Below are 228903 nucleotides of genomic sequence, written 5' to 3' on the forward strand. Positions count from 1 at the left end.
TACCGGCCGCTACGAAGACTGCCGTCAGTTCCAGGAGACCGTGGGGCAGCACCAGGCCGAGGAAGGTGTCGAGACGGCCGGCCGAGGACATCAGGCCGATGCCCACACCCAGGTTCAGCATGTTCTGGAAGAGGATCCAGAGGACGGGGAGGCCCAGGAAGACGCCCAGGACCAGGCACATGGCGGCGGCCTGGGCGTTGTTCGTCCACACCTGCGCGGCGAAGGAGGCCGCGGGATGGCTGGAGTAGTACGTCTCGTACTGGCCGCCCGGGCGCGTGAGGTCGCGTAGTTCGGAAGGGGCGGCTATCGACGCCTGTACTTCGGGGTGGGTGCCTATCCACCAGCCCAGGAGGGCGGCTATCGCGGTGGAGAGGAGTGCGGTGGGGACCCACCAGTGGCGGGAGCGGTAGACCGCCGCGGGGAAGCCCTGGGTCAGGAAGCGGGTCACGTCGCGCCAGGAGGCGCGGCGGGTGCCTGTCACGGCACTACGCGCGCGTGCCACCAATTGTGTGAGGCGTCCGGATACCTGCGGGTCCGGGGCGCTGGACTGGATCAGGGAGAGGTGGGTCGCGGCCCGCTGGTAGAGCGTGACGAGTTCGTCCGCTTCGGCGCCGGTGAGGCGGCGCCTGCGGCGCAGCAACGCGTCCAGTCGGTCCCACTCGGCTCGGTGGGCGGACACGAAGACGTCGAGGTCCATCGGGTCGGCTGCTCCTCGGCTGCTGTTGCTGCGGCTACCTCTGCGGCGCGATGTGCCCTCAGCTTGGCAGACTGGCGGTTCCGAGGGCAGGGCAGGGAAGGACGGCCGGCGTGAGTGAGCTTGTGACGGGCGAGGCGGTGGCTCTTGAGCTGCGCCCCGCGAAACTGCCCAGTCGGGCTTTGGCAGTGGTCATCGATCTTGTCGTGGCGTTCACCGTGTACATCGTGGTGACGATGGGGATCGTGGCGTCGACCTCTTCCCTGGACCAGGCGGCGGCCGCCGCGGTGGCGGTGGCGACGTTTTTGCTGGTGCTTGTCGGGGTGCCGATTGCGGTGGAGACGCTGAGCCATGGGCGTTCGTTGGGCAAGCTGGCGTGCGGGCTGCGTGTGGTGCGGGACGACGGGGGGCCGATCCGGCTCCGGCATGCGCTGGTGCGCGGGGCCGTCGGGGTGGTGGAGATCCTCATGACGTTCGGGGTGGTCGCGTGCATCGCGTCGCTGGTGTCCGAGCGGGGGCGGCGGCTCGGGGACGTGTTCGCGGGGACGCTCGTCGTGCGGGAGCGGGTGCCGGCGGGGCCGGCGCGGTTCGTGCCTCCGCCGCCGCCGTGGCTGGTCGGGCGGTTCTCCGGGCTCGATTTGTCGGGGGTGCCGGACGGGCTGTGGCTGGCGGTGCGGTCGTATCTGACGCGGATGGGGCAGCTGGATCCGCAGGTGGGCCATTCGATGGCTGAGCGGCTTGCCGGTGATCTGGCGGCTTGTACGGGGGCTCCGGCGCCGGGGGATGTGCCGCCTGCGGCGTATCTGGCAGCGGTGGTGCATGAGCGGCAGTCGCGGGATGCGCGGCGGGCGTTCGGCGGCGGGGCGGGGGGTGCGGCACCGGTCGGGGCGGCTGGGGCGGCTCCGGTGGGCGGGCCGGGGCCGGTGTATCCGGGTGCTGCGACGCCGGTTGGGCCGCCCGTTGGTCCTGCTGTCGCGGCTGCTGCGCCGCCCGCTCCCGATGTCGCGGCTGCGGGTCCTCGCGAGGACGAGGGGCCGGGCACCGGTTTCGTGCCGCCTGCCTGACGCGGGGCCGCTTCTCAGGCGAAGGTCGACGGCGGGGATTCGAGGTGTTCGAGTTCGATGCCGGGGGCGGCGAGCACTACGTCGCCGGCGAGGTGGACGGCCTGCTGTTCCCCGGTGTCCAGGTCTGTGACCTGGTATTCGTCGACGTTCAGGGGGCCGGTGTCAGTGGCGTGTGTTTCTGTTTTCAGCAGGGCCCAGGACTGGTCGAGGGTGAGGGGGGCCAGGACCGGGTCGGTGAAGCGGACCAGTCGGACGCGGGTCGCGGGGGAAGCGGGGGTGAGGCGCAACAGGCGTGCGGTGGCGACGAGGAAGGCCGGCGAGGTGCCGGTGAAGGCGTGGGCGGGGGCGTTGCCTTCGGTGGCGTGGGTGCCGGTGGGGTCGGTGCGTACCCAGGTGACGCCGTCGATGGCTGCTCCTCGTACCTGCCAGCTCGCCGCGTTGAGTTCGAGGCGGATGGGGCGGCCGAGTTCGTCGATGGCCAGGTCGACGGAGCCGGAGTGGTCGCCGGAGGGGGTGACGGTCTGGGAGACGTAGCGCCAGCCGGAGGGGCCGGGGGCGCAGTGGAAGTGTTCTTCGCCGAGGGGGGTGTGGTCGTGGGTGTCGTGGAGCGAATAGCGGCCGCGGGGCATGGGGGCTCTCGAGGTCCTTCGGGGTCGTGCGGACGTCGGGTGGTGGGGGGCCGGGCCGGTACGGGGCAGGCCCCCCGCACCGGAGTGCGAGGGGCCTGCGTAGCACCGGGGTCCGCTCGGGATCAGTAGCGGTAGTGGTCCGGCTTGTACGGGCCGTCGACCTCTACGCCGATGTACGAGGCCTGCTCGGGGCGCAGCTTCGTCAGCTTCACGCCGAGGGCGTCGAGGTGCAGGCGCGCGACCTTCTCGTCGAGGTGCTTGGGGAGCACGTAGACGTCGGTCGGGTACTCGTCGGGCTTGGTGAACAGCTCGATCTGGGCCAGGGTCTGGTCCGCGAACGAGTTGGACATCACGAAGGACGGGTGGCCCGTCGCGTTGCCCAGGTTCAGCAGACGGCCTTCGGACAGGACGATGAGGACCTTCCCGTCGGGGAACTTCCAGGTGTGGACCTGCGGCTTGACCTCGTCCTTGACGATGCCCGGGATCTGCGCGAGACCGGCCATGTCGATCTCGTTGTCGAAGTGGCCGATGTTGCCCACGATCGCCTGGTGCTTCATCTTGGCCATGTCCGAGGCCATGATGATGTCCTTGTTGCCGGTCGTGGTGACGAAGATGTCGGCCTTGTCGACGACGTCGTCGAGCGTCGCCACCTGGTAGCCGTCCATCGCCGCCTGCAGCGCGCAGATCGGGTCGATCTCGGTGATGATCACCCGGGCACCCTGGCCGCGCAGCGACTCCGCACACCCCTTGCCCACGTCCCCGTAACCGCACACGACGGCGGTCTTGCCGCCGATCAGGACGTCGGTGGCACGGTTGATTCCGTCGATCAGGGAGTGGCGGCAACCGTACTTGTTGTCGAACTTCGACTTCGTCACCGCGTCGTTCACATTGATCGCCGGGAACAGCAGAGTGCCGTCGCGGTACATCTCGTAGAGACGGTGAACACCGGTCGTGGTCTCCTCCGTCACGCCGCGGATCTCCGAGGCGAGCTGGGTCCACTTCTGCGAGCCGTCGGTGATGGTGCGGCCCAGGAGCTCGAGGACGACGCGGTGCTCGTCGGACTCGGCGGTGTCGGCCGAGGGGACCTTGCCGTCCTTCTCGTACTGGACGCCGTTGTGGACGAGGAGGGTGGCGTCACCGCCGTCGTCCAGGATCATGTTCGGGCCGCCGGTAGGGGTGTTCGGCCAGGTCAGGGCCTGCTCCGTGCACCACCAGTACTCCTCGAGGGTCTCGCCCTTCCAGGCGAAGACCGGGACGCCCTGGGGGTTGTCCGGGGTGCCGTTCGGGCCGACGGCGATGGCCGCGGCGGCGTGGTCCTGCGTGGAGAAGATGTTGCAGGAGGCCCAGCGGACGTCGGCGCCGAGTGCGACGAGGGTCTCGATGAGGACGGCGGTCTGCACCGTCATGTGCAGGGAGCCGGTGATGCGGGCGCCCGCGAGCGGCTGCGTGGCGGCGTATTCCTTGCGGATGGACATCAGGCCGGGCATCTCGTGCTCGGCGAGGGTGATCTCCTTGCGGCCGAAGTCGGCCAGGGAGAGATCGGCGACCTTGAAGTCCTGGTCCTGCCGGTTGTCGACAGTCGTCATAGGGAGCTTGCTCCTCGTGGTGGTGGGTCGAGGTGGGCATGGCTGGCGTGCGGCGACGGGCATACGAGTGCCCGGGGCTCGCAGCGCAGTCCGTCGGAGGCCCTCTCTCCCTCGGCCGGCCCGTCGTGCGGGCCGCCCGACCGCCATCAGCAGCGACGTCTGGCTCAGAGACGAATCTACACCGATCGGCCGAGGCGGACCCAGCCCGCCTCCGGGCCCGGCGTGAGCGGGAGGGTCAGTTGGCGTCCGGGCCCGAGCTGTCCGGGGCCGGGCTGTCAGAGGCCGGGCCGGCCGGGGTCTTGGCCGGGCTGTCAGAGGCCGGGCCGGCCGGGGTCTTGGCCGGGTTGGTGCCGGCCGAGGCGGCCGAGGCGGCCGCCTCGTTGTAGATGTCCGGTTCGAGGTAGATCACGCGGGCGATCGGGACGGCCTCGCGGATGCGGGCCTCCGCGGCGTTGATGGCGTTGGCGACCTCGGTGGCCGTGTCGTCGTGCTGGACGGCGATCTTCGCGGCGACGAGGAGTTCCTCGGGGCCGAGGTGGAGGGTGCGCATGTGGATGACGCCGGTGACGGTCTCGCCGTCGACGAGCGCGGTCTCGATCTTCTTGACGTCGTCGATGCCCGCGGCCTCGCCCAGGAGCAGCGACTTGGTCTCGGCGGCCAGCACGATCGCGATGGCGATGAGCAGGACGCCGATGCACAGGGTGCCGATGCCGTCCCAGAGGCCGTCGTCGGTGGCGAGGGCGAGGCCGGTGCCGGCGAGTGCGAGGACGAGACCGATCAGCGCGCCGAAGTCCTCCAGGAGGACGACGGGAAGCTCGGGTGCCTTGGCGCGGCGGATGAACTGGGACCAGGTGAGCTTGCCGCGCAGCTGGTTGGACTCCTTGATGGCGGTGCGGAACGAGAAGCTCTCGGCGATGATCGCGAAGACGAGGACGCCGATCGGCCAGTACCAGTTCTCGAGCGCGTGCGGGTGCTTGATCTTCTCGTAGCCCTCGTAGACGGCGAACATGCCGCCGACCGAGAAGAGGACGATGGAGACGAGGAAGGCGTAGATGTAGCGCTCGCGACCGTAGCCGAAGGGGTGTTGCGGGGTCGCCTCGCGCTGCGCCTTCTTGCCGCCGAGCAGCAGGAGGCCCTGATTGCCGGAGTCGGCGAGCGAGTGGACGCTCTCGGCGAGCATCGAGGACGAGCCGCTGAAGAGGAACGCCACGAATTTCGCTACCGCGATCGCGAGGTTGGCGGCGAGTGCCGCCACGATCGCTTTTGTGCCGCCTGAAGCGCTCATGTGTTCCCGATGTCCCTTCGTACGCCGTCCCGGTCCTGGCTCGTACGGATCTGTCCGCGTACGCCGTCCCGGGCTTTGCCCACCCTTTGCGGTGGGTCATTGTTGCAGCCCGGGACGACTGAGGCGCGTCAGGCCACCACGGTTGCCCGGAAGAGCGTGCCGGCTCCGGACACTTCGGTCTTTTCGCCGGCAGGGACGAACGCCGACTGCCCTGCGGTGAGGTCGAGTTCGCCGGCGCGGACCGTGCCCGCGGTGCAGAGCAGGATCTGCGGGGTCCCGGTGGTCACGTCGTGCGCGGCGGCACCCTCGGGCAGGGTGTAGCGGGAGAGGCGGAATTCATCGATGGGGGTCTCGTAGACCTCTTCGCCGGCCGGGGACGCCTCGGGGCGCAGGATGCCCGGGTCGGTGGCCTCGAAGCGGACGATGCGCAGGAGTTCGGGGACGTCGACGTGCTTGGGGGTGAGGCCGCAGCGCAGGACGTTGTCCGAGTTGGCCATGATCTCTACGCCGAGGCCGTCGATGTAGGCATGCGGGACGCCGGCGCCGAGGAACAGGGCCTCGCCGGGGTTGAGTCGGACGTGGTTGAGCAGCATGGCCGCGATCACGCCCGGGTCGCCGGGGTAGTGGTGGGCGAGCCCGGCGTAGGGCGCGTAGTCGCCGCCGAGGCGCTCGGCGGCGGCCGCGGCCTCGGTGACCGTGGCGGCCATCTCCTCGTGGCCCGCGCTCAGTACGGCGGTCAGGACCTCGCGCAGCGCGGCCTCTTCGGGGTGGGCGCGCAGCAGGTCGGCGTACGGCTTGAGGGAGTCGACGCCGAGGCCCTCGATGAGGCGCGCGGCCTCTTCGGGGGCGCGGAATCCGCACAGGCCCTCGAACGGCGTGAGGGCGCAGATCAGTTCGGGCTTGTGGTTGGCGTCCTTGTAGTTGCGGTGCGGGGCGTCTATGGGGACGCCGGCGCGCTCCTCGGCCTCGTAGCCCTCCTTGGCCTGGGCGAGGTCGGGGTGGACCTGGAGGGAGAGCGGGGCGCCCGCGGCGAGGATTTTGAGGAGGAAGGGGAGTCGGGGGCCGAACTTCGCGACGGCCTGCGGGCCGAGCTCGCGCTCGGGGGCCTGGTCGATCACCTCGTTGAGCGGGCCGCGCCCGGTCCGCGAGGGGGCTCCCGGGTGGGCGCCCATCCACATCTCGGCCTGCGGCTCGCCCGTCGGCTCGGCACCGGTGAGGTGCGGGATGGCGGTGGTCGAGCCCCAGGCGTAGGGGCGGACGGTGTTGGTGAGGCGGTCCATCAGGTGTTCTTCTCCGTACGCGGGTCAGGGGCCGGCCGGTGGTTCGGGACCGGCCGGGTCCACGTCATGCGCCCGAGGCGAGCGCGAGGTAAACGGCGGCGAAATCCGTGACGGCGATCAGTTCGGCGAGTGTTTCCAGTTCGTCGCCCTCTTCGGGCTCGAGCTCGCTGATCGGGGTGTCGTGGCCGAGTGCCAGCTCGCGGGCGGCGGGCGCGGCGGTGAGGCCGCCGGGCCGGTCGCGCAGGAGGACGACGCGGACGCGCATCGGCTGTGCCTCGTCGACCCGGTCGCGGAAGAAGTCGTCGGGGTCGGCGCCGCCCGCGAGGTCGCCGAGGAGGAGGCGGCCGTGCGCGGGGAGCGCTTCGGGCAGGTCGGAGGCGAGGGCGGGGCGGCCGGCGAGTTCGGCGAGCGCGGCGGCGAAGCGGCGGCCTGCCGGGCCCGCGGCGTGCCCTTCGGTCCAGATCAGGGGCAGGGCGTCGGCGAGGTCGGCGGCGAGGGTCTTGGCGGGGTTGCTGTAGGTCGCGACGGCGGGGCCGCAGCGCTCGGCGGTCTGGTCGAGGCGGTCGGCGACCTTCTCCAGGGTCTCGGCCGGCGCGGAGAGCAGGCCGGTGCGGTCCAGGAGGGAGAGCAGGGGGGTGAGCAGGGCCCACAGGGCGCCGGGCGCGGAGGCCGCGGCGGGTTCGTCCTCCTCGTACGGGGCGGTCGCCATCGGTACGAAGAGGCCGTGTGCCCCGGCGACGGCCTCGGTCAGGGGGGTGCCCGCGGGGCTGACGGCGACGATCGTGCAGCCGCGCCGGTAAGCCTGCTCGACGAGCAGGGCGAGGCCCGGCTCGGTGCCGTCGGTGGTCGCGACGAGGAGGAGGTCCACGGGGCCCGCCCAGCCGGGCAGCTCCCAGCGCAGGGCGCCCGCGGCGGGGGCGACGCCGGTGGGGTGCAGCCGCGCTACGGGGCAGGAGGCGCCGGCGAGCCTGCCGAGCAGGTCACCGACACAGCCGGCGGCGAGGCCGGGGCCCGCGAAGAGGACGGCGCGCGGGCGGCCGTCCGGTTTGAGCTCGGTGATCCCGGCCTCCGCGGCGTGCCGGACCGCGGTGCGGACGCGGGCGCCGGCCTCGGCGGCGCCGCGCAGGAGTCCGCGGCGGTCGACCTTGGCGAGGGCCTCGGGGGCGTCGAGCAGCGATTCGTCGAGCATGGTGTCAGCCTCCGGGACGGCCCCTGCGGGGCCTGGGTGGGACCTATGCGGAGCGGCGGGCCTCGTCAACGAGGAGTACGGGGATGCCGTCGCGGATCGGGTAGGCGAGGCCGCAGTCCGATCCGGTGCAGAGCAGCTCGGCGTCCGCCTCCTTGAGGGGGGCGTGGCAGGCCGGGCAGGCGAGGATCTCCAGGAGGCCGGCTTCGAGCGGCATGAGGTGTCCCTTCGGCGGTGTGGATGTGTGTGCGTGCGGCCTGGTCAGCGTACCGCCGGGGGCGGGGGCACGGCTGCTCGGACGGGAGTCGCGGCGGGTGTGGCCGTGGTCAGGCTCTGATGATCGCCAGGACCTCGTCGCGGATCTTGGTCATGGTGGCTTCGTCCCTGGCCTCAGCGTTCAGGCGCAGGAGGGGCTCCGTGTTGGACGGGCGGACGTTGAACCACCAGTCCGTGGAGGTGATCGTCAGGCCGTCGAGCTCGTCGTGCGTGATGCCGTCCCGGCCGGCGTACTCGGTCTTGATCGCCGCGAGGCGGGCGCGCTGGTCGGCGACCGTGGAGTTGATCTCGCCGGAGCCGGTGTAGCGGTCGTACTCGGCGACCAGGGCGGACAGGGCGCCGCTCTGGCCACCGAGGGCGGCGAGGACGTGGAGCGCGGCGAGCATGCCCGTGTCCGCGTTCCAGAAGTCGCGGAAGTAGTAGTGCGCCGAGTGCTCGCCGCCGAAGATCGCTCCGGAGGTGGCCATCTCCTGCTTGATGAAGGAGTGGCCCACGCGCGTGCGTACCGGTGTGCCGCCGTGCTCCTTCACGACCTCGGGGACGGACCGGGAGGTGATCAGGTTGTGGATGATCGTGCCTGTGCCGCCGTTCCTCGCCAGTTCGCGGGAGGCGACGAGGGCGGTGACGGCGGACGGGGAGACGGGGTCGCCGTGCTCGTCGACGACGAAGCAGCGGTCCGCGTCGCCGTCGAAGGCGAGGCCGAGGTCGGCGCCTTCCTCGCGGACGCGCTTCTGCAGGTCCACGAGGTTCGCCGGGTCGAGCGGGTTGGCCTCGTGGTTGGGGAACGTGCCGTCGAGCTCGAAGTACATCGGGACGAGGTCGAGCGGCAGGCCCGCGAAGACGGTCGGGACGGTGTGCCCGCCCATGCCGTTGCCCGCGTCGACGACGACTTTCAGGGGGCGGATCTCCGTGAGGTCGACGAGGGAGCGCAGGTAGGCCGCGTAGTCGTCGAGGGTGTCGCGCTGGGTGAGGGTGCCCGCCTGCACGGCGGGTTCGGGGGCGCCCGTCTCCAGCCACTTCTCGGCCAGTTCGCGGATGTCGGCGAGGCCCGTGTCCTGTCCGACGGGGGCGGCGCCGGCGCGGCACATCTTGATGCCGTTGTACTGGGCCGGATTGTGCGAGGCCGTGAACATCGCGCCGGGCAGGTCGAGCGCGCCCGACGCGTAGTACAGCTGGTCGGTGGAGCACAGGCCGATCTCGGTCACGTCGGCGCCGAGGGCGGCCGCGCCCCGCGCGAAGGCCCGGGAGAGGCCGGGCGACGAGGGCCGCATGTCGTGTCCGACGACGATCGCCGCGGCGTCCGTCACGCGCACGAAGGCGGCGCCGAACAGCTCGGCGAGGCGCTCGTCCCACTGGTCGGGGACCACTCCGCGTACGTCGTACGCCTTGACGATCTGCGACAGATCAGCAGCCACGGTCACCCAACTCTCCTGAAGTCCGCTTCGGACAGCACAAACTACCCGTACGGACTGACAGTCGGCTGTCAGGGCAGCATCCAGCCGAGGACCGCTGAGCTCTGCGCCATCACGATCAGGCACATCACGAGCAGCAGTCCCGCGCTCCACGGCAGCACCTTGCGCAGCAGGTCCCCCTCCTTGCCCGCGAGCCCCACGGCCGCGCACGCGATCGTGAGGTTCTGCGGGGAGATCATCTTGCCGAGGACGCCGCCGGAGCTGTTCGCGGCGGCGAGCAGTTCGGGTGACAGGCCGGACTGCTGGGCGGCGGTGACCTGGAGTGCGCCGAAGAGGGCGTTGGCGGAGGTGTCGGAACCGGAGACGGCGACGCCGAACCAGCCGAGTACGGGCGACAGGAACGCGAGGCCCGCGCCGGCCGCGGCGACGAAGTGCCCGATGGTGGCGGCCTGCCCGGAGAGGTTCATGACGTAGGCGAGGGCCAGGACGCTGGTCACGGTGAGGATCGCGAAGCGCAGCTCGTACACGGTCGCCAGCCACTCGCGTACGGCTACGCGCGCGTGGACGCCGATGACGGCGGCCGTGATCGCGCCGGCGAGGAGGACCAGGGTGCCGCCGGTGGAGACGAGCGGCAGGGTGAAGAGGTTGCCGCCGACGGGCTTGCCCTCGGGGTTCGCGACGTTCAGGAAGGGCCAGTCGAAGACGCGCGTCGCCTTGGCGATCCAGTCCTTGACCGCGGGGATCTGCGCGATCGAGAAGATGACGACGATGAGCGCGTAGGGGGCGTAGGCGCGCAGGATTTCGGGCCGCGGGTCGTCCTGGTCGAGCTCCTCGCTGCGTACGCCGGTCAGGACGGCGGCGCGTACGGGTTCGGCGGCGGGCCTGCGCGCGTGCGGCACGGCGACGAGGGCGCCCGCGCCGATCAGTGCGGCCCCGATGTCGGCGAGCTGTGCGGAGACGTAGTTCGAGGCGGCGAACTGGGCGGCGGCGAAGGCGAATCCGCAGGCGAGGGCTGGTATCCAGGTCTCGCGCAGGCCGCGCCGCCCGTCCACGAGCCAGACGAGGACCAGCGGCACCACGAGGGCGAGCAGCGGTGTCTGACGGCCCACCACGGAGGCGACGGAGCCGAGCGGGAGCCCGGTGACCTGGGCGAGAGTGACGACGGGCGTGCCCATCGCGCCGAAGGCCACGGGCGCGGTGTTGGCGACGAGCGCGACGACGGCCGCCTTGACCGGGTCGAAGCCGAGCGCGACGAGCATCACGGAGCAGATCGCGACGGGCGCCCCGAACCCGGCGAGCGCCTCGAGGAGCGCGCCGAAGCAGAACGCGATGACGAGGGCCTGGATGCGCGGGTCGTCCGACAGCCGCCCGAAGGAGCGGCGCAGGATGTCGAAGTGCCGGGTGCGGACGGTCATCCGGTACACCCACAGGGCGTTCACGACGATCCACATGATGGGGAACAGCCCGAACAGCGCGCCCTGCGCGGCGCTCGACACGGTCTGGCCGACCGGCATGCCATAGGCGAGGCAGGCGACGAGGGCGGCCGCGGCGAGCCCGATGAGGCCCGCGAGGTGGGCCTTCATGCGGACGGCGCCGAGCAGGACGAGCACGGTGACCAGGGGCAGGGTCGCGACGAGCGCGGACAGACCGAGCGATCCGGCCACGGGCTCAAGCTGCTGGACGAACACGGGCGCCTCCCGGGCACTGGGTGGCGAAATTGTTGTGTCCGCAACAAACTCAGGTCAATGCGTGGGACGAAGGAGATTCCGTAAAGGGGAAACCGAAGTCCGAATACGGCCTTCGGCCCGGCCGCCGGCGTCCGGCTCAGTTGTCCGGTGAGCGCAGCACCCGTAGATGGCCGCGGCGCGCGACCTCCATCGGGTCCGCCGTGCGGGGGCCGCCGCCCGCCTCGGCCGCGCGCTCCTGCGGGCGAGCCGCCTCACGCACCGCGTTGGCCAGGGCCTCCAGATCGTCGCCGCTGGGGCGCGAGGGGCCGGAGCTGTGGGCGAGCCGGACGACCTCCCACCCACGCGGGGCGGTGAGGCGCTCGGAGTGCTCGGCGCACAGGTCGTAGCAGTGGGGTTCGGCGTAGGTGGCGAGGGGGCCGAGGACCGCGGTCGAGTCGGCGTAGACGTACGTCAGCGTCGCGACGGCGGGACGGCCGCAAGCGGTGCGCGAACAGCGACGTACAGGGCTCACAGCGTTGGACGGTACCGCACTCTTGAGCGGGCCGCGACGACTCCCCGGGAGCTCACCCCACCGTGTCGTGGTGCGGAGCGGGGCACACGGGGCTCCGGGAGCGCGCCGCTGACCTGCGCGGACCGGGGGTGGTGCGCCCCGCGTCCCTGGTGAACGCGGTCACCACTCGGGGCAAATACCGACAGGAGCCGCGAGACCACCGGTCCGGGAGGGATACGGAATCGCGCCCAAGTTTGGCTTGATCGGTCAGGAAGCGACATGCCGGTTCCGTGCGGGCCGGCGCGGGCAGGTGCGTCGGCGGGAGGTCTACGCTGCGTCAGTGATGGAGAACCCCGTACCGCCCCCTGCCGCAGAGCCGAAGCCTCCCCGCCGCCGCGACCGGCACGGCAGGGGCATGCGCGGGCCCGTCGCCCCTCCTCAGGTGCCGCTCTCCGCGAGCCGGGCCGAGGGGTTCGCCGATCTGGTGCAGGACTCCGTGGAGCGGCTCGAGCGGCGCTTGCCGCAGCTCGCCGACATCGACTTCCTGATCCTCGAAGTGCCCTCGGTCGGCCCGGCCGGCGAGGGCTGGAGCGACGAGGCGGTGCCCCTGGGCGGCACGATCGCGGCCCGCGAGGGGCGCCCCGCGCGCGTGGTCGTCTACCGCCGCCCGGTCGAGATCCGCACCAAGGGCCGCGACGAGCGCGCGGCCCTGGTGCACGAGGTCGTGGTCGAGCAGGTCGCCGAACTCCTCGGTCTGTCCCCCGAGACGGTGGATCCGCGCTACGGCGACGAGGAGTGACCCGGCGGACCGGGCCACTCCTTCGTCACTTCTGCAGTACCGACAGGTCCTGGTCCGCGTGCGGCACCGAGACCGTCCCCCGGTCGTCCGGGAGCGTCTGGACCGTGAACATCGGGACTCCCGGGACGTCCCGGTCGGGCACGTCCAGCATCCGCGAGCCGTAGACCTCCCCGCCCGACACCGGCTCCACCGTCAGCGCGTACGCCCCCTTGAGCCCGGCCGGGACCGGCGGCTGCACGGACATCGTCGTACCGCCCTTCACGGTGTACGTCTTCGAGACCGGGGTGCCGCCCTCGGTGCCCGCCGACGCCGTCACCTTGACCGTGCCCGCCGCGCCCGGGGCCGTCAGCGAGAGCGTCGAGCCCTTCGCGCGGTTGTCGGCGACGGTCGCCCGCGCGCCGACGGGCCGGGTCGCCGGGATGAACGCCGTCTCCTGGTCGTCGCCCTTGCCGCGCACGACGCGCAGGGCGGCCACGACCGGGGCCGGGTCGCCCGTGGGCGTCAGGATCAGGGAGCCGGCCTCGCCGCGCGTGACGTCGCCGAGGTCGACGGCGGCCGTCATCCCCGACTTCACGTGCAGGCTCTCGTGCCCGGCCGGGCTGATGCGGCCGGTCGGGGAGGCCAGCTGGACCTTCAGGTCCGCGTCGTTGTCGCCGGGCGCGAAGGCGACCAGGCGCACGCTCGTGGCGTCCTTCGGGATGCCGGGCAGCACGACCGTGTCCGCGGGGTCCGCGGACGCCGGCAGCCAGTCGCCGCCGAGCTTGTCGTCCGCGGCGAGGACGGCGGCGGCGACCCGGCCGCTGCGGGCCGTCACATGGAGCGTGACGTTCGTCTGCGGCTTGTCGGTGAGGGTGGACAGCAGGACCGGCACGCTGGAGTGCGGCTGGACCTGGATGCCCTCGCCCACATCGGACTTGATGGCGCCGTTCGCGCCGTACAGCTGCACATCGACGACCGCGGCCGAGTCGTCCGGGTTCGTGAGGTGGATGTAGTCGCTGCGCTCCTTGGCCGTGGAGGCGCCCGGGAACCAGAAGTCGGTGTCGGGCGCCGAGCAGTTCACCCCGAGGAGGCCGCGGCCGGTGCCGGCGGCCACCTCCGTCGTCTGCTGCACGGTCCAGCCGGGCGCGAGATTCCCGTCGGCGCTGCCCACGAGCGCGGGCGACTCGGCGCCCGACGAATCGCCCGCGACGGGCTTGCCCGGCTTCTGCGGGGACAGCACGGGCTTGTCGGCCTTGCCCTTGTCCTTGCCGCTCCCGGTGCTGTCCGTCAGCTCGCGCGTGGCGGGCGACAGGGCGGCCTTGCCGGAACTCCCGGACTCCTTCGAGGCGGGTGTGTACGACGTGTACGCGGTCTCGGCGAGGTCCGAGGAACTCGGCGCGGGACACAGCAGGCTGGAGCGCTCCACCGGCAGCCGCGCGGCCGCCTTCGCGGAGTCGCCGTCGCCGCTGCCGGGCGCGGTGGCCGCCGCGAAGCCGGTGACGGCGGCGAGGGCACCGGCCGCGGCGATCAGGGACAGGGTGGTGCGGTTCACTGCTGGCTCCCGTCGGGGCGCTCACTGTCGGTGCCGTGCGGCGGCTGCGCGGGCGGCTGCGGCTGCTCGTACGGGTCGTAGGCCTGCTGCCCGTACTGCTGCTGGGCGTCGTACGTGCCCCCGTAGGCGTACGGGTCGTACTGGCCGGCCTGGTACGGGTCCGCCTGATAGGGGTCCGCCTGCTGGGTCTGGTCGTACGTGCCCTGGTAGGGGCCGCCCTCGTACTGCTGCTGGTCGCCCTCGGCGTACTGGCCGTAGTCGGCGGGCGCGTACGCGGGGGTGTCCCACTCGCCGTACGACGGCTGCTGCGGCACACCGGCCGCGGCGAGCTCATCCTCCGAAGGCGGCGGCGGTACCGCGCCGTCCGTGGCCTCGGCCGCGGCCTGTTCGGCCTCCGCCTGGGCGCGCAGGCGGCGGGCCCTGCGGCCCTCGCCCTCGACGGCCTGCGCGGGCACGACGGGCTCCTCGGGAAGGTCGTCGTCCACGTCCCTGCGCCGGCCCGGCAGGGCCAGCACCACGAGGACGAGAGCGAGCGCGCCCTGCACCCACAGCCAGGCCGCGTGCGAGATCGGCGCGTCGAACGTGACGTCCAGGCGGCCGCCCGTGGCGGGCAGTTCGAAGCCCTGCGCCCAGCCGTCGACGGTCGTCTTCGTCAGGGGCGCGCCGTCCAGCGTCGCCGTCCAGCCCTCGTCGGCCGTGTCGGCGATGCGCAGGACGCGGCCGGCCTTGCCCGCGGGGATCTTCGTGTGCAGTTCGACGGGGCCCGCGGCGACGGGCTGCGGCTCGTCGGACCCGGACACGATCGCGGCGCGCGAGACCTGCCGGTCCACGCGCCACAGGGCGGTGCCGTCCTGCTGGCTGAGCCGGGACAGGCCGGGCGTGGAGTCGAGGACGCGGCTCATCTGCCGGGGCGCGCCCGCGCGTACGAGGACGTAGCGCACGGCGAAGCCGCCCAGCTGGTCGGCCTGGTCGGCGCCGGAGCCGGCGACGAGGTTGGCGACGACCTTGTCGAGCTTCTTGTTGCTGCCGCCCGCGTCGGTCAGTTCGGCGTCACCGAGGCGCGCGCCGGCGCCGCGCACCAGCGAGTACGACACCTTGGCGGCCGAGTCGCTGTCCATGACGAGGGTGCGGGCCTGGTCCTGGGTGCCGCTCTCCTCGGCGACGAACGCGGGCACCTGGGTGGGGTCGCGGCGCTCCAGGGGGCCGTCGGCGCCGCGGATCATCCAGCCGGCCGCGGCCAGGAGCGGTCCGGCCACCGCGGCGAACGCGATGAGGGCCGCCACCGGCTGCCGCCAGCCGAAGCTCTGCTCGGCCACGCGCGAGCGTGCGCCGTCGGCGCCGAGCACGGCGGCGGCGAGGAGGGCGATGCCGTAGACGAGGGTCGCGGGCCCGGCCCAGGCCGAGCTGTTCGACAGGGCCGCGAAGACGAGGGCCACCAGTGCGATCGCCCAGGCGGTGAGGACGGCGGGGCGGCGCTCGGTGCGCAGGAGCGCGGCGAGCCCGGCGAGGACGATGCCGATGAGCAGCAGTCCGCCGAGGGTGCCGGAGCCGCCGGGCGAGGCGCCGAGCAGTCCGAGCGCGGACGCCGACCCCTTGCCGTACGGGAGGCCCGCCTCCTTGAAGAAGCCGGACGGAAGCAGCGTCAGGGACCACGGCGCGAGCATCAGGAGCGGGGTGCCGAGCGCGGCCAGGAAGCGGAACCCGTACGCGGTGATGTCGCCGCGGCGGACGGCGAGGAGCGCGATGCCGAGGACGAGCGCGATCGGCCACACGAGGGGCGTGAAGGCCGTCGTGACGGTCAGCAGGAGGGCGTACGCCCAGGTTGCGCGCCAGCTGCCGCGCGCCCCCGCGTGGTTCATCAAGCCGCTGGCGGACAACCCCGCGCGCGCGATGAGCGGCAGCAGGATCGCAAGGACCGCGGTGCCGATCCGGCCGCCGGCGAGCGCGCCGGTGGCGGCGGGCAGGAAGGCGTACGCGACGGAGGCCCACGCCCGCAGCAGGCGCGAGGTGACCAGGGGGCGTGAGGCGAAGTAGGCGGTGAAGCCGGCGAGCGGTACCGAGCAGACGAGGAGCACGGTGACGGCGAGTCCGGTCGAGCCGAACAGGAGCGTGGAGAACGCGGCGACGACCGCCAGGTACGGCGGCGCGGACTGCGTGCCGCCCGTGCCGGCCGGGTGCCAGCCGTCGAGATAGCGCGACCACAGGGCGGACGCGTCACCCGGGGCGGGCAGCAGCGCGCCGCCCGCGAGCGCCCCGCCGCCGAGCAGCGCGCGGCAGGCGATGAGCGAGACGAACAGCAGCACTACGAAGAGCATCGGTCCCGGCTTGCGGGCGATGCGCTTGAGGCGGGCGAACTGCTCGATCTCCAGGAAGTCCGCGTCGTCGCCGCCGGGGCCGGACTCGACGGCGCTGCCGTGCCGTCCCGCGGCGTTGATCTCGGGGTCGGACGCGCCGAAGACGCTGCCCGCGACCTGCTCGGCGGTGAGCCGGACCGTGGCGCCCGGCGGCGGGAAGAGAGGCCGCAGCTCCTTGGCGTCGACCACTCCCTTGCCGCGCCTGCGGCGGGCTGCGAGGATCCGCTCGGGCCGCAGCAGGGTGCCGAGGAGTCCGGTGATCTCGTCGAGCGCCTGGCCGGGAACCTTGCCGACGAGGTACGCGAGGGTGCGCACGAGCGTGCCGATGACGAGGCGCAGGAGCACCCAGGGCAGCACGGCCGTACGGGCGTTGACGAGCAGGGTGTAGACGGCGCCGGCCTTGTCGACCTTGTGCGGGGATGTCGCCGTGCGGCCCACGCAGTCGACGGTGCGGCGCTCGCGTGAGGAGGCCTCCGCGTGCCGGACGACGGCGTCGGGGGCGATGACGACGCGGTGGCCGGCGGCCTGGGCACGCCAGCACAGGTCGACGTCGTCGCGCATCAGGGGCAGCCTGCGGTCGAACCCGCCGAGTTGTTCGAACACATCGCGCCGGATCAGCATGCCGGCGGTGGACACGGACAGGACGGGCCGCACGTGGTCGTGCTGTCCCTGGTCCTGCTCGCGGCGGTCGAGGCCGGTCCAGCGGCGCCCCGAGTTGGCGATGGAGACACCGACCTCGAGGAGCTGCCGACGGTCGTACCAGCCGCGCAGTTTGGGTCCGACGACGGCGATCTCGTTGCCGGCCTCGCGCTCGTTCTCGACGACGCGCAGGAGTTCGGCGAGCGCGTCGGGCTCGGGCGCGCAGTCGTCGTGCAGGAGCCACAGCCACTGCTCGGGCTCGCCGTGCGGGAGCTCCGGCATGTCGTAGGCGTCATCGCGCCAGGTGCGGCTGACGGGGTCCCAGCCGCTGGGGCGCTTGAGGTACGGCAGCTCCTCGGGGGTCAGCACTCCCGCGGTACGCGCCGCTTCGTCGACGGCCTGGCCGAAGCCGGTGCGCCGGGCCAGGTGGAGAACGCGCTCGTCGCCGATCGCGTCGGCGATCAGCGTGGCGGAGGCGTCCGCGCTGCCGGTGTCGGCGGCTACGGCGTTCTGTACGGGGCGCTCCTGGCCGAGCAGCCCTGACAGGACGTCGGGCAGCCAGCGCGCTCCGTCGTGGGAGACGAGCACGGCGGTGACGACATGTCTGGGGAACTCGGGTGGCCGGGTCGGGTCTGGCCCTGCGGCGTGCCCCGGGTTGAACGCGGCTGCGGCAGTGTCGAATTGGCCTGCCGAATGGCTGTGCACGGACATCGAGGTACGGGCCCCGGTTCGTTGGACTGCGGTGGACGCCTGTGCCCTGCGGGGGCGCTGGGTCGTCTCGGACGGGGCCCCACACTAACGGCTGACAACAACGGCGGCCCGCCCCCTGTGGACAACCCAGGGCGACGGGCCGATCGCTACGCGGAAAAGAGTCTTCGGACGGCGTCCTTATTGCGGTCCTTGGGGCGGTGCTCAGTGGATCCTGCTGCGGTCCTTGCTGAGGCCTGTCGTTCTCGTCGTTTCGGACGGCTGCTCTGACAGCGGCTCAGACGGCGGCCTTCTTCAGGCGGCGCCGCTCCCGCTCGGAGAGGCCGCCCCAGATGCCGAACCGCTCGTCGTTGGCCAGTGCGTACTCGAGGCACTCGGACCTGACCTCGCAGGCGAGGCAGACCTTCTTGGCCTCCCGGGTGGAGCCGCCCTTCTCCGGGAAGAACGACTCGGGGTCGGTCTGGGCGCACAGTGCGCGCTCCTGCCAGCCGAGTTCCTCTTCCGCGTCCTCGACCAGCAGTTGCTGAAACGACTCGGTCATAGTGCGCCCCTCGTCCGTCTGTGCGTCCCCGTGATGCTGCCGTTACCGTTTTCGGCTGAACGACACGAGTGAAATTACAAGTGTGCCGATCCGGGCCAGTCAAGCCGAGATCTGCTATTGGGTCCCTTATTCACTCTGCGGAACCAAGGGTATGCGGAAAGTGTTCAAATCGGCCTAAACCTTGACACTTGCCAGAGGCCCATCCCGGCCGTCGCCCCCCAAGAGCTCCGGCAGACCTCGCGCGGGCCTCTGCAAGGGAGGACGCCTCGGGCGTTGATCCCGTTCCGGGGGCGGCGCCGGAGCGTTCCGGATCACATTCGGATCACGGGAGCGCGGCGGCGTTTGTGCGCCCGGTTGATGCGCCATGTGTCCCGGCCGGAAGCTGAACAAACCTTTCGCCTGGCACGGCAACCGGATGAGGTGAAACATATCCCACAATCCGGACACCTAGTTGACAGGGGAGGAATGAACCGGTGTCCTGGTGGGCATGCTCGCGAACTTGGCGCTTTCCGTGACCCGCCCCGGGTCCCTCGGTGCTGCCCACGCGCGCTGTTGCTGTTGCTGTCCCAGCTGTTGAGCCCACCGCGCTCCGGCTGAATCCCCTCGCTCCACCGCGCTCCACTCCCCCGGCAGTTCATCCGTGCCGGGCGCCGTCCAGCGACACCCCCAGCACACCGCACACCGCACCCCGCCGAGGACCCCCGTACCCATGAACAGTGACAGCGACCTGCAGATCGCCGGCGACATCCTCGAAGTACCCCACCTGCTCCAGCCCGCGCGCGAGCACCCGGCCACCGTCGCCGAGTTCGCCGGCCTGGCGCGCTCCATCGCAGCCGACCGCGGCCGGTGGGAACACCTCATCGAGTACGACGCCGCCAGCCGCTGGTACCACCGCCTGCAGACGGGCCCCGGCTACGAGGTCTGGCTCCTGTCCTGGGTGCCCGGACAGGGCAGCGGGCTGCACGACCACGGCCGCTCCTCCGGGATACTGACCGTCCTCCAGGGCAAGCTGACGGAGCGTTCGGAGCGCGGCGCCCGCACCCTCGCGCCCGGCGCACAGCGCGTCTTCGCCCCCGGCTACGTCCACGAGGTCGCCAACGACGCGCTGGAGCCCGCAGTCAGCCTCCACGTGTACTACCCCGGGCTCACCGAGATGCCCATGCACGCCCCCCGCTGCGTCAGCGACGCCACGCAGGATGCCGTGACCGCCTGACGAAGTGTCGTACCCGCCTGCGATGCTGGGCACATGCGCATTGTGGTTCTGGCAGGCGGCATCGGTGGTGCCCGGTTCCTTCGCGGTCTCAAGCAGGCGGCGCCGGACGACGCGGTCATCACGGTCATCGGCAACACCGGGGACGACATCCATCTCTTCGGCCTGAAGGTCTGTCCGGACCTCGACACGGTGATGTACACGCTCGGCGGCGGCATCAACGAGGAGCAGGGCTGGGGACGTACGGACGAGACGTATCTGGTCAAGGAGGAGCTGGCCGCCTACGGGGTGGGGCCCGAGTGGTTCGGTCTCGGCGACCGGGACTTCGCGACCCACATCGTCCGTACGCAGATGCTGGGCGCCGGCTATCCGCTCAGCGCGGTCACCGAGGCGCTGTGCGAGCGCTGGAAGCCCGGCGTGCGGCTCATCCCGATGTCCGACGACCGCGTCGAGACGCATGTGGCGGTGACCCTCGACGGGGAGCGCAGGGCCGTGCACTTCCAGGAGTACTGGGTGAAGCTGCGTGCCTCTGTGGACGCGCACGCCGTGGTGCCCGTCGGCGCCGAGCAGGCCAAGCCCGCGCCCGGTGTCCTGGAGGCCATCGCCGAGGCGGACGTCATCCTCTTCCCGCCGTCCAACCCCGTCGTCAGCGTCGGGACCATCCTCGCCGTGCCGGGCATCCGCGAGGCCATCGCCGAAGCCGGTGTGCCCGTTGTCGGTCTGTCGCCCATCGTCGGGGACGCGCCCGTGCGCGGCATGGCCGACAAGGTCCTCGCCGCTGTGGGTGTCGACTCGACGGCCGCCGCGGTCGCCGAGCACTACGGGTCGGGGCTGCTCGACGGATGGCTCGTCGACACGGTGGATGCGGGCACGGTGGAGCGCGTCGAGTCGGCGGGCATCCGCTGCCGCGCGGTGCCGCTGATGATGTCCGACCTGGACGCGACGACGCAGATGGCGCGTGAGGCGCTCACCCTCGCGGAGGAGGTCCGCGCGTGAGTGACGTTCCTTCCGCTCCCTCCGCTCCCTCCTTCCGTGCCTGGGCGCTCCCCGGCCTCCCCGAGGTCCGCGAGGGCGACGACCTCGCCAAGCTGATCGCCACCGCCGAGCCCGGCCTCGTCGACGGGGACGTACTCCTGGTCACCTCGAAGATCGTCAGCAAGGCCGAGGGCCGGATCGTCGAGGCCACCGACCGCGAGGCGGCCATAGACGCCGAGACCGTACGGGTCGTCGCGCGCCGCGGCCCCCTGCGCATCGTCGAGAACAAGCTGGGCCTGGTCATGGCCGCGGCCGGCGTCGACGCGTCGAACACGCCCGCGGGCACGGTGCTGCTGCTGCCCGAGGACCCCGACGCGTCGGCCGCGGCGATCCGGGACGGGCTGCGGGACGCGCTCGGCGTGGACGTCGGGGTCGTCGTGACGGACACCTTCGGCCGCCCCTGGCGCAACGGCCTGACCGATGTCGCCATCGGCGCCGCGGGCGTGCACGTCCTCGACGACCTGCGCGGCGGCACGGACGCGTACGGCAATCCCCTCAGCGCCACGGTCGTCGCCACGGCGGACGAGCTGGCCGCCGCCGGGGACCTGGTCAAGGGCAAGGCCGCCGGGCTGCCCGTCGCCGTCGTGCGCGGGCTCGCGCACGTGGTGGGCGAGGGCACCGGCGCGCGCGAGCTGGTGCGCGTGGCGCGGGACGACATGTTCCGGCTCGGCACGTCCGAGGCCGTACGGGAGGCCGTGACCCAGCGGCGTACGGTGCGGGCCTTCACGGACGAGCCGGTCGACCCGGGAGCCGTGCGGCGCGCGGTCGCCGCGGCCGTGACGGCGCCCGCCCCGCACCACACGACGCCGTGGCGGTTCGTGCTCCTGGAGTCGCAGGAGTCGCGCGTGCGGCTGCTCGACGCGATGCGGGACGCGTGGATCGAGGATCTGCGGCGCGACGGCAAGAGCGAGGAGTCCGTCGCCAAGCGCGTGCGCCGCGGTGACGTGCTGCGCCAGGCGCCGTATCTGGTCGTGCCGTGCATGGTGATGGACGGGTCGCACACGTACGGGCACGCGCGCCGGGACGCGGCCGAGCGGGAGATGTTCGTGGTCGCGACCGGCGCGGGCGTGCAGAACTTCCTGGTCGCGCTCGCCGGTGAGCGGCTCGGCTCCGCGTGGGTGTCGTCGACGATGTTCTGCCGCGATGTCGTACGCGAGGTGCTCGGCCTTCCGCAGGAGTGGGACCCGATGGGCGCCGTGGCCGTGGGGCACGCGGCCGTCGCGCCTGCGGAGCGCCCGCCGCGCGATGCCGATGGCTTCGTGGTCGTGCGCTAGCCGGCGGACCGGTTACCAGTCGGCGATGTTCGTGCGGCGCATCTTCGGCTGTCTGCGCGGGGGTGTGCGGCCGCTGAGGAGGATGAGGCGGGCCGCGCGGTGGCGCTGGCCCTGCTCCTCGTACGGGGCGAGGAGCCGCAGCATCTCCGCGTCGTCCGCGTCGCGGTTGCCGGCGAGCGCGTAGCCGACGATGCCCGGCAGATGGACGTCGCCGGTCGTCACGGCGTCGGCGGCGCCGTTGCTGCGCTGGACCGTCTCGGCGGAGGTCCAGGGGCCGATGCCGGGGATCAGTTCGAGGCGGGCGCGGGCGTCGGCCGGGGTCATCGACGCGGCCTCCTCCAGGCGGCGGGCCACCTTCACGGCGCGCAGGATGGTCGAGGCCCGCTTGTTGTCCACGCCCGCGCGGTGCCACTCCCAGGACGGGATGAGCGACCAGGTGCGCGGCTCCGGCATGACGTGCAGGCCGAGCCCGGCGGTGGGGCCGGGTGCCGGGGTTCCGTACGTGCGCAGCAGGATCCGCCAGGCGCGGTACGCCTCCTCCGTCGTGATCTTCTGTTCCAGGATCGACGGGATCAGCGATTCCATGACCAGACCCGTACGCAGCAGGCGCAGACCCGGCCGGTAGTGGTGGGCGTGGGCGAGAAGCCGGTGGCGCGGCTCGAACACCTCGGGCTCGTCCGACTCACCGAGAAGTTGCGGGAGTTGGGCAAGCAGCCAGGTTGCGCCCGGGCCCCATGCCTGCGCTTCGGCGACGTGGCCGCGCAGGGCCACGCGCAGGGTGCCGGGGCCTTCGGGCGTGCGGGTGGCCCGCCAGACCGAGCCGTCCGGTGTGACGCGGAAGGCGGGGTCGGCGGGCCCCCGGCGCAGCGGTCCCAGGGTCAGGCCCAGGTCGAACGGGCTCCTCGGTTGCCAGCGACGGGTGTGCGCCTCGGTCGCCGGGCGCGGCACGACGGCCCTGGGCGCGACGGCTCGGGGCACGACGGCCCTGGGCGCGACGGCCTCGCCGCCGCGCACCGTGGTGCGCGTGGGGCGAGGGGCGTATCGGCCGGCCAAGGGGTCCTCGTCAGGTGGTGGGGTGCTCCTTGCAGCGTAGGGGGTCGGGCTCGCCGGCCCCTACCGGTCCGAGGGGACAGCCCTTACTGGTCCGAGGAGAAGCGCACCGCCGCCGCCGGGATCCGGGCGTCGCACCACACCCGTACGCCCGACTGGAGTTCGTTGTCCGGGCCGACCGTCGCGCCGTCGCCGATCACCGCGCCCGTCAGGACCGTGCGGGCGCCCACGTGGGCGCCGCGGCCGATCAGGGAGTCGGTGACTACCGCGCCCGCCTCGACCGTCGCGCCGGCGAGGACCGCGCTGCCCGAGATGCGGGCGCCCTCGCCGACCGTCGCGTTCTCGCAGACGACCGTGCCGTCCGTGAGCTTCGCGCCGGGGGCGACCGAGGCGGTGGGCAGCGTGAGGCTGTCGCCGCGCCGGCCGGGGACGGCCGGGGACGGCGCGCGGCCGAGGACGAGGTCGGCGGAGCCGCGCACGAAGGCCTGGGGGGTGCCCAGGTCCAGCCAGTACGTGGAGTCGACCATGCCCTGGAGGTGGGCGCCGGACGCCAGCAGGTCGGGGAACGTCTCGCGTTCCACCGAGACGGGGCGGCCCGTGGGGATCGTGTCGATGACCGAGCGGCGGAACACGTAGGCGCCCGCGTTGATCTGGTCGGTGACGATCTCCTCGGGCGTCTGCGGCTTCTCCAGGAACGCCTGGACCCGGCCCGTCGCGTCCGTGGGGACCAGGCCGAACGCCCGCGGGTCCTCGACCCGGGACAGATGCAGGGAGACGTCCGCGCCGGTGGTCTCGTGCTCGTCCACCAGGGCGCGGATGTCGAGGCCGGTGAGGATGTCCCCGTTGAAGATCAGGACCGGATCGTCGGGTCCCGAGTGAAGCCGCGACGCGACGTTACGGATCGCGCCGCCGGTGCCGAGGGGCTCCTCCTCGGTGACGTACTCCAGATGCAGCCCGAGACGTGAGCCGTCGCCGAAGTACGGCTCGAAGACTTCGGCGAGGTACGAGGTGGCGAGCACGATGTGCTCGACGCCCGCCGCTCTCGCCCGGGCCAGCTGGTGGGTGAGGAACGGGACGCCCGCCGCCGGGACCATCGGCTTGGGTGTGTTCACGGTGAGCGGTCGCAGTCGGGTGCCCTTGCCGCCGACCAGGAGGATCGCTTCTGTCACCTGTCGTCTCTGCTTCCTGCTGGGGCCGGTCGAACTGCCTTTCGGCCGGCCAGTGTATGCAGACTGTGCCGTACGGCCGGGCGTCAGCGGCCCTGGAGACTGGCCGATGTGGACCGGGCGGTGCCGAGCTTGTCGTAGAGGCGGCGCCCCGGGCACTCGGTCGAGTAGCCGTCCCGGTGCCCCGAAATCGCGTTCAGTCGTGCGCTCTTGCCCTTGGGGTACAGATTGCCACCGGCTGACGTGAGATATGTCTTACCGCTCGGATTCACCCCGTAGAGGCCAAGCTTCCAGGCCGCCAGGCCGGCGAGGGCGTCCACCGCGGCGGCCGGCGCGTTCGAGGAGCCGAAGGTGCCGAGGACCGCGACTCCCATGCTGTTCGTGTTGAACCCGAGGGTGTGGGCGCCCATGACCGGCTTCGCCACGCCACCGGCACGGCCCTCGTAGATGTTGCCGCACTTGTCGACGAGGAAGTTGTAGCCGATGTCGCGCCAGCCCAGGCTCTTCACGTGGTAGCGGTAGATACCGCGGATGACTGAAGGGGCTTGCGAGCACTTGTAGTTGTTGCCCGTGGCGCTGTGGTGCACGAAGGCCACCTTGACCTTCGAGGTGTAGGTGAAGTTGCTCTCGCGCAGCTTCTCGTCGGCACCCCAGCCCTTGCGCGTGACAATGCGCGGGCGCGGGCCGATGTACGGGCGGACCTTCGCGTCGGCCTCGCCGCCGCGGGCCTCGATGAGCTCGCTCTCGGTCTCCTTCTTGCCGAGGGCGGGGATGGCGTCGGCACCGAGGGGGGCCAGGTCGGCGTTGACGGCGGAGGCGGCGGCGGACTCGGCGGTCAGCACGCCGGAGCCGGGCACCTCGGCGGGGGCGCCGCCGGGCGGGGGCTCATCGCCGGACGCGGGCTCGCCGGCGGGCGGGGGCTCCTCTCCGGGGTCGACCAGTTCGAGGCTCAGGCCCTTGGGCAGAGGCGCCTGCGCGGCGGAGTTCGCGGAGTTCGCGGAGTTCGCGGAGGATCCGGCGGTCAGGTGTGCCGGGGCCGCCTGGGGGCGCACGCGCACCTCGACGCCGTCGGACGCGCCGACCCACAGCGGGGCGGTGGCTCCGCGCAGCCGGCCCGAGTCGTGCTCGGCCGTGCCGGGGTCGGGGGCATGGTCGCCATTGTGCGTCTCGATGTCCTGCCAGCCGGACCAGCGGGCGGTGCCCCTGGCGCGCGTACGCACCTGGACGCTGCCCTCCAGCACGGCGGCCGGGTCTTTCCAGGCGACGCCGACGAGCGAGAAGGGGTGCACATCGCGCTGGGTCAGGCCCTGTTCGCCTGGGGCGCGCAGGCCGCGGTCGCGGGGCAGGACGGTCAGGGGGAGCGACTGGGTGCTGCCGGATACGGCTTCGGCGGTCAGGGCCCTGGCGGCCGAAGGGGTCGTGGCTGCCCCGGCTCCGGAGGACAGGGCGAGCGGAAGGGTGAGGGCTGCCGCGGACGCGACGCCGATCGAGGAAGTGAGGAATCCACGCATGCCAACGATCGTGGACATAGTGGTACATATCTGTCCATCGGGAAGTGTCATTGGTGGGCAGGGGAATTGACGGCTCATCGGGCCGACACGGCGTCGTGGTTCCCCCGGTCGGCCCCACACCGCCGCGCGCCCCGCGTACCCTTGCGCCCGTGAACGCCACCGACCGCACCCCCGCCGACCTGCTGCGATCCGCGCTCGCCGCCGATCCAGGACGCCCACTGGTGACTTTCTACGACGACGCCACGGGCGAACGCGTCGAACTGTCCGTGGCCACCTTCGCCAACTGGGTGGCCAAGACCGCCAATCTCCTCCAGGGCGACCTCGCCGCACAGCCCGGCGACCGGCTCGCGCTGCTGCTGCCCGCGCACTGGCAGAGCGCCGTCTGGCTGCTCGCGTGCGCGTCCGTAGGAGTCGTCGCCGATGTCGGCGGTGACCCGGCCGCCGCCGACATCGTCGTCAGCGGCCCCGACTCCCTGGACACGGCGCGCGCCTGCTCCGGGGAACGGGTGGCGCTCGCGCTGCGTCCCCTCGGCGGCCGCTTCCCGCAGCCGCCGGAGGGCTTCGTCGACTACGCGGTCGAGGTGCCGGGGCAGGGTGACCGCTTCGCCCCGTTCGCACCCGTGGACCCGGAGGAGCCCGCGCTCGTCGTCGCGGGGGCCGAGCTCACCGGCGCCGAGGTCGTCGAGAAGGCGCGGGCCGACGCCACGGACCTCGGCCTGACGGGCCCCGGCTCGCGCCTGCTGTCCGGACTCCCGTACGACACCTGGCGCGGTCTGAGCGCCGGTCTTTACGCGCCGCTCGCCACCGGCGGTTCCGTCGTCCTGTGCCGCCACCTCGACGGCCTGGACGAGGAGTCCCTGGCCAAGCGGGTGGAGAACGAGCGGGTCTCGGCGACCGCACGCTGAGACACCCGGGCCGGCGTCACCCGTTCGGCCCTGTCCACCCCCGGGCCGCCGGGCCCCGGGCGCCGCGCCGGGCGATGGTCGAAGGGGCGCACCTGCGCACCGTCGCCGCCATGAGGGGTGGACTCACGTGACCGATTCCGCAGGCACGCCCCCGGAACCGCGGCACCCCGGCGACGACGACGCGGCGGGGCCGGTCATGCACGGGCCGGGCGCGGGCTCGTCCCCCACGGGGGCGGGCACGGCCCGGCGGCACAAGCGCTGGCTGCGGTACACGGCGATCGGCGCCGGCGTGGCGGTGCTCGCCGCGGGCGGCGCCGGCTGGGCGGTCTACGAGAAGCTCCAGGGGAACATCACCGAGGACACCGACGCGGCCGCCGAGCTCGCCCGCTACGAGAAGGAGCGGCCCACCTCGCTCGTGGCCGGCGCGCAGAACATCCTGCTGATCGGTTCCGACTCACGGTCCGGCGCCGACAACCGCAAGTACGGCCGTGACTCGGGCACCCAGCGCTCGGACACGACGATCCTGCTGCACATATCCGCCGACCACAAAAGCGCCATCGCGGTCTCGCTGCCCCGCGACCTGATGGTCGACGTACCGAGCTGCCGCGCGCACGGGGGCACCCGCACCGGCTCCATGTTCTCGATGTTCAACTACGCCTTCGAGCAAGGCGGTTCGGCCTGCACGATCCGTACGGTCGAGAAGCTCACCGGCATCCGCATCACCCACCACATGGTCGTCGACTTCAGCGGGTTCAAGGACATGGTCGACGCCGTCGACGGCGTCGAGGTGTGTCTCAAGGAGCCCATGAACGACCGCGCCGCGCGCCTCAAGCTGCCCGCGGGAAAGCAGACCCTCAACGGCGAGCAGGCGCTCGGCTTCGTGCGGGCCCGCAAGAGCCTCGGCAACGGCAGCGACACCGACCGGATGGACCGCCAGCAGCGGTTCCTCGGTGCCCTGGTGAACAAGGTGCAGAGCAACCAGGTGCTGCTCAACCCGACGAAGCTGTACCCCGTGCTCGACGCGGCCACCTCGTCCCTCACCACGGACCCCGGGCTCGCCAGTCTGCGCGGCCTCTACAACCTCGTACGCGGCATCCGGGACATTCCGACCGAACGCGTCCAATTCCTGACGGTGCCGCGGCGCAGTTACGTCCACAACGCCAACCGTGACCAGCTCGTCCAGCCCGCCGCAGAGCAGCTCTTCACGCGACTGCGCACCGACACCCCCGTGGTGGTCGCCAAGAAGACACCACAGGAGAGCACCACCCGGAGTCCCTCCGACGGCTCCGGCACGGACAGCTCGGCCACGGACACCACGGGCACGGACAACAGGGCGTACGAGCACGACGGATTCGACGACGGCAAGGGCGGCGTCGGCCAAAGCGCCCAGAAGCCCGGCGGCTCGTTCATGTCGCCCGGGTCGTCCGGTTCATCCGGTTCATCCGGTTCATCACCCGATTCATCGCCCACGCCGGCCCCCACGTTCCGCGGCAACACAGCCGCTCAGGATGCCTGCGGGTAAAGCGATACCCAAGGGGTTCGCGTCACGTCCAAAGAAATCGGACGGATTGCCCAGTTGTAGGGAAGTGCAATTTGTCACCGCCCTCGCTTGACGCTGAACTGGGCGGATAGTGTGAGCGATCCGGTGCACCCGGCCAACGACGGTCGCGCACTGCTTACCGACTGACCGAGCGCCTTCTTGAGGGGGACAAGGCGCCGCGTGGCCCCGACGGAGGATGCAGACAACCGTGGACGCGCAAGGCCGTGGGCGGGCGGACAACATCGACCCCGCAGACCAGTGGGTACTCAACCCGAACACCGGCGATTACGAACTGCGACTGAACCCTTCCTCTGGGCAATCGGCCGTACCCGGACCGCGCAGGTCTCCCCAACGCCCCACCGGGCAACGGGGACAGGCCGGGCAGACCCGGCAGAACGGCAGGTCCCGAGAGGAACAGGACAGCCGCGAAGTGCCCGGCCAGCGCAGGCGGCGGGCCCCGCAGCCGGAGCCGGCCGGCAGGCGCCGGTCCAAGAGCAAGAAGAAGTCCAAGGGCAAGAAGGCGCTCCTGTGGACGGGCGGCGTCATGGCCTTCGTCCTGGTGGCCGGCGCGGGCGGGGCGTATCTCTATCTGCGCCACCTCGACGGCAACATCGACAAGCAGGACGTCGTCGGCGCGAAGAACGGCTTCAGCAAGGACGAGGCGTTCAACATCCTGCTGATCGGCACGGACAAGCGCACCGGCAAGGGCAACGCGGGCTACGGCGACAAGAACAGCGTCGGCCACGCGGACACCAACATCCTGCTGCACGTGGCCAAGGACCGTTCGAACGCGACGGCGTTGAGCATCCCGCGCGACCTCATCACCGACATCCCGGACTGCAAGGTGAGGGAGGACGGGGTGGAGAAGACGATCCCCGGAACGCCCGACATCCGCTTCAACACCAGCCTCGGCCAGAGCGGCCGGGACGCGGGCTGCACGATGGCAACGGTCAAGGCCATAACGGGAGTTCAGCCCGATCACTTCATGATGGCCGACTTCAACGCCGTCAAGACGCTGACGACGGCGGTCGGCGGTGTGGACATCTGTCTCGCCAAGGACGTCGACGACCCCGACTCGCATCTGAAGCTCTCCAAGGGCAAGCACACCGTGCAGGGCGAACAGGCCCTCGCGTTCGTACGCACCCGGCACAGCTTCGGCAACCAGGGCGACCTGGACCGCATCCAGCAGCAGCAGCAGTTCCTCGGATCGCTGATGCGCAAGATGAGCTCCGGCGACACGCTCACCAGCCCGAGCAAGCTCACTGGCCTGGCCGAGGCGGCGACCAAGGCGCTGTCCGTGGACACCGGCATAGGAAGCCTCTCCGAGCTCAAGAACGTGGCCCTTGAACTGAAGAAGGTGCCGCCGAAGAACATCACCTTCACCACGCTGCCCGTGATAGACAACCCCGCCGAGAAGGTCCACGCGACGGTCGTCGTCAACCCGGCCAAGGCGGACCCGCTGTTCGCGATGATCCAGGACGACGTCTCCCTGACCGAGGTGGCGAAGGACAAGAAGGCCGCCAAGTCGAAGCAGGACGCGCTGCTCAAGGGCTCCCGCGCCGACGCCTCCGAGGTCCGGGTCGACGTCTACAACGGCAGCGAGACCGTCGGCGCCGCGCAGACGACGCTGACGTGGCTGCAGAACAACGAGGGCGTCCTCAAGTCGAGCCAGCTGGGCAACGCGCCGAAGAAGCTGTCGAAGACGACGCTCGAGTACGCGCCGGACCAGGCCGACCAGGCCCGCAAGCTCGCCGACATCATGGGGCTGCCCTCATCCGCCATGAAGCCCGGCAAGAGCGAGAAGAACGACCAGGGTCTGCCGGCGATGATCCTGACCCTCGGAGCCGACTTCAAGGAGGCCGGGACACCCATCGCCGCCCCGGCGAAGGCGCCGGCGGACATCCAGAAGGCGACAGCGGACAAGACTGTGTGCGCCAAGTGACCAACCTCGGCCGCCCCTTGGCTGTCTAACAGACAGGATCGGGGCGGCCGACGTGTAGGCCGGGGGCGGGAGGGGTGGGGCATGAGGCAGAGCAGTGTGCGCGGCGACGGGCCGCGAGCAGGGGTCCGTCAGCAGGGCAGCGCGGTCGGCCCCGGCAGGGTCGGCCCGCCGCGCGAGGCCGGGGAGCCGGAGCGCGGACAGGGCCAGGACACGGGCCAGGGACAGGGTGACGGCGGCAGGCCGCGCGGGCACCGGCGCGCCGGCGCGCGCCCGCGGCGCCGCAAACACCGAATACTGCGCTGGTTCTCGATCACTCTCGCCGTACTGATACTCGGCGCCGCGGGAGCGGGCTATCTCTGGTACGAGCACCTCAACAGCAACATCAAGACGGACAAGCTCAACATCGGCGAGCACCAGGCGGCGAAGCCGACGCCGAACGCGGCGGGCCAGACCCCGCTGAACATCCTGCTGATCGGCTCGGACGCCCGGGACTCCAAGGCGAACCAGAAGCTCGGCGGCGCCAGGGACACGTTCGGCGGCGTACCCCGCGCGGACGTACAGATGCTGGTCCACCTCTCCGCGGACCGCAGCAACATGTCGGTGGTGAGCATGCCGCGCGACACCCTGCTCAAGCTGCCGAAGTGCACCGACCCGGAGACGGGCAAGGAGTACCCGGCCACGGTGGGGCGGCAGATGACGAACGATTCGCTCGGCCGCGGCGGCCCCGGCTGCACGGTGGCCACCTGGGAACTGCTGACCGGCATCCACATCGACCACTTCATGATGGTCGACTTCGCGGGCGTGGTCTCCATGGCGGACGCCATCGGCGGCGTACCGGTGTGTGTGGACGCCAACATCTACTCCAAGGACAGCCAGGGCCACGGCTCGGGCCTGAAGCTGGCGAAGGGCACGCACCCGGTCATGGGCGAGCAGGCCCTGCAGTGGCTGCGTACGCGCTACGGCTTCGAGGACGGCAGCGACATCGCCCGTACCAAGGCGCAGCACATGTACATGAACTCGATGGTGCGCCAGATGCGCGAGAACGCGACCATCACCAACCCGGGCAAGCTGCGCGGCCTCGCCGAGGAGGCCACGAAGGCGCTCCACGTCGACGAGGGCCTCGACACGGTCAAGAAGCTCTACGACGTCAGCAACGAGCTGAAGAAGCCCGAGCCGGACCGGATCACGATGACGACGATGCCGTTCGTGTACGTGGGCGCGCGCGTGGCCCCGAAGCCGGGCGACGCGGACAAGCTGTTCCGGCTTGTCCGCGAGGATGTGGCCCTGGACGGCAAGGACAAGAAGAAGGCGCCGCCCGAGGAGTCGGACGACCCGGCGGCGCCCGACGGCGAGATCGCGGTGCAGGTGCAGAACGGCACGCGGACGGCGCAGCTGCCCGCGGCGTCGGGCCGGGCGGGCACGGTGTCCCAGATGCTGGCCACGAAGGGCTTCACGAAGGCGTCCGCCGACCAGTCGGTGTCGCTGAGCGAGGAGAAGACGGTCATCCGCTTCCCGAGCGTCGACCTGGAGGGCGATGCTCAGCGGGTCGCCAAGTCCCTTGGTATTCCGCTGAGTTCGGTGAAGCAGTCGACCGACGTCTCAGGGGTGACGCTCGTCGTGGGCGACGACTGGCGGGAGGGGAACACCTACCCGAAGTCCTCGAAGGACGACGACACCACCCCGGACACCGCGCTCGCGCTCAACGGGTCGGACACGAAGGCCTGCATGAAGGTGGACAAGAACTTCACCTGGTGACACAGGCCAGAGCTCCGGGGCCGAGCGGCTCGGCCCCGGAGAAAGCAGACGTAGGGCTCACGCCTCGCTGAGTACCGCGGGGCGGCGCGACGCGATGACCTTCTTCGCGAGGGAGCGCGGGCTGGTCAGGAAGCCCCAGCCCCACGACATGTGCATCGTGGCGAGCGCGACCGGGATCTGCAGGCGCGCCTTCAGCGGCAGCCCCTTGCCGGCCGGCACCGAACCGGCCGTGATGGCCGCCAGGTAGCCGCCCGGGATCACGAAGCCCCACGGCGTCACGAGCGCGCCCACGACGACACCCGCGGCGATCGCGCACACGGCGGCCGGCGGCGCGAGGTAGCGCAGGTTGATCGAGCCCTCGTGGTAGCGGGCGACGACATGGCGCCAGCGGCCGTAGTCCTTGTACTGCTTGGCGAGCGCCTTCACGCTGGGCCGCGGCCGGTACGAGACCTTCAGCTCGGGCGAGAACCAGATCAGGCCGCCGGCCTCGCGGATGCGGAAGTTCAGCTCCCAGTCCTGGGCGCGGATGAACTCCACGTTGTAGCCGCCCTGCTGTTCGAGCGCCTCGCGCCGGAAGACACCCAGGAACACGGTCTCGGCCTGCTGGGCCTCGCCGCCCGTGTGGAAGGCCGCGTTCCCGACGCCGATCTTCGACGTCATGGCGGCGGCGACCGCGTGCTCCCAGTCGTTCTCGCCCTCGGCGTGCATGATGCCGCCGACGTTCTGCGCGCCGGTCTCCTCAAGGAGGCGCACGGCCGTCGCGATGTAGTTCGGCGAGAGCATGCCGTGCCCGTCGACGCGCACCACGATGGGGTGGCGGGACGCCTCGATCGCGGCGTTCAGCGCCGCGGGCGTACGGCCCGTGGGGTTCGCCACGGTGTGGACCCTGGGGTCCTCGCGGACGAGTTCCGCGGCGATCTCGTCCGTGCGGTCCGAGGACGGGCCGAGCGCGACCACGACCTCCATCTCGCCGTCGTACTCCTGCGCCAGGATCGCCTCGACGGCTCCGCGCAGGTGCCGCTCCTCGTTGAGGACGGGCATGATCACCGATACGGGCGGAAGCTGCTTGTCGGAATTCGCGTTCATCAGGCGTCACGTTACCGCTAATGGGGGACACAGGCGCGCGCCGCCGTGGTCACTGCCGCGGGCAGGAGATCGTATGCGCCTACGGTGCTCGCGATCCCACGCCCACCTTCTCGGAGGTGTCCCCACGTGCCCACTCCGCCGACCCGCTCCCCCGCACGCCCGCCGCGTCCCCCACGGCAGGAGCGCCCTCGTCCCCCCGTGCCCGCCCCCGTACGGAGGAGGAAGCCGCGGTGGGCCATGCGGGTGGCGACGACGGTCTCGGTCACGGTGCTCGCGGCCGCCGGGATCGGCCACGCGGTCGTCACCGGGCTCGACACGGACATCAACCGCATCGACCCCTTCAAGGACATGAAGAACCGTCCCTCCGGCGGTCACGGGATGAATGTGCTGCTCGTCGGCACCGACGGCCGCGACAAGATCACCCCGGCGGAGAAGAAGAAGTACCGGCTGGGCGGCGCGCCCTGTCACTGCACGGACACGATCATGATCGTGCACCTCTCCGCCGACAAGCACCGCGCAAGCATCGTCAGCCTGCCCCGGGACTCGTACGCCGAGATCCCCTCGCACACCGACCGGACGACGGGCAAGCAGCACCAACAGCACCCGGTGAAGATCAACGCGGCGTACGCGGAGGGCGGGCCCCATCTGACCGTGCGCACCGTCGAGCACATGACCGGCGTGAAGATCGACCACTATATGGAGGTCGACTTCACCAGCTTCATGAAGACGGTGGACGTGCTCGGCGGCGTCGAGATCTGCACGGCGCATCCGCTCAAGGACTCGTACACCGGGCTCGACATGGCCGTCGGCACGCACACGCTCGACGGCGGCCAGGCCCTCCAGTACGTGCGCGCCCGGCACACCGACGGGGCGGGCGACCTGGGCCGGATGCAGCGCCAGCAGCGCTTCCTCGCCGCGCTCATCGCGAAGACCACGTCGTCCGGGGTGCTCCTGAACCCGGTGAAGTTCCGCGACGTGGCCCGCACGCTGCTCAGCTCCGTGCGCGCGGACAAGGGGTTCGGCACGGACCAGATGGTCGGGCTCGGGCAGGCGATGCGGGGGTTCTCGCCGTCGTCGTCGGAGTTCACGACCGTGCCGATCAGCGAAGCCAGCTTCCCGGTCAAGGGCATCGGCTCGACGGTGAAGTGGGACCCCGCGAAGTCCACGAAGCTGTTCAAGGCGCTGCGCGAGGACAAGCCGCTCGCCGTGCACCACAGGAAGAAGAAGGGGACGATCGTCGGCGTCGCCCCGCAGCAGATCCGCGTCCAGGTCGAGAACGGCACGATGACGCCGGGGCTCGGCAAGAAGATGGACGCGGGGCTGCGGGGGACGGGGTTCCGCACGAGCGGAACGCCGATGAACGCGGCGCAGCGCACCGCCCAGCACACGGTGATCCGCTACGACCCGCGCTGGGACCAGTCGGCGAAGGCGCTGGCGACGGCGTTGCCGGGTGCGCAGCTGCAGGCGGTGAAGGGACAGGGTGCGGTACTGAAGGTGCTGGCCGGCCCGGACTTCAAGGCCGTGCGCGCGGTGCGGGCCGAGGACTCGCACCAGGGCGAGTTCGGGGCGGTCACCGGGGACCAGGTGGTGTGCGGCTGACGCCGGTCCGCCTCCGCAAGGGCTCAGTCCTCGATGCCGTCGGCCGAGCGCTGCTGCCGCAGTTCCATGATCGCCCGGCGGCGCGCGAGCCGGTGCTGGCGGCGGATCTGGGCCTCCTGGCAGCGCCGCTTGTCGCGCTCGCTCTCCGGCAGGACCGGGGGCACCGAGCGCGGCTTGCCGTCGCCGTCGACCGCGGCGAACACGAGGTAGGCGGAGCCGACCTGCTGCGCCGGCGTCGACTCGTTCCAGCGCTCGGCGAGGACCCGGACCCCGACCTCCATGGAGGTCCGGCCCGTCCAGTTGACCTGAGCCTTCACATGGACCAGGTCGCCCACGCGCACCGGCTCCAGGAAGGCCATCTCGTCCATGGAGGCGGTGACGGCGGGTCCGCCGGAGTGCCGGCCTGCCACGGCGCCCGCCGCGTCGTCGACCAGTTTCATGATCACGCCACCATGTACCGTTCCGAGCAGGTTGGTGTCGTTATGGGTCATGATGTGCGACAACGTCGTACGGGAAGCTGAGGTCGGCTTACCCGGAATTTCGGATTCCGTGCCGCGGGCCTGGTCTGTCATGGCCTCCACCTTATGCCGGGCAGGACACGGGTTGCTTTGTGTCAGCTCTGCAACAGCCCGGGTCCGATTCCCCACCCACCCTTGTGGGGCACACAGCACGGGACGGCACACTGTGGCCATGAATGATTGGCCAGAGGGTTGGGGCGACAGTCAGGGCGGCGGCGACCGCGGATACGGTCGCGGCAGTGCCAGCGCGCGCCCCGAGGGCGCCCGCGCGATGCCGCACGTGCAGCGTGGACAGGGCGGCGGCTCCCGCCGCTCCGCGCCGCCCCGGCCGACGGTGCCGGCGCAGCCCTCGTACGGCGAGGGCTACGGGGACCAGTACGACAGCGGCTACAACACCGGCCAGGTCTACGGCGGTGGCGGCGGGCGCCGCGGCGGCAGCGGCTACGTACCGAACGACAACGACCCGGCCGACGGTTACGCGCCCCCGCGGCCGCGGCCGAACTGGCGCCGGCGCATCAAGCGGGCCGTCCTCACCCTCGTCGTCGTGTTCCTCGGTGTGAGCATAGGCACGTACTTCTGGGCCGACTCCAAGCTCAACCGCGACGTCGACCTCTCCAAGGTCATAGAACGGCCCGAGACCGGCAAGGGCACCAACTACCTCATCGTCGGCACGGACAGCCGGGCCGGAATGTCCGACGAGGAGAAGAAGAAGCTGCACACCGGGTCCGCCGAGGGCAAGCGCACAGACACGATGATGATCCTGCACACCGGCGACAACGGCAGCACGATGATCTCCCTGCCGCGTGACTCGAACGTCACGGTCCCGTCCTTCAAGGGCTCGGACTCCGGCAAGTTCTATCCGAACCAGGGCCGCCAGGTGAAGCTCAACGCCGCGTACGCGGAGGACGGTCCCGAACTGCTCGTGCGGACCGTCGAGTTCAACACCGGGCTGCACATCGACCACTACGCGGAGATCGGCTTCGGCGGCTTCGCGAAGATCGTGGACGCGGTCGGCGGCGTCGAGATGAACCTGAAGGAGGGCTTCAAGGACAAGTGGTCCGGGGCCGACTTCCAGAAGGGCAAGCAGACGCTGAACGGCCAGCAGGCCCTCGCCTTCGTCCGTACGCGCCACGCGTTCGCGGCGAGCGACCTCCAGCGCACCAAGAACCAGCAGGCGTTCCTGTCGGCCCTGGCCCACCAGGTGGCCACCCCGTCGACGGTCCTGAACCCGTTCAAGCTCTACCCGACGATGGGGGCGGGCCTCGACTCGCTCGTCGTCGACAAGGACATGAGCCTGTGGGACCTGGGCTCGATGTTCTTCGCCATGAAGGGCGTCACCGGCGGCGACGGCAAGTCGATGAACATGCCGGTCTCCGGCTCCGTCGGCGGCAACCTCGTCTGGGACAAGACCAAGGTCAAGCAGCTGGTGGGCGAACTGAAGGACGACGCGCCGGTGACGGTGTCGGGCAACTGACGTAAGAAACGGGGCAGTTGGACGGGTCGGACCTCCGACTCGGGCCGGCTGCCCCGTCTGCCGTCGGACGGCAAAAAACAAAGGCAAGGAGAGTCCTCTCCTTGCCTCTTTCAACTTATAGCGCGGTGGGGGACTTGCCGCAAGGCCCAGGTCGTGGCGCACAATCGGCGGCCTGCAGTTGCGGGTGCCCGGCGCGAAAGTGCGGGGGTGCTCGGCAAGAGGTCCGACGGAGTGGGAGAGGCGCCGGTGATTCGATCGGCCACCGCAGTACAACGGAGCACGGCTGCCTCGGAGGTGACGCGATGAGTGAGCAGTACGTGCTGGATCTTCAAGAGGTCGGCGAGACGCAGGTCGCGGTCGTCGGTGGCAAGGGCGCGCACCTGGGCGGGCTGTCGCGGATCGAAGGCGTCCGCGTGCCGGCCGGCTTCTGCGTGACGACGGACGCCTTCCGGCGGATCATGGCGGAAGCGTCGATCGACGAGCAGCTCGATCGGTTGTCGCGCCTGACTCCCTTTGATGAAGAGGGGGACGAGCGGGAGGCGATCCGCACGCTCAGCGCGGAGATCCGCCGGACCATCGAGGGGATCGCCGTCCCCGACGATCTCGCGGCGGCGATCACCCGCGCGCTCGGCCGGCAAGGCGAGCCCGGCGAGCAGACCGCCTACGCCGTCCGCTCCAGCGCGACGGCGGAGGACCTGCCCACGGCCTCCTTCGCCGGCCAGCAGGACACGTACTTGAACGTCATCGGGCCGGCAGCGATCCTCCAGCACGTCAGCCGGTGCTGGGCCTCGCTGTTCACCGAGCGGGCCGTGACCTACCGCCGGCGCAACGGCATCGACCACCGTACGGTCCACATGGCCGTGGTCGTGCAGCAGATGGTCTTCCCGCACGCGGCCGGCATCCTGTTCACGGCCGACCCCGTCACGGGCAACCGGAAGGTCGCCACCGTGGACGCCGGATTCGGCCTCGGCGAGGCCCTGGTCTCCGGCCTGGTGAACCCGGACGTCTTCAAAGTGCGGGACGGCGAAGTCGTCGCCAAGGCGATCGCCGCCAAACAGCGTGCGGTTCACGCCCTGCCGGCCGGCGGTACGCAGGAAGTGGCGGTCGACTCGCAGCGGCAGGAGCAGCCGGCGCTGACGGACGCTCAGGCCGTGCGGCTCGTGCGGCTCGGGCGGCGGATCGAAGCGCACTTCGGCCGCCCGCAGGACATCGAATGGTGCCTGGTCGACGATGACTTCCAGATCGTTCAGAGCCGGCCGATCACGACGCTGTTCCCCGTCCCCGAGACCGGCGACCAGGAGAATCACGTCTACGTCTCCGTCGGTCACGGCCAGATGATGACCGACCCCATGAGGCCCCTGGGGTTCTCCATGTGGCAGCTGACGGCCATGGTGCCGATGCACGAGGCCGGCGGGAGGCTGTTCGTCGACGTCACCCGGCGCCTGGCCTCGCCCGCGAGCCGCGCCGGCCTCCTGGACGCCATGGGGAAGGGCGATCCGCTGATCAGGAACGCTCTGGAGACCGTCCTCGACCGCGACGGTTTCGTCCCGTCGCTCCCGGACGCGGGCCCCGGCGGGCCACCGGCCGGCGGTGCGCCCGCCCCGGTCGAGACCGATCCGGCCGTCGTCACCAAGCTGATCGAGCGCAGCCAGGTGTCCATCGCCGCCCTGGAGCGCGACGTCCGGACGAAGACCGGACCGGCGCTGTTCGACTTCCTGCTGGAGGCCTTCGAGGAGCACAAGCGGGTCCTCAGCGATCCGCTGAGCATTCAGGCGATCATGGCGGGGATGGAGGCCACCTGGTGGCTCAACGACAAGCTGCAGGAGTGGCTGGGCGAGAACAACGCGGCTGACACGCTGACCCTGTCCGCCCCCGACAACATCACGTCGGAGATGGGCCTTGCGCTGCTCGACGTCGCGGACGTGATCCGCCCGCGGCCGGAGGTGGTGGCGTTCCTGCAGGGCGTCGAGAACGCCGAGTACGCCGGGGACACAGCCTTCCTGGACGAGCTGGCGAACGTCGCGGGCGGGACCGAAGCGCGCGACGCCATCGAGGCCTATCTCGACCGGTACGGCATGCGCTGCGTCGGCGAGATCGACATCACGAGGCCCCGTTGGCGCGAGCGCCCCACCACGCTCGTGCCCGTGATCCTCGACAACGTCAGGAACTTCGGGCCGGGCCTCGCCGAGCGGCGCTTCGAGCAGGGGCGGCAGAAGGCGCAGCAGAAGGAACAGGACGTGCTGTCCCGCCTGCGGGCCCTGCCGGACGGGGACCGCAAGGCCGACGAGACCAAGCGGATGATCGACCGGGTCAGAACCTTCATCGGGTACCGGGAGTACCCGAAGTACGGCATCATCAGCCGCTACTTCGTCTACAAGCAGGCCCTGCTGGAGGAGGCCGGGCGCCTCGTGCGGGCGGGCGTGCTTCGTGAGAAGGAGGACATCTTCTACCTCACGTTCCAGGAACTCCACGACGTCGTGCGCTCGAACCAGGTGGATGACCGGCTCATCGAGGAGCGCAAGGACGCGTTCCGTTCGTACCACGCGCTCACCCCGCCCCGGGTGCTCACCTCGGACGGTGAGGCCGTCACCGGGGCGTACCGGCGCGACGATGTGCCGGACGGCGCCCTGATCGGCGTACCGGTCTCCGCCGGGACCGTCGAGGGACGGGCCCGCGTCATCCTCGACATGGCGCAGGCCGATCTCGAAGCGGGCGACATCCTGGTCACGGCCTTCACGGACCCCAGCTGGTCGCCGCTGTTCGTCGGAATCGCGGGCCTGGTGACGGAGGTGGGCGGCCTGATGACCCACGGCGCGGTGATCGCCCGGGAGTACGGCCTGCCGGCCGTCGTGGGTGTGGAGCAGGCCACCCGGCTGATCCGCGACGGGCAGCGGATCCGCGTGCACGGAACCGACGGGTACATCGAGATCCTGCCCTGACCGGCCCCACCGGAGTGCAGACACGAACGGCCCCCGGCATCACGCCGGGGGCCGCGGTGTCTGCGGAACCCTTGTTACGGCAGGTTCCTGGCCATCACGATCCGCTGGACCTGATTCGTGCCTTCATAAATCTGCGTGATCTTCGCGTCGCGCATCATGCGCTCGACCGGGTAGTCGCGGGTGTAGCCGTAGCCGCCGAGGAGCTGGACGGCGTCCGTGGTGACCTCCATGGCGACGTCCGAGGCGAAGCACTTGGCCGCGGCGCCCTGGAAGGTGAGGTCCCCCTCTCCACCTCCGGCGGCGACGCGCTCCGACTTGGCCGCGGCCTGGTACGTCAGCGCGCGGGCCGCCTCGATCTTCATCGCCATGTCGGCGAGCATGAACTGGATGCCCTGGAAGTCGGCGATCGGCTTGCCGAACTGCTTGCGCTCCTTGACGTAGCCCTTGGCGTAGTCGAGGGCGCCCTGGGCTATGCCGAGGGCCTGGGCCGCGATGGTGACGCGGGTGTGGTCCAGGGTCTTCATCGCCGTGGCGAAGCCGGTGCCCTCCTCGCCGATCATGCGGTCGGCGGGGATGCGAACGTTGTCGAGGTAGACCTCGCGCGTCGGGGAGCCCTTGATGCCGAGCTTCTTCTCCGGGGCGCCGAAGGAGACGCCCTCGTCGGACTTCTCGACGACGAAGGCGGAGATGCCCTTCGAGCGCTTGGCCGGGTCGGTGACGGCCATCACCGTGTAGTACTCGGACTCGCCGGCGTTGGTGATCCAGCGCTTCACGCCGTTGAGCACCCAGAAGTCGCCGTCGCGGACCGCGCGCGTCTTCATGCCCGCGGCGTCCGAGCCCGCGTCCGGCTCGGAGAGGCAGTACGAGAACATGCCCTCGCCCTTGGCGAGCGGCGTCATGTACTTCTTCTTCAGCTCCTCGGAGCCGGAGAGGATGACGGGCAGCGAGCCCAGCTTGTTCACGGCCGGTATGAGGGAGGAGCTCGCGCAGACGCGGGCCACTTCCTCGATCACGATGACGGTCGCGAGGGCGTCGGCTCCGGCGCCGCCGTAGGACTCCGGTACGTGCACTGCCTGGAGGTCGTTCGCGACGAGGGCGTCGAGGGCCTCCTGCGGGAAACGCGCCTCCTCGTCCACCGCCGCGGCGAACGGCGCGATCTTGGCCTCGCACAGGGCCCGCACGGACTCGCGGAGCATGTCGTGCTCTTCGGCCGGACGGTACAGGTCGAATTCGGGCGAACCTGCCAAGGTGTCTCACGCTCCAAGGACGCTAATTACCGTTAAGTAACCCAAATTTTATGCCTCTGCCCACCAGAGGGATACGTGAGCTACGCGACAGCGGAAACGTGCCCTGCGAGGGCCCGCGTCACGCCCGACTATGCTCGGGGCCGCACTGCAGCCGTACACCTCTGGAGCTCTCATGCCCTTGAAGATCACCGTGATCGGCACCGGCTACCTCGGCGCCACGCACGCCGCCGCCATGGCCGAACTCGGCTTCGAGGTGCTGGGGCTCGATGTCGTGCCCGAGAAGATCGAGATGCTCACGCGGGGCGAGGTCCCCATGTACGAGCCCGGTCTCGAGGAACTGCTGCGCAAGCACGTCGCCGGGATCGAGGGATCGACCGGGCGGCTGCGCTTCACCATGGACTGGGCCGAGGTCGCCGAGTTCGGTGACGTCCACTTCGTGTGCGTGAACACCCCGCAGAAGCACGGCGAGTACGCCTGCGACATGAGCTACGTCGACGCCGCGGTGGAGTCACTGGCCCGGCATCTGAGCAAGCCGGCGCTCGTCGTCGGCAAGTCGACCGTGCCCGTCGGCAGCGCCGAACGCCTCGCGGCCCGCATCCTGGAACTGGCGCCCGCGGGCGGCGACGTCGAGCTCGCCTGGAACCCGGAGTTCCTGCGTGAGGGCTTCGCCGTCCAGGACACGCTGCACCCGGACCGGATCGTCGTCGGTGTGCGCAGCGACCGCGCAGAGAAGACCCTGCGCGAGGTGTACGCGACGCCGGTCGGGCAGGGCTCGCCGTTCGTGGTGACGGACTTCCCGACGGCCGAGCTGGTCAAGACGGCCGCCAACTCGTTCCTCGCGACGAAGATCTCCTTCATCAACGCGATGGCCGAGGTCTGCGAGGCCGCGGGCGGTGACGTCGTGAAGCTCGCGGAGGCGATCGGCTACGACGAGCGGATCGGGTCCAAGTTCCTGCGGGCCGGGATCGGCTTCGGCGGCGGCTGTCTGCCCAAGGACATCCGGGCGTTCATGGCGCGCGCCGGTGAGCTGGGCGCCGACCAGGCGCTGACGTTCCTGCGCGAGATCGACTCCATCAACATGCGGCGCCGCGGCCAGATGGTCGAGATGGCCCGTGAGGCGCTCGGCGGGGGCTCGTTCCTGGGCAAGCGGGTCGCGGTGCTCGGCGCCACGTTCAAGCCGGACTCCGACGACGTACGCGACTCACCGGCGCTCAACGTCGCCGGGCAGATCCACCTCCAGGGCGGCCAGGTCACGGTCTACGACCCGAAGGGCATGGACAACGCGCGGCGTCTGTTCCCCACGCTCGGCTACGCGGAGTCCGCCGACGCGGCCGTGCGGGGCGCGGACGTGGTGCTGCATCTGACGGAGTGGCGCGAGTTCCGCGAGCTCGACCCGGCGGCGCTCGGCGCGCTGGCCGGCACGCGGCTGATCCTCGACGGGCGCAACGCGCTGGACCCGGAGCTGTGGCGCGAGGCGGGCTGGGCGTACCGGGCGATGGGCCGCCCCGCCGCCTAGGGTCCTTCCGTATGGCCCACAGCCACCTGGTGGGCGGCGCGTTCGGGCGACACCGGACCGCCCAGACCTCCGGAGCGGAAGAACTCCGGAGGTTGGGGACAGGGCGTTCAGCCGTCGGGCCAGGGCCGTTGAGCCAGGCCGTTCAGCCGTCGAGCTGCGCCAGTGTCGCGTTCGACGGGCCGCGGCGGGCCTGCTCGTCGCGGGCCACGTCCTCCGCGGCGCCGAGGACCCGTACCGCGTTCTGCCAGGTCAGCTTGGCGAGGTCGGGGTCCGACCAGCCGCGGTCGACGAGCTCCGCGATCAGGTTCGGGTAGCCCGAGACGTCGCCGAGGCCGTCCGGCAGGAACGCCGTGCCGTCGTAGTCGCCGCCGATGCCGATGTGGTCGACGCCGGCGACCTCGCGCATGTGGTCGAGGTGGTCGGCGACCGTGGAGACGGTGGCGACCGGACGCGGGTGCGCCTCCTCGAAGGCGCGGTGAAGCTTCATGGCCTCCGGCGACGTGTCCAGGTGGTGGAAGCCGTGCGCACGCAGATTCTCGTCCGCGGCGCCCGTCCAGTCGACGGCGGCCTGGAGGACGAACTTCGGCACGAACGTGGCCATCGCGACGCCGCCGTTCGCGGGCAGCCGCTCCAGGACGTCGTCCGGGATGTTGCGCGGGTGGTCGCACACCGCGCGCGAGGACGAGTGGGAGAAGATCACCGGCGCGACCGAGGTGTCGAGCGCGGCCCGCATCGTGGTCGCCGCCACGTGCGAGAGGTCGACGAGCATGCCGGCCCGGTTCATCTCCCGTACGACCTCGTGGCCGAAGGGCGAGAGTCCGCCGACGCCCGGCTCGTCCGTCGCCGAGTCCGCCCACGCGATGTTGTCGTTGTGCGTGAGCGTCATGTAGCGCACGCCCAGGGCGTGCAGCGCGCGCAGGGTGGCCAGCGAGTTGTCGATGGAGTGGCCGCCCTCGGCGCCCATGAGGGACGCGATACGGCCCTCGGCGCGGGCGGCCTCCATGTCGGCGGCCGTCAGCGCGCGCCGCAGGTCTGCCGGGTAGCGCTCGATCAGCTGCTGGACGCAGTCGATCTGCTCCAGCGTCGCGCTGACCGCCGCGTCACCGGCCATGTCCGAGCGCACGTACACGGACCAGAACTGCGCGCCGACCCCGCCGGCCCGCAGCCGGGCCAGGTCGGTGTGCAGATGCGCGCTCTGGTCGACGGCGATGTCCCGCGCGTCGATGTCGTACGCGACCTGCTCGCGCAGCGCCCACGGCAGGTCGTTGTGGCCGTCGGCGACGGGGAAGTCCGCGAGTATCGCGCGGGCCCGCTCCAGGGAGGTGGTCATCGCCGTCACTTCCCGAAGCCGAAGCCGGACGCGCCCTCGACCTTGGCCCGCAGGCGCTTGCCCTTCTCCGTGGCCTGGTCGTTCAGCTCCTGCTGGAACTCCCGCATGCGGCCGAGGAGTTCCTCGTCGTGGGTGGCGAGGATGCGGGCCGCGAGGAGGCCCGCGTTGCGCGCGCCGCCGACGGAGACGGTGGCGACGGGGACGCCCGCGGGCATCTGCACGATGGACAGCAGGCTGTCCATGCCGTCGAGGTACTTCAGCGGGACCGGGACGCCGATGACGGGCAGCGGGGTCACGGAGGCGAGCATGCCCGGCAGATGGGCGGCTCCCCCGGCTCCCGCGATGACCGCCTTGAGGCCGCGGCCGTCCGCCTGCTCGCCGTACGCGATCATTTCGCGCGGCATGCGGTGCGCGGAGACGACATCCACCTCGTAGGGGATCTCGAACTCGTCGAGAGCCTGGGCGGCGGCCTCCATGACGGGCCAGTCGGAGTCGGAACCCATGACAATGCCAACGACAGGGGACGTGCTCATTCGGTGATCGTTCCTCTGAGGTAGCCGGCTGCGTGACGGGCGCGCTCCAGCACGTCGTCCAGGTCGTCGCCGTAGGTGTTGACGTGGCCGACCTTGCGTCCGGGCTTCACGTCCTTGCCGTACATGTGGATCTTGAGCTTCGGGTCGCGGGCCATGCAGTGCAGGTACGCGGAGTACATGTCCGGGTAGTCGCCGCCGAGGACGTTGCACATGACCGTCCAGGGAGCGCGCGGGCGCGGGTCGCCGAGGGGTAGGTCGAGGACGGCGCGGACGTGGTTCGCGAACTGCGAGGTCACGGCCCCGTCCTGGGTCCAGTGGCCGGAGTTGTGCGGGCGCATCGCCAGTTCGTTGACCAGGATGCGGCCGTCGCCGGTCTCGAAGAGCTCGACCGCGAGGTGCCCGACGACACCGAGCTCCTTCGCGATGCCGAGCGCCAACTGCTCGGCGCGCAGGGCGAGGTTCTCGTCGAGATCGGGGGCGGGCGCGATCACCGTGTCGCACACGCCGTCGACCTGCTGGGACTCGACGACGGGGTAGGCCACGGCCTGGCCGTGCGGGGAGCGGACGACATTGGCCGCGAGCTCCCGTACGAAGTCGACCTTCTCCTCCGCGAGGACGGGGACGCCGGCCTTGAAGGGCTCGGCCGCGTCCTCCAGGGACCGTACGAACCACACCCCCTTCCCGTCGTAGCCGCCGCGCACCGTCTTGAGGATCACGGGGAAACCGTCACCGCCGCCAGTGGCGCCCTCCGCCGCGAAGGCCGCCACGTCGGCGGGGTCCTTCACGATGCGGTGGCGCGGACAGGGAGCACCGATCTCCGTGAGCTTCGCGCGCATCACACCCTTGTCCTGGGCGTGCACCAGCGCCCCGGGTCCGGGGCGCACGGGGATACCGTCCGCCTCCAGGGCCCGCAGGTGCTGCGTGGGCACGTGCTCGTGATCGAAGGTGATCACGTCACAGCCCCGCGCGAAGTCACGCAGCGTGTCCAGGTCGCGGTAGTCGCCTATGACGACATCGCTGACCACCTGCGCCGCGGAATCCTGAGGAGTGTCACTGAGGAGCTTGAACTTGATGCCGAGCGGGATGCCCGCCTCGTGTGTCATACGAGCGAGCTGCCCCCCGCCGACCATGCCGACTACCGGGAACGTCACACCCCCAGGGTATCGGCCGCCCCGCCGTGCCAGGATTACCGGCGTCCCCAGGCGCCCGACCAGCCGCCTGGTTAGCATGACGGGGTCGATATATCGGAATCTACGGGGGCTGGGGCGAGCAGATGAACGGACCTGCCACTTGGCGTGCGCGGCTCGACCGGCTCGGCCGCGAGGTCGCCAAATTCGGGGCCGTGGGCGCGCTCGGAACCCTGGTGAACTTCGGCGTCTCCAACTTTCTGTGGCACACCACGAACCTTCAGGCCGTGCGGGCCAACGTCATCGCCACGATCATCGCGATCGCGTTCAACTACGTGGGGTTCCGCTACTTCACCTACCGTGACCGCGACAAGAGTGGCCGGACGCGGGAGCTCTCACTGTTCCTGGCGTTCAGCGCGGTCGGCCTGGTGATCGAGAACGGCGTCCTGTACATGGCGATCTACGGCTTCGGCTGGGACAGCTCGCTCCAGCGCAACATCTTCAAGGTCATCGGCATCGGCATCGCGACGCTGTTCCGCTTCTGGTCGTACCGCACATGGGTCTTCAAGACCCTGCCCGGCCACGAGACCGTCGCCCGCGCTGAATCGTTCCTGGGGGCCGGGGGCGGGCGTGACGGGCGTGACGGGCGCGACGGGCGCGAGGACCGCCGCTCCGACATCCAGCGCAGCCACCGCTGACCGGGGCCGCTCACCGGGGCCGCTCACCGGCCCTAGCGAACCGTCTCCGTCCCCTCACCCGGCGCCGACTTCTTCAGCGGCGTACGCGACAGGAACAGGCCGAACACCGGCGGGTTCGTCTGGAGCATCTCCAGGCGGCCCCCGTCCGCCTCGGCCAGGTCGCGGGCGACCGCGAGGCCGATGCCCGTCGAGTTGCGGCCGCTGATGGTCCGCTCGAAGATCCGCGCCCCCAGGTCCGCCGGCACCCCGGGACCCTCGTCCGTGACCTCGACGACGGCCTGGTTGCCGGTGACGCGGGTGCGCAGCGCGACCGTGCCGCCGCCGTGCATGAGCGAGTTCTCGATCAGCGCGGCGAGCACCTGGGCGACGGCGCCCGGCGTGCCCACGGCCTTCAGATGCCGCTTGCCCGAGGAGACGATGGCGCGGCCCGCGCTGCGGTAGGCGGGGCGCCACTCCTCCAGCTGCTGCTTGATGACCTCGTCCAGGTCGAAGGAGACCGCGGACCCCGTGCGCGGGTCGCGCGAGTTGGTCAGCAGCCGCTCCACGACGTCCGTGAGGCGCTCGACCTGCGCGAGCGCGATCGTCGCCTCCTCCTTCACCGTGTCCAGGTCATCGGTGACGGTGATCTCCTCCAGGCGCATGGAGAGCGCAGTGAGGGGCGTACGGAGCTGGTGCGAGGCGTCGGCCGCCAGGCGCCGCTCGGCGGTCAGCATCCGGGCGATCCGCTCGGCGCTGGAGTCGAGGACGTCGGCGACCCGGTCCAGCTCGGCCACCCCGTAGCGGCGGTGGCGCGGGCGGGGGTCGCCCGAGCCGAGGCGCTCCGCGGTGGACGCGAGGTCGGTGAGCGGGGACGTGAGCCGGTTGGCCTGGCGTACGGCGAGCAGCACCGCGGCGATGACGGCGAGCAGCGCCACCCCGGCGATGATCAGCAGCGTGCGGCCGACCTCGCGGGTGACGGAGGAGCGGGGCTCCTCGACGGTGACCGTCTCGCCCTTCTCGCCCTTGGCGTTGCCCTGGATGACGTCCCCTCGGGGGCGCTCACCGATCTCCATGGGGGCGCGCCCCGGCAGCTCGATCCTGGCGTACCGGTCGGGGCCGACCTGATTCTCCAGGATCGCGCCGCTGACCTGTTCGTCGCCGAGGAGCCGGCTGTCGACGATGCTGACGAGCCGGACCGCCTCGGAGTCCACCCGCTCCTGGGCGCTGTTGGTGATCGTGCGGGTCTCGACGATGACGAGCGAGACCCCGAAGACAGCGATCACGACGAGCACGACGGCGAGCGTGGAGTTGATCAGACGGCGGCGCATAGCTGTACCAGTACGTCAGCTCTTCTCGAAACGGAAACCGACGCCGCGCACCGTGGCGATGTAGCGCGGGTTGGCGGCGTCGTCGCCGAGCTTCTTGCGCAGCCAGGAGATGTGCATGTCGAGGGTCTTCGTCGACGACCACCATGTGGTGTCCCAGACCTCGCGCATCAGCTGGTCGCGCGTGACGACCCGGCCGGCGTCGCGCACCAGGACCCGCAGCAGGTCGAACTCCTTGGCGGTGAGCTGGAGTTCCTCGTCGCCCATCCACGCGCGGTGCGACTCGACGTCGATGCGGACGCCGTGCGTGGCGGGCGGCTGCTGGGGCTCGGCGGCGCCGCGCCGCAGCAGGGCCCGTACGCGGGCGAGCAGTTCGGCGAGGCGGAACGGCTTGGTGACGTAGTCGTCGGCGCCGGCGTCCAGGCCGACGACGGTGTCCACCTCGTCGGCGCGGGCGGTCAGGATGAGGACGGGCACCGTGTGCCCCTCGGCGCGCATCCGCCGGGCGACCTCCAGGCCGTCCATGCCGGGCAGCCCCAGGTCGAGTACGACGAGGTCGATGCTGCCCTGAAGTCCCGCGTCGAGCGCGGTCGGGCCGTCCTCACGCACTTCGACCTCGTAACCCTCCCTGCGCAGGGCACGGGCCAGTGGCTCCGAGATGGACGCGTCGTCCTCGGCGAGCAGTACACGGGTCATGCAGTGATGGTAGTCCGCGCCGGACCGCGGCCGTGGGGCGATCCGCCAGGGCCGCGACCTGGACGGGCGGACCTGCGGCTGTGGGATGAGACCCTGGGAGACGCCTTCGAATCAGGGCGAACGGTTCCACCGGGACCTGTGATCCATGTCTCAAGTCCTTCCATATGCCGCACTGTGGTGTCGTATGGTGAATCAACGCCTGATGCACTGAGGAAAGGCCTTTGAGCGCACCGCGCTGCGAAGGTCTCTTTCATGTGTGAGCTGGTTACCGCCAGCGTTGAAGGAATGACCTGTGGGCCGGGCCCCGGACGCGAAGTCGCGCACGGGGCGTGGATCCCGGGACAGCCGTACCTGGCCTCCGTAAGCGACTTCGTACGCGGAGGCATTCCCCTGTGGGCGTGGGGAGGAGGACGGCATGTCCCGGTGCCGGCCACCCCCCTCACTGGCCGCGCGGTCACCCACGACCCGCGACCCGCACCAGCAAGGAACTTCCATGGCGACCAGCCTGACGAAGGAATCCACCGGGGCACCCTCCGGCGGCAAGACCTTCTTCGGCCACCCTCGCGGTCTGGCCACTCTGTTCATGACCGAGATGTGGGAGCGTTTCTCCTACTACGGCATGCGCGCCCTGCTTCCGCTGTACCTGGTGGCCCCCGAGGGGCTCGGCCTCGACGCGGGCACAGCGATCGCCATCTACTCCGTCTACGTCTCGACGGTGTACCTGCTCGCCATGCCCGGCGGCTGGTTCGGCGACCGTGTGTGGGGACCCCGCAAGACGACCGCGATCGCCGGTGCGGTGATCATGATCGGTCACCTGCTGCTGGCCGTCCCGGCGAACGGCGTCTTCTACGTCGGTCTGCTCTTCGTGGCCGTCGGTTCGGGTCTGCTGAAGTCCAACATCTCGACGATGGTCGGCCACCTGTACAACGGCCCGGACGACCCGCGCCGTGACGGCGGCTTCACCGTCTTCTACATGGGCATCAACCTCGGCGCGTTCGCCGCGCCGCTGGTCATCGGCACCGTCGGCCAGAACGTGAACTGGCACATCGGCTTCGCGCTCGCCGCGGTCGGCATGGCGATCGGCCTCGGCCAGTTCCTGCTGGGCACCCGCCACCTGTCGGAGAAGTCGTCGGTCGTCCCGAAGCCGCTGGACGCCGCCGAGCGTGCCGCCACGCTGAAGAAGTCGATGATCTGGCTGCTCATCGCGGTCGTCTTCTACGCCATCGTCGTGGGCACCGGCACCTACACCCTGAACTGGGTGATGGTCCCGCTCATGCTGATCGGCCTGATCGTCCCGATCATGGTCCTCGGCCGCATCAAGCGCGACAAGGAACTGACGAGCTCCGAGCAGTCGAAGGTCTCCGGCTACATCTGGTTCTTCGTCGCCGCCGCCGTCTTCTGGATGATCTACGACCAGGGCGGCTCGACCCTGTCGATCTTCGCCGACAGCCACGCCAACACGAGCGTCCTCGGCTGGGACTTCCCGGTCTCCTGGTTCCAGTCCGTGAACCCGGTACTCATCATGGCGCTGGCCCCGGTCGCCGCCATGATCTGGCTGGCGCTGGCCCGCAAGGGCAAGGAGCCGAGCACGGTCACCAAGTTCTCGCTGGGCCTGGCCCTCGTCGGTATCTCCTTCTTCGTCTTCCTGCTGCCGCTGACGGCCGCGGACGGCGGAAAGGTCAGCCCCTGGTGGCTCGTCCTGATCTACTTCGTCCAGACGGTCGGCGAGCTGACGCTCTCCCCGGTCGGCCTCTCGGTGACCACCAAGATGGCCCCGGCGAAGTACGGCTCCCAGATGATGGGTGTCTGGTTCCTCGCGGTCACGGCGGGCGACGCGGTGACGGGTCTGCTCTCCACGTACGGCGTCGACCTGAACGGCACGGGCGCCGTGGGCCTGGAGGCCGCCCTCGCGGTGATCGCGGGCGGCGCGGTCTTCATGTACCGCAAGAAGGTCAAGGAACTCATGGGCGACGTGCACTGACGCACTCCGCTCAGCCTGTAAGCGTGTGAAGGGCCGCCGCACCGGAATCGGTGCGGCGGCCCTTCGGCGTTTCCACGACTCTTCATGTCCGCCACTCTTTATGTCCGTCACTCTTTGTGATGACGGTGGTCGGTTCCGGCGGTTACGGTGAGGGGCAGGGCCGAGTATCCCGTCCATGGGAGGAACTATGACCGCCGAGCCTGTCGAGACCTCCGAGCCCGCGGGACAGCAGCGCTGGCCGGTGCCACCTCAGGACGGTTACACGGTGGACGACCTGTTCACACTGCCCGACCTCCCGCCGCACACCGAGCTGATCGACGGGAGCCTGGTGTTCGTGAGCCCGCAGCGGGACTTTCACAGCACCATGATTGACCTGCTGGTCAGCGGCCTGCGCTCCTGCGCCCCTACGGAGCTGAAGGTGCGCCGCGAAATGACCGTGGTGCTGGACAGACGCAACGCTCCGGAGCCGGACATCTCCGTTCTCCGCGCGGACGCCGTCACCGGCCCTGCCCAGACCCGCTTCCAGGCCGCGGAAGTCCTGCTCGCCATCGAGGTCGTGTCACCCGACTCCGAGTCCCGCGATCACGACACCAAGCCGCACAAGTACGCGGCGGCCGGCATCCCGAACTTCTGGCTGGCCGAGATGACCGGCGTCGACTCCCACCCGGTGGTACGCGTCTACGAGCTCGATCCCCTGTCGAAGACATACGCCCTGACGGGCATCCACCACGGGCAGTTGAAGACCAGCGTGCCGTACCTCATCGATGTGGACATCTCGTCGGAGGCGCTGAACCGGCTATGACTCAGCATCCTGATACGCGTACGCAGGCGGAGCGCGCAGAGCGTACCGCCCGCGCCATCGCGTACGTACGGAACAACCTGTGCGAGGACTTCACGGAGGCCGACGTGCGGGAAGCCCAGGACTGGCGCGCCGCAATCGCCTCGCGGCGACTGGGGCGACGCCGGTGATCATCCTGTAGCGCGCCCTCGATTCAGCACAAGACTGCGACGCGAAGCTTCCGTAGAGCAGCAACCCGATCCAGCGCGACTTCCATCAAGTTATGTCCGGGCGAAGCCGGCAAGGGCCCGGGGTGCCGTGTGCACCCCGGGCCCATTCACTCAGCCGTTCGCTCAGCGGTTCAACCAGCCCGCCCGGCCCCGCCGCGGCAGGAACGTGAACACCGCGCCGCCCAGCAGGATTACGGTCCCGGCCACCAGGCCCAGCGCTCGCAGCATGCCGTCGTTCGACGAGCCCGTTTCCGCGAGGCCGCCTGACGTGTCCGAGCCGCCGGCCGAGCCCGAACCCGAGCCGCCCGCCGCGCCGCCCGGCTGGGCCGCCGTGTCGATCTCCAGCGAGGCCTCCGTCTTCGACGGGGTGCACGTGGTCGTCGTACCGAGGGCCTTCACCGTGAGGACTCCGGGCGACAGGGTCGACTTGCCGTCGGCGCCCGGCTTGTAGTTGCCCGTCAGGTCGGGGATGTTGATGGGGTCACCGGACTTGATGGGCTCCTTGTTCGTGGGGCCCTCCACATGAACGGTGCCCTTGTCGGCGCCGCCCAGCTTGACCTCCATCGACGGCTTGACCGAGTCCGCGGGGATGTCGGCCGGGCTGTCCATGACGGACTTCTTGAACTTGACCGTGAGGCCGTAGTTCCCGCCGTCCTTCTTGGCGTTGATCTGCACAGGCGAGGTGGCGTTCTTGTCGCCGATGGGCGTCTTGCACTTGTAGGGGATCTGGACTTCCTTGCCGGTGAAGTCGCTCTTACCGCCGCCACTGCCGCCGGTGTCGGATCCGCCGGTGTCACTGCCACCGGAGCTGGAGCCGCCGGTGCCGCCGCCGCTGGTGCCACCCGTCGGCAGACTCGTGGGGAGCCCGGTGGGCAGGCCCGTCGGGAGGCCGGTGGGCACGCCCGTCGGGAGCGCCGTGGGCAGGCCGCCCGTCGTCGCGCCGCCTGTACCGCTCCCGCCGGTGACCTTGATGGTCGCGCCGGGCTTCACCGTCTCCTTGGGCGAACACTTGGTGTCCGTCGAGATCGGCTTGCTGACGTTGATGTTGTACTGGTCCGGGGTCAGCGTCACCTCGCCGGGCGCCGTCAGCTTGATCTTGCCCTTCATGTCGGACAGGACCATCGGGCTGTTCTTCGGGATGGGCGGGTTGGAGCGCGGGCCCTCCATCGCCACGTCCTCGGTCTGCGCGCCGCTCGCCTTGAGCGTGCCGGTCGGCTTGACCGTGTCCTTCTGGAGGTCGATGACGTCCGGGTTCTTGGACGCGGCCTGCGTCGTCTTCCAGACGACCTCCACCTCGTCGCCCACCTTCGCCTCGGCGGGCGCCGTGATCTCCACCTTGGTCGTGCCCTCCACGGGGGGCAGGCCGGAGATCGCGGGCGGGATGCACTCGGTCTTGTACGCGACCTCGGCGGCCTGTGCGGGTGCGGCGGCGAGCAGGAGGCCCGCACCGCCCAGCATCAGGGCGACGCCGGCCGCGCTCACTCTCCGTTGGATGCTCACGTTTTTCCCCTCGTTGTCGGGCTGTTGTCTGACGGTGCGGAGAGCTGACCGGCCGGTGCGCCCGGATCGGTGTCCGGGGTGAACCAGGGCAGGGCCGTAGTGGTGGTGGTACGCGCGCCGGCTTCCGTGGGGTCGTCCGGCCGTCGCGCCGCGCGCAGGTGCAACCTGGGTCCACGCGCGGCCAGTTCGGGAAAGCGCAGCACGCCCCGGTGACGTCCTGCGCCACCGGACCGCCGGGGTCGTACCCGCTCCACGACGGCCATCCCGATACGGAAGACGGCAGCCGGTACGACGACACAGAGCAGGATCCAGAAGAGCGTCACGCCCCAGGGGCGGCCCACGCCCCACGGCTGCTCGGCGAGGACCTTGCCGCCGAACCTGAGAGAGACCAGGTAGTTGCCGTGCGCCCCCGAGGTGAGCTCGACGGGCAGCTTGATCTGCGCCTTCCTGCCGGGGGCGATCGTGCCGCGCCACTGCTGGTCCTCCCACTGCGGGGCGAACACGCCGTGGGAGGTGCCGACCTGGAAGACCGGGTCCTTGAGGGGGGCCGAGCCGACGTTGCCGACGGTGAAGACGAAGGTGCGCGACGCCGGGGCGCCGAACCAGGTCAGGACGCCGCTCGAACCGTCGAGCCGCGTATCGGTGAGGACGGACAGCTTCCCGCCGCCCGACTGCGCGGGGAGCGCCTTGACCGGATGGCCCGCGACCTTGAGCACCGCGTCGGCCTGCGCCTTGTCGCCGGTGACGGTCGCCACGTGGACGACGCACGGGCAGGGCACGGGCGGCTCGGCGACCGGGAGCTTCTTGCTGAAAGTGCCCTTGTCTCCGGTGGTGACGGCGCGGCCGTCGGCGTTGGCGCAGGAGTTCGTGCCGCCGATGACTCCCCTGCCGGGTTCGGACTGGCCGCAGATGAGCATCATGAGCAGCGTCTTGGAACGCCACCCGGAGCCGCTGACGGTGATCGAACCGCCCGTCCCCGCCTGGGACTTGGACAGCGTGACGGCCGGCTCTTCCGCGGCGGAGGCGGCGGAGGCGGTCAGCTGTGGCAGGGCGGTGAGGCCGAGCGCGGTGACCAGGACGAGCGCTGCCGCCCACAGCCGGGGCCCGCAGCGGTGGCGGCGGTTCATGACCAACTCCCTTGGATCTCTTGGCTCCCGTGATTCCCGCTGTCCGCACCGTTCTCGCTGTCCGCACCGTTCTCGCTGTCCGCGCTGTTCTCGCTGCTTCCTCTGCCCCCGCCGTTCCCGCTGTGCCCGGCGTTCGCATGCCGCCGTCGGCGTACGAGCCAGAAGGCCGCGCCCCCGGCCGCCAGGATCACGGCGCACGTTCCCGCGACCGCCGCCCACGGCACGAACCGCTTCGTCGCCGTCGCCTCGTCGTGGGCGCCGCCCCCGGCCGTGACCGTGAGCCGCACCCGGACCGAGTCGAGGGCGGGGGCGTTCTTCCAGGGCTCGCTGAGGGTGACGCGGCGGCCCGGCAGCAGCTCGACCGGCAGCGTGCGCGGACGCCGGTCGAGTGCCCGGCCGAGTACGCCGTCGGCACGCACGGCCAGCCGCGGCGCCAGGACGGTGTTGCCGCGGTTGACGAGGTCGTACGAGATCCGGCCGCCGGTGACCCGCACCCGCTCGACGGTGAGCGCCGACAGGGTGGGGCCGCTGACCCGCAGATGGACGCTGACACCGGCGTCGCGCCCGTTCGCGCTCGCCACGACGGCGCCGGGGTGGTCGCCGGGTGTGGCGTCGGCCGGGACGGTGACGGTGAAGGGCACCTCGGCGCGGGTGCGCGCCGGGATCTTCACCTCGCGCCGGGCGAAGGTGATCCACGCGCCCGTGTCGGTCGACTTCGTGCGCAGGGAGAGGGCGCCGGTGCCGGTGTTGTCGGCGTCGGCGCCCCGCAGCTTTACGGTCAGGGGGCGGCCGCCGGGGTTGGTGACGGCCACCTTGTCCTGGAGCACGGTGCCGGGCACCCCCTCCGCGTAGAAGTAGGGGCGGCCGTCCTGCGCCGGCCTGGTGCCGCCGCCGGCCGACGGGGCGACCGACCACGCGGGCGCCGTGCCGGCCGCGGCCGCCGGGACCCCCGCCCCCGCGGTCAGCAGGACGGCGGCCCCGCACAGCGCGCGCAGGCGGGCGCGGGCCCGGGGGCTGAACGGCATCGGCGGCTCCAGGTCATCGCGTACGGGTGTCGGACGGGCACGGCCGCCGGGGTCAGCGCGCCGCCTGGTTGCGCCGCGTCAGCCACAGCACGCCCGCCGCGCCCGCGAGCAGCACCGTGCCGCCGAGGGTGCCGAGCGCGATCGCGGAGTCCTCGGGTCCGGTCTGCGGCAGTTCGCCGCCGGACGGGGTGCTCTGCGAGCCGCCCGAAGCGCCGCCGCCCCCGGCCGACTTGACGTCCAGGGTCAGTGACGGCTTCGGGCTGTTCGCGGGTGTGCACGTGGTCGTGGTGCCGAGCGCCTTGATGGTGAGGACACCCGCCGTGAAGGTGACCTTGCCGCTCTTCGCCGGCGTGTAGGTGCCCGACAGGTCGCTGATCTTGATGGGGGTGTTGGCGGGGACCGCCTCCGCGTTCGGCGGCCCGGACACCGGCAGGGAGCCGCTCTCCGCGCCGCCCAGCTTGATGACAGCGCTGGGCTTCATCGCGCCCTTGCCGAGCTCGACCGGGCTGGACGAGACGCCCTTCTGGAAGGACATGGTGATCTTGTAGCCGCTGCCGCTCTTCACACCCTTGATGTCGATCGGGGAGACCGCTCCCTTGTTCCCGATCGGCGTCTTGCACTGGTAGTTGACATCCTGCACATCGGCCTGGGCTGCGGGGGCGGCCATCAGCACCCCGGAGCCGGCCAGGGCCGCGGCCAGCACGAGCGCTGCCGTTCGCTTCTGGTACGTCCGGTACGACACCTCGAGTTCCCCTCATGCCGGGAGTTCCTGAGTGGCACGCGCCAAGTTACTGACGGCACATCAGATCGGGCGCTCAAGGTACGCCGGGGACCTTGTCGAGGGAAGACATAAGTGCGCGCCGGATCCAACGGGATCCGGCGCGTGCGAAGAGACGTACGAACCCGGGGTAACCCCAGGCCCCCCAAGGGCTCCCGTCAGGCGGGCGCCCCGACTTCGGCCCACACGGTCTTGCCGGGGACACCTGTGGTCCTGATGACCCCCCAATCCATGCACAGGCGCTGCACGATGAACATCCCGTGCCCGCCGGGCCGGCCGGCGCGGTGCGGGGTCCGGGGCGCGGGCTGCCCGGCGCCCCGGTCGGAGACCTCGATGCGCAGCACCTTGCTGTCGCAGGAGATGCGCAGCTCGTCGGGGCCCTCGGCGTGCAGACAGGCGTTGGTGACCAGCTCGGAGACGACGAGCAGGACGTCCTCGGCGGCGGCCCGCCGGTCGGCGGTGTCCGCCGGCATCCAGCCCCACGCGTGCAGCGCCTCACGGGTGAAGTCACGAGCCAGGGGGACGATGCCGGCCGCCCCGACCAGGTTCAGCCTGCGGCTCTGGTACCCGACTGCCCGCCCGACGTCGGCGGGGGACAGACCTGGCGTGCCACCGGTCTCGCCGGCGGCTTCCGGCTCCGGGCCGCGGTCGCCCGGCGAGTAAGGCCGGGTGGTGCTCATCAGCACTTCACCTCACCGAGACTCTTGACGTGTGATGTGTGGAAACGATCCGCCATGACGGCGAGGTCCGGCGTGGGACCCAGCATGTCTCCTGCCCGACCGATCCGTGAGAACACCCACTTGTTCGGCATGGCTGGTGTGACGCTGGTAACGCCTCGATCACGTAGAGACAACTGACGCGTAACTTCCGTGCTTCACCTGCGTACGCGCCCTGTCAGTCGTCGAGAGCCGCGCTCAGCGACTCATGGACGGTGAAGACGGCCTCCGCGCCGGTGATCTCGAAGACCCGGGCCACCACGGGCAGCATCCCGGCCAGATGGACTCCGCCACCGGCGGCTTCCGCCTTGAGGCGGGCGCCGAGCAGCACATTGAGCCCGGTCGAATCACAGAACTCAAGCCGTGAGCAGTCGATCACCAACCGTGAGAATCCGGCGGTGAGACAGCTCTCCAGGGGTTCTCGCAATAGATCGGCGGTGTGGTGATCCAGCTCACCCACCGGAGTCACGACGGCGCTGACGCCCTCTTCCCGCACCTCGACCAGAAGCCGGCCCCGATGCGCGCTGCCGACTGTCCCGCGGTCCATGACGTCTCTCTCTTCCGAGTCTTCCGACCGTCGTGGCTGTTGATTGATGCCCTCGAACACTACGCCTTTGCTGCGCCCTCCGGTACCCGAACAACCCCTAGGAAACGGACATTTGCGCACATACCGCACTTGCGGGCGGGGCGTAAAAACGGGTAGGCCTAGTAAGGACAGTTTCAACCACGGCCGGCTACGGAGGCGCCGCACACCGCAGTGCACGTATTGGCATCGGCAGCCATATGCCGAGAACGATGGAGGACATCATGTCACCCCGGCTCGACGAATCGCGTACTGACCAGGCGTCGACGTCGACACCCCCACCGGAACACGAGGCCTTCGACAACCTGGCCGGCCTGCCGGAGATCCCGCCTTTCGACGAGGTGGCTCCCCAGGACGCGCGGGCCCTGTCAAAAACGCTCTTCGAGCGGCTGGAGTCCCTCGAAGAGGGCACCCACGAGTATTCGTATGTCCGCAACACGCTGGTTGAACTCAATCTCGCCCTGGTGAAGTTCGCGGCGTCCCGGTTTCGCTCCCGCAGCGAGCCGATGGAGGACATCATCCAGGTCGGCACGATCGGCCTGATCAAGGCGATCGACCGCTTCGAGCTGAGCCGTGGCGTCGAGTTCCCCACGTTCGCCATGCCGACCATCGTCGGCGAGATCAAGCGCTTCTTCCGTGACACGTCCTGGTCGGTCCGCGTTCCGCGGCGGCTCCAGGAGCTTCGTCTCGACCTTGCCAAGGCGGGCGACGAACTCGCCCAGCAGTTCGACCGCGCCCCCACGGTGGGCGAGCTCGCCGAGCGCCTGGGCATCACGAACGACGAGGTCGTCGAGGGCATGGCCGCCTCCAACGCCTACACGGCCAGCTCCCTGGACGCACAGCCCGAGGAGGACGACTCCGAGGGCGCGCTCGCGGACCGCATCGGATACGAGGACCATGAGCTCGAGGGCATCGAGTACGTCGAGTCCCTGAAGCCCCTGATCGCCGAACTCCCTTCCCGGGACCGGAAGATCCTCTCCCTGCGCTTCGTCGCCAACATGACGCAGTCGGAGATCGGTGACGAGCTGGGCATCTCCCAGATGCACGTGTCCCGGCTGCTCTCGCGCACGCTGGTGCGCCTGCGCAGGGGCCTCACACTGGACGAATAGCCCTCACGCCGGCGCCATGACCTCCATCGCCTCCGCGCAGGCAGCGCGGAGGCGATGTGTGTGTACGGAGGCGACGTGGGTGCGGCTCAGGCGGCGCGCACTCCGCGCCGCCAGACGGTCGACACCAGCGGCACGCCCGGCCGGTACGCCAGGTGCACATGGCTCGGCGCGTCGAGCAGGGCCAGGTCCGCGTACGCGCCCGGCGCCACGCGGCCGATGTCGTCGCGGCGCAGCGCCCGCGCCCCGCCCGCCGTCGCGGCCCAGATCGCCTCGTCCGGCGTCATCCCCATGTCCCGTACGGCCAGGGCGATGCAGAACGGCACCGAGGACGTGAAGGACGAGCCCGGGTTGCAGTCCGTGGACAGCGCCACGGTCGCTCCAGCGTCCAGGAGACGACGGGCGTCGGGCCACTCGGCGCGCGTCGAGAACTCGGCGCCGGGCAGCAGCGTGGCGACCGTCCCGCTGTTCGCGAGGGCGTCGACGTCCGCGTCCGTGAGGTGCGTGCAGTGGTCGGCACTCGCCGCGTCGAGCTCGACGGCGAGCTGGACCCCGGGCCCGTAGCTGAGCTGGTTCGCGTGGACGCGGGGGTGCAGGCCGCGGGCCTTGCCGGCCGTGAGGATCGCGCGGGCCTGGTCGCCGTCGAAGGCGCCCTTCTCGCAGAACACGTCGACCCAGCGGGCATGCGGGGCGCAGGCGTCCAGCATCTCGCCGGTGACGAGCGCGACGTAGGCGGCCGGATCGTGCGCGTAGTCCGGCGACACGATGTGCGCGCCGAGGTAGGTGACCTCGTCGGTGTGCCGCGCCGCGATGCGCAGCGCCCTCGCCTCGTCCTCGACGGTCAGGCCGTAGCCCGACTTCGTCTCGAACGTCGTCGTGCCCTGGCGCAGCGCCTCGGCGAGGTAGTGGGTGAGGTTCGCCTCCAGCTCCGCGTCCGTGGCGGCGCGGGTGGCCGCGACCGTCGTACGGATGCCTCCGGCGGAGTAACTGCGGCCCGACATGCGGGCGTTGAACTCCTGGGTGCGGTCACCCGCGAACACCAGGTGGGAGTGCGAGTCGACGAAGCCGGGGATGGCGGCGCGGCCTTCGGCGTCGTGGGTGGCGTCGGCGGCGGGGGCCTTGGCCTGCGGGCCCACCCAGGCGATCCGGTCGTCCTCGATGACCACCGCCGCGTTCTCGATGAGCCCGAGGGGGCTGTCGCCGTGGGCCGGGTCATTGGTGACCAGGGAGCCGATGTTGGTGATGACGGTGGTGGTCATGGTTCCTCTCCGTGGGTGGGGAATCCTCAAACTCCCCCAGACTCCGTCCGGGGGGACCCCCAACGGGCTGTTGTGTCAGCCCGTCCGGCGTTCGAGGACATTCGGGAAGGGGCGGGCTGGGGGAGGAAACAGCTTTACCCCCGCAGCGCCCCGATCGCCTCGGCCAGTGCATCGCCAACGTCCCCGACCAGCTCGTGCTGCCCGTCACGGACCACATGGCGGCCACCCACGACCGTGTGCCGGACATCCGCGGCCGACGCCGCGAACACCGCTGTCTCCGCCCCGAGGCGCGGCACCGGGCCCGCCGTCCGTACGGAGTCCAGCGCGACCGTCGTGAGGTCGGCGAGGGCCCCGCGTTCGATCCGACCGGCGTCGTTCCAGCCGAGCGCCGCGTGCCCGTCGGCCGTGGCGGCGCGCAGCAGGGCCGCCGCCGTCCAGTGGCCCCGGGTGCGCGTGCGCAGCCGCTCGTTCAGCTCCATCGCCCGCGCCTCTTCGAAGAGGTCGATGACGGCGTGGCTGTCCGAGCCCAGGGAGAGCGGTGAGCCCTCCTTCTGGAGGGCGACGGCGGGGCCGATGCCGTCGGCCAGGTCGCGTTCCGTGGTGGGGCACATGCACGTGCCCGTGCCGGAACCGCCGAGCAGGGCGATGTCCTCGTCGGTGAGGTGCGTGTTGTGGACACCCGTGACGTTCGCGCCGAGCACGCCGTGGTCCGCGAGGAGCCGGGTCGGGGTGCAGCCGTGCGCGGCCAGGCACGCCTCGTTCTCCGCGGTCTGCTCGGAGAGGTGGACGTGCAGGGGCGCGCCGCGCGTCCTCGCCCACTCGGCGACCGTGCCGAGCTGGTCCGCGGGGACGGCCCGCACGGAGTGGATCGCCGCGCCGACGCGCGCGTGGTCGCGGTCCTTGAGGAGCGTGGCCCGCTCGGCCCACGCCTCGGTGGTGCCGTCGGAGAAGCGCCGCTGGTGGCGGTCGGGCTCCTTGCCGAAGCCCGAGGAGACGTACGCCGTGTCGAGGAGCGTGATGCGGATGCCGGCCTCGGCGGCGGCCGCGATCAGGGCCTCGCCCATCGCGTTGGGGTCGTCGTACGGGGTGCCGCCCGGCGCGTGGTGCAGATAGTGGAACTCGCCGACGGTGGTGATCCCGGCGAGCGCCATCTCCGCGTACACAGCCCTGGCGAGTGCGTGATACGTGTCCGGGGTCAGCCGGTCGGCGACCGAGTACATGACCTCGCGCCACGTCCAGAACGTGCCCGAGCCCACCTGGACGGTGGAGCGCAGGGCGCGGTGGAAGGCGTGGCTGTGGGCGTTGGCCAGGCCGGGGACGGTCAGGCCGCGCAGCACGGTCGCGCCGGGGGGAGGGGTGCCGACGCCGGTGCGCACGTCCGCGATGCGGCCGTCCGACGACACCTCGACGACGCCCGGCTCGACCTCCGGGTCGAGCCAGGCATGTTCCAGCCAGTACGTCACCTGCACGCCAAACCCTCCAGTACGTCGGCGAGTGCGCTCACCCCGGCGAGGCAGTCGTCCTCCGCGGCGTGTTCGGCCGGGGAGTGCGAGACGCCCGTGGGGTTGCGCACGAACAGCATGGCGGTCGGCACGGAGTCCGCGAGGATTCCGGCGTCGTGTCCCGCGCCGGTGCCGAGCACCGGGACGGTGAGCTGGTCGTCGGTGCCGAGGATGCGGCCGAGTTCGTCGCGCAGCGCGTGGTCGAACTCGACGACCGGCGTGAACGACTCGCGCACGGTCTCCAGGTCGATGCCGTGCGCGTCGGCGTACTCGCGGGCCGCCTTCTCGACGGCCGTGACGACCGTGTCGAGGGTCTGCTGGTCGGCGGCGCGGGAGTCGAGCCAGCCGCGGACCAGGGACGGGATGGCGTTGACGCCGTTCGGCTCGACGGAGATCTTGCCGAATGTGGCGACGGCGCCCGCGAGTTCCGCCTCCCGGCGGGCCGCCAGGACGGTCTGCGCGTAGGACAGCATCGGGTCGCGGCGGTCCACGAGACGGGTGGTGCCCGCGTGGTTGGCCTCGCCGCGGAAGTCGAAGCGCCAGCGGCCGTGCGGCCAGATCGCGCTCGCGATGCCCACGGCGTCGCCGGACAGGTCGAGGGCGCGGCCCTGCTCCACGTGCAGCTCGACGAAGGCGCCGATGCGCGCGAGGCGCTCCGGGTCCGGGCCGATGGCCTCGGGGTCGTAGCCCGCCTGCTCCATGGCGCGCGGGAGGCTGACGCCGTCCCCGTCGCGCAGCTCGGCCGCCTGGGCCGGGGTGAGCTTGCCCGCGGTGAGGCGGGAGCCGACGCAGGCCAGGCCGAACCGGGCCCCCTCCTCGTCACCGAAGTTGGTGAGGGCGAGGGGGCGGGTGAACTCCGTTCCCCTGCGGCGGAGTTCGTCGAGGGCGGCGAAGGACGACACGACCCCGAGGGGTCCGTCGAACGCGCCGCCGTCCGGTACGGAGTCCAGGTGGGAGCCGGTGACGACGGCGTCCCCGGCGGCCGGGTCACCGAGCCAGGCCCACTGGTTTCCGTTGCGGTCGAGCTCGTAGGTCAGGCCCCGGGACTCGGCCTGCGCCTTGAACCAGGCCCGGCAGTCGGTGTCTGCGGCGGTCCAGGCGTAGCGGCGGTAGCCGCCGCTCTCGTTGTTGCGGCCGATGGGCGCGAGGTCGCGCCACATCTCGCCGAAGGACGGACTCGTCACGCGTCGTCACCCTCGCGCATCGGCACCCGCACCCCACGCTCGGCCGCGACCTCGGCCGCGTGCTCGTAGCCCGCGTCGACGTGACGGATGACACCCATGCCGGGGTCGTTGGTGAGGACGCGCTCGATCTTCTGCGCGGCCAGCTCGGTGCCGTCGGCGACGCACACCTGGCCGGCGTGGATGGAGCGGCCCATGCCGACACCGCCGCCGTGGTGGATGGAGACCCAGGTGGCGCCGGAGGACGTGTTCACCAGAGCGTTGAGCAGCGGCCAGTCGGCGATGGCGTCGGAGCCGTCCTTCATCGCCTCGGTCTCGCGGTACGGGGAGGCGACCGAGCCGGAGTCGAGGTGGTCACGGCCGATGGCGACCGGGGCGGAGAGCTCGCCGGAGGCGACCATCTCGTTGAACTTCAGACCGGCCAGGTGGCGTTCGCCGTAGCCGAGCCAGCAGATACGCGCCGGGAGACCCTCGAAGGCGATCCGCTCGCCGGCCATGTCGATCCAGCGGTGCAGGTGCTTGTTCTCCGGGAACAGCTCCTTGATCGCCTTGTCCGTCTTGGCGATGTCCTCCGGGTCGCCGGACAGGGCGGCCCAGCGGAACGGGCCGAGGCCCTCCTCGAACAGCGGGCGGATGTGCGCCGGGACGAAGCCGGGGAAGTCGAAGGCGCGCTCGCAGCCTGCCTTGCGGGCCTCGTCGCGGATGGAGTTTCCGTAGTCGAAGACCTCGGCGCCCTTGTCGAGGAAGCCGAGCATGGCCTCGACGTGGAGGCGCATCGAGTGGCGCGCCTTGTCGGTGAAGCCGGCCGGGTCGGCCTCGCGCTCCTTGTCCCAGTCCTCGACCGCGATGCCGACGGGCAGGTAGGCCAGCGGGTCGTGGGCGGAGGTCTGGTCGGTGACGATGTCGATCGGGGCCTCGCGGCGCAGCAGCTCCGGGAAGATCTCGGCGGCGTTGCCGACGACGCCGATGGACAGGCCGCGGCGCTCGTCGCGGGCCTGGACCGCGAGCTCCAGGGCGTGGTCCAGGTTGTCGGCCTTGACGTCCAGGTAGCGGGTGCCGATGCGGCGGTCGATGCGGGTCTCGTCGACGTCGACGCAGATCGCGACGCCTTCGTTCATCGTCACGGCGAGGGGCTGGGCGCCGCCCATGCCACCGACGCCGGCGGTGAGGGTGATCGTGCCGGCGAGAGTGCCGTTGAACTTCTTGCGGGCGACCGCGCCGAAGGTCTCGTACGTGCCCTGGACGATGCCCTGCGAGCCGATGTAGATCCAGGAGCCGGCCGTCATCTGGCCGTACATGGTGAGGCCCTCGGCCTCCAGCTTGCGGAACTCCTCCCAGTTGGCCCAGTCGCCCACGAGGTTGGAGTTGGCGAGCAGCACGCGCGGCGCCCACTCGCTGGTGCGCATGACACCGACCGGCTTGCCGGACTGCACGAGGAGGGTCTCGTCCGACTTCAGCGTCTTGAGCGTGCGCACGATCGCGTCGTACGCCTCCCAGGACCGGGCCGCCTTGCCGGTGCCCCCGTAGACCACCAGCTTGTCGGGGTACTCGGCGACCTCCGCGTCGAGGTTGTTCATGAGCATCCGGAGGGCGCCCTCCTGCTGCCATCCCAGGGTGTTCAGTTCCGTACCGCGGGGGGCTCGTACGGGGCGGGGTCCTGACATGGCTGCCTCCTAGAAACTGTTGCCGTAGTTATTCACATCCTGGCGTTCTGAATAGAGCTAGTCAATACATCTCGGCCGCGGGCCTGCTCACGTCGACGGGATCCGGCTCTCGGCCGCGCACTTTCGGGCTTCCTGCGGGCAGAGCCTGAGCCTCCGGGCCCTCACGCACGAAGGGACGGCGCCGCACCCCTCCCGGGTGCGGCGCCGTCCCTGAGCGTGCGGGGGCTCAGTCCTCCCAGTCCGAAGGGGAGTCGCGCTTCTTGCGCGACCCGAACCTCGGCATCCCCCGCACCGCGTGCAGCGCGTTCACGCCGACGATGCCCGTCCAGGCGATCAGCAGGCCGGGGAGATCGGCGTTGACGACGGCGATCGCGGACAGCGGGATGGCGAGGACCAGGGAGACGACGCCGAAGCCGAAGCGCTCGCCCCAGCTGTCGCCGTCGCCGCGCGGGGAGCGCGCGCCGCGGGCGACGGCCATCTGCTGCTCCGCCAGCTGCCGCCGCACGCGGCGGTCCACGGCACCGTCGAGGCGCTGCTCGACTTTTTCCAGGAACGAGTCGAGCAGCGCGGACTCGTACTCTTCGCCGAGTTCCCTGCGCGCGTGCAGGGTGGCGTCGAGTTCCTTCTTGAGTTCGGCGTCACGGGCTTCCATACCGGCCTACGGTACGGAGCGAATCCCGCCGTGACAGTGGGGCTAGCCCCCCTCTTGTCCCTGGGCCGGGCCCTACTCCGCCGCCACCGGCTCACGCAGCGTCCGCTCGGGGATGTGCGCCGTGTTGCGCCGGGCCACGGCCCAGTACAGGACGGCCGGCACCACGAGGCCCACGATCCAGGAGACGTCGGCGCCGCCGAGCGGCTCGACGAGGGGGCCCGTGTAGAAGTGCGTGGCGAGGAACGGGAGCTGCGCGAGGAGCCCGACCGCGTACACGGTGAGAGCGTCCCAGCGCCAGGCCCCGTAGCGCCCGTGCGGGTCGGAGAGGGCCGGGATGTCGTACCGCTCCTTGGAGATCAGGTAGTAGTCGACCAGGTTGATCGCCGACCAGGGCGTGAAGAACGTCAGCAGGAACAGCAGGAAGTCCTTGAAGGACGACAGGAAGCTGTCCTTGCCGATGAGCGCGACCGCCGTGCCCGCGATCATGATCAGCGCGATGTACGCGGCCCTGGCGCGCTGCGAGAGGACCTTCTGGCCGCGGAAGCCGCTGACGCTCGTCACCATCGACATGAAGCCGCCGTAGGTGTTGAGCACGTTGATGGTCAGCTTGCCGAGCGCGATCACGAAGTACAGGAACGAGGCGATGATCCCGGCGCCGCCGAGGCCGACCACGTAACTGACCTGGTTGTCGAGGAACTTCGCGCCCGCCGTCGCCGCGACTAGGACACCGAACGTCATCGACCACTGCGAGCCGATCGCCGACCCCGACAGCGTCCACCAGAACGTGGCCTTCGCCGACGTCGTGCGGGGCAGATAGCGCGAGTAGTCCGCCACGTACGGGCCGAAGGCGAGCTGCCAGGACGCGGAGAGCGAGATGGCGAGCAGGAACATCGGGGCGTCGAAGTGCGCGTCGTGCAGCAGCGCGGACAGGTCGACCCGGTCCAGGAGCCGGATGCCGAGGTAGACGAAGGCGACAGCGCACACGACGCTGGCGACCCGGCCGAGCGCGTGGATGACGCGGTATCCGACGGTCGCCATCGCCCCGGTGACCAGGGCGAACACGACGATGCCGGTGGTGTCGCCGGTGTGCGTGAGCTCGCCGACGGCCTGTCCGGCGAGCACGCTGCCGCTGGCGAAGAACCCGACGTACATCAGGATCACCAGGAGCAGCGGGACGACCGCGCCGCGCACGCCGAACTGGGCGCGGGACTGGATCATCTGCGGCAGGCCGAGCCTGGGGCCCTGCGCCGAGTGCAGCGCCATGACGGCGCCGCCCAGCAGATTGCCGACGACGAGACCGACGAGCGACCAGACCACGTCGCCGCCGAAGACGACGGCGAGTGCCCCCGTCACGACGGCGGTGATCTGGAGGTTCGCGCCGAGCCAGAGCGTGAACTGCGAGAACGCCGTGCCGTGACGTTCCTCGTCGGGTACTACGTCGATGGAGCGCCGCTCCACGAGTGCTTCGGCCATGATCCGGCTCTCCTTCAGCTCTTGCTGATCCCGTGCTGACGCGCGTACGCGTTGGCGACGTCCTCGGGATCCTTCTTGTCCTTGTCCACCTGCCGGTTGAGCTCGGTGAGCTGCTCCGTCGTCAGTACGTTGCCCAGGCGCGCGAGCGCCTTGCGGACCGTCGAGTCGGCCTTGCGGTCGGCGACGAGCGGGACGACGTGCTGGCCGGGGACGAGGTTCTTGGGGTCGGTGAGGACGACCCAGTGGTTGTCGACGATGTCCGTGTCGGTGGTGAAGAGGTTCGCCACGTCGACGTCGCCCTTCTTCAGGGCGCCCTTGACCAGCGGCCCCGACGAGTCGAGGGACTTGAACTCCTTGAACTCGACGCCGTACACGTCCTTCAGGCCGACCGCGCCCACCTGGCGCTTCTTCACCTCGGGGGCGGCGCCGATGACGAGCTTGCCGTTGTGGTTCGCCAGGTCGGCGAGCGAGGTCAGCTTGTACTTCCTGGCCGTCTCGCGGGTGACGACGAACGCGTCGGAGTCCTCCGCCAGGCCGTAGGGCAGGATCTGCAGGCCCTTGGGCAGGACGACGGCGAGGGCGTTCTGCATCTCGCCCTCCTCGGTGGCCGTCGACTTCGGGTCGAGGTAGTGCAGGAGGGCGCCCTGGTACTCGGGGAGCAGGTCGATGTCGCCGCCCTTGAGGGCGGGGATGAGGATCTCGCGGGTACCGAGGTTGGGGCGGACCTTCGTCTTCACGCCGGCCGCTTCGAGCGCGGCCGCGTACAGGTAGCCGAGCACCTGGTTCTCGGTGAAGTTGGCGGTGCCGATGGTGACGCCGTTCTTGCTGGAGCCGCCGCCCCCGCCGCCCGAGCCCTGGCCGTCGAGAGAGGTGATGCCGCCGCCGCACGCGGCGAGCGCGGGGACGGAGGCTGCGGCGAACAGGCCGCCGATGACAGTCCTGCGGTTCATCTTGCGTGCTCCTAGGCCGACTTGGCGGGACGGTGGCGGAAGAGGGCGCGCTGCAGTGCCGAGAGCGCGAGGTCGAGTACGACGGCGACGACCGCCACGAGGACGGCACCGCCGAGCACCTGCACGAGGTCGCGCTGGGCGAGCCCGTCGAAGACGTAGCGGCCGAGGCCGCCGAAGGAGACGTACGCGGCGATGGTCGCCGTCGCGACGACCTGGATCAGGGCGAGCCGCAGGCCGGTCATGATCAGCGGCATCGCGAGCGGCAGCTCCACCTGGAACAGGACCTGGTGACCGCGCATGCCCTGGCCGCGCGCCGCGTCCCTGACCTCCGGGTCCACGGCGGACATGCCCGCGTACGTGTTGGTGACGATCGACGGGACCGCGAGGGCCACGAGCGCGATGTAGACCGGCCACATGGACAGGCCGCTCGCCAGGAAGACGAGGACGACCAGGCCGACGGTCGGCAGCGCGCGGCCGAAGCTGGACAGGTTGATCGCGAGGAACGCGCCGCGCCCGGTGTGGCCGATGAGCAGGCCGAGCGGCAGCGCGATGACGGCCGCGATGAGCGTGGCGAGCAGCGAGTACTGGAGGTGCTCGGCGAGGCGGTGCCCGATGCCGTCGGGGCCCGCCCACTGGTCGCCGTCGACCAGCCACGCGCCGAGGTTCTTGAAGAGCTCGTACATCTCAGGCACTCCTCCGGCGGCGGGTCCAGGGGGTCAGCACGTACTGCACGGCGACGAGGACCGCGTCCGCGGCGAGCGCGAGGAGCAGGGTCAGCACGACGCCGGCGATGACCGGGGTCGGGAAGTTGCGCTGGAACCCGTCGGTGAACAGCTGGCCGAGCCCGCCGTCGCCGATGTACGTCGCCACGGAGACCAGGGAGATCGCCATGACGGTCGCGATCCGCACCCCGGCCATGATCACCGGCAGGGCGAGCGGCAGTTCGACGGTGAGCAGGGTGCGCAGCGGGCGCGTCCCCATGGCCTTCGCGGCCTCCTTGGTCTTCGCCGGCACCGAGTCGAGGCCCTCGACGGTGTTCCGCAGGAGCACCACGAGCGTGTAGATCGTCAGGCCGATGACCGTGGTGGTGCGGGTGAGGCCGGAGACCGGGAGCAGCAGGACGAACACCGCGATCGACGGGATCGTGAACAGGACGTTCGAGAACCCGAGCAGGAAGCCGCGCAGCGGCTTGACGCGATGGGCGACGACGGCCAGCGGCAGCGAGACGACCAGGCCGAGCAGGACGGCAAAGAGCGCTGCCTGGAGGTGCGAGAGCGTCAGCTGGGTGAGGTCGGAGGTGTGCTCCGATATCCAGGACCAGTCGATGGTCATGAGGCCACGTCCGAGTCCTTCTGGACGTCCGTGGCGTCCTTGTGGACGGCGGCGACGGCGGCGTCGCTGGTGTCGCCTGCGTCGTCGGCGCCCTTCGGCGCGTCGATGCGGGTGCCGGCGGCTATGTGGGCGAGGCCCGCGCGGTCATGGATCTCGTCGCGGGACGTGACGCCGGTCAGGACGCCGTCCGCGTCGACCCGGGCCACGAGGCCGCCGGGCGCCGCGATCGACTCGTTCAGCGCCGACAGGAGCGAGTCCGTGTCCCGCAGCGGGCGCACCGGCACCTCGGCGGAGGTGCCCTCGTCGCGCCACAGCAGCGGCTTGCGGGCCGCGTCGAGGACCAGTTCCCAGCCGGTGCCCTTGGGGGCCGGCCCCTGGCCGACGTCCGCGAGCGTGGTCAGGGAGAGCAGCTTCAGGCCGCGCTCGGCGCCCAGGAAGTCGGCGACGAAGTCGTCCGCGGGGCGGGCGAGCAGCTCGGCGGGCGGCGCGCACTGGACGAGGTGACCGCCCGTGCGGAAGACGGCTATCCGGTCACCGAGCCGTACGGCCTCGTCGATGTCGTGCGTGACGAAGACGATGGTCTTGTTCAGCTCCTGCTGGAGGCGCAGGAGCTCGTCCTGGAGCTGAGTGCGTACGACCGGGTCGACCGCACCGAACGGCTCGTCCATGAGCAGCACCGGCGGGTCGGCGGCAAGCGCGCGGGCCACGCCGACGCGCTGCTGCTGGCCGCCGGAGAGCTGGTGCGGGTAGCGCTTGCCGGCCTCGGCGGTGAGGCCGACGGTCTCCAGGAGCTCGGCCGCCCGCGCCCGCGCCTTGCGCCGGCCCCAGCCGAGCAGGAGCGGCACCGTTGCGATGTTGTCGAGGACGGTGCGGTGCGGGAAGAGGCCGGACTGCTGGATGACGTACCCGATGGAGCGGCGCAGCTCGGCCGCGTCCTGCTCAAGGACGTCACGGCCGCCGACGCGGATGGTGCCGGAGGTCGGGTCGACCATCCGGTTGATCATCCGCAGACTGGTCGTCTTGCCGCAACCGGAAGACCCGACGAAGACAGTCACGCCCCCTTCCGGCATGTCGAGCGTCAGGTCGTGCACTGCCGTCGTGCCGTTCGGGAAGCGTTTGTGGACCGTATCGAACTGGATCATGTGGAGTCCCCTTGCCCGGGCTGCATATCGTCATGCAGAGTTCTCTGTATCTGAATAAGTTGTCAATGCCCCGGCACACATCGCCAGGTAAATCGCTGGTTAATCCGGTCGGGGAACGAGACAAGACGTCCGTTTGAGGAGGGTTTGGCGCACCATGTCGTCTCACATCGCGGACACCACGGGTAAGCCCCGCATGACGGCCACCCCGGGCCCCACACCCGTCGTCGTGCTCGACGGACACGGTCTCCCCGTGCCCGACGTCGTACGCCTGGCCGACTCCGCCGCCAGGCCCGTGCCCGGCACCGACGCCATGAAGCGCGTCGAGGAGTCCTGGAACGCCGCCCGCGAGATCGCCGCCTGGGGCCGCGTCTACGGCCGCTCCACCGGCGTCGGCGCCAACCGGAACGAGGACGTACCCACCGAGGCCGCCGCCGACCACGGCCTGCGCCTGCTCCGCAGCCACGCCGGCGCCATCGGCGACGAGCTGCCCGCACGGCAGGTCCGCGCCATGCTAGCCGTCCGCGCCAACCAGCTCCTCGCCGGCGGCGCGGGACTGCGCCCCACCGTCGTCACCGCGCTCTGCGAAGCCCTGGAGACCGGCGCCTACCCCGTCGTCAACGAGTTCGGCTCCGTCGGCACCGGCGACATCGCCGCCCTCGCCCAGATGGGCCTCGCCCTCGCCGGCGAACACCCCTGGCGCGGCGACGGCGCCCCCGACGCCCAGCCCCTCGACAACAACGACGCCCTCGCCCTCATCAGCAGCAACGCCCTCACCCTCGGCCAGTCAGCCCTCGCACTCCACGAACTGCGCGACCTGATCTCCGCCACCCAGCTCGTCGCCGCACTCTCCCTGCTGGCCGTCGACGGCTCCTACGAGGCATACGCCCTGCCCGTCCACGAGGCCCGCCACCACCGCGGCTCGTACGCCGTCGCCGCCCGCATGCGCGCGATCCTCGGCGCCCCCGAACGCCCGACCCCGCCGCTGGGCCGCATCCAGGACCCGTACGGCTTCCGCTGCGTCCCCCAGATCCACGGCCCCGCCCAGGACGCCGCCGACGCCCTCGAAGACGTACTCACCGTCGAGATCAACGCCGCCGCCGAGAACCCCCTCATCTCCCCCCAGGACATGGCCGCCTACCACCACGGCGGCTTCTACATGGCCCAACTCGCCCTGGCACTCGACCACTTCAGGCTCGCCATCGCCCAGGTCGCCCGGCTCTCCACCTCACGCCTGTCCACCCTCAACGAACCGGCCTACACCCGCCTGCGCCCCTTCCTCGCCGACGGCGAAGCCGCCTCCTCGGGCGTGATGATCCTCGAATACGCGGCCGGAGCGGCCCTCGGCGACCTGCGCGCCTTCGCCGCCCCCGCGTCCCTCGGCCACGCGGTCCTCTCCCGAGGCGTCGAGGAACAGGCCAGTTTCGCGTCCCTCGCCGCCCGCCAGACCCTGCGCGTCTGCGACGCCTACCGCCTCGTCGTCGGCTGCGAACTCGTCGCCGCCGTACGGGCGTTGCGCCAGCGCGACATGCGCCCCGACCCCGAACTCCCGGTCGGCCGCGCCTTCGCCCTCGCGGATACGGTCCTCGACCAGGACGCCACCGACCGCCCCCTGACGGAAGATGTCACCCGGGCCGCGGCGGGACTCCTGGACAGCTTCACCCGCATCGCCGACGGAACAGACGGACCGGCCGCCACCGCGACAGCCGGATCAGACCGCCCTGGGGGGACACAATGAACGACAGCCCTGCCGCACGACTCCAACAGCTCTTCGAGGTCCACCGCCTGACACCCACTCAGCGCCGCATCGCGCACTGCATGGTGCGCCGCGCCGCCGACGTCCCGTTCCTCTCCTCCGTGGAACTCGCCGAACTCGCGGGAGTCAGCCAGCCCTCCGTCACCCGCTTCGCCGTGGCACTCGGCTTCGACGGCTACCCCGCCCTGCGCAAACACCTGCGCGAGGTCGCCCCCGCCGAACCCGCCACCCCCGCCTCGGCCAACGAGTACCAGCAGGCCGTCGAGGCCGAGATCGAGAACCTGCGCCACCTCGCCGAGCTCCTCGCCGACCCCGCCCCGATCGAACGCGCGGGACGCCTCCTCGCCGCCTCCCGCCCGCTCCTCGTCCTCGGCCTGCGCGCCGCCGCGTCCCAGGCCTACGGGTTCTCGTACTTCGCGGCGAAGGTCCACCCCGACGTACGGCTCCTCGACGAGGGCGGCACGATGCTCGCGGACCGCGTCGACGCGGCCGTGCGCGCCGGAGCCACCGCGCTCCTCTGCTTCGCGCTGCCCCGCCACCCCAAGGAAGTCCTCGACGCGCTCGCCTACGCCAAGTCGGCCGGCCTCACCGTGATCACCGTCGCCGACTCGGCCTTCGCCCCCGTCGCCAGGCACTCGGACCTGCTCCTGCCCGCCGCGGTCGGCGAGGGCCTCGCCTTCGACACGGCGTGCTCACCGATGCTGCTCGGCCGCGTACTCCTGGAAGCGATGTGCGACAACCTGCCCGAAGCGCAGGCCCGCCTGGAGGAATTCGACGTGCGCGCCGCGGAACGGGGCCTGTTCGCCGAATAGAAGAATGCTCACAAACTGATGCGCGGGGACCGCCGCACCCCCGTGAACGGGGGGCGGGACGACGGCGGTCCCCGCGAAGGACACGGCACCGGGTCAGGACCGGGTCACCGCGTCCGCAGGCGTCCATGGAGGTCCGGGAGCCGCTCCGGAGGTCCTTGACGCCGCTACGGTGCCGGCCTGAGCGGGGAGCCGCTCCCACCCCTGCCGACACCCACCAATGTGCCGGACCCGTGTTAAGCGGGTGCTGCGCGCACGTGACGCGCTCGTACCGATTGCACGAACCCGTTCCCGTTACTCGCCGCTACTTCCCGCCGCTCTTCGCGAGGAAGGACAACAGGTCCTGACGGCTGACCACACCCTTGGGCTTGCCCTCCACCAGGACGATCGCGGCGTCCGCGGAGCCGAGCACGGACATCAGGTCCTCCACCGGCTCGCCCGAACCGACCTGCGGCAGCGGGGTCGACATGTGCTTCTCCAGCGGGTCGCCGAGCGAGGCGCGCTGCGTGAACAGAGCGTCGAGCAGCTCCCGTTCGACGACGGACCCGATGACCTCGGCCGCCATCACGTCCGGGTGGCCGGCGCCCGGCTTCACGATGGGCATCTGCGAGACGCCGTACTCGCGCAGCACCTCGATGGCCTCGCCGACGGTCTCCTCCGGGTGCATGTGGACGAGTGACGGCAGCGCGCCGCCCTCCTTGTCCTGGAGCACGTCGCCCACGCGCGCGCTCGTGCCCGCGTCGGCGAGGAAGCCGTAGTCGGCCATCCAGTCATCATTGAAAATCTTGCTGAGGTAGCCGCGGCCGCTGTCCGGGAGGAGGACTACCACCACGTCCTCCGGGCCGAGGCGTTCCGCCACGCGCAGGGCCGCCACCACCGCCATGCCGCAGGAGCCGCCCACGAGGAGGCCCTCCTCCTTGGCGAGGCGGCGGGTCATCTGGAAGGAGTCCTTGTCGGAGACCGCGACGATCTCGTCCGCGACCGTGCGGTCGTACGCCGTCGGCCAGAAGTCCTCGCCCACGCCCTCCACGAGGTACGGGCGGCCGGAGCCGCCGGAGTACACCGAGCCCTCCGGGTCCGCGCCGATGACCTGTACGCGGCCCTCGCTCGCGTCCTTCAGATAGCGGCCGGTGCCGGAGATCGTGCCGCCCGTGCCGACGCCCGCCACGAAGTGCGTGATCCTGCCCTCCGTCTGCTCCCACAGCTCGGGGCCGGTGGAGTGATAGTGCGAGAGGGGGTTGTTGGGGTTGCTGTACTGGTCCGGCTTCCAGGCGCCGGGCGTCTCACGCACGAGCCGGTCGGAGACGTTGTAGTACGAGTCCGGGTGATCCGGGTCCACGGCCGTCGGGCAGACGACGACCTCCGCGCCGTACGCCCGCAGCACGTTGATCTTGTCCGTGGAGACCTTGTCGGGGCACACGAAGATGCACTTGTACCCCTTCTGCTGGGCCACGATGGCCAGGCCGACGCCCGTGTTGCCGCTGGTCGGCTCCACGATCGTGCCGCCGGGCTTGAGCGCGCCGCTCTCCTCCGCCGCCTCGATCATTCGCACGGCGATGCGGTCCTTCACCGAACCGCCGGGGTTGAAGTACTCGACCTTGGCCAGGACGGTTGCCTGAATGCCTTCGGTCACGCTGTTGAGCCTCACGAGCGGGGTGTTGCCGATGAGGCTGATCATCGAGTCGTGGAATTGCACCGTTGTCTCCGGGCTGCGATGGATCTGTGAGGGATCCGCGATGTGATGTGCGGTCAGCGTAAGCCGAGTGCCACCCCTTCATCGCCTGTTGCGATTGGCCGACCGTGCGTACGGGGCAATGACTGGATGTACGGCTGACAAAGACTACGCAGAGGCAGGTGGCTGCGACGTATGTCGAGGGCGAGGGTGGCACGGCGGATCGCCGCGGGCGCGGCGTACGGCGGCGGCGGTATCGGTCTGGTCGGCGCGGCCGCGGTCGGTCTGGTGATCGCGGAGGTCCAACTGGCGAAGCGGCAGGTGGGCAACCACAACAGGGGAGGCGTGCAGGTCCCGTCCGCGAACGGTCTTTACGGGAGGGGGTTCGCCGAGCGTCCGGACGCGGAGGTGGCGGAGACGGAGCCGTTGCGGTTCGCGATGCTGGGTGACTCGACGGCGGCTGGGCAGGGCGTGCACCGGGCCCGGCAGACCCCGGGCGCGCTGCTCGCCTCGGGGCTCGCGGCGGTGGCGGAGCGGCCGGTGGAGCTGCGCAACGTGGCGCTGCCGGGCGCCAGGTCCGACGATCTGGACCGTCAGGTCGCGGTGATCCTCTCGGATCCGGACTGGGTGCCCGACGTGTGCGTCGTGATGATCGGCGCGAACGACGTGACGCACCGGATGCCGGCCACCCGCTCGGTGCGCCATCTGTCGGCGGCGGTGCGCAGGCTGCGTACGGCGGGTGCGGAGGTGGTCGTGGGGACGTGCCCGGATCTGGGCACGATCGAGCCGGTGAACCAGCCGCTGCGGTATCTGGCCCGGCGGGCCTCGCGGCAGCTGGCGGCGGCGCAGACGATCGGCACGGTGGAGCAGGGCGGGCGCACGGTGTCGCTGGGCGACCTGCTCGGCCCGGAGTTCCAGGCGAACCCGCGGGAGCTGTTCGGTCCCGACAACTTCCACCCGTCGGCGGAGGGGTACGCGACGGCGGCGATGGCGGTACTGCCGACGCTGTGCGCGTCGCTGGGGCTGTGGCCGGAGGAAGAGCGTCCGGACGTGTCGCGGCGCGAGGGCTTCCTGCCGGTGGCCAGGGCGGCGGCCCAGGCGGCGGAAGAGGGCGGCACGGAGGTGACGGCTGCGATGCCGACGGGTCCGAGGGGGCCGTGGGCTTTGCTGAAGCGGCGCAGGCGCCGGCGTCTGACGACGCAGGACCCGACACCGCTGAACATCTAGTGCCACAGGCCCTCGGGGCATGTGGGCACCCCCGCGCCGGGCTCCCCCTACCCCGGAAGAGCCCTGAGCAAGCGCTTAGAAAAATGCGGTGGGAGTCACACGCGCACACCGGTGACCCAGACAGTACGTACAGGTAACTTCCCAGCTGGTAGGCGAATAGCTCGTACGCGTAGACCTCTTGGAGCCGTGATGCCCGAAGCCGTGATCGTCTCGACCGCCCGCTCTCCCATCGGCCGTGCCTTCAAGGGGTCCCTCAAGGACCTGCGCCCGGACGATCTGACCGCCACGATCATCCAGGCCGCGCTGGCCAAGGTCCCCGAGCTCGACCCGCGGGACATCGACGACCTGATGCTCGGCTGCGGCCTGCCCGGCGGCGAGCAGGGCAACAACCTGGGCCGCATCGTGGCCGTGCAGATGGGCATGGACCACCTGCCGGGATGTACGGTCACCCGCTACTGCTCGTCGTCGCTGCAGACCAGCCGCATGGCGCTGCACGCGATCAAGGCCGGCGAGGGTGACGTCTTCATCTCGGCCGGTGTCGAGATGGTGTCGCGCTTCGTGAAGGGCAACTCGGACTCGCTGCCGGACACGCACAACCCGCTGTTCGCCGAGGCCGAGGCTCGTACGGCCGCCGTCGCCGCGTCGGAGGGCGCCTCCTGGCACGACCCGCGCGAGGACGGCCTCGTCCCCGACGCGTACATCGCGATGGGCCAGACCGCCGAGAACCTGGCGCGGACGAAGGGCGTCACGCGCGCGGACATGGACGCGTTCGGTGTGCGTTCGCAGAACCTGGCCGAGCAGGCCATCAAGAACGGCTTCTGGGAGCGGGAGATCACCCCGGTCACCACCCCCGACGGCACGGTCGTCTCGCAGGACGACGGTCCGCGCGCGGGTGTCACCCTGGAGGGCGTCTCGGGCCTGAAGCCGGTGTTCCGCCCCGACGGCATGGTCACGGCGGCGAACTGCTGCCCGCTCAACGACGGCGCCGCGGCCCTTGTGATCATGTCCGACACGAAGGCCCGCGAGCTCGGCCTGACGCCGCTCGCCCGCATCGTCTCCACCGGCGTCTCGGGCCTGTCCCCCGAGATCATGGGCCTCGGCCCGGTCGAGGCGTCGAAGCAGGCGCTGAAGCGCGCCGGGCTCGGCATCGGCGACATCGACCTGGTCGAGATCAACGAGGCGTTCGCCGCGCAGGTCATCCCCTCCGCGCGTGACCTCGGCATCGACGAGGACAAGCTGAACATCAACGGTGGCGCGATCGCCGTGGGCCACCCCTTCGGCATGACGGGCGCCCGCATCACCGGCACCCTGATCAACAGCCTCCAGTTCCACGACAAGCAGTTCGGCCTGGAGACCATGTGCGTCGGCGGCGGCCAGGGCATGGCGATGGTCATCGAGCGGCTGAGCTGAGCCGTAGCGGAGGGTAGGGGTCGCCTGAGGAACGAAGGCGGCACCTGCCCGCAGCGGTGGCGAAGCTCAGCGCGACCAAAGAAGCGAGCGCCTCAGCTGACCCACCGGTCGGGTTGCGCCTCTGCTGAATCGTGATCCAATCTCCCCCAGGATGTGACGTATCTCCTGGGGGAGACGGTTTTTGCAGGTCAGCAGGGCCCTCCGGGCATACCACCCCTAAACACCCGACCAAAAGAACTGTCCATTTCGTGACGTAATGCACTGACAGCGGGATGGTCCAGGCTTCAAGCTGATGTAGGAAGTCGGGGGTCGACTTGAAACCGGGAGTACGTCAGTGAGCGCCATGCCTCTTGCTCTGCTCATCGCCACGGCCGCCGCCACGGCCGTGGGCGCCGCTGCCCTGCACACCGTCCACGGACTGCGCAGGCAGATCACCGAACTGCGGGACGAGCTCGCCCATGACCGCGCCATCGGCGCCGGTCGTGGCGTGCCCGCCGCGCGCACCACGCCCGACACCGAGGAGATACGCGAGGCTGTCGCCGACGCCCTCGCCGAGGAGCGGGAGCGCGAGCTCGCCGAAGCCCGTGCCTTCTGGGCCGCGCAGGAGGCGCGGGACGCCTCCGACGCACCGTCCATGCTCGGTGGCGCGCTGGGACTCGGTGACGATCTGTTCATGCCGCGCCAGGCCGATTTCGCGGGCCTGGAGCCGGGTCTCGCGGCGGGCCTGGAGCCCGTGGTGGAGCCGGCCGACGCGGGCGCGGACGAGTTCGCGGGGGAATCCGCGGAGCTCGCGGCCGCCCGTCGCCGTCACCCCTCGCACCCCGACTTCGTGCCGGTGCAGTCGCCCGTCTCGGGCGGGAGCAGCGACCACGAGCGGACGGTGGCGTGTCTGGAGGAGCTGGCCGACGCCCGCACCGCGCTCGCCGATGTGCGCCCGGGCCCGCTCGGCACCCTCGACGTGTACGTCTTCGTGGACGGCACGACGCTCTGCATGACGCCCGGCCACCGCGAGACCGCGGAGCAGCTGGCCGCGGCGCTGCGCGAGGGCGAGTCCCCCGTGCTGCTCGGCGGCTCGGGTGTCTCGGGCGCGTACGCGCTCACGTTCGCCTGCGGCCGCGAGAACGTCTACATCCTGGCCGACCGGGTCATAGCGTCCGTCTGAGCGCCCCCGCTCTGCTTCCGACTCCACACATCGAAGAACGCGCCGGGCCGGCTCACACCCCGGCGCGTTTTTGTGCCTCCTCTACGAGCGTGAGCGCCTGGGCCAGCTGGGCCGTGTCCTCCAGGACGACGGCCAGGTCGCGTGCGGCGACGGTGATCTGGTCGGACCCGGCGAACATCCCGGCGTCCGGCATCTCCCGTACGGGGCCCTCGGGGTCCTCCAGGCGCTGCGCCCATGCGGACAGTTCCCTGGCGAGGGCGAGCGCCTCGGCGGCGGCCCCCCGCTGGAGCCGGCTCTGCGGCGCGGCGCGCAGCCGGTCGGCGAATCGGTCCACTGCGTCCGTCAACGGCGTCGTATCGAGCATGCCGCGACCCTATGCGCCTTCCCTCGACTGTTGCCAACAACCGAACGCTCAGGCACGGTGGCCTGAAGGACCGGCTACATCGCAATGCGTCCGGAGGCGCCGATGTCCCAAGTGTTCTCTCAGGAGACCCACCAGAATCTGCTGGCTCGCATCCCCCACTGCACCGGTCGTGAGATCTCCGACTGGCTGCACACCGTCGAGGAAGGCCCCTGCTTCCTCCGCTTCGAAGACAAGGTCAGCTGGCTGCGCGGGGAACACGACCTCGCGTACGGCCACGCCAAGGCGATCATCCACGAGTACGACCTGCGGCGGGCCGCCCGCCGTCTGGGCTGAGTTCCACCCCCGACCCGACCGTCCCCACGACAGCCGAACCCTTGACCGAACCCATGAAAGGGCCCGCACACCGTAGGTGCGCGGGCCCTTCTAGGTACTACTACTGCCGGCCTCGGTACTACTGCCGGCTGATCAGTCGTTGCCCTGCAGGATCGCGATGAGGCGCAGGAACTCGAGGTAGATCCAGACCAGCGTCATCGTGAGGCCGAAGGCCGCGAGCCAGGCCTCCTCGCGCGGGGCGCCGTACGCGATGCCGTCCTCGACCTGCTTGAAGTCGAGAGCGAGGAAGCACGCGCCGAGCAGCACGCCGATGACGCCGAAGAGGATGCCGAGGCCGCCGCTGCGGAAGCCGAGGCCGTCACCGCCGCCGAAGACGGAGAACAGCAGGTTCACCGCCATGAGCAGGATGAAGCCCATGGCCGCGGCCATCACGAAGCCGTAGAACCGGCGGTTGACGCGGATCCAGCCCGCCTTGTACGCGACGAGGACCGCCACGAAGACCGCCATCGTGCCGAGCACGGCCTGCATGGCCGCGCCGCTGGCGATGCGGTTGTCGACGATGCTCGACAGGACGCCGAGGAAGACACCCTCGAGGCCCGCGTACGTGAGGATCAGCGCCGGGGACGCCTTGCGCTTGAACGCCTGGACGAAGCCGAGCACCATCGCGATGAGGCCTGCGCCGATCGCGATGCCGTACGACTTGTTGATGTGCGCGTCGTCGACCGGCAGCAGCGCCCACGCGAGCGCGGCCGTCACGACGAGGACGCCGAGTGTGGTGGCGGTGCGCATGACGACGTCGTCCATCGTCATGCGGCCGGTGGTGGCCGGGGCCTGCGGCGGAGCGCCGTACTGCAGGTCCTGCTGGGCGTAGGGGTTCTGCGCGTACGGGTTGTTGCCGGCGTAGGGGTTCCCCTGGGTGCCGACTGCGGGTCCCCCGGCCTGCGGCTGCGCGTTGAAGCCCGCATAGCCGTTGTCGCGGCTGAACCCCCGTCGCGAGAAGACCGGGTTACTGCTCCTCATCTCACTCCTTCATGGCCACCCTGCGCGGCCTTGCGCTCAAGGGTAATAGGCAGGCAAAGATCCCAGCCTAGTGCTCAGGGAGGATCTTTCCCATCCTGTTACCCGCAACGTCCGGGGCATGCCCGGTGTTCCTCCGAACGAGCGGCACCAGGGAGATGGCGACGGCGCCGAGGACCCCGGCCACGGCGAAGGTCGTGAAGCCGAGGCTCGCGTTGCCTCCGGCGACGACCGCGCCGCCCAGCCAGGGGCCGACGACGGCTCCGGTGCGGCCCACGCCAGTGATCCAGCCGAGGCCGGTGGCGCGCTGGCCGGGCGTGTACACGGAAGGGGCGGCCGCGTAGACCATGACCTGGGCGGAGAACAGCCAGACGCCGGTGACGAAGACCAGGGCGTACGCGACGCCGAGCGGCAGGTGGGCGCGGAGCAGGAAGGCGCCGCAGGCGGTCAGGACGAACCAGAGCGCGGACACCTTGGACGCGCCGAACCGGTCGGCCGCACGGCCCGCGACGAGCATGCCGACGATGCCGCCCGCGTTGATCACCATGAGGAAGGTGACGGACGAGGAGAGCGAGTACCCGGAGGCGCGCATCAGCTCCGGGAGCCAGGTGGAGACGCCGTAGACGAGGAGCAGGCCGGCGAAGGAGGCGACCCACAGGAGCGGGGTCGCGGCGCGGGTGCCGGGTGCGAAGAGCGAGGCGACGGCGGCGAAGCGGCCCTTGGCGCCGGCGGCGGGGGCCTCGGCGCGGGTCGGCTCGGGCAGCCCGTAGCGGGCGGCTACGGCGTTCGCGTCGGCGGTGCGCCCCTTGGCGAACAGGACGGCCGGGGACTCGGGCAGCCACTTCAGGACGAGGGGGACGGCGATGACGGCCGGGATGACGCCGGCCCAGAAGACGACGCGCCAGCCGTGGTCGGGGCCGAGCGCGAGGCCGAGGCCCGTCGCGGCCATGCCGCCCGCGTGGTACGAGGTCATCATCAGGCCGGTGGCGAGGGCGGCCCTGCGGGGCGGGGCGAACTCGGCGACGATCGCGAGCCCGATCGGCATCAGGCCGCCGAGGCCGAGCCCGGCGAGGAAGCGGCCCCCGCCGAACACGGCGGCGCTCGGGGCGAGCGCGCACACGGCGGAGCCCGCGGAGAAGAGGGCGACGGAGCCGGTGACCATCGGCTTGCGGCCGAGCCAGTCGGTCAGCGTGCCGCAGCCGAGCGCACCGATCAGCATGCCGAACGTGGTCCAGGAGCCGATCGTGCCGGCGGTGGACGCGGTGAAGCCGAAGCCCTTGTCGTCGAGGAGGTGCGGCATGACGGCGCCGTAGATGTTGACGTCCATGCCGTCGAAGAAGACGACGAGCCAGCACAGGGCGATGACGGGGGCGACGGCCCTGAAGGTGCGGGGCGGGGAGGGTATGGCGGTGCCGTGGGAGGTGTCGGGGGACATGAGCACTCACTTCGTCGTGCGTACGCGGGGATGGGTGTGCGGCGGTTGGTGGACGGTGCGGTGGTGCGGGCTCAGTCCAGGGGGAAGCCCGTGTAGCCCTCGGCGAGGTCGGTCCCGGCGGCGGGCGAGGCCGTGATCCGGTCGAGGCGGGCGCGCTGGATGCGGTCGTCGAAGGGCGTCGCGTCGGGGGCGCGGTGCAGCATCGTCGTCATCGCGTACGAGAACCGCTCGGCCTGCCAGACACGGCGCAGGCAGGTCTCGGAGTAGGCGTCGAGGCGCTCGGTGGAGCCGGTCTTGTGGCGGTGGGCCAGGGCGCGGGCGAAGGTGACGACGTCGCCGACGGCGAGGTTGAGGCCCTTGGCGCCGGTCGGCGGGACGATGTGGGCGGCGTCCCCGGCGAGGAAGAGCCGTCCGTGGCGCATCGGCTCGTGGACGTAACTCCTCATCGGCGTCACGGACTTGGAGGTGATGGTGCCGCGCTCCAGCTTCCAGCCGTCGGCGGTCTCCAGGCGGCGGTCGAGTTCGTCCCAGATCTCCTCGTCACTCCAGTCGTGGGCGTTCGTCGCCTCGGGGACCTGGAGGTAGGCGCGCGTCACGGACGGGGAGCGCATGGACAGGAGGGCGAAGCCGCGGTCGTGGCGGGCGTAGACCAACTCGTCGTGGGACGGGGCGACATCGGCAAGGATGCCGAGCCAGCCGAAGGGGTACGTGCGCTCGAAGACCTGGGAGACGTCGGCGGGTACGGCCTTGCGGCCCACGCCCCACGAGCCGTCGCAGGCGACGACGTAATCGCAGTCGAGGACGTCCTCGCGGCCCTCGTGGCGGAAGCGGACGCCCGGGCGGTCGGTCTCGGCGCCCTCGACGGCCAGCGCCTCCGCCTCGAAGAGCAGCGGGCCTCCCTCGGCGAGCTGGAGGGCGATGAGGTCCTTGCACACCTCGGTCTGGGCGTAGACCGTCACGGACCTGCCGCCGGTCAGGGCGGGGAAGTCGACGCGGTGGCGGCGCCGGTCGAAGCGCAGCTCGATGCCGTCGTGCGGGAGGCCCTCGCGGTCCATGCGCTCCGCCGCGCCCGCCGCGCGCAGTACGTCGACGGTGCCCTGCTCCAGGATCCCGGCGCGCTGGCGCTGCTCGACGTACGCGCGGTCACGGCTCTCCAGGACGACGGAGTCGATCCCGGCGTTGTGCAGGAGCCGGGCGAGGAGCAGTCCGGCGGGGCCCGCTCCGATGATGCCGACGGTGGTGCGCATGGATACCTTCTTTTTCGTTCAGCCTTGTTCGCGTGGTGAACTTTCGTTCATAATGTGCTCAGCGGAGTCTCCGCCCGGCTCGACACGCTGTCAACGGTCCGGGCGGAGAAAACGGAGAAAACGGGGGCTCCTGGAGCGCAAAAAAAGACGCCGCGGCGATCGGATGCGATCGGCACGCGGCGACGGGAAACGGCTCGGTCGGGAGCGGGAAGGAAAGTGGGAGGTGCCCGGAACCGGACTTGAACCGGTACGCCCGCGAAGGGGCAGCGAGGTTTAAGCTCGCCGTGTCTGCATTCCACCATCCGGGCAGGCCGTGGGCTCCGCAACGAGGTTCCGAGCCTATCGGGACAGATCCCCCGAACAGCGGAACGTGCGCTCGATGTTGTCTTATTTTATTGACGTCTGAGGGTGCATCAGACCACGGTAGCCGCCATCCGCACATGCCGCAGGCCCTTCCACGCCCCTCGGCGCCCTCGCCTCCGTCACCGTGGATTGACGGGATTTCACCTCCCGCGGTGATCTTCGCTCTCAGTGTCCCGGGTCATCCCCAGGTATGACCCGGGCGGCCCCGGTCCCCCCGAAGTCGCCCCCAGGAACCGGAACAGCGGCTGACTTCACGGCCCGGGACGGCCACGACGATGGAGAGGTCCCTCCAACGGGACCCCGTCCCCACCCGTCGTCCGACAGGAGCACCCTTCCGTGACCACCACCCCCATCGCCGGCAAGGCCACCGCAGTGGCCGCGCGCGCCACGGATCTGTCCAAGGTCTACGGACAGGGCGAGACCCAGGTGGTCGCCCTCGACCGGGTCTCCGTCGACTTCCGCCAGGCCGAGTTCACCGCGATCATGGGCCCCTCCGGGTCCGGCAAGTCGACCCTGATGCACTGCGTCGCCGGCCTCGACAACTTCTCGTCGGGCTCCGCGCGCATCGGCGACACCGAGCTGGGGTCCCTCAAGGACAAGCAGCTCACCAAGCTCCGCCGGGACAAGATCGGCTTCATCTTCCAGGCCTTCAACCTGCTGCCCACCCTGACGGCCCTGGAGAACATCACGCTCCCCATGGACATCGCGGGCCGCAAGGCGGACAAGCAGTGGCTGGAGAACGTGATCGCGATGGTGGGCCTGTCCGACCGGCTCGGCCACCGGCCCTCGGAGCTCTCCGGCGGCCAGCAGCAGCGCGTGGCCGTGGCCCGCGCTCTGGCCTCCCGGCCCGAGATCATCTTCGGTGACGAGCCGACCGGAAACCTGGACTCGCGCTCCGGCGCCGAGGTCCTCGGCTTCCTGCGCAACTCCGTGCGCGAGCTGGGCCAGACCGTCGTCATGGTCACCCACGACCCGGTCGCCGCCGCCTACGCGGACCGCGTGATCTTCCTCGCCGACGGCCGCGTCGTCGACGAGGTGTACGCGCCCACGGCCGACTCGGTCCTGGACCGCATGCCGCGCCCTTCCGGGGGTTCCCCCCGGACCCCCGGCTTCGACGCCAAGGGCCGCACCAGCTGACGCCCGCCCGCACAGCCGCCGCCCCGCCGCCGCCCCGACGCCTCGTCGCCGTACCCCTGGACTGAGAAACCCATGTTCCGTACCGCCTTGCGCAATGTGTTCGCGCACAAGGCCAGGCTCCTGATGACCGTGCTCGCCGTCATGCTCGGCGTCGCCTTCGTCTCCGGCACCCTGGTCTTCACCAACACCATCTCCGACGCCTTCCAGAAGAGCTCCGCCAAGGGCTTCGACCAGGTCGACGTCGCCGTCACGCCCAAGAGCGCCGAGTCGAAGGGCGACAAGCTCGCCAAGGACCCGAAGCTCACACAGGCCACCCTCGACCGGGCGGCGAAGACCCCCGGCGCCGCGTCCGCCATCGGCGTCGTCAGCGGCTTCGCGGCCGTCGCCGACAAGGACGGCAAGCTCGTCGGCAACGGCTTCTCCACCCAGGGCGCCAACTACTGGGGCTCCCCCAAGAACACAGACCCGCGCTACCCCCTCAAGAGCGGCAGGGCGCCCAGCGGCAAGGGCGAGGTGGCGCTCGACTCGCAGACCGCGAAGCGCGCCGGCTACCAGGTCGGCGACACCGTACGGATGTCCATCGACGGGCCCGTCCTGACGCCCACCGTCACCGGCATCTTCACCACCGAGGACGGCAACGTCGCGGCCGGCGGCAGCCTCGCCCTGTTCGACACGGCGACCGCACAGCAGCTCCTGCACAAGCAGGGCTCGTACGACGAGATCGACGTCAAGGCCGCCGCGGGCACCAGCCAGGGCGCCCTGCGGAGCGCGCTCGACAAGGCCCTGCCGAAGGGGCAGGCCGAGACCACGACCGGCAAGCAGCTCGCCGACGACCAGGCCGAGCAGATCTCCTCCAGCATGAGCTCGATGAAGTCGAGCCTGCTGGTCTTCGCCGGGATCGCGCTCTTCGTCGGCGTCTTCATCATCGCCAACACGTTCACGATGCTCGTCGCCCAGCGCACCAAGGAACTCGCGCTCATGCGGGCCGTCGGCGCCTCGCGCAAGCAGGTCACGCGCTCCGTCCTCGCGGAGGCGTTCGTCGTCGGCGCGGTCGCGGCCGTCACCGGGCTGGCGGCGGGCGTCGGCATCGGCGCCGGGATGCGCTCCCTGATGGGCGCGACCGACGCGCAGATCCCCGACGGGCCGCTCGTGGTCTCGCCCGGCACGATCGCCACGTCCCTCGTCGTCGGCGTCGTCATCACGATGCTGGCCGCGTGGCTGCCCGGCCGCCGCGCCGCGAAGATCCCGCCGGTCGCGGCGATGAGCAGCGTGCACGCCACGGCGACCACCCGCTCCCTCGTCGTACGGAACACGATCGGCGCGCTGTTCGCGGCGGCCGGCATCGCCTCCTCCCTCTACGCGACGACGATGAGCGACGGCACGTCGGCGCAGGCCCCCCTGGGCCTCGGCGCGGGCCTCCTCGTGATCGGTGTCTTCGTCCTCACCCCGCTGCTCTCGCGCCCGCTGATCGCGGCCGCGGGGCCGGTCCTGCGCGTCTTCGGGGTCTCCGGGAAGCTGGCCCGCCAGAACGCCGTCCGCAACCCGCGCCGCACCGCCGCGACCGCCTCCGCCCTGATGATCGGCCTCACGCTGATCACCGGCCTGACCGTGATCGCGGGCAGCGCCCAGCAGGCCATCGACAAGATGGCGTCGTCCGCCCTCAAGGCCGACTACGTCGTCTCCATGGCGAACATGAACTCCCTGTCCCCCGAGGTCGCCGGCAAGCTCGCCGAGGTCGACGGCGTCACCGCCACCAGCGGCCTGGGCAACGCGCCCTCGCGCATCGACGGGAAGACCGAGTTCCTGACCGGCGTCAACGGCGCGACCATCGGCTCCCTCACCGACCTCAAGGTCGACAGCGGCACCTTCCGGATCGGCGGCCGTGACGTCGTCGTGGACGACAAGACCGCGAAGGACCACGGCTGGCGCGCCGGATCGACGTTCACCACGAACTTCGAGGACGGCAAGAAGCAGCGGCTGACCGTCGCCGGGGTCTACGAGGGCAACGACATGTCGCGCGGCATCATGCTGGACTCCGCCGTCCTGACCCCGCACGTCACGGACCCGTCCGACATGCAGGTCATGGTGAAGACCGACGGCGGCACGTCCGCCGCCGCCAAGGACCGCATCGAGAAGGCGCTCGGCGACAACCCGGCGATCCTCGTCCAGGACAAGCAGGACATCTCCCACGCGATCTCGAAGATGTTCACGCTGATGCTGAACATGCTCTACGGCCTGCTCGCCATGGCGGTCGTCGTCGCCGTCCTCGGCGTCATCAACACCCTCGCCATGTCCGTCTTCGAGCGCTCGCAGGAGATCGGCATGCTGCGCGCGATCGGCCTCGACCGCAAGGGCATCAAGCGCATGGTGCGCCTGGAGTCCCTGGTGATCTCGCTGTTCGGCGGCGTGCTCGGTGTCGGCCTCGGCGTGTTCTTCGGCTGGGCGGCAGGCAAGCTCATGGCGACGACCCTGTCGACGTACGAGCTGGTCCTGCCCTGGGGCCGGATCGGGATCTTCCTCGCGCTGGCCGCCCTCGTCGGCATCCTGGCGGCCTTGTGGCCGGCGCGCCGCGCGGCCCGGCTGAACATGCTCGCGGCCATCAAGTCGGAGTAGCGATACGGCGGATGGGGCGCACCGGCAGTCCGCCGGTGCGCCCCATCCGTGCGTCCGGGCCGTCAGTTCCAGGTACGCGCCCGCAGCGGCATACCCGGGTCGCCCGACAGGGGCGTCTTCACGGCGAGGATCTGGTTCACGCCGATCTTGTTGCGCTCGAAGCTCAGCGCGGACGCGGCCATGTAGAGGCGCCAGATGCGGGCCCGGCCGGGGCTGGTGAGCTTCACGGCCGCGGGCCAGCCCGCCTCCAGGTTGGCCACCCAGCGGCGCAGCGTGAGCGCGTAGTGCTCCCGGATCGCCTCCAGGTCCCGGACCTCGAACCCGGCCTGCTCCAGAAGCCCGGTGGTGACGCCGACCGGCGCGAGCTCCCCGTCCGGGAAGACGTACGCGTCGATGAACTCGTCGACCTCGTACGTCGACTCGTCCTTCTGAGGGCGCCGCGCGATCTGGTGGTTGAGGAGCCGGCCGCCCGGCTTGAGGAGGGCGTAGAGCGCCTCGGCGTACTGCAGATACCGCGCGGAGCCGACGTGTTCGGCCATGCCGATGGACGAGATCGCGTCGAAAGGCCCGTCGCGCACGTCGCGGTAGTCCTGGACCCGGATCTCCACCCGGTCGGTGAGGCCCTCCTCGGCGACCCGCTTACGGGCGTACGCGGCCTGCTCCTGCGAGAGCGTCACACCGACGACACCGACGCCGTACTCGCGGGCCGCGTGGATGGCCATGGAGCCCCAGCCGCAGCCGACGTCGAGCAGGCGCTGACCGGGCGCCAGGCCGAGCTTGCGGGAGATGAGTTCGAGCTTGTCGCGCTGGGCGTCCTCAAGCGTGCCGTCCGGCGAGTCCCAGTACGCGCACGAGTAGACCATCGAGGGGCCGAGCACCATCTCGTAGAAGTCGTTGCCGACGTCGTAGTGGTGGCTGATGGCCTGTCGGTCGCTGCCCTTGGTGTGCAGATGGAGGCGGCCTCGCCTGCGCATCTCCTCGGCGGGCGGGGCGGGCGGCAGGAAGGGCCCGGCGAGCTTGACCAGCTCGGCGACGGCGGCCCTGACCCGAGGCTCCTTCAGGGCCTCGGCGAGGCTCCTGCTGTCCTCCTCGGGGCGCTCCCAGATGAGTCCGGCCATCCGGTCGAGGGCTTCGTACAGATCGCCCTCCACGTCCAGGTCACCGGCCACCCAGGCGCGGGCCAGGCCGAGTTCTCCCGGCTTCCACAACAGGCGGCGCAGGGCGCGGCGGTTGCGTACGACGAGAGTGGGTCCGGCGGGCGGCCCGGCCTCCGAACCGTCCCAGGCGCGAAGTCTGACGGGCAGCGGTGTTCCGAGCAGTTGTTCGGCGAGGTTCTTCAGCCGCTGTGCGGCGTCCTGCATGGCGCACACCTCCGTGATGGGAGACGATCCCGGAATCGTCCAACACCACGTAAACACCAACGGGGCGCTCTCGCAGTCCCGTTACTGCGTTACGGATCGGCAAAATACATGTAGCGGGCATGTATACCGGAGTGCCGGGGGGCGGCCGGGTCGGCTTCCGGGCGGTCCCGGGCGGCTCCGGGAACGGCTCCGGGAACGCCGAAGGGGCGCTCGCACCACGGATGGCGAGCGCCCCTTCAGGGGTGTTACTGGACCGGGGTCAGGAGGCCTTGGCCTTCTCCTCGACCTTCGGAGTCTCGGCGACGGCCGGGGCCGGCGCCGGCTTGGCGGCCTCGTAGAACTCCTCGCGGGGAGACTCGAGGGCGCCGAGCGCGGTGATGTCGCGCTTCTGGAACATGTTGAGCGTCCACTCGGCGATCACGCGCGTCTTGCGGTTCCAGGTCGGCATGGCCAGACCGTGGTAGCCACGGTGCATGTACCAGGCGAGACGGCCCTTGAGCTTGATCTTCATCTTGCCCATGACGATCATCGCGACGCCCTTGTGCAGGCCGAGACCCGCCACCGCGCCCTTGTTGCTGTGGCTGTACTCCTTCTGCGGGAAGCCCCGCATGCCGGAGATCACGTTGTCGCCGAGGACCTTGGCCTGGCGCATGGCGTGCTGGGCGTTCGGCGGGCACCAGGCGCGCTCGGGCGGCGTGCCGTTCTTGATGGCCACCAGATCCGGGACCTGGGCGTTGTCGCCCGCGGCCCAGATGTAGTCGCTGCCCTGGACCTGGAGGGTGGCCTGGGTGTCCACGTGGCCGCGCGGGCCGAGCGGGAGACCGAAGCGCGCGAGGGCCGGGTTCGGCTTGACGCCGGCGGTCCACACGACGGTGTTGGAGTCGACCTCGAGGCCGTTGCTGAGCACGACGTGACCGTCGACGCAGGAGGGCATCGTGGTCTTCAGGTAGACCTCGATACCGCGGGACTCCAGGTGCTTCCTGCCGTACGTGCCGAGCTCGGGGCCGACCTCGGGCAGCACCTTGTCGGCGGCGTCGACGAGCACGAAGCGCATGTCCTCGCGCTTCACGTTCTTGTAGAACTTGGCCGCGTCGCGCGCCAGGTCCTCGACCTCACCGATCGTCTCGGCGCCCGCGAAGCCACCGCCGACGAACACGAAGGTGAGCGCCTTGCGGCGGATCTCCTCGTCGTTCGTGGACTCGGCCTTGTCGAGCTGCTCGAGCACGTGGTTACGCAGGCCGATGGCCTCCTCGACACCCTTCATACCGATGCCGACCTCGGCGAGGCCCGGCGTCGGGAAGGTGCGGGAGACCGCGCCGAGCGCGATCACCAGGTAGTCGAAGGGAACCTCGTACGCCTCGCCGACGAGCGGGGCGACCGTGGCGACCTTGCGGTCCTGGTCGATGGTGGTGACCCGGCCGGTGAGAATCTCGGCTCCGGGCACAGCGCGTCGCAGCGGGACGACGACATTGCGCGGCGAGATGCTGCCGGCGGCGGTTTCGGGGAGGAAGGGCTGGTAAGTCATGTACGAGCGCGGGTCCACGACCGTGACGGTCGCTTCCGCATAACGCATCTTCTTCAGAATGCGTCGTGCTGCGTACAGGCCTACGTACCCACCGCCTACTACGAGGATCCTGGGACGCTCCGTGGTGCTCATGCCATCGAGTATCCACCCGTCCGGAGGGGGTCGCTCGTGCGCCCCTTCACAAGCATGGAGAGGGTCTCTGCTACACTTCGCCGCCCACGTGACGGACGTCATGGTCCCAGCGGGGAACCACGGTATAACGCCGGTCGTTCCGCACCCCTGTTGAGCTGCCGCTCCGGGCATTTGGCGGGGGTGGACCACTCGCCCGGTTCATCCGTCCGTAACAAGCCTGGAACGCCCCGCGCCTCGGCCGCCAGGGCCCCAGAACCCCCTTCCGCGGGCCATCTGACCCGGAACCTCGCCCAACGGGGCCGAATTCCTTGTGAAGAACTTCACGAACTTTCCCGACGAGGTGTCGCCGGAGCGTGTCGCCCCTCCAGGAAGAGGCCGGCTGAGGGGTCCTGGAGGGGGCTGGACGCCTGGAGGGGCCGGGGTCCTGGAGGGGCTGGACGCCTGGCCTGGAGGGGCTGTGCGCCTTTGGAGGGGGCGGGGCGCCTTGGAGGGGCTAGGCGATCGACCAGGCGATGCCGTCGAGGATGTCGTGCTCGCTCACCACGACCTCCTTGGCGCCGATCCACTCCATGATCAGGCGCAGCACCAGTGCGCCGGAGGCGATGACGTCGACACGGCCCGGGTGGATGACCGGATTCAGGGAGCGCTGGTCGTGCGTGGACATCATCAACCAGTCCGTCAGCTCGGCGACCCGCTCGTAGGAGATGCGGGAGTGGTGGATGGCCACCGAGTCGTACTCGCTCAGGCCGAGCGCGAGGGCGGCGACCGTCGTCACGGAGCCGGCGAGGCCGACGAGCGTGCGGGCCGCGGTCAGCGGGACGGTCTGCGTCACGAGGTCGAGGGCCGCGACGACGTCCTCGCGGATCTGCTCGATCTGCGCGGGCGTCGGCGGGTCGGTGACCTGTCCGTCCGCCCCCACGAGGTGGCGCTCCGTCATACGGACGCAGCCGATGTCGACGGAGCGCGCGGCCACGACCGCGTCCTCGCCGACGACGAACTCCGTCGAGCCGCCGCCGATGTCCACGACCAGGTACGGCTTGTCGAGGTCGGCCCGGCCCGTCAGCTCCTTCGTCGCGCCGGTGAAGGAGAACTCGGCCTCCTGGTCACCGGTGATGACCTCGGGCTCGACGCCCAGGATGTCCATGACCCCGCGCACGAAGTCGTCCCGGTTCTCGGCGTCGCGGGACGCGGACGTGGCCACGAACCGGATCTTCTCGGCGCCGTGCGCCTTGATGACCTCGGCGTACTCGCGGCAGGCCGCGAAGGTGCGCTCCAGCGCCTCGGGCGCGAGCCGTCCCGTGCGGTCCACGCCCTGCCCGAGCCGCACGATCGTCATGCGGCGGTCCAGGTCGACGAGTTCGCCCGTCACGGGGTCGGCGTCGGCGACGAGCAGGCGGATCGAGTTCGTGCCGCAGTCGACGGCGGCGACGCGGGTCACTCGCCCTCCTCGGGCGCGGCCGACACGCACGGGCCCTTCGCCCACCACTCGGGCAGCATCGCGATGGCCTCGTCGCCGAGCGGGTTCACGCCCGGGCCCGCGGCCAGGGAGTGGCCGACCAGGACGTGCAGGCACTTCACCCGGTCCGGCATGCCGCCCGCGCTCGGGAAGCCCTCGAGGACCCCGATGGCGTCGCGGCGCGCGATGTAGTCCTCGTGCGCCTTGCGGTACGCGTCCGCGAGCTCGGGGTCGGTCTGGAGGCGCTCCGTCATCTCCTTCATGACGCCGTTCGCCTCCAGGGTGCCGATCGCGGACGCGGCGCGCGGGCACGTGAGGTAGTACGTCGTCGGGAAGGGCGTGCCGTCCTCGAGGCGCGGGGCCGTCTCGACCACGTCCGGGTTGCCGCACGGGCAGCGGTGCGCGATGGCCCGCAGGCCGCGCGGCGGGCGGCCGAGCTGCTCCTTGAACGCCTGGATGTCGGCGTCCGTGGGCGTGGTCGGCTCGGTCTGGGGCGGGGGCGTGTCCATGCCTGGGGGCTTTCCTTCAGTGAACTTCGGTGGGGGTACTACGGGTTCGGGCTTGAGGCTTGGGGCTTGGGCTTCGGGCGTTGGTGGGACGGGTCAGTTGTCGGGGCGGTCGGCCTTGTCGACGCCGTCCCAGACGTTCGAGTACCAGGGCCGGCCCGTCGCGCCCTGCTCGGAGCGGGTGCGCTTCGCCGCGTCGGGGTCGCGCGCGATGTAGCCGGTCTCGCCCGGCATCACCAGGTGGAGCCGCTCGCGGATCCGCTGCTCCGCGTACGAGTCGTCCTGCCAGCGTGCCTTCTCGTCGCGCAGCCTGTCGACCCTGCTCTGGGCCTCCTGCTGCTGGCGCTGGAGGTCGGCGATCTCCCCGCGCTGGGTGACGTACTGCCTTATGGGGTACGCGAGCGCGACGACCAGGGTGCACAGGACGAGGGCCAGGAGTGCCGCGCGGCCGGTGAGGCGGGAGCGGCGGGCCTGGCGTCTGGTCTGGGAGCGGTAGACGCGCTCGGCGGTCTGCTCGCCGAGCAGACGCAGCCGGGTCGCGGTGGAGAACCGGTCACGGTCCCTGTCCCGGACTCTCCCGGCCATCTTCGCGCCTCCCCTTTACGTGCGTACGTCCCCGCACACGGTACGGGACCGGGTGCGGGGACGTACGTACGACGCTTCTACCGAAGCCTGTGTGGCTCAGCCCTTGAAGCGGGGGCCGCCGAGCGCAGGGCGTCAGCCCTTGAAGCGGGGAAACGCGCTGCGGCCGGCGTAGACCGCGGCGTCGTCGAGGATCTCCTCGATGCGCAGGAGCTGGTTGTACTTGGCGACGCGGTCCGAGCGGGCCGGGGCGCCGGTCTTGATCTGGCCGCAGTTCACCGCGACGGCGAGGTCGGCGATGGTGACGTCCTCGGTCTCGCCGGAGCGGTGGGACATCATGCACTTGAAGCCGTTGCGCTGGGCCATCTCGACGGCGTCCAGGGTCTCGGTCAGCGAACCGATCTGGTTGACCTTGACGAGCAGGGCGTTGGCGGAGCCCTCCTCGATGCCGCGGGCCAGGCGCTCCGGGTTGGTGACGAAGAGGTCGTCGCCGACGATCTGGACCTTGTCGCCCAGCTTGTCGGTGATGACCTTCCAGCCGGCCCAGTCGTCCTCGTACAGCGGGTCCTCGATGGAGACCAGCGGGTATGCGGAGACGAGCTCCTCGTAGTACTCGGTCATCTCGGCGGCCGAGCGGGACTTGCCCTCGAACTCGTACAGGCCGTCCTTGTAGAACTCGGACGCGGCGACGTCGAGCGCGAGCGCGATCTGCTCGCCGGGGACGTAACCGGCCTGCTTGATGGCCTCGATGATGAGGTCGAGCGCGGCACGGTTCGACTCCAGGTTCGGGGCGAAGCCGCCCTCGTCGCCCAGGCCGGTGGACAGGCCCTTGGTCTTCAGCACCTTCTTGAGGGTGTGATAGACCTCGGCGCCCCAGCGAAGGGCCTCGGAGAAGGACTCCGCGCCGATCGGCGCGATCATGAACTCCTGGATGTCGACGTTGGAGTCGGCGTGCGACCCACCGTTGAGGATGTTCATCATCGGGACGGGCAGCAGGTGCGCGTTCGGGCCGCCGAGGTAGCGGAACAGCGGCAGGTCGCTGGCCTCGGAGGCGGCGTGCGCGACGGCGAGGGAGACGCCGAGAATGGCGTTGGCGCCGAGCGAGCCCTTGTTGTCGGTGGCGTCCAGGTCGAACATCGCCTGGTCGATCAGGCGCTGCTCGGTGGCGTCGTAGCCGACGAGCTCCGGGCCGATCTGCTCGATGACGGCGAGGACGGCCTTCTCGACACCCTTGCCCTGGTAGCGGTTCGGGTCACCGTCGCGGAGTTCGATGGCCTCGAACGCGCCGGTGGACGCACCGGACGGGACAGCGGCACGACCGGTGCTGCCGTCGTCGAGGCCGACCTCGACCTCGACCGTGGGGTTGCCTCGGGAGTCCAGGATTTCCCGGGCTACGACGACGTCGATGGACGGCACGAGCATCTCCTTCTGGGATGTGACGCAACTACGCCGGGCCGCATGGTCCGGCAACACGTGAGCCTATCCGGCTCCGGGCATCGGCCAGCCGACCGACCGGCCCGTGGACAAAACCGAGAGCGAATTGTTTCCGAACGGAACAAAAAATCCCGGCCGACAACGGACGAAAGCCCAGGACCCCTCACACACCAGAGCCCCGCCCCGGGCGCGACGGGGGAATGCGCACCCGGGGCGGGGAGTCCTTGGGGGAAACCTGGCGTGGTACCGGCCGTCCGCCGAAAGCCGGTACCCGAGCGGCCTGGGGGCCGCTGCTCCTCTCCTGCTTACTTGAGGTGGAGCTGCTGGCCCGGGTAGATCAGGTCGGCGTCCTCGACGATGTCCTTGTTCAGCTTGAAGAGCTTCGCCCAGCCGCCCTTGGTGTCGTGCGCCTCGGCGATGGTGCTGAGCGTGTCACCGGCCTTCACCTTGTACTCGCCGTCACCCTTCTTGACCTTCTTGCCGGTCGGGGTCTCGACGGTCTTCTTCGACTCCTGCTTCGCGGCAGGCGTCGTGCGCTCCTGGCTGCGGGTGGTCGGCTGCTCGGCCTTGCGCTCCGGCTGCGGGGTGGCGGCCGGGGCGGAGCCGGTCGAGGCGGCGGACAGGCCCACGCCGCAGCTCGGCCAGGCACCCTTGCCCTGGCTGGCCAGGACCTTCTCGGCGACGGCTATCTGCTGCGCCTTGGAGGCCTTGTCGGCGGTGGAGGCGTACGCGGTGCCGCCGTACGCGGCCCACGTGGACGAGGAGAACTGGAGGCCGCCGTAGTAGCCGTTGCCCGTGTTGATCGACCAGTTGCCGCCGGCCTCGCACTGCGCGACCGCGTCCCACTCGGAGGCGGTGGCGGCGGAGGCGCCGGTGGCACCCATCAGCGGGACGGCGACAGCGGCACCGGCGACACCGGCGAGCGTGGCGACGCGAACAGACCGCTGAATGGCAGTCGGGCGGCGGTGCTTGCCCTTGCTGGAAAACAGCATCGAGAGATCCCCTCACCGACGCCTACGAGGTGAGCTGTCGGGTTCGGGCCGGATGAGTGCCCGGTCGCACGTCCTGCGTGCGACTTCACCCCAAGCCGGTCGTTCGGCCGTCTCTCAACGGCCGGGGCCGGCACTTACCTTGGGTCCCCCGCTCCTGCCTACGGCGCTTACGCGACGACTGTTCCCGTACGGACATTGGCAGGATTCGGCGTGACATCCGACGGGGCCCGCTGTGGCGAGCGGTGATGACCGTAAGCAGTGGATCGCCGGAATTTCAAAGACGATCAGGGCCTTTGAGACCCATCTCTCACTCTCGCTAAAGCGGACATTCAGCCCGAACTGCCGCTACTTTTCGCCCGATTCGAGCCCAAGATCCAGACTCTGACCAGGAAGGATGAGGTCCGGGTCGGCACCCACCGTCTTCTTGTTCTCGGCATACAGAGCGGCCCATCCGCCGTCCACGTCATGGGTGTCGGCGATGTCCCAGAGGTTGTCGCCGGCGCGCACGGTGTAGGCGTCTTCATCCTGATTCGCTTGCTTACGTCCGCTTTCGTCGCCGCGCGAGGCGTGGCGGCCCGAGCCGTCGTCGGCACGCGAGGAGCCCGCGGCGTCGTCCGCGGCGGCGTCGCCGCGGTGTCGGCCGGAGGCGGGCGGGGTGGCCGCGTCCGAGCCGTCGGAGGTCTCCGGCGAGGGCGTCGCGGGGGTCGAAGTCGAGCCGTCCCGGCCGGACTTGTCACCCTCGGCACCATCCGAGGCGTTGCCTGCGGTATCACCCGAGGTGTCGTGATTCTTCTCTCGGGAGTCGTCCTCCGCGCCCGAGGTCGCGGAGTCCGCCGGCTCGTCGCTCGCGTCGTCCTTCGCGGTGTCGCCGTCCGCCGCGTCGTCGCTGCCGGAGTCGCCGGCGGACGCGGACGGGGTCGGCAGGGCCGCCCCGGGATCAACCTTGGCCGCCGCGTCGTCCGCCGTGAGCCCCGAGGTGACCGAGCAGACCGGCCATGCCCTCGGGCCCTGGTCGGCGAGGACCTTCTCGGCGACGGCGATCTGCTGAGAGCGGCTGGCCTGGTCCGCGCGCGGCGCGAAGTCGAGGCCGCCGTAGTTCTCCCAGATCTCCTGGGAGAACTGGAGCCCGCCGTAATAGCCGTTGCCCGGATCGGCGCTCCAGGAGCCGCCGCTCTCACACTCGGCGAGCTTGTCCCATGTGGCCGTCGACGCGGCGCTCGCGCTGGTCGCGCCGAGCAGAGGGATCGCGATGGCGGAGCCGGCCACTCCCGCGGCGACGATGAGCGCGGGAGCCTGGCGGGGGCGACGGTGACGACCGTTCCCGGTGAGCATGGAGGCGCCTTTCGGTGGCTCGGGGAATCCTGCGGCGGGTGGTGCCGCGATGACTGGTGAACGTAGCGGGAGTCGAACGCTTGTCACAAGTCGATGCAGCGGAGATCACGTGAAAGTCACAGTCTTGACGGACCGTCAGTTATGAGGCTTCGTCCGGGCCTTCCTGATGCGGCGCGAACTCGACCGGAAGTGTGCGCAATCCCCGCATGATGAGCCCGCCGCGCCAGCGCAAATCGGCAGGTTCAGGCGCATTCCATCGCCTCACCCGAACCAGCCGACCGCCGCGTAGCCGGGCGACTCCATCAGTTCCGCCACGTAATGTCCAAGGGCGGGACCTGACGCTCCCTCCGAACCGGAACGCCTCCCCCGGCCAAGTTCAGGTGATCGACGAGCAGTGGCCAGAAACCCTTCTTGAACCAGGTGTTCTGCCTGTCCTTGACGAGTGCCCACGGGCCGTAACGCTCAGGGAGTTCGTCCCACAGACATCCCGTGCGCAGCCGATGGAGAATTCCGTTCACCTGGGTCCTGATGTCCACGACCCCCCGAGCGAACTGCCTACGCCGGAAGAAGGACGTCATGAGCTCCTCGACGGCAGGCCACCGTGACTCGAGCACCTCCCCCGGCACCAGCACGCCCGTCCCCTCGTGCCACTCGGTCACCTTGCACTTGACCCCGCTCCGCTTCCGCACCTCTCCGAGTGGCCGCACTCCGACACCCAGCAGGCGGATCACTTCCCCCATGTCGGCCAGGGTCAGCTCCCGCGAGCCCGCTCGGGCGATCGCGACGAGATCCACGGCTTTCCCGGCCTCCGCCTCCACCCGCATCTGTCCCGCGAGAACCTCACGCGCCCTGGACAGCAGCAGCCCGGCGCTCCGAACGTCCTCGTCGAGCTGCCTCATGACAGCGTCCCTGACCGATTCGTCGAAGCCCGGACTGCGCGCCATATCGACCACGGCTCGTGCCGCGGCCTCGCACTTCCGCTGAAAATCTGCCTCGATGGCGGCGACTCGCTCCCGCTGCTTGCCGATGTCGCCGGGAACCAGCCCGGCGGGAACGGTGGGCCTCTCCTCGACTTGTTCCGGTCCAGCGAGGAACGCCACAACTTCCCGCCAGACCGAAGCCTCGACATCAATGGCCGTCAGATAGGGGTCACTGCAGCCCGACTCCCGCCCCTTGCCGTTGTTGGCGCCACCGCACCGGTAGTACCGAGTGGCGTCGGAGTTGCGGAAGGCACCGACGTAGTGGTGTCCGCATCGGCCGACGATCCGGCCCGTGAGGGGATACACGCAGGCCGCCGAGTGCACGCGATGTCCGTTCTGCTCCATGGCGTCGTCGAGTTCCCGGGCCCGGTCGGCCGGGATGATCCGAGGAACTGAGATCGTCAAGCTGTCCCCGTGAAGGGGGAGACCATCCCCGTCCAATTTGGTCCGGTTCCTGCCGCTGCCCAGGGGATTACGGAAGACGATCTCGCCCCTGTGCAACGACGGGCTCCTGAGGCGGCGGTGCAGGTTGGCCGCGCTCCATGGCCGACCGCTGCGCGTCAGGAGCCCGAGCTGGTTCAACCCCCGTGCCGCGGCTGAGATGTTCTTGCCCTCGTCCAGGACGAGACTCACCGCTTTGAGGACCACCGCCGCCTCCTCATCGTCCACGACGAGCACTGACCTTCGTCGGCCGATGCCTTCGATGGCGTATCCCCACGGCGGTGGGCCACCGGGCCAGCCACCGTTCAGAGCCTTCCGCTGACGACCGGACTGCGTGCGGTCCCGGACGAGATTCCATTCGGCCTCGGCCTGCATCGCGTGGAACTGCAACTGCCTGCGGCCGAGCGGCGTGGTCGTGTCGATGTCCTGCGTGACGGAGACGAAGTCGACACCGAGGTCCTCCATCGCCCAGATCCACGTCCAGAACGCCTGACCGGTGCGGCCGACGCGGTCGAAGTTGTGGACCACGATCACATCGACGAGCCCTTGCCGAGCAGCCTGTTCGAGGGCCCGCATGGCCGGACGGTCGACAACGGCTCCCGGCACACCCTTGTCCTTGAAGATCAGGTCGGGCGGGAGAACCCATCCGGTCCTGCGGTCGACGTAGGCGCGCCCCGCCTCCTCCTGCACGTCGAGCCCATAGCCCTTGGCCTGTCCCCTGGTCGAAACACGGAGCATCAGGGCCGCACGGACGGGCGCTGCGGGATTCGGCCGAGGACCGGGCGCGGACATGGGCTCAGGCATAGCTGTAGCGTTGGACACATCAGCCCCTTCACGGCTGGTACGGCCCCGGAGCTCTAGCCAGCTTCGGGGCCCATTGCGTTGCCGTGAATCTAGTCACTGCTCACCCAAGGCGTGCCGTAATCCGCATATTTCTTCCAGCCGCCTCTATCGCGCCAAAGCAGCTCAAGACCTCGTGGGCGGCGGCCGGCGGGACGGCTGCCTATACGGTCGTTCCGTGAACGTCCCGAACACCGCGCCCGAACTCTTCACCTGGGAGTTCGCCACCGACCCGTACCCGGCCTACGCCTGGCTCCGTGAGAACTCCCCCGTCCATCAGACCAAGCTGCCGAGCGGGGTCGAAGCATGGCTGGTGACCCGCTATGCCGATGCCCGCCAGGCCCTCGCGGACAGTCGGCTGTCGAAGAATCCCAAGCACCACGCCGAGGACGCGCACGGCAAGAGCAAGACCGGCATCCCCGGCGAGCGCAGCGCCAACCTGATGACGCATCTGCTCAACATCGACCCGCCGGACCACACCCGGCTTCGCCGCCTCGTCTCCAAGGCGTTCACTCCACGGCGCGTGGCCGAATTCGCCCCCCGCGTCCAGGAGTTGGCGGACGACCTCATCGACCGGTTCGCGCCACAGGGCGAGGCCGACCTCATTCACGATTACGCATTCCCCCTCCCCATCTACGCGATCTGCGACCTGCTCGGCGTCCCCCGCGAGGACCAGGACGACTTCCGCGACTGGGCGGGGATGATGATCCGGCACGGCGGAGGCCCGCGCGGTGGCGTCGCCCGCTCCGTCAAGAAGATCCGCGGCTACCTCGCCGAACTCATTCACCGCAAGCGCAACCATCCCGGCGACGACCTGATCTCAGACCTCATCCGCGCCTCCGACCACGGCGAGCACCTCACGGAGAACGAGGCCGCCGCGATGTGTTTTGTGCTTCTGTTCGCCGGTTTCGAGACCACGATCAACTTGATCGGCAACGGCGTGTACGCGCTCCTGGGCAACCCCGGGCAGCGAACACGACTTCAGGAGTCGATCGAGCGCGGCGAGCGCGAGCTGCTCGACACCGGCATCGAGGAACTGCTCCGCTACGACGGCCCTGTAGAGCTCGCCACCTGGCGTTTCGCCACCGAACCCCTCACCATCGGCGGGCAGCACATCGCCACCGGCGATCCCGTACTGGTCGTCCTCGCCGCCGCGGACCGCGACCCGGCTCGTTTCCATGAACCGGACACGCTTGACCTGTCCCGCCGTGACAACCAGCACCTCGGCTACGGCCACGGCATCCACTACTGCCTAGGCGCGCCGCTGGCCCGCCTCGAAGGCACTACCGCCATCGAGACGCTGCTGCGTCGCCTGCCGGATCTCGAACTGTCCGTCGATCCTGCCGATCTGCGCTGGCGCGGAGGGCTCATCATGCGCGGCCTGCGGACCCTTCCGGTGGAGTTCACCGCTCACTGAGCGGCCAGCCCCTCCGCCGCGCGGATCGCGTCCCGGTACGTCCGGGCCGCCGCCCGCAGCGCTGCTTCCGGGTCGACTCCGTCGGACTCGGCTCGCAGGGCGAGGGCGAGCAGTTCGTAGCCGACGCCCTCGCCGTCCGGTGCGGGCACGTCGAGGCCGGCCGTGCGGACGCGGGATCCCAGCTTCGCCGCGAGCGCGAGGCCGGGCTGGCCGACCGGCACCCCGTCCGTGACGGACTCGCGCTGCTTCTCCACGGCCTTCGTGCGCAGCCAGTGCTCCTTCACGTCCTCGGGCGTGAGCGCCGTGTCGTCGCCGAAGACGTGCGGGTGGCGGTGGATGAGCTTCTCGACGATGCCGCCGGCGACGTCGTCCACGGAGAACGCCTCGTCCCCTTCCTCGCCGGAGGCCTCCTCGGCGATCCGGGCGTGGAAGACGACCTGGAGGAGCACGTCCCCGAGCTCCTCGCGCAGTTCGTCCCGGTCGCCGTCCTCGATCGCCTCGACGAGTTCGTACGCCTCCTCGATCGCGTACTTCGCGAGGCCCTTGTGGGTCTGCTGCGAGGACCACGGGCACTCACGGCGGATGCGGTCCATGACCTGGACCACGTCGAGGAGGCGGGCGCCCGGCAGGTCGTAGGAGGCCGGGAGCAGTTCCAGGTCGGGCATCGCGACGCGGCCCGACCCGGCGAGCGCGGCGAGGCCGTCGGTCAGGCGCCGGTCGCCCTCGGCGGTGGCGACGACCACGACGGTGCGCCCCCCGGCGCAGGCGTCGACGAGCTCACTGGCGGTCGGCGCGGCCTCCCGCACCTCGATGCCGGCCTCCCGCAGATACGGCAGCTGCGGGTGCGCGGCGTCGGCGCACAGCACCTCGTCGGCGGCGTGCAGGAGCTGCCAGGCCGACCACGACAGCAGGCCGGGCGCGACGCGGTGGCTGGTGGTGAGCAGGACGATGCGGCCGGTCGGGGCTGCGGCGGCGGGTGCGTTCTCGGCGTTCACGCCTCGAACGTAACCCAGGCCGCCTGCCGCGCACCGGGCGAGAGGCCCTACGCCGTCTGCTGGTCCGTCTTCAGGGACGTGACCTCGCGCACCCAGGGCGTCTTCGCGTCGGCGCGGCCATGGCTCTTGGCGATGTCCCAGGTGCCGTAACGCGGGTTCAGGTCGACGTTCAGCTCCTTGGAGGCCTGGTCGAGCGCCTTCCAGAAGGGGGCCTGGTCGGTCCCGGACTGGGACTGCATGTTCGCGCCGACCTTCTGGGCAAGGCCCATCACCTCCAGGTCGGTGCGGGCGCTGTCCGCGATGCGCTCGGGCGCGATGCTGTACTGCTGGAGCAGGGCGAGCTCGAGCTGCCGGACACCGCCGGCCTGCTGCGCCATCGCGGCTTGCCGCTCCTGGATCTGCCTGCGGGTCACGGTGACGCCCGCGTCGGCGGCCGCGCGGCGCAGGACGCGGTCGAAGACCATGGAGTGCAGCGTGTTCCGGGTGAGGCTGCCGGACTTGGCGATGGCCTGCTCGTACTGCTGGTCGTCCTTGGTGGCGGCCTGCTGGGCGTCGCGCACCTCGTTCACCCGGTTCTCCAGCTGGGAGACGGTGATGCGGTCGCTGCCCACGACGGCCGCGGCGCCGGGATGCGCGTCGTTGCCGCAGGCGGTGAGGAGGGGGATCGCGGCTACGGCGGCGGTGGAGAGGACGAGCGCGGTGCGGCGACTGTTGCTGCTCTTGCGGCGGTGCAAGGTGGGCCTCCCTGCGACGAGATTGTGCGTCGGTGCACAAAGTCCGGCGGTGATCGATGTTAGGCAGTGGCCGTGCTCTCGGCCACCTATTCGACCCAACGATTCGCCAGGAGTTGAGGCACTCCCCCGCGCCCGGCCCGCCCGGCTCAGCCCCGGACCTGCCCCAGCCACTGCAAGGTGCGGCGGATTTCGGCCGGGAACGGGTGTCCCGGCCCGTGCAGTCGCTCCGCGTCGTGCAGGAGGCGTACGAGGGTGTCGTGCGCGGCGGGCCGGTCGCCGAGGGCGAGGAGCAAGTGGCCGATGCGGCGCCGGACTTCGAGGGGCAGCGTGATGTCCGTCGTCGCGTACTGGTTCTCGTAGTACGGGAGCAGCGCCCGGTATTCGGCGAGTGCGGCGGCCGGTTCGCCGAGCTGTTCCAGGCATTGCGCGGCCTCGTAGCGGAACTGAAGGGACTGCGGGTCGGCCTGGCCCGCCTCGGTGGCGCGCTCGTCGGCGAGGCGGCGCAGCTCGGGCAGGGCGCGGCGGTACTGGCCGTCGTCCATGAGCGTGGCGGCGTACTGCTTGCGCAGTGTGCGGACGACCGGTGAGTGTTCGCCGTGCTGGGCCGCGGCGGCGGGCAGGATCGCGCCGAGGATGTCGACGGCCTGGGTGATGCGGCCCTCGCCGAGGAGGCGCTTGACCTCGTCGACGGCGCCCGCGACGTCCGGCTTGTCGGTGTGGGGGGTGGGCGCGGCGGGCTGCGGGGCGGGGGTGCGGGCGCGGTCGGGCCAGGGGGCGTGCGGGCGCAGGAAGGGGCGGGTCGGGTCGAGGGGGCCGCCGCTGGGTACGCCGCGCGCGGGCAGCAGCGGGAGCAGGGCCTCGTACGTCTCCTGGGCGGAGGCGGGCCGGTGCTGCGGGTCCTTGGCGAGCAGGCGCAGGACGAGGGCCTCCAGGGGTTCGGGGACCTCGGGGCGCAGCCGGCGGACGGGCAGGGGCGGCTCGTAGAGGTGGCGGTGCAGGACGCCGAGGGCGGTGGAGCCCGCGAAGGGGACGTCTCCGCTGAGGAGTTCGTGCAGCAGCACCCCGAGCGCGTACAGGTCCGTGTAGGGGCCCACCGCGCCGCCCATGGCCTGTTCGGGAGCCATGTAGGCGGGGCTGCCGATGGGGGAGCCGGTGTGGGTGAGGCGGGTGGTGTCGGTGTCGAGCACGGAGGCGACGCCGAGGTCGAGGACGGTGACGGTGCCGTCCTGCTTGACCATCACGTTCCGCGGCTTCAGGTCGCGGTGCACGATCGGTACGGCGTGCACCGCGCACAGGACGGCGCACAGCTGGGCCGCGACGGAGACCGCCCACTGCCACGGGTAGGGGTCGTGCTCGGCGAGGTGGTCGGAGAGGTCGGCCCCGTCGACGTACTGCATGACGAGGTACAGGTCCTCGCCCTGGGTGCCCGCGTCGTGGACGGTGACCAGGCCGGGGTGGTCGACCTGGGCCGTGACGCGGCACTCGCGCACGAAGCGGCGGCGCAGCTCGTCGGCCTCCTGGCCGGCGACGCGGTCGGGGCGCAGCAGCTTCACGGCGACGCGCCGGTCGAGCCGCTGGTCGTACGCCGTCCAGACCTGGCCCATGCCGCCCTGGCCGATGAGGGTGGACAGCTCGTAGCGCCCGGCGACGAGTTGTCCGCCGGACGCGTTCAGGGGGTGGGTCACCGTCCGCCTTCGTGCTTTCGCAGGTAGTCGCTGAGTTCGTCGAGCTCCGCGCGGACCTGGTCGATGCGGTGGGGCGGCGGCGCCTGGGGCTGCGGGGCGGGGGCGGGCACGGGTGTGGGGGCCGGGCCCGCGGTCTGGGTGGGCTGGGCGTGCACGGAGATCTCGTGCGGTGGCTCAGGCGTGTACTGCTGCGGGTAGCCGTAGGCGGGAGGCGTGGTGCGGGGCGGCTGCCGGGGCACGTACGCGCTGAACGAGACATGCTGCTTGCGGTCGAAGCGGATGTCCGCGATCAGGTAGTAGATGACCACCCCCGCGAGCATCAGCAGCTGGACGGACATGCCGGCGTTGCCCCGCCAGGTCGTGAACTCCTCCTCGCCCGGGTCGCTGGCGAGCACGGCGAAGACGGCGATCTGGAGCGCGACGCCCGAGCCGAACACGAACCAGTCGGTCCTGCTGCGCGTCGTCAGGGCGAGCCTCAGCAGTGCGGTCCAGGCGAGGAAGCCGATGCTCAGCACGGTCAACGCCACGAAGAGCACGCGCAAGCCGATCTGCGCGGCCTTCGAGGGCAACTGAGGCGGTGGCGGCGCGTAGCCGTAGCCGTGGCCGTGCATGGCTTCTCCTGCTGCTCCTGCTGACGGGTCCTTAGTGTGTCGAGCGTATAGGCCGACTCCGACAACCCGCGCCGGGTTGTACGGAACCGTCGTCGTACGGATGTCGAACGCGTCACTCGGGGCCGAGCGTGCCGTCCGTCAGTCCGTCGTGCAGGCCCCGCACGAGCTGTTCACCGAGGCGCGCGGCCTGGCGCAGGGCGTCCTCGAACTCGGCGAGGGCGCGGAAGCGTTCGCCGTAGCGGTGCTGGTCGGCGAGCGGCAGGCGCGGCAGTTGGAGACGGCGCACGTCCAGGCGCGTGGCAGTGGACGCGTAGCTGCTGGCCTGCCGGTTGTTGGCGGTGCCGCGCAGGAACCCGGCGAGGAACCAGGGGTCGAGGGCTGCCCGGTCGGGGCGCAGCAGGGTCAGGCCGCGGCCGAGTGCGGCGCCCGCGGTGGCCTCGTCGACGACCCGGACGACCGCGCCGCCGCCGGCCAGGGGCACGACGACGTCGCCCGCCTCGACGAGTACGGGCTCCTCGTCCCCGCCCTGGGGTGAGCCGGAGGGTGCGGTTCCGGCGAGGACGTCGTGGTCGGTGAGGACGGGCACGCGCGCGGCGCCGCCGGTGGCGGGAGCCGATGCCGCCGCGGTCGCCGTGGTGGTCCGGAGCAACAGGGCGCCCGCGCGGGCGAGTTCACCGACCGTCGTCTGAGGCCATCGGGCGGGGGACTGCGCGGCGGGCGGGGTGTCGGGGGCGCGGTCGGCGGTGAGGCGCAGGGTGTCGCCGAGGCGGGTGCGGACCGCGGCGAGCTCCTCGGCGCCGCCGCCCGCGGCCGGAGGCGGCAGCCGGCGCGCGGGCGCGAGGTCGACCTCGTCGTCGAGCAGCTCGATCACGGGCACGGAGCGGGCGATGCCGGGCAGTTCCTCGATCGTGCCGTCGCGGTCGAAGGGGCGCCAGGCGTCGAGCACGGCCTGCTGGACCTGTTCCCACGGAAGCTTGTCGCGTCCGTCGCCGGAGCCGGCCGGGCCGCCGCCGGTCGTCTCCACGAGGAGGAGTTCGGGCGCGGGCGGCGCGCCGGCGCCGGGCCGGCGCAGTACCCACAGGTGGAGCGGGATGTTGTTGGGCGGGACGGAGCCCGCGGGCAGGGCGATCACGGCGCGCAGGGCGCCGCGGCGCAGGAGGTCGGCGCGGATGCGGCGGCCCGAGCGGCGGGACGCGGCGGCGGGCGGCATCAGCAGGACGGCGGTGCCGCCGTCGCGCAGGCGGGCCAACGCGTGCTGGATCCAGGCGAGTTCGGACTCGGTGCGGGCCGGGAAGCCGTACTCCCAGCGGGCGTCGTAGGCGAGTTCGTCGTGGCCCCAGTTGCGTTCGTTGAACGGCGGGTGGGCGAGGACGGCGTCGGCGCGGACGTCGGGGAACGCGTCGGCGCGCAGGGTGTCGCCGGCCGCCGTGCGCACGGTGGCGCCGTCGGTGGCGGCGGGGGTGCCGAGTGCGAGGCGCAGCGCGGTGAGGGCGGCGAGGTCGGGGGCGCTGTCCTGGCCGTAGAGGCGCTGGTCCGGCTCGGGCGCGAGGTCGCGCATGGCGCGCAGCAGGGCGCCGGTGCCGCAGGCCGGGTCGAGGACGGTGCGGGCGGATCCGGCGAGGGCGGCCATGAGCTGGGCGGGACCCGCGGGCGTGAGGGTGTACTGGCGCGGGTTGGCGTCGAGATGACGGCCGAGCAGGAACTCGTACGTCTGACGGGCGCCCAGTTCGGCGGCGAGTTCGGCGGCGCCGCGCAGCAGCGGGACCGAGAGCAGGAGCCCCGTGTCGGGCAGGCGCACCGCGCGTTCGTCGCGGGGGCCGAAGCGCGGGGTCAGGACGTCGTCGAGGGTGGCCGGGAGGCGCTGGGCGAGGTGTTCGTCGGAGACCGCGGCGAGTTCGAGCCAGTCGGTGGGCCGGTCGTGCACGAGGAGCAGGAGGCAGCCGGTGTGCAGGAGCGCGACGCCGGGGCCCGCGGGGTGTCCGGCGAGCTGCTGCCAGACGCGTTCACGCAGCGGGACCTCGGCGAGCTTTCCCTGCTCGCGCAGCCAGTTCTCGACGTCGGTGAGGGCGAAGGAGGGGCTGGTCTCGGTGCCGCCGACGGGCTTGGGGAAGTCGGGGTGGCGGCGGCGCCAGTTGCTGACGGCGGCGCGGCCGACCCCCGCGAGCCGGGCGATCCCGGCCGCGGTCACTTCAGTGGCGTTGTCCTGCACCCGGCGTGCTCCCCTCGGCTCCCCCACATGACTGTGGCGCCGATCATACCCGCGAACGCGTAAGCGCCCCATTCACGAGCGTGTACATGCTCGACTTCGTGAGCTGTGTTGACTCGGTTCACAGGCTCTGTTCTTATTGACCCATCGAAACGAGCGGTCGCCGGAATCGGGGACCGCCTTCTGTGGGGGGATCAGCCATGGGCATGAAGACCAAGGTCGCGCTGGGTGCGGTCGTCGGGATCGTCGTGATCGGCGTCGTATCGGCGAACTCGGGTGACGGCGACCACGACAACGGGGGGAACGGCGGCGGTACCTCCGCCGCCGCGGACAAGAACGCGGGCGACAAGGCCGGCAAGGCCGATGACGCCGCCGAGTCCGACGCCGGCGACAAGGGCGCGTCGAAGGCCTCGCAGGCCGAGCAGTTCAAGGCCTTCGTGGCGAAGAACGGCACCCCCAAGGAGAAGGACGCCGTCGCCCACGTCCTCAAGGTCCAGGGCGCCGACCAGCAGAACGACATCCTCGACAGCGCCGACGTCTACACCGACTTCACCGGCGGCCTGACGGGCGAAGGCTCCGGCCCCTCCAAGCTGATCGCCTCCGCGTTCGCGGACTGGAAGGACAGCAAGAACGGCCTGGTCACGGTCTACGACGCCGACGGCGAGATCATCACCAACGGCAACTTCTGACGGCCGCACACCACCGCTCCGCCTCCACCACCTCAACCGACTCCCCGGGAACTCCCATGCGCCGCAGCACACTTGCCGCCCTCTGCCTCACCGTCGTCACGGCCGCCGTCTCGCTCACCGCGTGCGGGCCCGGCGGCCCCGGTGACGCCGCGGGGTCGGGCGACAAACCCAAGGCCCCCTTCGCCGACCTGTCAGGACCGGAGATCGCCAACAAGGCCATGAAGGCCACCCGCGGCGCCTCGTCCCTCACCATCAAGGGCAACGCGGCCGACGGGGAGGGCGGGCAGATCGCACTCGACGTCGCCCTCGACAGGAAGGGCGAGTGCGCCGGCTCGATGGGCATGAAGGGCCAGGGCAGGGTCGACCTGATCAAGACGGGCCCGACCATGTACCTCAAGTCCGACGAGGCGTTCCTGCGCGCCCAGAGCGAGGGCGAGTCCAAGGCGGACACCGACGCCGTCGTGAAGATGCTTGCGGGACGCTGGATGAAGTCGAAGGCGGACAGCCCCGACGCCAAGGACATGGCGGCGTTCTGCGACCTCGGCTCCATGCTCGCCGAGTTCAAGAGCAATGACACCCTCGCCCGCAAGGGCAGGGCGACGACGGTCGACGGCACGCCCGCGTTCACGGTCACCGAGACCGACGGCAAGGACGAGTACACGCTCTACGTCGCGACCGAGGGCAGGCCGTACGTGCTCAAGCTCGTCACCAAGTCCGCCAAGGAACCTGCCTCGCTCACGTTCTCGGACTACGACAAGCCGGTCGAGGCCGCGCCGCCGGCCGACAAGGACGTCGTCGACCTGGACAAGATGGGCGGCTGACCGGGCCTGAAGGCTCAGCGCGCGTGGAAGCGCTCCGGCGCCGACGTCGGATTGCCGCCCGTGGGCAGAGCCTGGTCCGGGCAGCCGGACAGCACGCGCTTCATGGCGTCCCGCTCACCGGCCGTCACCCACAGCCCGTACTTCTTCTTCACGGCGACCTGCCCGGCGACATACGTGCACCGGTACCCCTTGCGGGGCGGCAGCCAGGTCGCCGTATCGCCCTCGCCCTTGCTGCGGTTGGGGCCCGCGTCGACCGCGAGGAGGTTGAGCGGGTCGTTTATGTCGGCACCCGTAACCGTCTCACCGATCACCCCGTTATGTGCGCGTACAGCTTGTCTCACACCGGGGAGGGCGACTTGCATGCAATGGAGTCTGAAGACGCGGATGCCAGTTCCGAGACGCCGGTACTGCTGCACCGGACAGCACTCGGGGCACGGCCCATCGATGGAGTTCCCTTCGATGGGGAGTCGGTCCTTCGGCGAGCCGGCGCTGACGAGGGCAGACCCTTCGTCCTCGGACCGGACGGCAGCTACGACCTCCACCTGAACCGCTTCCTGCGTGACCTGGAGAACTGGGGCGTGCGGTCGGAGAACAGCCGCATCGCCTACAGCACGGACGTCATGCTCTACTGCCGCTTCCTCCACGAGTCCCGGGGCGGCAAGTCCATCTGGGACACGGACGGTGCCGACCTCCGCGCCTACAAGGCCGTACGCCTGCACGGCGACGAACCGGGCGGCATCTCGGTGGCGACCTGGAACCGCTCGATCGCCGCGCTCGACAAGTGGGTGCAGTGGTCGCTGTACGAGGAACTGCTGCCGGCCGAGCCGTTCCGGTACGTCGACAAGACCGTGGTGTCGCCGCAGGGACCGAAGCGGGTACGGGTCAACGCCGACGCCGAGCCCGAGGTGCCCCGGCAGCCGATCCGGTTCCTGTCGCACGAGGACTTCATGCTCTGGCGGGATGTCGGGCTGCGCGGACTGCTGCCGGACGGCTCCCCGGATGTCAGGTGGCGTGGGCGCAACGGCGAACGCAACGCTCTCTTCGCCGATCTCCTGGTCTGCACCGGCATGCGGCTGGGCGAGGCCGCGAGCCTGCTGACGACGGAACTGCCACCGGTGACCGGCAGACGCCTGATCGGCGACATCACCGTCTCGGCAGCCGTGGCCAAGCGGGGCACATCGCGCACGGTGTACGTCCGTCCCCGGGTGGCCCGCGACCTGCACCACTACGTCGGTATGGAGCGTGACGAGCTGGTACAGCGGCGTCGCGCCCAAGGCGTGTACGAAGCGCCTGCGGACCGGCTGCCGGTACGACGGGCGAACCGGCACGCGCTGGTGATCGAGAACGGAACCAGCTGGTCGTACTCACGCATCGGCGCGGCAGACCGGGCACAGCTTGTCCAGGTCGACGGCCGAGGGGCCATGGTCGGCCCACTGTGTCTGTGGCTTGGTGAGAACGGGCTGCCGTTGCGGCGCAGTACCTGGCAGTCGGTCTTCCAGCGGGCGAACGAGCGGTGTGCCGCCTTCGAGCTCGACTTCGACGTCCACCCGCACACCCTGCGGCACACGTTCGCGGTGCACATGCTTGGCCTACTGCTACGACAGACCGTCCGGGCACTCGGCATGCGCGAGGACCGCCGGTTCACCCACGCGGAAGTGAAGCGCCTGCTTATCGGCAACCCTCTGCGCAAGCTCCAGCTCCTGCTCGGTCACCGCCACGAGGCGACCGTCTACACATACCTCGACGTCCTGGACGAGGCCCAGGAGATCGTGCTCGCGGCGCTCGGCGACTGGGACGAGCAGGCCGCCGCCTTCGAGCGGATCCACTTGGATGCGGAGGAGGATCGGTGAGCCCGCGCCGCGTCCGCTTCCCCGCCGTTGTCGAGCCCCCTGCCGCAGCCGAGCCCGTGCCGACGATCGGCCCCGTGATCTTCACCGTAGATCTGAACGGGAGTCCCGAGGACATCGATATGTCGGGGCTTCCGTGTCCGCGCCTCGTCCGAGCCCTGGCCAACGCCCTCGTCGACGTCATCAGCAGCCCCGGCACCCTGCGCGACCGCAGTAGCGTCCGCTACGTCGTCAAACGCATCCGGGAATTCGTCGAGTTCACGGCCACTGTCCTCCCGGGCTCCGCCGCCGACCTGCGTCTGAGCGGCTTGGAGCCCGATCTCCTGGACGCCTTCGAGACGCGTCTGATCGCCCAGTACGGAGAGACGAGCAAGGAGCCGTACCTCACCATGACGTACCTCGTGCGGCTGCTGAAGCTGGTGCACGGGGCACACCCCGACTCCTTCGGAGCCGCCTTTCACGCACGTCTGGGCTTCACGTCGACGTCGGCCCACCGGGCGTCCAAACCCCTCGACGCGTATCCGTTCCCGGTGCTCGACGCGTTGGAGACCACCGCCCGGGACGACGTCGCCCGTATCCGCGACCGGATCCTGGAGGGCGAGAAGCTGGCGGCTACGGGCCGAGACCCGCACCAACACGGCTGGGACCGGCTGGAGAACGTCCTCTGGTACGTCGCGCACCACGGCCCGCTGACCGCAGACGACGCCTCGTACAAGATCCTGCGCCCCTGGGGTGGAAGGGAGGAGGTCAACGGCCGTCTGCACCTCACCGCACGGGACCTGGTGCCCTTCCTCCTCCTGCTTGCCTGTCAGACCGGCATGGAACCCGAGTGCATCCGGCAGCTGCGCTCCGACTGCCTGACGAGTCCGGCACGCGGCTACGTCAGCATCGCCTACGTCAAGAAGCGCGCCCCGGGTGCCACGCACAAGACGGTCAGGGTCGCCGACGGGGGTTCGCTGCGCTTCCCCGGTGGCGTGATCCGGCTGGCCCAGCGCTTGACGAAGCGCACCCGTGAACTGATCGGCAGCAATGCGCTGTGGTGCGACGTCGGTGGTCATGGACGAGTTCGTTCGCCCTTCGACGACGGTCCTCACGGCTGGTCGGCCGTGACCCAGCAGTGGATGTCCGAGCATGGGCTCGACCGCCTCACCGACCGAGACGGCGGACCTGTCGCCCTCGACCTGCGGCGGGTGCGCAAGACCGTCAAGTCCCGTCAGTACCTGCGAGCCGGCGGGGTCCTTGAGGACTTCGCCTCCGGCCACACCCGGCCGGTCGCCGCGCAGCACTATGCGGACATCGGCGCCCACGAAGAAACCCACGACCAGGCGGTGGAAGGGGGCCTTGAGCAGGCGCTGAGCGCGGCGCTGGCCCCACCGGTGGTGCTGTCGGACGAGGGCGCCCGACTCGACGACGGCCAGGCCGCGCTGACCGCGCGGGAGGTCGAGTCGGCGCTCTCCGGCGAGCAGGACGTATGGCTCGCCTCCTGCCGCGACTTCTTCGCCTCGCCGTTCGCCCGCAAGCCCGGAGCGGCCTGCCCCGTACCGGCCTGGGGCTGCCTGGAATGCCCGAACGCGGTGTTCACCAGCCGCCACCTGCCGAGTCTGCTGTCCTTCCTGGACTTCCTGGAGCGACAGCGCGAGGAGTATCCCGCCGCCGAATGGACCGCGCGGTTCGGTCTCGCGTGGGACCGCGTCGTCCACGGTGTCCACGCCCGCTTCAGCACGCGTCAGATCGCCACAGCGCAGGCCATCGCCGAGGCCGGCGGCGATCGCCTGCTGCTGCCCCCGTCGTTCCTGGAGGTCATCGCATGACTGCCGTCCCCGAGCCGCGGACCAGTGATCACGACCTGCCATCAGCCTCGGAGTACGTGCTCTCGGAGCGACTCACGCAGGGCCTGCCGAGCAGGGGTCCGCTCCTGTCCGAGGACGTCTGGGATCTGCGGTGCGTGCTGCCCCGCACCTGGCGGACGTGGCGACTCGACTTCACGCAGATCGGCGATCCGGTGACACGGCGCACAGCGAAGGAGTACGTCGCCTCCCGCCTCCACCGGGGCTCCCTGGGCCTCGGCCCCATGAAGGCCACGGCGGCGGCAGGTGAGCTGCGCGTCTTCGTCGCCGTGATAAAGGATCTGCGAGAGGTGGGTGCCCCACGGTTGTCCGCCGTTGGCCGCACACACCTGGACGCCGTGCTGACGAGGTGGAAACCCGGCCCGAGCAAGGCCGTCCGCAACATCACCTTTCTCAAGCACCTTGCGGCGCACGGGCCGTTCATGTCCCAGGACCGGCTGAACGTCCTCCCCTGGAACGGCCGCAGTGCCTACAGCATCGCCGGGGTGCAGCGGACCAAGGGCGAGAACGCCACTCCGCGCATCCCCGAGGAGATCCTCGCGCCGTTGCTGCGGGCTGCGGTCTTCTACGTGGAGACGGCCAGCGGCGACATCCTCACCGCCCAGCGGGAGGTCGCCGCGCTCGAAGCAGTGCGCAGGGGCCAGAACCTCGGCCCTGGCCAGGCACGCGAACGAGTGCTGGCCTTCATCGCCGAGCGCCGCGCGGCCGGCCGGGGTATCCCCGCGCTCCCCCGCGAGACCGCGCACACCGTGCCCGACGCCGTCACCGTCGACGGCGTACCGCAGAGCCCCAATCACCGCCTCGTCTCCCTCCTGACCGGCTGCGGCAACGCCGCACATCTACGACCGCTGATGGCCGAAGCCGGCGAGGACATCGGCTATGAGGAAGGTGGCCTGGACACCCCGATGTCCGAGTGGCCGGCCTCCGGCAGGCCGTGGCGCCCGCGACTCAGCCCCTTCACGTTGGCCAACGAGCTGTCATTCCTGCGAACGGCGTGCTGGATCGTCATCGCCTATCTGTCGGGGATGCGGGACGTGGAAGTGCGTGAGCTGGGCCGCGACTGCGCCGCCACCGAAACCGGAGCCGACGGGCGTCCCCGGTACAAACTCCGTGGCCGGGTCTACAAGGGGAAGGACCGCAAGCTCAGCGGGGACGAGGCCGAGTGGGTGGTCCTCCACGTCGTGCACCAGGCCGTCGCCGCCCTCAGGGAGATCAACGACGATCCAGGCCACCTCTTCGGCTACGACGGCGGCGGCCGCAACGGGTACGTACTCCTCACCAACGTGCCCCGGCGTATCCGAACCTTCCGCAACCACCTCAACGCGCTCTTCAGCACGGCGGATGAGCTCTACATCCCGCTGACGACGACGTCCCTGAACGGGCACTCCCAGGACGAGGAAGACGAAGCCGAGGAAGACGCGCCAGCGCCCACGGCGCTTCCCTGGGCCTTCGACACCAGGCAGTTCCGACGTACCCTCGCCTGGCACATCGCCCACCAGCCCTTCGGGGTGGTCGCGGGCGCCCGCCAGTACAAACACGCCGCGATCACCATGTTCGAGGGGTACGCGGGCACCTCCGCCTCCGGCTTCGCCGACGAGGTCGCCGCCGAGGAGGCCGTGGCCAAGCTCGACTACGTCGAGGACCTCTATCACGACTGGAACGATGGCGGACGCTCCGCGGGCGGCGCCGCCCAGCGCATCGAGGCCGAGTTCGACCGCATCCGCAGCGAACTCGGCGACCTGCCCGGGGCTGTGGCCAGTTCCTCCCGGCTCCGTACGCTGCTGCACCACCTGACGAAAACCCTGCACCCAGGCGTGCTCAACGACTGCTTCTACCAGGCGGAGACGGCCGTGTGCCGCAAGCGCGCCAAGCCTCTGGGGCGTCCCGTCCCCATGCTCGACATGTGCATGCGCTGCCCCAACTCGCGCCGCTCCGCCGTCCATCTACCCCGCCTTGAACGCGCGCATGACATGGCCGAGTCCGAACTGGGCGAGGCCACCGACCTTCCGCGACTCCAGCAGCTCGCCATCACCGAACACCTGGCCACGCTCACCCACCTGATCGCCGAGATCGACCACGAGGACACCCGCCGATGACCGACTCCACGGACGAGACCCTTCAAACCGTCCGCACGGCCTTCGCCCGCCTGGCCCGGGAGAACCCCGGCCTGACCGACATCGACCACGAGATCATGCGGGCCTTCGAGCAGCTCATGCTCGGCCGCCCCGAGATCACCGACGGCCGGACCTCGGCGGTGAACATCTGCGCCGAGGCCGGCGTCTCCCGGGCCTCGTACTACCGCTCTCCCGTCGCGGCGGCAATCAAGGGGATTCTCAGCTCTCCCCAGTCCAGGCGTCCGGAGTCCGACGAACTCAGGCAGGAAATCGCACGCCTGAAACAGTCCGAGCGGAAACTCCGGAGGGAGAAGGCGGACGAGATCAGGGAACTGCGTGCAACCGTCGCGGCGTACGCGAACCAGATCCAGGCGCTGGCACTCAGGAACGCGGAGCTGGAGGCAGACTCCCAGCGGCTTCAAGCCCAGCTCGACGGAGGCCGGAAAGACGTGGTCAAGCAACTGAGGCGATCACAGGAACCGGCCACCTGACGACCCCAGACGCAAGCAGCATGCAGGACCGTGCTCAGTCGGTGTCCGTCGCGGCCAGCACCGCCAGCCGTCGGCCTTCTGGAGAGACCGAGGCAAGGCCGATGTCCCAGGCCACGCGCTCGAACCACTTGGTGTCGGCGTCGAAGCCGTACCAAGCACACTCTCGGACATGTGCCTCGACCTCCTCAGCAGGGACACCCTCCGTGGCCCCGGCGAGGCAGGCCAGGGACTGCCACGCGGCCAGTCGGCCGTAGGCGCCGCGAGCACCGGAGTTGTAGGCCCCTCCCGAGGACGCGGCGGCGAAGAGCACCCGCCATGCCTGGTCCGGCGGACAGGCCACGATCGAGAAGGCGGTCTTCCTCCCCGCATCCTTCAGGCACTGCAGCCCCAGCGTCAGCAACGCACTCGGTACCGATTCGGCGTTCAAAGGAGCTGCCAGGCCGAAGACTCGTGCCTCGATCCGGCCGTTCGACTCCTCCGCCCAGTTCGCCACGGCCGCGCTGATGCCCATGGCAACGGAAGGGGTCGTCATCTCCTCGACCGGCGGCACGTGCGCCCTGCGTCCAACCGCCCGACCGTTCTCCGACGGGCCGTACGGCATCGAGTGGCTGCTGCCCCGGGTACTGTAGCTCGGCAGATCCGGCTGACCCTCCACGTCCGACAGCGCCAACGGCAGCCATCCCAGAGGATGGTGCTTCCAGTGCGGCGACGTCGCCCACCCTGCGATCCCTGGCGTCTCCGTAACCGCGACGCCCCTGAGCACGAGCTCATGGACCAGGCAGGCACGCAGTTCCTCAGAGGCGTTCCCGGTGAACGCTGCGGCGAGTTCCTCTGCCGGGTGGCTGGAGGCCAGCAAGGATGCCGTGTAGTGATCCAGCTTCCTGTGGGCGGCTTCCGTCGAGGAGACCAGCCGTAGCGCCTGCCCCACGTTCCCGGGGCCGGGATTGGTGGCCAGCAGCCGGAGCAGGTGGTCGAAGACGCTCCCGTACTGCCAGATCGGCCTGGGTTCGGAGCCATACGCCCCGGCAAGCGCGATGCCGAGGTCCGCGATGAAGGCAGCGTCCCCTTGCGCCAGACGACGGTCGGCCACCTTCCAGACGTCGGTGACGCTCTTCAGGCCCGGCAGCTCCGTCACGATCTCCTGTATGCGATCAGCCACGGCAACGGAGCATATGCGTCCCTCAGCGCGAAAGCGACGGCATTTCCCCAGGTCATCGCAGCCCTCTCAATCCCCGCACTGCTTGAGCATCATTTCCTTGTCCGCGGCCGTCACTGGGAGCTCATACTTTTCCGCGACCTGCGCGAACCGCACCACATAAGAGCACCGGATCGCCTTGTTCGGCGGCAGCCAGGACGCCGGGCCGGAGTCGCGCTTGGCGGAGTTCGTGGAACCCGATACCGGCAGAAGGTTCAGCACGTCGTTGGCCAGCCGCTGCCGCTTCTCCTTGCTCCAGCGCGCGGCGCCCATCTGCCAGGCGTAAGACAACGGCACCACGTGGTCGATCTGTACCTCGGTGGCCTTGGCCTTCTTCCAGGCGATGTCCTTGCCGGTGTACGGGTCGTACAGGTCCATCGACACGACCACGCAGTCGGAACCCGTACGGAACTCGACGTTCCGACCATGGAGTTTCAGCAGGTCGTTCCGCGTGTCACAACCGTTTCGCGCCAGCGGCACCCCATCCGCCGTGTCCATCCACGCGTAGCCGAACTTGTCGCGGGCGTACCCCGTCTTCGGCCCTCGCCCCTTGGTCGGCAACTTGGAGATCAACTCGCGCGCTGTCGACTCGTCCGCCTCGGACGAGATGGGGGCCAGCCCAGGCTTCGTTCCGTCAGGGTCGGCCAAGGGGCTGGTTCCATACTTGGCGGACGCTGACGGTCCACCGCCTGCCGAGCCGCTCTCGCCGGAGAGCCCACCTCCCGTACAACCCGCCAGAACCGCCCCGACAACCAGTACGGCGCCGGCGTGCAGCACGCCGCTCGTGAGACACCGCCTGGACACGCAGCCACCCCGCCCCTGAGACACATCACCGTGAGACATCTACACCGCCAACATAAGGTCGTTGGCCAGGGCGATGCGCTTGCTCGGGTCCCACTTCTGGGCGCCCTTCTGCCAGGCGTCGGAGAGGGCCACCAGATGGTCGATGTCGACCTGGCTGCGGCCGCGCGCGAACGCGATCTCCTTGCCGGTGTACGGGTCGGAGGCGAGCGTCCCCGACACGACCGTGCATTGCCCGTCGCGGAACTTCACCCCCGTCAGGTCCCGCTTGAGTATGTCGTCCCGGGTGTCGCAGCCGTTCGAATCGGTGTCGGCCCAGGCGCTGCCGAAGCGGTCCCTGTCGTAACCGGTCTTGGGCGCCCGGCCCTTGACGGTCAGCGAGTTCACGGCGCCGAGCGCACTGCCCGCCTTGTACTCGGGCCCGGACCCGGACTCGCCCTGCTGCTCCACGGTGCATCCGGTGGCGGCGGCCACGGTCACCAGTACGGCGGCGACGGCCCGCCCAGCGCCTCGCATCACGACGCTCCCCCCTGCTAGTCCGGTTCGGGTGTCACCGTATCGGGTGAACGCCCGCGTTGCCGGGGCGCACCGGGACGAGCGGAAGCAGCCACACCTCCCGGTCGCGCCTCCCGCTCGTGCCTTCCCGCTCACGGCACAGCCGGCTGAACCGCGCCCCTCGCTAAGAACCAAGGATCGACGTCAAGAACTCCCCGACCCAGCCCAGGAGTTCGCGTCCGACGAGCGGCTTGCCGCCCACCTTCGCGGTCTTCGGGCGCGGGACGAGCACCTGGTGCGCGGCCGCCTTGATGACCGAGCCCGGGTAGAGCCGCTTGAGGCGCAGCTCCTGCGACTCCCTCAGCTCCACGGGGGCGAAGCGGATGTTGTTGCCCTGGAGGACGATCTCGGCGACGCCGCACGCCCGCGCGAACATCCGCAGGCCGGCGACGAGCAGCAGGTTCTCGACCGGCTCGGGCAGCTTGCCGTAGCGGTCGGTGAGCTCCTCGCGGACCGCCTTGACGTCCGCTTCCGTGTTCACGGAGGCGATGGCGCGGTAGGCCTGCAGCCTGAGCCGCTCACCCGGCGCGTAGTCGTGCGGGACGTGCGCGTCGACCGGGAGCTCGATCTTGACGTCCAGGGGCGGCTCCTCCTCGACGCCGCCCTCGACGGCGGCCCGGTAGTCGGCCACCGCCTCGCCCACCATGCGGATGTAGAGGTCGAAGCCGACGCCCGCGATGTGGCCCGACTGCTCGCCGCCGAGCAGGTTGCCCGCTCCGCGGATCTCCAGGTCCTTCATCGCCACGTACATGCCCGCGCCCATCTCCGTGTGCTGGGCGATGGTGGCGAGACGCTCGTGCGCGGTCTCGGTGAGCGGCTTCTCCGGCGGGTACAGGAAGTACGCGTAACCGCGCTCGCGGCCTCGGCCGACGCGGCCGCGCAGCTGGTGGAGCTGGCTGAGGCCGAAGTTGTCGCCGCGCTCGACGATGAGGGTGTTCGCGTTCGAGATGTCGATGCCCGACTCGACGATCGTCGTCGAGACGAGGACGTCGAACTTCTTCTCCCAGAAGTCCACGACCACCTGTTCCAGGGCCTGTTCGGACATCTGGCCGTGGGCCGTCGCGATGCGCGCCTCGGGAATGACGTCGCGCAGGCGGGCCGCCGCGCGGTCGATGGACTCGACGCGGTTGTGGATGTAGAAGACCTGGCCCTCGCGCAGCAGTTCACGGCGCACGGCCGCGCCGATCTGCTTCTCCTCGTACGGGCCCACGAAGGTGAGCACGGGGTGGCGCTCCTCCGGCGGCGTGGTGATCGTCGACATCTCGCGGATGCCGGTGACGGCCATTTCGAGCGTACGGGGGATGGGGGTCGCGGACATCGTGAGGACGTCGACGTTCGCGCGGAGCTTCTTCAGCTGCTCCTTGTGCTCGACGCCGAAGCGCTGTTCCTCGTCGACGATGACGAGGCCGAGGTCCTTGAACTTCGTCTCGGAGGAGAACAGGCGGTGTGTGCCGATGACGATGTCGACCGCCCCGTCGCGCAGGCCCTCCAGGGTGGCCTTCGACTCGGTCTCCGTCTGGAACCGCGACAGCGCCCGTACGTTGACGGGGAACTGCGAGTAGCGCTCGGAGAACGTGCCGAAGTGCTGCTGGACGAGGAGGGTCGTGGGCACGAGGACCGCGACCTGCTTGCCGTCCTGGACGGCCTTGAAGGCTGCGCGAACAGCGATCTCTGTCTTGCCGTAGCCGACGTCGCCGCAGATCAGGCGGTCCATCGGGACCGTCTTCTCCATGTCCTCCTTGACCTCGGCGATGGTCGTGAGCTGGTCGGGGGTCTCCACGTACGGGAAGGCGTCCTCCAGCTCGCGCTGCCACGGCGTGTCCGGGCCGAAGGAGTGGCCGGGCGCCGCCATGCGCGCCGAGTACAGCTTGATCAGGTCCGCGGCGATCTCCTTGACCGCCTTCTTCGCGCGGGCCTTCGTCTTCGTCCAGTCCGCGCCGCCCAGGCGGTGGAGCGTCGGGGCCTCGCCGCCGACGTACTTGGTGATCTGCTCCAGCTGGTCGGTGGGGATGTAGAGGCGGTCGCCCGGCTGGCCGCGCTTGGCGGGGGCGTATTCGACGACGAGGTACTCGCGGGTCGCGCCCTGGACCGTGCGCTGGACCATCTCGATGTAGCGGCCCACGCCGTGCTGCTCGTGGACGATGTAGTCGCCGGATTCGAGGGTGAGCGGGTCGATCGTCTTGCGGCGGCGGGCCGGCATGCGCTGGCCGTCCTTGCCCGCCGCCTTCTGGCCGGTCAGGTCCGTCTCGGTGAGGACCGCCAGCTTCAGGGCCGGGTCCACGAAGCCGTAGTCGATGGAGCCGCAGGAGACCTGCACGACGGCCGGGGTGAGCTCGGTGAGCTCCTGGTCGAGGCGGGCCGGGACGCCTTCGCCGCCGAGCACCTCGACGGTGCGCGCCGCGGGGCCGTGCGCCTCGGTGACGTAGATGGTGCGCCAGCCGTCGGACAGCCAGCCCTTGGTGTCGGCGAGCGCCCGCGCGGTGTCGCCGCGGTACGACTCGGGGGCGTGCATGCCGAGCTTGAGGGTGTCCGAGCCGAGCGCCTCGTCGGCGGCGAACGGGGACACCGACCACCACATCATGTCCAGCTCGCGGGCCCGGTCGCGGACGTCGGAGATGGACCGCAGGGACGCCGCGTCCACGTCGATGGGGGCCTCGCCGCCGCCGGCCGTGGCCGCCCACGACGCCTGGAGGAACTCCTGCGACGTGGCCACCAGGTCGGCCGCGCGCGTGCGCACCCGCTCCGGGTCGCACACCACGGCCATGGAGCCCTCGGGCAGCACGTCGAGCAGCAGCTCCATGTCGTCGACGAGGACCGGGGCGAGGGACTCCATGCCCTCGACGGCGATGCCCTCGGCGATCTTGCCGAGGAGTTCGCCCAGCTCGGGGTGTTCCTCGGCGAGGGCGGCGGCCCGCTCGCGCACCTGGTCGGTGAGCAGCAGCTCGCGGCAGGGCGGCGCCCACAGGCCGTGGTCGGCGACTTCGAGGGAGCGCTGGTCGGCGACCTTGAAGTAGCGGATCTCCTCGACGTCGTCGCCCCAGAACTCGATGCGCAGGGGGTGTTCCTCGGTCGGCGGGAAGACGTCGAGGATGCCGCCGCGCACGGCGAACTCGCCGCGCTTCTCGACGAGTTCGACCCGGGCGTAGGCGGCCGCGGCGAGCGATTCGACGATCTCGTTCAGATCGGCGCTCTGGCCGGTCCTCAGCGCCACGGGCTCCAGGTCGCCGAGCCCCTTGACCTGCGGCTGGAGCACGGACCTGACGGGGGCGACGACGACGGAGACCGGGCCGGTCTCGGGGTCGTCGGTGCGGGGGTGCGCGAGGCGGCGCAGGACGGCTAGCCGGCGGCCCACAGTGTCGGAGCGCGGCGAGAGCCGCTCGTGCGGGAGCGTCTCCCACGAGGGGTACTCGACGACGCCGTCCGGCGGCAGCAGCGAGCGCAGCGCCGCGGCCAGATCCTCGGCCTCCCGCCCCGTGGCGGTCACGGCCAGCACGGTCCGCCCGGTCCGCCGCGCGAGCGCGGCCACCGCGAAGGGCCGCGCGGCGGGCGGGCCGACGAGGTCGACGTGGGGGCGGTGCCCGTCGGTGGCGGCCTTCACCGCTTCGGCGAGCGCCGGGTCTCGGCTTACGGCGTCCAGCAGACCGTGCAGGCTCATGAAGGGCTTCCATCCCGGGGAGTGGGCAACGCGAACCGCCCGACACGTCGAACGGGCCGGGGGTCTTCCAGACTACGACGCGCCGCCGACACCCGCGTGCGGATCATTGGCGGATCACATCATGGTCCCCAGGACGCACGGCGGCCCCGGAGTGTCCGGGAAGGACACTCCGGGGCCGCCGGCCTCGTTCCCCCGTTCGCATCGCCGCGCGCGGCTACTCCGTCGCGATCGCGTTCAGTACGTTCATCCGGCCCGCCCGGAACGCCGGCACCAGGGCGGCGAACAGGCCCACGAAGGCCGAGCCGACGAAGACGCCGATGATCGTCGGCCAGGGGATCTCCAGGACGTTCAGGCCCTCCAGGGCGAGGAGCTTCTGGGCGGTCGCGCCCCAGCCCATGCCCAGGCCGAGGCCGATGAGTGCGCCGAAGAGGGCGATGACCACCGACTCCAGGCGGATCATGCGGCGCAGCTGCCGGCGCGAGAGGCCGATGGCCCGCATCAGGCCGATCTCCCGGGTGCGCTCCACCACGGAGAGGGCCAGCGTGTTCACGACGCCCAGGACCGCCACGATGATCGCTAGGGCCAGGAGCCCGTAGATCATGTTGAGGAGCTGGCCGATCTGGTCCTTCAGGGTCTGCTTGTAGTCGGTCTGGTCCTTGACGTGGACCGTCGGGTCGGACGCGACCGACGCCTTCAGCGCCTTGTACGCCTGGTCGGCCTTGCCGGAGTCCGCCTTGGCGAACATCATCCCGTTGAGCGGCAGACGGTCGGCGGGCATGTACTGCTTCGCGGTCGCGAGGTTGATGTACATCGCGCCCTTGTCGAACGTCGTGTCGTCCGAGGTGATCGCCGCGATCCTCAGGTCGGCGCTGCGGCCGTGCTCGAAGGCGACGTTCATGGTGTCGCCGACCTTGAGGTGGTTCTTCTCGGCGAACTCCGAGCCGACCGACATCGCGTTCTTCCCGTACGCCGCCGACAGCTCACCGGCGGTCGTCTCGCGCCGCAGGTCCTGGGCGTACGTGGGCGTCGCGGCGACGAGTTCCTCGTCCTCCTTCGTGCCGCCCGGCGTGGTGAGCTTCGTCTTGACGTACTTGACCTCCGTGACGTGGGAGAGGTACGGGGCCTTCTTCATGGCCTCGGCGGCCTGCGGCTTCAGCCCGTTCTGTCCCTCGACGATGAAGTCGGCGCCGACGGACTTGTCGAGCTCGCTGGTGGCCGAGGCGACCATCGAGGAGCCGACGACGGACAGGCAGGCGACGAGCGCGAGGCCGATCATCAGGGCCGCGCCGGTGGCGCCGGTGCGGCGCGGGTTGCGCAGCGCGTTGCGCTCGGCCATGCGGCCGACGGAGCCGAACATCCGCAGGAGTACGGCGCTGATGACGCGCACCACACCGCCCGCGAGGAGCGGTCCGATGACGACGAACCCGATGAGCGTGGCGACGATGCCGACGCCGAGCCACAGGGAGCCCTCGCTCGCCTTGGCGGCCTGTGTGGCGGTGTAGAGCGCGAAGCCGCCGCCGCCGGTGAGGGCGAGACCGATCAGGGCGCGGACCACGCCGGCCTTGACGTCGGCGGGGGTGCCGGCGTCCCTGAGGGCCGCCATCGGCGAGACCTTGCCCGCGCGGCGGGCCGGAACGTACGCGGCGAAGACGGTGACGACGATGCCGAGGAGCAGCCCGACGACGGGGGTCGTCCACCGGACGGTCAGGTCGTCGGTGGACAGGTCCATGCCCGCCGCGGACATCATCTTCATCAGGCCGACGGCGAGTCCGACGCCCGCGCCGACGCCGATGACCGACCCGAAGACGCCGAGCAGCAGCGCCTCGACGAGGACCGAGCGGTTGACCTGCTTGCGGCTCGACCCGATGGCGCGCATCAGGCCGATCTCGCGGGTCCGCTGGGCGACGAGCATCGAGAAGGTGTTGATGATCAGGAAGATGCCGACGAGGAAGGCGATCCCGGCGAAGCCGAGCATGGCGTACTTGATGACGTCCATGAAGGAGCCGACGTCCTTGCGGTTGGCGTCCGCGGTCTCCTTCTGCGTCTGGAACTTGTACGGGCCGTCGAGGGACGCCGCGACGTTCTTCTTGAGGACGGTGTCGCTGACGCCGGTGGCGGCGGCGACGTTGATCTGGGTGAACCGGCCGCTCCGGCCGATGAGTTCGCGCTGGGCGGTGGCCGTGTCGAAGTAGACGACGGCCGCGCCCGGGTTGGTCACCTTGAAGGAGGCGACGCCGACGATCTTCGCCCTGAAGTCACCGGTGGCGGCGATGGTGCGCAGCTCGTCGCCCATCTTCAGGTGGTGCTTGTCGGCGGTGTCGGAGTCGACCATGACCTCGGTGGGCCCGCGCGGGGCGTGGCCGGAGGTGATGTCCATGGAACGCAGGTCGTTGTGCGTCCAGTTGCCCGCGATCGTGGGGCCGCCGTTCTCGGAGCCCATGTTCTTGTTGTCCGCGTTCACGACGGTCACGTTCATCGAACTGACCGCGCCCTCGGCCGACTTGACGCCATCAGCCCGCTTGACCTGCGTGAGGGTGGAGGCCGGCATCGACTCGGGGCGCCCGGTGCCGCTGCCCTCGCTCTTGGCGGACTTCGGGCTGACCGTCACGTCGGACGACGTCGCCGCGAACAGCTTGTCGAACGTCGTGTTCATCGTGTCGGTGAAGACGAGCGTGCCGCACACGAACGCCACCGACAGCAGGACCGCCACGGCCGACAGGGCCATGCGCCCCTTGTGCGCGAAGAAGTTGCGCAGGGAGGTCTTCATCACGGTGTTCGCACTCATGACGTGCGCCCCCGCGCGTCGAAGTCCTTCATGCGGTCGAGGACGGCGTCCGCGGTGGGGCGGAGCATCTCGTCGACGATGCGGCCGTCCGCGAGGTAGAGCACCCGGTCCGCGTACGAGGCGGCGACCGGGTCGTGGGTGACCATCACGATGGTCTGGCCGAGCTCGTCGACGGACTGCCGCAGAAAGCCGAGCACTTCGGCGCCGGCGCGGGAGTCCAGGTTTCCGGTCGGCTCGTCACCGAAGATGATCTCCGGCCGGGCGGCGAGCGCGCGGGCCACGGCGACGCGCTGCTGCTGGCCGCCGGAGAGCTCGGTGGGCCGGTGCTTGAGGCGCTCGGCCAGGCCCACGGTCCGCACGACGCGGTCCAGCCACTCCTTGTCCGCCCTGCGGCCCGCGATGTCCATGGGGAGCGTGATGTTCTCGAGCGCGTTCAGCGTCGGCAGCAGGTTGAACGCCTGGAAGATGAAGCCGATCCGGTCCCGGCGCAGCCGCGTGAGCTTCTTGTCCTTGAGGCCGGTGATCTCGGTCTCGTCCAGGTAGATCTGCCCGGACGTGACGTTGTCGAGGCCGGCGAGGCAGTGCATCAGCGTGGACTTGCCGGACCCCGAGGGGCCCATGATCGCGGTGAACCGGCCGCGGGCGATGTCCACATCGACGTGGTCGAGCGCGACGACACGGGTCTCACCCGAGCCGTAGGCCTTCACGACCTGCCGCGCCCGTGCGGCGACGGCCGTCTGCCCTCCAGTGCCCCCGGTCCTGGGAATGGTCACAGCCGTTGTCACGGTAAGTCTCCTATGTCGGTCAGACGGAATGTCAGGTGTGTGCGGCGTGCTTCAGTCTGGTGGCGAGGGGTGCCCCGGCGCCCTGGTGGAGGTCACCGTCTTTCCCGGGGGAAAACCCCACCCCTTGAAGGTAGGAAGAACCCCCCACTCCCCTCGTCCTCCGGGGGGACGAACCGTCCCCTGTCCGTAGTACGGAGGTCCCCCTAGGGGGAGTCCACCCAACGGTGGAGCGCCTCTAGGGGTTTGCTCCACCTTCCTGCGCAGTCACGCTCCACCCTCCCGCCGCGGCAGGGTGGAGTGAGATGGTGTCGGCGGCGGGATAGATGCAGGGGGAAGGAATCCGGTGGGCAGCGCGACATCGCAGGCGGGCACGCAGGCGGCCACGGGGAAGGACCGGCGCCGGGGCGCGGTCGTCGCCGCACTGATGCTCTCCATGGCACTGGCGGCACTCGACTCCACCATCGTCTCGACGGCGGTCCCGCAGATCGTCGGCGACCTCGGCGGCTTCTCCGTCTTCTCCTGGCTCTTCTCGGGCTATCTGCTCGCCGTCACGGTCACACTGCCGGTCTACGGGAAGCTGTCGGACACCTTCGGCCGCAAGCCCGTCCTCATCGGCGGCAGCATCCTCTTCCTCGTCGGCTCGGTCCTGTGCGCGAGCTCCTGGAACATGGGCGCGCTCATCGCGTTCCGCGTCGTCCAGGGCCTGGGCGGCGGCGCCATCCAGGGAACGGTCCAGACCCTCGCCGCCGACCTCTACCCGCTCAAGGAACGCCCCCGCATCCAGGCCCGGCTCTCCACGGTCTGGGCGACCTCGGCCGTCGCGGGCCCCGCGCTCGGCGGGCTCCTCGCCTCGTACGCGGGCTGGCGCTGGATCTTCCTCATCAACATGCCGATCGGCGCGCTCGCCCTCTGGCTCGTCGCACGCCATCTCCACGAACCCGTACGGGAGAAGGGGCCGCGCGCCCGCATCGACTGGGCCGGAGCGCTCGCCGTGTTCGCGTGCGGCGGGGTGCTCCTGACCGCGCTCGTCCAGGGCGGCGTCGCCTGGGACTGGCTCTCCGCGCCGTCGATCGCCTTGTTCGGTACGGGAGTTGTGCTGGTCGGCGCCGTCGTCGCCGTCGAGCGGCGCGCCGCCGAGCCGATCATCCCCGGCTGGGTCTGGCGCCGGCCCACCATCGCGGCCGTCAATCTCGCGCTCGGCGCACTCGGCCTCCTGATGGTCGCGCCCACCGTGTTCGTGCCCACCTACGCGCAGGCCGTCCTCGGACTCGCGCCCATGGCCGCCGGGTTCGTGCTCTCCGTGATGACGCTGAGCTGGCCCGTCTCCGCGGCCCTCAGCCAGCACGTGTACGGCAGGATCGGCTTCCGCAACACGGCCGTCGTCGGCATGGCGGCCGCGCTCCTCATCCTCCTCGCGTTCCCGCTGCTCCCCTACCCCGGTGCCGCCTGGCAGCCGGCGCTGGTCATGCTGCTCCTAGGCGCGGCGCTCGGCCTCTTCCAACTGCCCCTGATCGTCGGGGTCCAGTCGACCGTCGGGTGGGCCGAGCGCGGCACGACGACCGCGTCCGTCCTGTTCTGCCGGCAGATAGGCCAGACGATCGGCGCCGCGCTGTTCGGCGCCGTCGCCAACACCGTGCTCGCCGGGCGCCTCGGCGGCGCCGGCTCCCTCGACTCGGTGGCCAAGGCCCTTGAGGACCCCGCCTCGGTGGCCGACCCGGACCGGCTGCGACGCGCCGTCGCGGCGGCCGTCGACTCGGTCTACGTGGGTGCGGCCTGCGCTGCCGCGCTCGCTCTGGTCGTCCTGCTGTGCCTCGCGCCGCGACGTTTCCCGGTGATCGAGCAGGACGGCGAACGAGGCGGCGAGCGGGCAGGCGAGGGGACCGGTGAGGCGACACCAGGCGCCGGCGGCAACTCAGCCGGCTCACAAGACACGCCTCAGCATCACTCACCCCTGTCACAACGAACCGACTGAACAGTTCGCGAGAACCATCGCGGAAAGCGCCTACCTACGAGTAACGTTCCGGCTCCCCCCTCGCTCCCTGCGTCCGCAATCCCCGGCGGACCCAAGCCGCGCAAGGAGAACCGGGATGTCCGACACACCGCACCGCTCATATTCCGACCACCACAACGAGCCATGGCAGGGCCCCTTCCCCACGGGCCGGAGCCAGTACGGGAACCAGAACCGGACCCCGTACGGCAACCCGAGCCAGGGCCAGTACGGGAACCAGTACCCGGGCGAGCACCAGCAGCCGTACCCCCCACCACCGCCGCGCCCCCGACAGCAGCCCGACCCCGCCCTCACCTACCCCTGGGCGCCCCCTCCCCCACCGCCCGCACCCACGCACCGACTCCCCCGCCACCCCGCGCTCGGCCACCACAGTGACCTGCGGCTCCTGCGCATCGCCTACCGCTGGCAGCGCCGCGTCGCCACGCTCACCGCCCTCGGCTACTTCACCCTCTTCCTCGTCCTGTCGGCGTTCGCACCCTCCCTCATGACGGGCACACTCCCCGGCGGCTTCTCCACCGGCCTCTTCCTCGGCCTGTGCCAGCTCCCGGTGACCGCGCTCGCGCTCTGGCTGTACGAGTACACCGCCCGCCGCCGAGTCGACCCGCTCGCCCACCGGCTGCGCAGACAAGCGGAACTGGACCAGCGTCCGGCTGCCGGAACGCCCGGGGGGAACTTCCGATGACGGACTTCAGCAGCTCGGCCCAGGGCATGTCCCTGGTCGCCTTCACCGCGGTCGCCACCATCACGCTGCTCCTGTGCGTGATGACCGGCCCCGACCGCGACAACCTCGACGAGTTCTACACCGGCTTCGGCTCCCTCACCCCGATGCGCAACGGCCTCGCCATCGCGGGCGACTACATCTCCGCCGGGACCGTCCTCGGCACCGGCGGCATCATCGCGCTCACCGGCTACGACGGGATCGTCCTCGCCCTGAGCACATCCCTGTCCCTGATGCTCCTGATGTTCCTGCTGGCCGAACCCCTGCGCAACGCGGGCCGGTTCACCATGGGCGACGTGATCGCCCGCCGCCTGCCCGGACGCGCCGTACGCATCACCGCGTGCGCCACCACCCTCGCGGCACTCCTCCCGCTGATGCTCGTCCAACTTGCGGGCTCGGGCGACCTGTTGGCATTCGTCCTCGGCTTCACCAGCGAAGGCTTCAAGACGGGCTGCGTCATCGCGCTCGGCGCCCTGATGATCAGCTACGCGGCGATCGGCGGCATGAAGGGCACCGCCCTCATCCAGATCATGAAGACCGTGATGCTCCTCGGATCGGGCCTGACCGTCGCCCTCCTCATCCTGTACCGCTTCGACTGGAACCCCGGCGCGCTCGCCTCACAGGCCGCGCAGGCCAGCGGCGTGGGAGACGCCTTCCTGCACTCGGGCCTCCAGTTCGCCGGCACCGCCAACCCCCGCCTGGACATGATCAGTTCGGAGCTGACCGTCGTCCTCGGCGGCGCCTGCCTGCCCCACGTCACGATGCGGATGTACACGGCGCGCAGCGCGCGTGAGGTGCGCCGCTCGATGTCCTGGGCGGTGTCGGCGGTCGGCCTGTTCGTACTGATCATCGCGGTCGTCGGGTTCGGCGCGACGGCGTTCCTCGGCCGGGCCGCCGTCGCGGCGGCGGACCCGCAGGGCAACACCGCGTATCTGCTCGGGGCGCGGGCCGCGTTCGGCGCGGACGCCTCCACGGCGGAGACGCTGGTGTTCACCACAGTCACCACGGCGATCTTCCTCACGCTGCTCGCCTCGGTCGCCGGAATGATCCTGGCCTGCGCCAACTCCCTTGCGCACGACGTCTTCGCGCACCGCAAGGCGCCGCTCACCGCCCGCAGGGAGATGACACTGGCCCGCGTCTCGGCGCTGTCCGTCGGTGTGCCCGCGATCCTCCTGGCCACGCTCGTCCAGCACTACAACCTCCAGCCGCTGGTCACCCTGTCGTTCTGCCTGGGCGCCTCGGCGCTCGCGCCCGCACTCGTCTACAGCCTGTTCTGGCGCCGCTACACGAGTACGGGCCTGCTGTGGACGCTGCTCGGCGGCACGGCGTCCTGCCTCGTCCTGATGACGGGCACCAACCTGGTGTCGGGCTCGCCCACCTCGGCGTTCCCGGGCCAGGACTTCAACTGGTTCCCCTTCACCACGACCGGCATCGTCTCGATCCCGCTCGGCTTCCTCTTCGGCTGGCTCGGCACGATGGCCTCCGGCCGCCGCACGGCCGATGACCAGCGCCGCCAGTACGAGGCGGTGGAGGCGTGGATCCTGGCGGGCGTGACGCGGCAGGCGCCGCGGGGGAAGGACGGGTAGGGCGCGACACGGGCCGCGCCGCCCGCCTACGGCGTCTCGTGGGCGGAGGCCTGGCCGGTTCACGGCGTCCCGCTCACGGCGTCCCGTCGGTGAGGATCCGGCCCGTTTACGGCGTCCCGTCGGGGAGGATCCGGCCCGCTCACGGCGTCCCGTCGCGGCGGGCGTGGCTCGGGAGCGACTGCGCGTACGACGCCTCGCCGGGGTGGGCGCGGCTCGTGACCGCAGCGCTTACGGCGCCTCGTCGGCCGGATTCCGGCCCGTGAGGGAGGCCAGGGTGGTGCGGACGTGGTCCATGTGGGCGCGGACCTCGTCCCACTTCTCGCCGTGCTCGCGCAGCACCCGCTCCGTCTCGCGGACCACGCCCTCCTCGTACAGGGCCGCCTCCGCGAGGACCTCCGCAGCCCGGGCCTCGGCGTCCTCCTGGCCGTGCCGGGCCGACTCCTCCGTCTCGGCGAACGCCCGCCGCGCCTCGGAAAGACGCCCCTCGGCCCGCGCCAGACGCTCCGCGTCGCGCGCGTCCGCCGCGGCCTCCTGCCCGGCGATCTCCCGCTCGGCCTCGTCCCGCCGCTCCGCGTGGTCCTTCTCCTGACCGGCGAGGGTCGCCCGGGTCCGCTCCCGCACCTCATCCAGCGCCGCGAGCGCTTCCTCGCGCCACGCCTTCGCCTCGTCACGTGCGGCGGCGCGGGCCCCGTCGGCCGTGGCCCGGTCGGCGCTCAGCCGCTCGTCGGCCCACTGCTCGGCCTCGGCCAGTACGGCGTCGGCCGCGGCGCGGGCCGCCTCGCGCGTCTCCCGCGCACCGGCCTCGGCGTCCGCCGTGATCCGCCGGACGGAATCGGCGGCAGCCGCCCGTACCCCGTCCGCCTCCTCCTCGGCGAGGGCGAGGATCTCGCGGGCGCGGTCACCGAGGGACTCGTACGTCTGAGGGGCCAGCTGGGTCACGGCCAGGCGCAGCCGCTGCGCCTCGGCCTCCAGCTCCTCGACCCGGTCGGCCAGGAGGGCGGCGCGCTCGCGGGCGTCGTCGCGGGCCCCGGACAGCTCGGCGGCCAGCGCGTCCACCGGCCCGGGACGGTAGCCGCGGCCCCGTCCCGTGACGAAGCCATGGGGCGACACCGACGTACCGCTGCTCATCCTTGATTCCCCTCTTAGCCGCTTCGGCTCTCCTACCCAGCACTCGATCGAGCCGAAGCGCTCAAAACAAGACACTCCGCCCAACCCACTCGACAAGGATGCGCCAAATATTGCCGAAAGTCGGAATCGGGAGCCCGGGGAGCGAGGCAGCTCACACTCCGCCCCGTCCGTGAAAGACACACCCTGCCCCGTCCGTGAAAGACACACCGAGAACGAGGGGCCCACAGAGAAAACACGCAGAGATAGAGAAAACACACAGAGAAAGAGGAGAGGCGCGCGACCGATACGGTCACGCGCCTCTCCTCGACTTCTCTTCCGCCGACGGTCTACAGCAAGCCGTCCCACATCTGCTCGAGCAGCACCGACCACCAGCCCTCCGGCGACGCGAGCGCCGCCGGGTCGACCGCGGCCAGCTGCGCCTGGAAGTCGACGGTCCAGCGGCCCGCCTGCTCCTGGTTGAGCCCGAACCGCAGCGGCCACATCCGGCCGAGCACCGCGAGACTGCGCGCGAACTCGGGCAGGCCCGTGTTCACGAACTGCGGCGGCACCGGCGCACCCCCGGGACCCGCCTCCACCGGCACGGCCACGATGTTCGCCGTGCCGTACTGGACGCAGATCGCCCGCCCGAAGTCACTGCCCATCACCAGGTACGAACCCGCGTCCGCCGCGGGCTGCACCCCCCGCTCCTGCGCCAGCTCGGCGAGCGTCGGCACCGGACGGCCCGGCTGAGCCTGCGCCCAGAAGAACGGCCCGAAGTCGGCGGGCAGCCCCGCCACGACAAGCGTGTGCGCCACGAGGTCCGGCACGCCCTGACGGGACACGGCCCGCTGGTCGAACCGGAACACCCCGGGACCGAACGCAGCGGCCAGCTCCTGCCCGACCGCCTCCGGCGGAACCGGCGGCACCGGCTGCGCGGGCGGCAGCGGCGCACGCACCGGCGCGAGCCGCGCCGGACCGTCCGCCACCTGGTGCAACTCGCCCTGGTGCGCGATCAGTTGCTGCATGCCCTGCTGGCGCGACGCGTGGTCCCTGCCGTACGGGGCGATGGACGTGATCCTGGCCTGCGGCCACTGCTCACGGATCATGCGGGCGCAGTACGCGCCCGGCAGCTCGCAGGACTCCAGCTCCGTGTGCAGCTCCAGAACCTGGTCCGGCGGGACGTTCATGCCACGCAGCTCATGGAAGATCTGCCACTCCGGGTGCGGCGTACCGGGCGCCGAGCGGCGGATCAGCTGCTGCTCGGAGCCGTCGGGCGCGCGGTAGCGCAGCACGGCCTGGTAACCGGGCCCGACGGTCGGCTGACCGGTGGGCTGCGGATACCCGTACGAGGCCGGGGGCGGACCACCCGGAACCTGCTGCCCGGGCATGGGCGGCGGCATCGGCATCCCGCCCGGCGCCTGCGGCGGCGCGGGAGGAGGCATGCCGGGACCGACCTGACCGGGACCGGCCAGCATCGTCGCGGCGTGATGAACACCGCCACCGGGAGCCCCGGGCGCGCCGGGTGCACCGGGCACGCCGGGCGCCGCCGGCGGAGGCGGCGTGCCGGGACCGGCCGGACCCGGCTGGGCCAGCATGGTCGCGGCATGGTGCACGCCACCGGGCGGCGTACCCCCGGGGGCGCCGGGCGGGCCGGGAGGCTGCGGCGCACCGGGAGTCCCGGGGGCGCCGGGCGGCTTGGGGGCACCCGCACCGGGCACGCCGGGCGGACCGGGCGGCTTGGGAGCCCCCGGAGTGCCGGGCGCGCCGGGCGGCTTGGGCGCGCCGGGGCCACCCATGCTCGGGTCGGCCAGCATCGTCGCGGCGTGATGCACACCGCCGGGCGGCGTACCACCCGGAGCGGGCGGGGCCTCGGGCCCGTCGGGACCGAGCTGCGAAACGAGCTGCGTCGGAACGTAGCCGCCCGCCGGGGTACCCGGAGCGCCGGGCCCCGAGGGCCGCGCGCCGGGAGTGCCCGGGGCACCGGGCGGCGGCGGAGTCGTCGCGCCACCACCGCGCGCACCGCGGGGCGGACCCTGCGCCTTGCTGGTCGCGGCGTCGGCGATGTCACCGGCCCCGGGCGCGAGCGGCCGCCCGGCCGCGTCCTGCCCGGCCGCCGGCGGCGGAGTCTGCTGCGCGCCGGAACCCTGCGGGTAGCCGTACGTGGGCGGCGGACTCTGCCCGCCCTGCGAACTCCCATGCGCCTGCGGCACGTTGGGCGCGGGCGGAGTGCCCGGCCCCTGCGGATAGCCGTAGTTCGGCGGGGCACCCGGCGGCGGAGTCTGCTGCACACCGGAACCCTGCGGATAGCCGTACGCGTCAGGAGCGCCCGGCGGCGGGGTGCCCGGAGCGGCGGGAGCCGGCCCGTCGAGCGCCGGGGCCACCGCCGTGCGCGGGAGCTGGCTGCCGCCCGACATCAGCGCCGTCTTGGCTTCAGGAGCGGCGGTCGGCGCAGGCACGTCGCCCTCGTCCACCAGCGGCGGCGCGAACACCGTCGCCGGAGGCGCGACCGAGCGGTCCTCCTCCTCGTCCGCGTTCGTGTCCGTACCGGCCCACGGAGTCGCCCCGGAAGGCGCCGCGGGCGAAGCGGGCCACGGCGTCGCGCCACTGCCCGCGTCGGCGGCCACCGGCGCCGGGGCGGCCGGCCCAGGCACGGACGCACCCGAACCCGAACCCGTACCGGAGACGGCACCCGTACCCGCACCAGCACCAGCACCAGCACCAGCACCAGCACCAGCACCGGAAGACTGGCCAGACCGGCCGGCCGAAGACGCATCCCCCCGCCGATCCGGAATACCCAGCTTGTCCGCCGCCTCCTGGAGCCACTCCGGAGGGCTCAACAGGAACGACGTCTGATTCAGATCCACCCGCTCCGGCGGCGCGTCCGACGGCTCCGGCGAAGCCTCCGGCAGCCCGTACTCCTCCTCGTACCGCCGGATCACCTCACCCACCGGCAGCCCCGGCCACAGCGAAGCGTCCCCGCTGTCACGCGCGATGACGAGCCGCTGGCGCCCGCCGTCGGACACCGGACCGCCCTCGCGGTCCTCCGCCCACACCACGAACCCCAGCTCGAACTCCCGCACCCGCACCTCACGGTGCTGATAGCCGGGCACATCCCCGTTGATCCACTCTTCGGCGCGCTCCTGCGCCTGCGCGAACGTCACCATCGGACACTCACCCCTCGTCCGGGACAGCCGAAGCAGCCGGCACGGCGGCGCCAGAGGCGTCGACCGCACTCGCGAAACCGCCGTCCACCATCAGGTTCGCCACCGTCTCCAGCTCCGGCGGATTGCCCGCGAGCCGGGCCAGAAACGCGTCGAAGTCGTCACCGCACGGCAGCAGCAGACGCTCCACCCGCTCGGCGACCGACCACCCGGCCGTGTCCCCGCTGTCCCGCGCGTCGTCATACGCGCAGAACCACACCGAACCCGCCCGGTCACCCTTGACCTTCACAGCGAGAATGCCGCCCTGCACGAACCCGACACCCAGATAGTCCTTGGTCAGGTGATCACGCAGGCACTTGTTCACATACACCAGATCATTGACCGCGGCCTCGTCCCGCACCGTGAAGAACGGCTGGTCCACCAGAAGCCCCAACTCGGCGTCCAGCGCCGCCCCCACCGGAGCGCACCCGCCCGCCGCCTTCAAGAACGCCCGGTACGCACCCGGCAACCGGTACCCCAAATCCTCCTCGGCACCCAGGACCTGCTGCTCCGTCACCGCCACCGACGACTTCGGCAGCCCGAAATGCGCCGGCCGCGTCTCCTGCAACGGACGCGTCCCCCGCTTGCCGTGATCCACCGCAGCCGTCGCGAGACCACCGTGATGCCGCAGCAGCGCCTTCACCTCGACAGGCACCAACTCCATGCGACGACCGCCCGGCACGTGATGCCAGGTCCAGCCGTGCGGCGTCGCCACCGGCACGATCGTGTCCCACAAGTCATGCCCGGCCGCGGCCAGCGCCGCGTTCGCCGACACATAGTCCGTCAACCGCAGCTCATCGACCCCGAACCCCTCCGGAGGCTCGGCGATCTCCGCCGCGGCACGCGCGTAAGCCGAAAAATCCGGATAGCCGTTCCCGTCGATCCGTACGCCCCTGGGATGGCGCGCAGCACGGACCGGGTCCGGGAAGTGCACGACCTGCCCGGCGTAGGCCGCGTTCGGCGGCGCGGCTTGCTGCCCGAGCCGACCTGTCGTCATGGCGGTTGCCCCCTGCGGCACTGTGATGGATCGCGGATAGCGACAGCCTATGCGGTTGTACGACACCGGTCACCGGCCCTCCGGTTCCATGACCAGCAGTCACCCCACCGTGACGATGAGGCCACACTCCCGCGTGTCGCCGCGCCCCAGCTTCCGCACCACCGGCCGCATTTGGCAGTCTGTGCACGCAACCCGGGGGATTGCAGGAGGGGAAGCACCACATGCAGAGCAGCACCGCACCGTCATCCGACACAGCCGTCGTACCGGCCCAGGAGCCCGACACCGGGCACCCGGCCACCGCCGACGGCGCCACCGGCGACCCACGCGTCGGCTGGAGCAGCACCGAGGACGCGCCCGCCCCGGCCCTGCGCCACCGCCGCGACGGCATCCTGCCCACCGTCGCCGCCGCCCTCTCCGTCCGCGGCACCACACTGACCAGCACCGCCGCCCGCGGCGAACACGCCCCCGCCCTGCACCCGCTCGTCCAGGACTTCCTCGACACCCTCACCAGCGCCCAGCGCGACCGCTTCACCGGACGCTGCGCCGAAACGATCCTCATCTCCCGCCACCTCACGGCCGCCGACGAGGAACGCTCCAAACGCGCCCGCCGCAAACCCATGACCAACGGCGAAGCCCGCAAAACCCTCAAACACGCCAAACTCACCACCCGCCGCATCCGCGAGGACGGCGACCCCCTGCACGGCGGCTTCGCCCGCCCCTGCCGCGCCTGCGCCGCACTCACCGCCCACTTCGGCGTCCACGTCGTGGACCCGGCCACGGACACCACCGGCTGACCGGCACACCAGAAACCCCACGCACCACCGCAGGCAGCAGCAGAACAGGACGAGGCCACCCCACATGACCGCCGACCGCACCCGCTTCACCGCACCCGTCGACGCCACACTGCGCGCCGCCGGCTGGCAGCCCGGCCGCTGGGACATCAAACAGGCCGAATTCTGGGCCGACGCCCTGCGCACCCACGTATCCCCCGCAGGCCACCGCCACACCGTCTTCCCCGCCGCCGTCGAGGCCTGGGCCGAATTCGGCGGACTCCACCTCACCCCACAGGGCCCCGGCCGCCAGATAGCCCCCGCCCAGCCCCACCTCGACCCACTCCACGGCCTCCACATGGCCCGCACCCTCGGCGACCTCGGCCGCGCCCTCGACACCGAGGTCTGCCCTCTCGGCGCCGAATCCGGCTCCGAAGCCCTCCTCGCCATCGACACCGAAGGCCGCGTCTACGCCCTCGACCACAGCGGCGACTGGTACCTCGGCCCCGGCATCGACCACGCCCTGGAAACCCTCATCACAGGCGCCCAGCCGACCCGCCTGACCGCGGCATAGCCCCACACGCACACGCGGATCCGGCCACAGCGCACCGGCACACGACAGACAGCCACAGCACAGCCCCCGGGCCCCGAGACCCCACCGGCCGCCACGCGCCTACGAGACGCGAGGGGACGTGCCGGGATGTGCGCGCGGAGCCACCAGCACCACACGCGGGCGGCATGGGCCCGGCGACGAAGCCCCATAGAACAGCGAGCACGTACATCCCGGCGCGGCCCCGCCACGACCGACACCCGGCGCGGACCACCGGCCGCGAGAGAAATCCCCACAACAGCACAGCCACAATCACCCGCACCCGCACCCGCACCCGCTAAACCGCAGGCAGCCCCAAACCCCCACAGCCCCTAAACCGCAGGCAACACAGCCGACACCCGATACCCACCCGCATCAGTCGGCCCGCACACGAAGACCCCACCCAGCCCCGTCACCCGCTCCTTCATACCGACGAGCCCGTTCCCCCCGCTAGGCAGCCGCACATCCGCCGCCGAATCCACATCCGGCGGCGGCTCGTTCTCCACCTGCATCGCGATCTCCGACACCCGATGAGCAAGCCGCACATACGTCTTCGCGCCCGCCGCATGCTTGTGCACGTTCGTCAGCGCCTCCTGCACCACCCGGTACGCCGTCTGCTCCACCGCCGCGACATACGACCGCGAATCACCCTCGACCAGCAGCTCCACCACCATGCCCGCCGCCCGCGACTGACCCACCAGCTCATCCAGATCACCCAGACACGGCCCGTCCTCGTCATCAACGACACGCGACGCCGCAGCCGCAGCCGCAGCCGCCACCCCCACCGCCGCCAACGGCACCCCCGCACCAGCCGCACGCCCACCGCCACCCGACCGCATCACACCGAGCATCTCCCGCAACTCGGTCAACGCCTGCCGACCCATGTCCCCCACCAGCGCCGCGTTCTTCACAGCCTTCTCCGGATCCTTACGCGCCACCGCCTGCAACGCCGCCGCATGCACCACCATCAGACTCACCCGGTGCGCCACCACGTCATGCATCTCCCGAGCGATCCGCGTCCGCTCCTCACCCCGCGCCCACTCAGCCCGCTCCTCCGCGCGCTCCGCGAGCAACTGAAGCTCCCGCTCCAGCGAATCGTTCCGCTCCCGCAGACTCTCCATGAGCCGCCGCCGCGCACCCACATAAAGCCCCAACAACAACGGCGGCGCGGTCACACCCAACGACGTCGTGATCGCGACGAACGGAACGAACCAGTCCCCCACCCGCACGAGATTCCCGTGCCCCATGTCCTGCTGCGCCCGCACCACCGCCACGATCAGCGTCCCGACGAACGACATCCCCGCCAGGGCCCCGATGATCCGCCGCGGCATCTCGGACGCCGCCAGCGTGTACAGACCCACCACGCTCAGCAGCACACCCATCCGGGCCGGAGTCACCGCGACCCCGATCAGCACCACCGCGATCGGCCACCGCCGCCGCAGCACCAGCATCGCCCCGGCAACCACCCCGAACACCACACCCACGGCCGCCGGCACCCCGGCGTCCCGCGCGAACCCGACCCCCTCCACCCCGCACTCGACCGCCGAAGCGACCGCCAGCACCCCATCGAGCGCGGCACTGCGCCAACGCTCCCACCACCACGGCCCCCCGGCCGCGCGGTGCATTTCCCCCGTCGTGGTCATGCCGTCCAGCCTACGGGCGCGAGCTGCCCGATTTCCGGTGAGTTTCCGCGCCGCCCTTCATCACAGACCGCCTTCGAACAGAAGCGAAACCAACCGGTATCCCTCGAACTGTTGGCTCATATGCAAATACGACCCACCCCGGCCCGTCCCGAACGAACCTGTGCCTATGACACAGACCACAGGCAAATACACAGACTTCGAGGGACTGCGGGAGCGGGCGGTCGCGCTGCGACGGGAAGGGCTGAGCCTTCGCCAAATCGCCGATGAGTTGGGGGTGCGCAGCAAAGAGACACTGAGCCGACTCGTGAAGGGCGAACCCCCGGCCGAGCGGACCAAGCGCCCCAACGCAAAAGACGATCTACGAGACCGGGCGCGAGAGCTGCGCCGACTAGGGCGGACCTACAGCGAGATCCGGGCCGAGCTGGGCTGCTCGAAGAGCTCGATCTCGCTCTGGGTGCGGGATCTGCCCAAGCCCGAGGCCCGGTGCACACCCGAAGAACAGCGCGCCCGCATGAACGCGGGTCTCGCCCAGCTGCGCGCGACTCAAGACAGCGAGCGCAAGGAAACAAAGCGCGCCGCCCAAGAAGCCGTCGGCCCCCTCTCCGAGCGGGACCTCTTCCTGACCGGCGTCGCTCTCTACTGGGCCGAAGGCGCCAAGAGCAAGCCACATCGCCGCTCCGAAGTCCTTCAGTTCATCAACAGCGATCCCAACGTGATCCGACTCTTCATGCGCTGGCTCGAACTACTCGGCGTCACTGCCGACCGCCTGACGCTGCGCGTCAGCATCCACGAGTCGGCCGACATCGCCGCCGCGGAAGCCCACTGGGCGGACGTCGTCGGCGTCGACGTTTCTGCATTCAGCAGGGCAACGCTCAAGAAGCACAACCCCCGGACCGTCCGAAAGAACACCGGCGCCAGCTACCACGGCTGCCTGGTCATCTACGTCCGCCGAAGCGCCGAGCTGTACCGTCGCATGGAAGGCGCCTGGTACGGCATAGTGTTGGGTGCCAACTCGGCGACTTGACTAAATGTCCGGTTCGCCGAGATTATTCCCCCATGGTGTAATCAGGCAGCACTGCGGTTTTTGGTACCGTCTGTTCAGGTTCAAATCCTGATGGGGGAGCGGCGTGTCGAGCGGGTCCCGACCACACGGTCGGGCCCCGCCCCCATTTCGCGCCCACAACGCCCCGGTATCCTGCGGATGTCCACCCCACACAGCATCCGAAGCCGAAGGACCACCCGTGAGCGCCAATTGCCCGGCCGCCGTCGTCGTTCTTGCAGCGGGTGAGGGCACCCGTATGAAGTCGGCCACACCCAAAGTCCTGCACGAGATCAGTGGGCGTTCGCTCGTCGGGCATGTGCTCGCCGCCGCGCGGGAGTTGAGCCCCGAGAACCTGGTCGTCGTCGTGGGTCACGAGCGGGACCGGGTGCGTGAGCATCTCGCCGGGATCGATCCGGACGCCCGTACCGCCGTGCAGGAGCAGCAGAACGGCACGGGGCATGCCGTGCGTATGGGGCTTGAGGAGCTCGGTGGCCGGGTCGAGGGGACGGTGATCGTTGTGTGTGGCGATACGCCGTTGCTGACCGGCGAGACGCTGAGGCATCTGTCGGAGACGCATACGGGTGACGGCAATGCGGTGACGGTGCTGACGGCTGAGGTTCCGGATGCGACCGGTTATGGCCGGATCGTGCGGGACGGGGCGTCGGGTGAGGTGACGGCGATCGTGGAGCACAAGGACGCGAGTGAGTCGCAGCATGCGATTCGTGAGATCAACTCGGGTGTGTTCGCGTTCGACGGTGCGTTGCTGGCGGATGCGCTGGGCAAGGTGCGTACGGACAACAGTCAGGGTGAGGAGTACCTGACTGATGTGCTGGGGATTCTGCGGGAGGCCGGGCATCGTGTGGGTGCTTCGGTGGCGGCGGATCACCGTGAGATCGCGGGTATCAACAACCGTGTGCAGTTGGCTGAGGCGCGTCGGACGCTGAATGAGCGGCTGCTTGAGCGGGCGATGCTTGCGGGTGTGACGATCGTGGATCCGGCGTCGACGTGGGTCGATGTGACGGTGGGGTTCGAGCGGGATGCGGTTGTGCATCCGGGTACGCAGTTGCTGGGTGCGTCGTGGCTGGGTGAGGGTGCCGAGGTGGGTCCGAATACGCGGCTGAGGGATACGCGGGTCGGTGCGGGGGCGCGGGTCGACAACACGGTGGCGGATGGTGCCGAGGTGGGTGAGGGGGCGTCGGTGGGTCCGTTCGCGTATCTGCGGCCGGGTACGCGGCTGGGTGTGAGGGCGAAGATCGGTACGTACGTGGAGACGAAGAACTCGACGATCGGTGAGGGTACGAAGGTGCCGCATCTGTCGTATGTGGGGGACGCGACGATCGGTGACTTCACGAACATCGGTGCGGCGAGTGTGTTTGTGAACTACGACGGTGAGAGCAAGCACCACACGACGGTGGGGTCGCATTGCAAGACGGGTTCGGACAACATGTTTGTGGCTCCTGTCACGGTTGGGGATGGTGCGTACACCGCGGCGGGGTCGGTGATCACGAAGGATGTGCCGGCGGGTTCGCTGGCGGTGGCCCGTGGTCAGCAGCGGAATATCGAGGGTTGGGTGGCTCGTAAGCGTCCGGGGAGTGCGGCTGCGCAGGCGGCTGAGGAGGCGTCGCGGGAGGTCGGCGGCGAGGGCTGACCGGAAACAGGTGCGTCTGACACGGCGTACCGTGATAGGTGCACACGATTCGGCTGCCTCGCTGCTAATGGGACGAGCGGGCGCAGCGGCGGAAGAACGCGTCTGAGGAGACAAGTGCTGTGAGCGGGATCAAGACGACCGGCGAGAAGAAACTGATGCTCTTCTCCGGCCGCGCCCACCCCGAGCTTGCCGAGGAGGTCGCGCATGCTCTCGGTGTCGGGATCGTTCCGACCAAGGCATTCGATTTCGCCAATGGTGAGATTTATGTCCGTTATCAGGAGTCCGCTCGCGGTGCTGACTGCTTCCTGATTCAGAGCCATACGGCTCCGATCAATAAGTGGATCATGGAGCAGCTCATCATGATCGACGCGCTGAAGCGTGCGTCGGCTCGCTCCATCACGGTGATTGTGCCGTTCTACGGTTACGCCCGTCAGGACAAGAAGCACCGTGGACGTGAACCGATTTCGGCGCGTCTGGTGGCGGATCTGATGAAGACGGCGGGTGCGGACCGCATTCTGACGGTGGATCTGCACACGGACCAGATCCAGGGTTTCTTCGACGGCCCGGTGGACCATCTGTTCGCGCTGCCGATCCTGGCGGACTACGTGGGGGCGAAGGTCGACCGTGCCAAGCTCACGGTGGTGTCTCCGGATGCCGGCCGTGTGCGTGTGGCGGACCGCTGGTGTGACCGCCTCGGTGCGCCGCTGGCGATCGTGCACAAGCGTCGTGACAAGGACGTGGCGAACCAGGTCACCGTGCACGAGGTCGTCGGTGATGTGAAGGGCCGCGTGTGTGTCCTGGTGGACGACATGATCGACACGGGTGGCACGATCTGTGCCGCGGCGGACGCGCTGTTCGCGCATGGTGCGGAGGACGTCATTGTGACGGCGACGCACGGTGTGCTTTCGGGTCCGGCGGCGGATCGTCTGAAGAACTCGAAGGTGAGCGAGTTCGTGTTCACGGACACGCTGCCGACGCCGGGTGAGCTGGAGCTGGACAAGATCACGGTGTTGTCGATCGCGCCGACGATCGCGCGTGCGGTTCGTGAGGTCTTCGAGGACGGTTCGGTGACGAGCCTGTTCGAGGAGCAGGCGTAGTCGCTCTGGGGGCTCTGGGGCTCTTCTAGATCGATTTTGGGGCGGCCTTCCCGCCGGGTAGACTCAGGGAGTTGCTCGGCGAGGGAGGCCGCACTCATGTGGTGCGACTGTCCGTTATCGACGCGCTCTTCGTAGCAGGCCCGTTCGTGGCCGGGTGACCACCTTCCCCTTTTTGTTCTACGAGGAGTGAACATGGCCGAGGTCAAGATCACCGCAGAGTCCCGCACCGAGTTCGGCAAGGGCGCTGCCCGCCGTATCCGCCGTGAGGGCAAGGTGCCGGGCGTTGTGTACGGTCACGGCGGCGCGCCGGTCCACATCGCCCTTCCGCACCACGAGCTGCTGCTCGCGCTGCGTACGGCGAACGTCCTGCTGTCCCTGGACATCGACGGCAAGAACGAGCTGGCGATCCCGAAGGCCGTGCAGCGTGACGCTCTTCGTCAGGGCATCCTCGAGCACGTCGACCTGCTCCTCGTGAACCGCGGCGAGAAGGTCACGGTCGAGGTTGTGGTCGAGACCGAGGGTGACCTGGCTCCGGGCAGCTTCCTCGTCGAGAACGTGCTGAACACGCTGTCCGTCGAGACCGAGGCCACGCACATCCCGACCTCTGTCACCGTGTCGATCGCGGGTCTGGAGGGCGGCGACGCCATCCACGCGAAGGACGTCACGCTGCCGGCGGGCACGACCCTGGTCACGGACCCCGACGCGGTCGTCATCCAGATCCTGGCCGCGCAGGCCGAGGAGCCGGCTGCCGAGACCGAGGCCGAGGGCGCCGAGGCCTGAGCCGTACGCTCTGCTTGACGGGGTGGCGGGCCGCTGCGGCCCGCCGCCCCGTTTTTTCATGTTGGTGTCCGTCTGTTGTACGTGAGGAGACGCGGTCCCGATGACGACCGATGCCACTGCCCCCTGGCTCATCGTGGGTCTCGGGAATCCCGGGCCTGAGTACGCGATGAACCGGCACAACGTGGGCTTCATGGTGGCTGATCTGCTCGCGGAGCGGATCGGCGGCAAGTTCAAGCGGGCCGGCAAGGCTCAGGCGCAGGTGCTCGAGGGGCGGATCGGTGCGCCGGGTCCGCGCAGCCGCCGGGTGATTCTGGCGAAGCCGATGTCGTTCATGAATGTGTCGGGTGGTCCGGTGACGGGTCTGCGGGATTTCTACAAGGTGCCGGTCGGCAACATCGTGGCGATCCATGACGAGCTGGACATCGACTACGGGACGATGCGGCTGAAGCTGGGCGGTGGCGACAACGGGCACAACGGTCTGAAGTCGATCACGAAGTCGATGGGTGCGGACTATCACCGGGTGCGGTTCGGGATCGGGCGTCCGCCGGGGCGTATGCAGGTGGCGGATTTCGTTCTGAAGGACTTCTCGTCGACGGAGCGCAAGGAGCTGGACTATCTGGTGGACCGGGCGGCGGACTCGGTGGAGTGTCTGGTCACGGAGGATCTGGAGCGGGCGCAGGGCGTGTACAACTCCTGAGTTGACCGGGCATCTCGGCAGGTCAGGGGCATCTCGACTGGTCACGGGCATCTCGACGGGGACCTGCCGGCTCTTCTTGACTCTTCGCGGTGCCATGGCCAAGGATCGCCGCCATGCTCTCGTACACCCGGCGGGCCGCGATGGCGGTCGTGGCCCTGCTGATCCTGATCGCGGGCGTCTGGGCGTCCTGGGCGTCGGCGCAGCACGTGATGCTCACCAAGGGCCGTGAGCGCGGCACGATGACGGTGACGCGGTGCACCGACGACACGTGCGCCGGCCCTTACGCGCCGCTGTCGCCGGGTTCGCAGCCCCGCGCCCGTGTCGTCATCGACCGGTCGATCGCGGAGAAGAGGGGCGCGCGTATCCCGGTGGTGGTGAAGCCCGGCTCGGATGAGGTGGTGCGCTCGGGGGCTGCGGGGCTCTTCCACGCGTGGGTGCCGCTGGGAGGCGCGCTGCTGCTGGCCGCGGTGGTGATCGCGGGGGGTCTGCGGCGGACGCGTATCGCGTGGATCGCGGCGGCGGCCGGCGGGGTCGTCCTGACGGCGGCCTTTGCTGCACTGTCCTTCTGAAACAGCTGCACTGTCCTTCTGCACGTCGTCCGGCCCTTCGTACGCCCGGATTGTTATGCGTCACTTTTGAGGCAGCGGCGTACTGATGGTGCGTATGAGTACTGAACCGCTTTCCCCCCGCAGGCTCCTGTTTCCGCATCTCTCGAAGATGGACTGCCCATGCGCACCCTCACTTCCGCGGGCGCGATAGCCGTGGCCGCCACCGCCACTTTGCTGCTCGCTCCCTCCGCTTCCGCGACCGACGCTCCCGGCGACAACGGCACCGTGAAGATTCACGATGCCAGGACCGGTGAGGAACTCCGCAAGAACGAACCGCATGTCTGCACCTTCTACCTGGACGCCTTCGGCTTCGACAGCGTCCAGGAGGTCGACTGGCACATCGAGGCGTGGGCGCCGACCGCCGGCGTCAAGGGCGAGACGGTGAAGACCGGCTCGCTGACGCTCGGTACGGACGGGCACGGCCGCACGGACGACCTGTCGCTGCCGGACGGGCACTACAAGCTGTTCTGGAACTTCGACGGCGAGCACGGCAAGGCCAAGCACAAGGTCTTCTGGACCGACTGCTCGGGCGACACGGAGCCCGGCGGCAGCACGCCGTCGCCGTCGGCGTCCACGCCGGGCACGGCCGGGCCGTCCGCCTCGTCGCCCGCCCCGTCGTCCTCGTCGTCGGCTCCGGGCGAGGTCGCGGGTACGTCGTCGCCGTCGTCCCAGCCGTCGCCGCAGACCGGTGACCTGGCGGAGACGGGTAACGGCGCTCCGGTGGGCCTGCTGTCGACGGTCGCCGCGCTGTTCGTCGCGGCCGGCGGCGCGCTGGTCGTGTGGCGTCGCAGGGCAGCCGCGGGCCGTCAGGGCTGAGCTGTCTCCCGTTTCCACGTGAGAAGGGGTGCCTCCCGGTTCGGGAGGCACCCCTTCTCGACGTCTACGGCTCTCGGGTCAGCCGGTGTTGCGCAGGCCGGCCGCGACTCCGTTGACGGTCAGGAGCAGGGCGCGGGCCAGCAGCGGGTCCGCTTCCTGGCCCGCGGCCGCCGTGTCGCGCTGGCGCTTGAGCAGGGCGACCTGGAGGTACGAGATCGGGTCGAGGTAGGCGTCGCGGATCGCGAAGGTCTGCTGGAGCACCGGCTGGGTGTCCAGGAGCTGCTTTCCTCCGGTGATGCGCAGGACCTCCTGCACGGTCAGCGCGTGCTCGGCCTCGATGTCCGCGTACACGTGCTTCAGCTCGTCGGGGACGAGCGTGTCGACGTAGTGCCGGGCGATCCGCAGGTCCGTCTTGGCGAGGGTCATCTCGACGTTCGACAGGAAGTTGCGGAAGAAGTGCCAGTGCTCGCTCATCTCGTCGAGGACGGTGCCGAGGCCGGCCTCGCGCAGTGCCTTGAGGCCGGAGCCGACGCCGAACCAGCCGGGCACGATCTGCCGCGACTGGGTCCAGCCGAACACCCACGGGATGGCGCGCAGTCCGTCGAGCGAGACGCCCGAGCCGGGGCGGCGGGAGGGCCGCGAGCCCAGGTGCAGGTCGGCGAGCTGGTCGACCGGCGTGGAGGCGAGGAAGTACGTCGGCAGGTCCGGGTCCTCGACCAGCTTGCGGTACGCGGCGTGCGCGGCGTCGGAGACGACGTCCATGGCCGCGTCCCAGCGGGCGAGGGCCTCGTCGGACTGGCGGGGCGCGGTGTGCAGCGCGGACGCCTGGAGGGTGGCGGCGACGGTCAGTTCGAGGTTCTCGCGGGCCAGGGACGGCACGAGGTACTTGTCGGAGATGACCTCGCCCTGCTCGGTCACCTTGATCTCGCCCTCGAGGGTGCCCCACGGCTGGGCGAGGATCGCGTCGTGCGAGGGGCCGCCGCCGCGGCCGACGGTGCCGCCGCGGCCGTGGAAGAGGCGCAGGCGCACGCCGTAGCGGTGGGCGACGTCGCGCAGCCGGCGCTGGGCGCGGTGGATCTCCCACTGGGAGGTGGTGATGCCGCCGAACTTGGAGGAGTCCGAGTAGCCGAGCATGACTTCCTGGACGTCGCCGCGCAGGGCGACGAGGCGCCGGTAGGACGGGTCGGCGAGCATCTCGTCGAGGATGACGTCGGCGGCGCGCAGCTCGTCGGTGGTCTCCAGGAGCGGCACGATGCCGATCTTGGCCCAGCCGCCGTGCAGGTCGATGAGTCCGGCCTCGCGGGCGAGGACGGCGGCGGCGAACACGTCGTCGGCGCCCTGGCACATCGAGATGATGTACGACTCGATGACCTCGGGTCCGAAGGCGTCGAGGGCGCGCTTGACGGTGTGGAAGACGCCGAGGGTCTTCTCGCCCGCGGCGTCGAGGGGTGCGGGCGAGGGGGCGAGCGGCCTGCGGGACCTGAGCTCCTTGGCGAGGAGCTTCTGGCGGTACTCGCGGGGCATGTCGGCGTAGCGCCAGGACTCCTCGCCGAGCCGGTCGAAGAGCTGGCCGAGCGCGTGGTGGTGGGCGTCGGCGTGCTCGCGTACGTCCATGGTGGCGAGCTGGAGGCCGAACGCGGCGAGCGTGCGGATGGTGCGGTTCATCCGGCCGTCGGCGAACAGGGCGCCGCGGTGCTCGCGCAGGGACGTCTGGATGAGTGTGAGGTCCTTCAGGAGTTCGCCGGTGCCGAGGTAGTCGCGGCCGTCCACGTGCGCGGTGCCCCTGGCGAGGCGCTCCTTGGTGTTCTCCAGCTTCTGCCGGATGCAGGTGGCCTTGAGCCGGTAGGGCTCCTCGGAGTTGAGGCGCTTGTAGCGGGGGCTGATCTCCGGGAGGCGCTCCAGGTCGTTGTGGAGGGAGGTGATCAGTTCCTCGGTGGCGCCGGTGTAACGGATCGAGTTCGACAGGAAGCCGCGCAGCTCGTCGATGAGCTCCAGGGCGTCGTTGATGCCGTGCTCGTGCTGGAGGATCAGGACGTCCCAGGTGACGGCGGGTGTGACGTTCGGGTTGCCGTCGCGGTCGCCGCCGATCCAGGTGCCGAAGGTGAGGGGGCGGGTGGCCTCGGGCACGGTGACGCCGACGCGCCGCAGCTCGGCGGTGAGGTCCTCGAGGACGTCACCGACGGCGCCGGCGTGCAGCTCGTCGAGGTAGTAGATCGCGTTGCGCGCCTCGTCGGTGGGCTCGGGGCGTACGACGCGCAGCTCGTCGGTCTGCCACACCAGGTCGATGTTCTCGGCGAGGCGGGTGTCGTAGCGGCGGCGGTCGGCCTCGATGACGGGGGTCTCGAGGAGCTCGGCGACGCGGCGCAGCTTGTTGAGGACGGAGCGCCGGGCGGCCTCGGTCGGGTGGGCGGTGAACACCGGCCGTACGTTCAGGTGCTGGACCGTTTCGCGCAGGTGCTCCGGGTCGGCGTCCTTGAGCCGGTCGGCGGTGCGGGCCAGCAGGCTGCCCTCGGCGGCGCGGCGGGCGCGCAGCTCGCGGCCGCGGTGCACCTGCTCGGTCACGTTCGCCAGATGGAAGTACGTCGAGAAGGCGCGGACCAGCTTGGCCGCGGTCTCCAGTTCCGTGTCGCCGAGCAGGCGGGCGGCGGCCTCGCCGTCCTCCCGGGTGAGGCGGCGGACCTTCTCGACCAGTTCGAGGAGCTCGGGGCCCTCCTGGCGTACGAGCGTCTCGCCGAGAAGGTCGCCCAGTCGGCGGATGTCGGCGCGCAGCTCGGCGCTGGATGTGGCCTCGCGGCTCTGGTCGTCGGCACTGCTCACAGGTGCGGCTCCTTGCAGTGGTGAAGCACGTCTGGGAGGGAAACCCGGGAACCGGGTATGAATCCCGGGTGGAGATACAGAGCGGACCGCGCTGTCCGACCGTTTCCAAGGATAGGTGTCCGTCCGTGGGGGCCGTTTGCGGGCCTCTTGCCGCTCGCCTGCGCGCTGCCATACTTACGACGCCGTAGGTTACGGACGCGTAGTAAAAGTTTCAGCACGACTCCCCGGCTCTCGGCCCTCTCTCAACCCTCGACCCCACAGGGGACGCCCCATGACACCAAGCCCCGATCTGATCGATGACGTCCCGGAGGCGTCGTCGGGCGATTCGACCGGCGCTGCGCCCTCCGCCACGCTCGGCGGTGAGCAGAAGCGTTCGCTGGAGCAGCTCGCGTTGCTGCTCTTCATCATCGTTCCGTTCCTGGCGCTGGTCGCGGCGGTGCCGCTGGCCTGGGGCCGGGGTGTGAGCTGGCTCGACCTCGGCCTCCTGGTGTTCTTCTACTACCTGGGCTGCCACGGCATCACGATCGGCTTCCACCGGTATTTCACGCACGGTTCCTTCAAGGCGAAGCGGCCGCTGCGGATCGCTCTGGCGGTCGCCGGTTCGATGGCGGTCGAAGGTCCGCTCGTGCGCTGGGTGGCGGATCACCGCAAGCACCACAAGTTCTCCGACGCGGAGGGTGACCCGCATTCGCCGTGGCGGTTCGGCGAGACGCTGCCCGCGCTGATGAAGGGCCTGTGGTGGGCGCATATCGGCTGGATGTTCGACGAGGAGCAGACCTCGCAGGAGAAGTACGCACCCGACCTGGTGAATGATCCGGCCATAAGGGCGATCTCGCGTCAGTTCATTTTCTGGACGATGCTCTCGCTGGCTCTGCCGGCGCTGATCGGCGGCCTGGCGACGATGTCGTGGTGGGGCGCGTTCACGGGCTTCTTCTGGGGCTCGCTGGTGCGGGTGGCGCTGCTGCACCACGTCACATGGTCGATCAACTCGATCTGTCACGCCGTCGGCAAGCGGCCCTTCAAGTCGCGTGACAAGTCCGGCAACGTGTGGTGGCTGGCCGTCCTGTCGTGCGGCGAGTCGTGGCACAACCTGCACCACGCGGACCCGACGTCGGCGCGGCACGGTGTGATGCGCGGCCAGGTGGACTCGTCCGCGCGGCTGATCCGCTGGTTCGAGCTGCTGGGCTGGGCGCGTGACGTGCGCTGGCCGTCGAAGGAGCGGATCGACTCCCGCCGCAAGCCGCAGGCCGCTGACGCGGCATGATGGAGCCCGTGGCGACCGATCCGAACTCTGCGAGCTCAGCCGGCAACGAAAAGCCCCGGCGCGCGCGCCGCACCCGGATGACCGGTGCGGAACGCCGCCAGCAGCTGCTCGAGATCGGTCGCACCCTCTTCGCCGCGAAGGGCTTCGAGGGCACGTCGGTGGAGGAGATCGCGGCGAAGGCCGGGGTCTCCAAGCCGGTGGTGTACGAGCACTTCGGCGGCAAGGAGGGCCTCTACGCGGTCGTCGTGGACCGTGAGATGCGCCAGCTCCTCGACATGGTGACCGGCTCCCTGACGGCCGGGCACCCGCGCGAACTGTGCGAGCAGGCCGCCTTCGCGCTCCTCGACTACATCGAGGAGTACACGGACGGCTTCCGCATCCTGGTCCGCGACTCCCCGATCCCGCAGTCCACGGGCTCGTTCGCCTCGCTGATCTCCGACATCGCGACGCAGGTCGAGGACATCCTGGGCCGCGAGTTCAAGAACCGCGGCTTCGACCCGAAGCTGGCGCCGCTGTACGCGCAGGCGCTGGTCGGCATGGTCGCCCTTACGGGCCAGTGGTGGCTGGACGCCCGTAAGCCGGAGAAGGCCGAGGTCGCCGCGCACCTGGTGAATCTGGCGTGGCACGGCCTGGACGGCATAGAGGCGAACCCGCATCTGATCGGCCGGCGCAAGAGCTAGGACGGGCCGGGGGTGGCCGGTTCGAGGAATTCGAGCCGGTTGCCCACCGGGTCGTCGGCGTAGAAGCGGCGGTGGCCCGGCAGGTCCCCGTCCCAGGTGATCCGCACGCCGTGCGCCGCGAGCCGCGCCGCGTACGTCTCGATCCCCGTGACCCGCAGCCCCGGGTGGGCCTTGCGGGCCGGCCGACTGGGACATTTTCCGCCTCCGGCGGGGGCCCGCTCGATTCCCAGGTGCAGCCGCACCTGGCCCGCTTCGAACCAGCAGCCCCCGCGCGCCGCGAGCGCCGGGGGCTTCGGCATCCACGTCATGCCGAGCGCGTCCCCGTAGAACCGGCGCAGCGCGTCCTCGGATCCCGCGGGGGCGGCGAGCTGTACGTGGTCCAGGGCCCGGAGCATCAGGCGTCGGCCGGTTTGCGGGCCACCGCGAACAGGCGGCGGAAGGGGAAGACCGTGCCGTGCGGTGTCGCGGGGTAGGCGGTGCGGAGCCGGGCGCGGTAGGCGGTCAGGAATTCGTCCGTGGCCTGCGGGTCGTCCGCGAGGGCGGTCAGGACGGGGCGCAGGCCCGTGCCCTTGACCCAGTCGAGGACCGGGTCCTCACCCTGGAGGAGATGCAGATACGTCGTCTCCCAGACGTCCGCCTCGCAGCCGAGCGCGGTGAGCTGGTTCAGGTACTGCTCGGGGGTCTGGACGGCGTCCGTGTGGCGCAGTGTGTCGCCGAGCCGGTCCCGCCACCGCGCCGACCCGGCGAGTTCGCGCATCAGTACGTGGCTGGGGGCGTCGAAGTTGCCTGGGACCTGGAAGGCGAGCGTGCCGCCGGGGGTGAGGCCGGCCAGCCAGTCGGGGAAGCGGTCGGTGTGGCCGGGGACCCATTGGAGCAGGGCGTTGGAGACGATCAGGTCGAAGGGCTCGGCGGGGGTCCAGGTGGCCGCGTCGGCGGGGGCGAAGTCGAGGAGGTCGGTGGCGTGGGCCGCTGCCTTCTCCAGCATCTGCGGGGAGCTGTCGTAGCCGGTGATCCTGGCCTTCGGCCAGCGCCGGGCGAGCAGGGCGGTGACGTTGCCCGCGCCGCAGCCGAGGTCGGCGATCCTCGCCGGGTCGCCCTGGACGCGGGCGAGGAGATCGGCGAAAGGGCGTGTGCGGTGGTCCGCGTGCCGGAGATACTGCTGGGGGTCCCAGGTGGGTGCGCTCATGGCGGCCAGGATGCTCCTGGATTTATCTCGATGTCAAGATAGTTGTATTCAAGAGACTTCATGTCGAGGGACCCACTAGACTGATCGTCATGGAGGACGAGGTCGACCGGCTGGTCGCAGCGTGGCGCCGAGAGCGCCCTGACCTCGACGTGGAGCCCCTGGAGGTGCTCAGTCGGGTCAGCAGGCTGGCGCGTCATCTTGACCGGGCACGGCGCCTGGCGTTCGCCGAGCATCAGCTGGAGCCGTGGGAGTTCGACGTACTGACGTCCCTGCGGCGGGCCGGCGCCCCCTATCAGCTCTCCCCCGGACAGCTCCTCACGCAGACCCTCGTCACCTCCGGCACGATGACGAACCGTATCGACCGGCTCGCCAAGAAGGGTCTCGTCGAGCGCCTCCCCGACCCGAGCGACCGACGCGGCGTCCTGGTGCGGCTGACCACCGAGGGGCAGGACCGCGCCGACCAGGCGCTCGCCGGCCTCCTCGCACAGGAGCGGGCGATCCTCGCGGAGCTGTCCCGCACCCAGCGCGGCGAACTGGCGGGCCTGCTGCGGCAGTTGACAGCGCCGTTCGACAACACCCCCGGCTAGGACCGTCAGATCCTGGGACCCGGTCGTACGGGTTCCTGTTCCCAGGACACCTAGGAACAAGGACCTAGGACGCCGCTTCCAGGTCCGCGGGCCCGACCCCGGCCCTGCGCGCCAGGGCCACCGCCGCGAGCGTGGAGTGGACCCCGAGCTTGCCCAGCACGTTCTGCATGTGCGTACGGACCGTGTGCGGGGACAGGAAGAGGCGCTCGGCGACCGCCTTGCGGCCGAGGCCCGCGACCATGCAGCGCAGCACCTCGCGCTCACGCGGCGTCAGGGACTCCACCAGGCGCTCGGAGTCGGTGCGATGCTTGCGGGCCGCGGTCAGCTCCCGCAGCACGCTCGTGAGCAGGGCGGGCGGCAGATGCGTCTCGTCGCGCAGGACGCCCCGGATGACCGTGAGCAGCCGCGAGAGCGAGCAGTCCTTGGCGACCCAGCCGGAGGCTCCCGCCTGGAGCGCGAGGGCCGCGCGGCGGGGGTCGTCCTTCTCGGCGAGCACCACGGTCCGTACGGTGGGCTGGCCCGAACGAACCCCCGCCACCAGGGAGATCCCGTCGACCAGGCCGTCCTGGCCGGGCGCCGTGTCGGGCACGGCCGTCGCCGGGCGCGGACCGTGCAGGGCCGCTCCCAGGTCGGCGTCGACGAGGAGGACGTCGAACCGGCGGCCCTCCGCCGCCGCGCGGTCCATGCAGCGCAGTGCGGCGGGGCCGCTGCCGGCCGCGGAGACGTCCACGTCGGGCTCGGCGGCGAGAGCCGCGGCGAGCGACTCGGCGAAGATGCGGTGGTCGTCGACGACCAGGACTCGGATGCGAACCACGTGTATAACCCCCTCCCCCAAGCTCCTCGCGGAGCAGGGGATTCCCCGGCGCCGGGAGGCTGTCCGGCACGGGTACGGCGCCCGAAGAGGCAGGTCGTCACGGTCGCACGGCCGCCGCCGTGCTCGTACCGCTACCCCCGCTCCGGGCGTCGTACCCGGCTGTCTCGCCCCCTGATCAGCACCGGCCCCCACCGGTGCTGTGCTCAGACTAGGGCCGCGGGCCGGGAGCGGAAGGCGATTTGCAGAACTGGTTGGCCTGCGCGTTTATGGTGAGGCGTATGTTTCGTATGGAGACAGAAGTCGACAAACAGCGGCGCGATCTTCTTCACTTCCGGCTGCGGGAGGCGAATACCGCGGCGTCGGCGGAGCTCAGGTCGCTGCGGGGGACGCCCGAGGACCGTGAAGTGCCGCTCCAGGTCTGGGCGTTGGACGAGAGCGGCGAGATCGCCGGCGGCCTGGACGGGCACACCTGGGCGACCTGGCTCCATGTGAACCTGCTCTGGGTCGACGACCGCCACCGCGCGAAGGGCCTCGGCTCCCGCCTCCTCGCGGAGGCGGAACGCATCGCCCACGAGGACCGCGCCTGCCACGGCGCCCGAGTGGAGACATGGGACTTCCAGGCACCGGGCTTCTACCGCCAGCACGGCTACGAGCTGGTATGTGTGATCCCCGACTACCCGCCGGGGATCAAGGAGTTCACGCTCACCAAGCGGCTCGGCTGATCCCCGGCCGTCCGCCGCGGATTCAGGGAGTTCACTCCTGAGTCCGCCGCGGATTCAGGGAGTTCACTCCTCCGAAGCGGCTGGGGTGAGTTTGCGGGCTCCCGCCGACGGGACCGCGGGGAAGACGCGCGGGGCCGTGTAGCCCGCCGAAGCGAACGCCTCCGTGATCGACTTCGTCACCGCGTCCGCGTCCGGCTCCTCCACCAGGACGATCGCGGAGCCGCCGAAGCCACCGCCGGTCATCCGGGCGCCGAGCGCGCCCGACGCGTTCGCGGTGTCCACGACCAGGTCCAGCTCGGCGCAGGAGATGCGCAGGTCGTCGCGGAGCGAGAGGTGGCCCTCGGTGAGGACCGGCCCGATCGCCCGTACGTCACCGGCGTCGAGGAGCTCGATGACCCGCTCGACGCGGTGGTCGTCGCAGACGATGTGGCGGACGTAGCGCACGACCCGCTCGTCGGTGAGGTCCGCCAACTTGGCGAGTGCTTCCGGCAGTTCGGCGTACGACACATCACGCAGATGCGAGACGCCGAGCGCGCGGGCGCCCTCTTCGCAGCCCGCGCGGCGCTCCGCGTACGCGCCGTCGCCCAGCTCGTGCTTGACGCGGGTGTCGACGACGAGGAGCTGGAGGCCGTGGGCGGCCAGGTCGAAGGGGACCTGGCGGGTGGACAGGTCGCGGCAGTCCAGGTGCAGGACGTGGCCCTCGGTGGCGCACGCCGACGCCATCTGGTCCATGATCCCGCAGGGCACGCGCACGAAGTCGTTCTCCGCGCGCTGCGCGATCCGCGCCAACTCGGGCCCGGTGAGCCCCAGTTCGAAGAGATCGTTGAGCGCGAGCGCGGTGACGACCTCGAGCGCGGCCGACGAGGACAGGCCCGCGCCGGTCGGCACGGTCGACGCGAGGTGGATGTCGGCGCCGGTGACGGTGTGCCCGGCCTCGCGCAGCGCCCATACGACGCCCGCCAGGTACGCGGCCCAGCCGCCCTGCCCGAACTCGGAGAGCGGGGTCAGTTCGTCGGCCCGCAGTTCGGCGATCGGCGCGTCGATGTCCGCGGAGTGCAGCCGCAGGACGCCGTCGGTGCGGCGCGCGACGGCGGCCACTGCGGTGTGCGGCAGCGCGAGCGGCATCACGAAGCCCTCGTTGAAGTCGGTGTACTCGCCGATGAGGTTCACGCGTCCGGGCGCGGCCCAGACCCCCTCGGGCTCGTATCCGTACAGATCGCTGAACTGCGAGGCGACGGACATGACTCAGCCCTCCTGGCGTGCCTGGGCGAAGGCCCAGGCGTCGGCGACGATTCCCGCGAGGTCCGCGCGGGACGGGTTCCAGCCGAGGCGCTCGCGCGCGGTGGCGGCGGAGGCGACGAGGACGGCCGGGTCGCCGCCGCGGCGCGGGGCGGTGACCTCGGGGATCGGGTGGCCGGTCACCTGGCGGACGGTCTCGATGACCTCGCGCACGGAGAAGCCGTTGCCGTTGCCGAGGTTGCAGATGAGGTGCTCGGCGGGGCGGGCGGCGTCGAGGGCGAGCAGGTGGGCCTCGGCGAGGTCGGCGACGTGGATGTAGTCGCGCACGCACGTGCCGTCGGGCGTCGGGTAGTCGTCGCCGTAGACGGAGATCGCGTCGCGCCGGCCCTGGGCGACCTGGAGGACGAGCGGGATGAGGTGCGACTCGGGGTCGTGGCGCTCGCCGCAGCTGCCGTAGGCGCCCGCGACGTTGAAGTAGCGCAGCGACACGGCGGCCAGGCCGTGCGCGGCCGCCTCCCCGGTGATCATGTGGTCGACGGCGAGCTTGGAGGCGCCGTAGGGGGAGGTGGGGGCCGTGGGGTCGGACTCGGTGATGGGGGTGCTGACGGGCTCCCCGTACGTCGCCGCGGTGGAGGAGAAGACGAGCTTGCGCACCTGAGCCGAGCGCATCGCGGCGAGGAGCGCCATGGTGCCGCCGACGTTGTTGTCCCAGTACTTCTCGGGCTTCACGACGGACTCGCCGACCTGGGAGAACGCGGCGAAGTGGAGGACGGCGTCGAAGGACGGGTCGAGCCACTTGGCGGCGTCGCGGATGTCGCCCTCGACGAACGTCGCCCCGGCGGGCACGCCTTCGCGGAATCCGGTCGAGAGGTTGTCGAGGACGGTGACGTCGTGGCCCGCCTCGACCAGGTGCTGCGCGACCACGCTGCCCACATATCCCGCACCGCCGGTGACCAGGTACTTCCCGCTCATGTACTCGCTACCTCTCGCAGTCGCTCGGCCGCGGTCTCCGGCGGCACGTCGTTGATGAACACGCTCATGCCGGATTCGGAACCCGCGAGAAACTTCAGCTTGCCAAAAGTGCGGCGGATGGTGAAAAGCTCGAGGTGAAGCGCGAAGTCGTCCCGCTGGACGCCGGGGAAGTCGTCCAGGGTGCCGAACGGCGCCTGGTGCCAGGCGGCGATGTACGGCGTCGGGGACTCCGCCGTTCCGAAGAGCCGGTCGAAGCGCCTCAAGAGTTCCAGATACATCTGAGGGAACTCTGTGCGCGCGTCTTCGTCGAGGGCGAGCAGGTCGGGCACGCGGCGCTTGGGGTAGAGGTGCACCTCGTACGGCCAGTGGGCCGCGTACGGGACGAACGCCACCCAGTGGTCGCCCTCGAGGACGACGCGCTCGCCGGTGCGCTCCTCGGCGAGCACGTCGTCGAAGAGGTTACGGCCGCCGGTCTGCTCCTTGTGCTCGGCGACCGAGCGCAGCATGAGGGCGGTGCGCGGGGTGGTGAAGGGGTAGCCGTAGATCTGGCCGTGCGGGTGGCCGAGGGTGACGCCGATCTCGGCGCCGCGGTTCTCGAAGCAGAACACCTGCTCCACGGAGGGCAGGTGGGACAGCTCGGCGGTGCGGTCGGTCCAGGCCTCCAGGACGAGTCCGGCCTGTTCCTCGGTGAGGTCGGCGAAGGACGACGTGTGGTCGGAGGTGAAGCAGACGACCTCGCAGCGCCCGGCGTCCCCGGCGAGCGAGGGGAAACGGTTCTCGAAGACCGCCACGTCGTACGAGGAGTCGGGGATCTCGCTGAGCCGGTCGCCCTCGGACGGGCACAGGGGGCACTCGTCGGCCGGCGGGTGGTAGGTGCGGCCCTGGCGGTGCGAGGCGATGGCGACGCTGTCCCCGAGGAGGGGGTCGCGGCGGATCTGCGAGGAGGAGGCGACGGGGTCCAGCGGACGCCGGTCCACCGCGTCCCGCACGACATCGTCACGCGAGTCGTAGTAGATGAGCTCGCGACCGTCGGCGAGCCGGGTCGACGTCTTCTTCACGTCCGAAGCTCCTCATTCGCATCAACTCAACATAATCAAACATAACAAAGCATGGTTCAACGGGATGGTCAAGGCCGCGGACGCCTCGTTCGGTGCGTGACGTGTCACTCGCATCACAATCCAACAAAGAACCTCAGCAGAAGTGTTCATTTATTGAACATAGGCGCGTAGGTTCCGGTCTGATCAGTTCGCGCAACGAAGCGAGTTCTCCATGCTGTCCCCCACACAAACCCTGGCCGCGGGGCTCCGGCTGCCCACCAACGGCCTCGACTACGCGATCCTCGCGATCTACTTCGTCGTGGTCCTCGGCATCGGCTTCGCCGCCCGGCGCTCCGTGAAGACCAGCCTCGACTTCTTCCTCTCGGGCCGCTCCCTGCCCGCCTGGGTCACCGGTCTGGCGTTCGTCGCGGCCAACCTGGGCGCCACCGAGATCCTCGGCATGGCGGCGACCGGCGCGCAGTACGGCGTCTCGGTCGTCCACTGGTACTGGATCGGCGCCATCCCGGCGATGGTCTTCCTGGGCCTCGTGATGATGCCCTTCTACTACCGCTCCAAGGTGCGCTCGGTCCCCGAGTACCTGCTCCAGAGGTTCGACAAGAGCGCGCACCTGCTGAGTTCCATACTCTTCGCCTTCGCGGCGATCCTGATCGCGGGCGTGAACCTGTACGCCCTGTCGATCGTCGTGGAGGCGCTGCTCGGCTGGCCGCAGTGGCTGGCCATCGTCGTCGCCGGCCTGTTCGTGCTCGCGTACATCACCATCGGCGGACTCTCCTCGGCGATCTACAACGAGGTCCTCCAGTTCTTCGTGATCCTCGCGGCGCTCATCCCACTGTGCATCATCGGCCTCAAGCGGGTCGGCGGCTGGGGCGGCATGACCGACTCCCTGAAGAGCGTGCACGGCGACAACTTCCTCTCCGCCTGGGGCGGTACGGGCATCGGTGAGGCCAACCCGCTCGGCGCGAACTGGCTGACGATCATCCTCGGCCTGGGCTTCGTGCTCTCCTTCGGCTACTGGACGACGAACTTCGCCGAGGTGCAGCGCGCCCTGTCCGCGAAGAACCTCTCGGCCGCCCAGCGCACCCCGCTCATCGCCGCGTTCCCGAAGATCTTCATCGTCTTCCTGGTGATGATCCCGGGCATGGTCGCCGCGGTGCTCGTGCCGAAGATCGGCATGGCCGGTTCGGGCCTGACGTACAACGACGCGATCCCCTACCTGATGCAGGAGCTGCTGCCCAACGGCGTGCTCGGCATCGCGGTGACCGGTCTGCTCGCCGCGTTCATGGCGGGCATGGCGGCGAACGTGTCGTCCTTCAACACCGTGTTCACGTACGACATCTGGGCCAAGTACGTGAAGACCGGCAAGCCCGACGGGTACTACCTGAAGTTCGGCCGCCTCATCACGGCGATCGGCGTCCTGGCCTCGATCGGCACGGCGTTCATCGCCTCGTCGTTCTCGAACATCATGGGCTACCTGCAGACGCTGTTCTCCTTCTTCAACGTCCCGATGTTCGTCGTCTTCATCATCGGCATGTTCTGGAAGCGCGCCTCGATGAAGTCCGGCGTGTGGGGCCTGCTCGCGGGCACGACCGCCGCGATGGTCAACTACTTCTGGATCTACAAGCAGGGCGTCATCGACATCCCGACCGACCAGGGCGCCAACTTCGTCTCGGCGATCGTCGGCTTCGTCGCCGGCGCGGTCGTCATGGTCGTCGTCACCCTGTTCACCGCGCCCAAGCCCGAGGCCGAGCTCGCGGGCCTCGTGTACGGGACGACGGCGCCCGGCCTGGAGGAGCCGCCCGCCGAGGGCGACGACGCCTGGTACCGCAAGCCCGCGCTGCTCGGCTGGGGCGCGATCGTCCTCGCCGCGCTGTGCTACGTCCCCTTCTCCCTCTGATCGGAGGCGCGAACCCTCATGTCTGAACTCCAGAACGAAGTCTCCGAGTTGGAGCGCAAGTCGGCGACGGCGGCGCGGCTCTTCGACATCCGGCGCATCATCGGCGGACTGTTCGCGGTGTACGGGGTCATCGTCACGATCGCCGGCATCACGGCGTCCGACGCCGACCTGAAAAAGGCCGAGAACATCAACATCAACCTGTGGACGGGCCTCGGCATGCTCGCCCTCGGGCTGTTCTTCCTGGTGTGGCTGAAGCTGCGGCCGACGGCTCCGCCGGTACCGCAGGACGGCGAGGCGTAAGCCCTTCGCCCCGGGCCGGAGGCCATCACCTACGGGTGATGGCCTCCGGCCCTTCCCGTTCGCACCAGACCCTCAAGGCCGACCGCCCCACCCCGTGAACGAAACCCGTAAACGAACCCCCGTAAACGAAACAAGCCCCGCCCCGCCGAAGCGGGACGGGACCTGGAGTGGAGCGCCGAGCAGGCCTTGCACCTGCATCTCCCCGCAGGAAGCGGGGCGCCTTTCCTTGGACCACCGACGCACTGCCCTCACACCACGAGTCGCGGTGACGAGCACGAGATCGACTCTAGCTCAGGACTCCGGATCCGGCAGCCCCGAAGCCGCCGGGACCGGCCCCGCCCGGTCGAGGAGCCCCGTGCGCGCGGCCAGCGCCGCCGCCTCCAGGCGCGAGCCGACGCCCAGCTTCATCAGGACCCGCTGCACATGCGTACGGGCCGTGCTCGGGGCGATGCCCATGCCGGCCGCGATGAGCCGGGTGTCCTCGCCGTCCGCGACCCGGACCAGGACCTCGACCTCGCGCGGGGTCAGCATCTGCAGGAGCCGCTGCCCCTCGTCGTCGGGCTGCGCGGCCGGGTTGAGCAGCTCGCTGAAGGCTCCCTGCAGGAGCTGCGGCGCCACGGCCGCCTCGCCCGCCCGCGCCTTCATCAGGGCGCGCTCGACCCCCTCGATCCGCTCGTCGTGCCGTACGTAGCCGCAGGCGCCGGCCGCGAACGCCGCCGCGATCCCGCGCGGTGACGGCACAGGCCCGAGGACGACCACCGCCACCTGCGGGCGCTCCCGCTTGATGCGCACGATCGGGTCGAAGATGCCCGGCTCCGCGGGCGTCGCCGTACCGATGAGACAGACCTCGGGCGCCCGCTGGATCACCAGCTCGGCCGCTCCCGCGGCCGGCGCGGCCGCCGCGAGCACCCGGTGCCCGCGCAGCTTGAGAGCCGAGGCGAGCGCCTCGGCGAGCAGTCGATGGTCGTCGACCACCATGAGCCGCACACCCATAGAGCCACCCCCCACATCCCCCGGGATCCCGTGGGACCCCCAGAACCCCCTCGGTGCGGAAAGCCCCCCGACTCCCCGACCTCCTCCATCTCCCGGAAGCTACACGCTCGTTCGGCGTTGCGCTTCCCCTACTGATGAGAAGTGACCCGGAATGCCGGAATCTCGCGGCGGCGGGCGCATATGACGGCGGCCCCGCACCCGGTGAGGGTGCGGGGCCGCCGCGAGTCCGCGGTGAGCGGCTGCGGAGTTACTTCGCCGCGAAGACCACGGCCTCGTACTCCTTCTCGTCCGCCGAATACGGCTTGGAGATGAGTTCCTTGCCCATGGCCAGCTTGCCGTTGGTGTAGAGCAGTTCGGACTGGGTGGGGGTCATGCTGCTGATGACGCTGGTCACGGTCTCCGTCGCCGGAGTGACCAGGAGCGTCTTCTGCTTCAGCGTCTTCGGGTCGATCGTGACGATCTCGGCGCCCTTGTCGTAGGGGCCGTCCTTGTACGCCAGGACGTTCCCGCCGTCCATGCGGACCGGGAAGAGCGTGTACTCGCCTCCGTCGACGCGGTCACCGGTGAGCTGGCCGTTCGCCAGGGAGAACGACACGATCTCGTTGGTCTGGCCGGACGTGCCGCCGCCGTCGTGCTCGCGGGTCGGCATGTAGACGCGGTCGTTGCCGACCGTGATGCCGCGGCAGCCGTGGATCTCGCTGACCTCGCAGTCGAAGTCGTACCGGTCCTTCTCCAGCGAGACCTTGGCGCGCAGCTTGCCGGTGTCGTCGAGGGAGAACAGGTCCGACATCTCGACCTCCTCGCCGGTGGCGATCACGAAGGTGACCGGCTTGGTGGAGACGACGGAGATGACGTTCACGTCGGCCGGGATCTTGTAGGTCCACTTCGGCTTGCCCGTCGCCGGGTCGAGGAGCTGCACCTGGTGCTTCTCGTCGCCGTAGTCACCGCACTTGCGCACCGCGACCAGCTGCTCGCCGCCGCGGTAGCCGACGTCCTCGCAGGAGCCGGTCTGCGGCTGCCACAGGATCTTGCCCGACTTGATGTCGAAGGCCGCGCCGCCGTCGTAGCCGCCGCCGGCCGCCAGCGTGGAGCCGGTGATCGACAGTTCCTTGAACGGGATGTCACGTCCGCCGGTGCCGACGCTCTTCGTCCACAGCTTCTTGCCCGTGTCGACGTTGAAGACCGTGATCTTGGTGCACGGCTGGTATTCGTACTCCTTGGGCTTGCGCGGGGCCTCCTCGCTGATGACCGCGCTCAGGCCGTCCTGGGTGACCTCGGGGGCGCCGCCGCATGTCTGGCCGGGCAGCGGGAGCGTCCAGGACTTCTTGCCGGTGTCCGCGGCGTAGCCGTTGATCTCGCCCAGACCCGCCTTGGCGTACGTCGTGTCCGTGAGCCAGGAGCCCTTGGTGCTGAACACCTCGTCCTTGGGCACCTCGTGCTGAGGCAGCTGGAAGAGGACCTGGGAGCTGGTGTTCCCCGGGACCTTCTCCTTGCTCGCGCCGCCGGTGGTGGTGCCGCCGGAGCCGCCCTTGTTCTCGTCGCCGCCCTTGCCGCCGGTGCCACCGGTCGTGCCCGCGGTACTGGCGTCGGTCTTGTCGTCACCGGACGACGCCGAGTACCAGACGCCGCCGCCGATGATCAGGGCGACCGCGACGACAGCGCCGATGATGATCATCATCTGGGAGCTGATCTTCTTGCCGGCGCCGCCGCCCGCCGCCTGCATGGGCACGGTGCCCGGCGGCGGGTAGGCGCCGTACTGCGGCGGCTGCTGGCCCGGGTAGCCGTAGCCCTGCGGGGGCGTCGGAGGCTGGCCCTGGGCGGCCTGCGGGTAACCGTAGTTGGGGGCCGGCTGCTGCGGGTGCCCGTAGCCCCCGGGCTGACCCTGCGGCGGCGTCGGCGGCTGGGCAGGCGGCTGCGCCGGGGGCGGGGTCTGGGGCGCCTGCGGGTAGCCGTAGCCGGGCTGCTGCGCGGGCGGGGGCGGCGGCGTGGGCGCGCCGAACCCTCCGGGCGGGGGATCCTGCGGTGCGCCGAACCCTCCGGACGGGGGATCCTGCGGCTTGCCGAAGCCCACCGGCGGGGGGCCCTGGGGCGGGCCCTGCGGCGGCTCATTGGGCGGCTGGGGCGGCTGCGTCATGACGTCTGTACCTCGGGTGACGGGGAGAAGGAGCGGGCGGCTGTGCGGTGGGCGGTCACTGGAGCTGCGGCGGTCACTTGCCGTACGCCAGCATCAGTTTCTCCTCGCCCTTGGCCGTACCGGACAGTCGCGTCGTGGAGATGTAGAAGCGCCCGTCGACGTAGTCGACCGCCTTGGAGTAGAAGCCGTTCTCGATCTGCGCGGTTCCCGCCGGGTTCTGCAGCAGGGTCTTCGGCGTGTGCGAGCCCGCCGTCGCGATCGATACGACCCTGCCACCGGCGTCGTACGAGGCGTTGACGTACGCGATCACCGCGCCGCCCTCGGTCTTCAGCGGCAGCATGTTCTGCGCCACCGGCGACTTCGCGCGCCAGCGCTCCTTGCCGTTCTCCAGGCTGATCGCGACGACCTCGTTGGCGCTGCCGCTGGTCGCCTTGGTCGGCAGATACAGCGTGTTGGTGTCGGCGGCGACGCCCGTGCAGCCCTGGAGGTCACGGTCGAGGACGGCCCAGCCGCACTCGGGCGCGAAGTCCTCGTCGACCGAGACCTCGGAACGCACCGCGCTGCTGCCGTTCTTCAGCGTGGTGATGTTCCACTGCTTCTTGTCCTCGTTGGTGAGGTAGAGGACGACCGGCGAGACGGAGTAGGCGCGGGCCACCTTCCAGCCCTTGGGGAACGGCTTGGTCCACTTCGCCTTGCCCGTCGCCGGGTCCAGCTCCTGGATCTCGTCGTGCTCCTTGTCCGTGGAGGCACCGCAGGAGGAGACGGCCAGGAGGCGCTCGCCACCGGCGAAGGCGCCGGGGAAGCAGGCCGCGCCGTACTTCTTCTTCTCGAAGAGCTGCTTGCCGTCGCTGACGCTCAGACCGAGGCCGGACATCTGGCGGCCGACCACCAACGTGCTGCCCGCGTAGGTGAGTTCGACGCCGCTGCCGGTGCCGTCGAAGAGGTCCCCCTCGGGGATCTTCTTCTCCCAGTCCTTCTTGCCGGTCTTCAGGTCGATCTGCTGGACCTGGTTGCACTTGGCGCGGTCGGTGACACCGCTCATGTACGCGATGGCGACCTTGTCGTCGTCCGACTTCTGCACGCTGGCGCCGCAGATCTTCTGCGGGAGCTTGATGGTGGGCCAACTCGGCTTGCCGTCCGAGATGTTGTACGCGACGAGCTCGTTGTAGACCGCCTTCGCGGCGAGCGTGCCGGTGACCCACATGCCGGGCGCGTCCGCGCCGTCGCCGGGGGCCTTGGGGGCCGTCTTGTACCAGAGGACCTTCGACTCACCGGCCTGGCGGCCCGCGTTGAGGTCTTCCTTGCCGTCGCGTCCGTCACCGGAGCCGTCACCCGGGTCGACCGGCGCGGAGCCGGTGGGCTTGGGGTCCTGGCTCTTGTCGGCGACGGGGTCCTTCTTCTTGTCGTCACCGCCGCCCACGACCGCCCACACCACACCGCCGGCGATCACGACGACGGCCACGGCGGCGGCCACGATGATCCCGGTCCGGCCCTTGAAGGGGTTCTTGCCGCCGCCCCCCGGGCCCGCGGGGCCACCGGGGAACGGGGGTTGCTGCTGCGGGTAGCCGTACTGAGGCTGTTGTTGCGGATAGCCGTACTGGGGCTGCTGGCCGTAGGGTCCCGGCTGCTGCTGCGGCTGGCCGTAGGGACCCGGCTGCTGGGGCTGACCGTAGGGGCCGCCCTGCGGGGGCTGACCGTACGGGCCCGGCTGCTGCGGGTAGCCGTATCCGGGCTGCGGGCCCGGCGGCGTCTGCGGCGGCTGGCCCGGCGGCTGGGCCGGCGGCTGCTGTGGATCCTGTGGTGCTCCGAAGCCGCCTTGCGGCGGCTGATTGGGCGGCTGAGTCATCAGCGCTCCCCCCGTCTTCACTGATGTGTCTGCTCGCCTGGTCGATTTCAGGACGTTCTCTGGTCGTTCTCAGGCAATTCCCAGAGTGCCCTTTCTATCACCCTGTGCAGTAGCACATCGGGCCGGTCGCTCCCCTGTTCCCAAGGGAGCACCGGCCCGTGATGGGTCTGTTACGGGAGCTTCACGCATCCTCCGCGAGCTCGAGCCAGCGCATCTCCAACTCCTCGCGCTCCCCGATCAGTTCACGAAGCTCCGCGTCCAGCTTGGCCACCTTCGCGAAGTCCGTGGCGTTATCGGCGATCTGTGCGTGCAGCTTGGTCTCCTTCTCGGACATCTTGTCCAACTGCCGCTCGATCTTCTGGAGTTCCTTCTTCGCGGCGCGGGCGTCCGCGGCGGACACCGCCTTCTCCGGCGTGCCCGTGGCAGGGGCCGGGGCGGCGGCCGTCATCGAGGCGGCGACGGCCTCCTCCATGCGGCGGCGACGCTCCAGGTACTCGTCGATACCGCGCGGCAGCATCCGCAGCGAGGCGTCGCCGAGCAGCGCGAACACCCGGTCCGTGGTGCGCTCGATGAAGAACCGGTCGTGGGAGATCACGACCATGGAGCCGGGCCAGCCGTCGAGGAGGTCCTCCAGCTGCGTGAGGGTCTCGATGTCGAGGTCGTTCGTCGGCTCGTCGAGGAAGAGGACGTTCGGCTCGTCCATGAGGAGGCGCAGGATCTGGAGGCGGCGGCGCTCACCGCCGGAGAGGTCGCCGACGGGCGTCCACTGCTTCTCCTTGTTGAAGCCGAAGGTCTCGCAGAGCTGGCCCGCGGTCATCTCGCGGCCCTTGCCGAGGTCGACGCGGTCGCGGACCTGCTGCACGGCCTGGATGACGCGCAGTTCGGGGTTGAGCTCGGCGACCTCCTGGGAGAGGTAGGCGAGCTTCACGGTCTTGCCGACGGCGACACGGCCGGCCGCGGGCTGCTCCTCGCCGCCGGTGCGGGCGGCCTGCGCCATGGCCCGCAGCAGGGAGGTCTTGCCCGCGCCGTTCACCCCGACGAGGCCGATGCGGTCGCCGGGGCCGAGCTGCCAGGTCAGGTGCTTGAGGAGCACCTTGGGCCCGGCCTGCACGGTGACGTCCTCGAGGTCGAAGACGGTCTTGCCGAGCCGGGAGCTGGCGAACTTCATCAGCTCGCTCTTGTCGCGCGGCTCCGGCACGTCGGCGATGAGCTCGTTCGCCGCCTCGATGCGGTAGCGGGGCTTGGAGGTGCGGGCCGGGGCGCCGCGGCGCAGCCAGGCCAGCTCCTTGCGCATCAGGTTCTGCCGCTTGGTCTCCTCGGTCGCCGCGATCCGCTCGCGCTCGGCCCGCGCGAAGACGTAGTCGCTGTAGCCGCCCTCGTACTCGAAGACGTCGCCCTTCTGCACGTCCCACATGCGGGTGCAGACCTGGTCGAGGAACCAGCGGTCGTGGGTCACGCAGACGAGGGCGGAGCGGCGGGCCCGCAGGTGGCTCGCCAGCCAGGAGATGCCCTCGACGTCGAGGTGGTTGGTGGGCTCGTCGAGGACGATCAGGTCGGGCTCGCCGATGAGGAGTTTCGCGAGGGCGATGCGGCGGCGCTCGCCGCCGGACAGCGGCGCGATGACCGTGTCGAGGCCCTGCGGGAAGCCGGGCAGGTCGAGTCCGCCGAAGAGGCCGGTGAGCACGTCGCGGATCTTGGCGTTGCCCGCCCACTCGTGGTCGGCGAGATCACCGATGACCTCGTGCCGGACCGTCGCCTCGGGGTCGAGGGAGTCGTGCTGCGTGAGGACGCCGAGGCGCAGGCCGCCGCTGTGGGTGACGCGGCCGGTGTCGGCGTCCTCCAGCTTGGCGAGCATCCGGATGAGGGTGGTTTTGCCGTCGCCGTTGCGCCCGACGACACCGATCCTGTCCCCCTCGGACACGCCGAGCGATACGCCGTCGAGCAGGGCACGGGTGCCGTACACCTTGCTGACTGCCTCGACATTGACCAGGTTGACTGCCATTTCGCTCCTGACAAGGGGATGGATCAGTCTTCCAGGGTACGGCGCGGCAACTGCCCCTTGCCGCCACCCCGGCGCTCGACGTACAGTTTCCTGTACGTACAGGATCCTGTACAAGCTGGGAGGCGATCATGCGGACGATGACCTACACCGAGTCGCGGGCGAAGTACGCCGAAACCCTCAGCGCGGTCGTCGACGACCGCGAAGAGGTCATAGTGACGCGCGCCGGACACGAGCCGGTGGTCATCGTGGCACTCGACGAGTACGAGTCCCTGAAGGAGACCGCGTACCTCCTGCGGAGTCCGGAGAACGCGCGACGCCTGCTGGCCTCGATCGACCGCCTGGAGAACGGCGGGGGCACCGCACGGGAGCTCGCCGAGTGAAATTCGTCTGGGACGAGTCGTCCTGGGAGGACTACGTCTGGTGGCAGGCCCAGGACCGGAAGATCCTCAAGCGGATCAACACGCTGCTCCAGGACATCGCCCGCAACGGGAACGAGGGCATCGGCAAGCCGGAACCCCTGAAGCACGGCTTCCAGGGCTACTGGTCCCGGCGGATCACCGATGAGCACCGGCTCGTCTACAAGGTCGTCGAGGACGAGATCCGGGTCGCCGCCTGCCGGTACCACTACGGCCGCTGACCTCCGAGCAGCGTCGCGCCCGGCGCGGGCGACGACGCCACCCGCGCGGAACGACAGGTGCCCGACTCCGTCAGGGTGGCGGCGATGCGGTGTGCCGACTGCGCGTCCGCCGCGAGGAACGCCGTGGTCGGGCCCGAGCCGGAGACCAGGCCCGCGAGGGCGCCCGCCACCGTGCCCGTGTCGAGCGTGGACTTCAGGGACGGGAAGAGCGAGAGCGCGGCGGGCTGCAGGTCGTTCGTGACGGTGGCCGCCAGGGCGGACACGTCGCCGGTACGCAGCGCGTCGAGCAGGGCGGGCGAGGCCTCCGGCTCGGGGATCGCGCGCCACTGCGCGAGGCGGTCGAACTCGCCGTACACGGCGGGCGTCGACAGACCCCCGTCGGCCGCCGCGAACACCCACCAGAACTCCCCGCCCACGTCGAGGAGTTGAAGCTTCTCGCCGCGTCCGGTGCCGAGCGCCGCCCCGCCGACCAGGCTGAACGGCACATCGCTGCCCAACTCGGCACAGATGTCGAGGAGTTCGTCCCGGGTGGCGCCGGTGCCCCACAGCGCGTCGCAGGCCACGAGCGCGCCGGCCGCGTCGGCGGAGCCGCCCGCCATGCCGCCGGCCACGGGGATGTCCTTGTCGATGTGGAGGTGGACCCGGGGCTCGATCCCGTACCGCTCGCCGAGCGCGATCGCCGCGCGGGCTGCGAGGTTCGTGCGGTCGAGCGGGACCTGGTCCGCGCCGGCGCCCTCGCAGGTGAGGGTCAGTTCGTCGGCCTCGGTCGCCGTGACGTCGTCGTGCAGGCCGACGGCGAGGAAGACGTTGGCGAGGTCGTGGAAGCCGTCGGGGCGGGCGGCGCCCACCGCGAGCTGGACGTTGACCTTGGCGGGGACCCGTACCGTCACGCTCACTGCTTGTTCTCCGCGATCTTTGCGAACTCCTCGACCGTGATGGCCTCGCCGCGCGCCTGCGGGGAGACACCGGCCGCGACCAGGGCGGCCTCGGCGGCGGGGGCCGACCCGGCCCAGCCGGCGAGGGCGGCCCGCAGGGTCTTGCGGCGCTGGGCGAAGGCCGCGTCGACCACGGCGAAGACCTCGCGCTTGGAGGCGGTGGTCGCCACGGGTTCGGCGCGCTTGACCAGGGCGACGAGGCCGCTGTCGACGTTCGGCGCGGGCCAGAAGACGTTCCGCCCGATGGAGCCGGCGCGCTTCACGTCCGCGTACCAGTTCGCCTTGACCGACGGGACGCCGTAGACCTTCGAGCCGGGGGCGGCCGCGAGGCGGTCGGCGACCTCGGCCTGCACCATGACGAGCGTGCGCTCGATGGTGGGGAAGGTGTCGAGCATGTGGAGCAGGACCGGCACGGCGACGTTGTAAGGCAGGTTCGCGACGAGCGCCGTGGGCGCGGGGCCCGGCAGTTCGCGTACCTGCATCGCGTCGGAGTGGACGAGCGCGAAGGCGTCCTTCTTCTGCGGGAGGCGGGCCTCGATCGTGGCGGGCAGCGCGGCGGCGAGCACGTCGTCGATCTCGACGGCGGTGACGTGGGCCGCCGCCTCCAGGAGCGCCAGGGTCAGCGAGCCGAGGCCGGGGCCGACCTCGACGACGTTGTCCTCGGGGGTGACCTGCGCGGTGCGGACGATGCGGCGGACCGTGTTGGCGTCGATGACGAAGTTCTGGCCGCGCTGTTTTGTGGGCCGCACGCCCAGGGCTGCCGCCAGTTCGCGGATGTCGGCGGGGCCAAGCAGGGGGCCCTGGGGGTCAGTGGTGCTCACGGTCTCAGGGTACGGGGCGCCGCGGCCGGGTCCCGACCGGACCGCGGGGCCCCGCGGGCAGGCGGGAATGTGAAGACAGGCCCTACCCGTGCAGGCGGCGCCCGCAGTGCGGCCAGGGGCTCGCGCCGCGCTGTACGTAGAGCTTCTTCGCCCGGTACGTCTGCTCGGAGGCGGACGCGTCCTGGGGCCGGCCGCCGCCGCCCAGGCCGCGCCAGGTCCGTACGTCGAACTGGTAGAGGCCGCCGTAGGTGCCGGTGGCGTCGGTCGCGGCGGGGCGCCCGCCGGACTCGCACCGGGCGAGCTCTCTCCAGTTCAGGCTGTCGGCGCCTGCGACGGAGGGCGGCAGCGGCTTGGTGCCGACCTTCACCACCTGGCTGCGCGGCTCGCGCACGACCTCGGCGCTCAGGCGGCGCGGCTTCTGCCTGACGCCGTTGACGGTGCGCAGGGCGTAGGTGACGCGGCGGGCGCCCTGGCGGCCCGCCCGTTCGACGACCTCGGTGCCGCGGAACAGCGTCGGGTCCTGGGTGCGCTTCACGGCGTACTCGATGGCTTCCTCGCGCACCTCCTTGCTGCCCTTGATCCGCATGACGGTGATCGTCTGCCCGTCGCGAGGGAAGCTGTCCTGCGGCACGGACGTGGTGTCCTGGCCGTGCAGGGAGACGCCCGCCTCGTCCGCGGCGTCCCGGGCGGTGGCGGCGTTGGTACGGATGGTGCGCTCGCGCCCGTCGGCCATGACCGTGACGCTGCGTTCCGTGCGGACGTCGAACGCGAGGCCGTCGCGGGCGATGCGGCGGGAGCGGGAGGTGGAGACGTAGGCGCCCTCGGCGCGCACGCCCAGCTGGTCCAGCGCGCCGTCGACGGTGCCCGCGGTGGTCCACACCTGGCGGCGCTCCCCGTCAATGGTGAGGTGGACGTGCCTGCCGTAGTGCACGGTGACCTCGTCCCCGCTGGCCAGGGTGGTGCCGGGGCCGGGCACGACGACGTCGTGCGGGCCGACGTCGACCCCCTCGTCGGCGAGCAGCTCACCGACGTCGTCCGCGAAGGTGTGCAGGGTGCGCGGCCTGCCTTCGACGCTGAGCCGGACCGCCTTGTCGGCGGCGACGAACGCGGTGGTGCCGCCGGCCAGCAACGCGACGACGAGGGCCTGCGGCAGCAGGCGTCTGAGGCTCTCGGGCCGCTCGGGCCGTTTCCTGCGCCGGGCAGCCCTGCGGGCCTCGGCGCGCCCCGCGGCCGGGGCGGACCGGGGCGGCAGCAGCGCTTCGGGCGACTGCCCGGCCGGCCGGGTCTGCATCGACTCGCAGCCGGGGCGGTAGGTGCCCCCGTATGGCTGCGGGTCCGGCGGTGGCTCGTATGTCCCGAGCGCGTCGAGCGTTTCCTGCGGCTCATACGTCCCGTACGGCGAATTGCTCACGACGACGCTCCTGGGTCCGGATCGGGGGAGCAGAACCTAGCGGAGCATCGTCACTCTCCAAAGCATCACGACTACGCTGTGTCGCGCCCCGTTACCGGCCTCACCCGCCGGGCGCCGTCCCGGAAGCGTGGTCGTTCAGTAGTCGAAGGCGCGGGCCGTGTTGGCGGAGACGGCCGCCGCGAGGGTGTCCTCGTCGAGGCCCTTCACCGCGGCCATCGCGCGCAGCGTGACCGGAATGAGATAAGGCGCGTTAGGCCGTCCGCGGTAGGGCGCGGGGGTCAGGAAGGGCGCGTCGGTCTCGACCAGGACGAGCTCGCGCGGGGCGACGGCGAGCGCGTCGCGCAGGGGCTGCGCGTTCTTGAAGGTGATGTTCCCGGCGAACGACATGAAGTAGCCGTTCTCGGCGCAGATCCGGGCCATCTCCGCGTCTCCGGAGTAGCAGTGGAAGACGGTGCGCTCGGGGGCGCCCTCCTCCTTGAGGATCCGCAGCACGTCGTCGTGGGCGTCGCGGTCGTGAATCACGAGCGCCTTGCCGTGCCGCTTGGCGATCTCGATGTGGGCCCGGAAGGAGCGCTCCTGCGCGGCGATGCCTTCAGGTCCCGTACGGAAGTGGTCGAGGCCGGTCTCGCCGACGCCCTTGACGTGCGGGAGGGCCGCGAGCCGGTCGATCTCCGCGAGCGCCTCGTCGAGGGCCGCGTCGCCGCCTGCCGGCCGCTCCCCCTGCCGCGACCGGCCGGCGCGGGGGGTCTGGGGGGCTTGCCCCCCGGAAAGAGGCGTGCCGAGGACGATACGGGGCGCTTCGTTCGGGTGCAGGGCGACGGTGGCGTGCACGCTCGGGTGCGCGGCCGCGGTGTCGGCGGCCCAGCGGGACCCGTTCACGTCGCAGCCGACCTGGACGACGGTCGTCACACCCACCGACGCGGCCTTGGCGAGGCCCTCCTCCACCGTGCCCGACTGCATGTCGAGGTGGGTGTGCGAGTCGGCTACCGGCACCGCGAGGGGCGCGGGCAGCGGCGGCGGGGTGACGTCCTTCGAACGGTCAGAGCTCATGCCCCGATTTTACGAAGCCGGGGTCACCGGGGTCGTCGGGGTGCGGTTGCCGCTCAGCCTGTGCTCAGTCGGCGCCTGGCCGGCGCTCAGTCGGTCTTGCGGTTCTGGAAGGGATGCAGCAGGTCGGAGAGGTGCCAGTGGTGGTCCTTCGCGGGGTGCTCCCCCGCCTGTGCGGCGGCCTCGCGCCGTCGCGCGGGCTCCGTGTCCTCGCGGTGCATCGCGCCGAGGACCGACGAGACCCGCCCCGACCTCATGATCCGTACGACATGGCCGCCGCAGTTGAGGCACGTGGGCCGGGTCAGCGGCGACGGGACCCGCTCGCCGCCCACCACGTACATCACGAACTCAGCGCCGTCGCCGTCGATGTGGTGCTCGATCTCGTAACTCTGTTCCCAGCCGTGACCGCACCGCATGCAGGCGAAGGCGTACGACTCGTGGGCGATGGCTGTGGCCGCGCTCCGGTTGGGTATCTGGGGTGCGGCAGCACCGGTCGGGGTCGGTACGGCGCCTGCGATCTCACTCATGCCTGCTCCTCTTGTCCGCTGGACAAGGCACCTCCGGGCGGGGCATTACATCCACCCTGAAGCGTGGGACGGGTGCGTCCCTTCAACCAGTGGACGCTTCTCCCGGCGCGATCGCATCAGGCCTGTCGACTATTGGACCCGATTTGGCCTTTCCTTATCGGAAGAGGCCCGATGCGCGGCCTGCGCTTTGCTTTTCACGATAGTCCTTTGCCCTCCGATGGGGCGCCCCGAGCGGCATTCTTTGCCGCCACCACGGCATCGAAGACCTCACGCTTGGGCAGCCCCGCTTCGGCGGCCACGGCGGCGATCGCTTCCTTGCGCCGCTCCCCCGCCTCCTCGCGCACCTGCACCCTGCGTACCAGCTCGGAGGCGTCGAGTGACTCCGCGCCCTTCTCCGGGGCGCCCTCGACGACGACGGTGATTTCGCCGCGTACGCCTTCCGCGGCCCATTTCGCGAGTTCCCCGAGCGGGCCCCGCTTCACTTCCTCGTACGTCTTGGTGAGCTCACGGCACACGGCCGCCCTGCGGTCGGCGCCGAACGCCTCCGCCATCGCGGCGAGGGTGTCGTCGAGGCGGTGCGGGGCCTCGAAATAGACGAGGGTGCGGCGCTCCTGTGCCACTTCCTTCAGCCGGCCCATGCGCTCACCGGCCTTGCGGGGCAGGAAGCCCTCGAAGCAGAACCGGTCGACGGGCAGCCCGGACAGCGCGAGCGCGGTGAGCACGGCGGACGGACCCGGCACGGCGGTGACCTTGATGTCCCGCTCGACGGCGGCCGCGACGAGCCGGTACCCGGGGTCGGACACGGACGGCATCCCCGCGTCGGTCACGAGCAGCACCCGGGCCCCGCCCGCGAGCGCCTCGACCAGCTCGGGCGTGCGGGCGGACTCGTTCCCCTCGAAGTACGACACGACGCGCCCGCCCGGGGTCACCCCGAGCGCCTGCGTCAGGCGCCGCAGCCTGCGGGTGTCCTCGGCGGCGATGACGTCGGCGCCGGCCAGCTCCTTGCTGAGCCGGGGCGGCGCGTCCGACACGTCTCCGATGGGCGTGCCCGCGAGCACGAGCGTTCCGGGGGATTCTGGGCTTGATGTCACGGATCCATCCTCGCAGGGGCGGGGACCGGCCGACTCGGTCGGGCCGCACACGGGACTCGCACAAGGACGTTCCCTACGATGGCGCGGTGACCAGTACTGCGTCCTCGCCGCACTCGCCCTCGACCAACGCCCCGCCGGGCCACAACCCCGGCGAGGGGCGGCAGCCGTCGACGTGGGAGCGCCGGCTGCGGCGGTTCGGTCACGTGGCGCGGCCCAGAGGCGACGTGGGCACGCGGCTGGTGCCGCCGTACGCGCCGCCGTCGTCGCGGCTGTGGGCGGCGCTCGGCCTCTCCGACGGTGTCGCGCGGGGCGTGACGCGCTGGTCGGGCTGGCTCGGTCCGCTGCTCGTGACGCTGGTCGCGGGCCTGATGCGGTTCTGGCATCTCGGCAGCCCGAAGGCCGTGATATTCGACGAGACGTACTACGCGAAGGACGCGTGGGCGCTGATCCACCGCGGCTTCGAGGTCAACTGGGACAAGAACGCCAACGACCTGATCCTCAAGACCGACGGTCATGTGCCGCTCCCGCACGACGCCGCCTACGTCGTGCATCCGCCGGTCGGCAAGTACGTCATCGGGATCGGTGAGTGGCTGTTCGGATTCAACCCGTTCGGCTGGCGGTTCATGACGGCGGTGCTCGGCACGCTGTGCGTGCTGCTGGTGTGCCGCATCGGGCGGCGGCTGTTCCGCTCGACGTTCCTCGGCTGCCTGGCCGGTCTGCTGCTCGCCATGGACGGCCTCGCTTTCGTCATGAGCCGCACGGCGCTCCTCGACTCGATCCTCGTGTTCTTCGTCGTTGCCGCGTTCGGCTGTCTGGTCGTGGACCGCGACAAGGCGCGCGGGAAGCTCGCTGCCGCGCTCCCGAGGGGCGAGGACGGCGTGCCACGCCCCGACGCGCACATCGCCGAGACACTGCGCCTGGGATGGCGCCCGTGGCGGCTGCTGGCCGGCCTGTGCCTGGGTCTCGCCGCGGGCACGAAGTGGAACGGTTTCATCTATGTGGCCGCGTTCGGCATCCTCACGGTCCTGTGGGACGTCGGCGCGCGCCGCGTCGCCGGGGCCGGCCGGCCGTACGTCACCGTGCTCAAGCGGGACCTCGGCTGGGCGTTCCTGTCGACGGTGCCGGTCGCGGTCGGCACATACGTCCTGTCCTGGCTCGGCTGGATCCTTTCCCCTGCCGACGGGACCGGCGGCTACTTCCGCAACTGGGCGGCGACCGACGGCCGGGGCGGCTCCTGGACCTGGCTGTTCCCCGACTGGGTGCGCAGCCTGTGGCACTACGAGCACGAGGTCTACAAGTTCAACGTGGGGCTCAGCTCCCCGCACATCTACCAGTCGAACCCGTGGAGCTGGCTCGTCGACGGCAGGCCGGTCTCGTACTTCTACGAGTCCCCGCTGCCCGGCAAGGACGGCTGCCCGGCCGGCGCGGGCGACAAATGCGCCCGCGAGGTCCTCGCGCTCGGCACGCCGCTGCTGTGGTGGGCGGCGGCGTTCGCCGTGCTGTATCTGCTGTGGCGCTGGTTCTTCCGCCGCGACTGGCGGGCGGGAGCCATCGCGTGCGCCATCGCCGCGGGCTATCTGCCCTGGTTCAACTACCAGGAACGCACGATCTTCTTCTTCTACGCGGTGGTTTTTGTTCCCTTCCTGTGTCTCGGCCTCGCGATGCTGGTCGGCGCGATCCTGGGGCCGCCGGGCTCCGGGGAGCGGCGCAGAGTCGTGGGCGCGGCGGGCGCGGGCGTGCTCGTCCTGCTGATCGTGTGGAACTTCGTCTACTTCTGGCCGATCTACACCGGCCAGGCCATCCCGTTCCACTCCTGGCAGTCCCGGATGTGGCTGGACTCCTGGGTCTGACCTCGGACGACCCGGCCCCGCGCACACGGTCTCCGTTCGGACAAGTTCGGACAACATCTGCGCACTCTCGTCACACCGGACACGGCTGCCGCCTAAAGTTCCCCACCGGAACCTGGGGAGGGGACGCAGCATGCGCAAGGGGGCCAAGGCGGCTGTGATCGGCGGGGTGTTCGCCATCATGGTCGGGGGCGCGGGATACGGCGCGTACAACGTGGTGACGGCCGTCACCGGTTCGGGCGGATCGAGTACGGCGGGGGGACCCGCGCCGCGCAGGACCGGGCCGCCGACGGCCGACGAGATCCATGGCGTGGCGCAGAAGTTCCTCGCGGCATGGGAGAAGTCCGACCCGGACTCCGCGTCGAGGTACACGAACAACGCGGAGGCGGCGCTCTCGGCGCTGACCGGCTGGCACGACGACGCCCACATCACGCACACCACGCTGACGGCCGGGGCGCCTTCGGGCGCCCAGGTGCCGTTCAAGGTGAAGGCCACGGTCTCGTACGAGGGGAAGAAGAGGACCCTCGCGTACGACTCCTCGCTCACGGTCGTGCGGGGCCTCAACACCGGCCGGGCGCTGGTCGACTGGCAGGCGGCCGTCGTGCATCCGGACATGAAGCGCGGTGACACCCTCGTCACCGGCGAGGCCGCCGCCCCGCCCATCGAGGCCGTGGACCGCTCGGGGAACGTCCTGACCAAGGAGAAGTACCCCTCGCTCGGGCCGATCCTGGACCAGTTGCGCGAGAAGTACGGGGACACGGCGGGCGGCAAACCGGGCGTGGAGACGTACATCCGGCGCGAGAGCGAGGACGCGGGCTCCCGGACGCTGCTCACACTGGCCAAGGGCACACCGGGCAAGCTGCGCACGACGCTCAGCGCGAGGGCGCAGGCGGCGGCCGAGAAGGCCGTGAAGAGCTACGCCGAGTCGTCCGTGGTGGCCGTACAGCCGAGCACGGGCAACGTCCTCGCGGTCGCCAACCACCGCCAGGACGGCTTCAACGCCGCCTTCCAGGGCGAGCAGGCCCCCGGCTCCACGATGAAGATCCTCACCTCGGCGATGCTCATCGACAACGGTGTCGCCTCGGTGAACAGCCCGGCGCCCTGCCCCGGCACGGCTACCTGGCAGAGCCAGACCTTCCACAACCTGCCGGGCATGAAGGCCAACGAGGGCGCCGACCTCGCGGACAGTTTCGCGCGGTCCTGCAACACCGCGTTCGTGAAGCTCATCGACGAGAAGCCGCTCACCGACGAGTCGTTGACCCGCGAGGCGCAGGACCGGTTCGGCCTCGGCCAGGACAACTGGAAGACCGGCATCGCGTCGGCCGACGGCAAGATCCCCGCCTCGGGCGGACCCGACCGCGCGGCCAACGCCATCGGTCAGGGCCAGATCCAGATGAACCCGCTGAACATGGCGTCCGTCACGGCGACCGCGACGACGGGCGTCTTCCGGCAGCCCGTGATCGTGCCCCGCTCCCTCGACGACCGGGAGCTCGCCACCGCCCGCGGCCTCCCGGCGAACACCGTCCGACAGCTGCGGCAGATGATGTACCGCACCGCGACGCTCGGCACCGCCGCGCAGGTCATGCAGGGTCTCGGACCCGACTTCGGAGCCAAGACCGGCTCGGCGGAGGTCACCGGCCAGACGAAGTCGAACAGCTGGTTCACCGGCTACCGAGGGGACGTCGCGGCGGCCGCGGTCACCGAGGAGGGCGGCCACGGCGGCGACGCCGCGGGCCCGATCGTGGCGGCGGTGCTACGGGCGGGTAGCTGAGCCGCCGTCGGAGCACGTATCAAGACGCCTTAGTCTGAGCCGTCCGCGAGGAATCCAGAGGACCGGGCAGACAGGCAACGACGGAGGACCGGTGGGCAGCAGAGGCAGGCAACCCGAGCGCAAGAAGGCGAACGCGGCCGTGATCGGCGGCGTGGTCGCCGTCGTGGTGCTCGGCGCCGGAGTCAGCGCCTACGCCCTCTTCAGCGGCGACTCGGACCCGACGGCCGCGGCCGACGACAAACCCCACGTCAAGACAGGTCCTGTCACCGCGGCCGAGGTCCGCACCGCGGCCGACCGGTTCCTGACCGCGTGGGCCGCGGGCGACACCGCGAAGGCGGCGGCCGCCACGGACGACGCCACCGCGGCGACGGCCGCCCTCACCTCGTACCGCAAGGACGCCCATCTGTCCGGGGTGAAGCTGACGCCCGGCAAGCGCGCCGGGGCGAAGATGCCGTTCGCGGTGTCGGCGACGGTCTCGTACGGGGAAAAGTCGAAGCCGTTCGCGTACGGCTCCGAACTGACCGTCGTGCGGCGGGTGAAGGACGGCAAGCCGCTCGTCGGGTGGCAGGCGTCCGTCGTGCACCCGGACCTCAAGGACGGTGACCGGCTCGTCACGGGCGCGGCCGGTGACCCGCCGATCAAGGCGACGGACCGCTCCGGGAACGAGCTGACCGCGGCCAAGTACCCCTCGCTCGGCACCGTCATCGACGGGCTGCGCGAGAAGTACGGCAAGAAGGCCGGCGGCACGGCGGGCATCGAGCTGCGCGTCGTCCACAAGGACAGCGGCAAGGAGAGCGAGCACACGCCCGACAAGACGCTCGTCACGCTCTCCGAGGGCACGTCCGGCACGCTGCGTACGACGATCAGCCCGACGTCGCAGGCCGTCGCCGAACGCGAGGTCGCCAAGCGGGAGAAGGCCGCGGTCGTCGTCATCAAGCCGTCGACCGGAGAGATCCTCGCGGTCGCCAACTCCCGCCCCGAAGCCTTCAACACGGCCTTCCAGGGCTCCCTCGCGCCAGGCTCCACGATGAAGATCGTGACGTCGTCGATGCTCCTGGAGAAGAAGCTCGCGGGCGTCGACAAGAAGCACCCGTGCCCCAAGTACGTGACGTACGGCGGCTGGAAGTTCCAGAACGACGACAAGTTCGAGATCAAGAACGGCACGTTCCGGGCGAGCTTCGCGCGCTCGTGCAACACCGCCTTCATCAGCCAGGCCAAGGAGCTGGAGGACGGCGACCTGACGAAGCAGGCGCAGGAGGTCTTCGGGCTCGGCCGCGACAACTGGTCGATCGGTGTGCCCAGCTTCGACGGCGCGGTCCCGGTGCAGTCGCAGGCGCAGATGGCGGCCTCGCTGATCGGGCAGGGCGGGGTGCGGATGAACCCGCTCAACATGGCGTCGGTCGTCGCCACCGCGAAGACGGGCGAGTTCAAGCAGCCCTACCTCGTCTCGCCCGAATTCGACCACCGCACGCTCGCCACGGCGTCCCGCAAGCTGTCCCCGTCGACCGTGAGCGCCCTGCGCGACCTGCTGCACTACACGGCGGTCGCCGGTACGGCGGTCGAGCCGATGTCGGGGCTCGGCACCGACATGGGCGCCAAGACCGGATCGGCGGAGGTCGACGGACAGAAGAAGCCGAACGGCTGGTTCACGGCCTGGCGCGGCGACCTGGCCTCGGCCGCCGTCGTCCAGCAGGGCGGCCACGGCGGTGACTCGGCGGGTCCCGTGGTGCGACAGATGCTGCTCGCGGGGGACTGACGGCGGGGGCTGACGGCGGGGCGGATACCTGGTCGCGTGGCGGGTACACGGAGCGCTACGGTGCCGCAATGAGTACCCCGGAACCCGCTGCACCCGCTGCATCCGCTGCACCCGCCGCATCCGCCGCCACCGCCGCGCACCCCCGTTTCGCCGAAGCCCTCGCCGAGCTGGGCCTGGCCGACGTACTCCCGCTCGTCCGCCGCTTCCCGGAGGCGACCAGGACCGCGCAGGAGGCGGCGGCCGCGATCGGCTGCGACCTCAGCCAGATCTGCAAGTCGCTGATCTTCGCCGCGGACGGGGTGCCGGTGCTCGTCCTGATGGACGGTTCGTCGCGCGTGGACGTGGAGGTGGTCCGGCGCGAGCTGGGCGCCGAGAAGGTCACCCGCGCCAAGGCGGATGTCGTGCGCGCGACGACCGGGTACGCGATCGGCGGCATCCCGCCCTTCGGACACCTCACCAGGACGCGGGTCCTCGCCGACCGCTCGCTCCTGGACCACGACACCGTGTGGGCCGCCGCCGGCACCCCGTACGCCGTGTTCCCCATGGACCCCAAGTCGCTGATCGCACACGCCGGAGCGGCCCTCGTGGACGTGCGCGAGAGCGCTCAGTGACCCCTGTGGTCGCGGCGGCCGTGCTCCTCGCGGCCGTCACGCACGCGAGCTGGAACGCGATCGCCGGTGTGGTCACTCACACGGGCGATAGTGATCGAAGGTGTGGGCGGGCGGGGAACGCGGTGGCTAGGTTCGCGGCATGGCACGGTTCCGGATGTACCCGACGAGCGAGCAGGCGAGCATCATGCTCGGCCACTGCGCGCACGCCCGCTACATCTGGAACCTGGCGGTCGAGCAGCACACGCACTGGCAGCCGGGCCGCAGGTCGGCGCCCGGCTTTGCCGAGCAGTGCCGCCAGCTCACCGCCGCCCGCGCAGACAGTGAGTGGCTGCGCGAGGGGAACGCGGATGTGCAGCAGCAGGCCTTAAAGGATTTCGCCAAGGCGGTGACCGCGAGAATCCGTTCCGGGTTCGGGGAGCCGACCTGGCGCAAGAAGTTCGTGCACGAGGGCTTTCGGGTCATCGGCACCGACCGGGTGCCGGAGTTCGAGTCGGACGGCTCCCCGAGGCTGAACGCCAAGAGCAAGCAGGTCATGGGCCGCTCTGTAGTCGTGCAGAAACTCAACCGCCGGTGGGCGCAGGTCAAGGTGCCCGGCTGCGGCTGGGTCCGCTTCCGCCTCAGCGCCCAGGGCAAGGGCTCCGTACTGCCGCAGGCGAAGACGTTCCGGGTCACCTTCCGCAACAACCAGTGGCACATCGCCTTCGCGATCATTCCCCAGTCGGTCGACGGACCCGGCACCGGCAAGACCATCGGTATCGACCGGGGCGTGACCATCACCGCCGCCCTCTCGGACGGGCGGAAGCTGAACTGCCCTCAGCTGACCGTCAAGGAACGCGCCCAAATCCGCAAACATGAGCGGCGGGCCGCCCGCTCCCCCAAGGGCAGCGAGGCCAAAACCGTCGCGTATGCCAAGGTTGCCCAGCTCAAGGCGCGGGAGGCGAACCGGCGCAAGGACTGGTGCGAGAAGACGTCGACGATGCTCGCCAGATCCTGTGACCTGGTGCGGTTTGAGAAGCTGAACATCCAGAACATGACCCGCTCGGCGAAGAGGACGGCCGAGCAGCCCGGCAAGAACGTCGGGCAGAAGGCCGGACTGAACCGGGCGATCCTCGCCCAGGGTTGGGGCCTGCTGCGCCGACGCACGGAGCACAAGGCGCCCGGCCGGGTCGAGGACGTCCCCGCCCCCTACACATCTTTGCGGTGCAGTGCCTGCGGTTGGATCGAGAAGAACTCGCGCAAGAGCCAAGCCGAGTTCGTCTGCGCATCCTGCGGGTTCACCTGCAACGCCGATGAGAACGCAGCCATCAACGTCGCGGCAGGACAGGGCGGGATCCCCCGCCCCCGGCGCAGTAGCGCCGGTGCCGGAGGGGCGACAACGGCCACCAGCCGTTCGAGCACCCGTGAACCTCAACCCACCCAGGTTGGAATCCCCCTCCTTTAGGAGGGGGAGGATGTCAAGTCGCCTACTACGCCCTGCTCATGCGCTCGTTCAAGCTCGGCCAGGCATACCCGATCGCGCGGCACGGCGCCCCTCGTGGTGACCGTGCTCGCGGCGATGTTCGCGGGCGAGGTCCCCGACTCGGCGCGGCCCTCCTGCTGGTCGCGTACGCCCCGCAGTACTGGGGCGGTGGTGGCGGCGAGGGCAGCGGTGGCTATCCGGCGAGCGAGGCGCGCACGGCCCGCACCAGGGCCTGAGCGCGCGGGTCGGCGGTGACGCCCTTCTGCATGCCGTTCGTGACGTACCCGAAGGCGATCTTGGACTCGGGGTCCGCGAAGCCGAGCGGGCCGCCCCGTCCGGGGTGGCCGAAGGAGCCGGGGCCGAGGAGGGGGGAGGCGACCCCGTGGAGCATGTAGCCGAGTCCGAAGCGGGTCGGGACGACGAGGACCCGGTCGGCGCCCTCGGACGCCTCCGTGCGGGCTGCCTGAGCCGTGTCCGGTGTGAACAGGCGGGTACCGCCGTCGACTTCGCCGATCAGGGATGCGTAGAAACGGGCGAGTCCCTCCGCCGTGCCGACGCCGTTCGAGGCGGGGAGCTCGGCCGCGCGGTAGGCCGGGTCGTTCTCGTCGGGCGCGGGGGCGATGGCGCCGAAGGCGCGGCGGGTGAGGGAGCCGGGGTCGGAGTACGCGTCGGCGACGTTCTTCCTGGGGCGGGTGCGCAGGCCGCCGCCGGGCGCTGCCGGGGGTTCGACGGGGCCGACGAGACCGGCGCGGTGCGCCTTTGCCGCGGGCAGGCCGACCCACAGGTCGGCGCCGACGGGGGCGGCTATGTGCTCGGCGATCCAGGCGCCGACGGTGCGACCGGTGACGCGGCGCACGAGCTCGCCGGTGAGCCAGCTGTAGGTCTGCGCGTGATAGCCGTGGTCGGTGCCGGGTTCCCAGGCGGGGGCCTGGCCGGCGACGGCCGCGGCGCCGGTGTCGGGGTCGGCGGCCTCGGCGGGGGTCAGCGGGCGGTCGAGCGCGGGCACCCCGGCGCGGTGCGCGAGGACGTCACGGACGAGGACGTGCTCCTTGCCGTGCTCCTTGAACTCGGGCCAGTAGGCGCCGACCGGCGCGTCCAGGTCGAGCTCTCCCCGCTGGTGCAGGAGGAGCAGCGCGGCGGCGGCCACGCCCTTCGTGGCGGAGCGCATGATCTGGGCGGTGCCGCGCTCCCAGGGGGCGCCGCCGCTCACGTCGCGGGTGCCGGCCCACAGGTCGACGACCTTGTGTCCGTCGCGGTAGACGACCACGCCCGCGCCGCGCTCGCCGAGCGCGTCGAAGTTGTGCGCGAAGGCGTCCCTGACCGGTTCGAACCCGGTGGCCACTGTGCCGTTCATGTCACTCACAGTGGGTGCAACAGCCATGGATCGCTGAGGATTCCTCGGCCTCTCAGACCTTCACGGACTTCGGGTCGAAGCCGAAGGGGAGCTCCAGGCGGTGTGCGCGCATGAGGTCCTCGTCGGCGAGGAGGTCGCCGGTCGTCCCGTCGGCCGCGATCACGCCCTCGCTGAGGATCACCGAGCGCGGGCAGAGTTCGAGCGCGTACGGCAGGTCGTGCGTGACCATCAGGACGGTGACGTCCAACGACCGCAGGATGTCGGCGAGCTCGCGGCGCGAGGCCGGGTCGAGGTTCGACGAGGGCTCGTCCAGGACGAGGATCTCGGGCTCCATGACGAGGACGGTGGCGACGGCGACGCGGCGGCGCTGCCCGAAGGAGAGGTGGTGCGGCGGCCGGTCGGCGAAGTCGGCCATACCGACCTGGGCGAGGGCCTTGTGCACACGGGCCTCGAGTTCGGGCCCCTTCACCCCGGCCGCGGCGGGCCCGAAGGCCACGTCCTCCCGGACGGTCGGCATGAAGAGCTGGTCGTCGGGGTCCTGGAAGACGATGCCGACCTTGCGCCGGATCTCGGCCATGTGCTGCTTGCCGACGGGCAGACCGGCGACGGTCACGGTGCCGGCGCCGCCGGTGAGGATGCCGTTGAGATGCAGCACGAGGGTCGTCTTGCCCGCGCCGTTGGGCCCGAGCAGGGCGACGCGCTCACCGCGGCCGATGGTCAGGTCGACGCCGAAGAGGGCCTGGTGCCCGTCGGGGTAGGCGTAGGCGAGGCCGCTGACCTCGAGAGAGGCGAGGGAAGGCGACGAGGGGGCGAGGGAGTCGGGGGAAACAGTCACAGCATCCATCCCAGCAGACAGACGACAAGAGCGGCACAGGGGAGGGTGAGGGCGTGCGACCACTGCGTGCGGGAGGCGCTCACGTCGTCGATGACCGGCATCGATCCGGCGTACCCGCGGCTGACCATGGCCAGATGCACGCGCTCGCCGCGCTCGTAGGAGCGGATGAAGAGAGCGCCCGCGGACTTGGCGAGGACGCCCCAGTGCTTCACGCCGCTCGCCTCGAAGCCGCGCGACTCCCGGGCGATCTTCATGCGGCGCATCTCGTCGGTGATCACATCTCCGTAGCGGATCATGAACGACGCGATCTGGACGAGGAGCGGCGGCAGCTTGAGCCGTTGCAGGCCGAGCAGCAGTTCGCGCAGCTCCGTCGTGGAGGCGAGCAGGACGGACGCGGCGACGCCGAGGGTGCCCTTGGCGAGGACGTTCCAGGCGCCCCACAGGCCGTTGACGCTGAGGGACATGCCGAGGACGTCGACGCGCTCGCCCTGCGCCACGAACGGCATGAGGACGGCGAAGGCGACGAAGGGGATCTCGACGAGGAGCCGCTTGAGGAGGAAGGCGGCCGGGACCCTGGCCGCGTACGCGACGGCCGCGAGGAGCACCGCGTACAGGGCGAACGCCCACATCGCCTCGCGGGGCGTGGAGACGACCACGATCACGAAGCAGAAGACGGCGGCGAGCTTGGTGTGCGGCGGCAGGCCGTGCACGGGCGAGTGCCCGTGCCGGTAGAGCTTGTGCGCGTGCCCCGCACCCATGTCAGACGGTCTCCGTGATCTGGCTCGGGGAGGTGTCCGCGGTGCGGCGCCTGCGCAGCACCCAGAAGACGCCGCTGCCCGCGACGACGGTGACGCCGACGCCGATCACGCCGGCGAGGCCGCCGGAGAGCCGGGCGTCGCCGACGTCCTTGACGCCGTAACCGGCGAGCAGGGAGCCGTCGGAGGCGTGCTTCTCGGCCTTCGTGTCGATGCCCTTGTCGTGGGCGACCTTCTCCAGACCGTCCGGGTTGGCGGAGGCGTAGAAGGAGACGAACCCGGCGAGGACGAGGGAGGTGACGAGGCCGGTGATCCAGACCTTGCGGTGGGAGCGTGCGGCGACGGGCGCGGGCGCGGTGCCCGGGGCGTCGACGAGCTCGCCGCCGACGCGGAGCTTGAGCGGCCGGTGCAGTCCGCGGGCGCCGTACACGAGGTCGGGGCGGACGGCGACGACCGCGCCGACGGTCAGCGCGGTGATGACGGCCTCGCCGATGCCGATGAGGACGTGCACGCCGACCATGGCGGTGGCGACCTTGCCGATCGAGACGTCGGTGGTGCCGCCGATCGCGTAGATCAGGGTGAAGACGACGGCCGCGGCCGGTACGGACAGGAGCGCCGCGATGAAGGAGGCGACGGTGATGGAGCGGCGCCCCCGGGGCAGCACCTTCACCAGGCCGCGGAAGACGAGGTAGGCGACGACGGTCGTGGTGATCGCCATGTCGGTGATGTTCACGCCGAGCGCGGTCAGCCCGCCGTCGGCGAAGAGCACGCCCTGCATCAGGAGGACCACGGACACACAGAGGACGCCGGTATAGGGGCCGACGAGTATCGCGGCCAGTGCGCCGCCCAGGAGGTGGCCGCTGGTGCCCGCCGCGACGGGGAAGTTCAGCATCTGCACGGCGAAGATGAACGCGGCGACGAGGCCCGCGAGGGGGGCCGTCCGCTCGTCGAGTTCGCGCCGCGCGCCTTTGAGGCTGACGGCCACGGCGCCCGCGGCGACGACACCTGCGGCCGCCGACACGGGGGCGTTGATGAATCCGTCGGGGACATGCATGGGTGAAAGCTCCGCTTCGGGGCACGCGACAGGTTCGCGACAGGCTTGGCTGGCCGTTCGATGATAGTGCCTTGTTGCGAATCAGTTGCAAGAGCGCCGAGAGCACGATTAAGACCGAATCAAACTCCGGAGCGCATAGCCACCCATATGACTTATATGGGACATTGGATGACAGTACGGACAAAAAGACGACGAGGAGTCCCCGATGTCTGACGTCGAGCAGTACGCACCCGCCCACATCGTCACGGACTCCCCCGACGAGACGCCGGCTGTCCCCGCGGTCCTGAGCTACGACGGACGCGTCCACCTCACCGTCCCCGAAGAGGGCGACTGGTACTTCCCCCGCGAGCTCCTGGAACAGGGGCTGCGCGCCCCGACCACCGTGGGCGACATCCACATCTGGCCCTGCGGCCGCGTCCAGGCCGTCATGGAGTTCCACTCGCCGAAAGGGGTGGCGGTCGTGCAGTTCGAGAAGAAGGCGCTGGTGCGCTTCCTTCGCCGGACGTACACGGCCGCCACCCCGGTGGCTCACTGAGAGCCGTTCGAACTCCCGGTCAGGGAGGGGCTCCGGTCACACGCGGACCAGTTCCCGGTCCTCCTGCGCGGGGTCGTCGCCGGAGACCTTCTTCAGGCCCTCGCCCTCGACGTCCACGTTCGGCACGCCGAGAGCGGGGAGGGCCGCGGCGTCGATGTACGAGGCGACGAAGGCCTGGGTGGGTGGCTGTTCGTCGATGAGGGTCCGGGCCGCGAAGGCGCCGACGATCATGTGGACGACATAGTCGAGCGCCGGGTTGTCCGCGCGGATCTCGCCCCGGTCGATGGCACGTCCCAGCACATGCCGGAGCTCCTCCGTCTCGGGTTCGATCAGCAGCTCGCGGAAGGCGCGCAGGAGATCCGGGTTCTCGTGGACCGCCATGGTTTAACGAAACGAAACCGTTTCGTACGTGTCCTGTGCCGCAAGCCGCACCCGCAAGCGGGCGAACCACAAGTTGCCGGGGGCCGTTGAGCGGAAAAGCATGGGTAGGTGAGCGACAACGCGTACCTGCGGTTTCCCCATCTGCACGAGGACCGGCTCTGCTTCGAGACCGAGGACGACCTCTGGGTCGCCCCGCTCGACCGGCCGGGCCGGGCCTGGCGGGTCACGGTCGACCGGACCAAGGTGAGCAGCCCACGGTTCTCGCCGGACGGCCGCCACATCGCATACACGACCTGGCGCAGCCTGGACCCCGAGATCTATCTTGCGCCCGTGGACGGCGGACCGGCCCGGCGGCTCACCTACTGGGGCAGTACGGACACCCAGGTCCGCGGCTGGACACCGCCCGACAAGGACGGGCGGACCGTCATCCTCGCGGTGGCCTCGCACAGCCAGCCCTTCTCGCACTTCACCTGGGCCTACGACGTCCCCACCGACGGCTCCCCCGGCGGCAGGCTGCCCTGGGGCCCCGTCTCCGACATCGCGGTCGCCGAGATCGACGGCGAGCGCAAGACCCTGCTCCTGACCGGCACTCCCCCGCACGAGCCGGCCGCCTGGAAGCGGTACCGGGGCGGCGCCCAGGGCCGCCTGTGGCTGCACGGCGAGCAGCTCGTCGCCGACCTGGACGGGCATCTGGAGGCACCGATGTTCGTGGCGGGACGCATCGCGTTCCTCTCCGACCACCAGGGCATCGGCAATGTGTACTCCTGCCTGCCCGACGGCTCCGACCTGCGCCGCCACTCCGACCACGACGCGTTCTACGCCCGCAACGCCTCCAGCGACGGGACCCGGATCGTCTACCAGTGCGCCGGCGACCTCTGGATCATCGACGACCTCTCCGCCGGCTCCGTGCCGCGCAAGCTGGACGTGCGCCTCGGCGGCCCGCGCGTCGGGCGCCGCCCCTACCAGGTGCCGGCCGCCCTTCACGTCGACGGACTCTCCGTCGACGAGACGGGCCGGGCCAGCGCCGTCGTCGTCCGCGGCAGCCTGTACTGGCTCACCCACCGCGACGGCCCCGCCCGGACCATCGCCGACACCCCCGGCGTGCGGGTCAGGCTGCCCGAGATGCTCGGCTCCGGCGGGCAGGTCGCGTACGTCACCGACGCGGAGGGCGAGGACGCGGTCGAGGTCTCGTACCTGCCGCGCGCGAGCGGTGAGCGCGAGCCGCGCCGCCTCGCGTCCGGGGAGCTCGGGCGGGTCCTGGAAATGGTCGGCGACCCGGACGGCGAGCGTCTCGCCATCGCGTCGGACGACGGCCGTCTCCTCCTCCTCGACGCGACCGAGGAGGAAGAAGGGGGAGCGGAACAGACCGGGGACAGGGTCATCGAGCTGATCCGGTCGATCAACGGGCCCGTGCGCGACCTGGCCTTCTCGCCCGACGGCGCCTGGCTCACCTGGTCCCACCCGGGCATCGGGCGTTCCCTGCGGCAGATCAAGATGGCCCGGATCAAGGACCGGACGATCGTCGACGTCACCAACGGCCGTTTCGAGGACGAGAATCCGGTCTTCACGCGCGACGGCCGCTATCTCGCCTTCCTCTCCTGGCGCGGCTTCGACCCGGTCTACGACGTGCACACCGGCGACCTGTCCTTCCCGCTCGGCTGCCGCCCCTACCTCGTACCGCTGTCGTCCGCGACGCCCTCCCCGTTCGCCCTGTCGCCCCACGGACGCACGGCCGCCGGCGGGCTGGACCCGACCGAGGACTCGGGGGCCGACTGCGCGCCGACCGTGGAGATCGAGGGACTGGCGAACCGTGTCGTGCCGTTCCCCGTCTCGGCGTCCAAGTACTCGGCGCTCCATCCCGTCTCGGGCGGCGGCCTCGTCTGGCTGCGCTGGCCGATCTCCGGCGCACTCGGCGAGACCTTCGTCAACCCGGCCGACACCTCGGGCCGCCCCACCCTGGAGCACTTCAACCTCACCAAGGGCAAGAAGACCGAACTCGTCGTCCACCTCGACTCGTTCGCGGTCAGCGGCGACGGCACCCGCCTGGTCGTCGTCGACGAGGGCGAACTGCGCGCCGTCCCCTCCACCGAGACCGGCGACAGCGACACCACGGTCTGGATCGACCTGCGTCGCATCCTGCACGAGGTCGACCCCGCCGCCGAGTGGCGCCAGGCGTACGACGAGGCCGGCCGGATCATCCGGGCCTACTACTGGGACCCGAAGATGTGCCACATCGACTGGGACGCGATCCTCGCCCAGTACCGGCCGCTCGTCGAACGGGTCGCGTCCCCCGACGAGTTCGCCGACCTGCTGCGCGAGGTGCTCGGCGAACTGTGCACCTCGCACGCCTACGTGTCCCCCGCCCGCCGCAACGAGGGCCCGCCCCACTACCAGCGCGCCCAGGGCCTCCTCGGCGCCAACTTCGTGCACCGCGACGAGGGCTGGCAGCTCGTCCGCATCCTGCCCGGCGACTCGTCGGACTCCAAGGCGCGCTCCCCGCTGGCCGGCAGCGGCATCCGCGAGGGCGCCGTCCTCACGCATGTCGACGGCCGCCCGGTCGACCCGGTCGCCGGCCCCTACCCGCTGCTCGCGGGCTCGGGCGGCACGACGGTCGAGCTGACGTTCCGGCCCGCGGAGGGCGAGGGCAGCCCCCGCCGCGTCGCGGTCGTCCCCCTCATCGACGAGCGCCCGCTGCGCTACCAGGACTGGGTGGCCAAGCGCCGCGCGGTCGTACGGGAGCTGAGCGGCGGCAAGTGCGGCTATCTGCACATCCCCGACATGGGCGGCTCCGGCTGGGCGCAGTTCAACCGTGACGTGCGCATGGAGGTCTCCCGGCCCGCCCTCATCGTCGACGTGCGCGGCAACGCGGGCGGCCACATCAGCGAGCTCGTCATCGAGAAACTCACCCGCAAGATCCTCGGCTGGGACCTGACCCGCAACGCCCAGCCCGTCTCGTACGCGTCGAACGCCCCGCGCGGTCCGGTCGTCGCCCTGGCCGACGAGGCGACCTCGTCCGACGGCGACATGATCACCGCGGCGTTCAAACTCCTCGGGCTCGGCCCCGTCGTGGGCCAGCGCACCTGGGGCGGCGTCGTCGGCATGACGGGCCGCCACACACTCGGCGACGGCACGGTCATCACGGTCCCTATGAACGCGGCCTGGTTCCCCGAGTACGGCTGGTCGATCGAGAACAAGGGCGTGGAACCGGACATCGAGGTCCTGCGCACCCCCCTGGACTGGGCAGAGGGCCGCCACGCCCAACTCGACGACGCGGTCTACCTCGCCCTGGACCTCCTGGTCGCCGGCCCGGCGAAGACTCCCCCGGACTACACGAACACGCCGAACCACGCCCGCCCCGAACTCCCGCCGCGCTGACCCCGACCACGCGCGCCATCAGCTACTGACAGCTGTGGGCAGCTGGGGCCGCCCTCATGTGCCGGGCAACGGCATCGGGCCCCAGTCCACGTACAAAGAACGAGGGCCACCCGGCGTCCCGGGTGACCCTCGTTCTTACTGGCTCAGCGAAGCCAAGCGTCAGGCGTCGTAGTCCTGGTCGAACCTGTCCTGCGCTTCCTGCCGCCGACGCTCGGAGTCCTCGGACTGCGAGCCACGCTCACGTCGCAGGTCGTCCTGGGTCTGCGAGGAGCGCTGGCTCGCCTCGTCCCTGCCTTGACCGGACCGCTTCTTGGCCTGGTTGGCGAGCTGCTCGGCCTTGTCCTGGAACTGGTCCTTCATGCCCATGCGATTTCACTCCCGTTTTTGGGTGGGGGGGTTCGGGCCTCGACCAGAGTTACACGCCAGGACAGAGCACGCATTTCGATCAGTAACGGACCGTGCTCGACCCCAAAAACCGCAGGTCAGCCCCCACAGGAAGCGTCAGCGCCCCCGTACGGACTCGTCGGCGGCGCCCCCCGCCCCGACGAGCCCCGTCGAGACGCTCTTCAGGCGCGGCTCGAACCGCCGCATCTCGCGCTGCCCGACCGCCCCGATGACCCCGGGCAGACAGCCGCGGATGCCCTGCATGCCCCGCAGCCACCACTGCGCGTACACATGAGCAGACCTCCGCTCGATGCCCGCGACGATCCTGTCCACGGCCGGGCCCAGCGGGTACGTCTTGTTCGACGGCCACGGCAGCCGCTGCCGCAGCTCGCGCATCACGTCGTCCTGGTCGGCGCCGCGCACCATGTCGGTGTCGGTCCACGACAGGTACCCGACCCCGACCCGTACGCCCTTGTAGCCGACCTCGGCGCGCAGGCTGTGCGCGTACGCCTCGACGCCGGACTTCGACGCGCAGTACGCGGTCATCATCGGCGCCGGCGTGATCGCGGCGAGCGAAGCTATCTGGAGCAGATACCCGCGGCTCTCCATGAGCACCGGCAGGAACGCCCGCGCCGTGACGGCGGACCCGATCAGATTGACCTCGATGACGCGGCGCCAGGCGACCGGGTCGGAGTCGAGGAACGGGCCGCCGTTGGCGACACCCGCGTTCGCGACGACGATGTCGACCTTGCCGAAGCGCTGCTTGACCTCCTCGGCGACCTGCGCCATCGCCACATGGTCGGTGACGTCGGCGTGCCAGAAGTCGCTGTCGGTGTCGAGGCGTTCGGACACCGCCTTCAGCTCGTCCGGCTCCAGGCCGACCAGCGCGATTTTGGCGCCGCGCGCCGCCAGCTTGCGCGCGAGCAGCTCGCCCACGCCGCGCGCGGCACCCGTGACGACCGCTACCTGTCCTTCGAGACTGACCCTGCTCATGCGGATGCCGCTCCCTTCACTTCCACGTAGCTCGCGGACAGTTCACGTATGCGCTCGGTGACCAGCTCCGGCGCCTCGACGGGCGTCATGTGCCCGAGAGCGGTGAGTTCGGTGAGCCCCACGCACTCCGGCAGCGTCGCCGCCAGGCGACGTGCGTGCGCGACGGGTGTGAGCCGGTCGGCCGTACCCGCGATCACCGCCGTCGGCACCCGCAACTCGGCCACTTGCGCGTCGAGTTCGAGCTCGGCGAGGACGTGCGACCAGTGGTAGCGCACCTTGGTGGGGCAGGCGTGCACGATGCGGGCGCAGGCCTCGACCTTGTCCGGCGACGACCCCGGGCCCATGGTCGCGTAGCGCAGGATCTTCTTGCCGAGCGACGTGACGGGCCCGAGCGGCGCCCTCGCGCCGAGCACGGCCGTCGTGATCCGGGTCCGCAGCCGCCCCGGCCGCAGCGGCAGCACGGTCGACTCGGCGACGAGATGCGAACTGCCCGTGCTGCACAGCAGGACCGCGGCCGCGTGCTCGCGGAACTTCGCCCGCTGCGACGCGGCCATCATCGTCATGCCGCCCATGGAGTGCCCGACGAGCACGGCCTTCTCGCCCGGCGCGAGCGTCGCGGCGAGCACGGCCTCCAGGTCGTCGGCGAGCATCTGTGTCGAGTACGGGGCCTGCGCCGCCGGACTGCGCCCATGGCCACGCTGGTCGTATGCGACGACCCGGTGGTCGGCGGCAAGGGAACGTATCTGCGCGGCCCAGAACGCGGTCGAGCACGTCCACCCGTGCGCGAGCACCACCGTGGGCGCCCCCTCGGGGCCGTGCACCTCGACGTGCAGCCGGGCGCCGTCGGCGGAGACCGCCGTCAGCTCACGCGTGGCCGCGGGCGGCGCGTAGGGTCCGCTCGTCACATGCATCAGCCTGTTCATGCCGCTCCCGCCTCCACCTTGCCGCCACGGCCCTTCTTCGTACGTGCTGCGGGAACCGCGGCCGGTTCGGCCGCCGGCGCCCTGACCACCTCGTACTCGCCGAGGTCGACCCGGCGCGTGGCGGACCGGAACTCGGTCGTCGTGCCCGGCCACAGCGTGGTGTTCACGCCGTTCTCGTCGAGGTACCAGCTGCTGCAGCCGCCGGAGCTCCACACCGTGCGCTCCATCCGGTCCTGCACGCGGCGGTTCCACGCGTTCACGGCAGACGCACGCGGGTCGAGCGCGACGCGGCCGCCGAGGACGTCCAACTGGCGTACGTAGTCGGCCAGATAGTTCAGCTGGGACTCGATCATCAGGATCATCGAGGAGTTCCCGAGGCCGGTGTTGGGCCCGATGACGGTCATGAAGTTCGGGAATCCGGCCGCCGTCGCGCCGCGCAGCGCCTTCATGCCGTCCTTCCAGGACTCCATGAGCGTGTGCCCCTCGGCGCCCACGACCCGGTCGGCGATCGGCATGTCCGTGACGTGGAAGCCGGTGCTGAAGACGATCGCGTCGACCTCGGCCTCGCTGCCGTCGGTGGCGACCAGCGTGGAGCCGCGGATCTCGCTGAGCCCGGAGGCCACGACGTCGACATTCGGCTGCGCGAGGGCCGGGTAGTAGGCGTTGGACAGCAGGATGCGCTTGCAGCCGATGCGGTAGTTCGGCGTGAGCTTGGCGCGCAGGCCAGGGTCCTCGATGGACCGGTGGATGTTGCGCTTGGCCAGCTGCTCGACCAGCCCCAGCTCATTGGGCCGCTTCGTGAACGCCTGCACCTGGAGCTCACGGATGCCCCACAGCAGTCCGCGGCGGGCCTGCGTGGTGAACGGCAACTGGCGGTGCAGCCAGCGCTCGGCGCCTGTGATGGCGCGGTCGGCGCGCGGCATGACCCACGGCGGGGTGCGCTGGAACAGCGTCAGCTTCGCCACGTCCCGCTGGATGGCCGGCACGATCTGGATGGCGGAGGCGCCGGTGCCGATCACGGCGACGCGCTTGCCGCGCAGGTCGTAGTCGTGGTCCCAGCGCGCGGAGTGGAAGACCTTGCCGGGGAAGGCGTCGAGGCCCTTGATGTCCGGCATCTTCGGGTCGGACAGCGGGCCGGTCGCCGAGATGACGACGTCGGCGGTGAGCGTGCCCTGCGAGGTCTCGACCACCCACCACAGCTTCTCGGTGTCCCAGCGCGCCTGCTTCACCTCGTGGCCGAAGCGGATGTGCGGGCGCAGCCGGAAGGTGTCGGCGACGCCCTCCAGGTACTCCCAGATGTGCTCCTGGCCGGAGAAGGTGCGCGGCCAGTCGGGGTTGGGCGCGAAGGAGAAGGAGTACAGATGGGAGGGCACGTCGCACGCGCACCCCGGGTAGCTGTTGTCGCGCCACGTGCCGCCGACGGCGCCCGCCCGCTCCAGGACCACGAAGTCGGTGATGCCTTCGCGCCGCAGCCGGACCGCGGCCCCGAGCCCGCCGAACCCGGACCCGATCACCGCCACCCGTACGTGCTCATGCTCGTGCTCAGCCATCCCGGCGCCTCCCTGCCGCGCGACCCTGCCAGTGAACACTGGCGCAATGGGGAGCGTAGAGCAGGTGCGTACTGATGGGTAGGGGTCGGGACCACGAATGTGACATCAGCGGCTCCGCCGCGGGTACCGGCGGTACAACATAGGGTTCTCACGTGGCGAAGGAAGCGGCGAAAACACAGGCGCAAGCGCCGGCGAAGGAAGCGGCGAAAGGCCCCGGCACCCGGGAGTTCCGCATGGAGGAGCTCGCGCGGGAGGCCGGCATCACCGTGCGCACCCTGCGCTTCTACCGCGAACGCAAGCTGATCCCGCCTCCGCGCCGCGAGGGCCGCATCGCCTGGTACGACGAGAGCCACCTGGCCCGCCTGCGCACCATCGCCGCCCTCCTGGAACGCGGCCACACCCTCAGCGGCATCGCCGAACTCTCCGAGGCCTTCGACCGCGGCCGCGACGTCGGCGAACTCCTCGGCCTCGGCGAACCGTCCGAGGAGACCCCGGTCCGCCTCACCCCCGAGGAACTGGCCGACTACTTCGCGGGCCAGGTCACCCCGGACAACCTCGAAGCCGCGATGGACCTCGGCTACGTCGGCGTCGACGGCGACGAGATCGTGCACGTCAGCCGGCGTCTGCTCGACGTCTCCGCCGCCCTGGTCCGCGAGGGCGTCCCGCTCGCCGACGTCCTCGCGGCCGGCAAACGCGTCCGCGCCCACGCGGAGGACCTGGCCGAACTCTTCACCGACCTGGTCCTCTCCCACGCGTCGGAACAGGACCTCCAGCGCCTGCGCCCGCTCGCCAAGAGCGTGGTCGAGGCGGAACTGTCCCTGGCCCTGGACCGCGTCCTGGCCAGAAAACCGGATGAGTAGGCAGCCCTCCGCCTACCTCGGCAACCACCAACGCGCCTTGTAGATCCCGCCGTTGACGAGGGTGTACGAGGCAGGCGGCCGGTGCACGCTCACCTTCGTCGTCCACCACGTCTCACCCAGGCCGCTCTCCGGCACGGTGCTGAGCGCCTGCCCGGTCCGCGGATCGTCCCCGATCGCCTTCACCCCGGGCCGCGCGATCTCGGCCGCACCGGCGAAGTCCTGCACGAAGACCCCGCCCGCGATGTCGTACTGGAACACGGAAGCGCTCGTCGTCACCCACAGCCGCCCCGGGCGCCCCGCCACCGGGAACAGGTCGTGCCCGCCGGGCGACTTCCCCGGCTTGGCGACCGGCAGCCCCACCGACGACATGCGCGTCAGCGCGGGCCGCACCCGGCTGCCACCCACCCGGTACGCGACCAGCTCGTCATCCCCGAGCGCCCACAGCACCTCACGCCGGGCGTCCCAGTGCAGCCCGTGCGCGCCCTTCAGCGCCACCTCGGCAAACCGCTCCGAGCGCGGGCCGAGCGACGCGGCGTAGAGCCTGACGAGCGCCCCCGTACTGCACGCGACGGCCACGTTCCCGTCCGGCAGGATCTCGATGCTGTGCGGGTTGAGGAGATCGTCGCCGGGCCCGAGCGTCGCACCCCAGTACCGCCGGCCCGATGGATACGAGACGACGGCCGCGAACCCGAACGACGCGGTCGTCAGCAGATATGTCCGCCCGCGATGCACCCGCACCTTGGCCTCGGCGGGGTACACCCAGCTCTCGTCCGGCACGAGATCCCGGTACCGCGGGTCCCCGACCGGCGAGAACTGCCACCGCACACAGGACGGATCGGCCGCCGGGTCCCAGATGGACCGCCCGGGATCGAGCACAAGAACCCGCTTGCTCGCCTGCTCGGTGACCATGACCGCAGGCGCCCCCGGAGCCACCGCGCGAGCCACCCCCGGCGCCACCACAGCCGCAACCCCGGCCCCGGCAGCCCCGAGCAGCACACGACGCCTGGAAGGAAACGCGACCATGAAGTCCCCCCGTACAGCAGCCAGTTGACGACTCGGATCACTCGGATCACTCGGATCACTCACCATGCACGCGCGCGCCAAAACCTGCCACGCCACTCGGACGCGGGGACAGCCCTCTACCGGACTTTGTGACGCAGGCCCACTCGTGACTCCAGGGCCGCTCTCACCTCAAGGGCCTACTCGTAGACGACGGTCACCGGCGCGTGGTCCGACCAGCGCTCGTCATGCGTGGCGGCCCGCTCGACGAACCCCTTGACCGCCCGTCCGGCGAGCCCGGGCGTCGAAAGGTGGTAGTCGATCCTCCATCCCGCGTTGTTATCGAAGGCCCGCCCCCGGTACGACCACCACGAGTACGGACCCTCCTCGTCGGGGTGCAGGGAGCGCACCACGTCGACGTAACCGCCGTCGGCCTCGTCGAGGACCTGTCCGAGCCAGTCGCGCTCCTCGGGGAGGAAGCCGGAGTTCTTCTTGTTGGACTTCCAGTTCTTGAGGTCGGCCTCGCGGTGGGCGATGTTCCAGTCGCCGCACACGAGCACCTCGCGGCCCTCGGCGGCGGCCCGCTCCCGCAGCCCCTTCAGATAGGCCAGGAACTCGCCCATGAAGCGGATCTTCTCGTCCTGCCGCTCGGTCCCGACTTCACCGGAGGGCAGATAGAGGCTGGCGACGACGACACCGGGGAGGTCCACCTCCACGTACCGCCCGCTCCCGTCGAACTCTTCGGACCCGAAGCCGATCTGCACGCGCTCCGGCCGGCGGCGTGTGTAGAGGGACACACCGGCCCGCCCCTTCGCGCCGGCGGGGGCGTGCACGACGTGCCACCCCTCGGGCTCGCGCACCTCTTCGGGCAGCTGATCCGGCTCGGCCCGCACCTCCTGGAGGCACAGGACATCCGCGGAGGTCCCGGCCAGCCACTCCACGAAGCCCTTCTTGGCGGCGGCCCGCAGCCCGTTCACGTTGACACTCGTCACAGTCAGCACCAGGGCACGATACCGGCACACTGAGAACGAACAGCCGCATCCGTCAGCATAGAGATACGATACTTGGCATGACTATTCAGCCCATGGCACCCACCCTCCAGCGCGTCTCCTTCGGACACCCCGATGCGATCAAGCTGAACGACCGCGTCCAGCTCGAATACGCCGAGCGCTACGGCGACGACGGCGATGTCACCCCGCTCGACCCGACGATGTTCGACGCCCCGCGCGGCCTCTACCTGATCGCGTACGACGACGGGGGCACCCCGCTCGCCACCGGCGGCTGGCGCACGCAGGACCAGAACGACGAGGGATATGCGGACGGCGACGCCGAGCTGAAGAGGATGTACGTCACGCCGGAGGCGCGGGGGCTGGGTCTGGCCCGGCGCATACTCGCGGCCCTGGAGGACGACGCCCGCGCGGCCGGCCGTTCCCGCATGGTCCTGGAGACGGGCCTCAAGCAGCCGGAGGCCATCGCCCTCTACGCGTCGAGCGGCTACACGCCCTGCACCAAGTTCGGCCACTACCGCTTCGACGAACTGAGCCGCTGCTTCGCCAAGGCACTGTGACGCGCGCGACATCGCGGAAAGGGTGCCACGGGGAGGGAGCGAGCGGGCAAGACAAGAGCCCCACCGGACGAATCCGGTGGAGCTCTTAATTGCGGTGGACCTGTGGGGATTTGAACCCCAGACCCCCTCGATGCGAACGAGGTGCGCTACCAGACTGCGCCACAGGCCCTTGCAACGAGTGAAACTCTAGCATCCCGATCCGGGTGCTCGGAAATCCGGTCCTGGCTGGTCAGCCAGGGTGGTCCCGAACGGGTCTCACTCGTTGGCCGCGCGGGGGCGGCCGCCGTCGTCGTACTGGTCGAAGAGCGGGGTGCGGCCGCGCTCGCGCGACCGGCGCGCGGAGGCGGCCCGGCGGGCGTCACAGCGCTCGTCCTCCATCTCGTCCGCGCCGTCGCAGTCCGCGGACGCCGCTCCGGGCTCCTCGCCGGTGTGCCCGTCCGGCTCCTGCTGCGCCGCACCCGCCGCACCCGCCGCGCTGGAGCGGGCCGAGCTCCACGCGTCGGGGGCGCCGAGATCGACGCTGCCCGTGGCGCGCGGGGCGACCGGGGCGGTCACATACGTCGGCAGGGGCACCGGGACCGGATCCCAGCTGTCGCCGTGGCCGGGGCCGCGCTGGCGCTCGCGCTGCTGGTCGACCCACTCGGCGTGGTCGGTCTGCTCGACGAGCGCGCGCCGGTCGGCCGCGAGCGCCTCGAGACCGGGGTCGGTCGCCACCTCTGGCGCAGGCCCCTCTTCGGCCTCCTGAGCGGGGGCCCGGCCGGCGGCGGGCTGCCGCCTGCGGGGCTGCCGCTCGCGCAGCCGCTGCGCCGCGACCTCGGCCTGGCGCCGGTCCATCGTGTACGCGAAGCGACGCCGCTCCTGGGCCCGCAGATAGAAGATGTACGAGCTGAGCAGCACGGCGGGCACCGCGGGCGCCCACAGGAACGCGAGTCCGCCGACGGCGGCGACGACCGCGCCGGCCGTGAAGACGAGGAAGAGCATGACGGTCGTACGGCGCCTGCGTGCGAGCACCTTGGAGCGGCGGGCACGGGCGGCGGCGTCGGCCGAGGCGGCCTGCCGCTCGGACGCGGAGCGCTCGGACTGCGGACGGTCGGACGGCTGGCGGTCCGACTGCTGGCGCTCGGACTGCTGGCGGTCGGGGCCGCGTCCGGTTGCCGACCTGCCGTTCGTGTGCGGGTCGCCGGCGGGCCGGTCACGGTTCGGCCGGTCGTGCGTCGGCTCACCGTGGGCGGTCCGGGCGGAGACCTGGCGGTCGGGGGTCTGCCGGGCGGGCGAGGTCCTGGGCTGGGGCCGGGGCTCGGGGCGGGGTTCGGATCCGGGGTGCCGCTCGTGGCGGGCCTCCCGCTTCTCGCTCCTGCGCTCGCCGCGGACCGGAGGCGCGGCGAAGGCCCGGACGTCCACCGAGTCGGTGGCCGCGTCCGGGACGGACGGGTCGCTGCGCTGCTCCTCCCCTTCGGGCGAGCGCGCCTGCAGGTCCTTGGCGTATCGGCGCTCCATGCCCGCCCGTCCGGACAGCAGCCGGATGGCGGTGCTGAAGCGTTCCGTCGGACGGGCCTCGTTCAGCTCGTCCTGCCTACGGAGCCACATCGGCACCAAGTAGGCGGCCCAGGCCCCGACGATGACTGCGTAGATGAGGCCGCTGCTGCTCACGCCTCACACGGTAGAGGGGTTTGCGTGAGGCCATCCGCCAATTGAGCCGGTGTGTCGCACGAACTGGCTGATATTTCGAACTTTTTTTCCGACTGAGGCAGCAACGCACCGCCCGTCGAGCGAATTTAATGCCTGCGACGGACGATCTCCGATCAATTTCGAACACTTATTTTATTTTGGCGAAGTGCCCGGCCGCTCCGCGGTGCTCGGACCACCCGGACCAGCGGTGTTGCCGCCACGCTTGCGACGCCAGCGGCTGAGGAGGCCTTCTGGGACCTCCTCGGCGGTGAGCGCGAAGACGAGATGGTCGCGCCAGCCGCCGTCGATGTGGAGATAGCGGAGCCGCAGCCCTTCCTCGCGGAATCCGAGTTTTTCGACGACCCGGCGGCTCGGCCCGTTCTCCGGGCGAATACAGACCTCGATGCGGTGCAGGCCCACGGTGCGGAAGCAGTGGTCGACCGCGAGCGCCACCGCAGTCGGCATCACTCCGCGCCCGGCCACCGACTCGTCGACCCAGTAGCCGACATGGCCCGAGCACATCGAGCCCCAGGTGATCCCGGCCACCGTCAACTGCCCGACCAGGCGCCCCTGGTACTCGATGACAAAGGGCAGCATGCGCCCCGCGCTCGCCTCGGCGCGCAGGTGGCGGACCATCTGACGGTACGTCGGACGGTGGGCGACCGGGCCGCTGGGCGTGGGCGGCGGGATGGTCGCTTCCCAGGGGCGCAGCCAGTCGCGGTTGCGGCGGTTGACCTCGCGCCAGGCCCGCTGGTCGCGCAGTTTTATCGGGCGCAGGCAGACGTCACCGTCCGTCAGCTCGACGGGCCAGGATGGGGTGTTCAGCTCGCACCGCCGTCGGGTCTGGGGTGGTCGCCGCCGCGCAGCTGGTCGACGGCATGGGTCAGCAGGGGACCCAGTACGGCGAGGCCGTCCTTGACGCCGCCGGACGAACCGGGCAGGTTCACGATCAGCGTGCGTCCCGCGACGCCGGCGAGGCCCCTGGAGAGCGCGGCCGTGGGTACCTTCTCCCGTCCGAACGCGCGAATGGCCTCGGGGATGCCCGGCACCTCGTGGTCGAGCACGCTGCGGGTGGCCTCGGGGGTCCGGTCGGTGGGCGAGATGCCGGTGCCGCCGGTGGTGAGGATGACGTCGTACCCGGCGTCGACACCGGCCCGCAGCGCCTCGGCCACCGGGTCCCCGTCGGGCACGACCTGCGGCCCGTCGACCTGGAAGCCCAGGGCTTCGAGGCCCTTCGCGATCCGGGGGCCGCCGGTGTCGGCGTAGACCCCGGCGGCGGCGCGGTTGGAGGCGGTGACGACGAGGGCGCGGTAGGGGCTCATTCCCCGGCCTCCGGACGGGCCCAGTGGCCCGACTTGCCGCCCGTCTTCTCCTCGACGCGTACGTCCGTGATGACGGCGCCCTTGTCGACGGCCTTCACCATGTCGATCACCGTGAGCGCGGCCACCGAGACGGCCGTCAGGGCCTCCATCTCGACGCCTGTGCGGTCCGTGGTCTTCACCGTGGCGAGAATCTCGACCGCGTCGTCGGCGACGGACAGGTCCAGTTTCACCCCGGACACGGACAGCGGGTGGCAGAGCGGGATGAGGTCGGGGGTGCGCTTGGCACCCATGATCCCGGCGATGCGCGCCGTGGCCAGGGCGTCGCCCTTGGGCACTCCTTCGCCACGCAGCAGCTCCACCACGCGGGGCGATACGAGGACGCGGCCGCTGGCACGGGCGGTGCGCGCGGTCACGTCCTTGGCGGACACGTCGACCATGCGGGCCGCGCCCGCCTCGTCGATGTGCGTCAGTCGGTCCTGCGAACTGCTCATGGTGCTCTGGCGCTCCCGGTCCGTGGGCCGCGGTGCGGCGCGCGGCCTGTTGTGCGCGACACGGTATCGCGCGGACGGCGCGCTCAGCCGAGGAGGACCACGTCCACTTCCGCACCGGGCTCGGCCGACGTGGTCTTCTCGGGCAGGACGATCAGCGCGTCCGCGTGGGCGAGCGCCGCGACGAGGTGGGATCCGGCGCCCCCCACAGGGGTGACGGTCCCGGCCTCGGCGTCGTACGTCCCGCGCAGGAACTGGCGTCGTCCGGCGGGCGAGCTGAGGGCCTTGGCCGACTTCAGGACCGCGCGGGCCGACGGTCGGTGGACGTCGGCGGCGGGCAGGCCCATGAGGGTGCGCACCGCGGGGCGTACGAACAGCTCGAAGGAGACGTACGAGGAGACGGGGTTGCCCGGCAGGGCGAGGAGCGGGGTGTGCTCGGGGCCGATGGTGCCGAAGCCCTGGGGCTTGCCCGGCTGCATGGCGAGCTTGCGGAACTCGACGCCGCTGCCGGCGCCGATGCCGGTCTCGTCCTCGGAGTCGCCGACGGAGGTCAGCGCTTCCTTCACGACGTCGTACGCGCCGACACTGACGCCGCCCGTGGTGACGATGAGGTCGGCGCGGATCAGCTGGTCCTCGATGGTGGAGCGCAGTGTCTCCGCGTCGTCGGCGACCGCGCCGACGCGGTAGGAGATCGCTCCGGCGTCACGGGCGGCGGCGGTGAGGGCGAAGCTGTTGGAGTCGTAGATCTGGCCCTCGGCCAACTCCTCGCCCGGCTGGATCAGTTCGCTGCCGGTGGACATGACGACCACGCGCGGGCGCGGGCGTACGCGTACGGTGCCGCGGCCGATCGCGGCGAGGAGGGCGATCTGGGGCGGGCCGAGGACGGTGCCGGCCTCCAGGGCGCGGTCGCCCGCCTTCACGTCGCTGCCCTTGGCGCGCACGTGCGCGCGTGCCTCGGCGGGGCGGTGCACGCGGACCTCGCCGGAGGCGCCCTCGGGGGCTGCGCTGTGGGCACGCATCCCGGAGACCGGGCCCTCGCCCAGGCCGCCGTCGGTCCACTCGACGGGGACGACGGCCTCGGCTCCGGGCGGGAGCGGGGCGCCGGTCATGATGCGGGCGGCCTGGCCGGGCCGCACGTGGAGCAGCCCGGCCTGGCCCGCGGCGACGTCCCCCACGACCGTGAGCACCGCGGGGAAGTCCTCGCTCGCGCCCGCCACGTCGGCGGCCCTGACCGCGTACCCGTCCATCGAGCTGTTGTCGAAGGGGGGCAGCGAGACGGGCACCGAGATGTCCTCGACGAGGACGCAGCCCTGTGCGTCGAGGAGCTGGAGCTCGATGGGCTCCAGCGGGCGGACCGTGGCGAGGATGTCCTCCAGGTGCTCCGCCACCGACCAGACGTGCTCCTGACCGGTGACGTGCGTGGTCGTGCTGCTCAAGGTGCTACATCTCCTCGGTGACGTAACTGCGAAGCCAGGCCCGGAAGTCCGGGCCCAGGTCCTCACGTTCGCACGCGAGTCTGACAATGGCACGCAGATAGTCGCCGCGGTCCCCGGTGTCATACCGGCGGCCCTTGAAGACGACGCCGTGGACGGGGCCGCCGGCCTTCTCGTCGTCGGCGAGCTGCTGGAGGGCGTCGGTGAGCTGGATCTCGCCGCCGCGGCCCGGCTCGGTCCGGCGGAGTATGCCGAAGATCGCGGGGTCGAGGACGTAGCGGCCGATGATCGCGTAGTTCGACGGGGCGTCCGCGGGGTCGGGCTTCTCGACCAGGCCGGTGATCTTGACGACGTCGCTGTCCACGGTCGCCTCGACGGCGGCGCAGCCGTAGAGGTGGATCTGCGAGGGCTCGACCTCCATGAGCGCGATGACGCTGCCGCCGCGCTGCTCCTGGATCTCGACCATGCGGGCGAGCAGGGGGTCGCGCGGGTCGATCAGGTCGTCGCCGAGGAGGACCGCGAAGGGCTCCTGGCCGACGTGCGGGGCCGCGCACAGCACGGCGTGGCCCAGGCCCTTGGGGTCGCCCTGGCGGACGTAGTGCATGGTCGCGAGGTCGCTGGACTCCTGGACCTTGGCGAGGCGGCCGGCGTCGCCCTTCTTCTGGAGAGCCGACTCGAGCTCGTAGTTGCGGTCGAAATGGTCCTCCAGGGGCCGCTTGTTGCGGCCCGTGATCATGAGCACGTCGTCGAGACCGGCAGCCGCGGCCTCCTCGACGACGTACTGGATCGCCGGCTTGTCGACGACCGGCAGCATCTCCTTGGGCGTTGCCTTGGTGGCCGGCAGGAACCGGGTGCCGAGGCCCGCGGCGGGGATGACAGCCTTGCTGATCCTGGGGTGCGACTCAGTCATGCGGTGAACCATATCCGTAGCGTCTGGGCGGAAGATTTGCTTCCAGTTAACTTTGTGCCTATGTGAGGGGTTTGTGAGCTGGCTATGTGTGTGTCAAAGGCTGACAAGAACGCGTTGCGGGCAGAACTCCTCCAGATGAGATCCGGGTTGCCCGCCGATGACGTCGAGACGGCGGCCGGGGCGCTCGCCCGTCGGGCCCTTGAACTTCCGGAGCTGGCCGGGGCACGGACCGTCGCCGCGTACGTCTCCGTAGGCCGTGAACCGGGCACCCGCGTGCTGCTCGACGCGCTCCACGCGCGCGGGGTGCGCGTCCTGCTTCCCGTACTCCTCGACGACAACGACCTCGACTGGGGCGCCTACGACGGACAGGGGTCCCTCGCGCGCGTGCAACATGCGGGAAAGATGGCCCTGTTGGAGCCCTCCGGGGAGCCGCTCGGCACGGAGGCCGTCGTGGAGGCCGACGCGGTGCTGCTGCCGGGCCTCGCCGTCGACGGACGCGGCATGCGGCTCGGCCGCGGAGGCGGCTCGTACGACCGGGTCCTCGCGCGGCTTGAGCGCGCGGACGCGGATCCGGCGCTCGTGGTGCTCCTGTACGACGGTGAGGTCGTGGAGCGCGTCCCCGAGGAGCCGCACGACCGTCCCGTGCACGCCGTGGTGACGCCTTCGGGGGTGCGCCGCTTCCGGCGAGGGACTCGGTGAGCGACCTGGCGAACGGCCTTGTCCTCAGGAACGTGAAAGGGCCCCCACGCGCGCGTGGAGGCCCTTTCAGAAGGTGTCGCCCGTTGTCAGGGCCGCAGCACCAGGGTGTCCTTCGTGTTCTCGCCGACCGCCTTCTCCGAAGAGACCCACGGGACGAGTTCGCCCTTGGACCACTTCTCCGTCTGGTCGGTGTAGTGCGCGCTGAACGCGTGCCCCGAGGCGCCGGTGAGGTTGATCCACTTGGACTTGTCGAGGTCCGCGAGGTTGACCACCATGCGCATCGACGGGACCCAGATGACGCCGTAGCCGCCGGCCGCGTTCCAGCCGGTCGCGTCCACGGCCGCCTCGCCGCCGCCGAGCTTCCACGGGCCGCGGTTGAGCACGTACTGGAGCCAGCCGGGCCCGTCCGTACCGAGGGTCTGGTTCTTCAGGCTCAGCTGGTGCAGCCGGCCCCAGCTCCAGGTGTCGACGTCCTTGCCGAGCTTGGCCGTGACGTCCCAGCGCGCGTCCTCCATGGCCCGCGCGAACAGCTGGTCACGGGTCTTGGTCTCGGCGTCGGTGCGGGTGGCCGGAGCCTTCCACCAGTCGTTGTTCTCATCGTTGATGATCTTGCGGACGACCTCGAACCAACGGTCGCCGCCGTCAGGCTGCGCCGAGTCCGCGTCGCGCTCTCCGCACTCGCGCACCCGCCGGTCCTCGTCCGCCGGGCCGGTGTCACCGGCAGGCTCCACGCTCAGGCACTGGCCCTTGACCCGCAGCTCCTTGGGGAGCTTGTTGCCGAAGGACAGCTTGAGGATGTTGCGCCAGACCGAGTTGAAGTACGCGGCCGCCGCCGAATCCGGGTTCTGGGTGTAGTCCCAGTTCTCCAGGAGCTTCTGCGCCTCGCGGACGTACTTGTCCGAGACGTCGATCTTGAGCAGCTTGGGCACGAGCAGCTTGGCGATCTCACTGCTGTTGTCCATCTGCATGGTGCGCATGTCGTCGGTGGAGATCTTGCCGCCGCCGGCGATCTTCGACTCGATCAGATCGGTGATGCGCTGGCTGCGCGTGCCGTAACCCCAGTCGGAGGTGAGGTGGTACGGGTACTTGTCCTTGTCGACGACGGCCTGGTTGGCGGTCACGATGTAGCCACGCTTGGGGTTGTACTCGTAGGGCAGCGCGGACTGCGGGATGTACTTCTTCCAGCGGTACGCGGCGTCCCAGCCGGGTGCGGGCAGCGAACCGTCGCCCTTGCCCCGGACCGGGATCTTGCCGGGTGCCTGGTAGCCGATGTTGCCCTTGGTGTCGGCGTAGACCAGGTTCTGCGAAGGCACCTCGAAGTCGGCGGCGGCCTTGCGGAACTGGGTCCAGTCCTTCGCCTTGTCCAGCTCGAAGACGGCGTCCATGGACTTGCCGGGGGTCAGCGCGGTCCAGCGCAGCGAGACCCCGTAGCCGTCGCCCCGGTCGGGGGCAGCGGCGTCGACCCTCGCCTTCTTGCCGACCTTGACCAGCTCGTCGTCCCGGTCCGAGATCAGCGGACCGTTGTTGGTCTCGCGGACGGTGATGGTCTTGTCGTCGCCGCCGGCGACCTTGATGGTCTCCTTGCGGGTCTCGAAGGGCACCGTCTTGCCGTCGTACTGGTACCCGCCGCTGTTGAGCTTCTCCAGGTACAGGTCGGTGACGTCGGCGCCCAGGTTCGTCATGCCCCAGGAGACGTCCTGGTTGTGGCCGATGATCACGCCGGGCATCCCGGCGAACGTGTAGCCCGTGACGTCGTACTGGCACGAGGCCGACAGGCTCCGGCAGTGCAGGCCCATCTGGTACCAGACCGACGGGAGCTGCGGCGACAGGTGCGGGTCGTTGGCGAGCAGCGGCTTCCCGGTGATCGTGTGCGCTCCGGAGACCACCCACGAGTTGGAGCCGATGCCGTTGCCGTTGGGGCCGACGGCGGCGGGGACCTGGTCCAGGGCGTCGGATAGCCCGGTCAGCTGGCTCTGGAGGTCGTTGGGAGCCTCGGCGTTGCCCGCGAGACCTGTGCCGGTGGCGGCTTGCGTGCCAGTGCCGGTTCCGGTGCCTGTGGAGGTGCCCGTTCCGGTGCCTGTTCCCGTGCCGGTTTGATTTCCGGACCCGCCGGAGCCCTCCCCGTAGGAGCCGGTCGCGCTGTCGTAGGAGCCGGACTGGACGATCGCCTTGTTCCGGTCGTACGGGTAGTCCGGGTACAGGTCCGCGATCTGCTGCGGGCCGAGGCGGCTCGTCATCAGGGAGCGGTCGATCTCTTCCTGCATGTTGCCGCGCAGGTCCCACGCCATCGCCTTGAGCCAGGCCACGGAGTCGGCCGGCGTCCACTTCTGGGGCGCGTAGTCGTTGGTGAACCCGAGCGCCGCGTACTCGACGGAGATGTCCCCGCCGTCCTTGCCGGCGAGGTAGGCGTTGACTCCCTTGGCGTACGCCTGAAGGTACTTCTTCGTCTCGGGCGAGAGCTTGGAGTCGTACTCCTTCTGCGCCACCCGGTGCCAGCCGAGCGTCCGCAGGAACTCATCGGTCTTGACCTGGCTCTTGCCGAACATCTCGGAGAGCCGGCCGGAGGTCATATGGCGGCGGACGTCCATCTCCCAGAAGCGGTCCTGTGCCTGCACATAGCCCTGGGCCATGAACAGGTCCTCGTCGGACGAGGCATAGACCTGAGGGATCCCGTAGGAGTCCCGCTTGACGTCCACGGGACCGGAGAGCCCGTCGAGCTTGATCGAGCCCTTTGTCTGCGGGAAGGAGGCACGCACGGTACTGATGCTCCAGTACGTGCCGTAGCCGATGCCCGCGACAATGGCCAGGACAAGCACGATCACGATCAGTCGGGCTCTGCGCCCCTTCTTCTTACCGGACGAATGGCCGGAAGAGGCGTTGGTGTTCGAGGGCATCGCTGTCCTTGCTGTCCTTCGCGAGCGGCAGAGCGGGCTGCAGGCGGGCTGTGGGGTCACGGAGCGCTGGAGCAACCATAGGCGCAGGGCACGGCGGCCTCGGACGCGGTGTCAAGAACCCGGGGCCCCAACCCGCCCGAGGTCACCCTGGAGGGCGTCAAGAAGGCGTTAACGATTAGGTAAGGTAACGAAGTACCTGGTCGTTCCACAGCGTCCCGTACACCCGTACGGGCCATCCCGTACGACCGTCGGAGGAAGGAAACAGCCCCTGACTGTCCACCACCTCAACCAGCTCCTGCTCGTCTGTTCACTGGTCCTGCTGATCGCCGTCGCAGCCGTGCGCATCTCCTCGCGCAGCGGTCTGCCGAGCCTGCTCCTCTACCTCGGCATCGGGGTGGCGATGGGTCAGGACGGCATCGGCAACGTGTCGTTCAGCAGTGCCGAGCTGACGCAGGTCATCGGCTACGCGGCCCTCGTCGTGATCCTGGCCGAGGGCGGCCTCGGCACGAAGTGGAAAGAGATCAAACCGGCGCTGCCGGCCGCCGTCATGCTGTCGCTGGTCGGCGTCGCCATCAGCGTGGGCGTGACGGCCGCCGGAGCGCACTACGTCGTGGGCCTGGAATGGCGGCAGGCGCTCATCATCGGCGCGGTGGTGTCCTCGACGGACGCCGCGGCCGTCTTCTCCGTGCTGCGCAAGGTGCCGCTGCCGTCCCGCGTGACGGGCGTCCTGGAGGCCGAGTCCGGCTTCAACGACGCCCCTGTGGTGATCCTGGTGGTGGCCTTCTCCACGGCCGGACCCGTCGAGCACTGGTACGCCCTCGTCGGCGAGATCGCCCTCGAACTCGCGATCGGCGCCGCGATCGGGATCGCGGTGGGCTGGCTCGGCTCCTTGGGCCTGCGGCACGTCGCCCTGCCCGCCTCCGGCCTCTACCCGATCGCCGTCATGGCCATCGCCGTCACCGCGTACGCCGCCGGAGCCATGGCCCACGGCAGCGGGTTCCTCGCCGTCTACCTCGCCTCGATGGTCCTCGGCAACGCGAAACTGCCGCACTGGCCCGCCACCCGCGGCTTCGCCGAAGGGCTCGGCTGGATCGCGCAGATCGGCATGTTCGTCCTGCTCGGCCTGCTCGTCACCCCGCACGACCTCGTGGACGACTTCTGGCCCGCGATCGTCATCGGCCTCGTCCTGACGATGGTGGCGCGCCCCGTGGAGGTCGTCTTCAGCCTCCTGCCGTTCCGCATGCCCTGGCAGGAGAAGGCCCTCATGTCCTGGGCCGGCCTGCGCGGCGCGGTGCCCATCATCCTGGCGACCATCCCCATGGTGAACGGCGTCGACGACAGCACCCGGATCTTCAACATCGTCTTCGTCCTCGTCGTCGTCTACACGCTCGTCCAGGGGCCCACGCTGCCCTGGCTCGCCCGGAAACTGCGGCTCGGCAGCGACTCCGCTCCCGCCGCCGACCTCGGCATCGAATCGGCGCCCCTGGAGAGGCTGCGCGGACATCTGCTGTCCGTGTCGATCCCCAAGGAGTCCCGGATGCACGGCGTCGAGGTCAGCGAGCTGCGGATGCCCCCGGGCGCCGCCGTCACGCTCGTCGTGCGCGAGAAGCAGTCCTTCGTACCGCTGCCGACGACCGTCCTGCGGCACGGAGACGAACTGCTCGTGGTCGCGACGGACCAGGTACGGGACAAGGCCGAGGCCCGGCTGCGGGCCGTGGCACAGGGCGGCAAGCTCGCCGGATGGCTGGCGGGGCACGGCGGCCCGGGACGCGCACGGCGGGCACATTAGCGCCGTAGCGCGTACGCGGAGAGCGGGGGCGCCGGGGCTCAGGGAGGGAGCCGGCGGGTGGATGGCGGGTCGATGACCGGTGGATGAAGTTCCGCTACGCGGAAGAAAGCGGCCCGTCCGGCCGTTAGCATGGGCGGTACACACTTGAAGTTCCACCGACTCTGCCTGATGTAGAGCCGGCGCGACCGCAAAGCGGCCGCGGTTCCCTTGCATACCCTGCATGGCCCAGGCCCTCCTGGCGCGGACCCCGGTATCACTCGGTTCCCGGCGCATGAGGACGGCTCTCGGCGCACACCCCTACCGGGGCAGCGCTACCAGGCGGCAGAAAGGCAAGGGCCGTGCCAGAGAATTACGCGGCCACGGTCACCGACAAGCGCCCCGGATACGGCCAGCTGCTGCGCACCCGCGGCGCCTGGACGTTCCTGCTCCCCGGCTTCGCCGCCCGGCAGCCGTTCGCGATGCTCACCATCTCGACGGTCCTGCTCGTGCAGCACACCACGGGCTCGTACGGCACCGCCGGCGCCGTCTCCGCCACCACCGGCGTCTCCATGGCACTGTTCGCCCCCTTCACGGGCAAGCTCGCCGACCGCTTCGGGCAGCGCGCAGTCCTCGTGCCCGGCGTCCTGCTGCACACGGCGTCCGTGCTCCTGCTGACGGTGCTCGCGCTCACTGACGCCCCCCTGTGGGCCCTGTTCGTCGCGGCGGTGCCGACCGGCGCCTCCACCCCGCAGATCGGTCCCATGGTGCGGGCCCGCTGGGGCGTCAAGCTCCAGGGCTCGCCCCTCATGACCACGGCCGCCGCCTTCGAGTCGGTCACGGACGAGTTCACGTTCGTCCTCGGCCCGCTGTTCGCGACTGCCCTGTGCACCGGCGTGCACCCCGCCGCCGGTCTCGTCACCGAGGCGGCCCTGACGCTCGTGGGCGGCCTCCTGTTCGCCGCGCAGCGCGGCACGCAGCCCCAGCCCGCCCGCACCGCCGGCGAGGTCCACGCACGCGTGGAGCACGTTTCCGCGCTGCGGATCCCTGGAGTGCGCGTCCTGATCGTGGCGTTCCTCGGCATCGGCTCCGTCTTCGGCGGCATGCAGGTCGCCCTGGCCGCCTTCACGGAGTCGATCGGCGAGCCCGGCCTGAACGGTGTCCTCTACGGGACGTTCGCCGCGGGCAACATGCTCTCCGGCATCGTCTGCGGAGCCGTCGCCTGGAAGATCGCGCCGCAGCGCCGCCTCCTGCTCGCCTACACCGCGCTCGCCGTGACCGCCTCCGGCCTCTGGGCCGCGCAGTCGGTGCTGCTGCTCGCCGGGATCGGCCTGCTGGTGGGCACGTGCATCGCCCCGGCCCTGATCACGGGCTACACGCTCGTCGAGAAGCTGGTCCCGCCGACCGCCCGCACCGAGGCCTTCACGTGGCTCACGGGCGCGGTCGCGCTCGGCCAGGCAGCGGCCGTCACGGTCGCCGGCCAGCTGGAGGACCGCCTCTGGGACGGCGCCGGATTCCTCGTCCCGATGGGCGGCACGGTGCTCGCCGTGACGCTCCTGGCGACCCTGCGTTCGCGGCTGGTGCCGCCGCGCGTGACCAGAGTGGTCACGCGCGGCGCGGCCCATCGCGATCCTGTCGCGATCGGTGAGATGTGACAGCATTCTCGTCGCGGAATACGTCAGTGTGACTCCGCCGCCAAGCAGCTCCTCACTCAGGCGCAAAGGCCCTCATGACGGTCAAGCCCTGACCGCAGTCCGGAGACAGGTGACGTACGTTACTCCATTCAGCGTCCGCCACGGGTTAACATGGACGATCGTTAGCACTCATCGAGTGAGAGTGCCAGGAGGAAGCAAGTGCCGACGTACCAGTACCAGTGCACCGAGTGTGGCGAGGGCCTCGAGGCGGTGCAGAAGTTCACCGATGACGCCCTGACCGTGTGCCCCAGCTGCGACGGACGCCTCAAGAAGGTGTTCTCGGCGGTCGGCATCGTCTTCAAGGGATCGGGCTTCTACCGCAACGACAGCCGCGGCTCCTCGTCGAGCAGCTCGCCGGCGCCGTCGGCCGCGAAGTCGACCACCTCGGACACGAAGTCTTCGTCCTCGGACTCCAAGTCGTCCTCCGCGTCGACGTCCTCGGCCTCCGCTTCGTCTTCTTCGGGCTCGTCCTCGAGCTCTTCCGCCGCCTAAGGACGCTCGGCCGCTTCGGCCAAGTTCTTACGGAACCCTGTCGTCTTGCGACGACAGGGTTTTCGGCGTTCCCGGGCGGATACTGTGCCGGACATGGCGAATACAGTTCCGGGCACGGCGAACAAGGCGAACACACAGGTCACAGCCGAGATCGGAGTCATCGGCGGCTCCGGCTTCTACTCGTTCCTGGACGACGTGAGCGAGGTCCAGGTCGACACCCCTTACGGAGCGCCGAGCGACTCGCTCTTCCTCGGCGAGATCGCGGGCCGGAAGGTCGCCTTTCTGCCCCGCCACGGCCGCGGCCACCATCTGCCGCCGCACCGCATCAACTACCGCGCCAACCTCTGGGCCCTGCGCTCCGTGGGCGTGCGGCAGGTTCTCGGCCCGTGCGCCGTGGGCGGGCTCCGGCCCGAGTTCGGACCGGGGACGCTTCTGGTGCCCGACCAGTTCGTGGACAGGACGAAGGCCCGCGCGCAGACGTACTTCGACGGGTTGCCGCTGGCGGACGGGAGTGTGCCGAATGTCGTGCACGTGTCGCCTGCCGACCCGTACTGCCCGGCCGGGCGCCGGGTCGCCGTGAAGGCGGCGCGCGGACGCGACTGGGAGCCGGTGGACGGCGGGACGCTCGTCGTGGTCGAGGGGCCGCGGTTCTCGACCCGTGCCGAGTCCCGCTGGCACGCCTCCCAGGGCTGGTCGGTGGTGGGCATGACCGGCCACCCCGAGGCGATGCTCGCGCGTGAACTCGAGCTCTGCTACACGTCGTTGACCCTGGTTACCGACCTCGACGCGGGCGCCGAGTCGGGCGAGGGCGTCTCGCACGACGCGGTCCTCCAGGTCTTCGCCGCCAATGTGGACCGGCTGCGGGCGGTGCTCTTCGACGCGGTGGCGGAGCTGCCGGCGGAGGGCGAGCGGGACTGCTTGTGCATGGGGGCGCTCGGGGGGATGGATCCGGGGATCGTGCTGCCGTAACCCGGCAGGAGGGTGGCTGAACTTCGCCTTCGGGTGAGGGAGTTGTCCACAACCGGCGAGTAGTGCACGGGGCTCAGCGGGAATCGACGCGGGCCTGGATCGTGGAGCGCGAGGCGAGCTTTCGAGCTTGCGTCGCGTTCCGAGACTTTCGATGCCTCTCGATCCAGGTGGTGGTCGCCCATGTCCCCGTTCAGCACTCCCCCGACGTGCGAGGTCCCGCATTTCGCGCCGCTGCGGGTGCGCGGCGGGCGGTGGCGGGCGCGCCGTGCGGGCCGGCACCGGCGGCGGGCGGTCGCCGCGGGGCTCGCCCTGACGGCGGCGGTGGTGGCGGCGGGGCCTTCAGGGGCTGGTTCATCTGGGGCGGGGTCGTCCGGTTCCGGGTCGTCCGGCGCCAGGCCCGGCTCCTCAGAGTCCGCGTCCGGGCGGGAGCGGGTGCGGAGGTCGGTCGTGATGGTGTCCGCGCCGGTGCGGATCGCGGACGCGGCGGCGGTGCGGCTGCTGCGGCCGGGCGACCGGGTCGACGTCGTGGCGGCGGGCGCGGGAGCCGGCGTCGACGCCGGTGAGGGGCAGGGCTCCGGTGGCCAAGGGGGCAGGGTCGTGGCGGCGGGGGCGCAGGTCAGCTCCGTACCGGAGTCGGCCGAGTCGGCCAGCGATGCTGTCGCGGAGGGTGGTGCGCTGGTCGTGCTGTCCGTGCCTCGGGCGACGGCGGCGCGGCTCGCCGGGGCCGGTGCCACCTCGCGGCTGGCGGTGACGCTGTGGTGATCGTTATCGGGTCCCCGGGCGGGCCGGTCCGCACGGTTTCGAAGTCAAGTCCCTCGTTCGAGTCGGCGAATTGGACAGGCCCGCCAGGCGCTGTCGTAGGTTGCGGAGCTGTTTGCTCCACGTCCTGCACAAGTGAAGAGAGGCCTTCTGGTGAGCGAGAAGAAGAAGCCCGGCGTGTGGGAGGGCTTCAAGGCCTTCTTGATGCGCGGGAATGTGATCGACCTTGCGGTCGCGGTGGTCGTCGGAGCCGCGTTCACCAACATCGTGAACGCCGTCGTGAAGGGCGTCATCAACCCGCTGGTCGGCGCGTTCGGCACGAAGGACCTGGACGGCTACAAGTCGTGCCTGAAGGGCACGTGCCCGGGCGACGACGGCATCGAGATCCTGTGGGGCACGGTGCTCAGCGCCACTCTCACGTTCCTGATCACGGCCGCGGTCGTGTACTTCCTGATGGTGCTGCCGATGGCCAAGTACCTGGCCAAGAAGGCGGCCCGGGATGCCGCGAAGGAAGGCGCCGCGGAGGTCGTCGAGCTGTCCGAGCTGGAGGTCCTGAAGGAGATCCGCGACGCCCTGGTGGCGCAGCGCGGCTCTGGGCACAGCGAGCAGTAGCCGCGGCTCAGAGGTGGTGGGGCGGCTTCTCGTCGAGGAAGCGTGCCAGGTCGGCGGCGCTGTCGCCGCCGGTGGTGGGCCGCTCACCCCACCCTCGGTCCGTGTCGTCCGAGGACTGCGTGCTCAGCGGATCGTCGAAGACCAGCGCGTTCTTCGGATCGCGCGGTTCGGGGGCGGGGGCGGTGCTCATGCCTCCAGGGTACGTCTGTCGGGGGGCCGGCTGCCGGGGTGCGGGCCGTTCGGACCGTGGTGAGGCCGTGCGCCGTGAAGATGTTCCTGGCCGTGGCCGGCTGCTGGAGGGTGGGCGTCGGGGTGTCATGCGGCGGGAAGGGCTTGCCGAGGCCCTGCCGCTTGGGCTCGCCCAGCTTGTGGAAGGGCAGGAGCCGCGCTCGATCTCCGTGGGGAACGTCGACAGGAGCCGCTCCCAGACCTGCGTGGCCGTGCGGCGCGAGCCGACTGCTGCGGGGATCACGCTGACGGCTGCGGGGATCACGGCCGCGCACGCGGCCCGGCATCCGGCGCCGGGGCCCGCGCGGAGGCGGCCCCGGGGCCCAACTCACGTGATACGCATGCCGTATGAGGACGCCCACGCGCAATGCCCTGACCGATGTCGCCGGCCTGCGGGTCGGTCATGCCACCCGCACCGGCGAGGGCGGCTGGCTGACCGGGACGACGGTGGTACTCGCGCCCGAGGGCGGGATGACCGCGGCCGTGGACGTGCGCGGCGGTGGCCCGGGCACGAAGGAGACGGACGCGCTAGACCCGCGCAACGTGGTCCGGCGCATCGACGCCGTGACCCTGACGGGCGGCAGTGCCTACGGCCTGGACGCCGCGTCGGGTGTCATGGCGTGGCTGGAGGAGCAGGGCCGGGGCGTACGGGTGGGGGCCGGGCCGCGCGAGGTGGTGCCGGTCGTCCCCGCCGCGTGCGTCTTCGACCTGGGGCGCGGCGGGGAGTTCGGGGCCAGGCCTGACGCGGCGACGGGCCGCGCGGCGGTGGAGGCGGCGGCCGCCTCCGCGCCGGGCTCGCCCGTTGCGGAGGGCTCGGTGGGCGCGGGCACGGGCGCGGTGATCGGCGGGCTCAAGGGCGGCGTGGGCACGGCGAGCACGGTGCTCGACTCGGGCATCACGGTCGCAGCGCTGGTCGTGGCCAACGCGGTGGGCTCCGCGGTCGATCCGGCGACGGGCGCGCTCTACGGGCAGCTCTTCGACCCGAACTCTGCCTCCGCCTCCGCCTCCGCGCGGAACGGCGAACCGCACCCGCGCCCGCACCCATATCCGTACCCCTCGCCCGAGGCGCACGCGGCGGCCCAGGAGCGGATCGCACGGGCCAAGGAGGAGGCCGCCGGACAGGCGCCGCCGCCGATGAACACCACGCTCGCCGTCGTCGCCACGGACGCGGTGCTCACCCGTTCCGAGGCGCACAAGCTCGCGGGCACCTCGCACGACGGCATCGCGCGCGCCGTCCGTCCGGTGCATCTCCTCAACGACGGGGACACCGTCTTCGCCGTCGCAACCGGCGCCCGCCCGCTCGACGAGGCCAACCCCCTCGCGCTGAACGACATCCTCGCAGCGGGCGCGGACATGGTGACGCGGGCGATCGTGCGAGCGGTGCTCACCGCGGATTCGGTGCGGGGGCCGGGCGGGACGTTCCTCTCGTACCGGGATCTGTACGGGAGTTGAGGCATGGGGCGCACCAAGATACGCAGGGCGCCCCATGACTTACGGAGCCCAGGGCTCACGTAGTGGGCGGCCCGCCCGGTTCCTGACGTGACCTGTGTCTCCGTTCACAACGCCCCGAAGGAACCTTTCCGGTCAGTTCGCCCTCTCTACCCACACTGGAGTAACTGACGAATCCTGGAGCATCTCGTGACAACCCCGGACACAGCCGCGCACCAGCAGCATCCCCGGCAGCCCGAGCGGGGCCGCAGGCGCACCGCGCGGCGGGTCCTGGTGGCGACGGCCGCGCTCGCCGTCGGCGCGCCCTTCGGCCGCTCCGGCACCAGCCACGGCTGCATCGGCCTCGCGGACGTCCAGGGCGCGGGCGGCGCGACGATCGCCAAGTGGTTCTACGACAACTCGCTCGTCGGTGACGTGGTGACCGTCAAGCACTCCCCCGACACCACCATCGCGCCCGACAACGGCCTGAGCGGCTGGAACATGTCGTGGAGCCAGTGGACGGCGGGCAGCGCGGCCTGAGCCCACCCCGAGCCCCACGGATGCCCGCCGAAAGGCAGGCACCCGAGCAGCGGGCCGCCGAAAAAGGCAGGCACAAGAGCGGGCCGCGCGGGAACTTCCCCGCGCGGCCCGCTCGTTTCCGATTTCGAGGACATGATGTCCGGCCTAGGGGCTACGGTATGCACCCACAAGGTGACATGTAGCAACGCCGGGAGATGCCTTGAGCGTTCCGTACGACACCGCAGCGTACGAGCCACCCGAGTCGCACGAGTCGCGTCAGCCGGACGGCACGCACCAGCCGGATGAGCACCTCGGGCGCCTGCTGAGCCGAGCGCTGAACTCCTTCGAGCTGCCCGACGAGGCGCTCGCCCGCCTCGACTGCGCGCTCGCGTACGACAGTTCGCGGCACTCCGCGCACCACAGCGCGGGCCTGCACCGCGAGACGTACCGGCATACGTGGCTGCTCGCGGACGGCAGCGCGCTCACCCTGTGGGAGCTCGTCCACAACACGATGCCCGGCCGGGGGACCCAGCACGAGGTGTACACCTCGGAGAACGATCTGCACCTGGCGACGGACCGGCTCCCGCTGCCCCGCGAGGCCGCCCCCGACTTCGAGCTGCCGCTCCCGCTCCAGCTCCCGTCGATCCCCGAGCCACGCCGCAGTTACGCGGCCGACGACTCGGCGGACCACGCCCGCCGCCTGCTGCGCCGTGCGGAGAACGAGGACCGCCCAGGACCCGGCACGGCCGGGCTCCTGCACACCGCCTGCGCGCACCAGATCACGCAGGCGTTCGGCCGCCCGCGCCTCGGATTCACGCTGTACGAGCACGCGTTCCTGCTGCACGACGGCAGCGAGATCAGCCTCTGGGAGATCGAGCACACGGCGACGCCAGACGGCCGTCACATGTGCGAGGTGTACGCCACGCAGGACGAGGCCCGCGCGGCGATGAAGCGCCGCGCCACCGACCGCTCCCGCCCCAGCTGCGGCTAGCCGCGTACAGCCCTCGGCCGGTAACTAACGACGGCTGAACTGCCGTACCAGGCCCGCGAACGCGTCGCGCTCGTCCGGCGTCAGCGGCGCGGACTCCAGAGCGGGCGGCCCGCCCTGCCCCGGCAGCGAGGCGAGGGGCCGCCCGGTGCCCCAGCCCACATGGCGGACCAGCCGGACGAGACCGACCGCCCACACCACGGTGGCGGCCGCGAGGAACGCCACGCCTATCTGCTGGAAGAACGACACGTGCTCAGGCATGGGCCCAGTCAACACCACGGTCCGGAACTTTGGTGCCGGACCGTGACGTATCTCGCATGAGCGGACAGTTCCGAACTGTCAGGCGGCTACCGGTATCTTCGGCTCGTCTTCCTTCACCGTGCTGATGCGGTGGGTGCGGGCGGCGGTGATGTCGACCGTGCACCCGGGCAGCGCCCGCGAGTAGGAGATCAGGTCGCTCGCATAAACAACCAATGAGGCCTCAAGCTGCAGCAGTTGAGGCCTCAGGCATCTTGAACTGTTCGACATCCGACGTCGGCGGTTTCCGGGAGCGTCATGCAGCGGGACCGAAATCAAGTCGAAGCCCTTGACGCCTTTCACGCGCGACGGGCCCGAAGCGCCTCGCGCGTATCTTGCCGGCATGCGACGATGGAACAACTCAGTTCACTCGCAGCTTTCGGGGTGATGAGGATGAAGAAGGCAGCATTGCGGAGTGTCAGCATTGCAGCTGCAGCCATCTGCTGTTTGGCGCTCGGCGAGTGGGGCGCATCAGCCAGTGAATTAAGTTCCGTGTCACAGAAATCGCAGGCTGCGCCAACGAAGTCGATGCTTCGGTGCTATGCGACCCGCAGCAGTCCGAACGCGATCGTCTGCTACCGGTTTTCAGCGAAGGCCGAGTTCAGGCACGGCGATATAGATTATGTCCCCCTTCTCATTCAGGTGCCTACGCCCGCACAGCCGCCGTCCGTAATTATCGTCGACAGTCTGAACGATATTCGGCCCGAGTAACACGATTCGGGCCTCGCCGACTCCGCCCATAATTGGCGGAGTCGGCGAGGGTTCCACCCGTAGGCAAAAGGGCCCGGCCTCCTCGCGGAGAACCGGGCCCTTCGGGGGTGCCTGGGGCGCCTGCGCTCCGACTCCGCGCAGCGCCCGCTGTGGAAGTTCATCGACCAGATGCCGCGGGCGGAGTTCCAGCCGGTGAACCAGGCGTCCTGGCCCGATGTGCGGGCCGCGATCCGCGAGGACATCGGCTCGGCGGTCGTCCGGGGCGGCGATCCGCGCGAGGTGCTCCAGAGCCTGGACACGACGGCGAGCCACCCGGAGATCCGCTCGGCGAACTGAACGACAGACGGGCGGGCCCCCGCGCCGCAGCGCGAGGGCCCGCCCGCTCGAAGTCCCGCGGGAACTAGGGTCTTCCGTTTGGATCAGGCTGGATCAGGGAACGGGGTCATGGGGGTCCCCCCTGTTCGAGCGAGGCCGAGAACCGCAGATGTGCGTGCCAGACCCCGCGAGCCCAGCTTGATCCAAACGAGAGGCCCTAGACGAGTTCCGGCGCCTTCTCCACCCGTCCGGCCGCCGGGTCCGCGTCCTGCGCGCCCCCCTCGACGTGCTGCGCGGGCCGCCCCGGCAGCGCGAACATCAGCAGGAAGATCACGGCGAGCACGCCGGTGACGTACCAGAGCGAGTTGCGGAACGCGTCGATGAACGCCTGCCTGGCCTCGGCCGGCACGAGGTGGTCGTCGATCGTCCCGAAGAACACCACGGCGACCAGGCCGAGCCCGAGCGCCGTACCCATCTGCTGCGTGGTGTTGATCAGGCCGGACGCGGAACCGGAGTGCTCGCGCGGCACGTCGGAGAGCACCGCGTCGGTCAGCGGGGCGACGATGAGGCCCATGCCGACGCCCATCACGACGAGCGGCAGCGCCATCTGCCAGGACGTGATCCCGGCGCCGTAGCGCCCGGCCTCCCAGATGTAGAGCAGCACTCCGGTCATCATCGCCAGCGCGCCGGTCTGGAGCACCTTGCGCCCGAACTTCGGCACGAGCTTCTGTACGGAGATTCCGGCCGCCGCCGACACGGCGACGGAGAACGGCACGCCGGTCAGGCCCGCGTGCAGCGCCGTCCACCCGAGGCCGACCTGCATGTACATCGTCCACACCAGGAAGAACACGCCGAGCGCGACACCGAAGACGACCTGCACGGCGATACCGGCCGCGAAGCTCTTCACCTTGAACAGCGACAGCTCGACCAGCGGCGAACCGTCACGCCGCGCCTTGTACTTCTCGTACGCGACGAGGGCGCCGAAGACGAGGACGCTGGCCGCCATCACCACGTAACCCCACACGGGCCAGCCCAGCTCGCGGCCGCGCGTCAGCGGGTAGAGCAGCATCAGCAGGCCGAGCGTGACCAGGACGACGCCGACGAGGTCGAGCTTGAGGGCGCGGGGCGCCCTGGACTCGCTGATGAACTTGCGGCCGAGGAGCAGTCCGGCGATGCCGACCGGCAGGTTGATCAGGAAGATCGGGCGCCATTCGAGACCGAACAGGTTCCACTCGGTGAGCAGCGCGCCGAGCAGCGGGCCCGAGACCGCCCCCAGGCCGACGATCATGCCGAAGAGACCGAAGACCTTGCCGCGCTCCTCCGCCGGGAACGTGGCGTGCACGATCGACAGGACCTGCGGCACCATCATCGCGGCCATGCCGCCCTGGAGGATGCGCGAGGCGACCAGCATCTCAGGGTTTGCGGCGAAGCCGCAGAGCGCCGAGGCGAGCGTGAAGCCGGCGATTCCTATCAGGAAGAGCCGCTTGCGGCCGTAGATGTCGCCGAGCCGTCCGCCGGTGATCAGGCCCGCGGCGAACGCGAGCGCGTACCCGGCGGTGATCCACTGGATCTGGCTGAAGGTGGCGCCCGCGTCCCGCTGGATCGACGGGATCGCGACATTCACGATCGTCACGTCGACCAGGTCCATGAAGGCGGCGGTCATGACGATGGCCAGGGCGAGCCAGCGTCGCCTGTCGGGGGTGGTCACGGGTGAAGTCATACGGGGAGACTAGGAGGCATGTAGGACGCAGACTGTCCTAGATGGCGCGCACCCTGGAATCTCCCGATAACGAATGCGCGGCGAAAACCGGACGCGAGGGCGCCGCGAGCACGACGGACACGGTGACGAGACGCGAACGAGAGGGGACGCACCATGACCACCGACACCCCGGCCCGGCTGCTTCAACTGCTCTCTCTGCTCCAGACCCCGCGCGAGTGGCCCGGCGGCGAGCTCGCCGCGCGCCTGAGTGTCTCGCGGCGCACGGTGCGCCGGGACGTGGACCGGCTGCGTGACCTCGGCTATCCCGTGCAGGCGTCGATGGGCGCGGAGGGCGGTTACCGCCTGGTCGCGGGCAAGGCGCTGCCGCCGCTGGTCCTGGACGACGAGGAGGCGGTGGCGATCGCGGTCGGCCTGCGGGCCGGCGCGGGGCACGCCGTCGAGGGCGTGGAGGAGGCGTCCGTACGGGCGCTCGCCAAGCTGGAACAGGTGCTGCCCTCGCGCCTGCGGCACCGGGTCTCCACGCTCCAGGCCGCCACGATGCCGCTGACCGGCGGGGACGGGGCGTCCATCGCGACGGAGACGCTCACGGTCCTCGCGTCGGCGACGGCGGGGCAGGAGCGGCTGCGGTTCCGCTACCGCTCGGGCGACGGCACCGAGTCACGCCGTCTGACGGAGCCGTACCGGATGGTGTCGACGGGACGACGCTGGTATCTGGTGGCGTACGACATAGACCGGGACGACTGGCGCACCTTCCGCGTGGACCGGGTCGCGGAGCCGTTCGCCACAGGTGCGCGGTTCGCTCCGCGGGAGCTGCCGACGGGGGACGCGGCGGAGTATCTGCGGCGCTCCATGTCGGGGCGCGGCCGGCCCTCGTACGACATCGATGTGACGTTCGAAGCGCCGGCGGACTTCGTGGTGGCGCGGCTGCCCTCGGCGCTCGGCGCACCCGAGGCGCAGCCCGACGGAACGTGCCGGCTGCGCGCGACGGCGACCGACTCGGTGGAGTGGCTTGCGCTGCGGCTCGCGCTGGTGGACTGCGAGTTCACGGTGCACGGGCCGGACCAACTGGCGGACTATCTCAGGGAGTTGAGCAGTCGCCTCGCCCGCGCTACGGACGGGCCGGTGACATCCGGCCCGTCCGGCGCTTGAGGGCAACAGACGCGGGGGCCCGGGAGCAGCGCCCCCGGAACCTCACGCGGCGGCATCGAACCCGGTGTCCCGAGCCAGCTTCTTCAGCTCGACAAGCGCGTGCTTCTCGATCTGCCGGATCCGCTCGCGCGTCAGCCCGTGCTCCTTGCCGACCTCCGTCAGCGTGCGCTCACGGCCGTCGTCGATCCCGTACCGCATCTTGATGATGGACGCCGTGCGCTGGTCGAGGCGGCCGATGAGGTCATCCAGCTCCTCGCTGCGCAGCAGCGTGAGGACGGACTGCTCGGGCGACACGGCGGACGTGTCCTCCAGGAGGTCGCCGAACTGGGTCTCGCCCTCGTCGTCCACCGGCATGTTCAGCGAGACCGGGTCGCGGGCCCAGTCCAGGACGTCGACGACGCGAGCGGGCTTGGAGTCGAGCTCGGCGGCGATCTCCTCGGGCTCGGGTTCCCGCCCGTTCTTCCGGTTGAACTCGCGCTGCACACGCCGGATGCGGCCCAGCTCCTCCACCAGGTGGACGGGGAGCCGGATCGTGCGCGACTGGTCGGCTATCGAGCGCGTGATGGCCTGCCTGATCCACCACGTCGCGTACGTGGAGAACTTGAAGCCCTTGCGGTAGTCGAACTTCTCGACCGCGCGCACCAGGCCCGCGTTCCCCTCCTGGATGAGGTCGAGGAGCGGGAGACCGCTCCTCGGGTAGCGGCGCGCGACGGCCACGACCAGGCGCAGGTTGGACTTGATGAAGACGTCCTTGGCCCGCTCACTCGCGGCGACGAGCGCTTCGAGCTCCTCGCGGGACGCCTTGCCCGCGGCTTCGCTCTCCGCCTCGCCGTCGAGGATCTGCCGGGCGTACACGCCCGCCTCGATGGTCTGGGAAAGTTCGACTTCCTTGGCGGCGTCCAGCAGCGGCGTACGCGCGATCTCGTCGAGGTACATGCCGACCAGGTCGCGGTCGGCGATCTCGCCGCCTACGGCGCGAACACTGCGTGCGCCGTCGGTCTCGCCGGAGGCGGCGGGCTTACGACGGGCGACGGCACGGGTTGCCATGCGTGCTCCCTTGCGATGGTGGGCGGGGGCCTGCGGTGGACAGGTCCTGTGGTCCTGTGGTGCCCGGCACACCCTCCCGGGTGCCCTGCATCCGATGGAAACAACGACTGGAATCCGGACAGAATTCCCAAGGTGCCCATCGATTTTCGTGATCATGCAGTACCCTGTGCCGCGATCGGCCGGACACAGAGAGGTTCACAAGGTGACGGACTCCACAGAAGTGCTGGTCAGGCCCGGCGTGGAAGCAGACCTCGACGCGCTCACCGACCTCTACAACCACTATGTGCGCGAGACGCCGATCACCTTCGACACTGCCGCCTTCACTCCACTGGAGCGCCGTCCGTGGCTGCTCTCCCACCTTGAGGACGGCCGGCACCGGCTGCTGGTTGCCCAGGAGCGCGATTCCGGCCGCATCCTCGGCTACGCGACCTCGGGCCCCTTCCGCGCGAAGGCGGCGTACGACACGTCGGTGGAGGTCAGCGTCTACTGCGCGCCCGACGCGGGCGGCCGCGGCATAGGCACCGTGCTTTACAAGGCGCTCTTCGAGGCGCTCGCGGGCGAGGACGTCCACCGGGCGTACGCGGGCATCACCCAGCCGAACGAGGCCTCGGCCCGCCTGCACACCCGCTTCGGCTTCACCTACGTGGGCACGTACCGCGAGGTCGGCCGCAAGTTCGGCCGCTACTGGGACGTGGCCTGGTACGAGCGCCCGGTCAACAGCGGCATCTGACCGAGCGCGACCTGGCCGAGCGGGACCTGGCCGAAACCGCTCCTAGCCGAACTGCACCGACCGCTTGGCCAGCCCCATCCAGAACCCGTCGATGACGCTCCGCTGACCGTCAAGGCCGCCGAAGGCGTCGGCCGCCCCCATCGTCACGAACAGCGGAGCGAAGTGCTCCGTGCGCGGGTGGGCGAGCTGCCCGGCCGGGGACTTGTGGGTGAAGTCGAGCAGGGCGTCCACGTCGCCGCTCTCCAGGGCGCGGTGCCCCCAGTCGTCGAACTCGGCGGACCAGGCCGGGATCCCGCCCTGCCGCAGCGCGGCGAGGTTGTGCGTGAAGAAGCCCGAGCCGACGATCAGGACCCCCTCGTCCCGCAGCGGCGCGAGCTTGCGCCCGATGTCCATCAGCTTCTGCGGGTCGAGCGTCGGCATGGAGATCTGCAGGACCGGGATGTCGGCTCCGGGGTACATCTCGACGAGCGGGACGTATGCCCCGTGGTCGAGGCCACGGTCCGGGATGTCCTGGACCGGGGTGCCGGGGCCGTGCAGCAATTTCCGTACGGAATCGGCCAGTTCAGGGGCCCCGGGGGCCTCGTACCGTACCTGGTAGTAGTGCTCGGGGAAGCCCCAGAAGTCGTAGACGAGCGGCACCGTCTCGGTGGCGCCGAGGGCGAGCGGGGCCTCCTCCCAGTGCGCGGAGACCATCAGGATGGCCCTGGGGCGCGGCAGTTCGGCCGACCACGCGGCGAGCTGACCGGTCCACAGGTCGTCGTCGGCGAGCGGCGGCGCACCGTGGCTGAGGTAGAGAGCGGGCATGCGCATGGCGACACTCCTTGACGACGGGACCCCGGAACGACTTACTTGAAACCTCAAGCTCTACTGACAGGGTAGTACTCGATTGTTTAATCTTCAAGAAGGAGGTACGTACAGTGGACCCCATGACGACGGCACCCACCCAAGCCCCTCGCTGGCTCACAGACGAGGAACAGCGCACCTGGCAGGCGTATCTCCATGCGACCACGTTGCTGGAGGACCACCTCGACCGCCAGCTCCAGCGGGACGCGGGCATGCCGCACATCTACTACGGGCTGCTCGTCAAGCTCTCCGAGGCGCCGCGCCGCCGCCTGCGCATGACCGAGCTGGCCATGAACGCGAAGATCACCCGCTCCCGCCTCTCGCACGCCGTCGCGCGCCTGGAGAAGAACGGCTGGGTGCGCCGCGAGGACTGCCCGTCCGACAAGCGCGGCCAGCTGGCGTGCCTCACGGACGAGGGGTACGAGTTCCTGGCGCGGACGGCGCCCGGTCATGTCGCCGCCGTGCGGCAGGCGCTCTTCGACCGGCTCTCCCCAGAACAGCAGAAGTCCCTCGGCGAGATCATGAGGATCGTCGCCGAGGGACTTCAGCCGAAGGAGGCGGGGGCGGATCTCCCCTGGCTCCGGTAGTGCCCTGAACCCGCTTCGGGGTCAGTGCGCGATCACCGGGATCTGCACCTCGTCCTGCGCGTCCTCCGTGGAACCGGAGGCCTTCGGGGCCGCGCTGCCCGGGACACCCGTGTTGATGAGGGTGAGGGCGATCGTGGCCGCGACGGCCAGGATGCCGACGGCCCACCAGATGGCGTGGGTGTAGCCGTTCACCATGGCCTGCGCCTGGAGGAGCTTGGCGTTGGTGGCTCCGGCCGCGTGCGAGGCGACGTAGGCGGTGGTCGCCGACGCGGCGATCGTGTTCAGCAGGGCCGTGCCGATCGCGCCGCCGACCTGCTGTGAGGTGTTGACCATCGCGGAGGCGACACCGGCGTCACGCGGCTCGACACCGTGCGTGGCCAGGGACATGGCGGGCATGAACGCCGTACCCATGCCGAGGCCCAGCAGCAGCTGCGCCGGCAGGATCAGGAACGGGTACGAGGAGTCGATCTCCAGCTGCGTCAGGAGCAGCATGCCGAGCGCCGCGACCAGGAAGCCGGGGCCCATGAGCAGCCGCGGGGGGACCCGCGTCATCAGCCGGGCGCCGATCTGCGTGGAGCCCGTGATCATGCCGACGATCATCGGCAGGAACGCGAAGCCGGTGGTCACCGGCGAGTAGCCGCGGACGACCTGGAGGTAGTACGTCAGGAAGAGGAACAGGCCGAACATCGAGATGACGGCGAGACCGAGCGACATGTAGACGCCGCCGCGGTTGCGGTCGAGCAGGACGCGCAGCGGCAGCAGCGGCGAGCGGACCTTGGACTCGGTGAAGACGAACCCGAGCAGCAGCACGGCGGAGGCCACGAACAGGCCGACCGTCATGGCGTCGGACCAGCCGTTGGACTCGGCGCGCGTGAAGCCGTAGACGAGGGAGACCAGGCCGAGGGTCGACAGGACGACGCCCGGGATGTCGAGCGACGAGCGGTTACGGGAACCGGCCGGCTCACGGATGACGAAGTAGGCACCCGCGGCCGCGATGATCGCGAACGGGATGTTGACGAAGAACGTCCAGCGCCAGTCCAGGTACTCGGTGAGGAAGCCGCCGAGGATCAGGCCGACGGCGCCACCGCCACCGGCGATCGCACCGTAGATGCCGAACGCCTTGGCGCGCTCCTTGGCGTCGGTGAACATCACCGCGAGCAGGGAGAGCGCGGCGGGCGCGAGCAGCGCGCCGAACACGCCCTGGAGGGCGCGGGCGCCGAGCATCATGGCCTCGCCCTGGGCCGCACCGCCGAGCGCAGACGCGAAGGCGAAGCCGAGCAGGCCGGTGACGAAGGTCCGCTTACGGCCCCACATGTCGGCGATACGGCCGCCGAACAGGAGCAGCCCGCCGAAGGCGAGCGCGTAGGCCGTGATGACCCACTGCTTGTTTCCGTCGGAGATGCCGAGGTCCTGCTGGGCCCACGGCAGGGCGATGTTCACGATGGTCGCGTCGAGCACGACCATCAGCTGGGCGAGAGCGATGAAGACGAGTGCCTTCCAGCGCATGGGGTCTGCCTTCGGCAGATCTATTTTTGGCAAGGGGGTAGCCACGACGGCACTCCAAGTCTCGAATAAGCGCGAAATATCGGGTGTTACGGAAGCTGCTGAAGATGTCTATGGGCTCCGCCGGCGAGCCGACGGCGGCGGGGCGTGGGTGGCTCAGGCCTGCCGGAGGTCCTCCAGAGTCGCGGGCTCACCCGGAAGCTCCGAGCGGGCCGGTGTCATCAGGCCGTCGAGGAACAGCTGCAGATGGCGGTGGACGAAGCGGTCGATGTCCAGGCAGGCGATGCCGGGCAGGGGCCTGGTGAGCTGGGAGAGGGCGACCATCAGATCTCCGACGGCGATGTCGGTGCGCAGCTGCCCGGCCGCGCGGGCCCGCTCCATGAGGCCCTCGGTGCCGGCCTCGAGCCGGTCGCGGGCGGCCAGCAGATCAGGATGGTCCTTGTCGAAGCCGGCCGTGAGCATCGGGCACAGGGCGCCGATCCGCTCATCCGCGGCCGCGTGCACGAAGGTGCGCAGCGCTCCGAAGGAGGCGTCCGGGTCGGCGTCCGCGACGGCGAGCGCCCGTTCGGCGTGTTCGGTGACGCTGTCCATGACGGAGAGGACGACGTGCCGGAGCAGGTCGACCCGGTCCGCGAAGTGCCGGTAGACCGTGGCGTTTCCGACGCCCGCGCGGCGGGCGATCTCGTCGATCGGCACCTCGGCCCCGAACTCGACGACCATCTCGCGAGCGGCAGCGACGATCCGCTCCCGGTTGCGCACGGCGTCGGCGCGCGGCTTGGGCATGCGCTTCCCCGTCGCGGGTGCGGTGGTGGTGGCTGCGGCACTCACGGTCTGGCTCCTTCCGGCGGACGTTGCGGTCATTCTCCGTGGCCTGCTCGTTCCGGGGAGCAAGTCCCCGTTTCTTGCGGACACAGGGCTAAACGGGGAAGGCCTCCCCGGTTATTTCCCGCCATTCGTGTGACCTGAGCCACATTGCCGAAAAACCCACGATCGGCGCACTCAGCGAGCGGCCCGGCACACCCCGTCACAGGGTGAGCGAAGGACGCAGCCCGCTCCTGGGACTGCCGGGGACCGAGGGTGAGGCGATCTCATTGCGGCAGCGCATACGCAGGGCCCGGCGCAGCGCGGGGCTCGCGGGGCTCACCGCCATGGCCCTCGCCGTCACCACGTCTGCGAGTACGGGCCGCCTCATAGAACAGTCCCCGTCCCCGTCCGGCTCGGGCTCCTCGTCCCTGTCCCGGCCGGCCGCGCTGACCCCCTGCATGATCCAGGGCGCACTGGGCGTACAGATGTCGGAAGGCGTGCCCACACAGCCGGGTTACGCCCGCTCCACGGGCACCGTCCACGCCCTGAACCTCATGGTCGACTTCTCCGACGCCCCCGGCCAGGGCACCGCGCTCGACCGCCTCGGCGAGTTCTTCCCGCAGACCAAGGACTGGTTCCGCACCGCCTCGTACGGGAAGCTCGACTACCGCCCGGAGGCGCCGATCAGGCACTGGCTGCGCATGCCGAAGACGTTCGCCGACTACGGGATAGAACGGGGCGCCCCTTTCGACCCCGGCTACCGCGACCTGGTCGACGACATCGTGGCCAAGGCAGACCCGGACGTGGACTTCCGCGACTACGACCTGGTCAACATCCTGATCACCCCGAACGCGGGCCCCTCCGCCCTGGACACCGTGCTGTCCGTGACGTTCGCCGGCAACCACGAGGCGCCGGTCGCCGACGGCGTCCACGTCGCCAACGCGTCGTTCGTGTACAGCCGCCAGGACGACGGCTCGGGCTCGTACGCCGAGACCGGCTACCGCGTACTGCCCCACGAGAACGGCCACACCTTCGGCCTGCCCGACCTCTACACCCAGGACGGCGGCGGCGCCGTCGGCCACTGGGACATCATGAGCGAGGACTGGGGCGCCGGCAACGACCTCCTCGGCTGGCACAAGTGGAAGCTGGGCTGGCTCGGCGACAACCAGGTCAGCTGCGCGTCGGCGCACGGCACGAGCGAGCACACCCTGTCCCCGCTCGGCCTCAAGGGCGGCCCGAAGCTCGTCTTCGCACCGCTCACCGCGAAGACGGGGTTCGCGATCGAGGTCCGCACGCGCAAGGGCAACGACGAGGCGGTGTGCCGGCCCGGCGTCCTCATCTACCGGGTCGACGCCGGCGTCGACACCGGCCGCGGCCCGATCACCGTCGAGGACGCCACCAAGGACAGCGGCGGCTGCACCCGCAGCCCGAACGTCCACGCGGAACTCTCCGACGCCGCGTTCACCCCGGGCGAGACCTTCAAGGACCCCAAGACAGGGGTGAAGATCAAGGTCGCGGGGGCGGACCTGAAGGGGGACTACCGGGTGCTGGTCACGCGGAAGTGACACCTCCTGGGCGACCCCTAGGCGGAGCCGGCTGAGGCAGTACCCGGCGCCGGGTGGACGGCCTCCCCCACCGGTCCGCGCAGCTCCCGCTTCAGGAGCTTGCCGGTCGCGTTGCGCGGGAGCGGGGTGTCCCGCAGGAGCACGTGCGCCGGCACCTTGAACGCGGCGAGCGACTTGGCGACGTGTGCCCTGACCGCGTCGGCGTCCAGCTCCGACCCGGGCCGCACCTGCACGACCGCGGCGACCTCCTCGCCGAGCACCGGGTGCGGCACGCCGAGCACCGCCGCGTCGACGACGTCCGGATGATCGTGCAGGACGGCCTCCACCTCCACGCAGTACACGTTCTCGCCGCCCCGGATCACCATGTCCTTGATCCGGTCCACCACGCTGACCCGCCCGTCCCGCAGCGTCGCCAGATCCCCGGTCCTGAACCAGCCGCCCGGCGCGAACGCCGCGGCCGTCGCCGCCTCGTCGCGCCAGTAACCCCTGATCACCGACTGCCCGCGCAGCCACAGCTCCCCCACCTCACCGTCGGCGACAGCCTCGCCGCCGGGCCCGGCGATCCGCACCTCCACGGCGGGCGCGGGCCTGCCCACACTCTCCGGGTGGGCCCGGTACTCCGCGCCGAAGTTGGCGGTGACGCCGCCGAGCGTCTCGGTCAGCCCGTATCCGTTACGCGGCTCCACGCGCTCCCCGAACCGGGCGGTGAGCCGGGCCACGAGGCCGGGCGGCGCGGCGGCGCCTCCGGTGTTGAACATGGCGAGCGTCGGCATGTCGTCACCCGCGGCCTCGGCGGCGTCGAGCAGTTGCAGCGCGGTCGCCGGCACACCGCCGTAGCTGGTGATCCCGTGCTCCCCGATCGCCTGGAGCGCCTTGGCCGCGTCCCACTTGCGCAGCAGGACCAGGGTGCCGCCGGCCGCCATCGCCGCGTAGAAGCCGGTGAACGCGGCGACATGGAAGAAGGGGAAGGTGAGCAGCGCGACGGGCGCGGGCCCCTGCCCGGGAATCTGCCCGCGCCGCAAGGCCGAAACAGCCGCGAAATAACGGGGGTTGGCGATCGCCCCGACATGCGCGCGGTGCGTGGCGACGGCGCCCTTGGGCCGCCCGGTGGTCCCGGAGGTGTACATGATGGTGGCGTCGTCGTCGGGCTGAACATCGACATCGGGCGGCCCGAGCGAGGGATCGGCCGCGGGCAGGTCCTCGTACCGCTCGAAGCGGCCGCCGGGGAGGTCGCCGTCATGGTGGAAGACAAGGGTCCAAGGCCGCTGCCCACCCTTCCGGGCCAGCCACGGCTCGACGCGCTCCAGCCGCTCGCCGTCGACCAGGAGCACGCCCGGCTCACAGTCGTCGAGGGCATACGTGAACTCATCTGCCGTCCACCAGGCATTGAGCGGGACGGCGACGAGGCCCGCCAACTGGGCGGCCCAGAAGGCGACTTGCCATTCGGGGTGATTGCGCATGGCGATCACGGCACGGTCACCGGGCCGCAGCCCGTACACGTCGGCGAACCGACGGGCGAGCGCGCAGGCCTCGGCGAAGAACTCCCCGTAGCTGAGCCGCCCGCTCCCGGCGATCAGAAAGGGCGTGTTCCCGAAGGCCCAGGTCGTCTCGACGAACTCTCGCAGGGTCCGCGGCCCGTCGGCGTACTCGAGCCCACCGCTCTCGCTCCGCACGACGGCGAAGGGGGCACCGGGCGAGGTGAGCAGGCCGACGACGGGGTCGGCTGATTGCGGCTCCATGGACAAGGCCCCTTCCGACTGGCCGAACACGATCTACAGGCCTTCGTTCACGGTCTACATGCGCCTTCGTTCACGATCTACAGGCGTTACGGACGCTACGTCGTCCCTGACGCGTGTCACAGGGGCTTCCCCGAGATTTCCCCGAGACCTCCTGCACGGACACGCCGCCGGCCCGTCTTCGCCACCCGGCGCCGGTCCGCGGGGTGGCTGCGCGGGATGCGCGCCGGGCTGGTGCGCGGAAGCGCCCGGTCGAGTGAGGCGGGCCGGTTGAGCGCCTTCCGACGAGCGGCGCACCGGTTTCTGCGAGATCTTGAGGAGGAGTGCGCCCCACAGTGGCGACGCATGTCCAGGGTGACACCCCCGTGACACCCGCACCCAGCGAGGAAGGCGGGCTGTGGTGAGTGATTCGGATACGGGCGCCGCAGGGCGGAGCCGGGGCGAGACGGCCCAGCTCTCGGCGATCGAGTTGAACGTCAACGATCAGGTGAGACGGCTTGAGGTGGATCCACGGACCTCGCTGCTCGACACGCTGCGCGAGCACCTGCGCCTGAGCGGGACCAAGAAGGGGTGTGACCACGGGCAGTGCGGCGCCTGCACGGTGCTGATCAACGGCCGGCGCGTCAACTCCTGTCTGACGCTCGCCGTGATGCATGAGGACGACGAGATCGTGACGATCGAAGGCCTGGGTGATCCCGATGGCCTGCACCCCATGCAACGTGCCTTCGTCGAGCGTGACGGCTTCCAATGCGGCTACTGCACTCCCGGCCAGATCTGTTCGGCTGTCGGCATGATCGCCGAGGTCGAGGCGGGCTGGCCCAGCCACGCCACCGCTGACGTGACCTCGACGCGGATCGCGTTGACCGATGACGAGATCCGCGAGCGGATGAGCGGCAACATCTGCCGGTGCGCCGCCTATCCGAACATCGTCGCGGCCATCCGTGGCATCGCTGTGGGAGACCCGGAATGAGATCCTTCACGTACGAGCGGGTGACGGACGCACAGGCCGCCGTCGCGGCGGTGTCCAAAGCCGGCGCGAAGTTCATCAGCGGCGGCACCAATCTGCTCGACCTGATGAAGCTCGACATCGAGAAGCCCAGCCATCTGGTCGACATCAGCCGGCTTCCGTTGCGGGACATCGAGGAGCTCCCGGACGGCGGACTGCGTATCGGGGCCCAGGCGGCGAATTCCGATGTGGCGGCCGACTCCCGAGTGCGTACCCGCTACCCGGTGCTGTCTCAGGCACTGGTGGCCGGAGCCTCGGGCCAGCTGCGCAACAAGGCGTCCACCGGGGGAAATCTGTTGCAGCGCACTCGCTGCCCCTACTTCTACGACACAGCTGCGGGCTGCAACAAACGGGATCCCGGTTCCGGCTGCTCGGCGATCGGCGGGTTCAACCGGATTCACGCCGTCCTCGGCGTCAGCGACTCCTGCATCGCCACCCACCCCTCGGACATGGCCGTCGCGATGACCGCCCTGGAGGCGGAGATCGAGCTGCTCGACGCCGACGGGTCGGTACGCCGCGTCGCCATCGCAGACTTCTACCGGCTGCCCGGCCATACGCCGCACATCGAGACCGTGCTGCGTCCTGGCGAGATGATCACGAGCGCGCTCCTTCCCCCGCCCCCGCCGGGCCGGCAGATCTACCGCAAGGTGCGGGACCGGGCGTCGTACGAGTTCGCGCTGGTCTCCGTGGCGGCTGTCGTCGCGACCGGTCAGGCAGCGATCAGTGAGGCGCGGGTGGCTTTCGGCGGTGTGGCGCACAAGCCCTGGCGGTCCATCGAGGCGGAGTCCGCGCTGACCGGCCGTCCCGCCACGATGGCCACCTATCGCGCCGCCGCCGAGGCCGCGATGCGCGACGCCGTGGGGCAGGGGCACAACGACTTCAAGATCGAGCTGGCCAGGCGCACGCTGTGCCGCACGCTGGCGCAGGCGGCTCGGGCGAGCTGAGGAGACGAGATGATCGGGCAAGCGCTGAACCGTGTCGACGGCCCGTTGAAGGTCGCCGGCCGGGCCACATACGCCTACGAGCAGTGGGGGGCCGGCCAGCCTCTCTACGGTTTCATCGTCGGCGCGACGATCGGCAAAGGCCGCATCACCCGCATCGACACCGAGGACGCCGAACGCGCACCCGGCGTAAAGATGGTGATGACCTATCACAATGCCCCCGCGCAGGGTGTCCGTGACGCGTCTGCTCCGGCCGAATTCTGGCGTGCCCAGCCGGTGCTGACCGGCCCCGACATCCACTATTACGGCGAGCCGGTGGCACTCGTCGTCGCCACGACCCTCGAACAGGCCCGGGCGGCGGCCGGTCTGGTCGAAGTCGAATACGCCGGCGGGCACGGCCGTTTCAACTTTGCCGAGCAGGAAGACGAGGTGTACATCCCGAAAGTGGTCAACGCCGGTCTCCCTACCGACACTGCGGTCGGCGATTTCGATGCCGGGTTCGACAGCGCGGCGGTCAAGGTCGACCAGCTGTACACCACGCCGTACGAGCTCTCGATGCCGATGGAACCGCACGCGTGCCTGGTGGAACCGCGCGACGAGGACCTGGTCGTCTACGTCAGCTGCCAGATCGTCGACGCGGCGCGGACCTCGGTCGCCGGCACGCTTCGGCTCGACCCGGAGCGGGTTCACATCGTCACCCCCTTCGTCGGCGGGGGATTCGGCTCCAAGCTGGGCGTCCATTCCGAGACGATCCTGGCGGCGCTCGCCGCTCGCGAGTTGCGCCAACCGGTCAAGGTCGCGATGACCAGGCAGCAGATCTTCCAGCTCGTCGGCAACCGTCCCACCACCAGCCAGCGGGTTCGACTGGGCGCGGAGCAGGACGGACGGCTCAGCGCGATCGCCCATGACGTCACCATGCACACCAACCCCGACGTGGAGTACGCCGAGCAGACCGCCGCCACGACCCGCAGTCTCTACGCCGCGCCCCACCGGTTGACCAGCCACCGGCTTGCGCCGCTCGATCTGCCGCCCGGGTCGGACGTACGCGCGCCGGGCGAGGCGCCGGGCATGCTGGCGGTCGAGTCGGCGATGGACGAGCTGGCCCAGGCGCTCGGGATGGACCCGGTCGAGCTGCGGATCCTCAACGAGCCCACCGTCGATCCCGAGCGAGACGTGCCGTACAGCGACCGGCACCTGGTCGAGTGCCTGCGCGAAGGCGCGCGCCGGTTCGGCTGGGAGCACCGCCCCGCCACCCCGGCGAGTGTGCGCGACGGGCGGTGGCTGGTCGGCTACGGCATGTCGGCCGCCATCCGCGGGCACTTCCAAGGGCCGACAGCGGCGCGAGTGCAGTTGGAGGCCGACGGCACCGCCGTCGTCCAGACAGACATGACCGACCTCGGCACGGGCACGTACACCGTCCTGACCCAGGTCGCGGCCGACGGGCTCGGGCTGCCGCCCGATCGGGTGCGGGTCGAGCTCGGGCGTTCCGAGTTTCCCACCAGCTGGGGGTCCGGCGGCTCGTGGGGCGCCGCCGGCTCGAGCAATGCGGTGCACGGTGCGTGTATGGCCCTGCGCGAGCAGCTCCTGGCCGCGGCGCGCGGCGACACGCGCTCGCCCCTGCATGGCCTGGACCCGGCAGACGCCGTGTTCTCGGACGGCAACGTGGTGGTCGGCGCGGCGTCCGAGGCGCTGAGCGAAATCGTCGCACGCAACCGTCCGGAAGGGTTCGAGGCGGAGGGCGGTACCCGCTTCATGGGCGACGATCCGAACTACACGGACTACTCGATCAGCACCTACGGGGCCCATTTCGCTGAAGTGGGGGTCGACGCGGACACCGCCGAGATCCGTCTGCGGCGGATGCTCGGCGTGTTCTCGGTGGGCCGCGTGCTCAACGCGAAGACGGCTCGCTCACAGCTGATCGGCGGCATGATCTGGGGAGCCGGCGCGGCCCTCGAAGAGGAGGCCGTGGTCGACCTGCGATCCGGCGCTTTCGTCAACCGGGACTTCGCGCAATACCTGGTGCCGGTGCACGCCGACGTCCCCGACGTCGACGCGGTCGTCCTTGACGGGTACGACGACAAGGCCAATGCCCTGGGCGCGAAGGGCGTCGGCGAGCTGGGCATCTGCGGGGCCGGTGCGTCGATCGCGAACGCGGTGTTCAACGCCACCGGCGTGCGCGTGCGCGACTTCCCCATCACCATCGAGAAGGTGCTGCCGGGTCTGCCACTGATGGATACGTGAATCCGTGAATCCGTGACAACGGTGCCGGTTTCGCCGGCCAGTGGGCGTGAGCCGGCGAAACCGGGACCGACCGCACCGAGCACCTGAGGCAGATCCCGCCGGACACCCACGTCGGCCACCGCCGCCCCACAAGAGAGTCCCTGCTGATCCACAAGAGAGTCCGTGCTGATCCACATCGGCTGCGCCTGGCTGAGCACTCCGCCGCCCGAGCCAAGATCACCCACGCGCTCGCAGCCTGAGCCCGTACGCACATCTCTCCGCCCTCGGATCAGGCACCACCCGCTACACTGACCGCGGTGGCTGCGCCCTCACGGGCTGCCACCACGACCTGTCGCCAAGCAAGCCCGAGCAGTCCGCCCACCTCGGCAGACTTCCGGACACGCTTTCCGACAGATCCCCGCCTTCGTAGCTCAGGGGATAGAGCACCGCTCTCCTAAAGCGGGTGTCGCAGGTTCGAATCCTGCCGGGGGCACCAGGCAAAAGGCCCCGGACCGATCACGGTCCGGGGCCTTTTGACGGCATCATTTGACGGCAGTCGTGTCTCAGGCCCCGGCAGACGGCGCTTGAGCAGGCGGTCCATGTGGCTGATCGCCTCCCGCTGGGTGTCGTGGACGACGTGGGTATAGACGTCCATCGTGATGCTGATCTGACTGTGTCCGAGGATCTCCATGATGACCCTCGGCGCGACACCGGCCGCCGTCAGCAGCGTGGCGCAGCCGTGCCGCGCATCGTGCAGCCGGACCTACCCGCAGACCGGCATTGGCAGCAACTCGGGTGAAGGACCGGCAAAGGACGCAGGAACACCGCGTGTGAACACTGAGCCCATCGGCTCATGGTCCAACTTGTTGATATATGGGCGTGTTACTGCCGAACATGCCAAGTGATCCAGTGTGTGCAGTTCAAGCTCACATCGGATGCAGGAGTCATCCGAAACGAAACGCTTGAGACAAGGAGCACACATGAGTCCTGAGCACAGGACAGGTACACCGTTCGGTCCCCTGCTGAGAGCCAAGCGCAAGAAGATTGGCGGGCTCACCTCAGTCGCGCTGCTGATGGCGATCGGACTGGTCACTCCCGCCGCGGCCACCACGCACAACGTGACCTCCCACAGGGGCGTCGTATCCGCCGACGACCCCAAGTGCGACAAATATGGCATGGGGAGCCTCGGCAAGTGCAAGAAGCCGAAGCCGCCCACGCCGCCAACGCCGCCAACGGGCTGCTTCGACATCGACTCGACAGTTCAGGATCCGGACAAGTACATCTCGGTGGTGTGTGACGGGCAGGTGTACGTCCTGACGGTCAGAGAGGCGCCGCCCACCGACCCGGATCCCGTGGGCGACTGGGAGGCTGTGGGAGGTCCGACCAACGTTGTCGACGCCACGCTGGCGACGCGCGACAACGAGGTCTACGTCAGCGTGCTGACGTCGACCGGCGCGGTACAGCAGGGCGTTTGCCCCGCAACGGAGCCGATCGGACCGTGCACGTTCTACGACATGCCCACGCCTCCGTGATGAGACGATGGCCAACCGCAAGTGGACCGATGAGGAAACCCAGGTCGGAGGCAACGTAAGTAGCCCGCTGTAGATCTGCCGACCT

190 protein-coding genes, 4 tRNA genes, 7 pseudogenes and 1 riboswitch (1 of these 202 running past the window's edge) are annotated in these 228903 nt (G+C 70.6%); of the genes and pseudogenes, 84 read left to right on the plus strand and 117 right to left on the minus strand.

Going from position 1 to position 228903, the window contains the following annotated elements:
* Positions 1-697, minus strand: the 5' portion of a protein-coding gene (locus ACY0PA_RS18335) for a stage II sporulation protein M (protein WP_473085629.1). 311 nt of this gene lie to the left of the window's left edge; the window shows 697 of its 1008 coding nt (coding positions 1-697); it begins with the start codon at positions 695-697; its stop codon lies off the left edge, out of view.
* A gap of 110 nt (positions 698-807) precedes the next feature.
* Between ACY0PA_RS18335 and ACY0PA_RS18340 the strand changes: the two genes are divergently transcribed.
* On the plus strand, positions 808-1758 hold the full coding sequence (locus ACY0PA_RS18340) for an RDD family protein (protein WP_473085630.1): 951 nt from the start codon (positions 808-810) through the stop codon (positions 1756-1758).
* Positions 1759-1772: 14 nt separating this feature from the next.
* Here ACY0PA_RS18340 and ACY0PA_RS18345 read toward each other — a convergent pair whose 3' ends face one another.
* The 9 genes from ACY0PA_RS18345 to ACY0PA_RS18385 form a co-directional block, all read right to left on the minus strand.
* A complete protein-coding gene (locus ACY0PA_RS18345) occupies positions 1773-2387 on the minus strand; it encodes a hypothetical protein (protein WP_326775445.1) in 615 nt (204 codons plus the stop codon).
* A 122-nt stretch (positions 2388-2509) separates the two neighbouring features.
* Positions 2510-3973, minus strand: coding sequence for an adenosylhomocysteinase (gene ahcY, locus ACY0PA_RS18350; RefSeq protein WP_473085631.1), 1464 nt, complete (start codon positions 3971-3973; stop codon positions 2510-2512).
* 235 nt (positions 3974-4208) lie between these two features.
* Positions 4209-5258 (minus strand): cation diffusion facilitator family transporter, encoded by a 1050-nt coding sequence (locus ACY0PA_RS18355; RefSeq protein ID WP_473085632.1) that lies wholly within the window; start codon positions 5256-5258, stop codon positions 4209-4211.
* 128 nt (positions 5259-5386) lie between these two features.
* Positions 5387-6538, minus strand: coding sequence for a mannose-6-phosphate isomerase, class I (manA, locus tag ACY0PA_RS18360; protein WP_473085633.1), 1152 nt, complete (start codon positions 6536-6538; stop codon positions 5387-5389).
* 64 nt (positions 6539-6602) lie between these two features.
* Positions 6603-7727, minus strand: a complete 1125-nt coding sequence (locus ACY0PA_RS18365; RefSeq protein ID WP_473085634.1) for an SIS domain-containing protein — start codon at positions 7725-7727, stop codon at positions 6603-6605.
* Positions 7728-7770: 43 nt separating this feature from the next.
* A complete protein-coding gene (locus tag ACY0PA_RS18370; RefSeq protein WP_473085635.1) occupies positions 7771-7941 on the minus strand; it encodes a Trm112 family protein in 171 nt (56 codons plus the stop codon).
* A gap of 109 nt (positions 7942-8050) precedes the next feature.
* Positions 8051-9415 (minus strand): phosphomannomutase/phosphoglucomutase, encoded by a 1365-nt coding sequence (locus ACY0PA_RS18375; protein WP_473086352.1) that lies wholly within the window; start codon positions 9413-9415, stop codon positions 8051-8053.
* 68 nt (positions 9416-9483) lie between these two features.
* Positions 9484-11100, minus strand: coding sequence for an L-lactate permease (locus tag ACY0PA_RS18380; protein WP_473085636.1), 1617 nt, complete (start codon positions 11098-11100; stop codon positions 9484-9486).
* Between the two features lie 136 nt (positions 11101-11236).
* Positions 11237-11611: a DUF3499 domain-containing protein gene (locus tag ACY0PA_RS18385; RefSeq protein ID WP_473085637.1), complete on the minus strand. Its 375-nt coding sequence runs from the start codon at positions 11609-11611 to the stop codon at positions 11237-11239.
* A gap of 322 nt (positions 11612-11933) precedes the next feature.
* On the opposite strand from ACY0PA_RS18385, the gene ACY0PA_RS18390 reads away from it, so the two are divergent.
* A complete protein-coding gene (locus tag ACY0PA_RS18390; RefSeq protein ID WP_473086353.1) occupies positions 11934-12389 on the plus strand; it encodes a metallopeptidase family protein in 456 nt (151 codons plus the stop codon).
* Between the two features lie 25 nt (positions 12390-12414).
* On the opposite strand, the gene ACY0PA_RS18395 is transcribed toward ACY0PA_RS18390, so the two are convergent.
* The 3 genes from ACY0PA_RS18395 to ACY0PA_RS18405 all read right to left on the minus strand — a co-directional run bounded on the left by ACY0PA_RS18395 (position 12415) and on the right by ACY0PA_RS18405 (position 18162).
* Positions 12415-13920, minus strand: a complete 1506-nt coding sequence (locus ACY0PA_RS18395; protein WP_473085638.1) for a DUF5719 family protein — start codon at positions 13918-13920, stop codon at positions 12415-12417.
* Positions 13917-17624: a glycosyltransferase family 2 protein gene (locus ACY0PA_RS18400; protein WP_473085639.1), complete on the minus strand. Its 3708-nt coding sequence runs from the start codon at positions 17622-17624 to the stop codon at positions 13917-13919. The genes ACY0PA_RS18395 and ACY0PA_RS18400 overlap by 4 nt, the downstream gene beginning before the upstream one ends.
* A gap of 274 nt (positions 17625-17898) precedes the next feature.
* Positions 17899-18162: a WhiB family transcriptional regulator gene (locus tag ACY0PA_RS18405; protein ID WP_093617031.1), complete on the minus strand. Its 264-nt coding sequence runs from the start codon at positions 18160-18162 to the stop codon at positions 17899-17901.
* A 709-nt stretch (positions 18163-18871) separates the two neighbouring features.
* On the opposite strand from ACY0PA_RS18405, the gene ACY0PA_RS18410 reads away from it, so the two are divergent.
* Genes ACY0PA_RS18410 through ACY0PA_RS18420 form a run of 3 tightly spaced genes read left to right on the plus strand, consistent with a single transcriptional unit; the run spans position 18872 to position 21681 of the window.
* The gene (locus ACY0PA_RS18410; protein ID WP_473085640.1) at positions 18872-19375 is read left to right on the plus strand and encodes a cysteine dioxygenase; all 504 of its coding nucleotides are present in this window, start codon (positions 18872-18874) and stop codon (positions 19373-19375) included.
* A gap of 33 nt (positions 19376-19408) precedes the next feature.
* Positions 19409-20368 (plus strand): 2-phospho-L-lactate transferase, encoded by a 960-nt coding sequence (gene cofD, locus ACY0PA_RS18415; RefSeq protein ID WP_100597963.1) that lies wholly within the window; start codon positions 19409-19411, stop codon positions 20366-20368.
* Positions 20365-21681, plus strand: coding sequence for a coenzyme F420-0:L-glutamate ligase (locus ACY0PA_RS18420; protein WP_473085641.1), 1317 nt, complete (start codon positions 20365-20367; stop codon positions 21679-21681). Before cofD ends, ACY0PA_RS18420 begins: the two co-directional genes overlap by 4 nt.
* Before the next feature lie 12 nt (positions 21682-21693).
* On the opposite strand, the gene ACY0PA_RS18425 is transcribed toward ACY0PA_RS18420, so the two are convergent.
* The 3 genes from ACY0PA_RS18425 to ACY0PA_RS18435 form a co-directional block, all read right to left on the minus strand.
* Positions 21694-22734 carry a DNA-3-methyladenine glycosylase family protein gene (locus ACY0PA_RS18425; RefSeq protein ID WP_473085642.1) on the minus strand — a complete coding sequence of 347 codons (1041 nt, stop codon included), beginning with the start codon at positions 22732-22734 and terminating at the stop codon, positions 21694-21696.
* An 83-nt stretch (positions 22735-22817) separates the two neighbouring features.
* Positions 22818-23900 carry a mannose-1-phosphate guanylyltransferase gene (manB, locus tag ACY0PA_RS18430; protein ID WP_453777882.1) on the minus strand — a complete coding sequence of 361 codons (1083 nt, stop codon included), beginning with the start codon at positions 23898-23900 and terminating at the stop codon, positions 22818-22820.
* A gap of 83 nt (positions 23901-23983) precedes the next feature.
* Positions 23984-25408, minus strand: a complete 1425-nt coding sequence (locus ACY0PA_RS18435) for a peptidoglycan recognition protein family protein (protein WP_473085643.1) — start codon at positions 25406-25408, stop codon at positions 23984-23986.
* A 149-nt stretch (positions 25409-25557) separates the two neighbouring features.
* Between ACY0PA_RS18435 and ACY0PA_RS18440 the strand changes: the two genes are divergently transcribed.
* The 4 genes from ACY0PA_RS18440 to ACY0PA_RS18455 all read left to right on the plus strand — a co-directional run bounded on the left by ACY0PA_RS18440 (position 25558) and on the right by ACY0PA_RS18455 (position 31550).
* The gene (locus ACY0PA_RS18440; protein ID WP_473085644.1) at positions 25558-26313 is read left to right on the plus strand and encodes a TIGR03089 family protein; all 756 of its coding nucleotides are present in this window, start codon (positions 25558-25560) and stop codon (positions 26311-26313) included.
* A 196-nt stretch (positions 26314-26509) separates the two neighbouring features.
* Complete coding sequence (locus ACY0PA_RS18445; RefSeq protein ID WP_473086354.1) at positions 26510-27835, plus strand: LCP family protein; 1326 nt, start codon at positions 26510-26512, stop codon at positions 27833-27835.
* A gap of 226 nt (positions 27836-28061) precedes the next feature.
* A complete protein-coding gene (locus ACY0PA_RS18450) occupies positions 28062-29795 on the plus strand; it encodes an LCP family protein (RefSeq protein WP_473085645.1) in 1734 nt (577 codons plus the stop codon).
* Positions 29796-29876: 81 nt separating this feature from the next.
* Positions 29877-31550, plus strand: a complete 1674-nt coding sequence (locus ACY0PA_RS18455; protein WP_473085646.1) for an LCP family protein — start codon at positions 29877-29879, stop codon at positions 31548-31550.
* A 57-nt stretch (positions 31551-31607) separates the two neighbouring features.
* On the opposite strand, the gene ACY0PA_RS18460 is transcribed toward ACY0PA_RS18455, so the two are convergent.
* On the minus strand, positions 31608-32636 hold the full coding sequence (locus ACY0PA_RS18460; protein ID WP_473085647.1) for a glycosyltransferase family 2 protein: 1029 nt from the start codon (positions 32634-32636) through the stop codon (positions 31608-31610).
* A gap of 126 nt (positions 32637-32762) precedes the next feature.
* On the opposite strand from ACY0PA_RS18460, the gene ACY0PA_RS18465 reads away from it, so the two are divergent.
* Positions 32763-34235: an LCP family protein gene (locus tag ACY0PA_RS18465; protein WP_473085648.1), complete on the plus strand. Its 1473-nt coding sequence runs from the start codon at positions 32763-32765 to the stop codon at positions 34233-34235.
* 23 nt (positions 34236-34258) lie between these two features.
* Here ACY0PA_RS18465 and ACY0PA_RS18470 read toward each other — a convergent pair whose 3' ends face one another.
* Positions 34259-34807 carry an acyl-CoA thioesterase gene (locus ACY0PA_RS18470; protein WP_473085649.1) on the minus strand — a complete coding sequence of 183 codons (549 nt, stop codon included), beginning with the start codon at positions 34805-34807 and terminating at the stop codon, positions 34259-34261.
* 118 nt (positions 34808-34925) lie between these two features.
* Between ACY0PA_RS18470 and ACY0PA_RS18475 the strand changes: the two genes are divergently transcribed.
* Positions 34926-36227 carry an LCP family protein gene (locus tag ACY0PA_RS18475; RefSeq protein WP_473085650.1) on the plus strand — a complete coding sequence of 434 codons (1302 nt, stop codon included), beginning with the start codon at positions 34926-34928 and terminating at the stop codon, positions 36225-36227.
* Between the two features lie 302 nt (positions 36228-36529).
* Positions 36530-39166, plus strand: coding sequence for a rifamycin-inactivating phosphotransferase (rph, locus tag ACY0PA_RS18480; RefSeq protein WP_473085651.1), 2637 nt, complete (start codon positions 36530-36532; stop codon positions 39164-39166).
* 74 nt (positions 39167-39240) lie between these two features.
* Here rph and ACY0PA_RS18485 read toward each other — a convergent pair whose 3' ends face one another.
* On the minus strand, positions 39241-40413 hold the full coding sequence (locus ACY0PA_RS18485; protein ID WP_473085652.1) for an acyl-CoA dehydrogenase: 1173 nt from the start codon (positions 40411-40413) through the stop codon (positions 39241-39243).
* Between the two features lie 172 nt (positions 40414-40585).
* Between ACY0PA_RS18485 and ACY0PA_RS18490 the strand changes: the two genes are divergently transcribed.
* A complete protein-coding gene (locus ACY0PA_RS18490) occupies positions 40586-41929 on the plus strand; it encodes a UDP-glucose dehydrogenase family protein (RefSeq protein ID WP_473085653.1) in 1344 nt (447 codons plus the stop codon).
* 142 nt (positions 41930-42071) lie between these two features.
* Here ACY0PA_RS18490 and ACY0PA_RS18495 read toward each other — a convergent pair whose 3' ends face one another.
* Genes ACY0PA_RS18495 through ACY0PA_RS18505 form a run of 3 tightly spaced genes read right to left on the minus strand, consistent with a single transcriptional unit; the run spans position 42072 to position 44943 of the window.
* The gene (locus tag ACY0PA_RS18495; RefSeq protein WP_473085654.1) at positions 42072-43259 is read right to left on the minus strand and encodes a dipeptidase; all 1188 of its coding nucleotides are present in this window, start codon (positions 43257-43259) and stop codon (positions 42072-42074) included.
* 5 nt (positions 43260-43264) lie between these two features.
* Positions 43265-43792 carry a 5-(carboxyamino)imidazole ribonucleotide mutase gene (purE, locus tag ACY0PA_RS18500; protein WP_473085655.1) on the minus strand — a complete coding sequence of 176 codons (528 nt, stop codon included), beginning with the start codon at positions 43790-43792 and terminating at the stop codon, positions 43265-43267.
* The gene (locus tag ACY0PA_RS18505) at positions 43789-44943 is read right to left on the minus strand and encodes a 5-(carboxyamino)imidazole ribonucleotide synthase (protein ID WP_473085656.1); all 1155 of its coding nucleotides are present in this window, start codon (positions 44941-44943) and stop codon (positions 43789-43791) included. The genes purE and ACY0PA_RS18505 overlap by 4 nt, the downstream gene beginning before the upstream one ends.
* A gap of 122 nt (positions 44944-45065) precedes the next feature.
* On the opposite strand from ACY0PA_RS18505, the gene ACY0PA_RS18510 reads away from it, so the two are divergent.
* Positions 45066-45617, plus strand: coding sequence for a GtrA family protein (locus ACY0PA_RS18510; protein ID WP_473085657.1), 552 nt, complete (start codon positions 45066-45068; stop codon positions 45615-45617).
* A 32-nt stretch (positions 45618-45649) separates the two neighbouring features.
* Here the strand turns inward: ACY0PA_RS18510 and ACY0PA_RS18515 are convergent, their stop codons facing one another.
* Positions 45650-46924: an ATP-binding protein gene (locus ACY0PA_RS18515; RefSeq protein WP_473085658.1), complete on the minus strand. Its 1275-nt coding sequence runs from the start codon at positions 46922-46924 to the stop codon at positions 45650-45652.
* Between the two features lie 15 nt (positions 46925-46939).
* Positions 46940-47617, minus strand: a complete 678-nt coding sequence (locus ACY0PA_RS18520) for a response regulator transcription factor (protein WP_100597941.1) — start codon at positions 47615-47617, stop codon at positions 46940-46942.
* A gap of 493 nt (positions 47618-48110) precedes the next feature.
* Here ACY0PA_RS18520 and ACY0PA_RS18525 point away from each other — a divergent pair, with 493 nt between their 5' ends.
* The 3 genes from ACY0PA_RS18525 to ACY0PA_RS18535 all read left to right on the plus strand — a co-directional run bounded on the left by ACY0PA_RS18525 (position 48111) and on the right by ACY0PA_RS18535 (position 50567).
* Positions 48111-49598 carry a peptide MFS transporter gene (locus tag ACY0PA_RS18525; protein ID WP_473085659.1) on the plus strand — a complete coding sequence of 496 codons (1488 nt, stop codon included), beginning with the start codon at positions 48111-48113 and terminating at the stop codon, positions 49596-49598.
* Positions 49599-49785: 187 nt separating this feature from the next.
* On the plus strand, positions 49786-50400 hold the full coding sequence (locus ACY0PA_RS18530) for a Uma2 family endonuclease (RefSeq protein WP_473085660.1): 615 nt from the start codon (positions 49786-49788) through the stop codon (positions 50398-50400).
* Entirely contained in the window at positions 50397-50567 is a 171-nt protein-coding gene (locus tag ACY0PA_RS18535; RefSeq protein ID WP_473085661.1) for a hypothetical protein, read from the plus strand. Before ACY0PA_RS18530 ends, ACY0PA_RS18535 begins: the two co-directional genes overlap by 4 nt.
* 162 nt (positions 50568-50729) lie before the next feature.
* On the opposite strand, the gene ACY0PA_RS18540 is transcribed toward ACY0PA_RS18535, so the two are convergent.
* The 6 genes from ACY0PA_RS18540 to ACY0PA_RS18565 form a co-directional block, all read right to left on the minus strand.
* On the minus strand, positions 50730-52064 hold the full coding sequence (locus ACY0PA_RS18540) for a hypothetical protein (protein WP_473086355.1): 1335 nt from the start codon (positions 52062-52064) through the stop codon (positions 50730-50732).
* 38 nt (positions 52065-52102) lie between these two features.
* Positions 52103-53233 (minus strand): hypothetical protein, encoded by a 1131-nt coding sequence (locus ACY0PA_RS18545; protein ID WP_473085662.1) that lies wholly within the window; start codon positions 53231-53233, stop codon positions 52103-52105.
* Positions 53230-54258: a COG1470 family protein gene (locus ACY0PA_RS18550; protein ID WP_473085663.1), complete on the minus strand. Its 1029-nt coding sequence runs from the start codon at positions 54256-54258 to the stop codon at positions 53230-53232. The genes ACY0PA_RS18545 and ACY0PA_RS18550 overlap by 4 nt, the downstream gene beginning before the upstream one ends.
* Positions 54259-54310: 52 nt before the next feature.
* Positions 54311-55000, minus strand: coding sequence for an LPXTG cell wall anchor domain-containing protein (locus ACY0PA_RS18555; protein WP_473085664.1), 690 nt, complete (start codon positions 54998-55000; stop codon positions 54311-54313).
* Positions 55001-55194: 194 nt separating this feature from the next.
* Positions 55195-55716, minus strand: a complete 522-nt coding sequence (locus tag ACY0PA_RS18560) for an ATP-binding protein (protein WP_473085665.1) — start codon at positions 55714-55716, stop codon at positions 55195-55197.
* Between the two features lie 214 nt (positions 55717-55930).
* Entirely contained in the window at positions 55931-56299 is a 369-nt protein-coding gene (locus tag ACY0PA_RS18565) for an STAS domain-containing protein (RefSeq protein ID WP_372565540.1), read from the minus strand.
* A gap of 248 nt (positions 56300-56547) precedes the next feature.
* On the opposite strand from ACY0PA_RS18565, the gene ACY0PA_RS18570 reads away from it, so the two are divergent.
* Complete coding sequence (locus ACY0PA_RS18570; protein ID WP_473085666.1) at positions 56548-57444, plus strand: RNA polymerase sigma factor SigF; 897 nt, start codon at positions 56548-56550, stop codon at positions 57442-57444.
* Between the two features lie 86 nt (positions 57445-57530).
* Here ACY0PA_RS18570 and hutI read toward each other — a convergent pair whose 3' ends face one another.
* The 10 genes from hutI to ACY0PA_RS18620 all read right to left on the minus strand — a co-directional run bounded on the left by hutI (position 57531) and on the right by ACY0PA_RS18620 (position 68596).
* The gene (gene hutI / locus ACY0PA_RS18575; protein ID WP_473085667.1) at positions 57531-58700 is read right to left on the minus strand and encodes an imidazolonepropionase; all 1170 of its coding nucleotides are present in this window, start codon (positions 58698-58700) and stop codon (positions 57531-57533) included.
* Between the two features lie 134 nt (positions 58701-58834).
* Positions 58835-60169 (minus strand): formimidoylglutamate deiminase, encoded by a 1335-nt coding sequence (locus ACY0PA_RS18580; protein WP_473085668.1) that lies wholly within the window; start codon positions 60167-60169, stop codon positions 58835-58837.
* Positions 60160-61362 carry an allantoate amidohydrolase gene (locus ACY0PA_RS18585; protein WP_473086356.1) on the minus strand — a complete coding sequence of 401 codons (1203 nt, stop codon included), beginning with the start codon at positions 61360-61362 and terminating at the stop codon, positions 60160-60162. The genes ACY0PA_RS18580 and ACY0PA_RS18585 overlap by 10 nt, the downstream gene beginning before the upstream one ends.
* A gap of 20 nt (positions 61363-61382) precedes the next feature.
* The gene (gene hutU / locus ACY0PA_RS18590; protein ID WP_473085669.1) at positions 61383-63047 is read right to left on the minus strand and encodes a urocanate hydratase; all 1665 of its coding nucleotides are present in this window, start codon (positions 63045-63047) and stop codon (positions 61383-61385) included.
* A 226-nt stretch (positions 63048-63273) separates the two neighbouring features.
* Positions 63274-63699, minus strand: coding sequence for a hypothetical protein (locus ACY0PA_RS18595; protein WP_473085670.1), 426 nt, complete (start codon positions 63697-63699; stop codon positions 63274-63276).
* A 72-nt stretch (positions 63700-63771) separates the two neighbouring features.
* A complete protein-coding gene (locus ACY0PA_RS18600) occupies positions 63772-65172 on the minus strand; it encodes a purine-cytosine permease family protein (RefSeq protein ID WP_473085671.1) in 1401 nt (466 codons plus the stop codon).
* A 14-nt stretch (positions 65173-65186) separates the two neighbouring features.
* The gene (locus tag ACY0PA_RS18605; protein WP_473085672.1) at positions 65187-66122 is read right to left on the minus strand and encodes an ABC transporter substrate-binding protein; all 936 of its coding nucleotides are present in this window, start codon (positions 66120-66122) and stop codon (positions 65187-65189) included.
* An 11-nt stretch (positions 66123-66133) separates the two neighbouring features.
* Complete coding sequence (locus tag ACY0PA_RS18610) at positions 66134-66805, minus strand: ABC transporter permease (protein ID WP_100597925.1); 672 nt, start codon at positions 66803-66805, stop codon at positions 66134-66136.
* Position 66806: 1 nt separating this feature from the next.
* Positions 66807-67454: an ABC transporter permease gene (locus ACY0PA_RS18615; RefSeq protein WP_473085673.1), complete on the minus strand. Its 648-nt coding sequence runs from the start codon at positions 67452-67454 to the stop codon at positions 66807-66809.
* The gene (locus ACY0PA_RS18620) at positions 67451-68596 is read right to left on the minus strand and encodes an ABC transporter ATP-binding protein (RefSeq protein ID WP_473085674.1); all 1146 of its coding nucleotides are present in this window, start codon (positions 68594-68596) and stop codon (positions 67451-67453) included. The genes ACY0PA_RS18615 and ACY0PA_RS18620 overlap by 4 nt, the downstream gene beginning before the upstream one ends.
* Positions 68597-68750: 154 nt before the next feature.
* Between ACY0PA_RS18620 and ACY0PA_RS18625 the strand changes: the two genes are divergently transcribed.
* Together ACY0PA_RS18625 and ACY0PA_RS18630 are read left to right on the plus strand one after the other, a co-directional pair.
* Entirely contained in the window at positions 68751-70331 is a 1581-nt protein-coding gene (locus ACY0PA_RS18625) for an aromatic amino acid ammonia-lyase (RefSeq protein ID WP_473085675.1), read from the plus strand.
* A complete protein-coding gene (locus ACY0PA_RS18630) occupies positions 70328-71161 on the plus strand; it encodes a MurR/RpiR family transcriptional regulator (RefSeq protein WP_473085676.1) in 834 nt (277 codons plus the stop codon). Before ACY0PA_RS18625 ends, ACY0PA_RS18630 begins: the two co-directional genes overlap by 4 nt.
* Before the next feature lie 301 nt (positions 71162-71462).
* Here ACY0PA_RS18630 and ACY0PA_RS18635 read toward each other — a convergent pair whose 3' ends face one another.
* A complete protein-coding gene (locus ACY0PA_RS18635) occupies positions 71463-72854 on the minus strand; it encodes a cystathionine beta-synthase (protein ID WP_473085677.1) in 1392 nt (463 codons plus the stop codon).
* Between the two features lie 171 nt (positions 72855-73025).
* Between ACY0PA_RS18635 and ACY0PA_RS18640 the strand changes: the two genes are divergently transcribed.
* The 3 genes from ACY0PA_RS18640 (at position 73026) to ACY0PA_RS18650 (ending at position 76629) form a co-directional block, all read left to right on the plus strand.
* A complete protein-coding gene (locus ACY0PA_RS18640) occupies positions 73026-74057 on the plus strand; it encodes an SGNH/GDSL hydrolase family protein (protein WP_473085678.1) in 1032 nt (343 codons plus the stop codon).
* Between the two features lie 189 nt (positions 74058-74246).
* Positions 74247-75467: an acetyl-CoA C-acetyltransferase gene (locus ACY0PA_RS18645; protein ID WP_473085679.1), complete on the plus strand. Its 1221-nt coding sequence runs from the start codon at positions 74247-74249 to the stop codon at positions 75465-75467.
* A gap of 343 nt (positions 75468-75810) precedes the next feature.
* Positions 75811-76629, plus strand: coding sequence for a hypothetical protein (locus ACY0PA_RS18650; protein ID WP_473085680.1), 819 nt, complete (start codon positions 75811-75813; stop codon positions 76627-76629).
* A gap of 52 nt (positions 76630-76681) precedes the next feature.
* On the opposite strand, the gene ACY0PA_RS18655 is transcribed toward ACY0PA_RS18650, so the two are convergent.
* Positions 76682-76993 (minus strand): hypothetical protein, encoded by a 312-nt coding sequence (locus ACY0PA_RS18655; protein ID WP_473085681.1) that lies wholly within the window; start codon positions 76991-76993, stop codon positions 76682-76684.
* A 102-nt stretch (positions 76994-77095) separates the two neighbouring features.
* On the opposite strand from ACY0PA_RS18655, the gene ACY0PA_RS18660 reads away from it, so the two are divergent.
* The gene (locus ACY0PA_RS18660; protein WP_473085682.1) at positions 77096-77326 is read left to right on the plus strand and encodes a DUF4287 domain-containing protein; all 231 of its coding nucleotides are present in this window, start codon (positions 77096-77098) and stop codon (positions 77324-77326) included.
* Between the two features lie 132 nt (positions 77327-77458).
* On the opposite strand, the gene ACY0PA_RS18665 is transcribed toward ACY0PA_RS18660, so the two are convergent.
* From ACY0PA_RS18665 to ACY0PA_RS18680, 4 genes are all read right to left on the minus strand, one after another.
* A complete protein-coding gene (locus tag ACY0PA_RS18665) occupies positions 77459-78346 on the minus strand; it encodes a Bax inhibitor-1/YccA family protein (RefSeq protein ID WP_473085683.1) in 888 nt (295 codons plus the stop codon).
* 67 nt (positions 78347-78413) lie between these two features.
* Positions 78414-79778 carry an MFS transporter gene (locus ACY0PA_RS18670; protein WP_473085684.1) on the minus strand — a complete coding sequence of 455 codons (1365 nt, stop codon included), beginning with the start codon at positions 79776-79778 and terminating at the stop codon, positions 78414-78416.
* Positions 79779-79849: 71 nt separating this feature from the next.
* A complete protein-coding gene (locus tag ACY0PA_RS18675) occupies positions 79850-81025 on the minus strand; it encodes a 4-hydroxybenzoate 3-monooxygenase (RefSeq protein ID WP_473085685.1) in 1176 nt (391 codons plus the stop codon).
* A gap of 224 nt (positions 81026-81249) precedes the next feature.
* Positions 81250-81333 (minus strand) — tRNA-Leu (locus tag ACY0PA_RS18680).
* Between the two features lie 391 nt (positions 81334-81724).
* On the opposite strand from ACY0PA_RS18680, the gene ACY0PA_RS18685 reads away from it, so the two are divergent.
* Positions 81725-82525, plus strand: coding sequence for an ABC transporter ATP-binding protein (locus ACY0PA_RS18685; protein ID WP_473085686.1), 801 nt, complete (start codon positions 81725-81727; stop codon positions 82523-82525).
* Positions 82526-82597: 72 nt separating this feature from the next.
* The gene (locus tag ACY0PA_RS18690; protein ID WP_473085687.1) at positions 82598-85138 is read left to right on the plus strand and encodes an ABC transporter permease; all 2541 of its coding nucleotides are present in this window, start codon (positions 82598-82600) and stop codon (positions 85136-85138) included.
* Between the two features lie 62 nt (positions 85139-85200).
* On the opposite strand, the gene ACY0PA_RS18695 is transcribed toward ACY0PA_RS18690, so the two are convergent.
* From ACY0PA_RS18695 to ACY0PA_RS18735, 9 genes are all read right to left on the minus strand, one after another.
* Positions 85201-86499 carry a class I SAM-dependent methyltransferase gene (locus tag ACY0PA_RS18695; protein WP_473085688.1) on the minus strand — a complete coding sequence of 433 codons (1299 nt, stop codon included), beginning with the start codon at positions 86497-86499 and terminating at the stop codon, positions 85201-85203.
* Positions 86500-86758: 259 nt separating this feature from the next.
* Entirely contained in the window at positions 86759-88156 is a 1398-nt protein-coding gene (locus tag ACY0PA_RS18700; RefSeq protein ID WP_473085689.1) for an NAD(P)/FAD-dependent oxidoreductase, read from the minus strand.
* A 493-nt stretch (positions 88157-88649) separates the two neighbouring features.
* Positions 88650-89594 carry a Ppx/GppA phosphatase family protein gene (locus ACY0PA_RS18705; RefSeq protein ID WP_473085690.1) on the minus strand — a complete coding sequence of 315 codons (945 nt, stop codon included), beginning with the start codon at positions 89592-89594 and terminating at the stop codon, positions 88650-88652.
* A complete protein-coding gene (locus tag ACY0PA_RS18710; protein ID WP_473085691.1) occupies positions 89591-90121 on the minus strand; it encodes a DUF501 domain-containing protein in 531 nt (176 codons plus the stop codon). Before ACY0PA_RS18710 ends, ACY0PA_RS18705 begins: the two co-directional genes overlap by 4 nt.
* A 93-nt stretch (positions 90122-90214) precedes the next feature.
* Positions 90215-90703: an FtsB family cell division protein gene (locus tag ACY0PA_RS18715; protein WP_473085692.1), complete on the minus strand. Its 489-nt coding sequence runs from the start codon at positions 90701-90703 to the stop codon at positions 90215-90217.
* Positions 90704-90835: 132 nt separating this feature from the next.
* Positions 90836-92122, minus strand: a complete 1287-nt coding sequence (gene eno, locus ACY0PA_RS18720; protein ID WP_473085693.1) for a phosphopyruvate hydratase — start codon at positions 92120-92122, stop codon at positions 90836-90838.
* Between the two features lie 317 nt (positions 92123-92439).
* Positions 92440-93126 carry a transglycosylase family protein gene (locus ACY0PA_RS18725; RefSeq protein WP_473085694.1) on the minus strand — a complete coding sequence of 229 codons (687 nt, stop codon included), beginning with the start codon at positions 93124-93126 and terminating at the stop codon, positions 92440-92442.
* 4 nt (positions 93127-93130) lie between these two features.
* A riboswitch (cyclic di-AMP (ydaO/yuaA leader) is annotated at positions 93131-93302 on the minus strand.
* A 169-nt stretch (positions 93303-93471) separates the two neighbouring features.
* Positions 93472-94458: a transglycosylase family protein gene (locus ACY0PA_RS18730; RefSeq protein WP_473085695.1), complete on the minus strand. Its 987-nt coding sequence runs from the start codon at positions 94456-94458 to the stop codon at positions 93472-93474.
* 302 nt (positions 94459-94760) lie between these two features.
* On the minus strand, positions 94761-96683 hold the full coding sequence (locus ACY0PA_RS18735; protein ID WP_473085696.1) for a recombinase family protein: 1923 nt from the start codon (positions 96681-96683) through the stop codon (positions 94761-94763).
* A gap of 214 nt (positions 96684-96897) precedes the next feature.
* On the opposite strand from ACY0PA_RS18735, the gene ACY0PA_RS18740 reads away from it, so the two are divergent.
* Positions 96898-98136, plus strand: coding sequence for a cytochrome P450 family protein (locus ACY0PA_RS18740; RefSeq protein ID WP_473085697.1), 1239 nt, complete (start codon positions 96898-96900; stop codon positions 98134-98136).
* On the opposite strand, the gene ACY0PA_RS18745 is transcribed toward ACY0PA_RS18740, so the two are convergent.
* The 5 genes from ACY0PA_RS18745 to ACY0PA_RS18765 form a co-directional block, all read right to left on the minus strand.
* Positions 98130-99131, minus strand: coding sequence for a nucleoside triphosphate pyrophosphohydrolase (locus tag ACY0PA_RS18745; RefSeq protein ID WP_473085698.1), 1002 nt, complete (start codon positions 99129-99131; stop codon positions 98130-98132). The genes ACY0PA_RS18740 and ACY0PA_RS18745 overlap by 7 nt on opposite strands.
* 47 nt (positions 99132-99178) lie before the next feature.
* Complete coding sequence (locus ACY0PA_RS18750; protein WP_473085699.1) at positions 99179-99865, minus strand: SurA N-terminal domain-containing protein; 687 nt, start codon at positions 99863-99865, stop codon at positions 99179-99181.
* A gap of 146 nt (positions 99866-100011) precedes the next feature.
* Positions 100012-101496: a protein kinase domain-containing protein gene (locus ACY0PA_RS18755; protein ID WP_473086357.1), complete on the minus strand. Its 1485-nt coding sequence runs from the start codon at positions 101494-101496 to the stop codon at positions 100012-100014.
* Positions 101497-101546: 50 nt separating this feature from the next.
* Positions 101547-102161 carry a hypothetical protein gene (locus tag ACY0PA_RS18760; protein ID WP_473085700.1) on the minus strand — a complete coding sequence of 205 codons (615 nt, stop codon included), beginning with the start codon at positions 102159-102161 and terminating at the stop codon, positions 101547-101549.
* A gap of 112 nt (positions 102162-102273) precedes the next feature.
* A complete protein-coding gene (locus ACY0PA_RS18765) occupies positions 102274-104370 on the minus strand; it encodes an N-6 DNA methylase (protein ID WP_473085701.1) in 2097 nt (698 codons plus the stop codon).
* Positions 104371-104567: 197 nt separating this feature from the next.
* Here ACY0PA_RS18765 and ACY0PA_RS18770 point away from each other — a divergent pair, with 197 nt between their 5' ends.
* A complete protein-coding gene (locus tag ACY0PA_RS18770) occupies positions 104568-105056 on the plus strand; it encodes a hypothetical protein (protein ID WP_473085702.1) in 489 nt (162 codons plus the stop codon).
* Between the two features lie 56 nt (positions 105057-105112).
* Positions 105113-105877 (plus strand): hypothetical protein, encoded by a 765-nt coding sequence (locus tag ACY0PA_RS18775; RefSeq protein ID WP_473085703.1) that lies wholly within the window; start codon positions 105113-105115, stop codon positions 105875-105877.
* Between the two features lie 14 nt (positions 105878-105891).
* Here the strand turns inward: ACY0PA_RS18775 and ACY0PA_RS18780 are convergent.
* Positions 105892-106155, minus strand: a pseudogene (locus tag ACY0PA_RS18780) (HNH endonuclease family protein); the annotation flags it as partial.
* Between the two features lie 87 nt (positions 106156-106242).
* Here ACY0PA_RS18780 and ACY0PA_RS18785 point away from each other — a divergent pair.
* From ACY0PA_RS18785 to ACY0PA_RS18800, 4 genes are read left to right on the plus strand one after another with little or no spacing between them, the layout of a single operon-like run.
* The gene (locus ACY0PA_RS18785; RefSeq protein ID WP_473085704.1) at positions 106243-107727 is read left to right on the plus strand and encodes a tyrosine-type recombinase/integrase; all 1485 of its coding nucleotides are present in this window, start codon (positions 106243-106245) and stop codon (positions 107725-107727) included.
* Positions 107724-109535, plus strand: coding sequence for a hypothetical protein (locus ACY0PA_RS18790; RefSeq protein WP_473085705.1), 1812 nt, complete (start codon positions 107724-107726; stop codon positions 109533-109535). The genes ACY0PA_RS18785 and ACY0PA_RS18790 overlap by 4 nt, the downstream gene beginning before the upstream one ends.
* The gene (locus tag ACY0PA_RS18795; RefSeq protein WP_473085706.1) at positions 109532-111667 is read left to right on the plus strand and encodes a hypothetical protein; all 2136 of its coding nucleotides are present in this window, start codon (positions 109532-109534) and stop codon (positions 111665-111667) included. The genes ACY0PA_RS18790 and ACY0PA_RS18795 overlap by 4 nt, the downstream gene beginning before the upstream one ends.
* Entirely contained in the window at positions 111664-112176 is a 513-nt protein-coding gene (locus tag ACY0PA_RS18800; protein WP_473085707.1) for a hypothetical protein, read from the plus strand. Before ACY0PA_RS18795 ends, ACY0PA_RS18800 begins: the two co-directional genes overlap by 4 nt.
* A 34-nt stretch (positions 112177-112210) precedes the next feature.
* Here ACY0PA_RS18800 and ACY0PA_RS18805 read toward each other — a convergent pair whose 3' ends face one another.
* From ACY0PA_RS18805 to ACY0PA_RS18830, 6 genes and pseudogenes are all read right to left on the minus strand, one after another.
* Complete coding sequence (locus tag ACY0PA_RS18805; RefSeq protein ID WP_473085708.1) at positions 112211-113335, minus strand: DUF6183 family protein; 1125 nt, start codon at positions 113333-113335, stop codon at positions 112211-112213.
* Between the two features lie 66 nt (positions 113336-113401).
* On the minus strand, positions 113402-114214 hold the full coding sequence (locus tag ACY0PA_RS18810; RefSeq protein ID WP_473085709.1) for an HNH endonuclease family protein: 813 nt from the start codon (positions 114212-114214) through the stop codon (positions 113402-113404).
* Between the two features lie 18 nt (positions 114215-114232).
* Positions 114233-114688, minus strand: a pseudogene (locus ACY0PA_RS18815) (HNH endonuclease family protein); the annotation flags it as partial.
* Between the two features lie 163 nt (positions 114689-114851).
* Positions 114852-118382, minus strand: a complete 3531-nt coding sequence (gene mfd / locus ACY0PA_RS18820) for a transcription-repair coupling factor (protein WP_473085710.1) — start codon at positions 118380-118382, stop codon at positions 114852-114854.
* A 214-nt stretch (positions 118383-118596) separates the two neighbouring features.
* Complete coding sequence (locus ACY0PA_RS18825) at positions 118597-121167, minus strand: ABC transporter permease (RefSeq protein ID WP_473085711.1); 2571 nt, start codon at positions 121165-121167, stop codon at positions 118597-118599.
* Complete coding sequence (locus tag ACY0PA_RS18830; RefSeq protein ID WP_326775380.1) at positions 121164-121952, minus strand: ABC transporter ATP-binding protein; 789 nt, start codon at positions 121950-121952, stop codon at positions 121164-121166. Before ACY0PA_RS18830 ends, ACY0PA_RS18825 begins: the two co-directional genes overlap by 4 nt.
* 343 nt (positions 121953-122295) lie before the next feature.
* On the opposite strand from ACY0PA_RS18830, the gene ACY0PA_RS18835 reads away from it, so the two are divergent.
* From ACY0PA_RS18835 to ACY0PA_RS18845, 3 genes and pseudogenes are all read left to right on the plus strand, one after another.
* Positions 122296-123924 (plus strand): MDR family MFS transporter, encoded by a 1629-nt coding sequence (locus ACY0PA_RS18835; RefSeq protein ID WP_473085712.1) that lies wholly within the window; start codon positions 122296-122298, stop codon positions 123922-123924.
* Between the two features lie 277 nt (positions 123925-124201).
* Positions 124202-124642 (plus strand): annotated as a pseudogene (locus ACY0PA_RS18840) (DUF485 domain-containing protein); the annotation flags it as partial.
* On the plus strand, positions 124639-126264 hold the full coding sequence (locus tag ACY0PA_RS18845) for a sodium/solute symporter (RefSeq protein ID WP_473085713.1): 1626 nt from the start codon (positions 124639-124641) through the stop codon (positions 126262-126264). The pseudogene ACY0PA_RS18840 and the gene ACY0PA_RS18845, both read left to right, overlap by 4 nt.
* Positions 126265-126492: 228 nt before the next feature.
* On the opposite strand, the gene ACY0PA_RS18850 is transcribed toward ACY0PA_RS18845, so the two are convergent.
* From ACY0PA_RS18850 to ACY0PA_RS18860, 3 genes are all read right to left on the minus strand, one after another.
* Positions 126493-127392: a cellulose-binding protein gene (locus ACY0PA_RS18850; protein WP_473085714.1), complete on the minus strand. Its 900-nt coding sequence runs from the start codon at positions 127390-127392 to the stop codon at positions 126493-126495.
* Between the two features lie 326 nt (positions 127393-127718).
* Complete coding sequence (locus ACY0PA_RS18855; RefSeq protein ID WP_473085715.1) at positions 127719-130535, minus strand: SUKH-4 family immunity protein; 2817 nt, start codon at positions 130533-130535, stop codon at positions 127719-127721.
* Between the two features lie 7 nt (positions 130536-130542).
* The gene (locus ACY0PA_RS18860) at positions 130543-131568 is read right to left on the minus strand and encodes an SMI1/KNR4 family protein (RefSeq protein WP_473085716.1); all 1026 of its coding nucleotides are present in this window, start codon (positions 131566-131568) and stop codon (positions 130543-130545) included.
* 221 nt (positions 131569-131789) lie between these two features.
* Between ACY0PA_RS18860 and ACY0PA_RS18865 the strand changes: the two genes are divergently transcribed.
* Together ACY0PA_RS18865 and ACY0PA_RS18870 are read left to right on the plus strand one after the other, a co-directional pair.
* Entirely contained in the window at positions 131790-132362 is a 573-nt protein-coding gene (locus ACY0PA_RS18865) for a YwqJ-related putative deaminase (protein ID WP_473085717.1), read from the plus strand.
* 64 nt (positions 132363-132426) lie between these two features.
* Entirely contained in the window at positions 132427-132912 is a 486-nt protein-coding gene (locus ACY0PA_RS18870; RefSeq protein WP_473085718.1) for an SUKH-3 domain-containing protein, read from the plus strand.
* A 347-nt stretch (positions 132913-133259) separates the two neighbouring features.
* Here the strand turns inward: ACY0PA_RS18870 and ACY0PA_RS18875 are convergent, their stop codons facing one another.
* On the minus strand, positions 133260-134570 hold the full coding sequence (locus ACY0PA_RS18875; RefSeq protein WP_473085719.1) for a sensor histidine kinase: 1311 nt from the start codon (positions 134568-134570) through the stop codon (positions 133260-133262).
* A 166-nt stretch (positions 134571-134736) separates the two neighbouring features.
* On the opposite strand from ACY0PA_RS18875, the gene ACY0PA_RS18880 reads away from it, so the two are divergent.
* From ACY0PA_RS18880 to ACY0PA_RS18915, 8 genes are all read left to right on the plus strand, one after another.
* Positions 134737-135594, plus strand: a complete 858-nt coding sequence (locus tag ACY0PA_RS18880; RefSeq protein WP_473085720.1) for a hypothetical protein — start codon at positions 134737-134739, stop codon at positions 135592-135594.
* A gap of 26 nt (positions 135595-135620) precedes the next feature.
* Positions 135621-135693, plus strand: a tRNA-Gln gene (locus ACY0PA_RS18885).
* Between the two features lie 118 nt (positions 135694-135811).
* Positions 135812-137260, plus strand: a complete 1449-nt coding sequence (glmU, locus tag ACY0PA_RS18890; RefSeq protein WP_473085721.1) for a bifunctional UDP-N-acetylglucosamine diphosphorylase/glucosamine-1-phosphate N-acetyltransferase GlmU — start codon at positions 135812-135814, stop codon at positions 137258-137260.
* Positions 137261-137379: 119 nt separating this feature from the next.
* On the plus strand, positions 137380-138357 hold the full coding sequence (locus ACY0PA_RS18895; protein WP_100596162.1) for a ribose-phosphate diphosphokinase: 978 nt from the start codon (positions 137380-137382) through the stop codon (positions 138355-138357).
* Between the two features lie 192 nt (positions 138358-138549).
* Positions 138550-139137 carry a 50S ribosomal protein L25/general stress protein Ctc gene (locus ACY0PA_RS18900; RefSeq protein WP_473085722.1) on the plus strand — a complete coding sequence of 196 codons (588 nt, stop codon included), beginning with the start codon at positions 138550-138552 and terminating at the stop codon, positions 139135-139137.
* A gap of 100 nt (positions 139138-139237) precedes the next feature.
* Positions 139238-139834: an aminoacyl-tRNA hydrolase gene (gene pth, locus ACY0PA_RS18905; RefSeq protein ID WP_473085723.1), complete on the plus strand. Its 597-nt coding sequence runs from the start codon at positions 139238-139240 to the stop codon at positions 139832-139834.
* Between the two features lie 113 nt (positions 139835-139947).
* Entirely contained in the window at positions 139948-140403 is a 456-nt protein-coding gene (locus tag ACY0PA_RS18910) for a hypothetical protein (protein ID WP_473085724.1), read from the plus strand.
* Between the two features lie 159 nt (positions 140404-140562).
* On the plus strand, positions 140563-141258 hold the full coding sequence (locus ACY0PA_RS18915; protein WP_473085725.1) for a hypothetical protein: 696 nt from the start codon (positions 140563-140565) through the stop codon (positions 141256-141258).
* Between the two features lie 78 nt (positions 141259-141336).
* On the opposite strand, the gene ppc is transcribed toward ACY0PA_RS18915, so the two are convergent.
* Positions 141337-144075 (minus strand): phosphoenolpyruvate carboxylase, encoded by a 2739-nt coding sequence (gene ppc / locus ACY0PA_RS18920; protein ID WP_473085726.1) that lies wholly within the window; start codon positions 144073-144075, stop codon positions 141337-141339.
* A gap of 271 nt (positions 144076-144346) precedes the next feature.
* Between ppc and ACY0PA_RS18925 the strand changes: the two genes are divergently transcribed.
* Both ACY0PA_RS18925 and ACY0PA_RS18930 read left to right on the plus strand, forming a co-directional pair.
* Positions 144347-145339 carry an acyl-CoA desaturase gene (locus tag ACY0PA_RS18925; RefSeq protein ID WP_473085727.1) on the plus strand — a complete coding sequence of 331 codons (993 nt, stop codon included), beginning with the start codon at positions 144347-144349 and terminating at the stop codon, positions 145337-145339.
* Entirely contained in the window at positions 145336-146019 is a 684-nt protein-coding gene (locus tag ACY0PA_RS18930) for a TetR family transcriptional regulator (protein ID WP_473085728.1), read from the plus strand. The genes ACY0PA_RS18925 and ACY0PA_RS18930 overlap by 4 nt, the downstream gene beginning before the upstream one ends.
* On the opposite strand, the gene ACY0PA_RS18935 is transcribed toward ACY0PA_RS18930, so the two are convergent.
* Both ACY0PA_RS18935 and ACY0PA_RS18940 read right to left on the minus strand, forming a co-directional pair.
* Positions 146016-146414: a VOC family protein gene (locus tag ACY0PA_RS18935; protein WP_473085729.1), complete on the minus strand. Its 399-nt coding sequence runs from the start codon at positions 146412-146414 to the stop codon at positions 146016-146018. The genes ACY0PA_RS18930 and ACY0PA_RS18935 overlap by 4 nt on opposite strands.
* The gene (locus ACY0PA_RS18940; protein WP_473085730.1) at positions 146414-147205 is read right to left on the minus strand and encodes a trans-aconitate 2-methyltransferase; all 792 of its coding nucleotides are present in this window, start codon (positions 147203-147205) and stop codon (positions 146414-146416) included. The genes ACY0PA_RS18935 and ACY0PA_RS18940 overlap by 1 nt, the downstream gene beginning before the upstream one ends.
* Positions 147206-147294: 89 nt before the next feature.
* On the opposite strand from ACY0PA_RS18940, the gene ACY0PA_RS18945 reads away from it, so the two are divergent.
* Positions 147295-147792 carry a MarR family winged helix-turn-helix transcriptional regulator gene (locus tag ACY0PA_RS18945; RefSeq protein ID WP_473085731.1) on the plus strand — a complete coding sequence of 166 codons (498 nt, stop codon included), beginning with the start codon at positions 147295-147297 and terminating at the stop codon, positions 147790-147792.
* A 64-nt stretch (positions 147793-147856) separates the two neighbouring features.
* Here ACY0PA_RS18945 and ACY0PA_RS18950 read toward each other — a convergent pair whose 3' ends face one another.
* The gene (locus ACY0PA_RS18950; RefSeq protein WP_100596153.1) at positions 147857-148606 is read right to left on the minus strand and encodes a LuxR C-terminal-related transcriptional regulator; all 750 of its coding nucleotides are present in this window, start codon (positions 148604-148606) and stop codon (positions 147857-147859) included.
* A 266-nt stretch (positions 148607-148872) separates the two neighbouring features.
* Here ACY0PA_RS18950 and ACY0PA_RS18955 point away from each other — a divergent pair, with 266 nt between their 5' ends.
* Entirely contained in the window at positions 148873-149328 is a 456-nt protein-coding gene (locus ACY0PA_RS18955; RefSeq protein WP_473085732.1) for a GNAT family N-acetyltransferase, read from the plus strand.
* 63 nt (positions 149329-149391) lie between these two features.
* Here ACY0PA_RS18955 and galK read toward each other — a convergent pair whose 3' ends face one another.
* From galK to galT, 3 genes are read right to left on the minus strand one after another with little or no spacing between them, the layout of a single operon-like run.
* Positions 149392-150570, minus strand: coding sequence for a galactokinase (galK, locus tag ACY0PA_RS18960; protein ID WP_473085733.1), 1179 nt, complete (start codon positions 150568-150570; stop codon positions 149392-149394).
* A gap of 3 nt (positions 150571-150573) precedes the next feature.
* Entirely contained in the window at positions 150574-151539 is a 966-nt protein-coding gene (gene galE, locus ACY0PA_RS18965; RefSeq protein WP_473085734.1) for a UDP-glucose 4-epimerase GalE, read from the minus strand.
* Positions 151536-152597 (minus strand): galactose-1-phosphate uridylyltransferase, encoded by a 1062-nt coding sequence (gene galT, locus ACY0PA_RS18970; protein ID WP_473085735.1) that lies wholly within the window; start codon positions 152595-152597, stop codon positions 151536-151538. Before galT ends, galE begins: the two co-directional genes overlap by 4 nt.
* 211 nt (positions 152598-152808) lie before the next feature.
* Between galT and ACY0PA_RS18975 the strand changes: the two genes are divergently transcribed.
* Both ACY0PA_RS18975 and ACY0PA_RS18980 read left to right on the plus strand, forming a co-directional pair.
* Positions 152809-154491, plus strand: a complete 1683-nt coding sequence (locus ACY0PA_RS18975) for a sodium:solute symporter family protein (RefSeq protein WP_473085736.1) — start codon at positions 152809-152811, stop codon at positions 154489-154491.
* An 18-nt stretch (positions 154492-154509) separates the two neighbouring features.
* Positions 154510-154791 carry a hypothetical protein gene (locus ACY0PA_RS18980; RefSeq protein WP_399977632.1) on the plus strand — a complete coding sequence of 94 codons (282 nt, stop codon included), beginning with the start codon at positions 154510-154512 and terminating at the stop codon, positions 154789-154791.
* Between the two features lie 291 nt (positions 154792-155082).
* On the opposite strand, the gene ACY0PA_RS18985 is transcribed toward ACY0PA_RS18980, so the two are convergent.
* The 4 genes from ACY0PA_RS18985 to ACY0PA_RS19000 all read right to left on the minus strand — a co-directional run bounded on the left by ACY0PA_RS18985 (position 155083) and on the right by ACY0PA_RS19000 (position 161766).
* Positions 155083-155784, minus strand: coding sequence for a helix-turn-helix transcriptional regulator (locus tag ACY0PA_RS18985; protein WP_473085737.1), 702 nt, complete (start codon positions 155782-155784; stop codon positions 155083-155085).
* A gap of 247 nt (positions 155785-156031) precedes the next feature.
* On the minus strand, positions 156032-157918 hold the full coding sequence (locus ACY0PA_RS18990) for an outer membrane protein assembly factor BamB family protein (RefSeq protein WP_473085738.1): 1887 nt from the start codon (positions 157916-157918) through the stop codon (positions 156032-156034).
* Between the two features lie 73 nt (positions 157919-157991).
* Positions 157992-159764 carry an outer membrane protein assembly factor BamB family protein gene (locus ACY0PA_RS18995; protein ID WP_473085739.1) on the minus strand — a complete coding sequence of 591 codons (1773 nt, stop codon included), beginning with the start codon at positions 159762-159764 and terminating at the stop codon, positions 157992-157994.
* A 181-nt stretch (positions 159765-159945) separates the two neighbouring features.
* Positions 159946-161766, minus strand: a complete 1821-nt coding sequence (locus ACY0PA_RS19000; protein ID WP_473085740.1) for an ABC-F family ATP-binding cassette domain-containing protein — start codon at positions 161764-161766, stop codon at positions 159946-159948.
* A 128-nt stretch (positions 161767-161894) separates the two neighbouring features.
* Here ACY0PA_RS19000 and ACY0PA_RS19005 point away from each other — a divergent pair, with 128 nt between their 5' ends.
* Together ACY0PA_RS19005 and ACY0PA_RS19010 are read left to right on the plus strand one after the other, a co-directional pair.
* A complete protein-coding gene (locus ACY0PA_RS19005; RefSeq protein WP_473085741.1) occupies positions 161895-162146 on the plus strand; it encodes a type II toxin-antitoxin system Phd/YefM family antitoxin in 252 nt (83 codons plus the stop codon).
* Positions 162143-162403 (plus strand): Txe/YoeB family addiction module toxin, encoded by a 261-nt coding sequence (locus tag ACY0PA_RS19010; protein WP_473085742.1) that lies wholly within the window; start codon positions 162143-162145, stop codon positions 162401-162403. Before ACY0PA_RS19005 ends, ACY0PA_RS19010 begins: the two co-directional genes overlap by 4 nt.
* Here the strand turns inward: ACY0PA_RS19010 and ACY0PA_RS19015 are convergent.
* The 6 genes from ACY0PA_RS19015 to rsmI form a co-directional block, all read right to left on the minus strand.
* A complete protein-coding gene (locus ACY0PA_RS19015; protein ID WP_473085743.1) occupies positions 162391-163299 on the minus strand; it encodes a 4-(cytidine 5'-diphospho)-2-C-methyl-D-erythritol kinase in 909 nt (302 codons plus the stop codon). The two genes, ACY0PA_RS19010 and ACY0PA_RS19015, sit on opposite strands and share 13 nt — an antisense overlap.
* Positions 163296-164159, minus strand: coding sequence for a 16S rRNA (adenine(1518)-N(6)/adenine(1519)-N(6))-dimethyltransferase RsmA (gene rsmA, locus ACY0PA_RS19020; RefSeq protein ID WP_473085744.1), 864 nt, complete (start codon positions 164157-164159; stop codon positions 163296-163298). Before rsmA ends, ACY0PA_RS19015 begins: the two co-directional genes overlap by 4 nt.
* A gap of 82 nt (positions 164160-164241) precedes the next feature.
* Positions 164242-165570 carry a ubiquitin-like domain-containing protein gene (locus ACY0PA_RS19025; RefSeq protein WP_473085745.1) on the minus strand — a complete coding sequence of 443 codons (1329 nt, stop codon included), beginning with the start codon at positions 165568-165570 and terminating at the stop codon, positions 164242-164244.
* Positions 165571-165705: 135 nt separating this feature from the next.
* Positions 165706-166620: a TatD family hydrolase gene (locus ACY0PA_RS19030; RefSeq protein WP_473085746.1), complete on the minus strand. Its 915-nt coding sequence runs from the start codon at positions 166618-166620 to the stop codon at positions 165706-165708.
* 86 nt (positions 166621-166706) lie between these two features.
* Positions 166707-167144, minus strand: a complete 438-nt coding sequence (locus tag ACY0PA_RS19035) for a hypothetical protein (protein ID WP_473085747.1) — start codon at positions 167142-167144, stop codon at positions 166707-166709.
* Positions 167145-167338: 194 nt separating this feature from the next.
* The gene (gene rsmI / locus ACY0PA_RS19040) at positions 167339-168235 is read right to left on the minus strand and encodes a 16S rRNA (cytidine(1402)-2'-O)-methyltransferase (RefSeq protein ID WP_473085748.1); all 897 of its coding nucleotides are present in this window, start codon (positions 168233-168235) and stop codon (positions 167339-167341) included.
* A gap of 86 nt (positions 168236-168321) precedes the next feature.
* Between rsmI and ACY0PA_RS19045 the strand changes: the two genes are divergently transcribed.
* The 6 genes and pseudogenes from ACY0PA_RS19045 to ACY0PA_RS19070 form a co-directional block, all read left to right on the plus strand.
* Positions 168322-170085, plus strand: coding sequence for a dolichyl-phosphate-mannose--protein mannosyltransferase (locus tag ACY0PA_RS19045; RefSeq protein WP_473085749.1), 1764 nt, complete (start codon positions 168322-168324; stop codon positions 170083-170085).
* Between the two features lie 130 nt (positions 170086-170215).
* Positions 170216-171853 (plus strand): penicillin-binding transpeptidase domain-containing protein, encoded by a 1638-nt coding sequence (locus tag ACY0PA_RS19050; RefSeq protein ID WP_473085750.1) that lies wholly within the window; start codon positions 170216-170218, stop codon positions 171851-171853.
* A gap of 91 nt (positions 171854-171944) precedes the next feature.
* Positions 171945-173609 carry a penicillin-binding transpeptidase domain-containing protein gene (locus ACY0PA_RS19055; protein ID WP_473085751.1) on the plus strand — a complete coding sequence of 555 codons (1665 nt, stop codon included), beginning with the start codon at positions 171945-171947 and terminating at the stop codon, positions 173607-173609.
* A gap of 68 nt (positions 173610-173677) precedes the next feature.
* Positions 173678-174220, plus strand: a complete 543-nt coding sequence (locus tag ACY0PA_RS19060) for a YbaK/EbsC family protein (protein WP_473085752.1) — start codon at positions 173678-173680, stop codon at positions 174218-174220.
* 139 nt (positions 174221-174359) lie between these two features.
* The gene (locus ACY0PA_RS19065; protein WP_473085753.1) at positions 174360-175661 is read left to right on the plus strand and encodes an RNA-guided endonuclease InsQ/TnpB family protein; all 1302 of its coding nucleotides are present in this window, start codon (positions 174360-174362) and stop codon (positions 175659-175661) included.
* Positions 175662-175678: 17 nt separating this feature from the next.
* Positions 175679-175799 (plus strand): annotated as a pseudogene (locus ACY0PA_RS19070) (EamA family transporter); the annotation flags it as partial.
* A gap of 73 nt (positions 175800-175872) precedes the next feature.
* On the opposite strand, the gene ACY0PA_RS19075 reads toward ACY0PA_RS19070, so the two are convergent.
* From ACY0PA_RS19075 to ACY0PA_RS19090, 4 genes are read right to left on the minus strand one after another with little or no spacing between them, the layout of a single operon-like run.
* Positions 175873-177033, minus strand: coding sequence for a serine hydrolase domain-containing protein (locus ACY0PA_RS19075; protein ID WP_473085754.1), 1161 nt, complete (start codon positions 177031-177033; stop codon positions 175873-175875).
* Between the two features lie 52 nt (positions 177034-177085).
* Positions 177086-177877, minus strand: coding sequence for an energy-coupling factor ABC transporter ATP-binding protein (locus ACY0PA_RS19080; protein ID WP_473085755.1), 792 nt, complete (start codon positions 177875-177877; stop codon positions 177086-177088).
* Positions 177865-178626 carry a cobalt ECF transporter T component CbiQ gene (gene cbiQ, locus ACY0PA_RS19085; protein WP_473085756.1) on the minus strand — a complete coding sequence of 254 codons (762 nt, stop codon included), beginning with the start codon at positions 178624-178626 and terminating at the stop codon, positions 177865-177867. Before cbiQ ends, ACY0PA_RS19080 begins: the two co-directional genes overlap by 13 nt.
* A 1-nt stretch (position 178627) precedes the next feature.
* The gene (locus ACY0PA_RS19090) at positions 178628-179677 is read right to left on the minus strand and encodes an energy-coupling factor ABC transporter permease (RefSeq protein ID WP_473085757.1); all 1050 of its coding nucleotides are present in this window, start codon (positions 179675-179677) and stop codon (positions 178628-178630) included.
* 205 nt (positions 179678-179882) lie between these two features.
* On the opposite strand from ACY0PA_RS19090, the gene ACY0PA_RS19095 reads away from it, so the two are divergent.
* Positions 179883-180212, plus strand: a complete 330-nt coding sequence (locus ACY0PA_RS19095; RefSeq protein WP_473085758.1) for an SsgA family sporulation/cell division regulator — start codon at positions 179883-179885, stop codon at positions 180210-180212.
* A 120-nt stretch (positions 180213-180332) separates the two neighbouring features.
* Here ACY0PA_RS19095 and ACY0PA_RS19100 read toward each other — a convergent pair.
* Positions 180333-180593: pseudogene (locus ACY0PA_RS19100) on the minus strand (TetR-like C-terminal domain-containing protein); the annotation flags it as partial.
* A 108-nt stretch (positions 180594-180701) separates the two neighbouring features.
* Here ACY0PA_RS19100 and ACY0PA_RS19105 point away from each other — a divergent pair.
* On the plus strand, positions 180702-183968 hold the full coding sequence (locus tag ACY0PA_RS19105; protein ID WP_473085759.1) for a S41 family peptidase: 3267 nt from the start codon (positions 180702-180704) through the stop codon (positions 183966-183968).
* A 159-nt stretch (positions 183969-184127) separates the two neighbouring features.
* On the opposite strand, the gene ACY0PA_RS19110 is transcribed toward ACY0PA_RS19105, so the two are convergent.
* From ACY0PA_RS19110 to ACY0PA_RS19125, 4 genes are all read right to left on the minus strand, one after another.
* Complete coding sequence (locus ACY0PA_RS19110; RefSeq protein ID WP_473085760.1) at positions 184128-184334, minus strand: hypothetical protein; 207 nt, start codon at positions 184332-184334, stop codon at positions 184128-184130.
* 135 nt (positions 184335-184469) lie between these two features.
* Complete coding sequence (locus tag ACY0PA_RS19115; protein WP_473085761.1) at positions 184470-185345, minus strand: SDR family oxidoreductase; 876 nt, start codon at positions 185343-185345, stop codon at positions 184470-184472.
* Positions 185342-186268 carry an alpha/beta fold hydrolase gene (locus tag ACY0PA_RS19120; protein WP_473085762.1) on the minus strand — a complete coding sequence of 309 codons (927 nt, stop codon included), beginning with the start codon at positions 186266-186268 and terminating at the stop codon, positions 185342-185344. Before ACY0PA_RS19120 ends, ACY0PA_RS19115 begins: the two co-directional genes overlap by 4 nt.
* Positions 186265-187818 carry a flavin-containing monooxygenase gene (locus ACY0PA_RS19125; protein WP_473085763.1) on the minus strand — a complete coding sequence of 518 codons (1554 nt, stop codon included), beginning with the start codon at positions 187816-187818 and terminating at the stop codon, positions 186265-186267. Before ACY0PA_RS19125 ends, ACY0PA_RS19120 begins: the two co-directional genes overlap by 4 nt.
* A 233-nt stretch (positions 187819-188051) precedes the next feature.
* Between ACY0PA_RS19125 and ACY0PA_RS19130 the strand changes: the two genes are divergently transcribed.
* Positions 188052-188678 (plus strand): MerR family transcriptional regulator, encoded by a 627-nt coding sequence (locus ACY0PA_RS19130; RefSeq protein WP_473086358.1) that lies wholly within the window; start codon positions 188052-188054, stop codon positions 188676-188678.
* Positions 188679-188690: 12 nt separating this feature from the next.
* Here the strand turns inward: ACY0PA_RS19130 and ACY0PA_RS19135 are convergent, their stop codons facing one another.
* Both ACY0PA_RS19135 and ACY0PA_RS19140 read right to left on the minus strand, forming a co-directional pair.
* Positions 188691-189587, minus strand: a complete 897-nt coding sequence (locus tag ACY0PA_RS19135; protein WP_473085764.1) for a DUF6528 family protein — start codon at positions 189585-189587, stop codon at positions 188691-188693.
* Between the two features lie 290 nt (positions 189588-189877).
* The gene (locus ACY0PA_RS19140) at positions 189878-190699 is read right to left on the minus strand and encodes an exodeoxyribonuclease III (RefSeq protein WP_473085765.1); all 822 of its coding nucleotides are present in this window, start codon (positions 190697-190699) and stop codon (positions 189878-189880) included.
* A 47-nt stretch (positions 190700-190746) separates the two neighbouring features.
* On the opposite strand from ACY0PA_RS19140, the gene ACY0PA_RS19145 reads away from it, so the two are divergent.
* Positions 190747-191244, plus strand: coding sequence for a GNAT family N-acetyltransferase (locus tag ACY0PA_RS19145; protein WP_473085766.1), 498 nt, complete (start codon positions 190747-190749; stop codon positions 191242-191244).
* A gap of 95 nt (positions 191245-191339) precedes the next feature.
* Here ACY0PA_RS19145 and ACY0PA_RS19150 read toward each other — a convergent pair.
* The 7 genes from ACY0PA_RS19150 to galU all read right to left on the minus strand — a co-directional run bounded on the left by ACY0PA_RS19150 (position 191340) and on the right by galU (position 197065).
* Positions 191340-191413: transfer RNA gene (locus ACY0PA_RS19150), tRNA-Ala, on the minus strand.
* Between the two features lie 86 nt (positions 191414-191499).
* A complete protein-coding gene (sepX, locus tag ACY0PA_RS19155; protein WP_473085767.1) occupies positions 191500-192894 on the minus strand; it encodes a divisome protein SepX/GlpR in 1395 nt (464 codons plus the stop codon).
* 171 nt (positions 192895-193065) lie between these two features.
* Positions 193066-193737 carry a GNAT family N-acetyltransferase gene (locus ACY0PA_RS19160; RefSeq protein WP_473086359.1) on the minus strand — a complete coding sequence of 224 codons (672 nt, stop codon included), beginning with the start codon at positions 193735-193737 and terminating at the stop codon, positions 193066-193068.
* Positions 193734-194234 (minus strand): MogA/MoaB family molybdenum cofactor biosynthesis protein, encoded by a 501-nt coding sequence (locus ACY0PA_RS19165; RefSeq protein WP_100596116.1) that lies wholly within the window; start codon positions 194232-194234, stop codon positions 193734-193736. Before ACY0PA_RS19165 ends, ACY0PA_RS19160 begins: the two co-directional genes overlap by 4 nt.
* Complete coding sequence (gene moaC / locus ACY0PA_RS19170) at positions 194231-194725, minus strand: cyclic pyranopterin monophosphate synthase MoaC (protein ID WP_473085768.1); 495 nt, start codon at positions 194723-194725, stop codon at positions 194231-194233. Before moaC ends, ACY0PA_RS19165 begins: the two co-directional genes overlap by 4 nt.
* 83 nt (positions 194726-194808) lie before the next feature.
* Positions 194809-196158 (minus strand): molybdotransferase-like divisome protein Glp, encoded by a 1350-nt coding sequence (gene glp / locus ACY0PA_RS19175; RefSeq protein WP_453773724.1) that lies wholly within the window; start codon positions 196156-196158, stop codon positions 194809-194811.
* A 4-nt stretch (positions 196159-196162) separates the two neighbouring features.
* Positions 196163-197065: a UTP--glucose-1-phosphate uridylyltransferase GalU gene (gene galU / locus ACY0PA_RS19180; protein WP_473085769.1), complete on the minus strand. Its 903-nt coding sequence runs from the start codon at positions 197063-197065 to the stop codon at positions 196163-196165.
* Between the two features lie 84 nt (positions 197066-197149).
* Between galU and ACY0PA_RS19185 the strand changes: the two genes are divergently transcribed.
* The gene (locus ACY0PA_RS19185) at positions 197150-197764 is read left to right on the plus strand and encodes a 5-formyltetrahydrofolate cyclo-ligase (RefSeq protein ID WP_473085770.1); all 615 of its coding nucleotides are present in this window, start codon (positions 197150-197152) and stop codon (positions 197762-197764) included.
* A gap of 86 nt (positions 197765-197850) precedes the next feature.
* Here ACY0PA_RS19185 and ACY0PA_RS19190 read toward each other — a convergent pair whose 3' ends face one another.
* Positions 197851-200658 (minus strand): penicillin acylase family protein, encoded by a 2808-nt coding sequence (locus tag ACY0PA_RS19190; protein ID WP_473085771.1) that lies wholly within the window; start codon positions 200656-200658, stop codon positions 197851-197853.
* 268 nt (positions 200659-200926) lie between these two features.
* Between ACY0PA_RS19190 and ACY0PA_RS19195 the strand changes: the two genes are divergently transcribed.
* The 6 genes from ACY0PA_RS19195 (at position 200927) to mscL (ending at position 206949) form a co-directional block, all read left to right on the plus strand.
* A complete protein-coding gene (locus ACY0PA_RS19195) occupies positions 200927-202447 on the plus strand; it encodes a potassium/proton antiporter (protein WP_473086360.1) in 1521 nt (506 codons plus the stop codon).
* Positions 202448-202785: 338 nt separating this feature from the next.
* Positions 202786-204078, plus strand: a complete 1293-nt coding sequence (locus ACY0PA_RS19200; RefSeq protein WP_473085772.1) for an MFS transporter — start codon at positions 202786-202788, stop codon at positions 204076-204078.
* A gap of 198 nt (positions 204079-204276) precedes the next feature.
* Positions 204277-204609 carry an FmdB family zinc ribbon protein gene (locus ACY0PA_RS19205; protein ID WP_473085773.1) on the plus strand — a complete coding sequence of 111 codons (333 nt, stop codon included), beginning with the start codon at positions 204277-204279 and terminating at the stop codon, positions 204607-204609.
* A 93-nt stretch (positions 204610-204702) separates the two neighbouring features.
* On the plus strand, positions 204703-205578 hold the full coding sequence (locus ACY0PA_RS19210) for an S-methyl-5'-thioadenosine phosphorylase (RefSeq protein WP_473085774.1): 876 nt from the start codon (positions 204703-204705) through the stop codon (positions 205576-205578).
* Between the two features lie 180 nt (positions 205579-205758).
* Positions 205759-206340 carry an RcpC/CpaB family pilus assembly protein gene (locus tag ACY0PA_RS19215; protein WP_473085775.1) on the plus strand — a complete coding sequence of 194 codons (582 nt, stop codon included), beginning with the start codon at positions 205759-205761 and terminating at the stop codon, positions 206338-206340.
* Positions 206341-206487: 147 nt separating this feature from the next.
* Positions 206488-206949, plus strand: a complete 462-nt coding sequence (gene mscL / locus ACY0PA_RS19220; protein WP_473086361.1) for a large conductance mechanosensitive channel protein MscL — start codon at positions 206488-206490, stop codon at positions 206947-206949.
* Positions 206950-206956: 7 nt separating this feature from the next.
* Here mscL and ACY0PA_RS19225 read toward each other — a convergent pair whose 3' ends face one another.
* The gene (locus ACY0PA_RS19225; RefSeq protein WP_100596104.1) at positions 206957-207139 is read right to left on the minus strand and encodes a hypothetical protein; all 183 of its coding nucleotides are present in this window, start codon (positions 207137-207139) and stop codon (positions 206957-206959) included.
* A gap of 386 nt (positions 207140-207525) precedes the next feature.
* Between ACY0PA_RS19225 and ACY0PA_RS19230 the strand changes: the two genes are divergently transcribed.
* From ACY0PA_RS19230 to ACY0PA_RS19240, 3 genes and pseudogenes are all read left to right on the plus strand, one after another.
* Entirely contained in the window at positions 207526-208629 is a 1104-nt protein-coding gene (locus ACY0PA_RS19230; RefSeq protein WP_473085776.1) for a P1 family peptidase, read from the plus strand.
* 300 nt (positions 208630-208929) lie between these two features.
* A pseudogene (locus tag ACY0PA_RS19235) lies at positions 208930-209145 on the plus strand (L,D-transpeptidase family protein); the annotation flags it as partial.
* 199 nt (positions 209146-209344) lie between these two features.
* Entirely contained in the window at positions 209345-210115 is a 771-nt protein-coding gene (locus ACY0PA_RS19240) for a DUF6227 family protein (RefSeq protein ID WP_473085777.1), read from the plus strand.
* Positions 210116-210139: 24 nt separating this feature from the next.
* Here the strand turns inward: ACY0PA_RS19240 and ACY0PA_RS19245 are convergent, their stop codons facing one another.
* Together ACY0PA_RS19245 and ACY0PA_RS19250 are read right to left on the minus strand one after the other, a co-directional pair.
* Positions 210140-210373 carry a hypothetical protein gene (locus tag ACY0PA_RS19245; RefSeq protein WP_473085778.1) on the minus strand — a complete coding sequence of 78 codons (234 nt, stop codon included), beginning with the start codon at positions 210371-210373 and terminating at the stop codon, positions 210140-210142.
* 78 nt (positions 210374-210451) lie between these two features.
* Positions 210452-210754, minus strand: a complete 303-nt coding sequence (locus tag ACY0PA_RS19250; protein ID WP_473085779.1) for a hypothetical protein — start codon at positions 210752-210754, stop codon at positions 210452-210454.
* Positions 210755-211288: 534 nt separating this feature from the next.
* Here ACY0PA_RS19250 and ACY0PA_RS19255 point away from each other — a divergent pair.
* The gene (locus ACY0PA_RS19255; protein ID WP_473085780.1) at positions 211289-211456 is read left to right on the plus strand and encodes a hypothetical protein; all 168 of its coding nucleotides are present in this window, start codon (positions 211289-211291) and stop codon (positions 211454-211456) included.
* Positions 211457-211652: 196 nt separating this feature from the next.
* On the opposite strand, the gene ACY0PA_RS19260 is transcribed toward ACY0PA_RS19255, so the two are convergent.
* Positions 211653-213155 carry an MFS transporter gene (locus tag ACY0PA_RS19260; RefSeq protein WP_473085781.1) on the minus strand — a complete coding sequence of 501 codons (1503 nt, stop codon included), beginning with the start codon at positions 213153-213155 and terminating at the stop codon, positions 211653-211655.
* Between the two features lie 153 nt (positions 213156-213308).
* On the opposite strand from ACY0PA_RS19260, the gene ACY0PA_RS19265 reads away from it, so the two are divergent.
* Positions 213309-214304 (plus strand): helix-turn-helix transcriptional regulator, encoded by a 996-nt coding sequence (locus tag ACY0PA_RS19265; protein WP_473085782.1) that lies wholly within the window; start codon positions 213309-213311, stop codon positions 214302-214304.
* A gap of 42 nt (positions 214305-214346) precedes the next feature.
* Here the strand turns inward: ACY0PA_RS19265 and ACY0PA_RS19270 are convergent, their stop codons facing one another.
* Positions 214347-215351 (minus strand): sigma-70 family RNA polymerase sigma factor, encoded by a 1005-nt coding sequence (locus ACY0PA_RS19270; RefSeq protein ID WP_473085783.1) that lies wholly within the window; start codon positions 215349-215351, stop codon positions 214347-214349.
* 220 nt (positions 215352-215571) lie between these two features.
* On the opposite strand from ACY0PA_RS19270, the gene ACY0PA_RS19275 reads away from it, so the two are divergent.
* On the plus strand, positions 215572-216081 hold the full coding sequence (locus tag ACY0PA_RS19275; RefSeq protein WP_473086362.1) for a GNAT family N-acetyltransferase: 510 nt from the start codon (positions 215572-215574) through the stop codon (positions 216079-216081).
* Positions 216082-216123: 42 nt separating this feature from the next.
* On the opposite strand, the gene ACY0PA_RS19280 is transcribed toward ACY0PA_RS19275, so the two are convergent.
* Entirely contained in the window at positions 216124-216891 is a 768-nt protein-coding gene (locus tag ACY0PA_RS19280; RefSeq protein ID WP_329572944.1) for a dioxygenase family protein, read from the minus strand.
* Positions 216892-217007: 116 nt separating this feature from the next.
* Between ACY0PA_RS19280 and ACY0PA_RS19285 the strand changes: the two genes are divergently transcribed.
* Positions 217008-217511, plus strand: coding sequence for a MarR family winged helix-turn-helix transcriptional regulator (locus ACY0PA_RS19285; protein ID WP_473085784.1), 504 nt, complete (start codon positions 217008-217010; stop codon positions 217509-217511).
* A 21-nt stretch (positions 217512-217532) separates the two neighbouring features.
* Here ACY0PA_RS19285 and ACY0PA_RS19290 read toward each other — a convergent pair whose 3' ends face one another.
* Both ACY0PA_RS19290 and ACY0PA_RS19295 read right to left on the minus strand, forming a co-directional pair.
* Positions 217533-219017: an MFS transporter gene (locus ACY0PA_RS19290; protein ID WP_329572942.1), complete on the minus strand. Its 1485-nt coding sequence runs from the start codon at positions 219015-219017 to the stop codon at positions 217533-217535.
* Positions 219018-219170: 153 nt separating this feature from the next.
* Positions 219171-219875: a TetR/AcrR family transcriptional regulator gene (locus ACY0PA_RS19295; protein WP_473085785.1), complete on the minus strand. Its 705-nt coding sequence runs from the start codon at positions 219873-219875 to the stop codon at positions 219171-219173.
* A gap of 287 nt (positions 219876-220162) precedes the next feature.
* Between ACY0PA_RS19295 and ACY0PA_RS19300 the strand changes: the two genes are divergently transcribed.
* A complete protein-coding gene (locus ACY0PA_RS19300) occupies positions 220163-221383 on the plus strand; it encodes a M6 family metalloprotease domain-containing protein (RefSeq protein ID WP_473086363.1) in 1221 nt (406 codons plus the stop codon).
* Between the two features lie 17 nt (positions 221384-221400).
* Here ACY0PA_RS19300 and ACY0PA_RS19305 read toward each other — a convergent pair whose 3' ends face one another.
* Entirely contained in the window at positions 221401-223122 is a 1722-nt protein-coding gene (locus ACY0PA_RS19305) for a class I adenylate-forming enzyme family protein (protein ID WP_473085786.1), read from the minus strand.
* Positions 223123-223519: 397 nt separating this feature from the next.
* On the opposite strand from ACY0PA_RS19305, the gene ACY0PA_RS19310 reads away from it, so the two are divergent.
* From ACY0PA_RS19310 to ACY0PA_RS19325, 4 genes are all read left to right on the plus strand, one after another.
* Positions 223520-224089, plus strand: a complete 570-nt coding sequence (locus ACY0PA_RS19310; protein ID WP_473086364.1) for a 2Fe-2S iron-sulfur cluster-binding protein — start codon at positions 223520-223522, stop codon at positions 224087-224089.
* Positions 224086-225069 carry an FAD binding domain-containing protein gene (locus ACY0PA_RS19315; RefSeq protein WP_473085787.1) on the plus strand — a complete coding sequence of 328 codons (984 nt, stop codon included), beginning with the start codon at positions 224086-224088 and terminating at the stop codon, positions 225067-225069. Before ACY0PA_RS19310 ends, ACY0PA_RS19315 begins: the two co-directional genes overlap by 4 nt.
* A gap of 9 nt (positions 225070-225078) precedes the next feature.
* Positions 225079-227307 carry a molybdopterin cofactor-binding domain-containing protein gene (locus ACY0PA_RS19320; RefSeq protein ID WP_473085788.1) on the plus strand — a complete coding sequence of 743 codons (2229 nt, stop codon included), beginning with the start codon at positions 225079-225081 and terminating at the stop codon, positions 227305-227307.
* Between the two features lie 399 nt (positions 227308-227706).
* Positions 227707-227782, plus strand: a tRNA-Arg gene (locus ACY0PA_RS19325).
* Positions 227783-227854: 72 nt separating this feature from the next.
* Here the strand turns inward: ACY0PA_RS19325 and ACY0PA_RS19330 are convergent.
* A pseudogene (locus ACY0PA_RS19330) lies at positions 227855-228092 on the minus strand (tyrosine-type recombinase/integrase); the annotation flags it as partial.
* A 174-nt stretch (positions 228093-228266) separates the two neighbouring features.
* Here ACY0PA_RS19330 and ACY0PA_RS19335 point away from each other — a divergent pair.
* The gene (locus ACY0PA_RS19335) at positions 228267-228818 is read left to right on the plus strand and encodes a hypothetical protein (RefSeq protein ID WP_473085789.1); all 552 of its coding nucleotides are present in this window, start codon (positions 228267-228269) and stop codon (positions 228816-228818) included.
* Positions 228819-228903: the final 85 nt, after the last annotated feature.

The organism is Streptomyces sp. DS1-CR2 (assembly GCF_055760475.1).

Excerpts from the sequence above, each read along its gene's own strand:
- ACY0PA_RS19080 (WP_473085755.1), bottom strand. The coding sequence starts at position 177,877 with ATGGATGCTGTGACTGTTTCCCCCGACTCCCTCGCCCCCTCGTCGCCT.
- ACY0PA_RS18660 (WP_473085682.1), top strand. The coding sequence starts at position 77,096 with ATGTCCCAAGTGTTCTCTCAGGAGACCCACCAGAATCTGCTGGCTCGC.
- ACY0PA_RS18985 (WP_473085737.1), bottom strand. The coding sequence starts at position 155,784 with ATGGGTGTGCGGCTCATGGTGGTCGACGACCATCGACTGCTCGCCGAG.
- ACY0PA_RS19280 (WP_329572944.1), bottom strand. The coding sequence starts at position 216,891 with ATGCGCATGCCCGCTCTCTACCTCAGCCACGGTGCGCCGCCGCTCGCC.
- ACY0PA_RS19115 (WP_473085761.1), bottom strand. The coding sequence starts at position 185,345 with ATGAGCAGGGTCAGTCTCGAAGGACAGGTAGCGGTCGTCACGGGTGCC.
- ACY0PA_RS18405 (WP_093617031.1), bottom strand. The coding sequence starts at position 18,162 with ATGACCGAGTCGTTTCAGCAACTGCTGGTCGAGGACGCGGAAGAGGAA.
- ACY0PA_RS18495 (WP_473085654.1), bottom strand. The coding sequence starts at position 43,259 with ATGACCACCTCCCTGGAGCGGGCCCGCGCGATACTCGCGGACTTCCCC.
- ACY0PA_RS19050 (WP_473085750.1), top strand. The coding sequence starts at position 170,216 with ATGCGCAAGGGGGCCAAGGCGGCTGTGATCGGCGGGGTGTTCGCCATC.
- ACY0PA_RS19225 (WP_100596104.1), bottom strand. The coding sequence starts at position 207,139 with ATGAGCACCGCCCCCGCCCCCGAACCGCGCGATCCGAAGAACGCGCTG.
- ACY0PA_RS18695 (WP_473085688.1), bottom strand. The coding sequence starts at position 86,499 with ATGCAGGACGCCGCACAGCGGCTGAAGAACCTCGCCGAACAACTGCTC.
- ACY0PA_RS18870 (WP_473085718.1), top strand. The coding sequence starts at position 132,427 with ATGACCGCCGACCGCACCCGCTTCACCGCACCCGTCGACGCCACACTG.
- ACY0PA_RS18355 (WP_473085632.1), bottom strand. The coding sequence starts at position 5,258 with ATGAGCGCTTCAGGCGGCACAAAAGCGATCGTGGCGGCACTCGCCGCC.
- ACY0PA_RS18930 (WP_473085728.1), top strand. The coding sequence starts at position 145,336 with ATGATGGAGCCCGTGGCGACCGATCCGAACTCTGCGAGCTCAGCCGGC.
- ACY0PA_RS19305 (WP_473085786.1), bottom strand. The coding sequence starts at position 223,122 with ATGGAGCCGCAATCAGCCGACCCCGTCGTCGGCCTGCTCACCTCGCCC.
- ACY0PA_RS18700 (WP_473085689.1), bottom strand. The coding sequence starts at position 88,156 with ATGAGCACCACGGAGCGTCCCAGGATCCTCGTAGTAGGCGGTGGGTAC.
- ACY0PA_RS18730 (WP_473085695.1), bottom strand. The coding sequence starts at position 94,458 with ATGCTCACCGGGAACGGTCGTCACCGTCGCCCCCGCCAGGCTCCCGCG.
- ACY0PA_RS18640 (WP_473085678.1), top strand. The coding sequence starts at position 73,026 with ATGTCGAGGGCGAGGGTGGCACGGCGGATCGCCGCGGGCGCGGCGTAC.
- ACY0PA_RS18535 (WP_473085661.1), top strand. The coding sequence starts at position 50,397 with ATGACTCAGCATCCTGATACGCGTACGCAGGCGGAGCGCGCAGAGCGT.
- ACY0PA_RS18665 (WP_473085683.1), bottom strand. The coding sequence starts at position 78,346 with ATGAGGAGCAGTAACCCGGTCTTCTCGCGACGGGGGTTCAGCCGCGAC.
- ACY0PA_RS18540 (WP_473086355.1), bottom strand. The coding sequence starts at position 52,064 with ATGCTGGGCGGTGCGGGCCTCCTGCTCGCCGCCGCACCCGCACAGGCC.
- ACY0PA_RS18585 (WP_473086356.1), bottom strand. The coding sequence starts at position 61,362 with ATGTGGCGCGACCTCGCGCCCATCGGCCGCAACAACGAGAGCGGCGGC.
- ACY0PA_RS19270 (WP_473085783.1), bottom strand. The coding sequence starts at position 215,351 with ATGGCAACCCGTGCCGTCGCCCGTCGTAAGCCCGCCGCCTCCGGCGAG.
- ACY0PA_RS18605 (WP_473085672.1), bottom strand. The coding sequence starts at position 66,122 with ATGAACCGCAGGACTGTCATCGGCGGCCTGTTCGCCGCAGCCTCCGTC.
- cbiQ (WP_473085756.1), bottom strand. The coding sequence starts at position 178,626 with ATGGGTGCGGGGCACGCGCACAAGCTCTACCGGCACGGGCACTCGCCC.
- ACY0PA_RS19145 (WP_473085766.1), top strand. The coding sequence starts at position 190,747 with ATGACTATTCAGCCCATGGCACCCACCCTCCAGCGCGTCTCCTTCGGA.
- ACY0PA_RS18725 (WP_473085694.1), bottom strand. The coding sequence starts at position 93,126 with ATGCTGTTTTCCAGCAAGGGCAAGCACCGCCGCCCGACTGCCATTCAG.
- ACY0PA_RS18515 (WP_473085658.1), bottom strand. The coding sequence starts at position 46,924 with ATGCGCCGCCGTCTGATCAACTCCACGCTCGCCGTCGTGCTCGTCGTG.
- galE (WP_473085734.1), bottom strand. The coding sequence starts at position 151,539 with ATGAGCGGGAAGTACCTGGTCACCGGCGGTGCGGGATATGTGGGCAGC.
- rph (WP_473085651.1), top strand. The coding sequence starts at position 36,530 with ATGAGTGAGCAGTACGTGCTGGATCTTCAAGAGGTCGGCGAGACGCAG.
- ACY0PA_RS18460 (WP_473085647.1), bottom strand. The coding sequence starts at position 32,636 with ATGAACGCGAATTCCGACAAGCAGCTTCCGCCCGTATCGGTGATCATG.
- ACY0PA_RS18560 (WP_473085665.1), bottom strand. The coding sequence starts at position 55,716 with ATGAGCACCACCCGGCCTTACTCGCCGGGCGACCGCGGCCCGGAGCCG.
- ACY0PA_RS18390 (WP_473086353.1), top strand. The coding sequence starts at position 11,934 with ATGGAGAACCCCGTACCGCCCCCTGCCGCAGAGCCGAAGCCTCCCCGC.
- ACY0PA_RS19320 (WP_473085788.1), top strand. The coding sequence starts at position 225,079 with ATGATCGGGCAAGCGCTGAACCGTGTCGACGGCCCGTTGAAGGTCGCC.
- cofD (WP_100597963.1), top strand. The coding sequence starts at position 19,409 with ATGCGCATTGTGGTTCTGGCAGGCGGCATCGGTGGTGCCCGGTTCCTT.
- ACY0PA_RS19260 (WP_473085781.1), bottom strand. The coding sequence starts at position 213,155 with ATGACTTCACCCGTGACCACCCCCGACAGGCGACGCTGGCTCGCCCTG.
- ACY0PA_RS18470 (WP_473085649.1), bottom strand. The coding sequence starts at position 34,807 with ATGACAGACCAGGCCCGCGGCACGGAATCCGAAATTCCGGGTAAGCCG.
- ACY0PA_RS19065 (WP_473085753.1), top strand. The coding sequence starts at position 174,360 with ATGGCACGGTTCCGGATGTACCCGACGAGCGAGCAGGCGAGCATCATG.
- ACY0PA_RS19255 (WP_473085780.1), top strand. The coding sequence starts at position 211,289 with ATGCCGCGGGCGGAGTTCCAGCCGGTGAACCAGGCGTCCTGGCCCGAT.
- ACY0PA_RS18545 (WP_473085662.1), bottom strand. The coding sequence starts at position 53,233 with ATGAACCGCCGCCACCGCTGCGGGCCCCGGCTGTGGGCGGCAGCGCTC.
- ACY0PA_RS18735 (WP_473085696.1), bottom strand. The coding sequence starts at position 96,683 with ATGCCTGAGCCCATGTCCGCGCCCGGTCCTCGGCCGAATCCCGCAGCG.
- ACY0PA_RS18410 (WP_473085640.1), top strand. The coding sequence starts at position 18,872 with ATGAACAGTGACAGCGACCTGCAGATCGCCGGCGACATCCTCGAAGTA.
- ACY0PA_RS18625 (WP_473085675.1), top strand. The coding sequence starts at position 68,751 with ATGTCGTCTCACATCGCGGACACCACGGGTAAGCCCCGCATGACGGCC.
- ACY0PA_RS19030 (WP_473085746.1), bottom strand. The coding sequence starts at position 166,620 with ATGAGCTCTGACCGTTCGAAGGACGTCACCCCGCCGCCGCTGCCCGCG.
- ACY0PA_RS18445 (WP_473086354.1), top strand. The coding sequence starts at position 26,510 with ATGCACGGGCCGGGCGCGGGCTCGTCCCCCACGGGGGCGGGCACGGCC.
- ACY0PA_RS18955 (WP_473085732.1), top strand. The coding sequence starts at position 148,873 with ATGGTGAGGCGTATGTTTCGTATGGAGACAGAAGTCGACAAACAGCGG.
- ACY0PA_RS18900 (WP_473085722.1), top strand. The coding sequence starts at position 138,550 with ATGGCCGAGGTCAAGATCACCGCAGAGTCCCGCACCGAGTTCGGCAAG.
- ACY0PA_RS18610 (WP_100597925.1), bottom strand. The coding sequence starts at position 66,805 with ATGTACGAGCTCTTCAAGAACCTCGGCGCGTGGCTGGTCGACGGCGAC.
- ACY0PA_RS19130 (WP_473086358.1), top strand. The coding sequence starts at position 188,052 with ATGGAGGAGCTCGCGCGGGAGGCCGGCATCACCGTGCGCACCCTGCGC.
- ACY0PA_RS19230 (WP_473085776.1), top strand. The coding sequence starts at position 207,526 with ATGAGGACGCCCACGCGCAATGCCCTGACCGATGTCGCCGGCCTGCGG.
- ACY0PA_RS19125 (WP_473085763.1), bottom strand. The coding sequence starts at position 187,818 with ATGGCTGAGCACGAGCATGAGCACGTACGGGTGGCGGTGATCGGGTCC.
- ACY0PA_RS18850 (WP_473085714.1), bottom strand. The coding sequence starts at position 127,392 with ATGAGCAGCGGTACGTCGGTGTCGCCCCATGGCTTCGTCACGGGACGG.
- ACY0PA_RS19165 (WP_100596116.1), bottom strand. The coding sequence starts at position 194,234 with ATGAGCCCCTACCGCGCCCTCGTCGTCACCGCCTCCAACCGCGCCGCC.
- ACY0PA_RS18865 (WP_473085717.1), top strand. The coding sequence starts at position 131,790 with ATGCAGAGCAGCACCGCACCGTCATCCGACACAGCCGTCGTACCGGCC.
- ACY0PA_RS18940 (WP_473085730.1), bottom strand. The coding sequence starts at position 147,205 with ATGAGCGCACCCACCTGGGACCCCCAGCAGTATCTCCGGCACGCGGAC.
- ACY0PA_RS18510 (WP_473085657.1), top strand. The coding sequence starts at position 45,066 with ATGAACGGACCTGCCACTTGGCGTGCGCGGCTCGACCGGCTCGGCCGC.
- ACY0PA_RS18435 (WP_473085643.1), bottom strand. The coding sequence starts at position 25,408 with ATGCGTGGATTCCTCACTTCCTCGATCGGCGTCGCGTCCGCGGCAGCC.
- ACY0PA_RS18910 (WP_473085724.1), top strand. The coding sequence starts at position 139,948 with ATGCTCTCGTACACCCGGCGGGCCGCGATGGCGGTCGTGGCCCTGCTG.
- ACY0PA_RS19250 (WP_473085779.1), bottom strand. The coding sequence starts at position 210,754 with ATGCCGGCAAGATACGCGCGAGGCGCTTCGGGCCCGTCGCGCGTGAAA.
- ACY0PA_RS18760 (WP_473085700.1), bottom strand. The coding sequence starts at position 102,161 with ATGCACGGCCACGGCTACGGCTACGCGCCGCCACCGCCTCAGTTGCCC.
- ACY0PA_RS18945 (WP_473085731.1), top strand. The coding sequence starts at position 147,295 with ATGGAGGACGAGGTCGACCGGCTGGTCGCAGCGTGGCGCCGAGAGCGC.
- ACY0PA_RS18800 (WP_473085707.1), top strand. The coding sequence starts at position 111,664 with ATGACCGACTCCACGGACGAGACCCTTCAAACCGTCCGCACGGCCTTC.
- ACY0PA_RS18935 (WP_473085729.1), bottom strand. The coding sequence starts at position 146,414 with ATGCTCCGGGCCCTGGACCACGTACAGCTCGCCGCCCCCGCGGGATCC.
- ACY0PA_RS19005 (WP_473085741.1), top strand. The coding sequence starts at position 161,895 with ATGCGGACGATGACCTACACCGAGTCGCGGGCGAAGTACGCCGAAACC.
- ACY0PA_RS18570 (WP_473085666.1), top strand. The coding sequence starts at position 56,548 with ATGGAGGACATCATGTCACCCCGGCTCGACGAATCGCGTACTGACCAG.
- ACY0PA_RS18770 (WP_473085702.1), top strand. The coding sequence starts at position 104,568 with ATGGGCATGAAGACCAAGGTCGCGCTGGGTGCGGTCGTCGGGATCGTC.
- ACY0PA_RS18675 (WP_473085685.1), bottom strand. The coding sequence starts at position 81,025 with ATGCGCACCACCGTCGGCATCATCGGAGCGGGCCCCGCCGGACTGCTC.
- galU (WP_473085769.1), bottom strand. The coding sequence starts at position 197,065 with ATGACTGAGTCGCACCCCAGGATCAGCAAGGCTGTCATCCCCGCCGCG.
- ACY0PA_RS18975 (WP_473085736.1), top strand. The coding sequence starts at position 152,809 with ATGCTGTCCCCCACACAAACCCTGGCCGCGGGGCTCCGGCTGCCCACC.
- ACY0PA_RS18620 (WP_473085674.1), bottom strand. The coding sequence starts at position 68,596 with ATGATCCAGTTCGATACGGTCCACAAACGCTTCCCGAACGGCACGACG.
- ACY0PA_RS18915 (WP_473085725.1), top strand. The coding sequence starts at position 140,563 with ATGCGCACCCTCACTTCCGCGGGCGCGATAGCCGTGGCCGCCACCGCC.
- ACY0PA_RS18925 (WP_473085727.1), top strand. The coding sequence starts at position 144,347 with ATGACACCAAGCCCCGATCTGATCGATGACGTCCCGGAGGCGTCGTCG.
- ACY0PA_RS18655 (WP_473085681.1), bottom strand. The coding sequence starts at position 76,993 with ATGCTCGATACGACGCCGTTGACGGACGCAGTGGACCGATTCGCCGAC.
- ACY0PA_RS18650 (WP_473085680.1), top strand. The coding sequence starts at position 75,811 with ATGCCTCTTGCTCTGCTCATCGCCACGGCCGCCGCCACGGCCGTGGGC.
- ACY0PA_RS18860 (WP_473085716.1), bottom strand. The coding sequence starts at position 131,568 with ATGACGACAGGTCGGCTCGGGCAGCAAGCCGCGCCGCCGAACGCGGCC.
- ACY0PA_RS18345 (WP_326775445.1), bottom strand. The coding sequence starts at position 2,387 with ATGCCCCGCGGCCGCTATTCGCTCCACGACACCCACGACCACACCCCC.
- hutI (WP_473085667.1), bottom strand. The coding sequence starts at position 58,700 with ATGACCACCACCGTCATCACCAACATCGGCTCCCTGGTCACCAATGAC.
- ACY0PA_RS19075 (WP_473085754.1), bottom strand. The coding sequence starts at position 177,033 with ATGAACGGCACAGTGGCCACCGGGTTCGAACCGGTCAGGGACGCCTTC.
- ahcY (WP_473085631.1), bottom strand. The coding sequence starts at position 3,973 with ATGACGACTGTCGACAACCGGCAGGACCAGGACTTCAAGGTCGCCGAT.
- ACY0PA_RS18550 (WP_473085663.1), bottom strand. The coding sequence starts at position 54,258 with ATGCCGTTCAGCCCCCGGGCCCGCGCCCGCCTGCGCGCGCTGTGCGGG.
- ACY0PA_RS18845 (WP_473085713.1), top strand. The coding sequence starts at position 124,639 with ATGACGGACTTCAGCAGCTCGGCCCAGGGCATGTCCCTGGTCGCCTTC.
- ACY0PA_RS19245 (WP_473085778.1), bottom strand. The coding sequence starts at position 210,373 with ATGCCTGAGCACGTGTCGTTCTTCCAGCAGATAGGCGTGGCGTTCCTC.
- ACY0PA_RS18855 (WP_473085715.1), bottom strand. The coding sequence starts at position 130,535 with ATGGTGACGTTCGCGCAGGCGCAGGAGCGCGCCGAAGAGTGGATCAAC.
- ACY0PA_RS19110 (WP_473085760.1), bottom strand. The coding sequence starts at position 184,334 with ATGGGCATGAAGGACCAGTTCCAGGACAAGGCCGAGCAGCTCGCCAAC.
- ACY0PA_RS18810 (WP_473085709.1), bottom strand. The coding sequence starts at position 114,214 with ATGTCTCACGGTGATGTGTCTCAGGGGCGGGGTGGCTGCGTGTCCAGG.
- eno (WP_473085693.1), bottom strand. The coding sequence starts at position 92,122 with ATGCTCGTGCCGTCCATCGACGTCGTCGTAGCCCGGGAAATCCTGGAC.
- ACY0PA_RS19090 (WP_473085757.1), bottom strand. The coding sequence starts at position 179,677 with ATGCATGTCCCCGACGGATTCATCAACGCCCCCGTGTCGGCGGCCGCA.
- hutU (WP_473085669.1), bottom strand. The coding sequence starts at position 63,047 with ATGTCAGGACCCCGCCCCGTACGAGCCCCCCGCGGTACGGAACTGAAC.
- ACY0PA_RS18690 (WP_473085687.1), top strand. The coding sequence starts at position 82,598 with ATGTTCCGTACCGCCTTGCGCAATGTGTTCGCGCACAAGGCCAGGCTC.
- ACY0PA_RS19265 (WP_473085782.1), top strand. The coding sequence starts at position 213,309 with ATGACCACCGACACCCCGGCCCGGCTGCTTCAACTGCTCTCTCTGCTC.
- ACY0PA_RS19190 (WP_473085771.1), bottom strand. The coding sequence starts at position 200,658 with ATGCCCTCGAACACCAACGCCTCTTCCGGCCATTCGTCCGGTAAGAAG.
- ACY0PA_RS18630 (WP_473085676.1), top strand. The coding sequence starts at position 70,328 with ATGAACGACAGCCCTGCCGCACGACTCCAACAGCTCTTCGAGGTCCAC.
- ACY0PA_RS18990 (WP_473085738.1), bottom strand. The coding sequence starts at position 157,918 with ATGACGCAGCCGCCCCAGCCGCCCAATGAGCCGCCGCAGGGCCCGCCC.
- ACY0PA_RS18530 (WP_473085660.1), top strand. The coding sequence starts at position 49,786 with ATGACCGCCGAGCCTGTCGAGACCTCCGAGCCCGCGGGACAGCAGCGC.
- ACY0PA_RS18875 (WP_473085719.1), bottom strand. The coding sequence starts at position 134,570 with ATGACCACGACGGGGGAAATGCACCGCGCGGCCGGGGGGCCGTGGTGG.
- ACY0PA_RS18825 (WP_473085711.1), bottom strand. The coding sequence starts at position 121,167 with ATGAGTGCGAACACCGTGATGAAGACCTCCCTGCGCAACTTCTTCGCG.
- ACY0PA_RS19215 (WP_473085775.1), top strand. The coding sequence starts at position 205,759 with ATGTCCCCGTTCAGCACTCCCCCGACGTGCGAGGTCCCGCATTTCGCG.
- ACY0PA_RS18370 (WP_473085635.1), bottom strand. The coding sequence starts at position 7,941 with ATGCCGCTCGAAGCCGGCCTCCTGGAGATCCTCGCCTGCCCGGCCTGC.
- ACY0PA_RS18400 (WP_473085639.1), bottom strand. The coding sequence starts at position 17,624 with ATGTCCGTGCACAGCCATTCGGCAGGCCAATTCGACACTGCCGCAGCC.
- moaC (WP_473085768.1), bottom strand. The coding sequence starts at position 194,725 with ATGAGCAGTTCGCAGGACCGACTGACGCACATCGACGAGGCGGGCGCG.
- ACY0PA_RS18715 (WP_473085692.1), bottom strand. The coding sequence starts at position 90,703 with ATGGCCGGGAGAGTCCGGGACAGGGACCGTGACCGGTTCTCCACCGCG.
- ACY0PA_RS18995 (WP_473085739.1), bottom strand. The coding sequence starts at position 159,764 with ATGACTCAGCCGCCCAATCAGCCGCCGCAAGGCGGCTTCGGAGCACCA.
- ACY0PA_RS18775 (WP_473085703.1), top strand. The coding sequence starts at position 105,113 with ATGCGCCGCAGCACACTTGCCGCCCTCTGCCTCACCGTCGTCACGGCC.
- manA (WP_473085633.1), bottom strand. The coding sequence starts at position 6,538 with ATGGACCGCCTCACCAACACCGTCCGCCCCTACGCCTGGGGCTCGACC.
- pth (WP_473085723.1), top strand. The coding sequence starts at position 139,238 with ATGACGACCGATGCCACTGCCCCCTGGCTCATCGTGGGTCTCGGGAAT.
- ACY0PA_RS19185 (WP_473085770.1), top strand. The coding sequence starts at position 197,150 with ATGTGTGTGTCAAAGGCTGACAAGAACGCGTTGCGGGCAGAACTCCTC.
- ACY0PA_RS18525 (WP_473085659.1), top strand. The coding sequence starts at position 48,111 with ATGGCGACCAGCCTGACGAAGGAATCCACCGGGGCACCCTCCGGCGGC.
- ACY0PA_RS18520 (WP_100597941.1), bottom strand. The coding sequence starts at position 47,617 with ATGACCCGTGTACTGCTCGCCGAGGACGACGCGTCCATCTCGGAGCCA.
- ACY0PA_RS18615 (WP_473085673.1), bottom strand. The coding sequence starts at position 67,454 with ATGACCATCGACTGGTCCTGGATATCGGAGCACACCTCCGACCTCACC.
- ACY0PA_RS18710 (WP_473085691.1), bottom strand. The coding sequence starts at position 90,121 with ATGGACACGCCCCCGCCCCAGACCGAGCCGACCACGCCCACGGACGCC.
- ACY0PA_RS18595 (WP_473085670.1), bottom strand. The coding sequence starts at position 63,699 with ATGGAAGCCCGTGACGCCGAACTCAAGAAGGAACTCGACGCCACCCTG.
- ACY0PA_RS18670 (WP_473085684.1), bottom strand. The coding sequence starts at position 79,778 with ATGTCCCCCGACACCTCCCACGGCACCGCCATACCCTCCCCGCCCCGC.
- ACY0PA_RS19135 (WP_473085764.1), bottom strand. The coding sequence starts at position 189,587 with ATGGTCACCGAGCAGGCGAGCAAGCGGGTTCTTGTGCTCGATCCCGGG.
- ACY0PA_RS18980 (WP_399977632.1), top strand. The coding sequence starts at position 154,510 with ATGTCTGAACTCCAGAACGAAGTCTCCGAGTTGGAGCGCAAGTCGGCG.
- ACY0PA_RS19035 (WP_473085747.1), bottom strand. The coding sequence starts at position 167,144 with ATGAGTGAGATCGCAGGCGCCGTACCGACCCCGACCGGTGCTGCCGCA.
- ACY0PA_RS19120 (WP_473085762.1), bottom strand. The coding sequence starts at position 186,268 with ATGAACAGGCTGATGCATGTGACGAGCGGACCCTACGCGCCGCCCGCG.
- ACY0PA_RS19315 (WP_473085787.1), top strand. The coding sequence starts at position 224,086 with ATGAGATCCTTCACGTACGAGCGGGTGACGGACGCACAGGCCGCCGTC.
- ACY0PA_RS18365 (WP_473085634.1), bottom strand. The coding sequence starts at position 7,727 with ATGCTCGACGAATCGCTGCTCGACGCCCCCGAGGCCCTCGCCAAGGTC.
- ACY0PA_RS18880 (WP_473085720.1), top strand. The coding sequence starts at position 134,737 with ATGACACAGACCACAGGCAAATACACAGACTTCGAGGGACTGCGGGAG.
- galK (WP_473085733.1), bottom strand. The coding sequence starts at position 150,570 with ATGTCCGTCGCCTCGCAGTTCAGCGATCTGTACGGATACGAGCCCGAG.
- ACY0PA_RS19210 (WP_473085774.1), top strand. The coding sequence starts at position 204,703 with ATGGCGAATACAGTTCCGGGCACGGCGAACAAGGCGAACACACAGGTC.
- ACY0PA_RS18565 (WP_372565540.1), bottom strand. The coding sequence starts at position 56,299 with ATGGACCGCGGGACAGTCGGCAGCGCGCATCGGGGCCGGCTTCTGGTC.
- ACY0PA_RS18785 (WP_473085704.1), top strand. The coding sequence starts at position 106,243 with ATGGAGTCTGAAGACGCGGATGCCAGTTCCGAGACGCCGGTACTGCTG.
- ACY0PA_RS18600 (WP_473085671.1), bottom strand. The coding sequence starts at position 65,172 with ATGGCCGAAGCACTCGTGGAGCGGCGCTCCATCGACGTAGTACCCGAC.
- ACY0PA_RS19295 (WP_473085785.1), bottom strand. The coding sequence starts at position 219,875 with ATGACCGCAACGTCCGCCGGAAGGAGCCAGACCGTGAGTGCCGCAGCC.
- ACY0PA_RS19095 (WP_473085758.1), top strand. The coding sequence starts at position 179,883 with ATGTCTGACGTCGAGCAGTACGCACCCGCCCACATCGTCACGGACTCC.
- mfd (WP_473085710.1), bottom strand. The coding sequence starts at position 118,382 with ATGAGCCTGCACGGTCTGCTGGACGCCGTAAGCCGAGACCCGGCGCTC.
- ACY0PA_RS19285 (WP_473085784.1), top strand. The coding sequence starts at position 217,008 with ATGACGACGGCACCCACCCAAGCCCCTCGCTGGCTCACAGACGAGGAA.
- ACY0PA_RS18475 (WP_473085650.1), top strand. The coding sequence starts at position 34,926 with ATGAATGATTGGCCAGAGGGTTGGGGCGACAGTCAGGGCGGCGGCGAC.
- ACY0PA_RS19060 (WP_473085752.1), top strand. The coding sequence starts at position 173,678 with ATGAGTACCCCGGAACCCGCTGCACCCGCTGCATCCGCTGCACCCGCC.
- ACY0PA_RS18490 (WP_473085653.1), top strand. The coding sequence starts at position 40,586 with ATGCCCTTGAAGATCACCGTGATCGGCACCGGCTACCTCGGCGCCACG.
- ACY0PA_RS19000 (WP_473085740.1), bottom strand. The coding sequence starts at position 161,766 with ATGGCAGTCAACCTGGTCAATGTCGAGGCAGTCAGCAAGGTGTACGGC.
- ACY0PA_RS19335 (WP_473085789.1), top strand. The coding sequence starts at position 228,267 with ATGAGTCCTGAGCACAGGACAGGTACACCGTTCGGTCCCCTGCTGAGA.
- ACY0PA_RS19290 (WP_329572942.1), bottom strand. The coding sequence starts at position 219,017 with ATGCGCTGGAAGGCACTCGTCTTCATCGCTCTCGCCCAGCTGATGGTC.
- ACY0PA_RS19300 (WP_473086363.1), top strand. The coding sequence starts at position 220,163 with ATGGCCCTCGCCGTCACCACGTCTGCGAGTACGGGCCGCCTCATAGAA.
- ACY0PA_RS18795 (WP_473085706.1), top strand. The coding sequence starts at position 109,532 with ATGACTGCCGTCCCCGAGCCGCGGACCAGTGATCACGACCTGCCATCA.
- purE (WP_473085655.1), bottom strand. The coding sequence starts at position 43,792 with ATGAGCACGTCCCCTGTCGTTGGCATTGTCATGGGTTCCGACTCCGAC.
- ACY0PA_RS18645 (WP_473085679.1), top strand. The coding sequence starts at position 74,247 with ATGCCCGAAGCCGTGATCGTCTCGACCGCCCGCTCTCCCATCGGCCGT.
- ACY0PA_RS18455 (WP_473085646.1), top strand. The coding sequence starts at position 29,877 with ATGAGGCAGAGCAGTGTGCGCGGCGACGGGCCGCGAGCAGGGGTCCGT.